Source organism: Terriglobus roseus (genome assembly GCF_900105625.1).
In the GTDB taxonomy this organism is placed as follows: Bacteria; Acidobacteriota; Terriglobia; order Terriglobales; family Acidobacteriaceae; genus Terriglobus; species Terriglobus roseus_B.
Genome location: NZ_FNSD01000001.1, coordinates 2,592,319 through 2,823,004 on the forward strand (window position 1 = coordinate 2,592,319; position 230,686 = coordinate 2,823,004).

185 protein-coding genes and 1 tRNA gene (2 of these 186 running past the window's edge) are annotated in these 230,686 nt (G+C 60.1%); 90 read left to right on the forward strand and 96 right to left on the reverse strand.

Annotation, left to right across the window (positions count from 1 at the left end; genetic code table 11):
• Both BLW03_RS10690 and BLW03_RS10695 read right to left on the reverse strand, forming a co-directional pair.
• Positions 1 to 1,154: the start of a TonB-dependent receptor gene (locus BLW03_RS10690; RefSeq protein WP_074653942.1), read on the reverse strand. 2,173 nt of this gene lie to the left of the window's left edge; 1,154 of the gene's 3,327 nt are visible here — the first part of the coding sequence; it begins with the start codon at positions 1,152 to 1,154; its stop codon lies off the left edge, out of view.
• Between the two features lie 343 nt (positions 1,155 to 1,497).
• Complete coding sequence (locus tag BLW03_RS10695) at positions 1,498 to 3,126, reverse strand: M28 family peptidase (RefSeq protein ID WP_074655938.1); 1,629 nt, start codon at positions 3,124 to 3,126, stop codon at positions 1,498 to 1,500.
• A 518-nt stretch (positions 3,127 to 3,644) separates the two neighbouring features.
• Between BLW03_RS10695 and BLW03_RS10700 the strand changes: the two genes are divergently transcribed.
• A complete protein-coding gene (locus tag BLW03_RS10700; RefSeq protein ID WP_074653943.1) occupies positions 3,645 to 7,016 on the forward strand; it encodes a TonB-dependent receptor in 3,372 nt (1,123 codons plus the stop codon).
• A gap of 240 nt (positions 7,017 to 7,256) precedes the next feature.
• Here the strand turns inward: BLW03_RS10700 and tgt are convergent, their stop codons facing one another.
• Positions 7,257 to 8,381, reverse strand: coding sequence for a tRNA guanosine(34) transglycosylase Tgt (tgt, locus tag BLW03_RS10705; RefSeq protein ID WP_074653945.1), 1,125 nt, complete (start codon positions 8,379 to 8,381; stop codon positions 7,257 to 7,259).
• Between the two features lie 68 nt (positions 8,382 to 8,449).
• On the opposite strand from tgt, the gene BLW03_RS10710 reads away from it, so the two are divergent.
• Positions 8,450 to 9,094: a class I SAM-dependent methyltransferase gene (locus BLW03_RS10710; RefSeq protein ID WP_074655939.1), complete on the forward strand. Its 645-nt coding sequence runs from the start codon at positions 8,450 to 8,452 to the stop codon at positions 9,092 to 9,094.
• A gap of 361 nt (positions 9,095 to 9,455) precedes the next feature.
• Here the strand turns inward: BLW03_RS10710 and BLW03_RS10720 are convergent, their stop codons facing one another.
• From BLW03_RS10720 to lpxC, 4 genes are all read right to left on the reverse strand, one after another.
• Positions 9,456 to 10,205, reverse strand: a complete 750-nt coding sequence (locus BLW03_RS10720; protein ID WP_074653949.1) for an SDR family NAD(P)-dependent oxidoreductase — start codon at positions 10,203 to 10,205, stop codon at positions 9,456 to 9,458.
• 150 nt (positions 10,206 to 10,355) lie between these two features.
• Entirely contained in the window at positions 10,356 to 10,613 is a 258-nt protein-coding gene (locus BLW03_RS10725; protein ID WP_074653950.1) for an ArsR/SmtB family transcription factor, read from the reverse strand.
• Positions 10,614 to 10,691: 78 nt separating this feature from the next.
• Positions 10,692 to 11,159, reverse strand: a complete 468-nt coding sequence (gene folK, locus BLW03_RS10730) for a 2-amino-4-hydroxy-6-hydroxymethyldihydropteridine diphosphokinase (RefSeq protein ID WP_074653952.1) — start codon at positions 11,157 to 11,159, stop codon at positions 10,692 to 10,694.
• 5 nt (positions 11,160 to 11,164) lie between these two features.
• The gene (lpxC, locus tag BLW03_RS10735) at positions 11,165 to 12,067 is read right to left on the reverse strand and encodes a UDP-3-O-acyl-N-acetylglucosamine deacetylase (protein ID WP_244502044.1); all 903 of its coding nucleotides are present in this window, start codon (positions 12,065 to 12,067) and stop codon (positions 11,165 to 11,167) included.
• A 195-nt stretch (positions 12,068 to 12,262) separates the two neighbouring features.
• Between lpxC and BLW03_RS10740 the strand changes: the two genes are divergently transcribed.
• Positions 12,263 to 13,435, forward strand: coding sequence for a M20 family metallopeptidase (locus tag BLW03_RS10740; RefSeq protein WP_074653955.1), 1,173 nt, complete (start codon positions 12,263 to 12,265; stop codon positions 13,433 to 13,435).
• A 175-nt stretch (positions 13,436 to 13,610) separates the two neighbouring features.
• On the opposite strand, the gene BLW03_RS10745 is transcribed toward BLW03_RS10740, so the two are convergent.
• The 6 genes from BLW03_RS10745 to BLW03_RS20850 form a co-directional block, all read right to left on the reverse strand.
• On the reverse strand, positions 13,611 to 14,171 hold the full coding sequence (locus BLW03_RS10745; protein WP_074653957.1) for a Maf family protein: 561 nt from the start codon (positions 14,169 to 14,171) through the stop codon (positions 13,611 to 13,613).
• Complete coding sequence (gene rpiA / locus BLW03_RS10750; protein WP_074653959.1) at positions 14,168 to 14,860, reverse strand: ribose-5-phosphate isomerase RpiA; 693 nt, start codon at positions 14,858 to 14,860, stop codon at positions 14,168 to 14,170. The genes BLW03_RS10745 and rpiA overlap by 4 nt, the downstream gene beginning before the upstream one ends.
• 9 nt (positions 14,861 to 14,869) lie before the next feature.
• Entirely contained in the window at positions 14,870 to 15,787 is a 918-nt protein-coding gene (locus BLW03_RS10755) for a D-hexose-6-phosphate mutarotase (protein WP_074655940.1), read from the reverse strand.
• Positions 15,788 to 15,916: 129 nt separating this feature from the next.
• Complete coding sequence (locus tag BLW03_RS10760; protein ID WP_074653961.1) at positions 15,917 to 17,503, reverse strand: two-component system sensor histidine kinase NtrB; 1,587 nt, start codon at positions 17,501 to 17,503, stop codon at positions 15,917 to 15,919.
• Positions 17,504 to 17,560: 57 nt separating this feature from the next.
• Complete coding sequence (locus tag BLW03_RS10765; protein WP_244502045.1) at positions 17,561 to 18,655, reverse strand: WD40/YVTN/BNR-like repeat-containing protein; 1,095 nt, start codon at positions 18,653 to 18,655, stop codon at positions 17,561 to 17,563.
• 91 nt (positions 18,656 to 18,746) lie between these two features.
• A complete protein-coding gene (locus BLW03_RS20850) occupies positions 18,747 to 18,944 on the reverse strand; it encodes a hypothetical protein (protein ID WP_074653964.1) in 198 nt (65 codons plus the stop codon).
• A 253-nt stretch (positions 18,945 to 19,197) separates the two neighbouring features.
• On the opposite strand from BLW03_RS20850, the gene BLW03_RS10775 reads away from it, so the two are divergent.
• Both BLW03_RS10775 and BLW03_RS10780 read left to right on the forward strand, forming a co-directional pair.
• The gene (locus BLW03_RS10775) at positions 19,198 to 19,401 is read left to right on the forward strand and encodes a KTSC domain-containing protein (protein WP_170835018.1); all 204 of its coding nucleotides are present in this window, start codon (positions 19,198 to 19,200) and stop codon (positions 19,399 to 19,401) included.
• A gap of 117 nt (positions 19,402 to 19,518) precedes the next feature.
• On the forward strand, positions 19,519 to 19,905 hold the full coding sequence (locus BLW03_RS10780; protein ID WP_074653970.1) for a hypothetical protein: 387 nt from the start codon (positions 19,519 to 19,521) through the stop codon (positions 19,903 to 19,905).
• A gap of 3 nt (positions 19,906 to 19,908) precedes the next feature.
• On the opposite strand, the gene BLW03_RS10785 is transcribed toward BLW03_RS10780, so the two are convergent.
• The 7 genes from BLW03_RS10785 to BLW03_RS10815 all read right to left on the reverse strand — a co-directional run bounded on the left by BLW03_RS10785 (position 19,909) and on the right by BLW03_RS10815 (position 26,382).
• Positions 19,909 to 20,556: a CDP-alcohol phosphatidyltransferase family protein gene (locus BLW03_RS10785; RefSeq protein ID WP_074653973.1), complete on the reverse strand. Its 648-nt coding sequence runs from the start codon at positions 20,554 to 20,556 to the stop codon at positions 19,909 to 19,911.
• 133 nt (positions 20,557 to 20,689) lie between these two features.
• A complete protein-coding gene (locus BLW03_RS10790) occupies positions 20,690 to 21,169 on the reverse strand; it encodes a GreA/GreB family elongation factor (RefSeq protein WP_074653974.1) in 480 nt (159 codons plus the stop codon).
• 170 nt (positions 21,170 to 21,339) lie between these two features.
• On the reverse strand, positions 21,340 to 21,792 hold the full coding sequence (gene ruvX / locus BLW03_RS10795; protein WP_074653976.1) for a Holliday junction resolvase RuvX: 453 nt from the start codon (positions 21,790 to 21,792) through the stop codon (positions 21,340 to 21,342).
• Between the two features lie 5 nt (positions 21,793 to 21,797).
• A complete protein-coding gene (locus BLW03_RS10800; protein ID WP_212733180.1) occupies positions 21,798 to 22,517 on the reverse strand; it encodes a hypothetical protein in 720 nt (239 codons plus the stop codon).
• Positions 22,518 to 22,626: 109 nt separating this feature from the next.
• Complete coding sequence (locus BLW03_RS10805) at positions 22,627 to 23,448, reverse strand: TIGR03435 family protein (protein ID WP_074653979.1); 822 nt, start codon at positions 23,446 to 23,448, stop codon at positions 22,627 to 22,629.
• An 83-nt stretch (positions 23,449 to 23,531) separates the two neighbouring features.
• Positions 23,532 to 24,848, reverse strand: coding sequence for a glycosyltransferase family 87 protein (locus BLW03_RS10810; RefSeq protein ID WP_212733181.1), 1,317 nt, complete (start codon positions 24,846 to 24,848; stop codon positions 23,532 to 23,534).
• 202 nt (positions 24,849 to 25,050) lie between these two features.
• Complete coding sequence (locus tag BLW03_RS10815; RefSeq protein ID WP_074653984.1) at positions 25,051 to 26,382, reverse strand: hypothetical protein; 1,332 nt, start codon at positions 26,380 to 26,382, stop codon at positions 25,051 to 25,053.
• A gap of 382 nt (positions 26,383 to 26,764) precedes the next feature.
• On the opposite strand from BLW03_RS10815, the gene BLW03_RS10820 reads away from it, so the two are divergent.
• Positions 26,765 to 28,369, forward strand: a complete 1,605-nt coding sequence (locus BLW03_RS10820; protein WP_074653986.1) for a DUF5060 domain-containing protein — start codon at positions 26,765 to 26,767, stop codon at positions 28,367 to 28,369.
• 225 nt (positions 28,370 to 28,594) lie between these two features.
• On the opposite strand, the gene BLW03_RS20855 is transcribed toward BLW03_RS10820, so the two are convergent.
• Positions 28,595 to 29,248 (reverse strand): septal ring lytic transglycosylase RlpA family protein, encoded by a 654-nt coding sequence (locus BLW03_RS20855; RefSeq protein WP_074653988.1) that lies wholly within the window; start codon positions 29,246 to 29,248, stop codon positions 28,595 to 28,597.
• A 435-nt stretch (positions 29,249 to 29,683) separates the two neighbouring features.
• On the opposite strand from BLW03_RS20855, the gene BLW03_RS10830 reads away from it, so the two are divergent.
• Both BLW03_RS10830 and BLW03_RS10835 read left to right on the forward strand, forming a co-directional pair.
• Positions 29,684 to 29,959: a hypothetical protein gene (locus BLW03_RS10830; protein WP_348270842.1), complete on the forward strand. Its 276-nt coding sequence runs from the start codon at positions 29,684 to 29,686 to the stop codon at positions 29,957 to 29,959.
• A gap of 11 nt (positions 29,960 to 29,970) precedes the next feature.
• Positions 29,971 to 31,131: a Gfo/Idh/MocA family protein gene (locus tag BLW03_RS10835; RefSeq protein WP_074653990.1), complete on the forward strand. Its 1,161-nt coding sequence runs from the start codon at positions 29,971 to 29,973 to the stop codon at positions 31,129 to 31,131.
• 148 nt (positions 31,132 to 31,279) lie between these two features.
• Here the strand turns inward: BLW03_RS10835 and ruvA are convergent, their stop codons facing one another.
• Together ruvA and BLW03_RS10845 are read right to left on the reverse strand one after the other, a co-directional pair.
• Positions 31,280 to 31,894: a Holliday junction branch migration protein RuvA gene (ruvA, locus tag BLW03_RS10840; protein ID WP_074653992.1), complete on the reverse strand. Its 615-nt coding sequence runs from the start codon at positions 31,892 to 31,894 to the stop codon at positions 31,280 to 31,282.
• Between the two features lie 248 nt (positions 31,895 to 32,142).
• Positions 32,143 to 32,979: a hypothetical protein gene (locus BLW03_RS10845; RefSeq protein WP_074653994.1), complete on the reverse strand. Its 837-nt coding sequence runs from the start codon at positions 32,977 to 32,979 to the stop codon at positions 32,143 to 32,145.
• Positions 32,980 to 33,087: 108 nt separating this feature from the next.
• On the opposite strand from BLW03_RS10845, the gene BLW03_RS10850 reads away from it, so the two are divergent.
• From BLW03_RS10850 to BLW03_RS20635, 3 genes are all read left to right on the forward strand, one after another.
• Positions 33,088 to 33,402, forward strand: coding sequence for a hypothetical protein (locus tag BLW03_RS10850; protein WP_074653996.1), 315 nt, complete (start codon positions 33,088 to 33,090; stop codon positions 33,400 to 33,402).
• A 21-nt stretch (positions 33,403 to 33,423) separates the two neighbouring features.
• Complete coding sequence (locus tag BLW03_RS10855; RefSeq protein WP_074653998.1) at positions 33,424 to 34,731, forward strand: MFS transporter; 1,308 nt, start codon at positions 33,424 to 33,426, stop codon at positions 34,729 to 34,731.
• A gap of 140 nt (positions 34,732 to 34,871) precedes the next feature.
• A complete protein-coding gene (locus BLW03_RS20635; RefSeq protein WP_170835019.1) occupies positions 34,872 to 35,027 on the forward strand; it encodes a hypothetical protein in 156 nt (51 codons plus the stop codon).
• Between the two features lie 22 nt (positions 35,028 to 35,049).
• Here the strand turns inward: BLW03_RS20635 and BLW03_RS10860 are convergent, their stop codons facing one another.
• Positions 35,050 to 35,838 (reverse strand): SDR family NAD(P)-dependent oxidoreductase, encoded by a 789-nt coding sequence (locus BLW03_RS10860; protein ID WP_074654000.1) that lies wholly within the window; start codon positions 35,836 to 35,838, stop codon positions 35,050 to 35,052.
• A gap of 254 nt (positions 35,839 to 36,092) precedes the next feature.
• On the opposite strand from BLW03_RS10860, the gene BLW03_RS10865 reads away from it, so the two are divergent.
• On the forward strand, positions 36,093 to 37,094 hold the full coding sequence (locus BLW03_RS10865) for a tetratricopeptide repeat protein (protein WP_074654002.1): 1,002 nt from the start codon (positions 36,093 to 36,095) through the stop codon (positions 37,092 to 37,094).
• Between the two features lie 67 nt (positions 37,095 to 37,161).
• On the opposite strand, the gene BLW03_RS10870 is transcribed toward BLW03_RS10865, so the two are convergent.
• Positions 37,162 to 38,199: a galactitol-1-phosphate 5-dehydrogenase gene (locus BLW03_RS10870; protein WP_074654004.1), complete on the reverse strand. Its 1,038-nt coding sequence runs from the start codon at positions 38,197 to 38,199 to the stop codon at positions 37,162 to 37,164.
• Between the two features lie 145 nt (positions 38,200 to 38,344).
• Here BLW03_RS10870 and bla point away from each other — a divergent pair, with 145 nt between their 5' ends.
• A complete protein-coding gene (gene bla / locus BLW03_RS10875; protein ID WP_074654006.1) occupies positions 38,345 to 39,208 on the forward strand; it encodes a subclass B3 metallo-beta-lactamase in 864 nt (287 codons plus the stop codon).
• 7 nt (positions 39,209 to 39,215) lie between these two features.
• Here bla and BLW03_RS10880 read toward each other — a convergent pair whose 3' ends face one another.
• A complete protein-coding gene (locus BLW03_RS10880) occupies positions 39,216 to 39,869 on the reverse strand; it encodes a TetR/AcrR family transcriptional regulator (protein ID WP_244502046.1) in 654 nt (217 codons plus the stop codon).
• 85 nt (positions 39,870 to 39,954) lie between these two features.
• On the opposite strand from BLW03_RS10880, the gene BLW03_RS10885 reads away from it, so the two are divergent.
• On the forward strand, positions 39,955 to 40,287 hold the full coding sequence (locus tag BLW03_RS10885; protein WP_244502047.1) for a DUF4267 domain-containing protein: 333 nt from the start codon (positions 39,955 to 39,957) through the stop codon (positions 40,285 to 40,287).
• On the forward strand, positions 40,277 to 40,468 hold the full coding sequence (locus BLW03_RS10890; RefSeq protein ID WP_083350469.1) for a TIGR03435 family protein: 192 nt from the start codon (positions 40,277 to 40,279) through the stop codon (positions 40,466 to 40,468). Before BLW03_RS10885 ends, BLW03_RS10890 begins: the two co-directional genes overlap by 11 nt.
• A 113-nt stretch (positions 40,469 to 40,581) precedes the next feature.
• Here BLW03_RS10890 and dnaA read toward each other — a convergent pair whose 3' ends face one another.
• Positions 40,582 to 42,039, reverse strand: a complete 1,458-nt coding sequence (gene dnaA, locus BLW03_RS10895) for a chromosomal replication initiator protein DnaA (RefSeq protein ID WP_074654012.1) — start codon at positions 42,037 to 42,039, stop codon at positions 40,582 to 40,584.
• 510 nt (positions 42,040 to 42,549) lie between these two features.
• On the opposite strand from dnaA, the gene BLW03_RS10900 reads away from it, so the two are divergent.
• Complete coding sequence (locus tag BLW03_RS10900) at positions 42,550 to 44,967, forward strand: FG-GAP-like repeat-containing protein (protein ID WP_074654013.1); 2,418 nt, start codon at positions 42,550 to 42,552, stop codon at positions 44,965 to 44,967.
• A gap of 11 nt (positions 44,968 to 44,978) precedes the next feature.
• On the opposite strand, the gene BLW03_RS10905 is transcribed toward BLW03_RS10900, so the two are convergent.
• Positions 44,979 to 46,865: an alpha-L-arabinofuranosidase C-terminal domain-containing protein gene (locus tag BLW03_RS10905; protein ID WP_074654015.1), complete on the reverse strand. Its 1,887-nt coding sequence runs from the start codon at positions 46,863 to 46,865 to the stop codon at positions 44,979 to 44,981.
• Between the two features lie 118 nt (positions 46,866 to 46,983).
• Between BLW03_RS10905 and BLW03_RS10910 the strand changes: the two genes are divergently transcribed.
• The 5 genes from BLW03_RS10910 (at position 46,984) to BLW03_RS20640 (ending at position 48,712) form a co-directional block, all read left to right on the forward strand.
• Positions 46,984 to 47,196, forward strand: a complete 213-nt coding sequence (locus tag BLW03_RS10910) for a hypothetical protein (RefSeq protein ID WP_074654017.1) — start codon at positions 46,984 to 46,986, stop codon at positions 47,194 to 47,196.
• A gap of 207 nt (positions 47,197 to 47,403) precedes the next feature.
• Positions 47,404 to 47,559: a 50S ribosomal protein L34 gene (gene rpmH / locus BLW03_RS10915; RefSeq protein WP_014787855.1), complete on the forward strand. Its 156-nt coding sequence runs from the start codon at positions 47,404 to 47,406 to the stop codon at positions 47,557 to 47,559.
• Between the two features lie 107 nt (positions 47,560 to 47,666).
• Positions 47,667 to 48,149, forward strand: coding sequence for a ribonuclease P protein component (gene rnpA, locus BLW03_RS10920; protein WP_074654019.1), 483 nt, complete (start codon positions 47,667 to 47,669; stop codon positions 48,147 to 48,149).
• A gap of 35 nt (positions 48,150 to 48,184) precedes the next feature.
• Entirely contained in the window at positions 48,185 to 48,415 is a 231-nt protein-coding gene (gene yidD, locus BLW03_RS10925) for a membrane protein insertion efficiency factor YidD (protein ID WP_244502048.1), read from the forward strand.
• Positions 48,416 to 48,541: 126 nt separating this feature from the next.
• A complete protein-coding gene (locus BLW03_RS20640; protein ID WP_170835020.1) occupies positions 48,542 to 48,712 on the forward strand; it encodes a hypothetical protein in 171 nt (56 codons plus the stop codon).
• Positions 48,713 to 48,922: 210 nt separating this feature from the next.
• Here the strand turns inward: BLW03_RS20640 and BLW03_RS10930 are convergent, their stop codons facing one another.
• Complete coding sequence (locus BLW03_RS10930; protein ID WP_348270843.1) at positions 48,923 to 50,698, reverse strand: M20/M25/M40 family metallo-hydrolase; 1,776 nt, start codon at positions 50,696 to 50,698, stop codon at positions 48,923 to 48,925.
• 212 nt (positions 50,699 to 50,910) lie between these two features.
• Here BLW03_RS10930 and BLW03_RS10935 point away from each other — a divergent pair, with 212 nt between their 5' ends.
• Positions 50,911 to 52,041: a Gfo/Idh/MocA family protein gene (locus BLW03_RS10935; protein WP_074654024.1), complete on the forward strand. Its 1,131-nt coding sequence runs from the start codon at positions 50,911 to 50,913 to the stop codon at positions 52,039 to 52,041.
• Between the two features lie 271 nt (positions 52,042 to 52,312).
• Here the strand turns inward: BLW03_RS10935 and BLW03_RS10940 are convergent, their stop codons facing one another.
• Complete coding sequence (locus tag BLW03_RS10940) at positions 52,313 to 52,918, reverse strand: hypothetical protein (protein WP_074654026.1); 606 nt, start codon at positions 52,916 to 52,918, stop codon at positions 52,313 to 52,315.
• A gap of 982 nt (positions 52,919 to 53,900) precedes the next feature.
• Here BLW03_RS10940 and dnaN point away from each other — a divergent pair.
• Positions 53,901 to 55,091 carry a DNA polymerase III subunit beta gene (gene dnaN / locus BLW03_RS10950; RefSeq protein WP_074654030.1) on the forward strand — a complete coding sequence of 397 codons (1,191 nt, stop codon included), beginning with the start codon at positions 53,901 to 53,903 and terminating at the stop codon, positions 55,089 to 55,091.
• 151 nt (positions 55,092 to 55,242) lie between these two features.
• Here the strand turns inward: dnaN and BLW03_RS10955 are convergent, their stop codons facing one another.
• Positions 55,243 to 58,446, reverse strand: a complete 3,204-nt coding sequence (locus BLW03_RS10955) for an FG-GAP-like repeat-containing protein (RefSeq protein ID WP_074654031.1) — start codon at positions 58,444 to 58,446, stop codon at positions 55,243 to 55,245.
• Positions 58,447 to 58,537: 91 nt separating this feature from the next.
• On the opposite strand from BLW03_RS10955, the gene accD reads away from it, so the two are divergent.
• From accD to BLW03_RS10970, 3 genes are all read left to right on the forward strand, one after another.
• Positions 58,538 to 59,377: an acetyl-CoA carboxylase, carboxyltransferase subunit beta gene (gene accD, locus BLW03_RS10960; protein ID WP_074654033.1), complete on the forward strand. Its 840-nt coding sequence runs from the start codon at positions 58,538 to 58,540 to the stop codon at positions 59,375 to 59,377.
• A gap of 369 nt (positions 59,378 to 59,746) precedes the next feature.
• A complete protein-coding gene (locus BLW03_RS10965) occupies positions 59,747 to 62,647 on the forward strand; it encodes a protease pro-enzyme activation domain-containing protein (protein WP_083350471.1) in 2,901 nt (966 codons plus the stop codon).
• Positions 62,648 to 62,726: 79 nt separating this feature from the next.
• Positions 62,727 to 63,593 carry a class I SAM-dependent methyltransferase gene (locus BLW03_RS10970; RefSeq protein WP_074654036.1) on the forward strand — a complete coding sequence of 289 codons (867 nt, stop codon included), beginning with the start codon at positions 62,727 to 62,729 and terminating at the stop codon, positions 63,591 to 63,593.
• Here the strand turns inward: BLW03_RS10970 and BLW03_RS10975 are convergent.
• Complete coding sequence (locus BLW03_RS10975; protein ID WP_170835021.1) at positions 63,590 to 64,756, reverse strand: threonine aldolase family protein; 1,167 nt, start codon at positions 64,754 to 64,756, stop codon at positions 63,590 to 63,592. The genes BLW03_RS10970 and BLW03_RS10975 overlap by 4 nt on opposite strands.
• Positions 64,757 to 64,947: 191 nt before the next feature.
• Here BLW03_RS10975 and BLW03_RS10980 point away from each other — a divergent pair, with 191 nt between their 5' ends.
• The gene (locus BLW03_RS10980) at positions 64,948 to 65,469 is read left to right on the forward strand and encodes an SRPBCC family protein (RefSeq protein ID WP_074654037.1); all 522 of its coding nucleotides are present in this window, start codon (positions 64,948 to 64,950) and stop codon (positions 65,467 to 65,469) included.
• A 39-nt stretch (positions 65,470 to 65,508) separates the two neighbouring features.
• The gene (locus BLW03_RS10985) at positions 65,509 to 66,426 is read left to right on the forward strand and encodes an NADP-dependent oxidoreductase (protein ID WP_074654039.1); all 918 of its coding nucleotides are present in this window, start codon (positions 65,509 to 65,511) and stop codon (positions 66,424 to 66,426) included.
• A 500-nt stretch (positions 66,427 to 66,926) separates the two neighbouring features.
• Here BLW03_RS10985 and BLW03_RS10990 read toward each other — a convergent pair whose 3' ends face one another.
• Together BLW03_RS10990 and BLW03_RS10995 are read right to left on the reverse strand one after the other, a co-directional pair.
• The gene (locus tag BLW03_RS10990) at positions 66,927 to 67,766 is read right to left on the reverse strand and encodes an SGNH/GDSL hydrolase family protein (protein ID WP_074654040.1); all 840 of its coding nucleotides are present in this window, start codon (positions 67,764 to 67,766) and stop codon (positions 66,927 to 66,929) included.
• A gap of 195 nt (positions 67,767 to 67,961) precedes the next feature.
• Positions 67,962 to 68,897 (reverse strand): SPFH domain-containing protein, encoded by a 936-nt coding sequence (locus BLW03_RS10995; protein WP_074654041.1) that lies wholly within the window; start codon positions 68,895 to 68,897, stop codon positions 67,962 to 67,964.
• A gap of 87 nt (positions 68,898 to 68,984) precedes the next feature.
• Between BLW03_RS10995 and BLW03_RS11000 the strand changes: the two genes are divergently transcribed.
• The 3 genes from BLW03_RS11000 (at position 68,985) to BLW03_RS11010 (ending at position 71,496) form a co-directional block, all read left to right on the forward strand.
• Complete coding sequence (locus BLW03_RS11000; protein WP_074654042.1) at positions 68,985 to 69,683, forward strand: DUF2461 domain-containing protein; 699 nt, start codon at positions 68,985 to 68,987, stop codon at positions 69,681 to 69,683.
• A 288-nt stretch (positions 69,684 to 69,971) separates the two neighbouring features.
• Positions 69,972 to 70,283 (forward strand): HU family DNA-binding protein, encoded by a 312-nt coding sequence (locus BLW03_RS11005; protein ID WP_074654044.1) that lies wholly within the window; start codon positions 69,972 to 69,974, stop codon positions 70,281 to 70,283.
• 127 nt (positions 70,284 to 70,410) lie between these two features.
• Positions 70,411 to 71,496, forward strand: coding sequence for a glycoside hydrolase family protein (locus tag BLW03_RS11010; RefSeq protein ID WP_083350724.1), 1,086 nt, complete (start codon positions 70,411 to 70,413; stop codon positions 71,494 to 71,496).
• On the opposite strand, the gene BLW03_RS11015 is transcribed toward BLW03_RS11010, so the two are convergent.
• From BLW03_RS11015 to BLW03_RS11045, 7 genes are all read right to left on the reverse strand, one after another.
• The gene (locus tag BLW03_RS11015; protein WP_074654045.1) at positions 71,493 to 72,272 is read right to left on the reverse strand and encodes a methyltransferase family protein; all 780 of its coding nucleotides are present in this window, start codon (positions 72,270 to 72,272) and stop codon (positions 71,493 to 71,495) included. The two genes, BLW03_RS11010 and BLW03_RS11015, sit on opposite strands and share 4 nt — an antisense overlap.
• Positions 72,273 to 72,344: 72 nt before the next feature.
• The gene (locus BLW03_RS11020; RefSeq protein ID WP_074654047.1) at positions 72,345 to 73,259 is read right to left on the reverse strand and encodes a ParB/RepB/Spo0J family partition protein; all 915 of its coding nucleotides are present in this window, start codon (positions 73,257 to 73,259) and stop codon (positions 72,345 to 72,347) included.
• A gap of 30 nt (positions 73,260 to 73,289) precedes the next feature.
• Positions 73,290 to 74,114 carry a ParA family protein gene (locus tag BLW03_RS11025; RefSeq protein ID WP_074654048.1) on the reverse strand — a complete coding sequence of 275 codons (825 nt, stop codon included), beginning with the start codon at positions 74,112 to 74,114 and terminating at the stop codon, positions 73,290 to 73,292.
• A gap of 164 nt (positions 74,115 to 74,278) precedes the next feature.
• Entirely contained in the window at positions 74,279 to 74,893 is a 615-nt protein-coding gene (gene rsmG, locus BLW03_RS11030) for a 16S rRNA (guanine(527)-N(7))-methyltransferase RsmG (protein WP_074654049.1), read from the reverse strand.
• On the reverse strand, positions 74,894 to 75,646 hold the full coding sequence (locus tag BLW03_RS11035) for a gamma-glutamyl-gamma-aminobutyrate hydrolase family protein (RefSeq protein WP_074654050.1): 753 nt from the start codon (positions 75,644 to 75,646) through the stop codon (positions 74,894 to 74,896).
• A 64-nt stretch (positions 75,647 to 75,710) separates the two neighbouring features.
• Positions 75,711 to 76,496, reverse strand: coding sequence for a lysophospholipid acyltransferase family protein (locus BLW03_RS11040; protein ID WP_074654051.1), 786 nt, complete (start codon positions 76,494 to 76,496; stop codon positions 75,711 to 75,713).
• The gene (locus BLW03_RS11045; RefSeq protein WP_074654053.1) at positions 76,493 to 77,866 is read right to left on the reverse strand and encodes a bifunctional folylpolyglutamate synthase/dihydrofolate synthase; all 1,374 of its coding nucleotides are present in this window, start codon (positions 77,864 to 77,866) and stop codon (positions 76,493 to 76,495) included. The genes BLW03_RS11040 and BLW03_RS11045 overlap by 4 nt, the downstream gene beginning before the upstream one ends.
• 72 nt (positions 77,867 to 77,938) lie before the next feature.
• Here BLW03_RS11045 and BLW03_RS11050 point away from each other — a divergent pair, with 72 nt between their 5' ends.
• Entirely contained in the window at positions 77,939 to 79,057 is a 1,119-nt protein-coding gene (locus BLW03_RS11050; protein WP_074654055.1) for a glycosyltransferase family 4 protein, read from the forward strand.
• Here BLW03_RS11050 and BLW03_RS11055 read toward each other — a convergent pair.
• From BLW03_RS11055 to BLW03_RS11070, 4 genes are all read right to left on the reverse strand, one after another.
• The gene (locus BLW03_RS11055) at positions 79,054 to 80,016 is read right to left on the reverse strand and encodes a glycosyltransferase (protein WP_170835022.1); all 963 of its coding nucleotides are present in this window, start codon (positions 80,014 to 80,016) and stop codon (positions 79,054 to 79,056) included. The two genes, BLW03_RS11050 and BLW03_RS11055, sit on opposite strands and share 4 nt — an antisense overlap.
• Before the next feature lie 679 nt (positions 80,017 to 80,695).
• Positions 80,696 to 81,628: a glycosyltransferase gene (locus BLW03_RS11060; protein WP_074654059.1), complete on the reverse strand. Its 933-nt coding sequence runs from the start codon at positions 81,626 to 81,628 to the stop codon at positions 80,696 to 80,698.
• Positions 81,625 to 82,593, reverse strand: coding sequence for a glycosyltransferase (locus tag BLW03_RS11065; RefSeq protein WP_074654060.1), 969 nt, complete (start codon positions 82,591 to 82,593; stop codon positions 81,625 to 81,627). Before BLW03_RS11065 ends, BLW03_RS11060 begins: the two co-directional genes overlap by 4 nt.
• A complete protein-coding gene (locus BLW03_RS11070; protein ID WP_212733183.1) occupies positions 82,590 to 83,810 on the reverse strand; it encodes a GumC family protein in 1,221 nt (406 codons plus the stop codon). Before BLW03_RS11070 ends, BLW03_RS11065 begins: the two co-directional genes overlap by 4 nt.
• A gap of 231 nt (positions 83,811 to 84,041) precedes the next feature.
• Here BLW03_RS11070 and BLW03_RS11075 point away from each other — a divergent pair, with 231 nt between their 5' ends.
• Positions 84,042 to 85,754 (forward strand): capsule assembly Wzi family protein, encoded by a 1,713-nt coding sequence (locus BLW03_RS11075; RefSeq protein WP_083350475.1) that lies wholly within the window; start codon positions 84,042 to 84,044, stop codon positions 85,752 to 85,754.
• Between the two features lie 2 nt (positions 85,755 to 85,756).
• Here BLW03_RS11075 and BLW03_RS11080 read toward each other — a convergent pair whose 3' ends face one another.
• Positions 85,757 to 86,626 carry a 5'-3' exonuclease gene (locus BLW03_RS11080; protein WP_074654063.1) on the reverse strand — a complete coding sequence of 290 codons (870 nt, stop codon included), beginning with the start codon at positions 86,624 to 86,626 and terminating at the stop codon, positions 85,757 to 85,759.
• Between the two features lie 103 nt (positions 86,627 to 86,729).
• Complete coding sequence (gene msrA / locus BLW03_RS11085) at positions 86,730 to 87,245, reverse strand: peptide-methionine (S)-S-oxide reductase MsrA (protein WP_212733184.1); 516 nt, start codon at positions 87,243 to 87,245, stop codon at positions 86,730 to 86,732.
• Between the two features lie 67 nt (positions 87,246 to 87,312).
• Here msrA and BLW03_RS11090 point away from each other — a divergent pair, with 67 nt between their 5' ends.
• The 3 genes from BLW03_RS11090 to BLW03_RS11095 all read left to right on the forward strand — a co-directional run bounded on the left by BLW03_RS11090 (position 87,313) and on the right by BLW03_RS11095 (position 88,896).
• The gene (locus BLW03_RS11090) at positions 87,313 to 87,609 is read left to right on the forward strand and encodes a hypothetical protein (protein WP_074654064.1); all 297 of its coding nucleotides are present in this window, start codon (positions 87,313 to 87,315) and stop codon (positions 87,607 to 87,609) included.
• 79 nt (positions 87,610 to 87,688) lie between these two features.
• Positions 87,689 to 87,820, forward strand: a complete 132-nt coding sequence (locus tag BLW03_RS21140) for a hypothetical protein (RefSeq protein WP_280138030.1) — start codon at positions 87,689 to 87,691, stop codon at positions 87,818 to 87,820.
• Complete coding sequence (locus tag BLW03_RS11095) at positions 87,814 to 88,896, forward strand: YeiH family protein (RefSeq protein WP_244502049.1); 1,083 nt, start codon at positions 87,814 to 87,816, stop codon at positions 88,894 to 88,896. Before BLW03_RS21140 ends, BLW03_RS11095 begins: the two co-directional genes overlap by 7 nt.
• Positions 88,897 to 88,915: 19 nt before the next feature.
• Here the strand turns inward: BLW03_RS11095 and BLW03_RS11100 are convergent, their stop codons facing one another.
• The gene (locus BLW03_RS11100) at positions 88,916 to 89,371 is read right to left on the reverse strand and encodes a DUF2062 domain-containing protein (protein ID WP_244502050.1); all 456 of its coding nucleotides are present in this window, start codon (positions 89,369 to 89,371) and stop codon (positions 88,916 to 88,918) included.
• Positions 89,372 to 89,987: 616 nt separating this feature from the next.
• Between BLW03_RS11100 and BLW03_RS11105 the strand changes: the two genes are divergently transcribed.
• Positions 89,988 to 90,677: a hypothetical protein gene (locus BLW03_RS11105; protein WP_074654067.1), complete on the forward strand. Its 690-nt coding sequence runs from the start codon at positions 89,988 to 89,990 to the stop codon at positions 90,675 to 90,677.
• 35 nt (positions 90,678 to 90,712) lie between these two features.
• Here BLW03_RS11105 and BLW03_RS21050 read toward each other — a convergent pair whose 3' ends face one another.
• From BLW03_RS21050 to thrS, 3 genes are all read right to left on the reverse strand, one after another.
• Complete coding sequence (locus BLW03_RS21050) at positions 90,713 to 90,979, reverse strand: DUF2062 domain-containing protein (protein WP_348270854.1); 267 nt, start codon at positions 90,977 to 90,979, stop codon at positions 90,713 to 90,715.
• A 208-nt stretch (positions 90,980 to 91,187) separates the two neighbouring features.
• Positions 91,188 to 91,685, reverse strand: coding sequence for an SRPBCC family protein (locus BLW03_RS11115; RefSeq protein ID WP_074654071.1), 498 nt, complete (start codon positions 91,683 to 91,685; stop codon positions 91,188 to 91,190).
• A gap of 2 nt (positions 91,686 to 91,687) precedes the next feature.
• Positions 91,688 to 93,736: a threonine--tRNA ligase gene (gene thrS / locus BLW03_RS11120; protein WP_074655947.1), complete on the reverse strand. Its 2,049-nt coding sequence runs from the start codon at positions 93,734 to 93,736 to the stop codon at positions 91,688 to 91,690.
• A 96-nt stretch (positions 93,737 to 93,832) separates the two neighbouring features.
• On the opposite strand from thrS, the gene BLW03_RS11125 reads away from it, so the two are divergent.
• The 3 genes from BLW03_RS11125 (at position 93,833) to BLW03_RS11135 (ending at position 95,833) form a co-directional block, all read left to right on the forward strand.
• Positions 93,833 to 94,330 (forward strand): cupin domain-containing protein, encoded by a 498-nt coding sequence (locus BLW03_RS11125; protein ID WP_074654072.1) that lies wholly within the window; start codon positions 93,833 to 93,835, stop codon positions 94,328 to 94,330.
• Positions 94,331 to 94,897: 567 nt separating this feature from the next.
• Complete coding sequence (locus BLW03_RS11130) at positions 94,898 to 95,113, forward strand: hypothetical protein (RefSeq protein WP_139285175.1); 216 nt, start codon at positions 94,898 to 94,900, stop codon at positions 95,111 to 95,113.
• A gap of 93 nt (positions 95,114 to 95,206) precedes the next feature.
• Complete coding sequence (locus BLW03_RS11135; protein WP_074654074.1) at positions 95,207 to 95,833, forward strand: FMN-dependent NADH-azoreductase; 627 nt, start codon at positions 95,207 to 95,209, stop codon at positions 95,831 to 95,833.
• A 60-nt stretch (positions 95,834 to 95,893) separates the two neighbouring features.
• Here BLW03_RS11135 and BLW03_RS11140 read toward each other — a convergent pair whose 3' ends face one another.
• On the reverse strand, positions 95,894 to 96,886 hold the full coding sequence (locus BLW03_RS11140) for a cytochrome D1 domain-containing protein (RefSeq protein ID WP_074654076.1): 993 nt from the start codon (positions 96,884 to 96,886) through the stop codon (positions 95,894 to 95,896).
• A 104-nt stretch (positions 96,887 to 96,990) separates the two neighbouring features.
• Here BLW03_RS11140 and BLW03_RS11145 point away from each other — a divergent pair, with 104 nt between their 5' ends.
• The 8 genes from BLW03_RS11145 to BLW03_RS11180 all read left to right on the forward strand — a co-directional run bounded on the left by BLW03_RS11145 (position 96,991) and on the right by BLW03_RS11180 (position 106,485).
• Positions 96,991 to 97,425, forward strand: coding sequence for a DUF1810 domain-containing protein (locus BLW03_RS11145; protein ID WP_074654077.1), 435 nt, complete (start codon positions 96,991 to 96,993; stop codon positions 97,423 to 97,425).
• Positions 97,422 to 98,159 (forward strand): DUF72 domain-containing protein, encoded by a 738-nt coding sequence (locus BLW03_RS11150; protein ID WP_074654079.1) that lies wholly within the window; start codon positions 97,422 to 97,424, stop codon positions 98,157 to 98,159. Before BLW03_RS11145 ends, BLW03_RS11150 begins: the two co-directional genes overlap by 4 nt.
• Before the next feature lie 29 nt (positions 98,160 to 98,188).
• Positions 98,189 to 99,445: a Zn-dependent hydrolase gene (locus BLW03_RS11155; protein ID WP_074654080.1), complete on the forward strand. Its 1,257-nt coding sequence runs from the start codon at positions 98,189 to 98,191 to the stop codon at positions 99,443 to 99,445.
• A gap of 121 nt (positions 99,446 to 99,566) precedes the next feature.
• On the forward strand, positions 99,567 to 100,910 hold the full coding sequence (locus BLW03_RS11160; protein WP_074654081.1) for an NAD(P)-dependent oxidoreductase: 1,344 nt from the start codon (positions 99,567 to 99,569) through the stop codon (positions 100,908 to 100,910).
• Complete coding sequence (gene preA / locus BLW03_RS11165) at positions 100,897 to 102,303, forward strand: NAD-dependent dihydropyrimidine dehydrogenase subunit PreA (RefSeq protein WP_074654082.1); 1,407 nt, start codon at positions 100,897 to 100,899, stop codon at positions 102,301 to 102,303. Before BLW03_RS11160 ends, preA begins: the two co-directional genes overlap by 14 nt.
• Positions 102,304 to 102,308: 5 nt before the next feature.
• Positions 102,309 to 103,700 carry a dihydropyrimidinase gene (hydA, locus tag BLW03_RS11170; protein WP_074654084.1) on the forward strand — a complete coding sequence of 464 codons (1,392 nt, stop codon included), beginning with the start codon at positions 102,309 to 102,311 and terminating at the stop codon, positions 103,698 to 103,700.
• The gene (locus tag BLW03_RS11175) at positions 103,700 to 105,115 is read left to right on the forward strand and encodes an NCS1 family nucleobase:cation symporter-1 (RefSeq protein ID WP_074654085.1); all 1,416 of its coding nucleotides are present in this window, start codon (positions 103,700 to 103,702) and stop codon (positions 105,113 to 105,115) included. The genes hydA and BLW03_RS11175 overlap by 1 nt, the downstream gene beginning before the upstream one ends.
• A gap of 26 nt (positions 105,116 to 105,141) precedes the next feature.
• Positions 105,142 to 106,485 (forward strand): aminotransferase family protein, encoded by a 1,344-nt coding sequence (locus BLW03_RS11180; protein ID WP_074654087.1) that lies wholly within the window; start codon positions 105,142 to 105,144, stop codon positions 106,483 to 106,485.
• A 44-nt stretch (positions 106,486 to 106,529) separates the two neighbouring features.
• Here BLW03_RS11180 and BLW03_RS11185 read toward each other — a convergent pair whose 3' ends face one another.
• Both BLW03_RS11185 and BLW03_RS11190 read right to left on the reverse strand, forming a co-directional pair.
• Positions 106,530 to 107,096 carry a porin family protein gene (locus BLW03_RS11185; protein WP_074654089.1) on the reverse strand — a complete coding sequence of 189 codons (567 nt, stop codon included), beginning with the start codon at positions 107,094 to 107,096 and terminating at the stop codon, positions 106,530 to 106,532.
• Positions 107,093 to 112,579, reverse strand: coding sequence for an Ig-like domain repeat protein (locus BLW03_RS11190; RefSeq protein WP_074654091.1), 5,487 nt, complete (start codon positions 112,577 to 112,579; stop codon positions 107,093 to 107,095). Before BLW03_RS11190 ends, BLW03_RS11185 begins: the two co-directional genes overlap by 4 nt.
• A gap of 313 nt (positions 112,580 to 112,892) precedes the next feature.
• Here BLW03_RS11190 and BLW03_RS11195 point away from each other — a divergent pair, with 313 nt between their 5' ends.
• The 7 genes from BLW03_RS11195 (at position 112,893) to BLW03_RS11225 (ending at position 125,380) form a co-directional block, all read left to right on the forward strand.
• On the forward strand, positions 112,893 to 114,731 hold the full coding sequence (locus tag BLW03_RS11195) for a phosphoenolpyruvate carboxykinase (GTP) (RefSeq protein WP_074654093.1): 1,839 nt from the start codon (positions 112,893 to 112,895) through the stop codon (positions 114,729 to 114,731).
• 520 nt (positions 114,732 to 115,251) lie between these two features.
• Positions 115,252 to 116,244 (forward strand): TIGR03435 family protein, encoded by a 993-nt coding sequence (locus BLW03_RS11200; RefSeq protein WP_074654095.1) that lies wholly within the window; start codon positions 115,252 to 115,254, stop codon positions 116,242 to 116,244.
• A 280-nt stretch (positions 116,245 to 116,524) separates the two neighbouring features.
• A complete protein-coding gene (locus tag BLW03_RS11205; protein ID WP_074654097.1) occupies positions 116,525 to 116,914 on the forward strand; it encodes a BlaI/MecI/CopY family transcriptional regulator in 390 nt (129 codons plus the stop codon).
• Entirely contained in the window at positions 116,911 to 118,797 is a 1,887-nt protein-coding gene (locus BLW03_RS11210) for a M56 family metallopeptidase (protein ID WP_074654098.1), read from the forward strand. The genes BLW03_RS11205 and BLW03_RS11210 overlap by 4 nt, the downstream gene beginning before the upstream one ends.
• A gap of 163 nt (positions 118,798 to 118,960) precedes the next feature.
• Complete coding sequence (locus BLW03_RS11215; RefSeq protein WP_083350477.1) at positions 118,961 to 120,151, forward strand: TIGR03435 family protein; 1,191 nt, start codon at positions 118,961 to 118,963, stop codon at positions 120,149 to 120,151.
• Between the two features lie 40 nt (positions 120,152 to 120,191).
• On the forward strand, positions 120,192 to 123,236 hold the full coding sequence (locus BLW03_RS11220; protein WP_083350478.1) for a carboxypeptidase-like regulatory domain-containing protein: 3,045 nt from the start codon (positions 120,192 to 120,194) through the stop codon (positions 123,234 to 123,236).
• The gene (locus tag BLW03_RS11225) at positions 123,236 to 125,380 is read left to right on the forward strand and encodes a VWA domain-containing protein (RefSeq protein WP_074654099.1); all 2,145 of its coding nucleotides are present in this window, start codon (positions 123,236 to 123,238) and stop codon (positions 125,378 to 125,380) included. The genes BLW03_RS11220 and BLW03_RS11225 overlap by 1 nt, the downstream gene beginning before the upstream one ends.
• A 154-nt stretch (positions 125,381 to 125,534) precedes the next feature.
• Here the strand turns inward: BLW03_RS11225 and BLW03_RS11230 are convergent, their stop codons facing one another.
• A complete protein-coding gene (locus tag BLW03_RS11230; RefSeq protein ID WP_244502051.1) occupies positions 125,535 to 125,951 on the reverse strand; it encodes a GIY-YIG nuclease family protein in 417 nt (138 codons plus the stop codon).
• Positions 125,952 to 126,247: 296 nt separating this feature from the next.
• Here BLW03_RS11230 and uvrA point away from each other — a divergent pair, with 296 nt between their 5' ends.
• Complete coding sequence (gene uvrA, locus BLW03_RS11235; RefSeq protein ID WP_074654103.1) at positions 126,248 to 128,755, forward strand: excinuclease ABC subunit UvrA; 2,508 nt, start codon at positions 126,248 to 126,250, stop codon at positions 128,753 to 128,755.
• A 220-nt stretch (positions 128,756 to 128,975) separates the two neighbouring features.
• Here uvrA and BLW03_RS11240 read toward each other — a convergent pair whose 3' ends face one another.
• The 6 genes from BLW03_RS11240 to BLW03_RS11265 form a co-directional block, all read right to left on the reverse strand.
• Positions 128,976 to 130,586 (reverse strand): multicopper oxidase family protein, encoded by a 1,611-nt coding sequence (locus BLW03_RS11240; RefSeq protein WP_074655950.1) that lies wholly within the window; start codon positions 130,584 to 130,586, stop codon positions 128,976 to 128,978.
• Positions 130,587 to 130,684: 98 nt separating this feature from the next.
• Positions 130,685 to 132,358, reverse strand: a complete 1,674-nt coding sequence (locus BLW03_RS11245; RefSeq protein WP_074654105.1) for a phospholipase C — start codon at positions 132,356 to 132,358, stop codon at positions 130,685 to 130,687.
• 118 nt (positions 132,359 to 132,476) lie between these two features.
• The gene (gene mnmE / locus BLW03_RS11250) at positions 132,477 to 133,871 is read right to left on the reverse strand and encodes a tRNA uridine-5-carboxymethylaminomethyl(34) synthesis GTPase MnmE (protein ID WP_074654107.1); all 1,395 of its coding nucleotides are present in this window, start codon (positions 133,869 to 133,871) and stop codon (positions 132,477 to 132,479) included.
• A 336-nt stretch (positions 133,872 to 134,207) separates the two neighbouring features.
• Entirely contained in the window at positions 134,208 to 134,759 is a 552-nt protein-coding gene (locus tag BLW03_RS11255) for a Jag family protein (protein WP_074654108.1), read from the reverse strand.
• A gap of 111 nt (positions 134,760 to 134,870) precedes the next feature.
• Entirely contained in the window at positions 134,871 to 136,661 is a 1,791-nt protein-coding gene (gene yidC / locus BLW03_RS11260; RefSeq protein ID WP_074654110.1) for a membrane protein insertase YidC, read from the reverse strand.
• A gap of 106 nt (positions 136,662 to 136,767) precedes the next feature.
• A complete protein-coding gene (locus BLW03_RS11265; protein WP_083350479.1) occupies positions 136,768 to 137,289 on the reverse strand; it encodes a lipocalin family protein in 522 nt (173 codons plus the stop codon).
• A gap of 96 nt (positions 137,290 to 137,385) precedes the next feature.
• On the opposite strand from BLW03_RS11265, the gene rbsK reads away from it, so the two are divergent.
• Entirely contained in the window at positions 137,386 to 138,294 is a 909-nt protein-coding gene (gene rbsK, locus BLW03_RS11270; RefSeq protein WP_074654112.1) for a ribokinase, read from the forward strand.
• On the opposite strand, the gene BLW03_RS11275 is transcribed toward rbsK, so the two are convergent.
• The 7 genes from BLW03_RS11275 to BLW03_RS11305 all read right to left on the reverse strand — a co-directional run bounded on the left by BLW03_RS11275 (position 138,291) and on the right by BLW03_RS11305 (position 146,665).
• Positions 138,291 to 139,583 (reverse strand): MFS transporter, encoded by a 1,293-nt coding sequence (locus BLW03_RS11275; protein ID WP_244502052.1) that lies wholly within the window; start codon positions 139,581 to 139,583, stop codon positions 138,291 to 138,293. The genes rbsK and BLW03_RS11275 overlap by 4 nt on opposite strands.
• A 103-nt stretch (positions 139,584 to 139,686) precedes the next feature.
• Positions 139,687 to 140,439, reverse strand: coding sequence for a nickel pincer cofactor biosynthesis protein LarB (larB, locus tag BLW03_RS11280; protein ID WP_074654116.1), 753 nt, complete (start codon positions 140,437 to 140,439; stop codon positions 139,687 to 139,689).
• Between the two features lie 143 nt (positions 140,440 to 140,582).
• On the reverse strand, positions 140,583 to 141,446 hold the full coding sequence (larE, locus tag BLW03_RS11285) for an ATP-dependent sacrificial sulfur transferase LarE (protein ID WP_074654118.1): 864 nt from the start codon (positions 141,444 to 141,446) through the stop codon (positions 140,583 to 140,585).
• Between the two features lie 201 nt (positions 141,447 to 141,647).
• A complete protein-coding gene (locus tag BLW03_RS11290; protein ID WP_074654119.1) occupies positions 141,648 to 142,982 on the reverse strand; it encodes a nickel-dependent putative hexonate epimerase in 1,335 nt (444 codons plus the stop codon).
• A gap of 218 nt (positions 142,983 to 143,200) precedes the next feature.
• Positions 143,201 to 144,448: a tagaturonate epimerase family protein gene (locus tag BLW03_RS11295; RefSeq protein ID WP_074655952.1), complete on the reverse strand. Its 1,248-nt coding sequence runs from the start codon at positions 144,446 to 144,448 to the stop codon at positions 143,201 to 143,203.
• 140 nt (positions 144,449 to 144,588) lie between these two features.
• A complete protein-coding gene (locus tag BLW03_RS11300; RefSeq protein WP_074654121.1) occupies positions 144,589 to 145,362 on the reverse strand; it encodes an SDR family NAD(P)-dependent oxidoreductase in 774 nt (257 codons plus the stop codon).
• A gap of 4 nt (positions 145,363 to 145,366) precedes the next feature.
• The gene (locus tag BLW03_RS11305; RefSeq protein ID WP_074654124.1) at positions 145,367 to 146,665 is read right to left on the reverse strand and encodes an MFS transporter; all 1,299 of its coding nucleotides are present in this window, start codon (positions 146,663 to 146,665) and stop codon (positions 145,367 to 145,369) included.
• 207 nt (positions 146,666 to 146,872) lie between these two features.
• Between BLW03_RS11305 and BLW03_RS11310 the strand changes: the two genes are divergently transcribed.
• Positions 146,873 to 147,667 (forward strand): FadR/GntR family transcriptional regulator, encoded by a 795-nt coding sequence (locus BLW03_RS11310; RefSeq protein ID WP_074654125.1) that lies wholly within the window; start codon positions 146,873 to 146,875, stop codon positions 147,665 to 147,667.
• A gap of 148 nt (positions 147,668 to 147,815) precedes the next feature.
• On the opposite strand, the gene uxaC is transcribed toward BLW03_RS11310, so the two are convergent.
• A complete protein-coding gene (gene uxaC, locus BLW03_RS11315; protein ID WP_074654127.1) occupies positions 147,816 to 149,210 on the reverse strand; it encodes a glucuronate isomerase in 1,395 nt (464 codons plus the stop codon).
• Positions 149,211 to 149,968: 758 nt separating this feature from the next.
• On the opposite strand from uxaC, the gene BLW03_RS11320 reads away from it, so the two are divergent.
• From BLW03_RS11320 to BLW03_RS11330, 3 genes are all read left to right on the forward strand, one after another.
• The gene (locus tag BLW03_RS11320; RefSeq protein ID WP_074654130.1) at positions 149,969 to 153,634 is read left to right on the forward strand and encodes a TonB-dependent receptor; all 3,666 of its coding nucleotides are present in this window, start codon (positions 149,969 to 149,971) and stop codon (positions 153,632 to 153,634) included.
• Between the two features lie 726 nt (positions 153,635 to 154,360).
• Positions 154,361 to 157,798, forward strand: a complete 3,438-nt coding sequence (locus BLW03_RS11325; protein ID WP_244502053.1) for a TonB-dependent receptor — start codon at positions 154,361 to 154,363, stop codon at positions 157,796 to 157,798.
• A gap of 505 nt (positions 157,799 to 158,303) precedes the next feature.
• Entirely contained in the window at positions 158,304 to 161,666 is a 3,363-nt protein-coding gene (locus BLW03_RS11330; RefSeq protein ID WP_074654132.1) for a TonB-dependent receptor, read from the forward strand.
• A gap of 252 nt (positions 161,667 to 161,918) precedes the next feature.
• On the opposite strand, the gene BLW03_RS11335 is transcribed toward BLW03_RS11330, so the two are convergent.
• From BLW03_RS11335 to BLW03_RS11345, 3 genes are all read right to left on the reverse strand, one after another.
• Positions 161,919 to 163,643, reverse strand: coding sequence for an amidase (locus BLW03_RS11335; protein ID WP_074654134.1), 1,725 nt, complete (start codon positions 163,641 to 163,643; stop codon positions 161,919 to 161,921).
• A gap of 163 nt (positions 163,644 to 163,806) precedes the next feature.
• On the reverse strand, positions 163,807 to 164,184 hold the full coding sequence (locus tag BLW03_RS11340; protein ID WP_074654136.1) for a VOC family protein: 378 nt from the start codon (positions 164,182 to 164,184) through the stop codon (positions 163,807 to 163,809).
• A 21-nt stretch (positions 164,185 to 164,205) separates the two neighbouring features.
• Complete coding sequence (locus BLW03_RS11345; RefSeq protein WP_074654138.1) at positions 164,206 to 164,502, reverse strand: DUF5076 domain-containing protein; 297 nt, start codon at positions 164,500 to 164,502, stop codon at positions 164,206 to 164,208.
• A 265-nt stretch (positions 164,503 to 164,767) separates the two neighbouring features.
• On the opposite strand from BLW03_RS11345, the gene dnaB reads away from it, so the two are divergent.
• Complete coding sequence (dnaB, locus tag BLW03_RS11350; RefSeq protein WP_074654139.1) at positions 164,768 to 166,153, forward strand: replicative DNA helicase; 1,386 nt, start codon at positions 164,768 to 164,770, stop codon at positions 166,151 to 166,153.
• On the opposite strand, the gene BLW03_RS11355 is transcribed toward dnaB, so the two are convergent.
• On the reverse strand, positions 166,150 to 167,109 hold the full coding sequence (locus tag BLW03_RS11355) for a type I phosphomannose isomerase catalytic subunit (protein ID WP_074654141.1): 960 nt from the start codon (positions 167,107 to 167,109) through the stop codon (positions 166,150 to 166,152). The genes dnaB and BLW03_RS11355 overlap by 4 nt on opposite strands.
• Positions 167,110 to 167,206: 97 nt before the next feature.
• Between BLW03_RS11355 and BLW03_RS11360 the strand changes: the two genes are divergently transcribed.
• The gene (locus BLW03_RS11360; RefSeq protein ID WP_074655954.1) at positions 167,207 to 168,949 is read left to right on the forward strand and encodes a DUF885 domain-containing protein; all 1,743 of its coding nucleotides are present in this window, start codon (positions 167,207 to 167,209) and stop codon (positions 168,947 to 168,949) included.
• A gap of 194 nt (positions 168,950 to 169,143) precedes the next feature.
• Here the strand turns inward: BLW03_RS11360 and BLW03_RS11365 are convergent, their stop codons facing one another.
• Together BLW03_RS11365 and galK are read right to left on the reverse strand one after the other, a co-directional pair.
• Positions 169,144 to 170,169, reverse strand: a complete 1,026-nt coding sequence (locus tag BLW03_RS11365) for a UDP-glucose--hexose-1-phosphate uridylyltransferase (protein WP_212733185.1) — start codon at positions 170,167 to 170,169, stop codon at positions 169,144 to 169,146.
• Positions 170,166 to 171,281 (reverse strand): galactokinase, encoded by a 1,116-nt coding sequence (gene galK, locus BLW03_RS11370; RefSeq protein WP_074654144.1) that lies wholly within the window; start codon positions 171,279 to 171,281, stop codon positions 170,166 to 170,168. The genes BLW03_RS11365 and galK overlap by 4 nt, the downstream gene beginning before the upstream one ends.
• Positions 171,282 to 171,426: 145 nt before the next feature.
• Between galK and BLW03_RS11375 the strand changes: the two genes are divergently transcribed.
• Positions 171,427 to 172,614 carry a glycoside hydrolase family 27 protein gene (locus BLW03_RS11375; RefSeq protein WP_074654146.1) on the forward strand — a complete coding sequence of 396 codons (1,188 nt, stop codon included), beginning with the start codon at positions 171,427 to 171,429 and terminating at the stop codon, positions 172,612 to 172,614.
• A gap of 181 nt (positions 172,615 to 172,795) precedes the next feature.
• Here the strand turns inward: BLW03_RS11375 and BLW03_RS11380 are convergent, their stop codons facing one another.
• Positions 172,796 to 173,758 (reverse strand): cation diffusion facilitator family transporter, encoded by a 963-nt coding sequence (locus BLW03_RS11380; protein WP_074654148.1) that lies wholly within the window; start codon positions 173,756 to 173,758, stop codon positions 172,796 to 172,798.
• Positions 173,759 to 173,884: 126 nt separating this feature from the next.
• Between BLW03_RS11380 and BLW03_RS11385 the strand changes: the two genes are divergently transcribed.
• Positions 173,885 to 174,460, forward strand: coding sequence for a hypothetical protein (locus BLW03_RS11385; RefSeq protein WP_074654150.1), 576 nt, complete (start codon positions 173,885 to 173,887; stop codon positions 174,458 to 174,460).
• Positions 174,460 to 174,774 carry a hypothetical protein gene (locus tag BLW03_RS11390; RefSeq protein WP_074654152.1) on the forward strand — a complete coding sequence of 105 codons (315 nt, stop codon included), beginning with the start codon at positions 174,460 to 174,462 and terminating at the stop codon, positions 174,772 to 174,774. Before BLW03_RS11385 ends, BLW03_RS11390 begins: the two co-directional genes overlap by 1 nt.
• Before the next feature lie 54 nt (positions 174,775 to 174,828).
• On the opposite strand, the gene sthA is transcribed toward BLW03_RS11390, so the two are convergent.
• Positions 174,829 to 176,241, reverse strand: a complete 1,413-nt coding sequence (sthA, locus tag BLW03_RS11395; RefSeq protein ID WP_074654153.1) for a Si-specific NAD(P)(+) transhydrogenase — start codon at positions 176,239 to 176,241, stop codon at positions 174,829 to 174,831.
• A gap of 322 nt (positions 176,242 to 176,563) precedes the next feature.
• On the opposite strand from sthA, the gene BLW03_RS11400 reads away from it, so the two are divergent.
• Entirely contained in the window at positions 176,564 to 178,294 is a 1,731-nt protein-coding gene (locus BLW03_RS11400; RefSeq protein WP_074654155.1) for a rhamnogalacturonidase, read from the forward strand.
• A 376-nt stretch (positions 178,295 to 178,670) separates the two neighbouring features.
• Here BLW03_RS11400 and BLW03_RS11405 read toward each other — a convergent pair whose 3' ends face one another.
• Positions 178,671 to 179,117, reverse strand: a complete 447-nt coding sequence (locus tag BLW03_RS11405; RefSeq protein ID WP_083350482.1) for a RidA family protein — start codon at positions 179,115 to 179,117, stop codon at positions 178,671 to 178,673.
• 412 nt (positions 179,118 to 179,529) lie between these two features.
• Here BLW03_RS11405 and BLW03_RS11410 point away from each other — a divergent pair, with 412 nt between their 5' ends.
• From BLW03_RS11410 to BLW03_RS11430, 4 genes are all read left to right on the forward strand, one after another.
• Positions 179,530 to 180,156 (forward strand): HNH endonuclease, encoded by a 627-nt coding sequence (locus BLW03_RS11410; RefSeq protein ID WP_212733186.1) that lies wholly within the window; start codon positions 179,530 to 179,532, stop codon positions 180,154 to 180,156.
• Complete coding sequence (locus BLW03_RS11415; protein WP_074654157.1) at positions 180,153 to 180,482, forward strand: hypothetical protein; 330 nt, start codon at positions 180,153 to 180,155, stop codon at positions 180,480 to 180,482. Before BLW03_RS11410 ends, BLW03_RS11415 begins: the two co-directional genes overlap by 4 nt.
• 1,628 nt (positions 180,483 to 182,110) lie before the next feature.
• Entirely contained in the window at positions 182,111 to 182,584 is a 474-nt protein-coding gene (locus tag BLW03_RS11425) for a hypothetical protein (RefSeq protein ID WP_074654160.1), read from the forward strand.
• A 259-nt stretch (positions 182,585 to 182,843) separates the two neighbouring features.
• Entirely contained in the window at positions 182,844 to 183,251 is a 408-nt protein-coding gene (locus tag BLW03_RS11430; RefSeq protein ID WP_074654162.1) for a hypothetical protein, read from the forward strand.
• 385 nt (positions 183,252 to 183,636) lie between these two features.
• Here the strand turns inward: BLW03_RS11430 and lepA are convergent, their stop codons facing one another.
• On the reverse strand, positions 183,637 to 185,436 hold the full coding sequence (gene lepA / locus BLW03_RS11435; RefSeq protein WP_074654163.1) for a translation elongation factor 4: 1,800 nt from the start codon (positions 185,434 to 185,436) through the stop codon (positions 183,637 to 183,639).
• Positions 185,437 to 185,741: 305 nt separating this feature from the next.
• On the opposite strand from lepA, the gene BLW03_RS11440 reads away from it, so the two are divergent.
• From BLW03_RS11440 to BLW03_RS11455, 4 genes are all read left to right on the forward strand, one after another.
• Complete coding sequence (locus BLW03_RS11440) at positions 185,742 to 187,001, forward strand: class I SAM-dependent rRNA methyltransferase (protein ID WP_083350726.1); 1,260 nt, start codon at positions 185,742 to 185,744, stop codon at positions 186,999 to 187,001.
• A 293-nt stretch (positions 187,002 to 187,294) separates the two neighbouring features.
• On the forward strand, positions 187,295 to 191,332 hold the full coding sequence (locus BLW03_RS11445; protein ID WP_139285176.1) for a choice-of-anchor D domain-containing protein: 4,038 nt from the start codon (positions 187,295 to 187,297) through the stop codon (positions 191,330 to 191,332).
• 228 nt (positions 191,333 to 191,560) lie between these two features.
• Positions 191,561 to 192,724: an A/G-specific adenine glycosylase gene (locus tag BLW03_RS11450; RefSeq protein WP_074654166.1), complete on the forward strand. Its 1,164-nt coding sequence runs from the start codon at positions 191,561 to 191,563 to the stop codon at positions 192,722 to 192,724.
• 139 nt (positions 192,725 to 192,863) lie between these two features.
• A complete protein-coding gene (locus BLW03_RS11455) occupies positions 192,864 to 193,295 on the forward strand; it encodes an OsmC family protein (RefSeq protein WP_074654168.1) in 432 nt (143 codons plus the stop codon).
• Between the two features lie 57 nt (positions 193,296 to 193,352).
• Here BLW03_RS11455 and BLW03_RS11460 read toward each other — a convergent pair whose 3' ends face one another.
• Positions 193,353 to 194,306 (reverse strand): SDR family oxidoreductase, encoded by a 954-nt coding sequence (locus tag BLW03_RS11460; protein ID WP_074654169.1) that lies wholly within the window; start codon positions 194,304 to 194,306, stop codon positions 193,353 to 193,355.
• 177 nt (positions 194,307 to 194,483) lie between these two features.
• Here BLW03_RS11460 and BLW03_RS11465 point away from each other — a divergent pair, with 177 nt between their 5' ends.
• From BLW03_RS11465 to BLW03_RS11485, 5 genes are all read left to right on the forward strand, one after another.
• Positions 194,484 to 196,490, forward strand: a complete 2,007-nt coding sequence (locus BLW03_RS11465; protein ID WP_074654171.1) for an O-linked N-acetylglucosamine transferase, SPINDLY family protein — start codon at positions 194,484 to 194,486, stop codon at positions 196,488 to 196,490.
• A 64-nt stretch (positions 196,491 to 196,554) separates the two neighbouring features.
• Positions 196,555 to 197,010 (forward strand): SRPBCC family protein, encoded by a 456-nt coding sequence (locus BLW03_RS11470; RefSeq protein ID WP_074654172.1) that lies wholly within the window; start codon positions 196,555 to 196,557, stop codon positions 197,008 to 197,010.
• A 64-nt stretch (positions 197,011 to 197,074) separates the two neighbouring features.
• Complete coding sequence (locus BLW03_RS11475; RefSeq protein ID WP_074654174.1) at positions 197,075 to 197,407, forward strand: ArsR/SmtB family transcription factor; 333 nt, start codon at positions 197,075 to 197,077, stop codon at positions 197,405 to 197,407.
• An 87-nt stretch (positions 197,408 to 197,494) separates the two neighbouring features.
• Positions 197,495 to 197,587 (forward strand) — tRNA-Ser (locus BLW03_RS11480).
• Between the two features lie 184 nt (positions 197,588 to 197,771).
• Positions 197,772 to 198,977, forward strand: a complete 1,206-nt coding sequence (locus tag BLW03_RS11485; RefSeq protein ID WP_074654176.1) for a tyrosine-type recombinase/integrase — start codon at positions 197,772 to 197,774, stop codon at positions 198,975 to 198,977.
• A 7-nt stretch (positions 198,978 to 198,984) separates the two neighbouring features.
• Here the strand turns inward: BLW03_RS11485 and BLW03_RS11490 are convergent, their stop codons facing one another.
• Positions 198,985 to 199,512, reverse strand: coding sequence for a hypothetical protein (locus BLW03_RS11490; RefSeq protein ID WP_074654178.1), 528 nt, complete (start codon positions 199,510 to 199,512; stop codon positions 198,985 to 198,987).
• Between the two features lie 140 nt (positions 199,513 to 199,652).
• Here BLW03_RS11490 and BLW03_RS11495 point away from each other — a divergent pair, with 140 nt between their 5' ends.
• Both BLW03_RS11495 and BLW03_RS11500 read left to right on the forward strand, forming a co-directional pair.
• Complete coding sequence (locus tag BLW03_RS11495; protein ID WP_074654179.1) at positions 199,653 to 200,261, forward strand: ECF-type sigma factor; 609 nt, start codon at positions 199,653 to 199,655, stop codon at positions 200,259 to 200,261.
• Positions 200,221 to 202,800, forward strand: coding sequence for a serine/threonine-protein kinase (locus BLW03_RS11500; RefSeq protein WP_074654181.1), 2,580 nt, complete (start codon positions 200,221 to 200,223; stop codon positions 202,798 to 202,800). The genes BLW03_RS11495 and BLW03_RS11500 overlap by 41 nt, the downstream gene beginning before the upstream one ends.
• Here BLW03_RS11500 and BLW03_RS11505 read toward each other — a convergent pair.
• The 3 genes from BLW03_RS11505 to BLW03_RS11515 form a co-directional block, all read right to left on the reverse strand.
• Positions 202,797 to 203,783 carry a hypothetical protein gene (locus BLW03_RS11505; RefSeq protein WP_139285177.1) on the reverse strand — a complete coding sequence of 329 codons (987 nt, stop codon included), beginning with the start codon at positions 203,781 to 203,783 and terminating at the stop codon, positions 202,797 to 202,799. The two genes, BLW03_RS11500 and BLW03_RS11505, sit on opposite strands and share 4 nt — an antisense overlap.
• 370 nt (positions 203,784 to 204,153) lie before the next feature.
• On the reverse strand, positions 204,154 to 205,149 hold the full coding sequence (locus tag BLW03_RS11510; RefSeq protein WP_074654185.1) for a hypothetical protein: 996 nt from the start codon (positions 205,147 to 205,149) through the stop codon (positions 204,154 to 204,156).
• Positions 205,150 to 205,171: 22 nt separating this feature from the next.
• Positions 205,172 to 205,723: a hypothetical protein gene (locus BLW03_RS11515; RefSeq protein ID WP_074654187.1), complete on the reverse strand. Its 552-nt coding sequence runs from the start codon at positions 205,721 to 205,723 to the stop codon at positions 205,172 to 205,174.
• A 395-nt stretch (positions 205,724 to 206,118) separates the two neighbouring features.
• On the opposite strand from BLW03_RS11515, the gene BLW03_RS11520 reads away from it, so the two are divergent.
• Both BLW03_RS11520 and BLW03_RS11525 read left to right on the forward strand, forming a co-directional pair.
• Positions 206,119 to 206,460 (forward strand): hypothetical protein, encoded by a 342-nt coding sequence (locus tag BLW03_RS11520; RefSeq protein ID WP_139285178.1) that lies wholly within the window; start codon positions 206,119 to 206,121, stop codon positions 206,458 to 206,460.
• Between the two features lie 80 nt (positions 206,461 to 206,540).
• Positions 206,541 to 209,291, forward strand: coding sequence for a hypothetical protein (locus tag BLW03_RS11525; RefSeq protein WP_074654191.1), 2,751 nt, complete (start codon positions 206,541 to 206,543; stop codon positions 209,289 to 209,291).
• Between the two features lie 513 nt (positions 209,292 to 209,804).
• Here the strand turns inward: BLW03_RS11525 and BLW03_RS11535 are convergent.
• The gene (locus BLW03_RS11535; RefSeq protein ID WP_074655958.1) at positions 209,805 to 209,987 is read right to left on the reverse strand and encodes a helix-turn-helix domain-containing protein; all 183 of its coding nucleotides are present in this window, start codon (positions 209,985 to 209,987) and stop codon (positions 209,805 to 209,807) included.
• A gap of 963 nt (positions 209,988 to 210,950) precedes the next feature.
• Here BLW03_RS11535 and BLW03_RS21340 point away from each other — a divergent pair.
• Complete coding sequence (locus tag BLW03_RS21340) at positions 210,951 to 211,154, forward strand: helix-turn-helix transcriptional regulator (RefSeq protein ID WP_083350484.1); 204 nt, start codon at positions 210,951 to 210,953, stop codon at positions 211,152 to 211,154.
• Between the two features lie 893 nt (positions 211,155 to 212,047).
• Here the strand turns inward: BLW03_RS21340 and BLW03_RS20445 are convergent.
• The 5 genes from BLW03_RS20445 to BLW03_RS11585 form a co-directional block, all read right to left on the reverse strand.
• Positions 212,048 to 212,338: a hypothetical protein gene (locus BLW03_RS20445; RefSeq protein WP_139285179.1), complete on the reverse strand. Its 291-nt coding sequence runs from the start codon at positions 212,336 to 212,338 to the stop codon at positions 212,048 to 212,050.
• A 1,580-nt stretch (positions 212,339 to 213,918) separates the two neighbouring features.
• Positions 213,919 to 215,166, reverse strand: a complete 1,248-nt coding sequence (locus BLW03_RS20860) for a pentapeptide repeat-containing protein (protein ID WP_074654202.1) — start codon at positions 215,164 to 215,166, stop codon at positions 213,919 to 213,921.
• A gap of 147 nt (positions 215,167 to 215,313) precedes the next feature.
• Positions 215,314 to 215,844 carry a hypothetical protein gene (locus BLW03_RS11565; RefSeq protein WP_139285180.1) on the reverse strand — a complete coding sequence of 177 codons (531 nt, stop codon included), beginning with the start codon at positions 215,842 to 215,844 and terminating at the stop codon, positions 215,314 to 215,316.
• Positions 215,845 to 216,213: 369 nt separating this feature from the next.
• Positions 216,214 to 216,480, reverse strand: coding sequence for a hypothetical protein (locus BLW03_RS11575; protein ID WP_083350485.1), 267 nt, complete (start codon positions 216,478 to 216,480; stop codon positions 216,214 to 216,216).
• Between the two features lie 762 nt (positions 216,481 to 217,242).
• A complete protein-coding gene (locus BLW03_RS11585; RefSeq protein WP_074654210.1) occupies positions 217,243 to 218,061 on the reverse strand; it encodes a DUF5677 domain-containing protein in 819 nt (272 codons plus the stop codon).
• Between the two features lie 115 nt (positions 218,062 to 218,176).
• Between BLW03_RS11585 and BLW03_RS21345 the strand changes: the two genes are divergently transcribed.
• Entirely contained in the window at positions 218,177 to 218,380 is a 204-nt protein-coding gene (locus BLW03_RS21345; protein ID WP_074654212.1) for a helix-turn-helix domain-containing protein, read from the forward strand.
• Positions 218,381 to 218,815: 435 nt separating this feature from the next.
• Here BLW03_RS21345 and BLW03_RS11595 read toward each other — a convergent pair whose 3' ends face one another.
• Complete coding sequence (locus BLW03_RS11595; RefSeq protein WP_074654214.1) at positions 218,816 to 218,992, reverse strand: DUF3606 domain-containing protein; 177 nt, start codon at positions 218,990 to 218,992, stop codon at positions 218,816 to 218,818.
• Between the two features lie 1,661 nt (positions 218,993 to 220,653).
• Between BLW03_RS11595 and BLW03_RS11600 the strand changes: the two genes are divergently transcribed.
• The 3 genes from BLW03_RS11600 to BLW03_RS11610 are packed head-to-tail and all read left to right on the forward strand — an operon-like array spanning position 220,654 to position 222,924.
• A complete protein-coding gene (locus BLW03_RS11600) occupies positions 220,654 to 221,469 on the forward strand; it encodes a TIGR04255 family protein (protein WP_074654215.1) in 816 nt (271 codons plus the stop codon).
• Positions 221,447 to 222,082, forward strand: coding sequence for a hypothetical protein (locus BLW03_RS11605; RefSeq protein ID WP_074654217.1), 636 nt, complete (start codon positions 221,447 to 221,449; stop codon positions 222,080 to 222,082). The genes BLW03_RS11600 and BLW03_RS11605 overlap by 23 nt, the downstream gene beginning before the upstream one ends.
• Entirely contained in the window at positions 222,079 to 222,924 is an 846-nt protein-coding gene (locus BLW03_RS11610) for a hypothetical protein (RefSeq protein WP_074654219.1), read from the forward strand. The genes BLW03_RS11605 and BLW03_RS11610 overlap by 4 nt, the downstream gene beginning before the upstream one ends.
• A gap of 442 nt (positions 222,925 to 223,366) precedes the next feature.
• Here BLW03_RS11610 and BLW03_RS11615 read toward each other — a convergent pair whose 3' ends face one another.
• The 5 genes from BLW03_RS11615 to BLW03_RS11635 form a co-directional block, all read right to left on the reverse strand.
• Entirely contained in the window at positions 223,367 to 225,010 is a 1,644-nt protein-coding gene (locus BLW03_RS11615) for a TIGR03118 family protein (RefSeq protein ID WP_074654220.1), read from the reverse strand.
• A gap of 137 nt (positions 225,011 to 225,147) precedes the next feature.
• Positions 225,148 to 225,834, reverse strand: coding sequence for a hypothetical protein (locus BLW03_RS11620; RefSeq protein ID WP_083350486.1), 687 nt, complete (start codon positions 225,832 to 225,834; stop codon positions 225,148 to 225,150).
• Complete coding sequence (locus BLW03_RS11625; RefSeq protein ID WP_074654225.1) at positions 225,834 to 227,285, reverse strand: hypothetical protein; 1,452 nt, start codon at positions 227,283 to 227,285, stop codon at positions 225,834 to 225,836. The genes BLW03_RS11620 and BLW03_RS11625 overlap by 1 nt, the downstream gene beginning before the upstream one ends.
• Positions 227,282 to 229,033, reverse strand: coding sequence for an ATP-binding protein (locus BLW03_RS11630; RefSeq protein WP_244502054.1), 1,752 nt, complete (start codon positions 229,031 to 229,033; stop codon positions 227,282 to 227,284). The genes BLW03_RS11625 and BLW03_RS11630 overlap by 4 nt, the downstream gene beginning before the upstream one ends.
• Before the next feature lie 53 nt (positions 229,034 to 229,086).
• Positions 229,087 to 229,821, reverse strand: coding sequence for a response regulator transcription factor (locus BLW03_RS11635; RefSeq protein ID WP_348270845.1), 735 nt, complete (start codon positions 229,819 to 229,821; stop codon positions 229,087 to 229,089).
• A 249-nt stretch (positions 229,822 to 230,070) separates the two neighbouring features.
• Between BLW03_RS11635 and BLW03_RS11640 the strand changes: the two genes are divergently transcribed.
• Positions 230,071 to 230,686, forward strand: the 5' end (the start) of a protein-coding gene (locus tag BLW03_RS11640) for an outer membrane protein assembly factor BamB family protein (protein ID WP_083350487.1). The gene runs 1,076 nt beyond the window's last position; only the first 616 of its 1,692 coding nucleotides appear in the window; it begins with the start codon at positions 230,071 to 230,073; the stop codon falls past the right edge of the window.

The following is a 230,686-nucleotide window of genomic DNA, read 5'->3' on the forward strand; positions in this document are numbered from 1 at the left end:
AACGTGTGATCCAGCTTGATGATGCCGTTGAAGCTGTTGTAGTTCGCGGGTGCGCTGGCGAGGTAGTTGTTCACCGTGGCTGGCAGGCCCTTGGTATTCGCCGGATACAGCAGGTTATACAGATTCAAGCTGAGCGGGCTGGGCGTTTGTCCGAACGCAGCCAGGAACTGACGGCCCTGGCTGATCCAGGCGTCAGTAAGCACCGTGTCCGAGCCCGATGTGTTGGCCTTTGCTACCTGAATCTCTCCTGCAAGAAACAGGAAAGTATGATCCCGCCAGATGGGACCACCAAGGGTGAAACCGCCCTGATGGTTGCGGATCAACTGCTTACGGCTGCCCGGCGCCTGGAATGGGTTCAGCGCCGCGAAAAACTCATTGCGGTCGAAGTAGAAGACGTCGCCATGGATGTTATTGGTACCGCTGCGCAACACCATGTTCGAGTTGGCTCCTGCATTGCGGCCCTGGTCCGCTTCGCCGGCGGCCTGCATGGAGAACTGATCGATTGCTTCGATGGGGATAAGGCCACCGGGAACGCTGGCGATGCCGCCCTGGTTCGAGGCCACGATTCCCAGCCACGCATCCACATTGTCCGTACCGTCAACCTGGAAGTTGATGGCAGTCGTACGCGATCCATTCACCGAGTTGCTCAAAGCGCTGACACCCGGGGCAAATTTCGTCATGCGGGTGAAGTCGCGGCCGTTCATCGGCATCTCCTGCACTGCCTTCGAATCGATCACGGCAACCAGCGCACTGGACTGGGTGTCAGTCTGGACGGGCGAAGTGGTCACCTCAATCACGGTGCTCTCCGCGCCGACGTTCAGCGCTACATCCAGCGTGACGACCTTGGTGACCTGCACCTCGATCTTGTCCATCTTGCGTGTGGCAAAGCCCGGAGCGGATACCGTCAGGCTATAGATACCGGGCGTCAGTTCGGGAAACTGGTAATCACCGGCCTTGTTCGACTTCCCGCTGATGCTGCTGCCCGTGGCAGGATTGCTGAGGGTTAACACCGCATCGGAGACGATGGCGCCCGACGAATCCGTGATATTGCCCGAGATCGTACCGCGGAAGGTCTGCGCTCCGGCGACCGCCGATCCGATCAGGACCGCGGTTGCCGCTAGCGAAAGTCTTTGAGGCCTCGAAAAGAATGTCATGGTGCTCCTCGCCGGCCTGCTCTGCACGCGGCAATGCACCCAAATGAGGTACACCACGACCCAATAGCTGAAAGACAGCAGGGCGCGCTTCAGAACGGCTGAACTCTTTAAGTTGTCGTAATACAACTACGCTATCGTGCGTCAATCTCGCGCGCAAGCAATACTTTTGCATTCTGAGGCCCGAGCAATTACGTATTCCTAAAAGCGGTATTTTTCGGAATCATTGCAATGCAGTGCTCTCTATTTTGTAAGCAAAACGAATCATCTGCGGGCTGCCGCGGGCACGAAGAAAGGGTGAGGCCGAAGCCTCACCCTTGTGATGGTTTGTTCACTTGACTAAGCGTTATTCGTGGCCGGTTGCGTTCGGATCGGGCGCCGGGGTGGGGATGCGGGGGAGCATGTCAGCACGGGTGGCGGCGTTGTAGGCGAACCAGGCTTCGATCATGGAACCCTGCTCGACGTCGGGTTTCTGCACACGATCGTAGGTATCCGCATTGGAGTGATGCGTCCGTGTGCCGTACTCGAGCTGGTCCTGCTGGAAGCCGATGCCGTTCAGACCGATCCACGAGAATGCGGTCGAGTCCGTACCGCCGGGGCTTGGAGTGGGACGAAACTCCGTGCCATTGACCGCGACGATGTGCTGGTCCTTAATGGGTTCGATCCACGACTTGAAGATGTCGCCCATCTCCTTGCTGCCGCCGGCAGAGACACCGCGGAAGCGGCCCGAACCGCCGTCGTCATTGAAGTAGACGTCGAACTTGTCGTACTCGGGCGTCTTGACCATCGTGGTGCGCGGTGCAAAGTGCTTCTGCACGTAGGCCGTGGAACCGTAGACACCCTCCTCTTCGCCGCCCCAGAGAGCCACGCGCACTGTGCGTGCCATGGGCTTCTTCAGCGTCGCCAGGATGCGGACGGCTTCCAAGGCAACGGCCGATCCGGTGCCGTTATCGGTAGCGCCCGTACCGCCCTGCCAGCTGTCAAAGTGGCCGCCGAGCATGACGACCTCATCCTTCTTGGTGGTGCCGGGGATTTCGCCGATGACGTTGAAGGCGTCGGTGTCTTCCTTCTGGTACTCCACCTGGATGTCGAAGGTGAGCTTCGGTGTGATGTTGTGCTGCAGCAGGCGGACGATTCGGTTGTACTGCTCGGCCGCGATGGCCACGATGGGTGGCGGGACGGGCGCCTTGGGATCTTCATTGCCGCCGTAGGTGCCGAAGATGGTGCCACCGTCACCGTTGTAGCCGGGGGTGAGGACGACTGCGGCGCCCTCTGCCTTCATGTAGGCGTTGACTTCGGCGCGGAGGGCGGAGTTCTTGGCGCTGGCAAGGGCGAGCGACGTGGGCGTGTACGTCCATGCACCTTCACCGGGACGTCCGCGACCGCTGGGATCACGGTCGGTAGCAGGGTTGGGAGGACCTGCGGGCGGGCGACCGCCGGGCCCGCCGCGAGCGCCGCCGCGGGCGAGAATCTCTTCGTCGGTCGGCGAAGGCTGCGCATCGGCGCGTGTGTGCAGCGTCAGCGGTGCCGGGTCAAACATCAAGACGATCTTGCCCTTCAGCTTGCCGTGGTACTTGGCGAAATCTTCCTTGGAGTGGATGGGCGCCCAGATGGGCTCGGCTGTGATCTGGCCGTTTGTGCCGGGGGTCCAGGCGAGAGGAAAGCCCTGGATGGCAGCGTACGCCGGGGACTCCATGGCGCCGTAGTACTTCTTGATCTGCCAGCCGTAGCCGAAGGGCCACTTCTCCAGGTGGACGTTCTGCAGGCCCCACTCCTTCATCTGCTTCATGGCCCACTCTGCCGCCGCACGGTGATTGCGGCTGTTGTTCACGCGGGGACCGTAGACCTCTGACAGGTAGAAGAGGTTCTCCATGACCTGCGAGTGGTCATACGCCTCAGCCTTGATGGCGGCCAGCGCCTGCAAGTCGACCTTGTCGCCGGTCGCCTGTTGCCCCATGGCTGCCTGCCCAAACATGACTGAGGCGGCCAACAGGGCGGCCGTCCCCTTGATCCCTAACGATTGCAAACGCAATTTCACTCTCCGAGTTGCTGAACTGCTCGCGGCAAAGACCGGCTCACGCCGACGGCTGCCTGCAAGAAATTAACGCGATGGTTGTGAGTACGAGGAGGCGTTGGAAAAAGACGCAGTTGACAGAGCCTGTCCTGACATTGCCGTCCACCACCGTTCGTTCCCATAACTAACGTAATCAGTGATTTGGGTACCGGGAGGGGCCCTCTTCGAAGAAAGCCACACCTGTTGTGCAGAACGCTTCTTGATGCTCTTTTTCCGTGCAATTCTGTTGCTTTGTTACGCGGAGTTGAATACGGTTAAGGAATCTCGACAATCCAGATGTTCTGCCGTCCGGAACCCTGCGTCTACGTGCTGATCGTCAGCACCTGCGCATGATGTGTAGCACTTGAAGGCTCGCCCTTCTGCTTGCGCTGCCATTTTTGTTTCGGCCGGCCCTAGAAGCAGCAGAGGGAGAGCACTACATGAGTATGTATACGAAAAGGTCGCGTCTTGGGCTAATTGCCCCGGCCGTCCTTGTGTCCAGCATGATCGCTGGCGCACAGACCTACCGCGGTGGTATCGGCGGAAACGTAGTCGACAGCACCGGTGCCGCGATTCCGAAGGCCCGCGTCGTTTTGAAGAGCACGGACAATGGCTCGACTCGCGAGACGGAGACCACCTCCGCCGGCGATTACGTATTCCAGGATCTGCAGATCGGCACGTACTCGGTGACCGTCACTGCGTCGGGCTTTGGCGATATCACGCTCAACAAGATCGATGTCAATCCTGGTGCGGTAACCCCGGCGAATGCAAAGCTCGCCGTTGGCTCGACCGATGTCGTTATCGACGTTGCGACGAATACAAACTCTGAGATTCAGACTCTTTCCTCGGCGAACAATGCCGTAATCGACAGCAAGGCAGTTTCTGAAGTTCCCCTCAACGGCCGCAGCTTTACAACGCTGCTTTCGCTGGCTCCTGGCTACAATGCCAACGGATCGCTGAATGGCTCCCGCAGCAACCAGCTCAACTATCAGATCGACGGCACCGACAACAACGACATCTGGCAGGGCGGCACCGCAGCCAACCAGGGTGGTGTTGGTCCCATCGCCGGCGTTACGCTTCCCATCGAAGCGATCGACCAGTTCTCCGTCCAGTCTTCGGGCAATGCAGAAGAAGGACATAGCTCTGGCGGACTTGTGTCCCTGGCGCTGAAGACCGGTACGAATAGCTTCCACGGTTCGGCTTACTTCTACGGCCGGAGTGAGTTCTTTGCGGCGCGCGACTTCTTCGCACAGGATTCGGCCCGGAAGCAGAAGGTCCGCAACCAGCAGTTTGGCGGATCCATCGGCGGTCCGATCTTCAAGGACAAGCTGTTCTTCTTCACGAACTACGAGCACCAGGTCTACAACATCCAGCTGTCCAGCAACTCGCTCACCGAGCCGGGTCTGGCTTACGTACAGCAGGCACAGGCGCTGCTTGCACGTCACGGCGTCAACACAACCAATCCGCTCTCGTCGACCCTTCTGAGCGCGCTCTGGGCAGGTGGAAACGCCGCTGGACTTGCTGCGAACACCAATAATTTCGTCGAATCGCATCAGCGTCATGGTTACAGCGATAACTTCGTCGGCAACTTGAATTACGTTCTGTCGCCGAAGCAGACCATCCGTCTGCAGGCCTTTGTTGGAACCGGTCGTCAGGCCGAGCCAGCGAATTCCGTGAGCACATATTCGTACTTCCAGGTCGCTCCGGACATCACGCAAAACTTCTCGCTGTCGCACAACTGGGCACCGACGCAAAGATTGTCGAACCAGTTGCTGATTGCTACCGGCGTCTTCAACCAGACGTTCAATGATGTGAATCACAGCTTCAACATGCCGGCTTTGGGCCTCAACACCGGCGTTACGAGCCCTGCGCTCTTCGGTGCGCCCACGATCACCATCGTCCCCTCCACGACCTCGTCTTGCGCCTCGGGTGGCTTCGACTGCGTCGGCGCAACACAGCCTTTGGGTCGTAAGGACTACACCGGCCACATTACGGACTCCGCAACCTATATCCGTGGCGCTCACCAGATCCGGTTCGGTGGTGAATTCCGGCGCAGCTACATCGATCTGCAGTACCAGGCCAATACGCGCGGCACGTTTGCCTTCAACGGCTACGCTTCGCGTAACGGAACCATTGCAGGCGCAACCAGCGCATGGTCAAGCTCGGCAACCCAGGCCCAGGTCTGCGGGACGCCCGGTGTCGCGGTTGCGGCCCAGTGCGGCGGCGTAAATGATTACGCCATTATCGGCAACCACTCCGAAGTACTGGCACTTGCGGACTACCTGACGGGCACGTACTTCTCGGGATCGTTCGTCCAGGGCAACCTGCGCCGCGACCTGTATCGTACCGATCTGGCCTTCTTCATTCAGGACCAGTACAAGGTAGTTCCGAAACTTGTCCTTAACTACGGCGTCCGTCACGACTACTTCGGCGCACTTTCTTCGACGGGTCCCCTGTCTGAGTGGCGCCCAGGTGCAACCGGAGCAGATGCAAACGGCCTCATTCAGGTGGGCACGCCTGGTGCTCCTTCCACCTACCAACCCGGCAAGCTGCACTTCTCGCCGCGCGTAGGCTTTGCGTGGAATCCAGTCGAGAAGCTGGCCGTTCGTGGCAGCTATGGTCTGTACTTTGACGCTGCGCCGTTCAACGGCTTCGGCAACAATGGCAGCATCGCAACCGGATCGACCGCAACCGGTCTACAGGCAAACCCCTTCGGTGGCGTCAAGAACGTATCGCTCTCCGTTGGCACGTGGCAGAAGGATCAGCCAGTCTTCGCGACCGCCGCTGGGCTCTCGAACTATGGCCTGTTCTCGGTAAGCCCGACGCTGAAGACGGCGTACGCGCATGACTTCAATCTTGGCACTGAGTACCAGGTGAACAAGAAGACTGTTTTCACACTGGGTTACTCCGGCTCCATCGGCGTCCATCTGTATGGACTGCGCGATGCCAACCAAGCTGCTCCCGGCGTTGGTACCACCGCTACTGCGCTGATCCCACGCCGCCCCTGCTACATCAACAAGTGCGTCGCCAACTACGCTTCGGTCGGACCTGTGCAGGAGGTGGCAAGCAACAATGCCTCGAATTTCCACTCGCTGCAGGCTTCCATCAAGTCGACCGGTTACAAGGGCCTGACCGCCCAGTTCTCCTGGACGTACGGCCACTCGCTGGATAACGGATCGGGCTTCCGCAGCACCGGTCCGATTGACTCCAACAACCTGGCTCTCGACTACGGCAACGCTACCTTTGATATCCGCCACACACTTAACGGCTATCTCGTCTATGAGGCTCCGCAGATCGGCCACCGCTTTGCCCCGCTCACCAAGGGCTGGCAGGGAACGCTGTTTGCGAACGTTCACACCTCGGCTCCCATCAACATCACGGTTGGTGACAACACCGGCATTGGTATGGGTCGGGATCGTATCAACTACACCGGTGCAAAGCTAACGACCGGTAGCCGCACCATCCAGACAAATGCGACCGGTGGCAAGTTCATACAGTACTGGAACGCCTCCGCTGCAAACACTGCTCTGCAGACACCTGCTTACGGGTCGCACGGCAACATAGGACGCGATGCGTTCCGTGGGCCGAGCTTCTACGACGTCGATGCCTCGCTTGTGAAGAACACGCGTATCTACGAAAACGTTAACTTCCAGTTCCGCGCCGATATCTTCAACCTGTTCAACATCCTGAATCCGTCCACACCCACCACAAGCATCACGAGCACAACCTTCGGCCAGATCACCAGCGCACCCACTGGGATCACCGCAGGCGCTCCGTTCAACGTGCAGTTCGCTGGCAAGATCACCTTCTAGTCTGCTGCAAAACCCAAACAGTAAGGCCGGAGGCAATCGCCTCCGGCCTTACTGTTTGTGGTGGTAGCGAGTCCGTTGCAGAGATCAAGATTGGGAAGGTCTCGCGCTTTGCGCGAAACACGTCGGCAGGTGTGGCCGCTGATAGCTGCGCGATGGGCCGTCACACATGCAGATCCTTTTGCTTCGCCACGGAATGACAGCGTAGAAGAAGCGAACCATGGCGATAGGTGTGCAGATTACCTAGAGGGCGCCGTCGCGTAGATTCCGCATTGTCTCCAGGTAGAAGTGCAGGTTATGAACGCTGGCGAGTGTCGCGGCCAACGGTTCGCCGGTATGGAACAGGTGGCGCAGGTAGGCGCGGGAGTAGCGTCGGCAGGTGGCGCAGTTGCAGGCCGGGTCGGCCGGGCCCTGGTCTTCTGCGAACTTCTTTCCGCGGATGTTCAGGCGGCCTTCGCTGGTGAACATCAGGGCGTGGCGCGCGGCGCGGGTGGGGAGGACGCAGTCCATCTGGTCGACGCCCATCTTTGCGTACTCCACGATCTCATCCGGATAACCAACACCCATCACGTAGCGCGGCTTATCCTTTGGCAGCAGTTCCAGCGTGTGGGCGATGATCTCGCGCGTGACCTCGCGTGGTTCGCCCACGGCCAGGCCACCGATGGCATAGCCATCGAAGCCGTTGCCATTTGCATCCCGCATCTCGGTCAGGCGTGCGGCACTTTCGGCGCGCAGGTCTTTGTACATGCCACCCTGCACAATGCCGTAAAGATTCTGGCGCTGGTTGCCAAGTTCCGCGAACCACGGCACGTTGTGCGCGTTAGCGTGGAAGTGCTCCAACGACCGCAGCGCCCAGGCGTGCGTCAGGCCCATGCTGTCGCGGGTGCGCTCGTAGGTTGCGGGATGCTCCGTACACTCGTCGAAGGCCATGATGATGTCCGCGCCCAGCGCGATCTGCACATCGATGGAATGCTCCGGCGAGAAGAAATGCTTGGACCCGTCCAGATGCGAGCGGAACTCGACACCGTCCGGTGTGATCTTGCGCAGCGCCGCCAGCGAGAAGACCTGGAAACCGCCGGAATCGGTCAGCATGGGCCGCGTCCAGCTCATAAACTTGTGCACGCCACCGGCACGGCGGATCAACTCATGGCCGGGTCGCAAGTACAGATGATAAGTGTTGGCCAGAATGATCTCGGCGCCGCGGCCGTCATCGCCCAACGTTTCCAGCGTGTCCTGCGGGACGGCCTTTACGCTGGCAGCGGTACCGACGGGCATGAAAACTGGTGCCTGCACCGAACCATGCGGCAGGTGAAGAGTTCCACGACGGAGGTCGCCGTGCGTATTGTGAATTTCGAAGCGTAACGACATCACTGTTGATTGTAGAGATCGCCGCGGATGCGATGGCCATGTGTGCCCGCACGCGCGTCCAACTCACCATGAAACCGACACGATACCTCCTGGCAATTGCGTTGCTCACGCTGTCACTTCATGCGCAGACATCGCAGACGCAGCGGCCAACCAGCACGCCTTATGCCGGCGACCTGTCCATCTTCGAAGAGCCGGGCCGTGAGGACAAGCTCCAGATCAACCGTGTCATGGACATTCTGCACATCGCTCCTGGTAAGGCTGTTGCGGACATTGGCGCGGGCGGCGGCTGGTTCACCGTCCGCGCTGCACATCGCGTGGGAGAAGGCGGCAAGGTCTACGGCGAGGACATCAACCCGGCCGCGATCAAGGCAATCGAGCAGCGTACCGCGAAGGAGCATCTTCCGCAAGTACGCGCGGTGCTTGGCACGACCGACGACCCAAAGCTACCGGCGAAGTCCGTCGATGCAGTCCTGATGTTGAAGGTCTACCACGAGATTGCCGATCCGCTGGACTTCCTCGCAAACCTGAAGCCCGCGCTGGCGCCGGGCGCACGCATCGGGATCATCGACCGCAACGGCAATGGCACAGACCACGGCCTGAAGCAGAGCATCCTCGAGAAGGAGTTGCGTGAGGCCGGCTTCCGAGAGGTGGAGCACTATGACTTCACCAAAGCCGATGGGCAGGATTATTTTCTGGTGTTTGAGGTGCGGTGAGCACTTCGCGAAGATCTATGACAGAGACAGGTCTCGGCGTAACAACATGGGCCTTGATGCTGCAGGCCCCACTACTTTACCGACTTGTCATCCTGAGCGTAGCGAAGCGAAGTCGAAGGACCTGCAGGCCGCTCATCTCACCACGGCAGTGGGTCGTACTGCCACGATCGCCAATGCTGCCATGCACATTTGCTGCGCTGCAAGCAGAATGCAGGTCCTTCGACTGCACTTCGCTGCGCTCCGTTCCGCTCAGGATGACAAATCAGTGGAGTAGTTAAGGAAATGAAGTCCGCAGAAAAGTCGTTTGCACAAGAAAGAGCCCTCGCATGGAGGGGCTTCTTCCTTGCAAACACACGCTGTTTTACCGGGCGCCGCCGGAGACCTTGACGATCTGGCCGGTCACCCAGCGTGCATCTTCTGTAGCGAAGAAGACGACGGCTGCGGCGATATCGTCCGGCTGGCCGGTGCGACCGAGTGGGGTCTCTTCGACGGCCTTTGCCTCAAACGGGCTGCCGATGAATCCCTTGCTGATAGCGCCTTCCGTGACGACCATGCCCGGGCTGACGCTGTTGACGCGGATCTTGCGAGCGCCGAGCTCCTTCGACAGGGAGAGCGTGATGGTGTCGACCGCGCCCTTGGTCGCGCTGTAGACGGAGCCCTGTGCGGGTGCGAGTGTTGCGACTACGGAGCTGATGTTGATGACCGATCCACCCTCGGCCGGGAAGAGCGGCAGGGCAGCCTGCGTGGCCAGCAGAAGGCCGAGGACATTGATGTTGAACTGCGAATGGAAGTGCTCGGGCGTGATAGCTTCGAGCGGTGCGAAGTCGAAGACACCTGCGTTGTTCACCAGGATGTCGACCTTACCGTAAGCCTTCTTCGTCTCTTCGAACAGCTTCGTGATCTCAGTGGGTTCTGCGACGCTGCCGCCGATGGCAACGGCCTTGCCGCCAGCCTTGGTGATGCGATCGACGACCGCATCCGCGCCGGACTTGGACGACGCGTAGTTCACTACGACGGAAGCACCCTCAGCTGCCAGATGCTCTGCGATGGAGGCGCCAATGCCCTTTGATGCGCCTGTTACGACTGCGACCTTACCACTCAGCTTACCCATATCGTTCCCCATTCTGCGTCATGGCGCATGGACATTATGACAACCATCGAATTGATGGATCGAGATTGCCGAAGGATTCGAAAACCTTTCGATGCACATGAAAGTGTGCAGACAGGCAAAGGATGAATCTATGTGAATTGTTCTCGGGAACTAGGCTGCGAAAGACTTCAGGTGCGCCAAGTAACTCTTCCAGGTCTTGCGGCGCAGGGTTGCGCGGACCAGTTTGCCATCGCGACGCGTCTCGATGAGGCCCGCCGTCTCCAGTTGTTTCATATGGTGAGACAGCGTTGCCGGGTTCATCGTCATCGACGTTCGAAGGTCCATGCAAGAGGTGCTGTCTGCGCCTGCAATCATGCGCAGCACTTCCACGCGGCGCGGATCGGCCAGTGCGCGGCTGATGGCCTGCATGGCAGCGCCGTCGTCCGCGGTGGCGACGGCAGTGGCCTTCTCCGGCTTGTCCTTTTCTTTGACATCGCTTGCGCGTGATTATACGGCGAGGTTTGTTTGCGCAAGGAGCTGTGCAACGGTGCGACCGAGCAGGGGATGGATCATAGTTGGGGCGATCTGAGCCAATGGCTCGAGGACGAAGCGGCGCGCGTGCATCTGCGGATGCGGCAGTGTCAGTTCAGGCGTGGTCATGACGACCTCGTCGTAAAGCAGCAGATCCAGGTCCAGTGTGCGCGGCCCCTTGTCGATGCCATGCGAGCGATCCCGCCCGTGCACGTGCTCAATCCACAGGAGGGTGCGCAGCAGATCGGGAGGGGCAAGTGACGTCTTGAGCAGTACCGCTGCATTCAGGAAGCGCGGTTGATCCGCATAGCCGACGGGGTCCGTGTCGAAGGTTGTCGACACCGCAATAACTTCGCCGTGTTCCGAGAGAGCGCGAATCGCAGAGGCCAACGTGGCCTCGCGGTCTCCCAGGTTCGATCCAAGCGCTATGGCTGCGAGTGGCACGCTATCTACGCGTGCAGAGGTGCGAGGCCGAGGCCGTGCATGGACGGGACTGCTTCCGTCTCCTCGTCGAACTCCGGCGCCAGCTCCCACGCGGAGCGGTCTTTCAGAAGCTTGCTCACCAAAGCCGTATGCATGGCATGACCGGCTCGCTCGGCGACGACGCGGCCCTGAATGCGTCGGCCGGCGAGCGCAAGATCGCCGATAAGATCCAGCACCTTGTGCCGCACAAACTCATCCGGGAAGCGTAGCGGGCCGTTCTGGACCTTCTTGCCCCCGATGATGATGGCGCAGGTATCATCTGCGCCACGGATCAGGCCCATGTTGCGCAGCATGGGTTCGTCTTCGCGGAAACCGAAGGTGCGCGCGGGTGCGATCAGGTCTGCGTAGGCGCCTGTCTCCAGATCGCCCAGGAAGCGCGAGGAGCCGATGGGCGCAGGGAAATCGATCCGGTAGTCGATGCCATACCCCTTGCCGGGGTAGACACCGATAAACTTCATGCCGTCCTTCGACGCCTCGGTGACTTCCACAGCTTTCAGGATGCGGAGATATTCGCGGCGGCGGCGCTGACGCTTGATTCCCGCAGCCTCAAACGCCTCAACATAGGGCAGGGATGAGCCGTCAAGGATGGGGACTTCAAGGTTGTCGATCTCGACGATGACGTTGTCCACGCCATAACCGATCAGCGCGCTGAGCAGGTGTTCCGTCGTGGAGATGAGGACACCCTGGCGCATCAGTGACGTGGCGTAGGAGACCTTTGCGACGTTGCGACCGTTGGCCGGAATCTCAAAGTTGTCGAGGTCGGTGCGACGGAAGACGATGCCGGACCCAGCGGGTGCGGGCACCAGACGCATGGTCACAGGCGCACCCGAATGCAGGCCGACGCCGGCAAAGCTCACAGCCTCTGCCAAAGTGCATTCTGTATGTGCCTGCCGGCCCAAGTTCACTCGTTCTCCTGACTTCAGAAGGGCCGCAACGTGGGGCGCGCTGCAACCTGACGAGCGTTAGAGTACACCCGACTTCCGTCGCGAAAGTGTTGCGTATTTGCCACAGTCACGAGTTTACAAACGCCAACGGAAAATTTCCCGCGACGTACAATCGAGCGCATGTCGAGCCATGTGACAGACATCCGGAAGATGGTGGGAACCAATGCCCCACTTTGGCAGGATCGCCTGCGCGAACTGGTTTCCCTTGAATCTCCTACCGAAGACGCCGCAGCAGTGAATCGCGCAATGGACCTGGCTGCCGCGTGGGCCTCTGCCATGGGTGCCCGGATCGTGCGGCATCCCCAGACTGGCTATGGGGATGTGGTGGAGCTCTGGTTCGACGGGTCGCCCGCTAAACCGTTGATGTTGCTGGGCCATTTGGATACTGTCTGGTCAGTCGGAACACTGCCCGGCATGCCGTGGCGCCAAGCGCCGGACGCCGAAGGCCGCGTGCGACTGTGGGGACCAGGTGTTCTGGACATGAAAGCCGGGGTTGTCATGGCACTGGCTGCCATCGAGACGGTGCAGGCGACCCGAGGCCTTCCGCGACCGGTCGTCCTGCTGCTGAATCCGGATGAAGAAACTGGTTCTGAAGTCTCTCGCGCACATACCGAGCGGATCGCACGGGATTGCGAATCGGTGTTCGTCATGGAGCCTGCGCAGGGCCTGCCAGGATCGTCCGACAACGCTGCATACAAGACGGCGCGCAAGGGCGTGGGAGCGTACCGGCTCGACGTGACGGGCGTCGCCGCACACTCCGGCGTGGACTTCGAGCGAGGACACTCTGCCGTGCTGGAACTGGCGCGACTGCTGGCCAAGGTGTCTGCGTTCACCGATCTGCCAAGCGGGTTAACCGTCAATCCCGGTGTCATCGGGGGTGGAACGCGGTCCAACGTGGTGGCGGCCAATGCGTGGGCCGAAGTGGATGTCCGCATCGCGCGCGCCAGCGATGCCGAACGCGTGGAGCGGCTCTTCCAGTCGCTGACTGTCGACGATCCCGCCTGCTCGTTGCGTGTGACCGGCGGCATCAACCGGCCACCGATGGAGCGTGGCGAAGGAACGGTGCGACTGTTCCAACAGGCCCAAACGCTTGCAGCCGAGCTTGGGTTTTCTCTTGACGAGGCGTCGACGGGCGGCGGTTCCGACGGAAACTTCACAGCGGGACTCGGCATTCCGACGCTGGATGGAATGGGCGCCGTGGGTGAGGGCGCACACGCCGCGCATGAAAGCCTTCTGCTGGACGAGTTGATCCCGCGGACGGTATTGCTTGCGGCGATGATCGCCAAGTCTTAGCGACTATGCCGGGTGCCCCATTCTTTCGCTGCTGTATCGCGAAAGGGTGGGTTGTTCGCGCGAAGTGCGAACGGTTGCCAGGACACTACTCGCCCAAAGAGGTCGCGCGTTGCGCGATACCCCACCCTTTGCTTCTCAAAGAATGGGGCACCCGATCGGGGCTCTCTTCGGGGTTCTATTTCAGGAGCTTCAACAGGGATGCGAGTTTCGCCAGGGGTAGCCCGACTACGTTGTTGTAGTCGCCCTCGATGCGTGGAATCCATTCCGCGGCGCGGCCCTGGATGCCGTAGGCTCCGGCCTTGTCCATCGGTTCGCCTGTCGCGACGTACGCGGCGATCTCGTCATCGGTCATGGCTGAGAAGAAGACGTTCGTCGTCTCTGCTGCGATGTGGGTCTGGTCGTTCGTGAGAACGGCGATGCCCGTTGTGACCTGGTGTGCGCGACCGCTGAGCAGGCGCAGCATGCGCGCGGCATCGGCGGCATCGCGTGGCTTACCAAGCAGATCGCCGTCGACTTCTACGGTGGTGTCTGCACCGATGACGATGCTGTCCGGGTGTTGCACGAGAATGGCCCGAGCCTTATCGTCCGCCAGCCGCAAAGTGTACGCGCGATGGTCTTCACCGGGCAGCGGAGTCTCGTCGATGTCGGCGGTGACGACGCGGAAGTCGACTCCAATCTGGGCCAACAACTCGCGCCGCCTCGGCGATTGCGAGGCGAGGATGACGGGCTTGCTCACGACAGTTCCGACGGCAGCACCTCCCGAACACCGTCTTCGCCCGCAATGATTGCGCGCTCTGCCATGCCGAGGAAGAGTCCGTGCTCCACGACGCCGACGATCGCGCGAATTTCTGCTGCGGTCTCTTCCGGGTCGACAATACCGCTGGACGCACAGTCGAGCAGCACATTGCCTTCGTCGGTGATGTAGTTGCCGCTGCCGTCCTTTGCCTGACGGATCTTTGGCGTGAAGCCGAGGTCCCGCAGACGTGCATCCACCAGCGGAACCGCCATCGAAATCACTTCAATCGGTAGCGGAAAGGTGCCGAGCTGCGCGACCAGCTTGGTGTCGTCCGCAACGATGATGAAACGCTTGCAGGCGCTTGCGACGATCTTCTCGCGCAGCAGCTTGCCGCCGCCGCCCTTGATCAGCGCCATGCCCGGACCGATCTCATCCGCACCATCGATGGCGACATCGATCACCTGGTGCTTCGTGAAGTCCGTGATGGGAATGCCCAGGCTGCGCGCGAGATTTTCGCTGTCCTGCGACGATGCGATGCCCTGAATCTTGAGGCCCTGCTTCACGCGCTCGCCCAGGAGTTGGATGAAGAGCGACGCAGTCGATCCGGAGCCCAGGCCGACGACGGTTCCCGGTTCCACGTAACGCAGCGCGTGTTGCGCAGCGGCGAGTTTGGCGGCTTGCTGTGACATGACTTCAGGCTACTCGTTCTGGAGCATGACCGTCATGCTCATGCCATGGGTCGCACCCGGGGCGAGCGTGATGCGATCGTCCAGCGCGTTCACGGCCTCGACGCAGACGAAGTGCTCCCAGCTATCCTCCGCCAGGTCCGGCAGCCCCGGCGTCAGGACGGTCCAGGGATTCCAGATGACCGTCGTCTGCGAGCCCTCTTTTGCGATGTGAATCTTCCGGTCACCGTCATGCAGCGTAAGCGGTTCGGCCGTGTGGACATGCACCTGATCCACATCGCGCGTGAAGCGGAACTGAGATTCGCGTTGTACCTTGCGGATCATGTCGTCGCGTTTGTCGAGGTAGGTGCTGCCACGCAGGCCGTCGAGCAACACCTGTTCGACATCATTTACAGCGAAGTAGGTGTGGAAGCCTTCTTCAAATTGCATGGGCTCCGCGCCCCGATTGGTGACGGTGAGGGCCATGCGCAGCTCGGCACCGATGTGGAAGTCCATCGTCGCTGTGAAGTTGTCGTAGCCGAGCGAACGCGAGGTCTCATCCGGCGCGAGCGAAAGGGTGATGTGGACGTCGCCGGTCGGATCCAGGTGCGTACGCTCCAGCGTCCAGACCGAGATGCGCGCGAAGCCGTGCATCGGAGAAGTCACGGCAAAGTCGGCTGCGTTCCAGCGTGGTCCGAACCATGGGAACAGCACCGGCACACCACCGCGGATGGGCTTGCCCGGTGCCAACGCGGACTTTGGCGAAAGGTAGAGCATCGGGCTTCGGCCCGCAGGCGTCCACTGCGTCAGGTGCGCACCCTGCAGATAGAGGGTCGCCTCAGAGGCCGGCGTGGCAATGCGGAGCTTCAGCATCCCCGGCTCGTCTTCGTGGAAGGTGACGTGGTCGCGGATGGCGAAGCGCTCATTAAGTTCAGCGATGGTTTGCGTCATGGCACCCATGATTTCACGGACACGCCGGATACAGCACAGGCCGGTGCCTCACGTCTCATTTTTTAGAGGCGGACTGTCACCGATGTGGTGTCGCACAGATCCCATGTCTCAGCATGACGACATGTTTTACTAGGCTGGCGTGCTGGTGGTTGGCACTGCATTGAAGGGTAGAAACAGCGTCGCGACGGTGCCTCGGTGGCCTTCGCGCTGGCTGCTGCGCAGGCGCAGTTCGCCTCCGTGCCGGGCAACAATGTCGCGGCTGATCCACAGGCCAAGGCCACTGCCGCTGATGCCCTTTGTCGTAAAGAATGCCTCGAAGACCCGGTCCTGAACCTCCGGCGGTATGCCCGTCCCGGTATCCGCGATGGTCAGCACCAGGCCTTTGTCCCCAGTGCTCCAACGCGTGGTTTCCCGGCTGCGGACGATCAGACGCCCGCCGTGCGGCATGGAGTCGATGGCGTTCCCAATCAAGTTATTCAAAACCTGGCGGATGTCGCCCTCGAAGATGCGGATCGCCTTAGCGGCGCGCTTGCGCTTTTCCACCTGGATGCCGGAGTTGCGAAGCTTGCCCTCGAACATGGTCAGCACGGTAGAGAACAACGCCAGGCATGTGACCTCCTGCGGACTGGAAGCCTGACGGTGGAAACGCAGTGTCTGATTGGTGATCACGGCTACGCGGCGCAACTCCGCATCTGCAAGATCGAGCAGACTCGCAACTTCTTCCGGATCGGACGTCTTCCGTGCGATGTAGAGAAGGTTGGTTACGGACTCCAGCGGATTGTTGATCTCGTGCGCAATAGACGATGCCAGCCTGCCGACGGCTGCCAGTTTCTCGTTCTGCATCAGGACGGCCAGGGCGCGACGCTTTTCGCTGGTGTCTCGCGAGAAGGTGACAAACCCCTCCGCCGTTGGATACACCTCAACTTCAAGCCACAGATTCCACGGTGCCGCATGGTGCGTCTCAAAGTACCCTGGCTCGCCCCGGTCCATGGCGCGCGTGTAGTGCTCAACGTATGGGGAACCCTCGTACGATGCCTCCGGAAAAGACTCCCATAACTTTTTGCCCACCAGGGAACGGCCACCTCCGTACATCCGCTGCGCGGTGTCATTCAGGTAGCTGATGCACCAGTTGCGGTCGACGCCCACAACTGCGTCCTTGGTCACGCTGAGGAATTGATTCATCCTCATGGCGAAAGTGTCTCGCTGGCGAAATGCGAGAACTGCGGCCGTGGTGTTGCGATGCGGGATAAGTACGCCGGCGATCCTTCCACCGTCATGGACGGGCACGCGCGAGTAAGTCCAGTAGTGATCTTCGATGGTGCCGGCCCGGTTCACGGGTGTTAGCACGTTCTCGTGCACGACTGGCTTGCCTCGTAGATAGCAGTCTTCCATCTCGGGACCGACGAAATCCCACGCCTCGGCGAAGACCTCCCGGTAGGGCGCGCCCAGGGCCCACGGATGCTTCGCGCCGATGGAGTGGATCGCAGCCTCGTTGTAAAAGGTGATGTATTCCGGCCCCCACGTCAGCGTGACCGGCAGAGGCGCGCTCAACGTGTGATTGACGATCGTGATCTGCGCTTCCGACCAGTTTTCCAGCGGGCCCAGCGGTGTTGCGGCCCAGTCATGCCGACGCACGAGGTCATGCATGGGACCCGTACCGACGATGCGGTCGGCGCCTGCGGGATCGCTCACGGACTTTGGGGGAGCCTTGGGCATGCGTGAGCTTTGGAGGAAGCCTATCGCTTCCGGGCGATAGACCGGTCTCTGATCATGCTATCGCGTCAGCTTAAGCGATTCTGCGCGCAGTTTTCCAATGCGCCCCTTTGGACCGACCACGAAGGGAAGCGAAATCGCATTCCAATCCCTGTCGGCATCCGACGCATCGCCCTTCGTGTTGTCCGGCTGCAATGGTGTCCAGTGGATGCCGTTATCCCGTGAGATGTCGGTGCCATTGGGGCCGGCGGTAATCCACGTCTTCGTGCTGACGTCATAGGCAACGGTGCTGCGATAGCCGTGTGGCTGCGTTACGGCGGCATGCCACGTCAGGCCGTCGTCCAGGCTTACCGCCGCGGTCATGGCCGGGTTGGCTGGCTGCGTATAGTCTCCGCCGACGGCAACGACCGCCTCCGTCGTTGCAACGACCGCGAAGATACCTGCCGCTGCACCCTCCGCCTGCAGCGGCAGGTGGAGGCGGTCAAAGGGTATGCGATCCAGGCAGAGCTCAGGCTGGTTGTAGCTCTGCGACTGCGAACAGCCCGGCCATGATCCACGGTAGAGATAGCCCGCCCCACCGCCGAAGATGGGCCCAGTGAGCGAGACAGTGAAGGACTGGTTGCTGGCCGCAAAGGCGCCGATGTTACGCGTAGGTTCATTCAGATCGGGAGACTTGCTGCGCGTCCACGTGGCGCCGCCGTCGCTGGTATTGCCGACGTAGAAATTGCCCTTCACCGGATCGCCCAGCAGCCAGCCCTCGTCGCGCCGCATGAAATACATCGCATCGAAGAAGCCGTCGGGCGCGTCAGGATTGGTGAAAAGAAGCTGCCACGTGACGCAGCCATCGCTGGTCTTGTAGACCCTGCTGAGGTCGCCCTTGCCGCTGGACATGACGAGTGCCGTCTTGTCATCGAAGGCCTGGATACCGCGGAAGTCGAGCTTCTCTGCGCCGGCTGGCGTGGCGCATGCCACCCAGTGCGTGCCGCCATCCAGCGTCTTCAGTACGGTTCCCGCAGTGCCGCTGGCCCATGCGACCTGGCCGTCTACATTCGCAATGCCACGCAGACTAGCCGTGGTGTGACTGGCCTGCACGGTGAACTGCGCGTGTGCCAGCGCCGGGACGATCAGAACAGCTACGAAAAGGCGGCAGATCATGCGGTGAGTGTATCGCCCACACCGTTCTCACGGAGAAAGAGGTCACGCGGTCGGACCGGGAGGCCGTATCGGAAACGGCAGGTGCGTGCAGCTATTCGCGAACGATTCGGAGGATGAAGCGGGCGTTACCGGTACGGAGCTCGCGCGAGAAATCGCTCACACCGGTATCGTGCAGGTTCTCTGCAAGTTGCATGCACAGTTCGTCACGTCGCTGCTCGTCGGGATCGTTTGTTGGGAACAGGTGCCGGAAAGAAGATTGCTTCAATTGATACAGGTTCAACTTTGACATACACGTTAAGAACGCATTTGTCGGCAGCCTGGATTACTCAAACGAAAAATAATTTTGAACTCGAACCTTTGCTCACTCCGCACTCCGGCCCAGCAGCGCACTGTACCGATTCGTGTGTGAAGATCTCGGGAATCCGAAGACGCAACACTCCCAACGCGAAAATATGTTGCAAAAATGGTGCAACGCAACTATCGTGCGCGCGCTCCCATCTGGGCAGAACGTGCACGCAGATCAGGCGACGGAGGATGCAACCATGACGGGATCGATCCGGACGATGCGGTACGACGAAGTGGGTCAGGTGTTGACGGTGGACTTTCGAGACTGGGCAGGTACCACGCGATACTTTGAGGTGGCACCGGCGGAGTGGGCGAAGCTGAACGCCGTCTTCCAGAAGGCCGCGTACCTGCAACAGGTGCTGCAGCCGCGCCATCGATCCGAGCAGATGCAGGCCGCCTAGGTCCGTTTCGCATCGGTGCGAGATCGTCTACGCAGTGGCTCTGCAGTCGTCCCTCATCGCAGAAGCGCGCCGTGGGCACGCGCCTCGTAGGGCGGCTCTGGTACGCTCATCGGCACCATGAACTTCCACCGATCTGCGCTTCTGTTTTCGCTCGCTGCACTGACGCTGTCCGCTGCGGCGCGCGCAGAGGTCATGCGCTTCCATGGCACCATCGGCCAGAGGGGCGTCACAATGACGCTCGACGTCAAGGATGAGTTGGTCACGGACGCGAAGTACAAGTACGACAATGAAGCGTCGGAATTGGCGGTATCGGAGAGTCACCTGTTCGGTGCGACCGTTGTGCTGGCAGACGACGACGGCAACAACTTCCATCTGCACCTGCAGGACGCTGACGGCACCAGCGTAACGACCTTTGCGAAGACGCGGAAGCTGACCGGAACCATGCAACGGGAAGAGCTGGATCTGCCGGTGAAACTGGACCTAATGGCAGATTCGAAGCGCTAGGTTCTAGCGTGCAGCAGGGACCAGCTTGCGACGTTCAGTTTCGGTGTAGGTGTAGCGGATGCGGTGAATTACAGTCATGGTTCCCAGGAAAGCCAACACCCAGAGTGCCGGTGCCATCACGCCCCAACGATCACAGAGTGCGCCCAGGATGACGAGCACGATGCGCTCCGGCCGCTCCATAAAGCCGACCTTGCAGGATCCGATGAGTGCCTCGGCGCGTGCGCGGGTATAGCTGATCATCAGCGACGCCGTCATCACGAAGGCGCAGAGCACCACGTAGACGAAGCGATTGCCGCGCGCGTAGTAGACCAGCAGGCCGAAGAAGATGGCTACGTCGGAGTAGCGGTCCATCACCGAATCAAAGAAGGCGCCGAAGACGCTGACCTGGTTGGTCTGGCGTGCGACGCGGCCGTCCACCATGTCAAACAGACCGGCGCCGATCAGGATCAAACCCGCGTACAGGAACATGCGGTGCGCGTTCTCACCGCGCGCGTAGCCGAAGAAGAAGGCCGCGATGATGTTGATGATGAGGCCGATGAAGGTGAGCGTATTCGGCGAAATCTTCGACAGCGCAAGGCCGTTGACGATCTTCTGCAGCAGCCAGCCGCTGCCTTTTCCAAATGCGCTTGTCCAGGTGAATCGGGAACTCATGATTTGATTGCCGTGCCTAGGACCAGTGTATCGTCTTGCGGCCTCTGGCGGGGTCGACCGAGTCATTCTGGCGGTACGTTTGCGGCCCGAATCCAACAGCCCTGCCTTGAGGTGCTCGCAGATTTCGGCTGCGTTACTCGACTGCGGGCGCGACGTCGTGGATGGTGTACAGCTTCAGGATCTCCAGGATGCGCTTGCCGTTGGGCGTGACCACCGTGACTTCATCGCCAAGCTGCTTGCCGACCATGGCGCGCCCAATGGGCGACGTGGTGCTGATCAAACCCTTAGTAACGTCGCTCTCTTCGCTGGTGACCAGCTTGTAGGTGATCTCTTCTTCCTTGGTCTGGTCGAAGACGATGATGGTCGAGCCGAAGCCGATGCGATCGTTCGGGATGTTGCGCAGGTCGACGAGCGACAACTCTGCCATGCGCTTCTTCAACTGGCCGAGGTGCGCGTTGACAAACTCCTGACGCTGTTTTGCAGAGTGATATTCGGCGTTCTCGCTCAGGTCGCCCAGAGCGACGGCGCGCTTGATCTCTGCCGGCAGCTCCGTCGTGAGCTCGTGCTCCAACGCGCGAATCTGTTCTTCAAGCTTCTTGGTGACGTCGAGCATGGGCCGTGTTTCCGATCGCAAAGAGGGTGAGAGCGGCGCTGCCACGCTTGCCGCGTCAGCAGGGACTCTCCCTGGGTAATGTTCCATTATAACGGCGGGCGCCCTGCCGCATGGAACCGGGCACCGGCCCGCCGCAAACTCGCCCGGCGGCGGCGTGGATCAGCACCGGACTACCCCGCGTTTTCTGCGCGCATGCGTAAGGACTCCTGCCCATCGAGCCAGTCCTGCAGAATCACGACGGCGGCGTACTGATCCAACACGGCCTTACGCTCGGGTCCGCGCGGAAAGCCTCTACGATCCAGCAGTTCTTCCGCAGCGGCACTGGTGAGTGTCTCCCGCTGCAGGTGGACGGGTATCTGCAGTTCGTCGGCAATGGTCTGTGCGAACTCCTGTGCCTTTTTTGCCTGCGGGCTGAGGTCTCCGGATGCGAAGACGGGGTCGCCCGCGACGATGGCCGTGACACCATGCTTCCGGACCATGCGTGCCAGGTCCTTCAACTCTTTGCGCAGGTGCGTGCGGCCCAGGGTCAACAGCGGTTGTGCGGTCCCCAGGGCATCGGTCAGAGCAATGCCAATGCGGCGATCACCGATATCGAGACCGAGGATGCGTGGGAATTCCTTCATAAGACCTACTGCCGCCGATCCGTGTTGACGGGCAATTCGCCATGACGTTCTGACTCCTGGATGTGATCCAGGCTGCGTTCGCCGTGCAGTACTGCTTCTTCCGCGCCCTGCAACTCGGCCACGTCGGACTGCAGTGCAAGCACCGTGCTTGCCTCATCACTCAACAGATCGAAATAGCGCTGCATGGCGTCCGACGGCATGGGTGTCGTCGACTGGCCGGCTGCAACGTTGAACTGCGTTTCAAACGCATGGCGCTTGCGAATCGCTGTCATCTGGTCGGCGTAGCTGGTGTTGACGCCCGTCAGTGTCAGATCGACTTCAGACCACGCGCGGAGATCATCCTGTGGCAAACGCTCCAACAAACCGCTGGCACGTGCGGCACGCCATGCCGGCATGTCGGGCAGATCAAAGTCGGCGAAATCCGCAGCCGCAGCGACCGGCAGAGGATTGTGCGATGCGATCGCAGTGCGTACCTGCGTCATGCGTGCCTTGAGCCACACCATGCGCGCGCGCTGGTTTATCAGCATGCGCTGCGTGTCGGCGATGGTGCGCTCTCCATCCTGGTGCAGTGCCTCGCGCAGCTCCGTGCGCTGGTGGCGATGGTGCAACGCCTCAACCGACTGTTCCAGCGCAATGGCGATGAGCAGACCAATGGTGACGATGCCGATGTGCGTGAAGAACTCCCGCCAGGTGTGGATCGGGTGCTCTGGTACGTGAACTTCCATGTCGGTCTGGCGAGCCTCAGCAGGAGATACACGCAGGGTACATTGCGGAACGCGGAACAGAGTATGCCCCACAGGCGGTATCGCCAACAGCGTCCGCATCTCGACGCTGCTAGTTATCCGTAGGTGGCTCGATGTGGTCCACTACGATCGCGGGCACGGGTCCCTTCGAAGGAGTGAGACGCAGACCAAGTTGTTCGCGTACGGCGGTCGCCAGCGGCGGCGAGGGCTCTGCGGCAATGCCTGCATCGCCCGGTGCATTGGTGCTGTCCTGCGGCGTCCACCTGAGTTCCACATCGTAGTCACCGGTCAAGCCGGTCTTATCGACGACGTAGCGCTCCAGTTCATTGGCGAGGCTGTCGGCAAGCCCGCGGATGCTGACGCCTTTGCCGACGATGTGGCCGTCCGTCTTGCTCATGCTGGCGCTGCGGCGTGGCGCCGGCTGTCCTGGTTCTGGCGCGGGCAAGGGAGCACTCGGCTTCAGTTTGTCTCCTTCTGGCATGACGCTGAGTTCATACACCGGCAGGGTGCGTGTCTCAGAGTGGACGTCCAGGTGGAAGCGCTCCTTCAGCAGATTCTGGATCATCAGGCGTCGCTCCTCGTCGGAGAGCGCGCGGAGCGCGGTCAGATCCGGCTCGCTGACCTTGGCATCCACGTCGAAGTGGCCCGACTTACCCCACGGCGGCAAACCCGTCACTAGCCATGGGCGAACGTTCCATGCAAGGGCGATCAAGTTTTGGGCGGTCATGTTGCTGATCTTCAAATTCGCCGGGCGGACGTTCACGGAAACATTGCCGTCATTTGCTTCATGCGGCTTGACGGTCGAGATGTCATAGCTGGGCACTGCCTGCGCGATGGCGAGTCCGGGCATCAACACGGCGACCGCGAGCGTGGCGCGGAACGGAATCAGGGCTAGGCGAAAAAGCTTCATCATGGCTGTTACGCAGAACAGATCATTTCAGACGAAGAAAATATGGCTCTGATGGTAGAGCGATCCCAAATGAACCATTCGGGAGGCTAAGGCGAGGCTTGCTGCCGCTGTCGGTCAGTCGCCGCCAGGGCCACAAGGCACAGCAGGGCACAGGAGAGCGGCCAGAGGCTGGCAAACAGGATCCTGAATGGCTGTGGCAGAGAGACAGCTGCCGCCAGGTCAAAGACGAGCGACCCCACCGTTACGGTTGCCAAGGCAAGCAGCCACACCTTGACGCCCTGTATGCGGCTTCTGAGCGCGTCGGCCCACAGCAGCGCAAAGGGGAGCAGCGCGACCGTGTAGCCGTGACGCCATGAGACCGGGGCGATGACGAGTGTGACCAGCGCGAAGATCGCGACGATGGTCGCGCGATCGATGAGGCTGGAGCTTTGCCTGAGACGCCAGACCAACAGGAGACACGCGCCGTAAAAGGCTGCGTCCAGCAGCTTGATGAACAGCAACAAGCCGTGAGGCGCCGCGCTCAGAACCGCATGCACACTGACCAGATTGAAGAGGTGGCCGTAGTAGAGCCAGGCTGCCACGGAGCCCAGGCACTTATTCTGCAAGGAAGGCAGAATGCCTGCCATCGCGGGAATCACGCGGGTGAAGGCGAGCATGTTTGCCGAGCCGTTCCACGCGAACATCAGCCCAACCGCCGCAAACAGTGAAGCGCCATAAGCGATGATCCAGCGCCACTCTCGCCAGAGGAGGAAGAGCGGCACCAGTAACAGCGGCGTCACCTTGAAAGAGGTCGCCAGCGCAAAAGCGACCGCCGACAGCACCGGCATTTCTTCCGCGTACGCCCATAGGCCGACCGCCCACAGTCCAAGTAACAGGGGCGTGATCTGGCCGAGCGAAATACCCTCATGCACCGGCCAGAAGCTGATCGCCAGGAAGACCAGCAGGGCGAACGACGAAGACAGGACTGGTAGCCGAAGCAGGCGGCCCAGCAGCAACATGCTGCCAAGGACCATCAGCAGATTGAACGCTCGCCACAGTTGCGCCGCCCGGATCAACGGCAGCCGCGTCAGGGGTGTCAGCAGATCGGCGAAGAGCGGCGGGTACAGATACAGCTCGGTATCGGCGATGCCGGATCGCTGCGCCATCTGTGCGATGCCCGATGTGGCTGGCGCACTGCGCAGTTGCGGATTGCCTTCCGTCGCACCCTCATACAGGTCCGCGTGACGGTCGGCATGCACCACCTGCGCCGCGAAGTAATAGTCGTAGAAGTCCAGATCCGGACTATCCATGACATGGCCCAGGTAACGCTGCGACAGCGAGCTGAGACATATGGCGGCGACAACAACCGCAAAGAGAATCGCAGCGATATTGCGCCTGGAGCTGCTGCCGGCAACCTGATTCATGCCGCCGCCTGGTCGATCTGCAGAGCCTGGAGCTGATGGCAGGTCTTCACGAAATTCGATGGATCCACTACCAAGCACATTCCCCTGATCGACAACATAGCCCTCGTTGAGTGATGGCCCAGTGTAAGGGTTCCAGCCACCAAAAGAACGAACCAGCTCCATGACGAAGCTGGTTCGTTCCCTGCGATCTTTTGCGGACGGCTTACTGGACCTTTACGGTCTTCGTAACGGAGCCGAACTGGTTGTTGGCGACCAGGGTGTATGTGGCGCCTGCGACATAGGGGGTAACCGTCATGGTCTGTGAATTCACGGCGGCCGCTTCCTTCACATAGCTGTAGGTTGATCCCGTCACGCTCCAGGTCAGGACCGTATTCCCGGCAACGGTAACAGCGGTGAAGCTGCCGATGACTGGCACGGCTCCTGTTGGAGGTGCCTGCCCATTGATCAGGGGTGTCGTCTGGACCACGTCGAAGTTCGACTCGGTGAGTGCTGCTCCCATGACACCGACATCGTCGGTATTCCAGCGCGGGTCGTTGTTGGCGCTGAAGTACATGTTGCCGCCGTTATCTGCGACAAAGGCGCCGTACTTCTTCAGAGCCGTCAAGATCACCTGGTTCGACTTCGAGAATTTGGAGATATCGAAGCTGGCCTTCAGGCGGATACGCATGCCGGGGATGGCGCTGTCCGAGCCGTTACCGCTGCCATGCGTTGCCGGCAGGATGTAGCTGCCGTTGGTGTTGTTGAAGGTGACGCGGAGTGCGTGGTTGATCGCGCCATTCGCCACTTCGTCATAACGCAAGAGCAGCGGCAGAATCGGCAGGCCGGCAACATCCGAAGAGGTGTAGCCGTACGGTCTGCGCTGTGGCTGATCGGTATTCCAAACCGTCTCGCTGTAAGCGGAATAAGCGCCATTCGCCAGCTTGGTCTGGTACAGCTCGTACAGGCGGCCGTTGGTCTTGTCGACTTCCAGTGTGTGGTGATCGCTGTTGGCGTTCTTCGCACCGGCGGTGCCAATGATGCCGTTCTCCGTGGTGGTCAAAGGAGACAACGGCACGGGCGTCAGGTCGCTCTCATCCGCCACGGTAACCTTCGACAGTTTCACGTAGGTCGGCGAGCTGGTAACAAACACCGGCATCGTGTTGTCGAGGTGGAAGTAGTCTCCTGTCGGAGTGGTGTATTCCTTCAGCCAATTAGCCGTCTTGGTGGAGTCAACAGGGTAGCTGCTGATATCGATCAGCGCTTCCGGAACAGTCTGGAACAGGTATCCATCAAAGTTCGGATTCGTTCCCTCACCGATGTTGGCGAGCGTCGTGGGCGAAGCCGGTGTGGTGCTGGCCGGTGGCGTGACGACAGGAGTCGTCGCAACGGGAGGCGTAACGACTGCTGCGGTGGTCACAACAACACTGACGGGAAACTGGATCGTAACGCTGGATCCTGAGGTGGTCGTCGTAGCGGAGCCCGCTGAGACGGTAACGGTTTGCGCCGGAATAGAGAGGACGCACAATGCCGGAAGGGCGAAAAGGAAAGGCTTCATTTGTAGTTCCTCGGCACGGGAGTTGAGCTGTGTAGTGCTCTTTTGTTCAAGATCGTCTTACCCAGGTCGTAGGTCCGGTTCGGGTCTGAGTAATTGTGGCAGAGCTAAGTTACGTTCCAGTTGCGACTTGCGCATCACGCCGCATCCCTAATCCGGTCAAGGCATATGCGCCATTCGGGTGAGAGAGCGGTACAACTGCGCACGGTTTTAACTGCCGGATTTCATCGGCAGGTTCTCCTTCGCGTCGAGTGGGAACCGAGCAGAAAAGGACTTCATCGCATGCCTCTTGCTGAAACGCGAGAAGTATGCAGGTGCTGCTAAATCAATGCGTATAGAGAATGTCTATGCAAGCGGACTGCCATTGCCCTTGTAAGCTGATCGCGTGAAGAATTTGTCCCGCCGCGATGCCTTGAAATTAAGTGGTGCTGCTGCGGCAGCGCTTCTACCAGCCGCTCTCCCGGCACAGCCGACAGGCGCCACGCAGCATGCCAGTGTGCCGGTCTGGGAGATCTTTGAACTCACAGTGAATGGCCCCGGTGAAAGTGCCGGCAGCAACCCTTGGAACCTCCGTTGGTCGGTGATCTTCGCGCAGGAGAACCGGCGAGTAACCGTGGACGGTTTCTACGACGGTGATGGCGTATTCAAGGCGCGCTTCATGCCGGACGCGAAGGGATTGTGGACGTACACAACAGAGAGCGAGACAGCACAACTGCGGGGGCACGCAGGCCGCTTCCACGCGATCGATGCAAAGACCGGTGCGCATGGGCCGGTGGCTGTACACAATACGCAGCACTTCAGCTATGCGGACGGATCGCCGTACTTCCCCTTTGGAACAACGAGCTATGCGTGGATCCACGAGCCGGAAGCATTGCAGCAGCAGACGCTGGCCACGCTAAAAGCCGCGCCATTCAACAAGATTCGCATGTGCGTTTTTCCCAAGCACTACGAGTACAACCATAACGAGCCGGAGTTTTATCCCTTCCCGCGCAGCGGCTCGATCAACGATTACACCCGCTTCGATCCACGCTTCTTCGCTCATCTTGAGCGGCGCATTCTGGACCTGCAGGCCATGGGGATTGAGGCCGATCTGATCCTCTTCCATCCGTATGATCGCTGGGGCTACCAGTCCATGAGTGCAGAGACCGACGCGTTCTACCTGCGCTACCTGGTCGCGCGGCTGGGAGCCTACCGCAACGTATGGTGGTCGCTGGCGAATGAGTGGGACCTGATGAAGTCGAAGTCTCTCGCGGACTTTGATCGCTTGTTTCACGTGCTTGAAAGCGCGGACGCGCATGGGCACCTGTGCTCGATTCACTACTCAGTCACCATGTACGACTACGCACGGCCGTGGGTTACGCACGCCAGTCTGCAAACGGACGAATTCGAAAAGGCGCCGGGCTGGCTTGCCGCATGGAAGAAGCCCGTGGTCTTTGACGAGTGCAAGTACGAAGGCAATCTGAACAAGCGGTGGGGCAACATCAGCGCGGCGGAGATGCTGCGTCGCTTCTGGCTGGGCGTGATCAACGGCTGCTACGTCACACACGGCGAGACCTACCTGCCGGAGACGGACGCAGCCTTTAACGAAGACACCACACCCACGCTGTGGTGGGCGCACGGCGGCGCGCTGCATGGCGAGAGTTCGGCAGGCATCGCGCAGTTGCGCAAAGTCGCGGAAGAGAGCGCGCCGAAGCCCTCGTCACGCATGGGCTTCGACGCGCCCGTGAATCCGTACTACCTGAACGCGGTTGCTTACGCGCCGGATGGCAAGACCGCCGAGACCATCCTCTACTACATGGATTCGCACCAGCCGGTCTGGTACGAGTTCCCCCTGCCGGAGGCTCCCTACACCGCCGAACTGATCGATCCGTCCACGGGCACCATCACGAAAGTGGCCGGAACTTACCACGGAAAATTGGCAAAGCTGCGGTTGAAAGTGAAGCCGTTTCAAGCAGTTCGCTTCCGACTGGCCCACGCCGGCATGGCGTAAATTTTACCGGGGACAGACTTTTCTTCGCAGTGAAAGGGCTAGTTTTGGGACAGGGTGCGGACGCCCAACTCATCAGGGATCCATCCTCATACGTGGGTTTGGAGGATGCTAAGGGTTGCGCATTGTGCGACATCCGCGCCCCTGATTCCCAGAGAGGGGCACCCACGAGATCTCCACGCAAAAGAGGGCCGCGTCCGCGGCCCTCTCTATCTTTCAAACAATGAACTACGCGTGGCCCAGGACCTCTAGCTTTACATTCGCCAGGCCCTTTTCCACCATGCCCAGTTCGTGGGCCGCTGCGGAGGACAGGTCGATGACGCGATTCGGTGCGAGTGTGCCGCGGTCATTGATCTTCACAATGACGGAGCGCATGGACTCAAGGTTCGTCACGCGCACCAGCGTGCCCAGTGGCAGCGTCTTGTGTGCGGCGGTCAGCTTGGTCTCGTCAAAGGTCTCACCGCTGGCGGTCTTGCGGCCGTTCCAAACGGCGCCGTACCAGGAGGCAAGTCCCCGCAGCGGATTGGTATGCAGGCCCAGAAAGTGGTGATGGTGCGGCTGCGCTGCAACGGCAGGCGGCGCGGGCGGTGCAGAGTGTGGTGCTAGCTGTTCCGGTGCGAGCGCGGTGGAACTCATCTCCATGCGATGCGTAATCGAGGAGGTAGCTGCTCCAGCGGTGGCAAGGGCCGATCCTGCGGCGACGAGAAGACCAAACGCCAGCTGGGGGCGGCGGCGAGCGACACGGACAAGGGCGCGCGCATGCAGCAGAGTGCGTGAGAGGGTGTTGGAACCGGCGTTGCGGGCGGCAAAGAAAGCGCGGCCGACGCGAGCCGAGGAGGCAGTGAGGAGTTCCGAACCGTTATCGGTGTAGTGGACGTTCAAGCAGTAACCTGCAAGACGAAGCGGCGTGGCGGAGTGGGGTTGCGTCCCGGGTTTGGTTTGGACGCGCGTGTTTCATGATGCTGGTCACAGGGTTGGCATGCGGTGTGCAATCTACCTCTAAGCAGGTGGAGTGCACGACGATGTCCCTGAGCTCCGCTGTCTTCTTCGTCTTCTTTCGTGTTGGATTTGGGCGCTCTTGGCGGCGCCTTGCCGATCTGACCATCTGGCGACGCTTTGCGCCTGCCCAATGGATTCCAGTGAATCGTGGTTCACAGCCCTCCCCATGGAGGGGAAGAACTGGCTGGTTGGCTGCGCATCTCCATCGTTCCTCGGTCTATACCGGGATGAGGACGCCGCCTTGATGCTCCTTAGTGTACCAATCCAGAGCGGGAATGTCCCACTTTCGTGGTAGGCGAAAGGCTGACGCCTTTTCGTTTGAACGAGTTAACGGCAAAGAAAATTGATCCGCCCGGGCTGATTTACGATGGCGGTGAGGGCTTTATGGATACTTCGATTGCCGCACGACGTACGGAAGACATTGCGCTGGACCTGCTGAAATTCATCGCCTCCACCACCAACGTGGTCAAAAGCAGCGGTGGCGGGACGCCCGGCTTTGGCGGCGGATCTTCCCCAAAGGGCGAGGACCAGGTAACGCAACTGCTCGACCTGTACAGCAAGTGCCGGCAGGCGGTCGAAACACCGGCTAAGTAAGCCATTCGCGGATGAGTTCCTCTCCAATACAGGTTGCGGTGGTGGGTGCAGGCGCCTTCGGGCGCAACCATCTTCGCGTCTACCGCGCGCTTGAGGCATCGGGCATTCATCTTGCTGCCTGTGTCGACCCAAGTGAAGCGGCACGCTCTGCGATCGGCGCGGAATACGGCATCCCCGTCTTCGCTTCCATCGAAGAGCTGCTTGCCGCAGGGCTGCCCATCACGGCGGCCAGTGTCTGTACACCGACGGTGTTCCACGCCGACGCAGCAATCCGATTGATGGCCGCCGGGATCGATGTACTCATTGAGAAGCCGATTGCCGGTACGCTCGCCGAAGCCGACGCGATCCTCTCGACCGCGAAGCAGTATGGGCGCGTCGTCCAGATAGGCCATCTCGAACGCTTCAACCCGGCCGTGACGGCTGCCGTGCCTCTGCTGAACCGGCCCATGTTCTTTGAGAGCCACCGGTTAAGCATCTTCACGCCGCGCTCTCTGGACGTGGATGTGGTGCTGGACCTGATGATCCACGACCTGGATGTGGTGCTGACCATGGCTGCATCGCCCGTGCGGGAAGTACGCGCCGTGGGCCTGCCGGTGCTCTCCCAAAAGACCGACATCGCGAACGTCCGCGTTGAATTCGAGAGTGGCGCCGTGGCGAACTTCACCGCCAGCCGCATCAGCACGGAACGCGTGCGCAAGCTGCGTTTCTTCCAGCCGCATCAATACCTTTCGCTCGACTTCGCGCGGCAGGACCTGCTGATGATCGACGTGACCGCCGCAGCATCGCTGACACCCGCTCAGATGCAGGCGCTCTTCGCAGGCGGCGCCGGCATCACCGCCAGCGAAACGCACTCAAACGAAGAGGTGGAAGCGCACCTCGCACAATTACGCGCAGCCAAGGGAAGTGCAGCCTCCGACTCGCCCATCGCAGCCGACCTGGCCGCTCGAAGTGGTCTGGCCGCCGCAGCCGCTCACCCCTCAGCAGGTCTCTCGCTCCGCAAGGTACCCACCGAGCCGGGCGAGCCGCTGCGACTGGAGATCGAATCCTTCCTCGAAGCCGTCCGCACACGCTCCACACCACGCGTCAGCGCCGAAAACGGCCGCGCCGCATTGGCGCTGGCGCTGGAGATCAACGCCGCGATCGCAGCGCACGCAGAACACGCCGGGCTATAAAAGCCACGACCCGTCCCAGTATCGTCATCCTGAGCGAAGCGCAGCGTAGGACCCGCATTCCGCTCGCAGTGGCGAAAATACTCGGGGACGGGCCCCGTTCCGACTTCGCCCAGGAGGACAAAGCCATGGCAAGTGAATAAGAAGCCGACTACCGGATGGCGGCCATGCTGTAGCGGAACAACTGATCGAAATCCGTCCGGATGGTGAGCTCGGTCGTCTCGTGCTTTGCGATGGCCGTTTCGATCGCTTTCTGCGCGGACTCGCGCTTGTAACCGAGATTCGTCAATGCGGAGAGAACGTCGTCAATGACCGGACCACCGTGGAAGCCGGTTGCGCTTTGGATCGGCACGGCGCTTGAGAGGTCGTCGAGCTTGTCCTTCAACTCCAGCACGACGCGCTCCGCTGTCTTCTTGCCAATGCCGGGTATCTTCGTCAGCGTCGCGTGATCGCCGCCGCGAATCGCTGCGACCAGCGATGCCGCGGAGAGGCCGCTGAGCACCGTGATGCCGAGCTTCGGGCCGATACCGCTCACCGTAATCAACCGCTCGAACAAACGCTTCTCATCGCGATCGAGGAAGCCGAAGAGCGCAATCGCATCCTCGCGCACCTGCGTGTTGATATGCAGCGAAATCTCCGCGCCCTCCGCCGGCAGCGACGAGTAGGTAGGGATCGTAATGGCAACGTCATAACCCACACCGCCGCAGTCGACGATGGCCTGGTTGGGGGATTTGCTGAGAAGACGTCCGCGAAGATGAGCGATCATGCTGTGGCTGATTGTAGAGCGTCAGGGTCATGCTGATGCCATGAGCGAGATTGTCTTCAACGTGCATCAGGAAGAGGACCGGGGGATACTGGACCCGCGCCGAGAACCTTGCGCTTCATACCTAGTGAGACACGTGGGAAGAACTCTGCGACAACGTATTAGAAGTCGTGCAGCTACACCATCGGCGAGCCCAAACCCTCTAAGGTGCGACTGCACCTGGTACACGATCAGGAACTGCAGCTTGTCGCCTAGCGGCGGCGGTAGAGGATCTGGAACTTGTACCCATCGTTCGCTGGGAACAGGCGATTGACTGTCTTCAGGCGCTCGGCCAAAGCGGGCGCGGCCAGCAGCGGGTATTCGCGTTCGCGCAGGTCGGCGTAGTCAAAGTCGAGGTACAAACTGAGCAGGTAGATTGCCAACGCATCGGAGAATGCCGCCGCGTGGAAGTCTGTCCGTGCCTTTTCATCGATCTTGCCGGTTGCCTGCTGCGATTGGGTCTGGGTGCCGGCCCCGGCGGGGCGCTGCCCCATTGCTGCCGCACGATCTTCCCAGGCATCCATGCTGGTCTCCCCGCGAATATTGGCGACGGCCTGTTGCCAGGCCAGCTCCGCAAAGGCTGCGGGCGTTCCCACAGTGTCCACGAAGTTGTGCGCGACATTGATAAAGAACTCAAACGCCAGGGCGAAGCGGTCGCTATGCAGGCGGCTGCTCAGAAAGACGTACTCCTCGCCCGCGATGCGTGCATTACGGTGGCAGATGGCCTTGTCGGCCAGCGCCGCGCTGTAGGCCGGTGCGATCAGCGTCACATCGGAGACAGGGAACGGCGCAACGGGCGCGGAATCCTCCCCGGCCAGCCTGGCACCCGAGAGTGCCAGCGGAACGAAGAAGTACACGTGCTTTGACAGACCCTGCGCGATCGAAACCGGGACCGCATTTACCAGGCGTGTGATCTCGGCGGGCGACGTCGTGGGCGAATCCAGCCGGCCCAGCGTTGCGTAACGAACACCATTGGCTGCAGTGGCCGCGGTCGCCTGCTCGGCAGCCTCTTCCGGCGTCAGTAGATCGGTCGTAAGGGCTTCTGGCATCAGCAGGTATTCTAACGGTGTGGCGCGCCCACACGCGAGGTTCGCGCAACATGGCGGGAATCACGCAACGACTTCCGTACGACGCGCGACAGAAGAAAGCTGAGAGCCATGGCCAACACCGCAAAGAATCGCCCAACATACGCTCCCGACTACACCGGGGCCCGATTTTTCGGCGCACCCGTGGGTGACTTCTCCATCTTTCAAACGCTGCTGCTGACCCTCGCCTGTGGCGTCGCATCGTTCTTCCTGGCGACCTTCCTCGCCATTATGGGCATGCTGGTGATGACGATGGCGGGGCACAAGCCGGACTTTTCGCTGGCGTACCGCTGGTTCGGCTTGCCGGTCGGCATCGTCGTGCTGGTTGCGGCCGCATGCTACTTGGGATCTTTACTGGTCCGCAGGATTCGCCGCCAGGGCGCGTAGTCCTCCTCTACACTGGCCTTCATGGCTGACCGACCCCTCTCACAGCAGCACGCGCCCTCCGACCCCTATCGCTGGACAATCGGTCTGCTGCTGGGCATCGGTGTGTTGGTCAACTACTTTGACCGCGTCAACCTGTCCGTCTCGCATGACGCCCTGGTGGGTAGCTTCGGCATTACGCCGCAGGTCTTCGGGCAGCTCTCAGCCGCATACTCGTGGACCTATGCCGCCTGCCAGTTGCCGACCGGCGTGATCCTCGATGCCTTCGGCGTTCGCAAGGTCACCATTACATCGGTCTTCATCTGGGGCATCGCTTCGATCGCTGCAGCCTTCGCCCCGGGAGTCGTGCTGTTCTTCCTGGCGCGACTGCTGCTCGGCATCGGCGAAGCGCCAACCTTCCCTGCCAATGCCAAGGCAGTTGGCGCGTGGTTTCCGTCGCACGAACGGTCGCTGGCCACGGCCATGTTCGACAGCTCTGCGAAACTGGCTAACGCCATCGGCGTTCCCCTGCTGGGTCTGCTGCTGCTGCGCGTGGGCTGGCGATGGTCGTTCGGCTTCACGGCCATGCTGTCCTTCGCCTACATGGGTCTGTTCGCTCTGCTGTACCGCGAGCCGGATCGTTTCTCCATGCGCAACGTCATTCGCTCTGCGGGTCCCGAAGCCGACGCGGACGCAGCGCAGATCATTGCGCCACCAATCCCGCTGGCAAAGCTGCTGCGGCAGAAAAAGATCATCGGCGTCGCGATTGGTTCAGGCGCCTATAACTATGTCTTCTACCTGTTACTGACGTGGCTACCCACCTACCTGTCACAGACGCTGCACATTACGCTACGGCAATCGTTTCTGTACACGGGCGCCCCGTGGCTGGTGGCCGCGCTGTGCGGCCTGCTGATTGGCGGTGTGCTGGTCGACACGCTGATCAAACGCGGCTTTGACGCCAGCAACGTCCGCCGCGCCGTGCTGATCTGCGGCACGGTCTGTGGACTGGGCATCGTGGGTGCGGCCTTTGCGCACTCCGTGGCCTCCGCCCTCATCCCCATCACGATCGCCATCGGTGGCCTGTCCGCAGCATCGCCCGTCATCTGGAGCCTGCCTTCGCTGCTGGTTCCGAACACCAGCACCGGCAAGGTGGGCGGGATCATCAACTTTGCCAACCAGATCTCCGCCATCGTCGCGCCAATCCTGACCGGCTACACCGTGCAGAAGACTGGCAGCTATGTCTGGGCCTTTGCGATCCCCACCGTCTACATCCTGCTCGGCATACTTTCGTACATCGTCCTGGTGGGCCGAATTCAGGCGATCGACGTGCGCGAGGCACTGGTTGACGTATAGCCCACTAAAGCTCGGACTGCACGCCTGCTGGCGCGTACTTTTCCACCGAATGATTTGTTCTTCTGTTGGCTAACGGGAGGAGGGCGGGCGACCTTGCTTCCGAAAATGGCTCCTGAAGCGTTCTGCTGCCGGAGCTTTGTATGAGTTATTCGCCACGCATTACCGAGATAGAACTTCTTGACGACCGGGTTCTCGTGATCTTCGAACCGGAAATCGCCGCCGTGCTGACAAAGGAAGACCTGCACGAACTCGCAGTCCATAAGAACGCGTTCGTGCAGCCTGAAGATTTGGACTGATCCAGAATCCGTTGTCGTGCATTTACTTCTTCAGGATGGCCCGCGTCGATCCGACCGTCACACCGCCGTCGATGAGCATGGTCTGGCCCGTCATGTACCGCGATGCCTCGCTGGCCAGGAAGACCACGGCGCCGTCCAGATCGTTTGGCGCGCCCGGCCGCTTCATGGGGATGCGCTCCACCAGGTAATCGACCCAGCCCGCGTCCTCGTACATCACGGCGTTCTGCGCGGTCTTGAACCAGCCTGGTGCAAGAACGTTGACCGTGATGCCGTGCTGTCCCCAGTCATCGGCCAGCGACATCGTCAGTTGCTTGATGCCGCCGCGACTCGCGCCGTACGGCCCCAGGCCCGCAAAGCCGCGCACGCTGGTCACCGACCCCACGTTAATGATGCGGCCATACCCGCGCCCGATCATGTGCCGTGCAATGCCCTGGGCAACGAAGAAGGCACCACGCAGATTCGTGTCGAGGATGGCATTCCAGTCCTCCCACGTAACTTCCAACGCAGGCTTTCGGATGTTCATCCCCGCGTTGTTCACCAGGATGTCGACCTTGCCGAAGAGCGTCGGCGCTGCGTCTGCAAAGGCGTTGATGCTGGCCTGGTCACGTACATCGAGGGTCAGTGCCTTCGCTTCAATACTCATCGCGGCGAGCTCGGCGATGAAGGCATCGCAATCGCCGGCCTTGCGGCTGGTGACGATCAGCTTCGCACCGGCGCGGCCAAGCGCCTTTGAAAAGTACTGCCCAAGCCCGCGCGATGCGCCGGTAACAATGGCCACCTGGCCCGTCAGGTCGAAGAGATTTTCTGCCATGACACTCCCTGCATTCTTGAACATCCTCTCACTCTGCCGCATGGCGAAGTGGATGGCGTGTGAAACAACTTTCGATCGCTCAACGCTCCGGTGGGGGTAGGTCGAGAATTCGCCAAAACTGAATAAAAAAAGTTGAACTGCGGGCAAAGCCATGCGTATTAGAAGGTGCAGAAGCTCGCACTCAGCTTTGCGCCGGCCGTTCCGGCCTTCGACAGGACAGGAAAAAAATCATCGCGAATCGCGAAAGGGAACCCATGTTTCCAAACCGTTCGTTGCTTCCTTTCTATCGTCACACGGTCACCGCTCAGTGTCTGCTGACCGTCGCCTTTCTTCTTCTTACCCGATCGACATCCGCGCAAGTGACGCCGAACTACGGCGGCAACGCTCACCAGCCCTACCTGGATCTGCTCCACAGGACACAAACGGAAAATGCTGCGCCGGCCAGGCTTGGCTATGCCTGGGCCTTACTCGCCTCTTCGTACCAACGCAGCGGCGAAATCGAAGCCGCTCTGCGTGCTTACGGACAGGCGCTGCCGCTGCTCGCGAAGAGTGTCGACTCCCGGGTCAACTATGCAACGGCGCTCGACAACCTTGGTGAGGTCTATATCGAAACCGGGGACTTGAAAGATGCGGAGCGTGTGCGCCAGAAAGCATTCGCGATTCGATCCGAGATCGGAAACCCGGTCGACCTGGCTCGCAGTCACGAGCACCTCGCAGAGATCCTGCTTGCGGAGCATCGCTACAAAGCGGCCCAGGAAGATGCGGAAGCTGCCAAGGTGATCCTGACCAGCTCAAGGGAGCCTGCGTACAGCGGGGAACTTCAGGTGTCCCAGAAACCCGGCAACACACTTGTAGCCGCTTACATCACCCTGACATTCGCTCAGTGCAAGCAGTCCGCATTTGCCGCATGCATGCGTTCGGCCGAGATGGCGGACCAGCTCGTGACTCGCGACTTCGCGCCGGAGTCACTGGAGCGAGCGCACGCGGATGTTGCGCTTGGATTTGCAACGTGGAAGAACGGCGATACCGAAGCAGCAGACCGGAAGTTCCAGACCGGCCTGGACAGGATGAAAACTGCGCTGGGGGAAACGCATCCCGTCGTCATCACGTCCATGACCCTGTATCGCGATTTCTTGAAAGAAACCCACCAAGGTGCGCGCGCAGATCTGATGAGCCGCTCGATTGAAAGCGCGCGCGCATTCCGCATGAAAGAGAATTGCGCGAGGTGCATCCTCACCATAGCCGCGCTGCCTTAACGCCAGCCCGATGTAAGTGGCAGAGCTCCAAGACGACGCGTCTGCCACTGACTCACGTGCGTCGCGCTCAGGCGCCCGGTGTAACGACCACCTTCAGCAGTCCATCTTCACGGCCATGCAACCGGCTGAAATATCCAGCAGCCTCGTCCAGTGTCGACACGGCCGAGATCAGCGGCTTCACCGTGATGGCGCCACTCGCCATCAGCCGAATTGCTTCGGGATACTCGCCTGCTGAACCACACGAACCCTGCAGTCGGATTTCGCGTGTGACCACGCGTTGCAGAGGCAGCGGGACCTCTGGCTGAATGTTCCCAATCAGCGTCACGGTACCGCCGCGCTTCACACACTCGATGGACGCAACAACAGTCTCCGCGCGACCGACCGCTTCCAGGACCACATCCACTCCGCGCCCATTCGTACGCTTCAGGATCTCTGCAACCAGTTCACTGCCACTGAGGTGCAGCGTGTCAGGGATGCCAACATCCTTCGCCATCTCCAGGCGTGCTGCATCGACGTCCGCAATCATCACGGAGCTGCATCCTGCCGCACGCGCGGCCTGCGCGGTCAGCAGACCGATCATGCCCGCACCGATCACCAGCGCGGATTCGCCGCCCTTCATCTGCGTGACATTCACACCATGCAGAGCGATGGAAACCGCCTCAAGCATCGCGGCTTCGGTGAAATTGAAGTCATCCGGAAGACGGTAGAGGATGCGAGCCGGCACACTGACCAGCTCCGCAAAGGCGCCGTGACGGCGATAGTCACCCGGCGAAACGCCCACAACCTGCCGCGAGTCGCACAGGTTCACCAGTCCCTCGGCACAGAAGGCGCACGCACCACAGTAGACCGTCGAATCGAACGTGACGCGATCGCCAGGCTTCCAGTCCTTCACCTCAGCGCCAACCTTCGCGATCGTACCCGCAGCCTCATGACCCATGATGATCGGCGGAATGCGACGGCCACTGCTGCCGTCATAACCGTGCACATCACTGCCACAGATGCCACACGCGGCCACGCGAATCAACACCTCGTCCGGCCCGCATGCAGGCTCCGGAACATCTACGACTTCCAGGTGCGAATACTCTTCGAGCATCAACGCTTTCATCCGTCATTTCCTCACGCAACCAGCTTACGCGCGGAGGCCGTTGCGCATCTAGATTCATCCTCGCGTCGATTGCACTACGCTCGCGGCAGATTGGCCGCGGCTACCGCGTACTCTTGCTGTGCAAGCTCCACCAGAAGGAATTTCCATGAGACTGAAGTTGATCGTCGCCACCCTGATCCTCGTCGCCACGCATGCCCTGCACGCCGCGATTCCCGCGGATTGGACGACGCCGATCGCGCCTTTCAAGATCTCCGGCAACCTGTACTACGTGGGCTCACGCGACCTTGCTGCCTATCTGGTGACGACGCCGAAGGGCAACATCCTGATCAACGCGAATCTTGAGACATCGCCGGCTCAAATCCGGCACAGCGTCGAGCAGCTCGGCTTCCAATGGGCGGACACGAAGATCCTGCTCAGCAGCCAGGCGCATTATGATCACGCCGCCGGCGCCGCCGAAGTCATAAAAGAGACGCACGCAACCCACATGGTGATGGATGGCGACGTGGACGTGATGCAGAGCGGCGGCGCCACCGACTATGACACCACGCTCGATCACTTTCCACCGTCGCACGTGGACCGCGTTCTGCGTGACGGTGAGAAGGTCGAACTGGGCGGCACCACCGTCGTCGCGCATAAGACCGCCGGCCACACCAAGGGCACCACCACGTGGACGATGCAGACGCATGACGGAGGTGTCACCCGCAATGTTGTCATCGTGGGCGGATGGGCCTGGAATCCTGCGGTGCGGCTGGTTACAGCCAACGGCAAGACCGAGTCCTATCCCGGCATCGAACGCGACTTCGACCACACCTTCGCGGCGATGAGGACGTATCCGTGCGACATCTTCCTTGGCGCACATGGCGTGTACTTCAACATGCTGCCCAAGCTGGAACGCATGAAGACCGAGGGCGAAAAGGTCTGGATTGACCCGCAGGGTTACAAGTCTGCGCTGGCGGAAAAGGAAGCAAACTTCCGTAAGGAAGTGGCTGCAGAGAAGGCCGGGAAGTGACTCTGCATCACGCTGGCGTGAAAATCCCGACGAGGGTTTTTACGCGCTCCTTCTGACGGCTGAGCGGAAATCGCTTTGTTCTTGTGAGCTCCGCAATTCCATGCAGACTGGCCCAGAATAGCTCCGCGCGCACCTCGGATCGCGCAGCGCCCTCGAACAGCACCAGCAGCTGTGAGAATGCAAAGCGCATCGCCTGAGGTGTCGCCGCTTCGTCGAACGGCACCGTCAGACCAAGCGAGAACATGACTTCATACAGCGACTGGGATGACGTGGCGAACTCCAGGTAGGCAATCGCAACCGACTCAAGCGGATTGCCACGCTTCCCACGGTTTCTGGCCGTCTCCAGAGCTTGCCCCAACTCCTGAAAGCCCTCTACGGCAACTGCGGCGAGGATCCCGTCGCGGCTCCCGAAGTGTGCGTACAGCACAGGCTGGCTGTACGCGATCTCGTCGGAGAGCCGCCGGACCGTGACATTGGGCCAGCCTTCCGATTCCGCGATCCGCCGGGCAGCCGCGACGATCTGGGCCGCACGGGCCTGCCGGTCCCGTCGTTTTCTGTCTGCAATTCGCTTACCTGCTTCCGGTGTCGCCATCGAGATAATTATAGCGTTGCTAGTTTTTTGTGACGAAGGCTGAATCCCGGGAGGTCGGTCGCCGATCATATATAGCGTTGCTAGATTTTATATCGGAGATATAACGATGCTCAGTACATATTCGTTCTGCACCGCCGCTCTCATCGCACTGGCGGTGTTCGTCATCGGTTCGTTCTATCTGGTTGCCCCGGAACGCATCGCGGGGTCTTTTGGGCTGCGGGCACCAGCGCCCGATGCGGACACGCGCGCATGGCTGCGTCTGAAAGGGATTCGGGATGTCGCGTCCGGCCTTGTTGTGCTGCTCCTGTTGACGGTCATGAACAAGCATGCGGTCGGTATGGTGCTTATCGTGTATGCCATCATCCCCTTCGGAGATATGGCGATCATCCTGGCGTCCGGAGGTTCAAAATCCAAGGCGTTTTCAGTTCATGGTGCAACCTGCGCTGTGATGCTTGCTGTTGGATTGCTCTTGATGCATGCCGTGTAGATCCGGGCGATACGACTTCACACTGAAATGGATGCCGGACCAACTGGCGCCGACACAGGACGACGCGGTGCCCGGATTGTTCACCGCAATGCGGGAGCAACTGGGACTGGAGCTGAAGCCGGCAAAAGGTCCCGTCCAGGTGTTGGCTGTCGATGCAATGGCGAGACCGGGCGCAAACTAGCAGGGCTTCCCACGTGTGAAGTGCCAGCCATAGCGACAGCAGATTGTGTCGCAAGACAGAAAGGCCCGGCTTCGCGCCGGGCCTTCAGCTCTCCTAAGAGCTTAGGAGTGTGTTTAGCTCAACGTCTCCATCAGTTTGCTGATGGTGCTGTTCAGAGCCTTGTCTGTGCGGCGCTGTTCGTCGATCTTCGAGATCGAGTGCATCACCGTGGTGTGGTGTTTGCCACCGAACTGGCGACCGATCTCCGGCAGCGAAGCTTCCGTCATCTGCTTTGCCAGGTACATCGCAATCTGGCGCGGCACAACGATCTGGCGGCTGTTGTTCTTCTGCTTCAGCTCGCTGATCTTCATACCGAACTGCTCAGCCGTAGCGCGCTGAATCGCTTCGATGGTGATCTTGCGCACCTGCGTATCGATGAACTGCTTCAGGCACTGCTGTGCGGTGCTGAGCGTGATCTCCACGCCATGCAATGAGCACCACGCAACCAGGCGGATCAGTGCACCCTCAAGCTCACGCACATTGGTCCGTACGTTGCTTGCAATGAACATCGCGACGTCGGTCGGCAGAACCGTCTGTTCGCTCTCCGCCTTCTTCTGCAGGATGGCGACCTTGGTCTCAAGATCCGGCGGTTGAATGTCGGCGATCAAGCCCCACTCGAAGCGCGAGCGCAGGCGGTCTTCAAAGTCCGCAAGCTCTTTCGGGGGCCGATCACTCGCGATGACAATCTGCTTCATGCTCTCGTGCAGGGCATTGAACGTATGGAAGAACTCTTCCTGCGTACGCTCCTTGCCGGCGAGGAACTGGATGTCATCGATCAGGAGGACATCGACCGTGCGGAACTTGTCCCGGAAGCTGGTCTGCCGGTTGTTGCGCATGCTGTCGATCATTTCGTTGGTGAACTTTTCGCCGGAAACGTACGAGATCGTGGCATGCGGGTTGCGACGCTTCACCTCATGGCCGATGGCATGCATCAGGTGCGTCTTGCCCATACCCACACCGCCGTACAGGAAGAGCGGGTTGTAGGCCTTGGACGGGCGTTCTGCAACGGCCTGCGAGGCGGCATGGGCGAACTGGTTACCGCTGCCGATCACGAAGTTCTCAAATAGGTAACGCTGGTTGAGCTGAGCGGCTGTGTTCCAGTCGAACTTGGCCTGCTCCGCGCTGGGCATCTGCGGCAGCGGTTGGCCGGCAATGCGATGGCTGCCCGACGGCGAACCCGAACCCTGCGGTGCATTCGGCGAATGCGAGGGCAGCGGTGCGAAACCACCATCCTCACGCGACTTCGGCGCGGCAGGATCATCCTCGGCTGTCACAAATCGCACCTCATCCACTTCGAGCGACAGGTTGTCGATCGCCTCCTGGATCAGGTCGGCATATCGATCGCCAATGTGCTGGAACTGAGCCGAGGGGATGCGCACAAAGACGATGCGGCCGTTGGCGTGCGAGAAGCGTGTGGGCTTCAACCAGGTGTGAAACGACTGCCGGTTGACCTTCATCTCAAGCGCGCCGAGGATCCGCATCCAGGCGTTCTGCGAGTTCAATACGGTCGATACCGTTGGGGCAAAAGACATCAGGGTTCTTTCCTTGCGCTACCGGCCTTGGCCAGAGCTGTCACTGTTGACCATGAGCATTACGCTCGACAGCCGGAGCAAAATTTAAAGCAAAGAAACCCTCTTCCGCTCCAGACAGCAGGACCGGACAGCGAGTTCTTCGGAGTCGTTTGAAGACCGTCGGCGATGCCGTAGCAGGACCGATCGGTTAGGTGGAACAGAGGTCACGTAGAAGCGTCTTGACCACTAGCTTGGTAGAACGAAACTGATGGTAGCACGATGACGAGGGCCGTCTGGAAGGGCCATATCGCAAATATTTTTGCAAGAAAATCACTTGCACGAGACGTGGTGCAGGTGCAAGAAGAAGAGCCATCCGCGATTCCCTGTTTGGGTGATTTCGCTTGCCACCGATGGCAGCAGAGTGTATTTGCGGTCCCACTTTGGAACATCTAATGCGCCGTATCGCTTGTGCTTCCCGTTGCGCAAAGGAATACTCTTCATGCCCGGCTAATCTGCTGGTGGAGTCACTTCATGCTCACTGCTCGTCTGTTCGCTCTTGGTCTTCTCTTCGCCTCTTCTGCACTTTCCGCGACTGCGCAAAGCACCAGCACCACGTTGACTGCTACGCCCGCCTCCGTCAAGGTGGGAGGGTCAGTCGCACTCTCAGCAGCAGTGGTTGGATCGCAGAACTCCGCAGACAGTCCTCACGGTACTCTCGCCGTATATGACGGAAGTCCCACCCAAGGCGGGACAAGCATTGGCACCGCACCGCTGATCGGCGCGACCGTAGCTTCCCCAACGGCGGTTCCCTTGGCGACCATGCTGGGCGCCATCGATCCTGCAGCTGCTGGTGTCCTTCTATCAGCAGATTTTAACGGCGATGGTAAGGCCGATGTGATTTCCTACGGACCAATCCCTTACAGCTCGGCCTCCGCTTCGACTGCATTCCAGGTCTTCCTCAACAACGGTTCCGGCTCGTTCACAACGAAGACAGCGCAGACCTATCGGCTGATATCACCTGTCATCATCGACTTCAATCATGATGGAAAGCTGGACATCGTATCGTTATCACCAGCGGCTTCGGGCGCACCCGACGGTGCGAACCTGCAGGTATTCCTTGGCGATGGAGTGGGCGGATTCGCGGCGCCGATAACGCCCCCAGGTTTTACTCCGGCAGCCGGACCGCTAGGGTCCGCTTACTTCTCGACCATGGCAACTGCTGACCTTGAAGGCAACGGGTTGCCTTACCTTCTGCTGGGCAACTGGACAGGTACGTACCCTGACATTCAGAACGCTATCCTCGCGTACCGCAATAATGCAGACGGAACTTTCAGTCTTGCGGGTGTCTCCCCGGTCTACCTTGCGAGCACCCTGGGGCAGCTTAGCATCAGCAAGATCGTGACAGCGGACCTGAACGGAGATGGCAAGCTCGATGCGATCATCGACTTGCCTGAGCGCGCTACAACTCCTCATATTGGCGTACTCACGCTTGGCAATGGCGACGGAACGTTTGCCCCGGGCAGTGCAACCTTTGCACCGCAAAGCTGCAGCGCGGTTTGCAATGGAGGCTTCACAGTCGTCACGGCAGACTTCAATGGAGATGGAAAGAAGGATGTGGCCGTTAGCTCGGGAGCGGGGCCCAGTGCAGGTTCGGATGATTTGTATGTATACCTGGGCCACGGCGACGGAACGTTTGCTGATCCCTTAGCCAGCGCCTCTGTGTTGATCGCTCCAACGAATCCAAGTAACTTCAACGGCATCTATGTTTCCATCATCGCTACAGATATCGATGGCGACGGCAAACAGGATCTTGTCGATTCCGCAGGCTACGCTTACCTCGGCAAGGGAGACGGAACGTTCACGTCAACTTCGAACCTGGCCGGGGCAACATTCTGGACTCAGATCTACTCGACGACTCCCTCTTTCGGAATGCTGCAGGCAGACCTGAACGCAGACGGTTTGGCAGACTACTACTTCTCATTTACCAATGTGCTCAATATATCGAGGGCCAACCTGCAGCCAACAGTGGTCCTTGGACGTGCCGGATCCATTGCGCAGCTCAGTACGTCATCTCTGACTGCAGGAATGCATAGCCTGTACGCGGTATACGGTGGCGGAGGTGTCTTCCAGGGAAGTACCTCTCCTTCGACACCGGTAAGCGTCAGTCAGCAGCAGCCGACCGTCACCGGTGCGTCTTCTCCAAATCCTGCACTGATCGCACAGCCTGTTACATTAGCCGTCAAGGTGTCTGCTCCGTCCGTTCGGCCAACTGGCGCTGTGACCTTCACTGCGGGCAGCACGACACTTGGCACCGCAACGCTGGACGTGAGTGGCAACGCGTCGATCACCTACACCTTCGCGACCGTCGGGACACAAACCGTCACAGCGAGCTACGCGGGCGACGCCAATACCGCCGCGGCTTCGGTTGTGATCACTGCGACTACAGTCAACGCCTTCACCCTGAGCCCTTCCAGCGCTAACACGACCTTGACAACATCGCGAGGCGGTTCAGCGACGTCGGCCATCGTGGTCGCATCGCAGAACGGATTTAGCGGCTCTGTTGCCTTCACTTGCAGCGGCCTGCCGACGGGTGCGTCGTGTTCTTTTTCGCCAGCCAGCGTTACGGTCAGCGGTGCAGCGTCAGGCAATACGACCATGACCGTAGCGGTCACTTCGACCGTCAGCCTATTGCGTAACCTGCGCCGCAACAGTGGCGACCTCATGCTCGCGGGTGTGTGCCTGATTGGCATCGCGGGCGCGTCACGGCGTCGCCGTCTTGTCAGTAACACGTTGATAGCGCTTGCTGTTTCCGTCACACTAATCGGCGCGGCAGGCTGCAGCGGTGGCGGTTCCTCCTCGACAGCCACGGCGAAGACGTACACCTTCAACGTCACTGCAACCTCTGGCGCTGCGCAGACCACCACCGCCTACACCCTCAACGTGCAGTAGGCGTTGGAGGTCTACTTCAGCGGCAGCGTCAACACTTCCACCGTCAGGGGAGCGACGGTGCGATGCGTTGCCGCTGCCGCCCGCAGCTTCGTTGTGACCGGCACGATGTGCTTTGGATCATCGATCGTATTGGTCTCCGACCGGCTGTTGCCGTGCAGTGTTGCCAGGGTGGCCTCACCCGTCACGGCGGCGCCGTCGATTTTCACATCCAGCAGTTGCGGCTCCGTCGATGCATTGACGATCTTCACGTAGAGCTTGGAAGCATCGCGAGTCACGCTGTAGAAGAAGCGCTTGTTCGCACCGGTGATGGAGGTAGTCGGAACATCCGTCCCGAGCGCCTCGGCAAACATGCTCTGCGCATAGAAGCTCGGCGAGCCGTAACTGCTGGCCGCGTCATAACCGATCAGGTTGCTCTCCCACTGCATGCCACCGGGGTTCACATTGACGAACAGCGGTGCGTACGCGGCCATCACAATCAGATCGCTGTTGCGTTCCATCCCCGTCATCCAAGCGGCATCGCCCAACGCGGCACCCATGTTCGTTGTGGGAGCACCTTCACGCGTCGCCCACTCACCCACAAAGATCTTCGGTCCCTTGCGGTCCGCATTGTCGTAGTGGTCGACCATGCTGAAGAACTCTTCCGCACGCTTGTAGTAGTGGTCGTCCACCACATCCGGCTGCGGCCCATGCTTCACGGGCGCGGTCGCAATCAGCTTCAGGTTTGGATACTTCGCACGAATCGCCTTTGCAAACTGCGGCCAGCGAGCCTCGTAGCTGCCCGACCGATCCAGGTTGTCCTCGTTGCCGATCTCCACGTAGGTCAGCGGGAATGGCGCCGGGTGTCCAAGTTTCGCGCGCACCGCGCCCCACTTGGTCGAGGCATCGCCGGTCACAAACTCGATCTCCTCCAGCGCCTCGTCCACATAGGGACGCATGGATGCCCCCGGACCGATGTGCGTGCCCTTCAACGAATAACCGGCGTATACCGCCAGCACCGGATCGATCTTCAGATCTTCCGTCCACTCCAGAAACTCCAGTAACCCCATGCCGTCCGTCGACTGGTAGTTCCACGGGCTGCGATGAGTGGGGCGGTCGACCAGTGGACCAAGCGTCGCCTTCCAGTCGAATCGTTCGTCGACAGTGTCGCCCTCGAGGTAGTTGCCGCCGGGCATGCGCAGGAACTTCGGATGCATCTCTGCCATCATCGCCATGATGTCCGGACGGTTGCCATTCGCGCGTCCCTTGTAGGTCGGCGGAAATAGCGATACAAGCTGCAGCGAGATCGACCCCGGCTTCGCGAAGCTCAGCAGCAGATGGTTGGCCGACCCGGCCTCGACCCTGTCGCCGGTCTTCAGCATGAACGTGTGCTGCTTCCAATCGCCGGTAACGCCATCGACAGTTGCCGTGGCCACCGTCTTGCCACTGTTGTTATTCACGAGCGACACCGTCACCGTACCCACATCGCCACGCGCATAGAAGGACCCCGCATACGTGGTGCCGGGCTTCAGCGCCATGCCCCACCAACCGTCGTTCCGAAGAGCCGCGGGCGCAGTTGATGTTGCGGCCGTAACATCAACGCGCAGGCTGCCCAGCAGGGCATCGGACGGACCATCATCGGTCACCAGCTTCATCGTCGCCTGCGCGTCGCCCAGGTTGTCCAGATACCAGTTCTTTACGCCCGACCAGTCGCGGCCAAAGGCGCGGTTACGCACCATCTCCGCATACAGGCCGCCGTCGTAGGAGTAGTTGATCTCCTCCGTCATCAGGCCGTAGAGCGTTGGGCTGACGGCGTGCAACGACTTGTCCGCCTGCACCATGAGGGTCGCGGCTTGCTGTGCCGGCAGTGCCACAGCGCAGGTGAGGGCAGACAGTACGGCGACGCGAGAGAACAGATGCATGGGTAGTTTCCTCAAGGGCAACATCGTATCGTGACCCGTCCGTTTCTTTGCCTCCCAAAGAACGGAGCCCCGCATCCAGTCCTGTGCTACAAGTTTGGTGAGAAGGCCGGGAGGACGTATGGCGAAGCAGCGTGGCTATCCCGACCGTCGCGGCATGGGAGCGCAAAGCGACTTTCTCTCGGAGACGTTTGTTCCCAGCGAATCGCACCGGGCGAAGCAGCTTGCGATGGCCCGAGACCTCGTGCGGACTGGCTCGAAGCCGGAAGACGTCGCCCACATGCTTTCGTTGCCCATCGATCTGGTAAACCGCGCGCTCGCCGAAGACCTTTGACCCACCGCTTCTTCGCCGCGCTTTAAAGTTGGAGATCTGAGGAAAATCGGGTACGATGGTTGAGTTGTCCGCGATGCGCCGCTTCTGCGATGCGCGTGGCCTGGCAGGGTGCTGTAACCGCCCGCCGGACGGGACATCCACTTTACAGCTCAGCGCTGCTGCCCCACCTGACATGGGGTCTCTGCACGCGAGCGCAGGAGATCTACGATGCCGAAGCGCACTTTCCAGCCGAACCGCCGCCGCCGCGCCAAGACCCACGGCTTTCTGACCCGCATGAAGACCAAGGCCGGCCAGAACGTGCTGAACCGCCGCCGCGCCAAGGGTCGTCATAAGATCGCCGTCTCCGCTGGCTTCCGCGATTAGTTCGCGCCTCACCATCGATATCCGAAAGGGCGCGCCACAAGCGCGCCCTTTCCTTTTGTCTCCGCTGCGTCCACCGAGCGAAGCGAAGACGGAATAAGTTCGCGCCAATGACCTCCTTCCTCAATCCGGCCAGCAAAATAGCCTTCGCTGACCTGCGTCTGCGGAAGCATGCGGACTATCAGCGTGCCTATAACGCCTCGCGCAAGCAGCATGCGAAGGAGCTGACCTGGTTCTGCGCCCGTCGCGATGCCATGCCCGTGCGATCGCTACACCCGAATGAGCTGCTTCACGGAACTCCCTACGCTGGCCCGCGCATCGGCCTGACCGTCGGCAAGGTGATGGGCAAGGCGCACGATCGGAACCGCATCAAGCGACGCATGCGCGCGGCCGTCGCCCAGCATGCCGGTCTACTGGCTGGTCTGGAGATTGATGTGATTCTGCACCCGCGCCGCAGCGTGCTGCTGCTGGACTGGGACAAGCTGCAGCGCGAGGTCGCGAATGTCTTCCGTGCCGTGCGGAAGCAGTGCAGTGCACCGAAAGCGGCCGTCACGCCGGCGCAGTTCTCTCCTGTGGAGATAGAGAGGCGATGACAGACGGCGCGTCCGGCAACGAGGAGCAGCTGTCGATGCCAACCGCGTCTGCCCGCGCCGCTCTGCTGGTCTATCGCCGGGTACTCTCGCCGATGCTGCACAGCATGGGCTTCACCAACTGCCGCTACACGCCGACATGCTCTGAGTATGCAGAGGTCGCCGTCGCCCGTTTCGGCGTGGCGCGCGGATCATGGCTCGCCCTCAGGCGCATCGCACGCTGTCACCCCTTCAGTAAGGGAGGCCTGGATAACGTTCCGGAGCGCTGAAATGACCTGAATTCGTGGCATTTTTAGGGGTCACGAGAATAAATGCACAAAGTGATATCAAAACGTGCTAAAGCGGTTTTGCCAGAATGACGCCTTCTCCGACTATGGACGAAAGGAGTCACACCTATGGAAAATCCCCCCTCCTCAAGCACTCGTTCACTCACCGCAACCAAGCAGTGGAACGCACCTGTCATGCACGTCGTTCGCGCTGCGGACGCACAGATCAGCCTTCGCAACAGCACGATCGATGGTGGCGTTGGCATCGGTGGTATTGGCGTCACCACCTTCGGTTCCTAACCGTTCAGTGGTCCATCCCTCTGTACCACGCTGGCTACGAGGCCCCGGCTGAAGCGGCTCAACATGAAGGTGAGGCGCTTCGGCCCGTGTCTTTTTTCTGCTCGTACTGAAGTCAGCACAAACTATCGCGTCCCGTGCGCAAAGACAACGGGCAGGGACTGATGTCCCCACCCGCAATGGTTCGTTAATTAAGTTAACCGTTCCAAGAGATTACTGCTGAGGAGCGCCAGGCTTGCCTGCGTCTGGAGCCGGTACTGCCGTCGGGAACAGGTTCTTCAACGGCGCATCGTGCTCCTTGTTCAGTTCCGGGTGCGGGTACGGCTTGCGTGGCATCATCGCCTCACGCTCGCTGGTGTTGTAGAGGAAGATCGCCTCCACCACAGCAGCCTGCTGCAGATCGGCCGCATGGATGCGCTCCATCGTGTCCATGTTGCTGTGGTGTGTGCGCGTCTCATAATCCATTGGATCCTGGATGTACTGGAAGCCCGGCAGTCCGAGCGCGTCGTACGACAGGTGATCCGTGCCACCCGTGTTGCGATGGGTGATGGTCGTTACGCCGAGGTCCTTCAGCGGCGCGATCCACTGCGCGAAGATGGGTCCAATGGCGAAGTTGCCCTGCGTGTACACACCGCGGACGCGGCCCGTGCCGTTGTCCAGGTTGTAGTACGCATCCAGCGTCTCCCACTCCTTGGTAGTCTTCAGCGGGCCGTTGGCAACCGGCTGACCGGTCGGTCCCATGGGTGCGCCGGGCAGGACCGTCACCTCACCGAAGTGTTGCTTCACATACCCGCGGCTGCCGAACAGTCCCTGCTCCTCACCGCTCCATAGCGCAATGCGAATGGTCCGCTTCGGCTTCACGCCGATTGCCTTCAGGATGCGCACAGCCTCCATGGCAACGACCGAGCCTGCTCCATTGTCCGTGGCGCCGGTACCGCTGATCCAACTATCCAGGTGGCCACCGACCATCACGACCTGCTCCTTCAGCTTCGGGTCCGTGCCAGGGATCTCTGCGACGGTGTTGAAGCCATGCTCGTGGTCGCCGGAGAAAGCGACGTCGATGTTTACTTCCATCTTCACGGGAACGCTTGCCTTCAGCAGGCGATAGAGACGGCCGTACATCTCGACGGTGGTGACGGCGTTGGGCACCATCACGGCATTCGCGCGGGTCTGTGCGCCGCGGATCAGGTTGGCTCCGTTGTCGTCAAAGATGATGCCGGTACCGCCGCCCTTGCCACCATCGCGGCTGGGCGACAGGATGGCAGCAACACCCTCCTCCGTCATCATCTTCAGCGCAGCGGTACGCAGTGCCGTCGCGCGATTCCGCTCTGCAAGCAGAGTTGCGATGTTTACGCCACCGGCACGCGGAGTCTCCGGGCCTTCCATCTCCTTCAACTCTTCTTCGGTGTAGCGATGGAAGAGCGGATCGGTGAGATCGACGATGGTGTGCGGCGCGCCCAGCAACACGATCTTGCCGGCGAGCTTGCCCTTGTACTTCGCCAGGTCGGCCTCAGAGTTCAATTCGATGAGAACGGCATCGGCAGACACGGTGCCCTTTGTCGCGGGCGACCACGGTGCAGCCTGGATCCAGATCGGCTCGGTATCCGGTGTGATCATGCGCGCCCAGCTATTCACCTGGCTCCAGCCCATGCCGAACTCGCCCCAGTCTTCCAGATGAGCATTGACGAGGCCCGCATCCGTCAGGCGATCGCGTGTCCACTCGTTCGCCTTCTTCATGTTGGGCGACCCAGTCAGGCGCGGTCCAATGCCGTCACTAAGGCCGCTGATGTACTCCATGACGTGCGAGTGCGACAGGCCTTCCGTGCGGATCTGCGCGTAGATGCCCAGGTCGATGTCTTCCGTTGCGGGCTGCGGGCCGTAGTAGCTTGGCACCTTCTTGGCAGCCTGCGCCAGAGCAACCGGCACGGCAGTGACAGCAATCGTTGACAACAGTGTGACCGCGCAAACGCCGCGGCGAAGTGCTCCCATGAAATGCATCGGGGTAAAGCCTCCAAAAGGTGGTTAAGAACAACGTGGTGGTATCTGGTGAACAGGATCAGCTTACCGAATCGTCCTGTGTACTCCTTGCCTTTTCACGACATACGTCATTTGTCCGTGATACCCGCCGCTTGGCGTGGGTAGGATGCTCTGCGATACCAACGCCGACGAATCCGCGCGGCGAAACCGATCCTGAGGTCATCATGCTTCGAAACATCCGCGCCATCCTCCCGGGACTCGCCCTCCTGGTGGCCCCCTTCGCTCCGGTACACGCTCAGACCGCGGCAGGTACGCCCATCCGCGTTGCCATCGTCGGGCTGACGCATGGCCATGTGAAAGGCTTCCTCCATTCGTTGCCCAGCAGCACCAGCGCAAAGCTGGTCGCCATCGTCGAACCGGACCAGGCGCTTGCGAAGCAGTACGCCACCCAGTACAAGCTCGACCCCGCGCTCTTCTACACCGACGAAGAGACCATGCTGAACAAACTGCACCCCGACGCGGTGTTGGGCTACGGCACCATCGCAGAGCACCGTAAGGTCATCGAGATTGCAGCGAACCACGGCGTGAACAGCATGGTCGAGAAGCCGCTGACTACCACCGTCGAAGATGCTCTCGCCATCCGCAAAGCCGCGCAGGACCACCACGTGCAGGTGCTCGTGAACTACGAGACCACCTGGTACAACAGCAACGCCGAAGCCCTGAAAGAGATCAAGGATGGCAAGCTGGGCACTGTGCGTAAGATTCTGGTGCGCGACGGTCACGAAGGTCCGAAGGAGATTGGTGTAGGGCCGGAGTGGCTGCCCTGGCTCACAGACCCGAAACAGAACGGTGCGGGCGCACTCTTTGACTTCGGCTGCTACGGCGCCGACCTTGCCACCGTCATCAACGGCGGGAAAACGCCGCTGAGCGTCACGGCCATCGGCCAGACCCACAAGCCGGACATCTACTCACGCACCGAGGATGATGCGACCGTCATCGTCGCCTATCCCGGCATGCAGGCCATCCTGATGCCATCCTGGGATTGGAGCTTTGCCGTGAAGAATATGGAGGTGTACGGCAACCTGGGCGAACTGTTCACGGTAGCCGGTAACGACATCGTCACCCGCTATAAGGGAGAAAAGACGGAGACGCCCGCGCATCCCGCCCCCGCGCTGCCTCAGAACCAGAGCAACTCGCTGGACTACCTCGCCGCAGTACTGCACCACGAGATCAATCCCAGCGGCGACCTCTCCTCGCTGGAGACGAACGTGATCGTCGTACAAATTCTGGACGCCGCCCGCGAAAGCATCCGCTCCGGCAAGACCGTCACGCTGAAGCCATTACCCGCCAGGTAGCGCGCTCAAAGAGTTTTCATTCTGAACGAAACAGCTTCTTTTCACGACCCCACTAAATTGTCATCCTGAGCGGAGCGTAGCGAAGTCGAAGGACCTGCATTCTTCCGGAGCGCCAAAAATATGCGGGGAGCTTGTTTCGCCCCGTCGTGAGCATCTGTGCCAGGACGAGCAGAATGCAGACCCTTCGACTGCAATGGGAAGACGCTCCGTTCTGCGCACGATGGCAAGAATTTTAGTGGCCCATCTCTCTCGGCCCTCAGAGTAGCGCCAACTACTTGCTCAGCTTCGCTGGCAACGGATTGTCCGGCCGCTCCGTATCCCAGAAGATCTGCAGGATGTAATACCGCGTTCCATCAAACAGCAGCTCAAAGCTGTTTACGCCGCGGACGTACGGTTCAGCATCCGTCGCCTTATGCCGAATGCCATACGACTCATAGACATGAGTCGTGCGCCCAAAGCTCTGCACGTCATAGGCTATGGGTCTCTCGTAGAACGTCCGCCCGCCCGCCCGCTTCTCATAGTCGTCCAGCGAGAGCACCGTCACGTCGGAAGGACCGGTCTTCGGCACCCGTGTGACTACCATCCGTCCAGCCACCGGCACAAAGAGTGAGCGCACCCGCTGCCAGTCGCGCGGAGTTCCGGCTTCTCCGGAGATGGCGTCCGAGACGGCTGCGATGATCGCCTGCGGGCTCTTCACATCATCAGGATTTGCCTTGGGCCACTCCGGATGTGAGGCGATCGCGCCGGGCGCAGGCGTCGGAGCAGCCCCTGAAGAAGGCGGACCCGCTGGGGCAGTCTGCGCAGCAGCGCAAGCCCCGGCAAAGGAAAGCGTGGAGATCAGGAACGCTCTGCGAAGGGATGAGGTCGTGGATTGCATGCGCAGCCAAGGTACCAGAAGCCTCTTCGATAGTCCCCCAGTTCCTCCGATGGACCTTTCTTTCGAGATACGAACACTCTCCCGCGCAGCGCGACGGTTTTTTTTGCGATGACGACGCCCTTCAGGCAGTAGCCAAACGGAGGATCTGGGTGCTCCGCGCCTCGGCACAGGAGCGGGTTCCAAGTATGCCGCAGCCTGCCGCAGCGGACGCCTTTGCCACAGGCTGGGAGCCCACCGAGGAAAAATCGTAAAAACCACGCTTTCCTCAGGCCAGGAGGGTCCCCTGTGGATCGCGGGGACGCCTTATAGCCCAGCATTGACGCGGTTGTTCGCCGTCTTTCCACTTAAGCGCAGCGGCGATGTCTGCCCGGACCGGTGGATCGCTGTGAATCGCCAGGGCGGTTGAGGATACGCACACCTCGACCGTGCCTGTTGTTCTGCTTATTCGTTTTTTGCGGACGGGTTTTCTGAATCCGGTACACACCCTAAGACCCTTGTTTACTGATGCTTAGGCGAAGTATCCACATTTCCAGCGACAACGGTTACTACTACGGGCAATAAGTCTTCTTAAAGCTATGTTTCTTAGAAGCCAGTACTCGCACGCACTTCGTGCGCTCCCGACGCGCTTTCGCGCATTTCCTTGCCGTCACAAAATTCCGCTGCAGCCCGGCTTCGGACCGGGCTCTGGCATCCGTTGTCCCAGATCCGGCAAGAGACAGGTTTCCCACCGGAAATCCCGGCGTTCCACACCTCGCTCTCGCGCTACGATTGGCCATTAGCAACACCGCGCTTCGGCCCGCACCTGCGGCGCTTCGGCAACACAAACGCGCTAGGAAAGGCTTTCGCGCGGTGGTAGGCTGAGTACCACTCAGGCAGCGCTGGCCGCAGGATGCGATGGGCCGCTCGAAGGCCCGGTAGACCGCTGCCGCTGTTCTGGATCTGACTTTTCGTATCGCCCGCATTTGTTCCGGAGGTTTCTCCCGTGTCCACGACCGCTTCGCCGCTTTCGCTTGAAACCAATGGAGCCGCACCCACCGGCAACCTCGACATCTCTGTCTCGCGTGCGGAGCTGCTGCGGGAGCTGACGGCTGCGCAGTCCGTCGTCGAGCGGAAGACGACCATCCCGATCCTGTCGAACTTTCTCTTTGAGGCAGCAGGTGATCGCCTGACCATTACGGCGACCGATCTGGACCAGAGCCTGCGCACCAGCTGCCCCGCGAGGGTAAAGAAGCCCGGCGCCTGCACGGTACCCGCGCGTAAGCTGTACGACTACATCCGGCTGCTTCCCGAGGGCGAAATCTCCATCAAGCTGATGGACAACCATTGGGTGCAGATCCGTGCCGGCCGCTCCAACACCAAGATGGTGGGCATGGCCCGCGCCAACTTCCCGCAGGTGCCGGAGTTCCCGGCCGCCAGCGCCATCAAGATTGCTGCGCCCGCCCTTCGCTCCATGGTGTCGAAGACCATCTTCGCCATCTCCAGCGAAGAGAGCCGCTACACCCTGAATGGCGCGCTGCTCGTTCTGAAGGCTGAGAGTATGGCCATGGTGGCCACCGACGGGCACCGCCTGGCGCACATCGAGCGCCTGGGCGAGACCCTCGAAGGCATCACCGGTGAGAAGAAGACACTCATCCCGCGCAAGGCGCTCGGCGAGCTACAGTCGCTGCTCGCCTCCGGCTCCGGCGAGGACGATGACTTCGTCGAGTTTGCCGATGACGAAACCACCCTCTTCTTCCGTATGGGTGGCCGCGTCCTCACCAGCCGCAAGCTGACCGGCCAGTTCCCCAACTACGAAGCGGTCCTGCCGCGTGACAACAACAAGTTCGTCATCGTCCGCAGCGAAGACCTGATGGGAGCCCTGCAGCGCGTGGCGCAGTTCGCCGACGAGCGCTCCGGTGCCATCAAGATCCGCCTCGAGCAGAACGAGCTTCGCATCTCGTCCTCGTCCACTGATTCCGGCGAGTCGGAAGACATCATCGAGACGCCCTACAACTACGACCCGCTCGTCGTCGGCTTCAACTCGCAGTACCTGATCGACTTCCTCAAGGCCATCGGCAACACCGGCGAAGTCCGCCTGGAGTTCAAGGACGCCCAGTCCGCCGGCCAGATGCGCCCCGAGGACGCCAACGAGGACCAGAAGTACCGCTACATCCTGATGCCCATGCGCATCTGACGGTCTGCCATCGAGGCCTTGACGCTTCGCGTGTCAGTGCTGGTAAGCGCAATCGTGATAGTCCGGCTTCGAGCCTGGCCTGTCGAAGATCAAGAGAGAGAAGAGCCCGGCTATGCGCCGGGCTCTTCTCTCTTTGCGGTGTGTATGAAGCCTATGTCCGGGGTGGGAATTGGTTGACGGTGAGCGTAACGTCCACACTGTGCGTCACAGCAGTCTGTGCGCCTGTTGCCGTGACATGCAGATGGTAGACGCCGGGCGCCAGGCCGATGTCCGTTGGTGGCACGCTGCATCCCGTCACGGCACCGCAAAGGACCATTGCGATTGCCAACAGAAGCCATGTCCCGGCTCGTCGTTTCCGCGCTGCAAGCAACAATCCGAATGGTAGACCGGCGAAGGCAGCTAGCTTCCCAGCGGAACCCAGAGGGGAGCGGTTCAGCGCCAGCGGCGAGAGACCCGTGTGAATCTTGATGAGAGCAGTGCCCGAAGTAGCCGCGCCAAGGGAGATATTCGTAGGCGAGGCGGTCGCGGACAGCCTTGCCTGCTGTCCGGTGACAGTCAGATTCAGACTGTCAGTGAAAGAGCCGATCTGAGCGGCCCTTACCGTCAATGTGACGTCGTCCACGGTGTAGGCGGTCAGGGTCGTGGTCGACGCGGTGAGGGTGAAGTCACTCTGGCCAGCCGTGGTCGGCAAAGTGACGATATGGCTGCCCATAAGCTTCACTCCGGGATGCGTGGCATCGCCAGGCCAGGCAGCGGTGATGGTATGGGTACCGGCGGCGACCGCGCCGGTATGGGTCACGCGTGCGGTGTTGTTCGCAAGGAGAGCTGTCCCGACGGTCGCACCGTCCAGGGCAAAGGTCACCGTTCCTGATAGAGCTGTGTTGTCCACGGGAATCAGCGCAGCGACGATGTCAAAGGTCTGGTTTGGGAGTGAAGGCTCTGGATCACCACGGACGGTCCCCCCGACGCTCTCCGGATTTCCTAGATTCAAGAGTGCAGTTACGGTATCCGGTGGCTGGTTGGTTTCTCCGTTGGCGACAAGGATGTCCGGAAGGCCATCTCCATTGAGGTCCCTCACGAAAAGGGAGGACAGACCCTGCCCTGCAACGTAATGACTTTCGCTGCTCACCGAGCGATCCGCTTGACCATTGATCACCCCAATAGAAGACAGGAAGTTGACATTGCTCTTCAGCACCAGGTCATCGTTGCCGTCACGGTCCAGGTCAGCGGCCACCATGTCGTAATACTGCCGGGTGAGGATGTGTGTGACTGGACTGTTGAACGTGCCATCGCCTTTGCCGTACCAGATGCTTAACCCTGGAACGTTCCCCTGCGGCTGCTTCAGGGTAGAAACGATCGCAATATCGCGGTGACCGTCCCCATCGAAGTCACCCGCGGTAACGGAAGGAGTGGGCGCGGTCGTCAGATCGCCAGCAGACGGGATGGGAAGACTGACAACGCCCATCGTGTCAAAGCTTCCATCTGCGTTCCCGTGCATCACGTACGCATGGGCCGACGTTGCGAACACCGCGTCCAGGTCCCCGTCCCCATCGACGTCGGTCAGAACCGGGTAAGTGATGTGCGCATAGAAAGTACCGGCCATCTCGTAGGGCATGGATGTCGACACAGTGCGGAAGGTGCCATTCCCAGTGCTAAGAGAAATCTGCAGTACCGGCGGCTTTGTGGTGTCGTTTGGGAAGATCAGCAGGTCATCGCGACCATCGTGATTGATATCTGCAACCGGGCGGTTTGCCCCGGAATAGAAGTCGTCAAACACAGTCGGCAACAGGATGCCGGAGGTCATCATGGGCGCGGCAAATCTGCCGTCACCCGTTCCCGTCATGAGGTAAACCTCCCGGCTTCCGCTGAAACTAGCCGGCTTTGCCACCAGGATGTCCTGCCTGCCGTCGCCGTTGAAGTCGCCGGAAAGCAGCGGTGTCGGACGCGTGTAGCTCGACTTCAAGTCGAGCCCGGCCGTCGCGATCGTGATGGGCGCTGAGAAAGTGCCATCACCTTTGCCTGTAACCAGAGTGAGGTCACTGTCGCTGGTGGCTGCCACGTCCGCCACCCCATCCCCATTGAAATCGGCCAGTGCCGCGTAGCTGAGGGCATCGCCCGGGGCCGTGGCAACGGATGGTACGGGCGGCGCCAGTCCAGCGGATGCACCGGACAAACTAAGCAGAATGCAGCTGGGTCCAAGTGCAACGATGTCCGGCAGTCCGTCGCCGTTCAGGTCTGCAATCTGATAGGCAGGGAACTCCGTTTGGATCGTGGCTTTCTGCGGTGGATACCCGGCGATAACCTGGCGCGGTGTTCCGTAACGAAGGTTTCCCTGGGCAGGAATCGTGGTGAAGCCGTCATTGGATGTGCCGAAGACATCCAACTTCCCGTCTCCGTCCCAATCAAGAATCTGCCGCACCGTCGCAAGGGATGCCATCCCGGCCCCACCGCCAGGACCGCCAGGGTAAGTCGCCGCGACGATGGGTGATCTGCCGTTGAAGGTGCCGTCCCCATTGCCACGCAGAATGTAGAGACCGTTCGCGGTGGCAGAGAATGAATAGGAACATGCAGCATCGGCCTTCCCGTCACCATCCAGATCCCGGTACGCGCAGCCGGTATAGATCGGTGAAGTCCCCAGGTTGTTGCCAAAGTTGCCGTCTCCCTTGCTGAGATTTACGAATGGTCCGTTCGAGGAAATCAGGTCGGGAACGCCGTCACCATCGATATCAGACAAGGTGGGGATGTCGTTGCTACCACTGGCGAACCCACCCGCGACAAACGTGCCGCCGCCGCGATTGACCATCATGTAGCTCACGCCAGCCTGCGGATCGACCATCAGTACGTCGGGCATGCCGTCTCGCGTGACATCCGCGATGGTGGAAACGACCGGATATGTAAGGGGAATCTGAAACGGCGCGGTCTGCGTGACGAGTGACGTGACAGCCGCAGCGAAGCTGCCATCGCCCGAACCCTTGTAGAACAGCAGGGAGCTCTGGTAACTGTTCGTGGTGGCGCCCAAAGAGACTGCGGGACACAGCAGATCCAGGTGGCCGTCGCCGTCCACGTCTGCAGTTCCACAGTTGACTTTGCCGCTCGCGGGAAGAGATACCGTCGGCCCAGGCTGATAATCGCCGCTGCGCCAGAGAAGCGTGTGGATCGTCCGTGTGGAGAGGACACCGTACAAAACATCCAGATGTCCGTCCCCATCCAGGTCAGCAACCAGGACGCTGTTGGGATCGGTTTCAGTGGCAATCCTTCGGGGATTACGGAAGGACTCGCCATGTGCGGATGTACCCGCGGCCAGGAGAGCACCAAAAAGGCAGAGCGAGGCAAGGCAGTGACGCAGGACAGGCATGAGGGATTCCGGTACAGGAAGTGGCACCAGCTTACTGCACCGCTGCGACCTTCCGTACCCGACATCGGGTGAAGGGGTAAACTTATCAGCGATGAGTTGGTTCAAGCGGCTGGATAACGAGATTGTTTCGGACTCTGAGCGGACGGTCCGCACGGAGGGCCTTTGGGTCAAGTGCCCGGATTGTGGCAAGGCCATCTTTCGCGCGGAGCTGGACGCGAACATGCGTGTGTGCCCCCACTGCGGCCACCACTTCAAGATGGACGCCCGCACCCGCATCGACAACCTGCTGGAGCCTGGCTACCAGCTTGTCGATATGGAACTAGTATCGACCGACCCGCTGAACTTCACCGACCTGAAACCTTATAAAAAGCGGCTGGCCGAAGCGCAGGCCAAGACTGGCCTGAATGACGCCATCGTCAATGCCATTGGCAAGCTCGGCGAGCGCGACATTGTGATCAGCGCCATGGAATACAGCTTCATTGGCGGCAGCATGGGTGCAGTGGTGGGTGAGACGATCGCCCGCGCCGTTGACCGCTCGCTCGAAACGCGTGCTCCTTTGCTCATCATCAGCGCCAGCGGTGGTGCGCGCATGATGGAGGGCATTGCCAGCCTGATGCAGCTTGCGAAGATCTCCGCCGCGCTGGGCCGCCTCGCAGACGCGAAGGTGCCCTACATCAGCCTGATGACGGACCCCACCACGGGTGGCGTGACCGCCAGCTTCGCCATGCTGGGCGACCTGAACATCGCAGAGCCCGGCGCACTGATCGGCTTCGCTGGTCCCCGCGTCATCGAGCAAACCATCCGCCAGAAGCTGCCCGAAGGCTTCCAGCGCAGTGAGTTCCTGCTACAGCACGGCTTCCTGGACGCGGTTGTCCCGCGCAAGGAACTGAAGGCTTACCTCGAGCGCGCGTTCGGCTGGATGTCTGCCTAGACCCATCGGGTCTGAGAAAAAGGGGTGGGGAACAGAGGGTTGTCGCGCACAGCGCAATGATCGCGTCTTCCGATGACGCATACGCCTTTTGTCCCTGATGCCTTGTCCACCAATGAGGCTTTCCCGCCACTATCTCAGGTCCGTGTGAGGGCTGAAGCCACCTGCTTCATCTCACGCCCCGCGCGCGCAGAACGATATCATTCGTGGGCTCTACAACCTGCTGGGGAACGACAAACTGCTCGGGCCGGTGTTTACTCGGGAGAAAGTATCTCGTCACACACATAAATGCCAGCGCGCGGAGTCCTCTCCGCAGACAAGACCGTACGCCGCATAACGGCACGGTTGGCTTCAAAGGGTTGAAAACACTCCATGACACCTGTTCCCCCCGTGATGTCTTCCAAGGCGCGATTGATGCTCCGTACCGCTCGCACTGCCTTTGTCTCCGGCCTGATGCTGTCCGGATTGCTGCACGCGACGGCGCAGACGCCTGCTCCGCGGCTGGCAGCGGTTCCCGCGGCCACCGCTGCCCGATTCGCTCTGCCCGCCAGCCCGAAGGAACGTCTGGAGAACTCGCAGGTCATCGGACACCTCTCCGGCGAGACTGCGGTGACCGGCATGAAGCTGTACCTGAAGCCTACGGCCGCGCAGCAGGCTGACCTGGATCAGTTGGTCGTGGACCAGCAGACCCCCGGGTCCGCTGCCTATCACCAGTGGCTGACGCCCGCGCAGTATGGAGCGCGATTCGGCCTGGCGGACGCGGATCTCTCTACGCTCACTGCTTGGTTGCAGGCCCGTGGCTTCACCGTCGACGCCGTTGCACCCAGCCGCAACTTCATCACCTTTTCCGGTACTGCCTCAACGGTTGAAAGCGCCTTCGCGGTTTCCATGCAGCGTTACCGCCGCGATGGCCGCGAGTTTTTTGAGAACAGCACGGCTCCCTCGATTCCTGCGGCACTGGCCGATGTGGTCGGCGGTATCACCGGCATCAGCAGCTTCCGCGCGGTCCCACACGCACGCCACATCGCTGCCCCTCAGGCGAAGCTGACCGGCGACTACACCACCAGCACCGCGGCGCACTATCTGGTGCCATGGGACGTTCGACAGATCTTTGGGGTCAACACTCTGATCAGCTCGGGCTTTGACGGAACAGGCGTCAAGATCGGCGTCATCGGCCAGTCGGCCGTAGATACCGCCCAGTTGACCTACTTCCAGCAGAAGACGGGTCAGACCGTGAAGCTGCCCACGATGATCCTTGTGCCGAACACCGGTGTCAGCAACAAGGTGGATGGTGATGAGGGCGAGAGCGAACTCGACCTGGAGTACTCCGGCGGCGTAGCCCCGGGCGCTTCGATCCAGTTCATCTATACGGGCTGCACCAGCACTACCAGCACCGGTGTTCTCAGCGGTACCACCAACTGCGGCAGCAACGGCGTCTTCGATGCGCTGAGCTACGCGGTGACCAATGCGGTGGCACCGATCCTGACCCTGAGCTACGGCGGCTGCGAATCGTCGTACACAACCTTCGCCACGGCAGGAACTACACCGTTTGAGTCCGTGCTGAAGCAGGCCAACGTGCAGGGACAGACCATCATGGTGTCGTCCGGCGATACGGGCGCGACAAGCTGCGAAGGATCTACCGCATCGCTGGTGGCCACGGGCGGACTCTCCGTCTCCTATCCTGCATCTTCGATGTATGTGACCGCTGTGGGCGGAACTGCGCTGAATACCGATAGCGCCACCTTCTGGAGCTCCACCAACAACAGTTTCGAAGGATCGGTGAATGCCACGGTCCCGGGAACCACCGGACCCATGCCAGCGGTGGCCTGGAACGACACCGTGGCCTACGGCTCGCTTTCGGCAAGCGGCGGCGGCGCGAGTGCCATCTTCAACAAGCCAAGCTGGCAGACCGGCACCGGAGTGCCCGCCGATAGCCATCGTGACGTGCCGGACGTCGCCTTCCCGGCAGCCGTGGAGCAGCACGCGTACATCGTCTGCAGTCAGGGTTCTACCTGCTCGAATTCCAACCTTGGTTTCGGCACATCGAATGGCGGCGGAGGCCTGGTGGGTGGCACCTCAGCCGCAGCGCCGGTGTTCGCAGCAATGTTGGCTGTCGTCGAGCAGGCCAATGGCGGTGCTTCGCTGGGCAACATCAATCCGAGCCTGTATACGCTGGCTGCCGGGTCATCCGCCAGCAGCATCTTCCAGGACATCACCAGCGGCAACAACATCGTTACCTGCAAGGGTGGCACTACCGGCTGCTCGTCGACCAGTGCCACCACAAATGGCACAATGGGCTTCTCCGCCGGAACGGGTTATGACCAGGTCACGGGCCTTGGTTCTATCCTTGCCACCGGCCTGCAGGCCGCCTTCTCCACGATCGCTAACCCCAGTACACTTCTGACGCCGAGCGTCGTAGTAGCCGCTGCAACATCCACGCCGACGGGCGGCACCACGGATCTACTGTCGATCACCGTTGCCGGTTCGGGCGCAACCCCGACGGGAACCGTGACGGTCATCGTTGACGGAACGGCGTTGTCGACCGCCACCGCGCTCTCCAGCGGTACGGCGAACTACACCTACGCCGTCCCAGCGTGTACGGCGACGTCTGCCTGCTCGCACACCGTGCTCGTCTACTACGCTGGCAACGCGGTGTACAAGCCAGGCTCTGGCACGCTGACGCTGACGGTTCCCACAACGTCTACGGGTGTCACACCCTCGTTCACGCTGAAAGCCGCTTCCTCGACGGTGACGACTTCCGCAGGAGGCTCAACGACTAATGTCATCGCGGTAACTCCGGCCGGTGGCTTTACGGGTGCCGTGACCTTTTCGGCAGCGTTGACCAGCTCGACCGGAACGTTTGCCGGTTGTTACCTTCTGCCGACGGCCACCGTGGCCAGTGCCGCAGTCAGCTCCACCATGACCATCTACACCGCGACAACTGGCTGCGCGTCGAGCTCGGCCCTGAAGAGTTCGACCTTGGCAAAGCTCGACACGAAGCCAACGCAGCCTGGCTTGCCCGGTCCGCGCGCTGGCTTAGTGGTGTTCTCTGCCGGTCTGCTGGCCTGCTTCACGCTTCGTAAGCGCGTGCGTGCCGGTGTGCTGATCGCAGTCGCCCTTTCGGCGCTTACGGTCGGCATGACTGGTTGCAGCAGCAGCGGATCAGCCGCTACAGCGGCCACGACGACCTCAGCAGGCACGTATGTGATCACTGTGACCGGCACTTCCGGCACGCTGAGCACGACCACGAGCTTCACCCTGACCGTCCAGTAACGCGTCGCAACGCTCAATAGAAAGCCGCCCATTGTGGGCGGCTTTTTGCGTTCCCGGACGCACTCATTACAGTGAAGAGATGCAAGAGGGCAAACCATCGGGCACGGCCTATCGCGTGGCATTACGACGGGCGGCGCACCAGGTCTTCGACTCGCCGATTGTCTTTCGTGATCCGTTGGCGCTGCGCATCCTTGGCATGACGCCGGAGAAGCTGGGCGGTACGGATTTGCGTGCACCCTCGCGTCCGCATTCGGTTGGTCTGCGCGCGTTTCTTGTTGGACGCTCACGCTTTGCTGAGGACACCCTGGCGGATGCGGTCGCAACGCAGGGCGTGACGCAATACGTGCTGCTCGGCGCAGGTCTGGATACCTTCGCCTATCGCAATCAGCATCCGGGCCTGCGGGTCTTTGAGGTAGACCATCCGGACACGCAGGCGTGGAAGCTCTCGCTGTTATCCCGCACGAAGATCGATGTGCCTTCGACCGTTACACACGTGGCCGTTGACTTCCACGTCGATACACTTGCACAACAGTTGGCCGAGGCGGGCTTCGATATGTCGCAACCCGCAGTCTTCGCGTGGCTCGGCGTGGTGCCTTACCTCACCGACGAGGGCTTCACCGCGACGATGGAGTTCCTCTCAGCATGCGCGCCCGGCAGCGAACTCATCTTTGACTACGGCCTGCCACCCGAAGCATTGCCGCAGTTCGAGCGGATGGCCTTTGAGTCCATGGCATCACGCGTCGCCGCGGCAGGCGAACCCTTCCAGCTCTTCTTCATGCCGGATGCGATCCACGAACGTCTGTGCCGCATGGGCTGGGAGTTGATCGAAGACCTGGATACCAGCGCGCTGAACGCGCGCTATTTTGCCGTGGGCAAGCTACGAGCTCTCGGCAGCGGCGCACACATGCTTTCCGCGCGCCTGCTGCCGCAGAAAGCAGACGGCTAGGAGACGAATGGTTTCACAATCTCCGCAACCGGCCGTCGCAGAATCGTCTCATTGAAGTACATGACGATCGCTCCATTGTGCGGTGCGGCAATGCGGATGTCCGCGGCCAGCAGGCGTTCCTGCAATCCCTTCATGCGTGCGTCCGATGGCTTCAGCAGGAAGATGTTGCTCTCATTCGGCACACGCTCCACGGCATAGCCGCCGGATGACTGCAGCTTCGTCATGACTTCTTCTGCGCTCGAGCGAACCTTGCTCCAGCGTTCCGGCAGGCCGTCGAGTGCGTTGAGCGCAGGCAGTGCCGCGACCCAACCGTGATAGATCAGGCCTCCGAACACATGGCGCAGATCGCGCGCCTGCGCCATCTTCTCTTTCGTGCCCATCAGCATGCCGCCGAAGGGTGCGTGCAGTGCCTTGTACAGCGATGCGAAGACAGTATCGAAGGGCGCGGCGTAGCGGGCAAGATCGTAGCCGTGCGTCCCCAGCAGCATGAAGGCGCGCGCGCCATCCCAGTGCGTCGCGATGCCCTTGCTTCTTGCCATCGCGCAGACTTTCTCCACGGTTGCGAAGGGAATCGACTCCCCGTTGTGCCGCCGCACGGGGCTTTCCATGGAGATGGCGCCGACTTTCAACGGATACGCGCGATGTTCCGCGTCCAGCACCGCTGCCTCCCACTCCTCGTAGCTGGGCGCGCCCTTGCCCGGCGCGACAGGCTGCATGGTGATGCCGCTCAGAATCGACGGGCCGTCGCTCTCATCCGCGTAAAGATGGCTGTCCGCCTGCGTGATCAGGTGTTTGTGATCGCCGCACAGGATGCGAGCCGCAAGGTTGTTGGCGAGTGTTCCCGTCGGCAGGAAGACGCAGTCTTCCTTACCGAACATGGCGGCGAACTTCTGCTCCAGCTCCGTCACCGCGCCGCCTTTGAGGTATGTGTCTTCCTTGCCGGGATGCTTGGCAAGCGCCGCGGTGAACATGCGGATATGCTCTTCCGGCGAGATGTTCGGATAGTCACTGGCAAAGTAGACAGTACGGTCGTCGACAGGCGGCAGAGGCGCTGGTGTCACCATCGTCTGGGCCAACAGCGCATGCTGCGTGAGCGCTGCTGCCGTGATTGCCGCGGGCGCTGCGCCCAGCAGGAACGATCTCCGGTCGAATGCATCTGCCATGGTCGTCTCCGTCATATTGCAGGTCATAAAGGGCAATGCCACTGCGTGAGAGCAGCAGCCTGCCCGGATCGGGTGCGCCGCACGAAAGCGTGGCGAATAAGTGTGTGCAGAGTGGGGCGTGTGGACTCATCATACTCACGTACTGCGTAACCGCACCGCGCAACATCAGACGTAGTCAGGGAAGACACATCATGGCGAAGTGGACACAGGACGGCGGCTTCTTCACCCTCCACGACACAGGCGAAGTGAAGGCGCCTATTGATCGCTGCTTCCAGCTGACCTGCAGCATTGCGCTGGTGCGTGAGGAGCTTGGCATGAAGCCGGTCACCGGTCGCACTGAGGGCCTGGTACAGCACGGCGACACGGTGCGCTGGGAGGGCTGGCAACTTGGGTTGAAGCACTTTCACGTGACAGGGATCTCCGGCTATGACCGTCCGGTCTTCATGCAGGACAGCATGCTCGACGGACGCTTCCGCACCTTTCAGCATGACCACCATCTGCGGGAACTGCCGGACCGCGGCGGGACCCAGTTGGAGGATGAAGTACGATTCTCTCTGCCGTTCGGCTGGGCAGGCAGGCTTGTCGCAAGGTACATCGTGGTGCCGCATGTGCTGCGGCTCATGCGGAGCCGGTTCGCCCGCATCAAGCGCATCGCCGAGGGTGACGCATGGCGGCAGTATCTGCCGAACGAGCAGACCGCATCCCATGCGTAGCGAAACACGCAAGACTTTTCGCCAGTTCAGGAGCACGCAATGAAGGCAGTCCGGCTGTATGAGTATGGTCCCGCGAAGAACCTGAAGTATGAGACCGATGTCCCCGATCCCGAGGTGGGTGAAGATGATGTGCTGGTCGCCGCAGCCGCCACCAGCATCAACCCGGTAGATTGGAAGATGCGTTCGGGCGAAGCGAAGGAGCGCTTTCCCGTCAGCTTTCCCGGCATCCTTGGTCGCGACGTCAGTGGTGTGGTTCGAGCCGTTGGCAGCAACGTACGCGGCGTGAAAGAAGGCGAACGCGTCATGGCGCTCACCACCGGCACCTATGCGGAACTGGTGATCGTGAAGGGCTACGAGATCACGCATATCCCCGACGGCGTCGACATCATTCAGGCTGCAGCGCTGCCGCTGATTGCACTCACAGGCGATCAGCTTGTGCGTGAGGCGTGTTCCCTGCAGAAGGGCCAGTCCATCCTGGTGACGGGAGCCATGGGAAGTGTGGGCCGCGCGGCGGTTCACAGCGCGAAGAAGATCGGCGCGCATGTCATCGCGGGGGTGCGCAAGCATCAGCTCGACGATGCGAAGGAGCTTGGTGCGAATGCACTGGTCGCCCTGGACGACGAAGAAGCGGTACGGAACATGGGCAAGGTAGACGCCATCGCCGACACCGTCGGCGGCAAGGTGACAACACCCTTGCTGATCCACATCAAGGAAGGCGGCATCTGCGGCACCGTCGTTACGCCGCCACCCGATGCAGCGCTGCACCCGGACATCAAGCTCGTGCGCTTCCGTGCACATCCTGACCCAAGCAAGGTGCGCGAGTTTGCCGATGATTATCGTGACGGCAAGTTCAAGCTGCCCATCGTACGTAACTTCGCACTGAGCGAAGCGGCCGAAGCGCAGGAGTTCGCAGAAAAAGGCGGCAGCGGTGGCAAGGTTCTGTTGCTGATGGTTTAGGAAGAGCGCAGGCTCGAACAAAGAACCCCACATCGCGGTTTTGAGATGTGGGGTTCTTTGTCGGACCGTCCGTCGTTGGCCATCTGATCTGTGAAAGCGAAGCGACGAAGGCGGGCTGAAGGCACGCGACTTCCCAGCCCAGGGCGAAGCCCTGGGGTAACGGATTAAGAAGGAACCGCGCGCTGAAGGCACGCGACACAATGCAGGAAGCATGATGGTTTGGCTACCCCGAAAAAGTCTGTCGCGACTTTCAGTCCACAACCGGCCGATCATCTGGAGATTTTGGGCCGGAAGTCGCGGACCTACCCGCCGCTGGATGCGTACACGAACCGCTGTGCGAAGTACTAAGTGAGCGAGGCGGCGACGCCGGGAGCCGAACTACACGTCGTCATTCTGACGGTTTTGCATTTGTGCTGGTGGACTCAGATATACAGCAGACTTGTGTAACTCTCGAACCCACGTCTCAAAATCGAGGCACGGGGCACTCACTTGGTTGTGACTTACTTCCTGGTCGCTTCGTCATAGAGTAAGTCGCCTACCGCCTTGTGTGCCGCGGTGGAGGGATGACCGTCGTGATAGAAGAAGTAAGTCGCAGGGGTTGCGCAGGGAGTTGTGTCTTCGTCGCGCAGCGCACGGCCCGCACATTTATCCGTGACATTGGTAAAGCCATACTTATCCGGATGAGTGATTACTTCATCGAAGAAGCCGCCCCAGTGACTGTTCGAGATCTGAATGTCCTTGTGCCTGGCTTGCTCATCGCCAGGGATGGCGGCCAGTTGCGGGTTGAAGCGCTCGCCGGCAGAGGCAAACGCCGGAATCTTTGTCGGGAGCAGCGCGACTTCAAATCGCCGTGCGCCGAGTGAGTACAGTGTCTCAATCTCACCCTCGAGATTCGCAACAGTCTCACCATCTTTCAGGCTGCGGTCATTCAAGCCGCCCAGCAGAAAGAACATCGTGGTCTTGGGATCGAATGTCACGTTGCCATCCTTCACCATGGCGGCAAAGTCATTCACCTGGTTTCGCATGCCGCGTCCCAGCAGCTCATTATGGGAATACCGTCGGCCTTCGCTCTCGCCCGTGCGCGCACCGCTGACCGAAAAGTTAAGACCTTCGCGAATGGGATGTTCACTCTTCGTCTTTGAATCCCCGAAGTAAGTGAAAGGAATATTAAGCCGCTGCGCCAGGTACACGACCGCCGTCGGTCCATTGCCATCGACATAGCCCGCACCGCTGTCCGAGTAACTGTCGCCGAAGACATACAGTTGCGTGTACGGCTTGCCTTGCCCGAAGACAAGAATTGGCGATAAGACAACGAGAAAAAGTACGAAGCACCGACGCATAGAGTCCCCTCAGCGTGGCAAGTATACCGGGACAATCAGCCTTAGAAGGCAGATGCCCCGCATCCTGAAGGGATGTGCGTTCGTTCACACGCTGGGTGTTCGCGGCGAGGCTGCGCAAGCTGGACATCCAACCCGCGTCTCAAAAGCGAGATGCGGGCAGCCGGGTCCGGTGGTTGTTCTTCCGGAAGGTGTGCTCTAGCTCTGTGGTTTTGGCGCCGGTGCGGCACTCATGGAATGCGCAGGCTGACTGCGCAGACCGGCAAGTATCTGCTGCAGAAAGTCATTCGCGGCACCCGGGTTATTCGGTAGGAAAAGTGTGTTGGTGCCACCACGCATGCCAATGTCTTTCAGCGTGTCGAAGTACTGTGTCAGCAGCACCAGCGCCATCACATCTTCCGCAGTTGTACCCGGAACAGATTCGCGGAAGTGTTCAATGCTCGCGCGAAGACCATCGATGATCGCCTGCCGCTCGGCCGCAATGCCTTTGCCCTGCAACGCCTTGCTCTCAGCTTCGGCTTCCGCCTGCTTGACCTTCAGAATCTTGTCAGCCTCGCCCTTCGCCTGCGCGGCCACCTGCGAACGCTGTGCCGCATTGATGTCGTTCATCGCGGCTTTTACTTTTGCATCGGGAATGATGTCGGTGACGAGCGCCGTCAGGATGTTGAAGCCGAACTCGCGCATGGTCGCATCCAACTCAACCTTCACGGCGATCGAGATGCCGCTCATTTGCTCGAAGGTTTCATCCAGTGTGAGCTTCGGCACATGCCCAAGGATGGAGTTAAAGACAAAGCTCTCAATCTGTTTCTGCGGTCGCGACAGCCGATAGAAGGCGTCGAAGATCTTGTCATCCAGCACACCATACTGCACGCTGACGGGGATCTGCACGAAGACGTTGTCGCGTGTCTTGGTCTCCACGGAGAACTGCGCCTGCTGCACCTGCAGGTCCACGAAGGCGACGCGCTCTGCGTAGGGGATCAGCAGGTGCAGGCCGGGCCGCACGATGCGGTTGAACTTGCCGAAGCGTTCCACTACGCCAGCCTGCGACGTGCGAACGGTGTACAGGGTCTTCAGCAGAGTAATGAGCAGAGCCAAAACAAGAACGAGCAGAACCACACCAAGGACCGGATCCATCAGGGAACTCCACGTACTTCGAGTCCTAACGATACGCCTGTGCTGTCGAGCTGACGCGCGGGAGCTGCGGCATAGAATCGACGATGCATGGCTACACACTTCGCACCAGCCGGTATCAAGTTCCTGAAGGGCCTCAAGCGCCACAACGATCGCACATGGTTCGCAGACCGTAAGAGCGTCTACGAGGCAGAGGTGCAGCTCCCCTGGCTGACGTTGATCGATGAAGTCAACGAAGCAATGCTCGACTTCGCGCCGGAGTGTGTGAAGCCTGCGAAGAAGGCCATGTTCCGCATCTATCGCGACACGCGTTTCAGTAACAACAAACTGCCGTACAAGACCCACGTGGGCGCATGGTGGTCTCCCGCGTCGCTTGCGAAGACGAGTGGCGGCGGCTTCTACGCGCATGTTGCCGGCGACGAAGTCGTTGTTGCAGCAGGTGTCTACATGCCGCAGCCGGAACAACTCCTCGCGATTCGCAGGCACATGCAGCATGAGCACGCGACGATGCGAGGGATGCTCGCCGACAGGAAGCTGCGAAAGCTGATGCCGGATCTCGACAGCAATCCGCTCAAACGCATGCCAAAGGGCTTTGCTGCGGAGGATCCTGCAGCGGACCTGCTGCTCTGCCGCCAGTGGGCTTTGTCAGCGACCCTACCGGGCGATCTTGCACTTACGCCGCAGTTGGTACCGGAGATCGTCAAGCGATTTCGCGCCATGGCGCCGGTGGTTGCACTACTCAATGCGCCGCTTCTGCGAGCCTCCGCACCGCGCCGAAGTATGTTTTAGACCCCGCAAATACGGTGAATTCGCCCGATTCGGAACCATTTCGGACACCTTTCCACAAGAATCCCGCTAAAAGCCGAAGAAAACCGCGAAAACCAGAAGTTTGTCCGTTGACAACGTGCCCACAAAAGTCCATCGTGATATGCGGAACGGTTGCGGGAACCCGCATGAACACTGGAGATTTTCACCGGTGCCGGCGAATTCGCGATGGGTAACGAAAGCGATCGCCGTACGTCATACGCGCCCCACCCGCGCCGCATCACAGTTCTGCACGTAAAAGGAGCAACACAAATGGCAAAGGGACTCACAAAGACAGCACTTATCCGCCAGATGGCCGACGCAACCGAGCTGCCCACCAAGCAGGTTGCAGGCTTCCTGGATCTGCTGGCACAGACCGCAGTCAAAGAGACCAAGAAGAATGGCGAGTTCACCATTCCCGGACTGGGCAAGCTGGTAAAGGCTGAGCGCAAGGCTCGCACCGGCCGCAACCCGCAGACGGGCGAGGCCATCAAGATCAAGGCCAAGACCGTGGTCAAGTTCCGCGTAGCCAAGGCTGCCAAGGACGCGATCGCACCCGTTAAGGCTGCTGCAGCCAAGAAGTAGTCGCTTCGTGCCGCTCTCACTTTGAGAAGGTACGCGCTGCATGGAACAACAGAGACGCCGTAGTGCCTTGTGCACTGCGGCGTCTCTCTTTTGCCGGAGGCTTGACCACAGGTGCAGAATGGTGCGCATGCGTATCTCCCTCACGCGCCGCGGCTTTGTCGGTATGACGTCAATGGCAGTTGCCTCGAATGCCTTTCCGGCAGCCGCATCACCGCGCTCGCTGGAGACGCCCTTCAAGCTGAACCGCCTGGTGCTTGGACCTTCGAACACGCAGGGGGCCTTCGATGAGAAGTCGGTTGACTGCCCGTTTGTCTATCGCCACAACGGCCTTTGGTACATGACCTTCGTGGCCTTCGATGGCACGGGCTACCAGACGGGCCTGGCTTCGTCGCAGGACCTGATCCACTGGAAGAATCTCGGCGCCATTCTGAAGCGCGATCCCTCTAACCCGGTGTTGAAGTTCAACGTGGCCATGAACTGGATCCTGCGTGAGAACGACCTCCACTCCGAGGGAAACATTCAGCGGGTATCGGCACCCGGCATTACCCGTCAGTTCGTCGGTGCCTACCATGCGTATCCCAGCGAGGGGTATGAGAGTGGCGCAGCCGTAATCGGCCTGGCTTTCAGTGACGACGGCCTGCATTGGACGGCGGGCCCAACCATCCTTCGGCCGGAAGAAGGCGCAGACTGGGAGCGTGGCGGCCTTTACAAGCCATGCCTGCTACGCGACGGTGGCAGGTTCTATCTGTTCTACAACGCGAAGGACCACACAACGGGCGGCTGGCACGAGCAGACAGGCGTCGCCGTTTCGACCGATCTGAAGACGTGGCAGCGGCACAGCGGTAATCCTATTTTGAAGAATGGCCCGGAGGGCTCAGCGGACGCGCACTTTGCCAGCGATCCGTGTGTGTTGAAGAATGGCGGGGAGTGGGCTTACTTCTACTTCGGCCTGGACAACAAAGGCGTTGCGCGCGAACTGGTGGCGACCGGGCCGGACCTATTCCACGCAACCCAGACCCGCGTGCCGCTGATCGACGTGGGTGAGCCCGGCTCAGTCGACGGCATCTACGCGCACAAGCCGTCCGTCGTCAGTCATGCGGGCGATCTGTATCACTTCTATTGCGCAGTTGGCGGCGACCGGAAACACAGTGTGCGCGGCATCTCTGTCGCACGATCGCGCGCATGGACTGAAAGGGAACTCAGCGGGCTTTAGAACGTGGCCTTCGGAATGAACGCGCGCGCCGCGACCGAGATGCCCAGCGAGATGACGATGCCCTGCATCACGCGCAGTACCGAAGCCTCCCAGCCAAAGCCGTTCGACCAACCCACGGCGGCCAGCGTGACGGCGGTGCCGACCACGTAGATCTCGCTGAGGAAGCCCTGCTTCCAATCCGGCTTGCTCTGCGCGGGTGCGGTCATCGCGCGCAACGACGGCGCCAGGCGCGGCACTTCCATCAGGTAGGCGCTGTAGGCCTCTCCCAGGCGTTCGCGCAGGTAAGGCTCCTCGCGACCGATCAGGCGGAGCTGCACCAACATGATCAGGTTCACGCAGATCACCGCAGCGTCCGGTCGCATCAGCATCGCCAGTGCGAAGGTGTGCAGGATGGTGCCAAGGTAAAGCGGGTTGCGGACGTAGCGGTATGGGCCATCCGCAACGATGCGGTCGCCAACCATGCCACCGCGCTGCACGGTGGTCGCACCCAGGTACGCCGCTCCCCACACACGCAGAGCCGCGCCGGCTAACGCAAAGAGGATCATGAACACCAGCACGGTGTTCCACGCGGAGGCGAAGTGCTCATAGAGCGGGCGTGTCAAAGCATCCGAGATGCGGAACCAGGTGCTGCCATTCCGCACAAAGCCCCAGATCGAGATGTGTCTCAGGCCTGCAACACCGTTGTGGTAATCCGGCCAGGGGGAAGCGAAACACAGGGTGTAGATCAGCCCGTGGACCAGGTAACGATGTTTGTATTCAAAGGCAGTGGCACGCATCAATCGCATTTTCTGAGACGTCTCAATCTTTTTCTTTTGCGGTACAAAATGTTTGTAATCAACGACTTAAGGCTAATGGGAGAGGGTCGCCAGAAGTGTGTCGAAATCTTCAAGGTTGCTGTATTCAATGACGACTCGACCTTTACCTCGCGTATCCTCGATCCGAACCTTCAGGCCCAGCGATCTCTGTAACTGATCCTGTGCAGCCTTCACATTGGCGTCGATGTCCGGTGCGGTCGCCTCGATGCGCCCGATCTTTCGCTCCGGATCCAGCAGGTTCTTGACGTAGCTCTCGGTCTGCCGAACCGACATGGAGAGAGCGCCGATCTTCTGCGCGGCCGCCATCATCTGCGCCTCAGACTCCAGCGCAAGCAGCGCTCGCGCGTGTCCAAAGGACAGGTCTCCCGCCTCCACCTTCCCCTGCACAGCCTCCGGAAGGCGCAATAACCGCAGGAAGTTCGAGACAGAGGCTCGATCCTTGCCGGTGCGTTTCGCCATCTGGTCCTGCGTCATCTTGAAGTCGCGGCTCAGCCGGTCATAAGCACGCGCCTGTTCCATTGGGTTCAGGTCAGCTCGCTGCAGGTTCTCGACGATGGTCATCTCCATCGCCTGCTCATCCGAGACCTCGCGAACCACCGCTGGGATCGTTGGCTTGCCGGCACGCTGCGAAGCCAGCCAGCGGCGCTCGCCTGCGATCAACTGGTAGCGGCCCTTGCCAAGAGCCCGAACGATGATGGGCTGAACGACGCCCGTCGCCGCGATGGACTGCGACAATTCCTCCAAAGCGGCCTCGTCGAAGCGCGTGCGGGTCTGGTAGGGATTGCGATCAATCGCAGTGACGTCAACCTCAAGCGGCTTGCCCGAGTTCTCAACCACCGGCGGAGCGGGTGCGGGCGGCGGCGGGGTGGCTTGGCGGCTGGGCAGCAGGGCCTCAAGGCCTCGGCCCAGGGCGCGGCGCTTCGTATCGGGTGCTTTGGTGCTGGACATCGTTCAAACTCCTGGATGCTGGACTGCAGATTACTCGTCGGGATCGGATTCGTGGATAACCGTACCGGCTGGATTCCCCGCGATGGTGAAGACGCCGTTGCGTGCCAGCAGCTCGCGGCACAAGTCGCGATAGGCCTCGGCACCTCGTGACTTCGGGTCATACATGACGACCGGCAGGCCGTGGCTCGGCGCCTCGGCAACACGGATATTGCGAGGAATCGTCGTCGTGAAAAGCTTGTCCCCAAAGAAGCCCTTGATATTCTCCGATACCTGCTGCGAAAGCGAAGTGCGTGGGTCATACATGGTGAGGACTACGCCCTCAAGCGAAAGCTCCGGTTGGAAAGCTGCAGCGACGCGATCCAGCGTGCCGGTCAGTTCCGAGATGCCTTCCAGAGCGAAGTATTCCGCCTGCATGGGGACCAGCAGGGTGTCGGCAGCGACCAGCGCGTTCAGCGTCAGCAGGTCGAGTGCGGGTGGGCAGTCGAGCAGTATAAAGGGGTAGCGCTCCCGGATGGAATCGAGCGCTTCCTTCAGGCGGAACTCGCGCCGCTCCTGCTGTGCAAGGTCGAAGTTCGCACCGATCAGGTCTTTGCTGCTGGGGATGACAGAGAGGTGTTCGACCTGCGTGGCGACGACAGCTTCCTCCGCGGTGCAGTCGCCCAGCAGCACGTCGTACGTGGACATGCGTTCCATGTCGCGGGAGATGCCGAGGCCGCCGCTGGCGTTGGTCTGCGGATCGCAGTCCACCAGCAGTGTGTCCAGGCCGGTGAGTGCGATAGCTGCGGCCAGGTTGATGGCTGTCGTGGTCTTACCGACGCCGCCCTTCTGGTTAACAATTGCGATGACTTTTCCCATGTCTCTTCGCCAAGAGTAGCAGGGGCGAGTGGCTGGCCGGGAGTGCCAGCCGCGGAACACCGGGGACGAGTGTTCCACGTGGAACGTGGCCGAGGGATAGAAGAAAGATGTTCCACGTGGAACATTGAGGTCAGGCCAGCTCAGACGTTCCACGTGGAACATCGCTACACGCGTTTCCAGCAGGCTATCCGGCCCTGCGAGGACGGGACGACCGCTTCCTCGATCAGGCTCCATCCCGCAAGCAGGCTTTCCTCACTCGCCGGCAGATACCTAAGAAGTTTGCCTTCCGGCGCCACGCGCTCCTGGGCGATGGGCAACATTGCGGCAGCCTGATCGACCGCACGCATCGCCACCACCCCGAATACCCGGTCCGCTGGCATGGACTCCACGCGTGACGACCAGACTTCCGCGTTCAATCCAAGGGACCGCAAGGCCTCGCGTAGGAAACTGGCCTTCTTGCCCTGCGACTCCGCAAGAGTCACCCGCAGAGTCGGCAGCGCGATCTGGAGCGGAATGCCCGGAAATCCGCCGCCGGAGCCGAAATCCATCAACGTGCCAGGAATATCCACGAAGCGGGCTGCAAAGAGGCTCTCACCAATCTGCCGTTGGACCAGTTGTTCGGGATCGCGGATCGCCGTGAGATTGGTGCGGGCGTTCCAGAGCATCAGAAGGTCCAGATACTTGCTGACGCGAGGTACAAGGTCGGTTGCAAGGGCTGGACCCTCCGCGAGGTAGGGTTCCAGGAGTTCAGCGATGCGAATCTCGGACAGAGCGGGCATCTACCGGGCCGACGTCGTTTCCGCAACCTGCAGGAAGGCTGCAAAAAGCGCACGTGAGGCGGCGCTTGTCTCGGTTGTCCGTTCCGGATGCCACTGCACGCCAATCAGCCAGTGGTTGGGATCAGCACCCTCCACCGCCTCGATAACGGCGTCCGCTGGGCAGCGCCCGACCACACGAAGCTCGGCGCCCGCAATGGCAATCGCCTGATGGTGGCTCGAGTTCACGGAGAGACGCGAAAATTTATCATCTTCCGGGGTGCTTTCTGCAGATTCAGCAAGAATGCGCCCCAGTCGGCTATCGACCGGGAACAGGATCGAATGTGCGGTAATCACAGCACGCCCAGCGCGATGGTTGACGGGCACAGGGTCAATGTCCTGATGCAGCGTGCCGCCGTAGAAGACATTCATCGACTGCGTTCCGAAGCAGATCCCCAGCAGGGGCTTGCGTGTACGCTCTGCCGCGGCGAAGAGGGCCTTGTCCGTCTCCTCCCGCAGGTCATCCGCCTCGGCGCATTCCGGGATTCGGTCGTGGCCATAGTGAGACGGGTCGACGTCCGCGCCGCTGCCGGGAAGCAGGATGCCCTGCGCTGCATCGACCAGCGTGTCGATCTCGGAAGCGGAGTGAGTCAGTTCCAGTCGAACCGGGTCGCCACCGGCAGCGGTGACCGCAGCAGCATAGTTCATCCAGTTTGCGGTGTTGTACGGCTCGTCGAAGCTGGTCGGGACAGGAATAAGGATGCGTGGCTTGCTCATCACTGGTGATTCTACGACTGCTAGCTCTAAGAGACGGCTCTGCGGTCGGGAGAACCCTTAGCCGCTACAGTTGACCGCTGGGAACCTTCGCCTGACTCTCCGGCAGTGGCTCCGGCCGATTGAGTGATGAGTGCGCGTAATACTCGGCCGCGATCGTCTCCATCAGGCGCGACGTGAGCTTGTCCGCGTCTTTGGTAGTCATCCCGAGGGTCGGAATAGGTTCGCAGGCGACGAGTCGCAAGGGACGAGGAGTCAGATGGTAGGTGTGCATGGGCAGAAGTTCATAGGTGCCTATCAAGGCAAGCGGCACCAAGGGTACCTGCGCCTTGATCGCCATGTAGGCAGCACCTGCCATGAACTGACGCACGTGCCCATCGGAGGAACGGCTGCCATCCGGGAAAATGAGGATGGGCATCCCGGCTTTCAGGCTGGCAACACCACGCATCAGCCCGGCGATCTGCGACCGCATGCTCGACTGATCAATCGGCACTTGGCCTGACCGGGTTAGGTGCCAGCCGATAAAGGGGTATCGAAAGAGATAATGATTGGCCAGAATGCGGAATTGGAAGGGAAGCGATCCGAAGAGCGCTGGCGTATCCATGTAGCTGAGGTGATTGCAGGCAAAGACGGCAGCCGTGGACAAGCGCAGGTTCTCTGGGTTGACCACCTTGACCGGGGAGAGCGCGATCCCAAGCATCAATTTTGCCCAAAACTGCGCCATGGCATGCTGCTGCCGGCCAGACTTATCCCACAGCGAAAACAGCAGGGAAAGCAGACCGCACACGACGGTGACAAAGGCCATCAGTGGAATCAGGACCAGATACGAGACCCAGGGGAGCAGCTTCTTCACGCGGTGGTGCCTCGCTCGATCCAGGCTTTTGCTTCTCCGACAAGATATACGGAACCGGAAACAACCACGCTGCCAGGCTGGCTCGTAGCGATCTGCATCGCTTCAGCAACTGACGCGCAGACAGTGACCGGCGTTTCCAATTCTGCGGCCACCTGCGCAAGTTCCTCGCCCGAGCTGGCACGGGATGAGTTCACTGGGGCCAGCAGGATTCGATCGCCCGGCTCGTCGAAGCTCGGAAAGAGGATCTGCGCCATCTCTCGAACGGACTTGTCGCGCAGAGCCGAGAAGACAAGGGTTCGCGGGCCATTGAGGCGCCCGTCCTCGATGGCACGGGATAGGTAGGATCGCAGCGTCCATGCGCCTGCTGGATTATGCGCGACATCGAGGAGGATCGTCGCAGTTCCGCTTGGAGACGCAACGGATTCCAGACGTCCCGGCCACCGCGTTAGCCGAACCCCGGCTTCAATGGAGGACGGGGTAATGGCGGCAAGTAACTCATTTGACTGAAGTTCGATCGCTGCAGCGATTGCCAGTGCAAGATTTCGATTCTGGTGTTCGCCCGCGAGCGGAGAATCGACCAGGATTGTCTGGCCCTGTATCGGCAGCGGATACGCACCGGATGCCGCACCGCGCTCCGGCAAATAGATTGCTGCGTTGATGCCGGCAACGCCTAGACTCATTGCGATCTCTCCAATGGCGATATTTGCCTCGGGATGCTGTGGCAGCGTCACCATGCGGCCGTCTTCGCGCAGGATGCCGGCCTTCTCGCGGGCAATCTCCGCCAGGGTATCTCCAAGCCATTCCGTGTGGTCCAGCGCGATGTCCGCAATGACCGAGACGCTTGGCTCAACGATGTTGGTGGCGTCCAGACGGCCGCCCATCCCTACCTCAAGGACGGCGATATCTACCTGCGCCTCTGAGAACGCGAGGAAAGCAATAGCCGTAATCACCTCAAAAAAGCTCGGCAAGTGTGGCAGCTTGCCCTCGGTAACGAGCCGGTTGGCCGCGTCGTCCACTTTGAAGTACAAACGAGCGAAAGTGTCGTCGTCGATCTCAGCCAACGAGTTTTCGCCTGGCGTCGCTCCGCTCATCTGGATGCGCTCATTGACTCGGAGCATGTGTGGCGAGGTGTAAAGCCCCGTTTTTAAACCGCTTACGCTAAGAATGCTGGCAAGCGTTGCAGCCGTGGAACCCTTACCGTTGGTTCCGGCAATCAATACCGACTTGTACTTCGCCTGCGGATTCCCCAGCGCAGCAGCCAGCGTGCGCATATGGGCCAGGTCGAACTTGCGACGCGCTGCGCCCGGCGCGGCGGGCGCAAGCTCGCCACTGAGGGCATAGAGATGTTCCACGGCAACCGCGTACGACATGGAGTGATTGTAGGCGAGTGGCAAGAGTTCCTGCTTCGTTCCATGGGGTAGATACACTGGACTGACACGGCGATGCGAATTCTCTACGACCACCAAGCCTTCACGCTGCAGAACACCGGTGGCATCACGCTGTACTTCTACGAGCTTTTGAAATATCTGCGCACGGTGCAGGGTGTCGAGACAACGACGCTGCTCGGATACTCCAGCACCAAGTGGCCACTGCAGTCGCAGACGGCTCCCCCAAACAGGCTGGTTCACTGGGGGCCGCGTCCTGTTGCCTCGGGCATGGCGACCTTTGTACTTAATGAGTTGCTGCTTAATCCGCTAGTGGTGGTATCTGGTCAGTTTGACGTGTATCACAACACGCTCTACCGCTTCATGCCCGGCGCGCGTGCCACAGCCCGCGTGGCAACGCATCACGACTGCGTGCATGAGCGATTCCCTGAGTTGTTTCCCGACAGCGGCCGGATCGTTCGAACAAAGGCGAGGATGTTCCACGAAGCTGACCTGATTCTGTGCGTTTCATCCTCAAGTCGGGACGATCTGCTTCACTTCTACGACGTAGATCCTGCGCGGACACTTGTAGTGCACAACGGTGTCTCGCCGCCACAACGTACTAGCAGTGGAGCGGGCGCACTGCTGAAGGTGGCGCGTCGGCCTTTCCTTCTGTACGTCGGAATTCGCGCTTCTTATAAGAACTTCGACGGCCTGTTAACCGCTTTTGCCCGGTCGGGCTTGCATAGACACTTTGACCTGCTGGCGTTAGGGGGCGGCCCGCTCAATGCTGCTGAACAAGCTCAAATTGCCTTGCTCGGGCTGTCTGAGCAGGTGATATCCATCCCTTATGCACCGCCGGATCTTCTGGCGGAAGCGTACGCGCAGGCGACGCTCTTCGTCTATCCGTCGCTCTATGAGGGCTTCGGCATTCCGCCGCTGGAAGCCATGGCGAGCGAAACCCCAGCGCTGGTCGCGCGCAGCCCAGCCACGACAGAGGTCTGCGGCAACGCAGCAATCTTCTTCGAACCACAGGACAAGGCAGACTTTGCAGCGAAGCTGATCGCCGCAGTGGAAGACGAGCCTCTGAGGCGACAGCATGTGGACGCAGGGCTGGCACTGATCCCACGTTATAAGTGGACACGCACGGCCGAACAGACATTGGCTGCCTATCGGTCACTGTTTAGCACTCGCTAGTATTCATCGCGCAAATGCGGTGATGCGATCAGCGCCGCAAGAATGCGTTGCCATTCGGTTATGGTCACTTGGCGTGAAAAGTGTTCACGGTAAGCCTTGTAGCAACGCTCGCGCATGGCTTGCAGTGCGGCGGAGTCGTGCAATAGTTCGCGCATTTGGTCTGCAACACCCGCGGCTTCACCCGGTTCCAGTACCCACCCCAAGCCGTACCGCTCGATCCAGTGGGCAATGGCGCAGTTTCGAGGGCCGCAGAACAGCACGGGACGGCCGACCGCAAGCGCTCCAAAGAACTTCGATGGAACGACCGCGCCCACCCAACTGTCGCGAAGGCTCAGGATATGGACATCCGCGCTGCTTAGGCGCTCCTCGAGTGCGTTTGTCGCGGCGAAAGGGACGAACCGGATGTTGGTATCTTCTGGCGAGACCTGCTCGCGCAAATGTGCCGCGCGATTGCCTTTGACACTCAGCGCCAGCACGGCAGATTCACCACGGAGGTGTCGCATGAGCGCCAACATATCGTCCGAGCTGTGCGCCCGTCCGAAGCTGCCGGAATACATAAGCGCGAGCGTCGCGTCACCGAAGATAGCAGCACGCTCGACCTTCGCTGTCGGCAGAGGCACTGTCGGCTCCGACAGTGCCCACGGCACCATCGTTACCAGATTCATCTGCGGATCGTATCCGCGCAGCAGGCCAGCCATGCACTGGCCCAGATCTGCCACCAGATCGCACGCACGGTAACTGGCCTGCATCAGGAGCCGCATGGTGCGCGGAATCAAGCTGCGGTGATCGATGGATCTGTCGGCATAAATGGCTTCAGGGTAAAGGTCGAAGCACCAATGCACGATGCGCGTGGACGGGTGGCACCAGCGCCAGACCGGCGCAATCAGCACACTGAAGAAAGGGTCCGTGCCGATCACGATCACATCTGGAGAGTCAACTGTCACAAAGGCCAGCATCATCCAGTGCAGTAGCATCCAAAGCGCGTTCGCAGTGCGACCCGTAGATGTCGATTGTCGCCAGGCGGGTCGCCAGATACGCCGCAAGCTCACGCCATCCCATCCCTCACGCAGAGGGAAGCTGGCATTACCGTCGTCGCTTTGGCGATTGGCAGGAAATGCTGTCACGTCCCATCCAGAGGCGGCCATTGCTTGACAGAATTCACTCAGCAGCAGGGAACTGACAATCTGGTCAGGGTGCAGGAATTGATAGAAGACGTACAGATCAAGGCGCCGGTGATTCGTGTTGGTGCCGCTTTGCATCCCTTGCTGCGTCCTCATCTGCCGGGCTACGCCTGCCGTACTAGAGTCTACTGCAGGCGACCGGCCCGTAAACGCGTCACGCGTTAATGGGTGGCAGCAATCGGAAGGCCTCTGCGTCGTGGGCATGACCCGTGTTGGTCGTAACGCGAGGTAAAGACAGCCAAAGCCGGGAATGGCGGGAAGTCAGTGGCGGTCACCGGCATGCCCTCGTACCGGCTTCCAGCGAGCTTGGCTGCTTCGCTAAATCCATGTTCCCGATCTATGTTTATTTTCGACGACCTGTACCGTGCCCGGCGCTAAGTGCGCAGGCAAAGCAGCATTTGCTCGATGTGCGACTGCTGCGCAGACCGTAGACGGCAGAGGGTGGAATGGAAAGCCACTAAGGCACATTTGGCATTGAGCGTTCTCTGCACCTTGCTTTCCACGAAAGGATACGGTGAGCGCGTGTTGTGAAGAGGCGGCGGATCAGACACTTCAAGGTCAACCTAGAGTACACAGGGTTCCTCCACTTCAACCGTTGCTTTGCCACGCGCAGCGCCAGCCGCAGTGTCTGAAGCGATCCCTCCAGAGGACTTCGATAGAGGTCAGTAAAGGCCTCTTCAGCGCGAAGCAACAGGCGGTAACGTTGCACGCTCATCAAGTTGTCGTAATCCATCACGGTCATCTGATGGTCCAACCGAATGCCCGCCGCGCGCCATACCTTCTTACCCGCTCGGTGCAGTTGATGGAAGATATACCAATCAGAATAGTCCAACGGAAACAGCGGACTGTAGCCGCCAACCGCAAGCACATCACGCACGCGCAGGAGTGACCCGCTGTTGATGGCTGTGGCCTCGCCCGGTGCTATTCCGCTTTCACCCGCGGGGTATGGGACATGGTGGTTGCGTAGGACACGGTGAGGGGAGGCAGGAAAGCCCTGAGCGTAGACGCTGGGCACGATGGCCGCGACATCCGGCATGCGATCGACTGCGCTGAGTACGTCCCCTATATCGCGCAAGAAGTTGGGCGGAAGTTCAGAATCTTGATCGAGCATCAAGATCCATTCCAAGTCTCGATCTTCGGCAAGGGCGGCAGAGGCGTTGAAGGCGCCAGCGATCCCGCTGTTTGCCGGGTCATGCCTGTAGATTAATCCCGCAGGTGGTTGGTCCAGAGGTTCTGCGCTGTTGTCCCACAGGAGGGCGGTATAGCGCCGATGTAGCGATGGGTCTGCGCTGAAGGCACTCGTTAGGCTTTGAAAGGTCACCGACTCCGCGATCGGAACGAGGTATCGCACGATAACGATGAGGACCCGCGGCTCCCAAGCGTCGCTCATTGCGGGATCACCTCACCCGGAAGGCCCGACGCCCCCTTTGCGATCGAGATGCTCCGTCGGGCTCGCAGATGCTCGCGCCAAATTTGCAGGCGCATCGCCGGGCGCATCGTCAGACGCATCCACAGATAACGGAGCGTAATCGTGGCATACCGCTTGTCGCGATACTGCTGCCACTGTCGTAGTGCGCGTAACAGCAGCCTTAGTGTTTGCACCAGATTTTCAAACGTCGAACGGTAGATCTGTAGGTAAGCATTCTCAGCAGCTAAGAAACTCTCGTAGCGTTCGGGAACCATGTCCTCATGGAAGTTCATACCACCCACGGAGTGTTTGAGCTCCAGATTGCCCGCGATGAAGATGTGGCGGCCATGGCCGTACATCCGCTGAAAGGCATAGACGTCGGAAAGATCGAGCCAGAAATCGTCACTATAACCGCGAATCTCCCGGAGTGCGGAAACACGCATCAGCGACGCGGAGTTCACGGCAAATCCATCGTCGCGCAGTAGACCCTGGAAGGTACGCTCCACAGGCGAGTTTCGATTAAGGGAACGAAAGCGTCGTGGCGAGACAATCTGACCGTGCGAGGAAATGAATGGGACGATGCTGCCGACTTCTGGCCGGTCCGCGAGAGCTCGGCTGTACTTCAGCAATCCTCGTAAGAAGTCCGCCGTCACTTCCGTGTCCTGGTCCAGCAGCAGCATCCACGGAATGTCCAATTCTATCGCCAGCGCGATGCCCTGGTTATAAGCGCCCGAGGTTCCAAGGTTCTGCTCTGTCCAGCCGTATTGGAATGTAAAAGCCAGTTGCGGATCAATCAAAGGAACAGGAGAGTTATCCCACAGCAGGACCGCGATTTCCCGTGCCAACTCCGAGTCATTGAGCGCGTCGGTGAGGCCTACAATCGTCTTCGAGTCAGCGAGCTGCATCTTATAACGAACGACGACAGCCAGTATTTGTGCCGAACTCACGACTTTCCGCCGAGTGCATCCAGCTTGACCGCCCAATCCGGAGACCGGCGCAGAAAGCGAATCATCCCGCCCCAGAGCACCCAAGCCATTGGCACAAACAGACCGATGAAGAAGCCCGCCAGCAGTAGCTTCAGGCGCGACGGTCCCGACTTGTAATCCGGCGGAAGAGCGCGATCCACTACCTGGATCACTGCACCTTCGCGAGCTTCATCGAGTTTGGCCGCTTCGAACTGCCGCGCCAGGATCTCGTACAGTGTCTCGTTGTATCGAACCTCACGAGTCTTCCGTCCATAGTCCAGCCCTAACTGGGGCAACTTTCCTTGTGGAACGATCGGGTCGCCAATGTTGCCGGACTGTCCGCCACCAAGCTTGGTCAACTGTGCGCGCAAACTCGACAGTTCCTGCTGGGCGGAGATCAGGTCCACGTTGCCGGTGCCAGAGTAGGTCTGCATGGACTGTATCTGGACTTCCTTCGCCGCAATTTGGGCGCGAAGGCCTGCTGTCGTCTCAATCAATGCCCGCGCCTGGCTGTCGAGCTGGATCAGACCGCTGGTCTGCTGGATGCGCTTCAATTCTTCTTCGCTCGTAGTCAGGTTGGTCTTAACCTGAGCCAGCTGCTGTTCCAGAAACAGTCGCCGTTGCGAGGCCTCACCGAGCGCAAGCGAGGAGGATAATCTTTGATACTCCTGAATCCAGCCGTTCGCCAATTCAGCTGCGCGCTGCGGCGACTTCTCCGTGACCGAGATACGGATCAGTCCGTCTTTGCCCGTACCATCGAACTTGGTGATGTTCTCCAAATCACGGCGAACCAGCGAGTGATATTTCTCTTTGAACTCGTCGTCCAGATGGAAGTGTCGGATCATGCCGTCTTCCACGGTCACACTTTTCATCAGGCCGATATAAAGGTCTGTGGTGCTTTTGATTCCGGCTCCGCCACCGAGCCCGGCCAGCGACCCAAGTCCGCCCAGTTGAGCGAGCAACGATGAGGACGAACTCGCCTGCTGCGGTGGAAGGATGCTGGTCGTGGCTGTGTAAACCTTCGGTTCAAGAGATGCAATTACGAAACCAAGAGCTCCACAGGTGACGGCACTGATGAGCAACATTCTCATCCGTCGCCGCAACAAGATCAGGATGTCCAGCACGGAGACTTCTAATGGAATGGAGTCAGAGGTTGGCTCTACCGCGGAGGCTGGTAGGTGCTGCACGGTTTTACTCACGCCAGATTCGCTACCTTGTTCCTGCACCATCGTAGTCTCAGCACCGTCGTTTCGCGAGCGCGCCGGGCACGTCCGCTCTCCCTAACGCTACACGAAATACGCGACCACGTGCAGTTCTATGGCAAGGGGTGACGAGCGCGCTCGCCATGCTGTCCTTGGGCGGGGCGCCTAAGCGATATCATCGAACAATCCCGTGCGGTATGCCCTACGCATGCCATCTAAAGGCACCCATTGCAGTTCTCCCGAAATCGAATTATTTGCGCCGCGATCCTTCTGGGCGTCTACGGCACAGAATGCGCCGCATACGCCCAAAGTGGAGACGATACCCCGTCACATCTCGAAGTTGCGAATGCAGGGCGCGGCACGGCCGGCTCATCCTTCATCCCAGTCGATAGTTGGATCACGAGCTCCGCAATTCGCCTGTACGAACTGGGTTATCTGCCTACGTTGTATCTCGGTTTGCGCCCATGGACACGAGTATCGCTTGCACATGCCCTGAAACTTTCGGAGACGGAGCTTTTACAGGGCGATCCGGGCGGGGAGGCTGTCGAGATTTTTGATCGCCTGCGACACGAGTTGCGAGCGGAATCGGAAGACCCCACAGCAAGCGCAGCCCGCATTACTCCGGAGTATGGCTACACGCGTGTGCGGGCCATCAGCGGCAACGTCCTGACCGACAGCTACCACTTTGGCCAGACGATCGTTAACGACTACGGCAGGCCCACGCAGAACGGTGCGAACAGCATCAGTGGTTTCGCTGCGCACGGCGTGGCCGGGCGCTTCTCTCTCAGCTTCCGCGGTGAGTATCAGCACGCGCCGGCTGGACCAGGGTTTACGCCCGCCGTCGCAACCGAACTCACCCTCATTGATCGGCCCGACCTGCGATTCCCGGCACCGATTGTTGCTGCCGGTCCTGTAGCGTCAAGCGACGTCTTTCGGATTGTGGAAGCTGATGCATCGGTTCATTTGCTGGGGCATGAGATCTCCTTTGGCAAGCAGGACGCTTGGTTGGGGCCCGCGCAGGGAGCCAGCATGATCTGGTCAAACAATGCTGAGAGCCCTTACACCTTTCGCATCAACCGCGTGGAGCCTCTTTGGGTTCCGGGACTATCCCGTGTAACCGGCCTCTTCCGGTATGAATTCCGAGTGGGCAGCCTGAAAGGCCACACCGTTCCTAATTCCCCGTGGATTCATAGCGAGAAGGTCAGTTTCAAGCCTACGCCCGACCTCGAGTTTGGGTTCTCGCGTTCCGTCATTTGGGGTGGCAAGGAACATGTACCCATTACCCTGGGCAGTTTTTGGCGAAGCTTCGTCAGTCTAACCGGGGTAAATCCTGCGGTGAAGGCCTCGCGCGAAGATCCTGGTGCGCGCTTCTCGCAGTTTGATTTTTCCTGGCGGATCCCTTGGCAGAGCCACCTCATAACCCTCTACACCGATTCCATCACGCATGACAACGTCTTTCCGATATCCAACCCGGAACGCAGCGGATGGCGACCAGGCATCTATCTTTCGCGACTGCCTTGGCTGAAGCGAGCGGATCTTCGCGTGGAAGCCGCCAACACGGATACGAGTGTCCGCACCTTGGACAAGGGCCAGTACACCTATTGGGAAACGGCGCAACCAGAGGGCTACACGAACAAAGGTCAGCTGATGGGCGACTGGATCGGACGGCAGGGCAAGGGTGGCCAAGCGTGGTTGACGTGGCATCTGCATCCGGGTGAGTTCGTACAGTTGGACTGGCGCATGGCGAAGGCATCCAACCTGTTCCTTGCCGGCGGCACCACGCAGCAACAGCTCGGCTTGAGCACGACCTTCCGGCCTCGTCGCGACATTGAGATTAGTGGCGCGCTAAAGGGCGAGGTGTGGCGTGCTCCGCTGATGTCTGCGGGTACGCACAGCAATGTCTATGGAGAAGCGCAGGTGCGCTGGTACTTCAAGCCGTAACTTCAGCGCGGACCAGGGCGTTTTTCCTTGCTGACTTTGGCAGCGTCCAACCGCCGTCCGAGTGCCTCGAACGCAGGCGTCGGTCCCGACCATTTCAGGCTGTCCACACTCTCAAACAGCGGCAAGTCCGCGCGCAGGGTGGCCAAGTCGCGGAAGAGCAGCGCATTCCCCCATTCCGCGCGTAGGGTCGCATTCAGACCACGCGGATTGCTGACACTAACACCCCACCGCAGCGGATCTTCCGGGATCGCTTCAAAGTGGCCGTACTTCGCCAGCACCGCGGCAGCACCCTTTGCGCCCCATCCCCGTAGGCCGGGGAAGCCGTCGGCCGCGTCGCCCACCAGCGCCAGGTAATCCGGGATGGACTCCGGCTTCACTCCGAACTTTGTTACCACACCGGCCTCGTCGCGCAGTTCGCGTTTGCGCCGATCAAACTGCAGCACACGCGTGCCGACGACGCACTGCGCAAGGTCCTTGTCCGGGGTGCAGATGAGGACGCGATCAACGCGCGGGTCACGCGCTGCGATGGCTGCGGCTGAGGCGAGGGCGTCATCCGCCTCCTGCTCGACCATGGCCCAAACCGTGACGCCCATTGCGGCGAGCGCTTCCTCCAGCAAAGGGAACTGTGCCCACAGGTCCGGATTGATGCCGGCGCCCGTCTTGTAGCCGGGCCAGAGGTCATTGCGAAAGGATTCGATCACCTGGTCCGTCGCAACGCCAATGTGGGTGGCGCCGTCCTTCACCAACGCCAGGATGGATGCGAGGACGCCTTTCACTGCACCGACCTCGCGACCGTCCGCCTCTCGCACCGAGGGCCACGCGTAGAAGTGCCGGAAGAGCTCGTAGGTGCCGTCGATCAGGTGAACATCCATGAAGGAAGGCTACAGTGTGCCAGATGTTGGTGGCTCTCCGGGCCAATGAAAACCCACGTCTCGGGATCGAGACGTGGGGCACCCTCAGTGGAGATGGATTCCGTTAAACGGCTGCTTCTACGGCGCGCTTTGGTAACTTCCATTCCGGGCGGATCCAGTGGCAGGTGTAGCCATAAGGAATGCGCTGCAGATAGTCCTGATGCTCCGGCTCCGCGAGCCAGAACGGACCAGCCGCGCCAACCTCCGTGACCACCTTACCCGGCCACAGGCCACTCGCGTCTACGTCCGCGATGGTGTCTTCCGCAATGCGCTTTTGCTCGTCAGTTGTGTAGAAGATTGCCGAGCGATAGCTTTCGCCGCGGTCGTTTCCCTGGCGATTCGGTGTGCTTGGGTCGTGAATCTGAAAGAAAAATTCCAGGATCTTGCGATAGCTGATCTTCTCTGGATCGAATACGACCTCTACTGCCTCAGCATGTGTACCGTGGTTGCGATAGGTCGCGTTTGCAATGTTGCCGCCGCTGTAGCCGACACGCGTACTGACCACGCCGGGGTAGTCGCGCAGCAGCTCCTGCATGCCCCAGAAACATCCACCCGCCAGAATCGCCGTTTCGGTCGCCATTGTCAGAATCTCCTGTGTATTGGATGCGGTGCAAGTGCGCTGGGCGTCACCCGCGTAGCATCGGTTCATGGCCATGAACTACACGGTGATCGCGCAGAGTCGCGATGAGATACTCGACCCGGAAAATGCACCAAGCCTGACGATGTGGCCATACCTGATTCAGACATCGCAGGAAACGCTGTTGCGTACGATTTCTGTCTACACGGATAAGGGCACCTCGCGCGAGCAGGCGCGAGTCCTCTACATGAATACCGTCGCGCTGACTTTGTGGCGCGCCATGGGACGCACACCGACGATCCTCTTGGAGCAGCACAGGCCTCCGAAAACCGCCTTGCTGGCATTCGGGGTGCCGTTTTCTGAATAACGCATCTGACCGTTAAGGCGCTCAGCGGGCATCGCCGCCGCCGTCTGTTTAGGATGGAGTGGTTCCCACGGAGACGCCTGTGACTGCACCCAACGAAACGCCCCCCGCCGCGCGCGGCTTTCGACTGTCCACCGATACCTGGGCTGTCATCCTTTCGCTTGCAGTGGCCTTGCTGGTCAAGCTGCACGCGATTGGACGTGTGCCTTGGTAACTGCACACGTGGAAAAGACATCGCCGCTTGGCTTGCTGCCAGGCGTCGCCCTGCTTGCTGCGGTTGGGTTGGCAGGTAAGTTCATTGAGCAATCCATCACCGCGTTCGGCAAGTCGCACGCGGCTGCGCTCAGGGCACACCACCTGGCTCTCCCGAACATTGAGTATGTGTTGTGGGCAATCCTGATCGGCATGCTTATTACCAATACGGTTGGCCTGCCGCGCATCTTCCGTGCCGGCGTTGCGACTTATGAATTTTGGCTAAAGGCCGGCATCATCCTGTTGGGCGCGCGCTTCATCCTGGGCGACATTCTCAAGCTCGGTTCGGTATCGCTGGCGCTGGTCTGCATTGAGTTGGTGCTTGCACTGACATTCATGACCTTCCTCGGCCGCGGGTTCAAACTGCCACCCAAGCTGGTGACGCTGTTGGCCGTCGGGTCATCCGTCTGTGGGGTGTCTGCAATCATCGCCACGCAGGGCGCCATTGAGGCTGACGAGGAGGATTCGTCGGTCGCCATTGCGGCGATCCTTGCGCTCGGCGCACTCTCGCTCTTTATCTTTCCGGTCGTTGGTCACGCACTGCACATGAGCGACCAAGCTTACGGTGTGTGGACTGGTCTGGCCGTGGACAATACCGCGGAGACCGCTGCGGCGGGTTCACTGTTTAGCGAGACGGCGGGCAAGTTTGCCGTGCTTGTAAAGACCTGCCGCAACGCCATGATTGGCTTCGTCGTACTGGGCTATGCCATCTACTGGGCATCGCGCGGCGAGGCTGCCGTCATCGGCAACAAGGCGTCGTTCCTCTGGAAGAAATTTCCGAAGTTTGTGCTCGGCTTCCTTCTGATCTCTGCGCTGGCAACCTTCGGTGTCTTCGATAAGGCGCAACTGACTACTCTTGGCAACCTTTCACGCTGGGCGTTCCTTTTGACGTTCGCCGGTGTGGGGTTACGCACCAGCTTCCGAGATCTGGCGAAGCAGGGTCTGAAGCCATTCGCTGTCGGTGCCATCGGCGAGGTGGTCATCGCCATGATCACGCTTGGTCTGGTGCTTGGCGCAGACCGCTGGCTGCACCTCTAGGCACATAGTCCTGACGCATTTAAGTCGTTGCCGGTCGTGCCTGAATGAGTGTCTTGTGCCGTCGTAGCAGTAGCACCAGTGCTCGCCGCAGATAGATGGCTACCACTGGTGTCACAAGTGCGGCGATCGCTGCCCAGACCACCAGCGCATGCCACTCCCACTTCCACATCACGTGCACCATCTGTATTGGATGGTGACTCAGGTGCTTGATCTGCGTAGCGGTCAGCGGCAGGCGCCGCGTGTGAAAGAGGAAGACACCCAGCTGTAGGAATGGTAAGAAGAGCAGCACATGCAGTGGCGCCACCAGATGCGTTCCGATCTGTGAGGCAATCTGGTTCAAGCCGAACAACCACGCAAGAAACATGACGAGCAGCGTGGTCAACCCGACCGAGGGGTTGATGCCGATCGCCATGCCAAGTGCCAGGCTCCACGCCATGCGTCGTGGCGTTACGCCACCGCGTAACAGTCGCAGCAAAGGCCGCAGCACCTTGCAACGAAGAAACTCTCGGAGTGTCTCAGGAACCAGCATCGTCTGTATAGGACGCGAATGTGGTGCGCATGGTGGGTCTGCTTCGCGAAGCCATCGAAATGCTTGAGTCAAGTAACGCGTGCGGATGCTTGCGTTCCAGATTGGTTTCACCAAAAAGGGTCATCGAATTGAACTAGTTACGCATAAGTGTCCGAACATCGGAAGGGTACGGCAGCATGCGCCATCTGAAAGCTTTCGCGCCAGGTCCGGATCAAATTTGGGCAACCACTCAGTCCATCTCGCGGTCTATCTATACATCGCTTGCTCGTAAGTCAGCAGCTGATCGTACATAACTGGTGAGTTACCGAACGCAGCAACTTACCCCTAACTCCTTTTACCGTCGCCCGGCCAACCTATAGCCGTGCAGACGTGCGCCCCTGGAGTCTGTCATTGCCGGCTAGCCACGCAGCATCGTGGCCCATACCGGCAAGGCAATATTCAACCCCAAGACGACGGTGCCATGCGGTAGCGCCCTCGGAACCAATCGGCGCATCGAGACGGGCCATCGGTTCGAACGACTCGCTGCGTCCGATGAACCACCGCATACATTCTGGAGGTCACGATGTTTACTACCCTTAAGCGCTCCCTTCCCATGCTGGCTCTGCTGGCAGTTGCCGCAAAGATGCCCGCACAGTTTTACAAGTACCTGCCGGAACATGGTGGAAGCATCTCCGTGGGAGCCACGGGTAACTTCGTGAAGCCACTCACTACTAATGAGAGTCCGTATACGTTCAACTCGGTCGTCAACGGAGTTACGTTGACGAATACCGTAACCAACCAGGAGCAGTACATCACCTCCTCGGTGGGCTTCCTGACTTCGCTGCAGTTCCATCCTGTGCCGTGGGCCGGCGTTGAGGTGAACTACGGATACCAGCACTACTCCGAGCGTTACAACTACAACATCACGGGGCGTGCCGGAACACAGGTCGCAAGTATTCCAACCACGACCCATGAAGCCACGGCTGCGTACCAGTTCCATCCGAAGCACATTCCGTTCCAGCCCTTCGTAAACGTCGGCGGAGGCGCCATCGACTTCGTGCCGACGGCCGGTGGACAGAACCAGTGGCGCGGAGCAGGCCTGGTTGAAACGGGCTTCGAGATTGCGATGCCGAACACCGGTCGCAAGCTTGCGCTCCGTCTGCAGGGCCGTGGCCTGTTCTACCGTGCACCGAACTTCAACAATGCAGCACTGAGCACCCGTAGCTGGCGCGTCAGTGCAGAGCCGAGCGCGAGCTTTGTGTATCGCTTCTAACTCGTCACTTAGTCAGCAATTAAAAAGGCGCGCACCTATCCGGGGCGCGCCTTTATCTTTCGGCGAGGTGTGGTTGACCTGTGCGGCGTTGAGCGGCATGTGGCGTATGCGGAAAAGATAGACGCCACCTCAACGAAAAGCACGAAGAGCAGCAAGTGGAATGGCGCCAAGACGTGTGTGCCGATCTGCGATGCGACCTGGTTGAGGCTGAAGATCCATGCGAGCGCGATGACTACGAGCGTGGTGATTTCCACAGAAGGATTGACCCCGATGACCATGCCAAGGGCCAGGCTCCAAGCCATGCAACGAGTCGTGATGCCATCCCGCAACAGGCACAGCACGGGTCGAAGGATCTTATGGCGGAAGAACCACGCATGGATTCCCGAATCAACATAAGCGGGAGAACGCAAGATGTTGTTGATTCACTGTGTGACGACGGTTTCATGCGAAGGACGAAGGTTGTAGTCACGCGGATGCGCGGTGGACAGGTTTATCCGTAAGCCAGCCGCTTCACAGGCATGTCGCGTGAAGCTCTTCGGGCACAAACCGCTGCCATTGGTCCGATTCTGCCACTTGCCGGATGTGTGCGTCTCTGTCTTTCAGGAATTGGGTGAAGTAGCTTCTAAGAACCACCCGCTCTGCAACGATTCCAAGTACTCCGAGCGGCGCACGGAAGGTGAGTTCGTCTTCCATGCATGTTCCCTCGGTGATCGGGTGGAAGGTGTGACGATGAGCGAAGTTAGCGAACATCCCTCGCGTCATAGCGTCCTCGAAGCAGAAGGGCGGCTCGTACCGAGTGATCAGGCTGGTGTGTCGGAGTATGACGCCGAAGTGGCGCCCACGCCATGTAACGCTCTGTCCGGGACCGATGATGCCATGCGTCACACCATCAATGGCCTGCTCCCGTGTGGCAGCGGCGCTTTCGACATGAAGATCAATGCTGAGCGAAAGCAGAAAGACCCGCATGGCCGGTGCGGCAATGCGGGTCTCGAGCTTGATGGTCGTCATGGTTAGAGCGTAGCGCTCTTGTCGTCCAGCAGTGTCTTGCAGCGAGCGATGAAGTCGGCCAGCGGGACGGAACCCTCATCGCCCTTGCCGCGCGTGCGAACGCTGACTGCGTTGGCTTCGGATTCCTTGTCGCCCATGATCAGAACGAAGGGAATCTTCTGCAGGGCGAGTTCGCGGATCTTTGCCTTCATCTGTTCGTTGCGTGCGTCGAGTTCCACGCGCAGGCCGATGGTTTCGAGTTCCGCCTTAACTTTCTTGGCATACTCGGTGTGCTTCTCGCTGATGGGCACGAGGCCGATCTGGATGGGCGCGAGCCACAGCGGGAAGGCGCCGGCGTAGTGCTCGATGAGCACACCGAAGAAGCGTTCCACCGAGCCGAAGAGTGCGCGGTGCACCATGACGGGCTGGTGCTTCTCGCCGTCTTCGCCGGTGTATTCCAACTCGAAGCGCTTAGGCAGGTTGAAGTCGAACTGCACGGTGCTTAGCTGCCAGAGGCGGCCGAGCACGTCGACTAGTTTGACATCGATCTTGGGACCGTAGAAAGCAGCTTCGCCGGGGATTTCCTTGTAGGGAATGCCCTTGCGGCCAAGTGCCGTCTTGAGGCCGTTGACGGCGAGTTCCCAGTCTTCGGGCGCGCCGACGTAGCTCTTGGCGTCGTTCTTGTCCCAGGTGGAGAGCTCGACCTTGAACTCGGTGAAACCGAATTTGTGCAGGACTTCCTCGGCGAACTCGACGCATGCAACGACTTCGTCTTCGATCTGCTGCGGTGTGCAGAAAATGTGCGCGTCGTCCTGCGTAAAGCCGCGGACGCGCAGCAGGCCGTGCATGGTGCCGCTGCGCTCATAACGGTAGACGTTGCCCAGTTCGGCGTAACGCACGGGCAGGTCGCGATAGCTCTTGGGGCTGTTCTTGTAGATGAGGATGTGACCCGGGCAGTTCATGGGCTTCAGCCGATACTCGGCGTCATCCAGCTCCATGGGCGCGTACATGTTGTCGCCGTAGAAGCCTTCGTGGCCGCTGATCTTCCAGAGTTCGCGACGCATGACGTGCGGCGTTACGACGAGGTCGTAGCCGCGGCGCAGGCACTCTTCGCGCATCCAGTCTTCCATCGTCTTGCGGATGATGGCGCCCTTGGGGTGCCAGAAGATCAGGCCCGATCCTGCAAGCTCCTGGATGCTGAAGAGGTCGAGCTGTTTGCCGAGGACACGGTGGTCGCGGGCCTTGATCTCTTCCAGGTGCTTGAAGTGTGCGTCGAGTTCCTTCTGCGTGTAGAAGGCGGTGCCGTAGATGCGCTGCAGCTGTGGGTTCTTCTCGTCGCCGAGCCAGTAGGCGCCGGCTATGCTCATCACCTTGAAGGCCTTGACGCGGCCGGTGGAGGGCACGTGCGGTCCGCGGCAGAAGTCGACGAACTCGCCGTTGCGATAGAAGCTGACGTTCTCGCCGGGCTTGGTGAACTTCGAGATGAAGTGCATCTTCATGAAGTCGCCCTGCTCTTCGTAGCCGGTCAGCGCTTCTTCATGCGAGATGTACTCGTGGCGGAAGGGCTCGTTGCGCGCGACGACTTCGGCCATCTTGGTTTCAATGGCAGCGAGGTCATCAGGCGTGAAGGGCTTCTCACGCAGGATGTCGTAGAAAAAGCCGCTGTCAGTCGCGGGTCCGTGGCCGAGTTTTACGTCGGGGTATAGCTCCGTGATGGCGGTCGCCATAACGTGTGCGGCCGAGTGGCGGACGACACGCAGCGATTCGGGATCCTGCTCTTTCAGCAGCCACAGGTGCACGTCCTCGTTCAGAGGCTCGGACAGGTCGACGATGCGCTCTGCAGACGCGGCCTCGGCGTACATGCTCTCTTCGGTCTGGGCGCCGCGATGCGCGTCATCCGTCTGCTCCTCGGCGCCATCGGTCGTGTTGCCTGCTGCGGTGCGAATGCGCGCGATGACGACTGCATCGGCAAGCCGCGGCGAAATGCTGTGCGCAATAGCAAAAGGCGTGGTGCCGCGTGCAACTTCGCGCACGCTGCCATCGGGAAGGGTTACTTTGATCGGGTCGCTCACGATATCACTCACAGGTAACAGGATACTGCGCTGGCGCCCAGGCAATCGCGGAATCGGCGAGACTATGCCCATTCCTCCCGTGTATGCTGCGGAACCATGACAACTCGTCGCGATCTTTGCCTCTCCTTGCCCGCCCTCGCAATGCTTGCAGAAACGTTCGGCGGCGGTGCCTTTGCCCAGTCTGCTCCAGCCGCTGCCGAGGCGAAGCCTGACCCGGCAAAGATCGCAAGGGGCACGGCGACCTTCGCGCACAATACGATCTTCCGCGGCGATCAGCTGCCCATCAAGACAAGCAGCACCGGCAGTTCACAGGCCGTAATCCAGGGCGTCCTGCCGACGGGTGAGGGCGTGGAGATGCACAACACCGTGCTGCTACCGGGTATGGCGCCCCATCCTCCGCATCAGCACATGCATTCTGAGTGGCTCTTCCTGCGTGAGGGAGATGTGGAATGGGTCGTGGACGGCAAGCCCCAGCCGGCCCATGCCGGCGACGTTCTTTATGCGGCGAGCATGCAGATGCACGGCCTGCGGAATGTGGGGACGGTGCCCGCAAAGTACTTTGTGATGGCGGTCGGACCCAACCTGAAGGGCTAGCGCCGCCAGGCAGAACCTTCAGCAGCTCCTCAGGTAACGCACGCAAAGGTTGTAGGAGTATGAACGGCCGTGGAATAGAAGGGCCGCGTTCTCAAGCCTACTTTTGAAGTCAGGCAGCCCCTTCATCACGTCTCCCCGGCTGCACTCGGATCGTCCGGAGTGCGCGCACCACATGTCAATCGAATGCCGTCCGTCTAATGTCTGTAGCGATGTTCGCTGTGAAATTTGCGGTCAGGGCTTCCTGTTGTACGGGGAACGACGTAATGCGGTCGATCGCGATTCCGTGCGTGCGACGGTGCAGAAGAGGCTGAGAGAGCAGCACAACGAACAGCAGCATCCGGAAGCGGGATTTCTCGTGGATTGGGCACCGGTGACTGCAGAGGCCAGCTGAGGCCATCTTCCGAGCGGAGCGGTACCCCAAATTGGGGGCGGCATCCGGTCGGCAACCGAAGATGTAGAACAACTGGCGCGCAACTGCGTCGTGCGATTTGAGGACGAATGAACATCCCATGCCTTCCCACGGAGACCAGCTTTGATGTGCAATGCCCGGTGTGCGGCTGCGGATTCATGCTCTTAACAGAGCCGACTCTGCTACTGCTGCGTGGCACACTGCGCCGCATTGCGCGTCAGTCTCTGGCGGCGCAACATGAATTTCCGTCGCAGGCCGGTGGCCATGTGCATCCGCAGGAGGTCTTTGACCTCGAGGGCTGGGAGGGAGATCCCGCGCAGTCCACCGGTGGATGGGAGCGGGAAGCAGGCACGCGACTTGGCTACAAGTGCTGAACTCCGCCGCCGGCGAATTCTTGCGTCTGTAAGAATCGTTCGACCTCGAAATACCATCCCATTCCTGTAGTTCCAATCTCCAGGAGTATCCCGATGGCAAACCTGCTCAAGATCGACGTCAGCCCGCGTGGCGACGCATCCTACTCACGCCAGCTTGGCGAGACCTTCTCCGCCGGATTCCAGGCAGCGCATCCCGGCAGCACCGTGGTGGCCCGCGATCTCGCGAAGAACCAGCCCACTTTTGTGGACGTTCAGTGGATCGGCGGCGCGTTTTCCCCTCCCGATCAACTGACCGACGCGCATAAGGCAGCACTGAAGCTCTCCGACGAGATCATCGCGGAGGTGAAGGCGGCCGATCACATCCTGATCACGACGCCCATGTACAACTTCCAGGTTCCGGCCGTACTCAAGGCCTGGATCGATCACCTTGTGCGCGTTGGCGTCACGGTGAACTACACGGCAAATGGCCCGGAGGGCCAGCTTCACGGCAAGAAGGTGACGGTCATCGTGGCCAGTGCAGGCGAGTATCTCGCGGGCACGTCCGGCGCAGCGTATGACCTGTTGACTCCTTACCTGAAGCACATCTTCGGCTTCATAGGCCTGACGGATGTCACGTTCCTGGGCGCTGGCGGCGCCAGCGGCATTCAGTACGGCAAGATCAGTGAAGAAGACTGGAAGAAGCCCTACGTTGAGAAAGCTACTGAGCTCGCAAAGGCGTAACTCGCTCGAAGGACAGAAAAGGACGGCGAAAGCCGTCCCTTTTTTGCGGATTAGGGTTCGTTATCGCAGCCGGGCCCAGTCCATGCCATCGGGCTCACCACCTACATCGATATGGCTTGCAACAGTCAGGGTCTTAAGGTCGATGACCGCGACATAGTTGTCTGGCGTGCAGGCAACAAAGGCACGCGCTCCGCCAGGCTCCATCTGAATACCAGCCGCACCGTGGCCGATCGGCAGCCGTTTCACCTCGGCGTGCGTATGTGCATCCAGAATCACAAGATCCGGCGCACCGAGCAACGACAGCACCGCATAACGGCCATCCAGCGTGAACTTCAAGCGGTTCACACTTTTTACATTTGCCTGAAGTGTCGCCGTTACCTTCTTCGTCCTGCGGTCAATCACGGACACCGTGCCGTCCTGCGCGTTAGCGACCCACAACTCCCGGCCGTCGGGCGATAGGTCGAAGCCCTCCGCACCCTTGCCGACCGGCACCACGGTCGCGGTCCAGTCGGTGTGATCGCGCATGGTGACCTGCTCGAAGAACGAGACAGTTGCAGACGCCACGTTGATCGTAACGACCTCTTTACCATCAGGCGCAACCCACAGCATATGCGTGCGGTCCTGGCCGGTGCCCACCACAGTGTCCACCTTGCCGGTCGTCCGATCGACACTACCAAATACCTTGGAGCCTTCCGCTGTGAACCATGGCCTCCCATCCGCAAAAGCCAGCCCATGTGCGCCCCGCAAGGGAGCCAAGTCGATTGACGGGAGCGCCTTGCCGCGCACCAGATCGATCACCGCAATCGTATGCAGCGACCAGCCGCCGCCATAGTTTGAAACCCAGGCAGTCCGGCCGTCCGCTGAGGCGATCACCTCATGCGGGTCGTCACCAACGGGAGCCTTGGCCGTCACCTTCAGCGTTTTCGGATCTACGATCGCCAGGGTGTGGTCGTGCTTTGAGAGCACCAGCAGCGATCCGGTCTGGGCAGTCAAAGCAGGCAGCAGAGCGGCGGAAAGAGCAGTGGCGGCGAGGAAGGGCATCGCGATTTTCATAGGTAGAAGGCTACTCCGGTTAGCGCGAGCGGGAGATCGCATATTCGGTGCAACTTGTAGTTGCGTGCGGCCACCGGGCGGCGGCTCGAGTCATCTGACTGTGGATGAAAACGGCAGATCCCTACCAGCTGCAACGCTTCCTCGACGCGCAACGGGCTGTCTTCGAAACCGTGCTTGCGGAACTCGCCGCGGGCGAGAAGCGCAGCCATTGGATGTGGTTCATCTTCCCTCAGATGGCCGGCCTGGGTTTCAGCAGTATGGCCCAACGATACGCCATCAGCGGTTTGGAGGAGGCTCGTGCGTACCTTATGCATCGTGTGCTTGGCCCGCGCTTGCGCGAGTCTACGGCGCTGGTGAATGCGACTCAGGGCCGCTCCCTGAGCCAGATCTTCGGATCGCCGGATGACATGAAATTCCACTCCTCTGTAACACTCTTCGCGCGAGCCACGGATGAGCCTGAAAACGATTTCAAGGCAGCTCTTGAGAAGTACTTCAAGGGTCGTGAGGACGCGGCAACCGTCAGCCGGTTGTCGCGGTGAGTCGCGATAGGGTATTTATCGGCACCGCGGGATGGTCAGTTCCGCGCGCAGTCGCCGATCAGGCTCCGGGGGAAGGCTCGCATCTACATCGATATGCGAGACAGCTGAAGTGTGCCGAGATCAACTCGTCCTTCTATCGCCCGCACAAGCAGGTCACTTACTCGAAGTGGGCCGCGGCTGTTCCGTCAGGCTTCCGCTTCGCAGTGAAGATGCCACGAGCGCTGACGCATGAGGGTGCATTGGCACCTGACCAGGAGACCCTGCAGCGGTTCCTCGACGAGACGTCCGCACTTGGTGATAAGCGCGGGCCTGTGTTGCTGCAATTGCCGCCCAAGCGCGCGCTTGATATTGTGCGTGCTTCGAACTTCCTAACTATGTTCCGCGCTTGCTATGCGGGGCCCGCCGCACTGGAACCACGGCATGTGAGCTGGTTCACGGAAGAGGCGAACGCGCTGCTCCGAAAGTTCGCGATTTGCCGCGTTGCAGCGGATCCCTTGCGTGCGCCAGAGGCTATGACACCCGCAGGCGATTCTTCGCTGATCTACTACCGTCTGCATGGCTCGCCGCGAACGTATCACTCGTCATACGACGAAGCATATCTCGTGAACCTGTCCCGACATCTGGCGACGGCATCAGAGCTTGGCGCCGAGGCGTGGTGCATCTTTGACAACACGGCATCCGGCGCGGCGCTTGGCAATGCGCTTCAGCTGCGCGATCTGGTACGCACAGCCTGAGCACGGTACCGTGATACATTGACCTTCCTATGGGCCTGAAGCCGCAACGGACCATCGACCACCTGAAAGAACTTCGGGCTCTGACCGGCGACGCGGAGGGCGCGCAACGCGTCGCATGGACAGACACGTGGCTTCGCGGACGCGCTTGGTTCGATGACAAGCTCGTAGATCTCCCGGTAACGCGTGAACGGGATGAGGCCGGCAATGTGTGGGTAACATTGCACGGCGATAGCGAGCGTTCGCTACTGCTGGGTGGGCACCTCGACTCAGTACCCAATGGCGGATGGCTCGATGGATGCCTCGGTGTGCTGGCTTCGCTTGAAGTAATGCGTGCCCTGAGCGAGCAGTACAACGGTCGACCGCCTGTCACGATTCGGGTCGTCGATTGGGCCGATGAAGAAGGCGCACGCTTCGGTCGAAGTCTCTTCGGCTCCGCAGCGTTCGCTGGCAACAGCAGCATCCTGGCTGACCGCGTCCGCACGGACAAAGATGGTGTGACGATGGAAGCGGCACTTGCACGCTGCGGTGTTGCAATCGACAACATCGACGCATGCACTGCCCAACGTACAAACGCCGCTGCCTATCTTGAGCTGCATATCGAACAGGGGCCGGTGCTTGAGAACATGGGGCTGCCGCTCGGCGTGGTCACAGGAACAAAGGGTGTCGAGCGGCATGCGATCACCTTTCATGGGCAGGAGGCGCACTCGGGTTCCACCCCGATGACCGCTCGCCATGATGCGCTTGCGGCGTGCGCAAAGCTGGCGCTGGAGATCCGGACGATCGCTAGGAAGCACCCTGATGCCGTCGCGACGATGGGGAGCGTGAAGACGTTCCCGGGCATTGTCACCGCGGTCGTCGGCCGTTGCGAAGCCACGCTCGATATGCGCGATCTCGATGCTGATGTTCTTGCTCAGATGTTTCGTGAAGCCAAGGCCGCCAGCGAACGCTTCGCTGCAGAAGAGCGTTGCACCGTGCAGTGGTCGCGCATCTGGAACATTGAACCGGTGCCGTTCCATCCGCAACTGCTTGCTTTCGCGGAGGATGCCGTGCGGGCGGTGGCGGGGACGGTACACCGACTGCCTTCGGGACCTCTGCATGACGCAGCCGAGGTTGCGCGCGCCGGTATTCCTACCGTCATGCTTTTCACCCAGTCAGTTCACGGGATAAGCCACAACAAGATCGAAGACACGCGTGAGGAGCATCTCGCCATGGCGGTCGATGCGCTTCATCGGCTTGCTCTAAGCACCCTCGCGTGGATCCTCGCGGGTGCGGATAAACCGCGTTAGTTCTTGCATGCCGTCGGCATCAATGCAATCATCGACGTTCCCGATGTGAAACAAAGATGTATCTGGAGTCGTTTCCCATGACGCTCGCGGCACTGCATCAACAACGGATAGGAATCGTGCGATGAGTGACGACGCAGCGCAGACGTACTCGCGCGATCCGCGCTTCGGCGATCTGAAGTCCTCCCTCACTAAGGGGGCGGCGATGGCCGAGGCACACCGCTGCCTGTACTGCTTTGACGCGCCCTGCATGAATGCGTGCCCCACGCACATCGATGTCCCTACGTTCCTCAAGAAGATCGCCAGCGACAATCGCATCGGCTCTGCACGCACGATCCTCGACGCCAATATTCTCGGCGCCAGTTGCGCGCGTGCCTGTCCGGTCGAAGTATTGTGCGAGGGAGCATGCGTCATGCATCATCACGGCCGACAGCCGATCCAGATCGGTCTGCTGCAGCGCTATGCGATGGAAGGCTTGCACTATGCGAAGTTGCCGCTGCCCTTTCCGCCGGCAGCTGACACGGGCAAGCGCGTTGCGTTGATCGGTGCCGGCCCCGCTTCGCTGGCCTGTGCCGCAGAACTGCGTCGCCATGGCATCGCTGCAACCATCTTCGACGCGCGTCCGCTGCCCGGCGGGCTGAACACCTACGGCATCGCCGAGTACAAGTTGCCCTTCGGCGTCGCGCTGCATGAGGTCGAACTTATCCGCGCGCTTGGAGTCGATTTTGTCGCAGACACAAGGGTTGACGCGGCGAAGCTCGCCGAGTTGGAACGCAACTTTGATGCGGTCTTTCTTGGCATGGGCCTGGGCGAGATCCATCGTCTTGGCATCCCCGGCGAGGATCTGCCAGGGGTCATGGATGCGCTCGATCTGATCGCCGGCTATAAGGGCGGGATGATCGCCACGTCACCCATGCGCGTGGCGGTTGTGGGCGCAGGCAACACGGCAATCGATGCTGCCATTGCAGCGAAGCGGCTGGGTGCCGCAGAGGTCACGATCCTCTATCGACGCGGAGCCGATCAGATGTCGGCATTCGCGTCAGAGTATGAGCACGCTCTGAAGGAGGGCATCGGCTTCGCCTGGTACGTGCAACCGGTTGCCATCAGCGGCAGCATTGGCGTCGAGGGCGTCACCCTGGCGCGCATGGAGGCGAGCGGCGATGGCTCCCTGGTCTCGATTGCCGGATCGGAGTTCACGCTCTCGTGTGACAGCGTTGTGCTCGCCATCGGCCAGGCGACACACACGCACTTTCTCACGGAGGTTGTTGCGATGCAGCGTGGCCGCGTCGTCATTGACCGTGTGACGGGCCAGACGAGCCATCCAAAGTTCTACGCTGGCGGCGACTGCACCAACGGCGGCCGGCAGGTGGTGGACGCCGTAGCTGATGGCAAGCGCGCGGGCGTTGCGCTTGCTGCTGCACTGCTTGCAACTCCTGAAGACCTAGGAGGTCAGTATGCCAACGCTTGAAAACACCTTCTGCGGCATCCCCTGCCTGAACCCGTTCTGGCTGGCATCGGCACCACCTACCAATTGCGGCGAACAGGTTATGCGCGCCTTCGATGCTGGCTGGGGCGGCGCGGTGTGGAAGACCATCGGCGAGCCTGTCACAAACGTTTCGTCCCGGTACAGCTCCATCGACTGGGAGGGCCGCAGAATGATGGGTCTGAACAATATCGAACTCATCAGCGATCGGCCCACCATCACGAACCTGCGCGAGATCGCCGAAGTCAAACGTCGATATCCCAAGCACGTTGTTATCGCATCGCTAATGGTTGAGAGCAAGCGCGAGCGCTGGCACGACATCGTGGCGAAGGTCGAAGACGCCGGTGCGGACGGTCTGGAACTGAACTTCGGATGCCCACACGGCATGAGTGAACGCGGTATGGGATCGGCAGTAGGGCAGGTTCCGGAATACGCGGAACGTATCACCTCCTGGGTCAAAGAAAAAGCGCGCACGCCGGTCATCGTGAAGCTGACTCCGAACATCAATGACATCCGCATGCCAGCGCGTGCAGCGAGGCGCGGTGGTGCAGACGCACTCAGCGCGATCAACACCATTAACAGCATTACGGGCATCGATCTCGATACGCTGGAGCCGCGGCCAATGGTTGACGGTAACAGCACGCATGGCGGCTACTGCGGGCCAGCGGTAAAGCCGATCGCGTTGAGTATGGTGCAGCAGATCATGAGTGACGCCGACGCTGCGCTCCCTCTAAGCGGCATCGGCGGCGTGGCAACGTGGCGGGACGCTGTGGAGTTTCTCCTGCTCGGCGCGAGCAATGTGCAGGTCTGCACGGCAGTCATGCATTACGGCTACCGTCTCGTGGAGGACATGGCCGACGGCATGCTGCAGTGGATGAGCGAGAAAGGCTACGAAACCATCGATGACTTCCGAGGTCTGTCATTACCGAAGATGCGTGAGTGGAAACAGCTCAACATGAACTACAAGGTAGTTGCGCACATCGACGAATCGAAGTGCATCGGCTGCCAGCTTTGCTACACCGCCTGCTGGGACGGCGCGCACCAGTGTATTCATAATGATCGCGTGCGCCAGAATCGTCTGACACCCGCCCAGACGCTGAGCGAAGGTGCTGGTCGCGTCAGCATGACACCAATCCCGAAGCTCGATAGCAACGGCCCAGGACTTCTGCATGGTGTCACACCACTGGAACGAATTCCACGTGTTGACGAGCATCACTGTGTCGGCTGCAATCTCTGCTCGCTTGTGTGTCCTGTGGACGAGTGCATCACCATGGTGCCGATTGACAGCGGGCTGCCGACTTACACGTGGGAGCAGCGAGTGGCAGACGGCACTACACCGGCGAGCGCTGCCGACTGCGCGATCCCGACGGAGGTATAGATTCCATGGGCATCCTGATACAGAACGGGACAGTGGTTACTGCGGAAGGTTCGCGCCGCTCCGATGTGCTGATTGAAGGCGAACGCATTGCAAAGGTAGCGCCGCGTATCGATGGCAGCGAGCATCGCATCGTCGATGCGGAGGGGCTGCTGGTGATGCCAGGTGGCATCGATGTGCATACGCATCTCGACATGCCGTTTGGTGGTACGGTCTCAGCGGATGACTACCGCACGGGAACCATCGCGGCCGCTGTCGGTGGAACGACCAGTGTCATCGATTTTGCTCTGCAGTCACGCGGCCACACGCTCGGTGAAGCGCTGGAAACATGGCTCGCCAAGTCGCGCGACAAAGCCTGTATCGACTATTCGCTTCATATGGCGATCACAGATCTTGGTCCGAATGGCGAGTCGCTCGACGAGATGGAAGCTATGGTTGCTGCCGGCGTTACAAGCTTCAAGCTCTTCATGGCCTACCCGAATGTCCTGATGATCGATGATGGTCTGATGTTTCGGGTGATGCAGAAGGCCGCGGCGATCGATGCTCTGTGCTGTATTCACGCGGAGAATGGAGCAGCTATCGATGTTGTGGTCGCGCAGATGCTTGCGGAGGGTAAGACGGCGCCCCACTTTCACGCGCACTCGCGTTCTGCAAAGGCTGAAGCGGAAGCAACACATCGCGCCATCGCGTTGGCTGAGATGACAGGCTGTGCGGTCTACATCGTCCATCTGTCCAACGAGGAAGCACTGCGCGAGTTGAAGCATGCGCAGCGTCACTATCACCGCGCGCTGGCTGAGACGTGTACGCAGTATCTTGTGCTCTCCATCGAAGACCAGATGCCTGGTGAAAGCTGGAACGAATCAAAGTTTGTCTTCACGCCGCCGCTGCGTAAGAAGAAGAATCAGGAGCCACTGTGGCGCGCACTTGATGACGGCACGCTCTCGGTTGTGAGCACCGATCATTGCCCATTCACGACGGAGCAAAAGGCACTCGGACGCGATGACTTCAGCAAGATTCCGAACGGCGGGCCGGGCATAGAAAACCGTCTGCAAATTCTTTGGCACTTCGGCGTGAACAGTGGCCGCATCTCGCCAGAGCGTTTTGTGGAGTTGACGTCGACGGCGCCGGCACACATCTTCGGTATGACACAGAAGGGCGAACTCAAGCCCGGCAAAGACGCGGACATCCTCTTATGGGACCCGAAGCAGCGCTATACCATCCAGGCGGCCACGCAGTGCATGGCGACGGACTACAACATGTTCGAAGGCTGGACGGTGCAGGGAAATGCAAGGCACGTCTTCAGCCGCGGTGAACTTGTAGTTGAAGACGGGGAGTGGATCGGCGAGACGGGACGCGGCAGGTTCATCGCGCGTTCGGCTAACGCGGGCGGTTTCGCCTGATGATCACGACTTCCGTTGCGCCGGATACCTCGCTCGTCAACGATGACCTTGCGCCCACACAGCCATCGCAGCGGACCTGGACGACGTATAACTTCATCGCGCTGTGGTTCAGCATGTCGATGGAGGTCACAACGTACATGCTCGCCTCGTCACTGATTGCGGGAGGCATGGACTGGAAGGAAGCGATCCTGACGATCCTGCTGGGTAACGTGATCGTTTGCATACCCATGATTCTGAATGCGCACGCAGGCGCGAAGTACGGCATTCCGTTCCCCGTCTTCGTGCGCGCCAGCTTTGGCCTGCGAGGCGCAAACCTGCCGGCAATGTTGCGAGCAATCGTTGCGTGTGGATGGTTCGGCATCCAGTCGTGGATCGGCGGCCAGTCCATTCATGCCATGCTTGGCGTCCTTGCACCCGCGCTCGCGGCGCAGCCCATCACGTTGTGGATCTGCTTCCTTGGCTTCTGGTTGTTAAACATGATCGTGGTGTGGCGCGGCGTGGAGAGCATCCGCTTTCTCCAGAGCTACTCCGCCCCGTTCATGCTGGTGATGTCGCTAGTTCTGCTCTTCTGGATGCTGCATAAGGCAGGCGGCTTTGGTCCGATGCTGGCCGCGCCATCGCACTTCACCACTCGGAAGAGCTTCCTGCATTTCTTCTTCCCGTCGCTGACAGCGATGGTGGGTTATTGGGCAACACTGTCACTCAACATCCCAGACTTTACGCGGTACTCCAAATCGCAGGAGTCACAGATCGTCGGACAGGCATTCGGGCTGCCTGTGTCGATGGTGCTCTACAGCTTCATTGGGATCGCGGTGACATCAGCCTCGACTGTCATCTTCGGTACCCCGGTCTGGAGCCCCATCGATCTACTTGGCCGCTTCCATCAACCATTGGTAGCGGGGATCGCCCTCATCTGCATCCTTATCGCGACGTTGAATGTGAACATTGGCGCGAATGTCGTTTCGCCCTCGAATGACTTTGCGAACCTGGCGCCACGCTACATCAGCTTTCGTACAGGCGGCATGATCACCGGCTTTCTCGGACTGGCCATGATGCCCTGGAAACTGATGTCCAGTTTCGGCAATTACATCTTCGGCTGGCTGATCGGCTACAGCGGCCTGCTGGGCCCGGTCGCGGGAATCATGGTCGCCGATTACTTTGTGCTGCGTGGAACAAAACTTCATACAGGTTCGCTTTATCATCGCGGCGGCCCGTACGAGTACACTGGCGGCGTCAACATTCGCGCGATCGTAGCGCTGGTGTGCGGCGTGGCCGCCGCCCTGATCGGTCTATTCGTCCCGGCGCTGCGCTTTCTCTATGACTATGCGTGGTTCGTCGGTTTTTTTCTGAGCGGCACGCTGTATGTGGTCCTCATGAAGACTGCAACGGCACAAAGTACTTCGAATGAAGCGTAGAACTCGAGAGCAGGGCGGGATCGCACATGGCTGAACTAACGTCGCAGGAAGTCGTTGACCTCACACGCACCCTGAACTACGGCACGTGGCGCTTCCAAAAGGGCTGGATACCCATGCACATCGCTGACGCGGAAGGCTGCGAGATCATCGACGGTAACGGTAAACGCTATCTCGACTTCAGTTCGCAGTTAATGTGCTCGAATCTCGGACACAAGAACGCAGCGGTCATCGCCGCGATCGCGGAGCAGGCCCAGCAACTCGCGTATGCCATGCCGGGCTACGCAACGACAGCACGTGCCGAGTTGTCTCAGTTGCTGTTAGAAGTGTTGCCGCAAGGTCTGAAGAAGTTCTTCTTCACTACCAGCGGGACCGAAGCCAATGAAGCCGCGTTCAAGATCGCTCGCATGTACACAGGCAAGAACAAGATCATTGCACGGTACCGCAGTTATCATGGCTCGACTTCCGGGTCGATTGCTGCAACGGGCGATCCGCGTCGGTGGGCGATGGAACCCGCAGGCAAGTCGCCGGGGGTAATCTTTGCGCCGGAAGCTTTCTGCTATCGCTGTCCGTTGGGGCACGTTCCGTCGTCCTGCGGCAACGCGTGTGCGAATTACATCGAGCACATGATCGTAAATGAGAGCGATGTCGCCGCAGTGATCGTGGAACCCATTGTCGGCACAAATGGCGTCATCGTCCCGCCCGCCGACTACATGCCGAGACTTCGCGAGATCTGTACGAAGCACAACGTCCTGCTGATCGCAGACGAAGTCATGAGCGGTTGGGGACGTACCGGCAAGTGGTTTGCCATGGAGCACTGGGGCGTTACACCCGACATTCTGGTCACAGCAAAGGGCATCACCAGTGCCTACGTTCCGCTCGGGCTCTGCGCCACGAATGAGAAGATTGCTGCGTATTTCGAAGACCATTACTTCTCGCACGGTCACACCTACGAGGCGCATCCGATCACGCTGAAACCGGCGGTTGCAACTATCAGGGAGATGCAGCGACTCGGTCTCGTTGAACGCTCCGCCGAGCTTGGGATTTATCTAGGCGATAAGCTCCGCGAGTTGCGGGAGAGACATATCTGCGTTGGCGAAGTGCGAGGTAAGGGCCTTTTCTGGGCCCTCGACCTGGTCAAGAATCGCGCGACTAAGGAGCCTTTCGCAACCTATGCCGATAAGGTTAGTGGCAAGCCGCTTCTCGTCGATCAGATCGCAGCAAAGTGCGTGGCTGACGGCATGACCGTGCAATCCTGGGTGTCGCACTTTGTGATTGCACCGCCGTTGATTGTGTCGAAGGAGCAGATTGATTTTGGTGTAGCTCTATTGGACAAGCACTTAGCGATGGCTGATGACCAATGCACTGCTTGAGTCTTATTCATGGGCAAAACATGCATGAATAGGTACTGTTTGCGTTACCAAACGCGGAAGCTGACGCCTGCGCTCACACCATACGGATGCAGCGTGCCGAAGGTGAACTGCGGCCACATCTGGTACTCGACATCGATCACGCGGAAGTGAATGTTGTCGTTGTGCGCCCAGTATTCCAGGCCAGCTCCAGGCGCCAACACAAAGTAGTTGCCGGTAGCCAGGCCGTACGGGAATCTCATGTGACCTAGTCCGACAGGCATCTTGGCGTAGGGCACCCAGCCCACCGGTTTGAAGCTGATCTTCGGCCCGACCAGGTAGGTATCCTGCGTGACGCCGTTTTTGCTGCCCCACCGCATGATGCGGGCCTCGGCTTCGATGCCGACATAGCGATGGATATTCGCGTCGACATAGATCGTCGGCGCGTAGAACGTCAGCTTGCCATAGTCGCTCCGGTAGACTGAGCCCGCGATGCCGACGGTGGTGTAGAGGCCGGGGCCAACGCCCGCTGGCTTGGCCTGTGCGGGGGCAGTTGACGCCGCCGTGAGAGCGAATAACACGGCGGCGAACTGGCAGAGAAAGCGGTGCGAACGCTTGCGAAGTTCTGCGATCACTGCGTCACCGTCATCGTGAGACCTTGCGAGAGTGTGACACCAGTACCCTGTCCGACCGCACTGATCGAAATCCCGTACTTGCCTGCTGGCGTGCTCTGCTGGTTGATGGTGCCGCAGCCGATCACAGGCATCAGGCAGGCGGCCAGCAGCAACAGCAGCAGTGCGGGTACATTGCGGCGACGGCGACCGAAAGCCAGCAGCGCCAGCACCGCACCCGCGGGTAACAGTGCGAGTGCGCTGGAGCCATGCGAGGTCTGGACGCTTGCAGAGGCTGCTCCACCAGAGGTCAGCGGAGATCCGGTGTCAATGTTTACTTTGACCGTTACCGTACCATTGGCAGGCAGCACGATGCTGTCCTTCTCAAAGGTGCAGGTCGCGGCATAGGGGAGACCACCGCAACCGAGGGTGATGGTGTCTGAGAAGCCGTCGTTGGAGTGGATGGTGATCTGCGCCGTCGAATATTGCTTGGTCACCACACTGAAGGTCGTGGGTGTGACAGACAGCGTGAAATTGGTAGCAGAGCTGGTGGTGATGTCGGTGGGGGACGATACCGACGCTGAGTAGGAAGCATCGCCACTGTAGCTTGCAGTGATCAGGCCAGGAATGGCCGAGCCCTGCACATTGAGTGTTGCGATTCCGTTGGCGCCGACGCTGCTGCTGCCGATAACACCGGACGCTGTGCTGAAGGTCGTTACGCCGGTCGGCGAAACTGGCCCGTCATACTTCAATACCGAGATGAGTGTTAACACGCCGCCACTCAGTGTCGTTGGTAAGGTCGCAGTGACGGTGTTCTGTGTCGGCCGCAGGTTCACGACCATCTGCAAAGCTGCCGATACGGATGCCAGATCCGACACATCGCCGGCGTAAGACGCTGTGATGCTGTGTGTCCCGGCAGTGAAGGCACTCGGAACAAGAGTCGCCACACCGCCGGCCAGAGCCGATGTCCCCAGGAGCTTCGTGCCGTCCATGAAGCGGACGTTCCCGGTCGCCAGCGCACCAGTAACCGTGCTCACGGTCGCCGTCAGCGTCGGCTGAGCCAGCGTCAGGGTCGGGTTGCTGCTGCTGGCCACAGAGATCTGCGTGGCTTGCTGAATCTGCTCATTCACTGCAGCCGCAGTGGACGTCGAGTTGTTGCTGTCTCCTACATAGATGGCAGTCAGGGAGTGGATACCGGGCGCCAGTGTGCTCGTGGTGAAGACGGCGGTTCCGCTGGTCGAAAGCGCCGCCTGACCAATGGTGGTGGTGCCATCCAGGAAGTTGACGTTGCCCGTGGGCGCTCCGCCATTGCCCGTAACGTGTACGGTCAGGACCAACGGCGCGCTAAAAACAGCGGGGTTAGCGCTGGTGGTCAGAACGCTCTGCGAACTGGCATTGCGGATGGTCTCAGTCAGCACGACCGAGTCATTCCCCGCGTAGCGGATGTCACCGCTATAGGTGGCAATGATGTTGTGCGAACCGACAGTCAGCGTGGACGTTGTCAGAGCTGCCGCGCCCGCACCGTTGACGGCAACGGTGCCAAGGATAGTCGCGCCTTCATGGAAGACGATGGTTCCCGTGGGTGCCGCCGTCACTCCGCTGTTGGCAGCGGCTCCTGCGACCTGCGCCGTGAAGGTCACGGCATTGCCGCCGATGGCGGGGTTGACATTGGAGCTGATGGAGACCGTCGTGGGATCAACCACCGCTTGGAGCATCGTCGTCGACGAGCTGGTTGCGTGGGTGCTGTCGCCACTGTAAACCGCGACGATGCTGTGCTGCGCAACGGAGAAGTTGGAGATCGCCAGCGAAGCAACACCGGAGGCGTTGATTGCTACCGTGCCAAGATTCGTGCCGCCATCCTGGAAGATAACCGAGCCCGTCAGGTTGGTAAGGCCACTCGCGACGCTCGCCTGAAGGGTAACGGTATCGCCAAAGTGCGAGGTTGGTGCACTGCTTGTCAGCATTGTCGTGGTCGTCGCTGCGGTGATCGTGACGGTGAAGCTCTGCGATTGTGCCGGTGCGTTGTTTGAGTCGCCAGCATACTGCGCGATGATGACATGCGTGCCGACAGTGAGCGTGGAGCTCGCGAAGGTAGCGCGGCCAGACGAGAGTGTCAGTGTGGTCAGCGCGCTGCCGTTATCGGTAAGAATGACGGACGGGTTGGCGGCTAGAACGGCATCGCTGGTCAGCGATGTCGTGAGTGTGATCGACGTACCGTAGACAGCGGAGGCGGCCGATCCCGTGAGTGTCAACACGGTGTTGCCGATGGTGACTGTGACCGGTGCCGTGCTGGATGCGCTGACTCCGTAGTTCAGGTCGGCGTTATAGGTCGCTACGATGTTGTGCGATCCAACAGACAGGTTCGACACCGTAAGGGTAGCCACGGCGCCGGCGTTGAGCGCTGACGTTCCCAGGACAATGGCGCCATCCGTGAAGGTGACGTTGCCGGTTGCCTTCACGCCCGCAGTGTTGACCGTCGCAGTCATCGTCAGCGGCTTGCCGCCGGCAAGTGTCGACGAGCTGAGGCTGAGCAGCGTCGTGGATGTAGAAGTCTGCACCGTCTGCAAGAGGGCTGCGGATGCACTGACATCGTAGTTGGTGCTGCCACCGAAGCTGGCCGTGATGTTGTGCGATCCAACAGTCAGTGTGCTCGTGGAAAGCACAGCAGAGCCGTTGGTGACGGACTGGCTACCGAGGACTGTCGCGCCGTCATAGAAGGTAACAATGCCGGAGAGCGTTCCGACGGCCGTTTGTCCTGCTGCGACCGTGACCGTGGCGGTGAGTTGCACGGTGCTTCCAGCGTTCGCACTGGGAGCGCTGGAGGCAAGTACCGTATTCGTCGAGAGGCGGTTGACAGTGACCATGGCGTTGACCGATGTACTGGTCAGATTGGAGTTATCGCCTGCGTAGACAGCCGTGATTGCATCCGATCCCGGTACCAGGGTTGAAGTCACGAGGACCGCGCTGCCATTCGCATCCAGCGTGCCTGTTCCCAGGATGGTTGCACCGGACTTGAAGGTGACAGTGCCCGTAGGAACGGGACCGCCATTGCTGGTGACGTTCGCCGTCAACGTGACGTTAGTGCCAACGAGCGCAGTCGAAGGGCTGGCAGACAGTAGTGTGCTGCTGGAAACGCGGTTTACAGTCTGTGTCAGCGCAGCCGATGTGCTCGCCTGGCTGGTCACGTCGCCGGGGAAGCTAGCCGTGATCTGGTGAGCTCCACTGGAGAGTGTATGTGTGGTGAAGGTCGCTACGCCACCGGTCAGGTTGCCGGTGCCGATGGCGACGCCGCCATCCAGGAATGTAATCACACCGCTGGTCACAGGGGTCCCGGCTGTCAGAGTCGCGCGGAAGGTGACGTCCTGCAGCACCGACGAAGGATTCAGCAAAGAGACGACGCTGATCTGGGTGGACTGGACGATGCTCTGAGTGACCGTGTTCGAGATGACGGAGGCGTTGCTGGCATCACCCGAGTAGCTAGCGGTGATGGTGTGCTGGCCCAGGCTGAGTGAGCCCGTGGTGATGGTCGCTATGCCGTTGGCGCTCAATGCGACCGCTGGCCCAATGGGCGTAGTGCCATCCAGAAAGGTGACTGTGCCGGTTGGAACAACGGTTCCCTGGGTCTCACTTACGACCGCGGTGAACGTCACCGGCTGCGACACGGCAGCCGGGTTCAGGCTGCTGCTCAGGACGGTCTGAGTGGGCTCAACGCTCAATACCTGCCCGTAGACGGTGACTACATCGGGTGCATTCGATGCGTCGGAGTGCATGGTCAGCGAGCCATAGGTGACGCCGTTCACGGGGCTGATCACCGTCGGTGCGAACTCTACGCCCAGCGAACATTGTGCGCCTACGGCGAGGACCGTCATGGTGGAGCCGCAGGTGGTGGTGGTCGCGCTCAAAGCAGACTGGTTGAAGTCAAAGAGGCCCGGTGTCAGGGGTTTATTGCCTTCGTTATCGATCAGTACCTGCTGCGGTGCGGAGGTCTTGCTGACGCGGATCGTGTCGTATTGCAGCAAGGACGATGTGGCCGAGACGAACCGAATGACATTGTGGAAGTAGTCCGCAATGTAGATGTTTCCCTTGCCGTCCATCGATAAGGCATAAGGGCCATACAGCATCGCAAGATTCGCGTTCTGCCCGTCTGCCTGGTACGAAGTCAGACCGTTACCGATAATGCTGCTGATGTTGCCGCCAACAGCGTCCACACGACGAATACGGTTATTGCCAGAGTCCGCAATGTAGAGGTTTCCGGCCGGATCGAATACAAGGGCAGCGGGTCCCTTCAAGTGAGCGCTGGTTGCCAGACCACCATCGCCGTCGAAGCCGGCTGTACCCAAGACGCCAGCAATCGTCTGAATGCGACCGACGGCATCAATGCGCCGCACGGCATGGTTGGACAGATCTGCGATGTACAACAATCCATCCGGGCCAAAGGTAAGGCTCCACGGATCTTTCAATGCTGCCAGCACAGCCAGGGCACCGTCGCCTGCAGTTGCGATGGGGCCGCCGGCGATGGTGGTGATAATTCCAGTGAGCGCGTCCACGCGGCGAATCGCGTTATTACCAGTATCCGCAATGTACAGATTGCCATCGGCATCGAATGCGATACCGTTGGGCGCGGCCAGTTTGGCAGACGTAGCGACGAGGCCGTCACCGGCCCATCCGCTTGCAAGGCTCTGTCCTGCAACGGTCGTCATGATGCCGGAGACTGCATCCACGCGACGGATGGTGTTGTTGCCGCTGTCGGCGATGTACAGGTTGCCGGCTCCGTCCAGGGCCAGGCCCGTGGGTCCGCTCACACCAGCCGCAGTTGCTGGTCCGTTATCGCCATTGTTGCTCGGATAGCCAATGCCCGCGTAGGTGGTGATGTTGCCGCTCTTATCCACCTTGCGGATGCGTGCGTTGATCGTGTCGGAGATGTAATAGACGCCAGCATCATCTGCCACAACGCCCTGGGGCAGGTAGAGGGTGGCCGAGATCGCAGGCATGCCTTCGTCGGTGGGACGGTAGCGCCAGTCGTTGCTGATGCCTGCAGCAGTGCCTGTTAGACCAAAGTGGACGACAGCCCTCGGGCCGGTCGCGGCGACGTCGATCAGTTGGCTGGCCAGAACATGGTTGGTACCGTCAACCAGTTCAACAGCGCCGCTGCGGCGTCCCGAAGCCGTGGGTGACACCGTAACATTGACCGTGCACGTCTGGATCAGCGGATAGGATTGGGTGGTGCATGAACCGCTGCCCGCGTCCTGGAAGTCGAGACCCGTCTCACCCTGCGTCAACACGCGGATTGCCGCTACGGTACCGTGCACCGTAAGGACCACTGTCCGGGTGCTGGCAGGCGATCCGACCGCAACGGGACCAGGGAAGTGCTGTACGGGGGCCTGCGCACCAGCAGACGCCGCCCAGGTCAGGGCAGCAGCGGTGCAGAGAAGGGATGCGTGGCGGTAAATTCCGGAGAATTTTGAGCGCAGAAATGCGCTGACCCGCAGAACAGGTTTGGTCGACATGGATTGTTACTTCTTCCTTCAATCGGCTGGCGTAGCCGGTCATGGGGGAACCGGAACGGGACAAGAAGACAGGAGCAGGGGAATAACATCAGTAACTTCGGAGGGCGCTCGGTTGCAGCCGCCTCTATGACTTACTGACGAGAGTTTCGCATGCACCAAGTGGCTGTAGAAATGGCGCATCCGGGGGATAAGAAACAAGTTGGAGTCACTTTCAGCCCCCAGGCTGTGTTATGCAGATTCATTCATTGCTTCGGTAGGACGATCGGTCTGCGCAGGTATTTGCATCACCAAAGTATTGTTGAAAGAGGCAAGCATGGAAGTTATTGCAATGAATACGCCGCCGACAACCAACCGGCACCTCATTCGCTGGGTGGAGAAGACGGCAGCTTTATGCGAGCCTGCGCGAATCTACTGGGTGGACGGATCGGCCGAGGAGAATGCACGACTCTGCCAGGAGCTGGTTGACGCCGGGACATTCACGAGGCTGGATGCAGCGAAGTGGCCCGGTTGTTTCTATGCTCGTTCTTCTCCGAATGACGTTGCGCGCGTGGAAGACCGCACATTTATCTGCTCGCTTTCGAAAGACGCTGCTGGTCCGACCAATAACTGGGAAGACCCTTTTGTTATGCGCAAGAAGCTGAAGGCTCTTTTCAAGGGCTGCATGCGCGGTCGCACCATGTATGTCATGCCATTTTCCATGGGACCCATCGGTTCTCCGATGTCGCAGATCGGTGTGCAACTGACTGACTCGGCTTATGCGGTGGTTAACATGCGGATCATGGCCCGCGTCGGCGCGCCCGTCTATAAAGAAATCGACAAGGACGTGAAACGCGTCGTGCCGTGCGTCCACTCCGTTGGTGCGCCGCTGCAGCCGGGCGAGCAGGATGTGTCATGGCCGCAGAACGACACGAAGTACATTGTTCATTACCCTGAAACCCGCGAGATCTGGTCTTACGGGTCCGGTTACGGTGGCAACGCGCTGCTGGGCAAGAAGTGCTTCGCTCTGCGCATCGCCAGCAACATTGGACGCGATGAAGGCTGGATGGCCGAACACATGCTCATCGTGGGCGTTGAAAGTCCGCTCAACGAGCACGGCGTTACCGAGAAGACCTACGTCGCCGCGGCGTTCCCATCCGCCTGCGGCAAGACCAACTTCGCCATGCTGATCCCGCCCGACGGCTTCGAGGGGTGGAAAGTCTGGACCGTTGGCGACGACATCGCCTGGATCAAGCCGGACGCAACCGGCCAGCTCCGCGCCATCAATCCGGAGACAGGCTTCTTCGGCGTTGCACCCGGCACCGGCGACAAGACCAATCCGAACGCGATGGCGACGCTGCGCTCCAACAGCATCTTCACCAATGTGGCGCTGGTCACGGAGAACGGCGTGCCCAACGGCGACGTCTGGTGGGAGGGCATGACGGACACGCCACCTGCCGAGTGCCTGGACTGGCGCGGCAATCCGTGGACGCCTGAGAGCAAGACGCCCGCAGCGCATCCCAACGGCCGCTTCACCGCGCCTGCGTCGCAGTGCCCGACGATCGACCCAAGCTGGGAAGACCCGGAGGGCGTCCTGATCAGCGCCATCATCTTTGGCGGCCGCCGCCGCGAGACTATGCCACTCGTCTACCAGGCGTTCAACTGGAGCGCTGGCGTCTACGTCGGCGCAACCATGGGCAGCGAGCAGACGGCGGCAGCAGGCGGCACCGTCGGCACCGTCCGGCGCGATCCCATGGCCATGCTGCCCTTCTGCGGTTACCACATGGGCGACTACTTCCGGCACTGGCTGCGCATGCAGCGCGAGCTGTCGGCGACGCCGCGTATCTTCCACGTCAACTGGTTCCGCAAGGACGAGAACGGCAAGTTTCTCTGGCCCGGCTTTGGGGAGAACATGCGCGTGCTCAAGTGGGTCGTCGACCGCACCCGCGGCCGCGTTCGCGGACAGGAGACACCCATCGGCTGGACGCCCAAGTACGGCGACATCAACTGGAAGGGCATGGACTTCTCGGAGGCTCAGTTTAACGAGCTCCAGAAGGTCGACCGCGCAACCTGGAAGAAAGAGGTCATGGGGCATGAGGAGGTCTTCCTGCTCCTCCACGACCGGCTGCCGCCCGAGATGATCTACGAACGGGAGTTGCTTATCTGCAGACTGTAGTGACCGAGAGGCTGGCGGAGACACCAGCCTCTCCGGTCAACGACCCATTCTGGAACTGCCCCACTTTTCTCGGCGGTTTCTCTCGGACCGCTAAACGAGCCGCTCCCGATCCAACTCGGTTCAACGACCCCTCCCCCCCCTCTCCGAAAACCGTAAAGATTAGATTCCAAAGGAGTTGACGTTTCCCGAAACGGCAAAAATCAGATTCAAAACGACTTACACGCAAAAATCAGATTACAAAGGACTTACAGCCAAAACAGAAAGGGAGAGCCGCCTGGGCTCTCCCTTTTCTTCTGCTTTCATTGTATCGCCCGTGTCAAGCGAATCGGACCGATCGGTCGTGGCGGAAGTGTGACATCAGGGTGCGGACTCCATGCTTCGTCTTCGGAAGGAGCATGGTGGGCCTCTTCTGCTATCGAAGAACGCTGGCATCCCGTGCGGGGTGTTGCGCGCGAGAAGTTCTTGACCCCGGCCGTGTGACGCACTACCACTGAACCAGCGGTGGACTGGCGCGGAGGTCATGGCGATGGAAGCGTGGCGGGAACGGTTTCGACCTCTGAAGGCACGCCTTTCCAGATTCATCGTGGGCGGCACAGCCATCCTCTTCCTCGGGCTCATGTCCGGAGCCAGCGGCGCCAGGGCACAGGCTGCATCCACAGCGGTGCCGAAGCAGGAATTCGATGTCGCCTCCGTACGCCTGAACAAGGACGGTGTCACCCCGCAAAGCCCGGTTTTCACCAACATGGATCTGGATCCCGGCGATCTGTTCGTGCCGACGCATGGTGTCTTCGCCCTTCGAAACAAGTCGCTGCGAACGCTCATCGCCTTTGCCTACAAGATGTCCGGCGATCAGCAGAACTTCCTCAAACAGAACGTGCCGGATTTCGTGCTGTCCGAGCGCTTCGACATCCAGGCACGGTCGCTGAACAAAGACGCGACGAAGGACGACTATCGCGCCATGATGCGATCGCTGCTGGAAGAGCGCTTTCGCCTGAAAGTGCACAACGAGACACGCGAAGCCAAGGTCTACGACCTGTTGCTGGCGTCACCCGGCAAACTCGGCCGCACGCTTCGCCTGCACCCCGTGGATGACAAGACCTGCGACGGGAGTGATTCGAAGCAGCAGAGCTCGAAGCTGATGCCGGACGGCTATCCGGCCATCTGCGGCGCCATCTCTGAGTTGCCATGGGGCGGTAAGCCGACGGAGACCAGGTACAGCATGGGGCTGGGCGGGCGCAATGTTCCAGTGTCGCTCCTGGCCGCAGCGCTCACCGCTCCGTATACGGGCGATACCGGCCTGGACCATGCGGTGATCGATACGACCGGCATCGCCGGAAACGTGGACTTCACCCTGCGACTGGGTTATGACGAGATTGAGTCCACCAACACCCCGGATACCGCTCCACTCTTTGCACAGGAGTTGCGCGACCAATTGGGGATGAAGCTGAAGGCGGACAAAGGCACCATCAACGTCTACGTCGTGGATCACGTGGAACACCTGATCGAGAACTAACGCCTACCGGGTCTCCCGCTCCGACAGCGGCAAACGGCATACGACAAGAGATAGGCGACAAGGGACAAGCGACAAGGGACGACGGGCGGACTGAAGGTCCGCGACCTCCCAGCCCTGGGTCCCGGATGGGTGAAGACATTGCGGGCTGAAGGCCCGCGACAAACTTCCCTGGAAGGAACATCGCACACGGACCATAAAAAACTTCTTGCATGCCACATACACGTGTAGTAGATCTACATCTGTTCAAGACAAACAGCTGTAGTAGCAAGAGGGCGAAACGATGGCGGCTCCAAGACTGTCGAACCTGGAATTCCGGATCATGGAGGTCCTGTGGGATCGCGGGGAAGTCTCCATCCGCGAGGTCTGCGAGGTCCTGGAGGCGGCGACTGCCGGGAAGCGTGCGCCCGCCTACACGACGGTCCAGACTACCGTGTACCGCATGGAGACCAAGGGCATCGTGCGGCGTGTGCGCAAGTCCGGCAACCTGCACCTGTTCAAGGCGGCCGTCACGCGCGAGTCGGCGCAACGCACCCTGATTGACGAACTGCTTGGGTTCTTCGGTGGCAGCGGTATGCCGGTGATGGCCCACCTGATCCAGAGCGGCAAGCTCACGCTGGACGATGTCAAGGAAGCTGAACGCGAACTGCAGAAGAAGGGAAAGAAGTCATGAGCCATCTCACGATCTCGCCACATCCGTTCCTGATCGCGCTGTTCCGACACCTTTGGCAGACCACGCTGTTCGCGCTGGCGCTCGCCGTCCTGGCGATGCTGCTGCGGGGGAACCGCGCGGCCCTTCGCTTCCGTGTCTGGATGCTGGCATCGGTAAAGTTCCTGCTGCCGTTGTCGTTGCTGATCTCGGCCGGGCAGCATCTGCGGCCCGAGAAGCTGCAGACCGTCGCACCGGTGGCCTTCACCATGGTGATGCAGGGCGCACCGGATGACGTTGCGTTGGGCACACTCTCCCTTCCAGTGCAGCCGCGAACACAGGCGCAAGGGCAGGTTCCGCATGACGTGACGACCCTCCTGCTGATCGCATGGGCGTGTGGCGCGCTGACGCTGTTGGCCGTGTGGGCGCGGCGCTGGACTGCTCTCTTCCGCGCGGTGCGCAGCGGCGACAGCGCGGGGCGACATGAGGGCATTCGAGCGGTGCGCGTGGCAGCGCCGTTTGAGCCGGGTGTCTTCGGTATTCTGCGGCCGGTGCTGGTGTTGCCGCATGGTCTGGAAGCAGCGCTCACACCGACGCAGATGACCGCGGTGCTGGCGCATGAGATCTCGCATTTGCGCCGCCGCGACAACCTGACGGCCGCGATTCATATGGTGGTGCAGACCCTCTTCTGGTTTCACCCCATGGTGTGGATGATTGGAAGGCGGCTGGTCAAGGAGCGTGAGGCAGCCTGCGATGCTGCCGTGCTCGAGATGCGCATCGACCCTGCTGCGTATGCCGAAGGCATCCTGAAAGTCTGCCGCCTGTACCTCGAAGCTCCGTTGCCGTGTGTTGCGGGTGTCACCGGTGCCGACCTGAAGCAGCGCATCCGGAGCATTGCCACGGGCAACGTGGGCCGGCAACTGCGTCGCGTACATGCGGTGGGTCTGGGCGTCCTTGGCATCGTCGCGATCAGTGCACCGGTCGCATTCGGTGTCCTGCATGCAGCGGTGTTGAAGTCCGCGATGAAACATCCGTCCGCGGCAGCGGTCTTGCATGCGGCGCTTTCGCCTGAGATGACCGTCACGCCAACGCCAAAGCTGCGACTGCCCCAGGCACCGCCACCGCCTCCTGTACCGCCACCCCCACCACCGCCGCCTGATCCCATCGCCACCAACATGCCGGCCATTCCCGCGATGACCAACGTGCAGGTCCATCCCAGCAACCCGTATATGCCCGGTACTGGATATGGTTTTGAGCAACCAACGGACCTGACCCATGTGCGATTTCGCGCGTCGAATAACACCGTAGCCGACATGATCTCGTTCGCTTATGGTGTGCAGGCAAAGCAGATTATCGATGGGCCGCGATGGATCGATACGGAACGCTATGACGTGACGGCGAACGTAGTGTCACCGCAGGTTCCACCGGAGCAGATCCAGGCGATGATGCGACGGATGCTGGCCGACCACTTCGGTATCCGCGTCCATCCTGCCCGCCGCGATCTACAGGTGTATGTCCTTACCGTCAGCAAGGATGGCCACCATCTGCGCCCGGACGAGACGAATCCCCATGGCCTGCCGCGCCTCAATCTCATGGGTGCGGGCACACTGGTCGTGAGCAATGCCAGTATCCGTGACTTTTGCAGCTCGCTGCAGGGTTATGCCGTCGATCGGCCGCTGGTGGATCGCACCGGTCTCAACGGTCGCTGGTACTTCGATCTGCAGTGGCATCCGGATGCAGCCTTCTTTGCCGCGCTCAATATGGCGGAGCCACGCAATCTTGCCGACGATAAGTCTCCGCCGCTGCTGATTGCCATCCGCCAGCAACTGGGTTTGAATGTGGAACCTACGACCCTCCCCATGAATGTTCTCGTGCTTGACCGCGCCTCTCGTCCCAGGGCTGACTGAATCTTTCGCTTGACTCCTAAATCTTTAGGAGATACTTCTGATCCATAACGGAACAAAAAACGGCTGTATCCGTATCTTTTCGGATGACGCTTTCACCGCTCCAGCGTCCGATGGTTACACGGCACCTGCACATACACTGTTCGAGCACCCCTTGGAGGCGCGCATGGCTTTGGTTTGGAAGCAACGGCTTAGCCGTTCTGTAGTCCTCGCTGTCCTTACCGCGGGTCTTCCCGGCACGTGCGCGTTGCTGCCGCAGGTTGCCGTGGCACAGGCCGCACCTGCGGCCAACACAGACATTGCGGGCACCTGGCAAGGGACGTTGCACCTGGGCAAGGATCTCCGTGCGGTCATCAAGATTGATAAGACGACCGATGGCGCTCTGAAGTCGACCATGTGGAGCATCGACCAGAATGGCGGCCCCATCCCGGTGAAGACGACAACCTTTGTGGGTGGTGCGCTGAAGCTGGACATCGACGCGATAGGTGGAACTTACGAAGGGAAGATGTCGCCCGACAACGCCACCCTGACGGGCACGTTCACGCAGGGGGACCGGCCTACGCCGTTGATTCTGCTGCGTGCCACGCCGGAAACGGCATGGGCCATCCCTGCGCCTCCGCCGAAGATCCCGCCCATGGACCCGAAGGCGGATCCGGGCATTGAGATTGCCACCATCAAGCCCTCGCCGCCGGACGCGAAGGGAAAGAACTTCGGCGGTGCGCCACGGAAATTTCAGACGCGCAACACCACGCTGAGCGATCTGATGATGTTTGCCTTCGATGTGCAGCAGAAGCAGATCCTGAACGGGCCGGCGTGGATGGAGAGTGACCACTTCGACCTGATGCTGCAGCCGGACCTGCCGGGTGCGCCGAGTGAGGCGCAGGTGCGATCCATGATGCGCAAGCTGCTGGCGGACCGCTTCGGACTGAAGTTCCATAAGGAGCAGAAGGAAATGGCGGCCTATGTCCTGACAGTCGCCAAGTCCGGACCGAAGCTGACGAAGAGCGAGGGCGATCCGGATTCGCCGCACTCCTTCTTCTTTACGCAGTTGGGCAACTTGACCTTCCGCAATGCCACCATGGATGATTTTGCGCATGGCATGCAGTCTGCGGTCTTCGACCGTCCTGTTGTGAACAAGACAGGCGTGGAGGGCCACTTCGATGGCCGCCTCAAGTGGAATCCCGATGAGACGCAGTTCGCGGTATTCGGTGTGAAGGTTGTGCCCAGCGATGCCCCGGACGCACCACCACCCGTCTACCAGGCAATTCAGGATCAGATCGGTCTGAAACTGGACGCAACAAGAACGCAGGTCGACGTACTGGTTTTGGATCACGTTGAAAAGCCAAGCGATAACTAGGGTGAAGCAGCAACGTTGGTCGGCGATAGCATGGCGCGCATTGGGCGCCCTCGTTCTGCTGCCTGCCGCACTGGCTGGCGCGGCGGAGTATCACGGTCGCGTCTTCTTCGGCACGGTTCCGGTACCGGGTGCGACGGTCACCGCGACGCGCGATGGCAAGACGCTTTCCACCATCACGGATGAGCAGGGAATCTACCAGTTCCCCGACATCGCCGATGGCGGCTGGCATCTGCACGTGGAGATGCCGGGCTTCGGGGCGGCCGATCAGGATGTCGCCATTGCAGCCGTCACGCCCGCCGGCCGGTGGGATCTGAAACTGTTGCCACTGGCTGAGATCCTCGCCTCCGCCAGCCGTCAGCGCACCATCGTGGCGCCCGCTCTTGTGCCACGCGCTGTGGCAAAGCCAGCCGCAACCGATGCAAAAAAAGACACCCCAGGCGAGGCCCCTCCCCCTCCTCCCGATGACAACAGTGCGAAGAGCGCCGATGCCCTGCTGATCAGTGGCAGCGAGAGCAATGCGGCCACCTCGAAGTACAACCTGGCGCCGGCCTTCGGCAACCGCCGGTCGAACTCCAAGAGCCTGTACAACGGCAGCATCGGCGCAATCGTCGGGCGGTCCTTGTTCGATGCGCGGCCTTACTCGTTGACCGGCCTGCCGACACCGAAGGGCGACTACAGCCGCGTGACGGTGGCTGCAACGCTCGGCGGCCCGCTGAATATTCCGCCGTTGCTGCGCCACGGTCCGAACTTCTTCCTGGGCTATCAGTGGACACGCAACCGCGAGGCCTCCACCATTTCGGGCCTGGTGCCAACAGCAGCGCAGCGCGGTGGCGACTTGAGCGGCACGCTGGATTCAGCGGGGAATCCTGTTGCGGTTCGCGACCCCATTACGGGGAATCCCCTGACCGGTGTGCTGCCTGTCAGCGCGCAGGCGCGGGCGCTGCTGGCGCTGTATCCGCTGCCGAATCTGGCGGGAAACACGAGCTACAACTACCAGACACAGGTGCTGAACGGCACGCACGCCGACGCGCTCCAACTGCGCATGGATAAGGGCATCGGCAAGCGTGACCAGATCTATGGTGGCTTTGCCTTCCGCAGCCTGCGCGGCGACACGGAGAACCTCTTCGCCTTTCGCGATGGTACGAAGACGCTGGGTATCGATGCCAACGTGCACTGGTCGCATCGGTTTCCACACCACATCCTGCTGGATACGGGGTATCGCTTCTCCCGCCTGAGAACGGATGTGCAGCCCTACTTTGAGAATCGGCAGAATGTGTCAGGCGCCGCAGGCATCACCGGCAACGCGCAGGACCCTATGAACTATGGGCCGCCGGATCTTGTGTTCTCCAGCATCTATCCGCTCACGGATGGTGTCAGCGCCTTCAATCGCAACCGGACGGATGCACTCTCGATGCTCGCCACATGGACGCACGGCCGGCACGTGACCTCCTTCGGCGGCGACCTGCGGCGGCAGGAGTACAACCAGCTGCAGCAGTCGAATCCGCGTGGTGCCTTCACCTTCACGGGCGCCGCTACAAAGGGCGCGGCGACGACTGGCGGCTCGGACATTGCAGACTTCCTGCTGGGTGTGCCGGACACCAGCCGCGTCGCGTTTGGCAATGCGGACAAGTATTTTCGCCAGACCGTGCTCGACGGCTTTGTCTCCGACGACTGGCGTCTGAAGCCGGAGCTGACGATCAACGCAGGCATGCGTTGGGACTACGGGTCGCCGATGACGGAACTCTTCGGACGGCTGGTCAATCTCGATATCGCGCCGGGCTTCACCTCGGCGCAGCCGGTGATCGGCAGCAGCCCAACCGGGGCACTGACCGGCACGTCGTATCCGTCCTCGCTTGTGCGGCCCGACCGTCGCAAGTTCGAGCCACGAGTCTCCATCGCGCTGCGTCCCGATCCGACATCGACCATGGTGATCCGCGCAGGCTATGGCATCTACGTGGACACGTCGGTCTACCTCGCCGCCGTGCAGCAGATGGCGCAGCAGTCTCCGCTGTCCAAGAGCGTGAGTGTCAGCAACAGCAGCACCTGCCCGTTGACGCTGGCCGATGGCTTCCGTAACTGTGCCGGCACCACGGCGAGCACGTTTGCCATCGACCCAAACTTCCGCGTGGGCTATGCGCAAAGCTGGAACCTTTCCGTGCAGCGCGACCTGCCGGGATCGATGGTGGTCACCGGCACCTACAGCGGCGTGAAGGGCACGCGCGGGCCGCAGCAGTTTCTGCCGAACACGTATCCCATCGGCGGTGTGAACCCGTGCCCGCAGTGCCTGGCTGGTTATGTCTATCGCACATCGAACGGCGACTCCATCCGCCACGCAGCGCAGGTGCAGTTGCGGCGGCGTCTGCGCAGCGGCCTGGCCGCGCAGCTTGATTACACCTATGCGCGTTCCATCGATAACGATTCGGAGCTCGGCGGTGCGGGGCATCTTGTCGGCGCATCCAGCAATGACAGCAGCAGCACCAGCACCGGCACAACATCAGCGACCGCGCAGAACTGGCGCGACCTGCGTGCGGAACGCAGCAACTCCAGCTTTGACCAGCGGCACCTGCTTTCCGCGCAGGTGCAGTACACCTCCGGCATGGGCATGCATGCGGGTACGTTGATGACCGGCTGGAGCGGCCGTCTGTTGAAGGAGTGGACTGCGACGGCAACCATCTCTGCAGGCGCGGGCCTGCCGGAGACGCCGGTCTATCTTGCCGCGGTCCCGGGCACGGGCGTCACCGGAACACTGCGCGCGAATCGTAACGTTGGTGTGCCTGTGAGCCAGAACGTGAACGGCTATCACCTGAATGCCGCGGCCTACGCCACACCCGCAGCAGGGCAGTGGGGGAACGCTGGTCGCAACTCCATCACGGGGCCCAACCAGTTCTCGTTGGATGGTTCGCTCGGCCGGACCTTCCGTCTGCGCGACAAGCTGAACCTGGATGTGCGGATGGATGCGAACAACCTGTTGAATCATCCGGTCTACACCACGTGGAACAACATCACCAATAGCACCACCTTCGGCCTGCCAGCGGCTACCAATGCCATGCGCACCATGCAGCTCACGGGGAGGCTCCGCTTCTGATGCGTAAACGCCTGCTTCTATTCGCTGCTCTCCTCACTGCGCCGCTCCATGCGCAGACCATTGGCACCAATCAGCCCACGGGCAAGGACGGAACGTACACGCTCAGCGTGAAGTCGCAACTGGTGGTGGAGACGGTTGTCATCAAGGACAAGTCGGGCAAGTTCATTCCGGGACTCTCCGCGAAGGACTTCACGATCACGGAAGACGGCACGCCGCAGACGATCCGCCTCTTTGAGCACCAGTCGCTGCCGGAGGATGCGGCGCCGCTGCCGCCTCAGAGCCCTGATGACGAGAAGCTGACGCTCTACAAGACGCTGGCCCGCACGGCGATCGCATCGGAGAGCGCAAAGGGAAACAAGTACAAAGATCATCGGCTGATGGCGATGTATTTCGACATGACGGCAATGCGTCCTGAGGACCAGGAGCGCGCGCTGCTGGCTGCACAGAAGTTCATTCGTACGCAGATGACGCCCGCGGACCTGATCGCGATTCTGCGCTACAGCGGTGGGTCGGTCGATGTGTTGCAGGACTTCAGTGATGATCGCAACCGGCTGCTCAGCATTCTTGAGACGATGATCGTTGGCGAGGGGCAGGGCGACGTCGAATCCTCTGATGATGCCGGCAGCGCCGACACCGGTGCGGCCTTTGGGCAGGACTCCGGTGAGTTCAACATCTTCAACACCGATCGCCAACTCAGTGCGTTGCAGACCGCGGCGCGCATGCTTGGCGGCATGAATGAGAAGAAGTCTCTGCTGTACTTTGCCAGTGGTCTGCGATTGAACGGTAACGACAACCAGGCGCAGTTGCATGCCACGGTCGATGCCGCGGTACGAGCGGGTGTTTCGTTCTGGCCCATCGATGCGCGCGGCCTGGTCGCGATGGCGCCCATGGGAGATGCAACGCAGGGTTCGCCCGGCAATGCCGGTATGTACAGCGGCACGGCAGCGCTGGCCACCACGGATCGTTTTCAGAAGTCACAGGACACGCTCTACTCGCTGGCGGCCGATACGGGTGGCAAGGCGCTGATCGATAACAACGACCTGACACGCGGCATCGTCAATGCGCAGCATGCGGTTTCGGACTATTACATCCTCGGCTACTACACGACCAACACGGCGATGAACGGCCGCTTCCGCAAGGTGAAGATTACGGCTGACGGCGTCGCCAATGCCACGCTGGACTATCGCCAGGGCTACTACGCGGGTAAGGAGTTCGGTAAGTTCAACGGCACGGAAAAAGAGCGGCAACTGGAAGATGCGCTTGCCCTGGAAGATCCTGTCACCGACCTGACCATTGCGATGGAGGTCAACTACTTTCAGTTGAATCGCGCGGAGTATTACGTGCCCATCACCGTCAAGATTCCTGGCCGCGAACTGGCCCTCGCGAAACGGCTTGGTGGCGAACACACTCTCATCGATTTCGTCTGTGAGGTGAAGGACCTTGCGGGTGGCATGACCGTCTCCAACGTCCGTGACAATGTCAACATCAAGCTGAGCGACGCAACAGCGGCCGACCTGGCCAAGCGGCCCGTCGAGTACGACGCAGGCTTCACGCTCTCGCCCGGCCGCTACAGCATCAAGTTCCTCGCACGCGATGATGAGACGGGGCGCATCGGCACCTACCAGACCACCTTTATCATTCCGAATCTCAACAAGGTGGTCGAGCGTATTCCCATCAGCTCCGTTGTCCTGAGCAGCCAGCGCTCCGACGTGAACAGTGCCCTGTTCAATGCAGCGCACGGCAAGGAGCAGGCACGCAACGACGCAGCCAATCCGCTGGTGGAGAATGGCGCGAAGCTGATCCCGAGTGTCACGCGCGTCTTCCGCACGGACCGCGAAATGTACGTCTTTCTACAGGCGTACACGACGCCCCCTGCAACCGCCGCAGCACCAGCCCCTGCCAGCGACGCGAAGAAGGATCTTGTCGCCTACGTCACGCTCTACCGAGACGGCAAAAAGGTCTACCAGAGCCAGGGAATCGCGAGCACACCCATCCCCACCTCGCGCCTTGGCATCACGCCGCTGTCGCTCACGGTACCGTTGGGAGGCCTGACGGCCGGCGAGTACCAATGCCAGGTGACCGTGCTGGACGCCGCGGGGAATCGTGCGGCCTTCTGGCAGGGGCAGATGGCCTTGGTGAACTGATTCGACTTGTTGCTGGGCCCCTTTAATGATTTGTCATCCTGAGCGCAGCGCAGTGGCTTTCTCACCCTTCCCCAATATTTTGTCATCCTGAGCGGAGCGCAGCGCAGTCGAAGGACCTGCATTCTGCTCGCGGTAGTTAAGATGTGCGGGGAAGTCAGTCCTCACCCTCCGCGTCTTTCTTCTGATCCGCAGCGAGCGACCGCTCCATGTTCACCTGATAGCGCCTCCGAAGCTCCGCAAGCCGGCGCTCCTCCGGTGTCCACTTGTACAGTGCAACGGGTTTCCACCAACGCTCACTCAAGTCGATCCATGCGGGATTCATCCGCTCGATCAGCCAGAGCTTCTTGTCGCGTCGCCAGCCCTTCAGCTGCTTCTCGCGCGCGATGGCGGAATTCACATATTGGTAGCGTTCGTAGTACACGAGGCGATTGCAGCGGTACTTTGCTGAGTAGCCCTCGTAGGAACCCGACCTATGCTCGTGTATGCGTGGAATCAGGCGACCGGTAATGCCAACGTAGAGATTTCGGCTTCGGCTGGCAACGATATACACGAAGTAGGAGTGCTCTTTCACCCGCACATTTTAGCTGCCGTAGGCGGAATGCAGGTCCTTCGACTTCGCTGCGCTCCGCTCAGGATGACAAATTCTTGTGAGGGATGAGAGAAAGCAACTGCGCTGCGCTCAGGATGACAAGTCCCGTGAGGATGAGAGACAAGGCGGCTGCGCTCCGCTCAGGATGACAAGTCTCTTGCGGGATGACAACCTCCTAGGAGCCGTAGCGGACCGAGCTGAGATGTACATTTGCGGCCGTTTCAGCGCGAAGGAGACCTTGTCCTTCCGCAATCCACTCCGCCTGCATCCCATGGATCATGAGCAGCAGAGCCACAGATGGTTTCGTGAAGGTACGCGGGGCGCGCGAGCACAACCTGAAGAACATTGACGTCGACATCCCGCGTGATGCGCTGGTGGTCTTCACTGGTGTATCGGGATCGGGTAAGTCTTCGCTTGCCTTCGGCACACTCTATGCGGAGGCGCAGCGGCGGTACCTCGAATCTGTTTCGCCCTATGCTCGACGGCTCTTTCATCAACTCAGTGTGCCCGCGGTGGACTCCATTGACGGCTTGCCGCCCGCCGTGGCGCTGCAACAGCAGCGAGGCACACCGACGACGCGCTCTTCCGTCGGCAGCGTCACCACGCTGTCCAACCTCTTCCGCATGCTCTACTCGCGCGCCGGGCACTACCTGCAGCATCGTCCCATGCTGTACGCGGAGTCGTTCTCCTACAACCGCGTGGAAGGCGCCTGCCCCGTGTGTCATGGCCTGGGCCGCATCTACGACGTGACGGAAGAGTCGATGGTGCACGATCCGTCTCTCTCCATCCGCGAGCGTGCCGTGACCGCATGGCCCACGGCATGGCAGGGGCAGAACCTTCGCGACATCCTGGTAACGATGGGCTACGACGTGGATCGCCCATGGAAGGATCTGCCGAAGAAGGACCGGCAGTGGATCCTGTTCACGGAAGATCAGCCGTCGGTACCGGTATACGCGGGCCTGACACCGGCAGAGACGAAGCGTGCGCTGAAGGCGAAGATGGAGCCAAGCTACCAGGGCACCTTCACCAGCGCCCGTCGGTACGTCATGGAGACGTTTACCAAGTCGCAGTCCGCGATGATGAAGAAGCGCGTGTCGGCATACATGCTGAGCACGGAGTGCAGCATGTGTCATGGCAAACGGCTGCGGTCGGACGCGCTCGATGTGACCTTCGCCGGCCTCGATATCTCCGACATGGGCAACCAGCCCATGAAGAGCATTCGCGCGTTGCTGACACCCTTTGCGACCGGTAAGACGAAGGACGAGACACACACACCGGAAAAGGTTCTGGCAGCGAAGACCATCACGAAAGACATCGTCTCGCGGCTGGATGTTTTGATTGATCTCGGCCTGGGCTATCTCGCGCCGGAGCGCAGTACGCCGACCCTCTCGCCGGGCGAGTTGCAACGCCTGCGACTTGCAACGCAGTTGCACTCGAACCTTTTCGGTGTGGTCTATGTGCTTGATGAGCCATCAGCGGGACTGCATCCGTCCGACACGCGAACGCTGCTGCAGGCATTGGATTCGCTGAAGCAGGCGGGCAATTCCTTATTCGTTGTGGAGCATGAGGTCGATGTCATCGAGCACGCCGACTGGATCGTGGATGTGGGGCCGCGCGCCGGAACGAACGGCGGTGAGATCCTCTACAGCGGCAAGCCCGAAGGTCTGACGCATGTGAAGAACTCCGAGACGGCGAAGTATGTCTTTGGCCGTTTCCATGCAACGCCGCGTACAACGCGCGAGCCTGCTGGGTGGCTGCGGCTTGAAGGGGTGACGCGCAACAATCTTGAAGCGCTGGATGTGGCGTTGCCGCTGGGGATCTTCACCTCTGTCACCGGCGTCTCGGGCTCCGGGAAGTCCACGCTGATCAGCCAGGCTCTGGTTGAGTTCATGAGTGAGCATCTTGGCCAGTCGATCGATACGCCTGAGCCTGACGATGATCCCTCGGCAGAGCCCGTGCCGATCACAACGGGAGGTCGACTCGCGGGCGGCCAGGAGAGGATTCGCCGGCTGGTGCAGGTCGATCAGAAGCCCATCGGCCGCACGCCGCGCTCGAACATGGCGACGTATACGGGCCTGTTCGATCACGTGCGTAAGCTCTTCGCAGCAACGCCGATGGCGCGCACGCGCCGCTACGATGCTGGACGTTTTTCCTTCAATGTCGCGAAGGGCCGCTGCGAGACTTGCCAGGGCGAAGGCTTCGTCTGTGTTGAGCTGCTGTTCCTGCCAAGCGTCTACTCACCGTGTCCCACATGCAATGGTGCCCGCTTCAACGCGAAGACGCTCGAAGTCATCCTGCGCGGCAAGACGATCGCCGATGTCCTTGGTATGACCGTCGAATCGGCGCATGCCTTCTTCAAGGAAGACACGACCATTGAGCGCGCGTTGCGGATCCTGCTTGAAGTTGGCCTTGGCTACCTGCGACTGGGACAGCCCGCGACGGAACTCTCCGGCGGCGAGGCGCAACGCATCAAGCTGGCGACGGAACTGCAGCGACCACAGCGTGGCGATACGCTGTACGTACTGGACGAGCCGACAACGGGACTTCATCCATCGGACGTGGAACGGCTGATGAAGCAGCTTGACGGCCTGGTGGATGCAGGCAACACGGTCGTTGTCGTCGAGCATGACATGCACGTGGTGGCCAGCAGTGATTGGGTCATCGATATCGGTCCGGGCGCAGGGGATGAGGGTGGCAAAGTTGTCGTTGCCGGAACGCCCGCGCATGTGGCCGCACACAAGGGTGGCAGGACAGCGCCGTTTCTGGCGAAGTTCAGGGACGGATAGAACGGCAAGCGCAACCTGTGACTCTTAGCCTCAACATGACGCGACACGGTGCAGGGCAATGACTTGTAAGCGATGCCGTGTGCGGATGCGTGAAATCACAGGCCACATCTTCCACGGCAGGCGGAAGTTCCGGTGCCCGAAGTGCAATCGCGCCAAGATGAAGAAGCCCCAAAACTCCAGGAAGCGCGAGAAGAGGGCGCGTCCTCTGGATACTTGACGCTTACGCCACAACCTCAAACGGCCGCATCATGTCATTGGCCTCGTGTTCCAGAATGTGGCAGTGGTACAGGTACTTTCCGATATAGCCTTCGAACTTCATGATGACGCGGGTCACGGTGCGCGGCGGGCATTGCACCGTGTCTTTCCAGCCCATCTCATGCGCTGCGGGCTTCTCGGCATCGGCGATGTAGACGCGCTTTTTGTTCATCAGCAGTTCCGTCAGGTCGAAGGGCTGACGGTCCAGCACCTGGAAGCGCACCAGGTGAATGTGCATGGGATGGGTGTCTTCGGTAAGGTTCACAAACTCCCAGATCTCCGTGCTGTTGAGCTTCGGCTTCTCCGTGGTCGGCTCATGCCAATGCTTGCGATTGAGCAGCATCACCATCGTCTGTTCGTACTGATCTTTGTAGTCATGCAGGGTGATGGTGCGGGTCTGCACCGCTTCCTGCTCGCGGATTCGTACGACCGGTGGAAGCGCTGGGGGCGCGACGTTGTTTGCCGTGGAGGTCGCGTGCGCGGCAACGCGAAACTGCAGCATGTCCTGTGCGCCGGTACGCATCTGCACGTTCTGTCCGGCCATCCTGCTGAAGTCGATCAGGATGTCGGCACGTTCGGCACAGCCCAGGATCAGCCGTTGCTGTTTCACCGGTGAGGGCAGCAGGCCCTGGTCGCTGCCAATCTGCGTGAAGGTCGCATTGCCTGAGAGCGACAGCACGTAAAAACGGCTGTTGGCCGTATTGACGATGCGGAAGCGATAGAGCCGTGGCTCCACCTCGAGGTACGGCTTGATCCTGCCATTCACCATCAGGCCGTCCGCGTAGAACTCTGAGACCCAAGGGCTGTTGGCATCACCGCTGGTGCCGTAGAAGAGCTGACCATCCTGGCTGAAGTTGCGGTCATAAAGGACGAGCGGCACCTCGTACTTTCCCTTCGGCAGGTTCAGCGCGTCTTCTTTTTCGTCGCGCAGCAGCAGCATGCCAACCAGGCCAGCATAGGTGTTGAGACGGTTCAATCCCATGGCGTGATCGTGATACCAAAGCGTTGCTGCCTCCTGCTGCATGGGGTAGATGCAGGTGCGGCTGCCGCCCACAGGAAACCAGTCCTCCGGATAACCGTCGTACTTCGACGGCACCTTCGCGCCATGAAGATGAGCCACGGTGCGGACCTGCGGCACATCGTGTCCGCTGCCATGAAGCGAGTAGTCAATGGGAAGAAAGTGTTGCTGTGGGAGCTGGTTCACCCAGGTGATCTCGATCGGCTGGTGTGCGCGCGCTTCAATCACGGGCGCCATCGCGTCCGGGCCGTAGCTCCACATGCGCGTGGTCGGTACATCGCGATGGACCTTCGCGTGGATCTCGCGCATGGTGACGGTCAGCCGATGATGCGGGCCGCCGGGTCGAATGATCTCGGGCAGTGGCAGGGGGTCGACAAATGGTGCGAGCTGCAGTGTATGCAGCATGGGTACGTTCGCTGCCTGGTTGACGGGTGCGGCTGTCCTGGAGATGCCGCCCATCTTCATGCCGGGCATCGCCTGCGCGATTGCGCGTTCCGTTCCGTAAAGCAGACCGAGGGCTGCGGCCTGTTCCAGAAAAGCGCGACGCGACTGTGGCAAGAAGAACTCCGATGCTTGGGGGCAAGAAAAGACCACGCACAGTCTCCTATGCGTGGTCCGATCGTATGACGGTTTGGTGAAAGCCCAGTGAAATGGCGTTAGTTGCCGCTGGTAACCTTGCCCGTTGCTGGATCCAGCGTGACGACCGCGGCGTTGGGTGCTGCGGCGCCGTTGCTGAAGTCGAACATGCCCAGCAGCGAGCCAGCCATGCTGTCGAACGAACCGTTGCCGATGCGAGTGCCACCAAGGAAGGTGTCTTCGATGAAGCGTGTGATGGAGCTCTGATCGGTCAACGTGTCGTCCACATAGTTCTTCTTTGCCCAGGGAGAGATGACCAGCAGCGGCTGACGAGTACCGTAACCGCAGCGGCCCTGTGCCGCCGGCTTGCCATCGGCACCAGCGAGAGCAGCCTTGGCAGCGGTTGCGCTGATGCAGGTGCTTGCGCCGTTGATCTTGTCTGCGATGGTTGCCGAACCATTGATCAGGGCGTTCGCATGGTCATACCAACCATCCGAGTCGTCGTACGCGATGATGATCGCGGTTGAAGACCAGAAGCTCGACTTCTGGATTGCGTTGATCATGTTCACCGTGAAGGTTTGCTCGTCCAGCGGATTGCTGTTGCCGGCGTGTGCGTCCTGAAACTTTGGCGCTTTCAGGAAGCTGACAGCGGGCAGATTGCCTGCAGCGAGCGCATCGGTGAAGTCATGTGTGTCGTACTGGTGGTTCGCTGCGTCCGTGGTGCCGATGGCGGCAACGCTGGTGGGACGCAAGTGCTGCAGATTCGCCGTGCTGGCGTAGTACTGGAACGGCTGGTGATGAGGCACGTAGTCAGGCTGGGCCGCGGTGACGCCCGACTTCGTCAGCGTGGTGGAGGTGCTCGAACGGCCGCAACCCGTAGTGCTGTTGCTGTTGGTGACGCTTAGGTCAAAGCCGCCTTCAAAGAAACCCCACGTGAGGCCCTTGGCATTCAGCAGGTCACCAATGTTCTTACCGGACATGCTGCCCTGCGCCGAGGAGGTGCTGCACACATCGCCGAAGGGATCGATATCGGCGATCAGGGTCGTTCCACCATTGCCGTCCGGGACGACGTTAGAGCCTGTGACCAGGCCCACACCGTTGATGACGCCGTTCGTCTGACCGCTGACCAGGTTGATGGCGCCGGGCGTCGATGGTCCGAAGTTTGTTGAGAACGAGTTGTCGTTCATCGCATAGTGCTGCGCGTAGTTCCACATGCCGGTGACGGTGTTGCCATCGAAGTAGGCCATGGTGAGCGCCTTGGTCGCAGCGACAGCCGATGCTCCCGTTGCGGTCGCGATCGTCGAACTGTCGGCCGTGCCCACGCTCAAGGGGAACTGGTCCATCTTGCCGCCGTTGTAGGCTGCCTGTTCGTCCGGATAATTGTGGTCCTGCGATGCGGTCACAGCCTGGCCGGGCGCGAGCCGAAAAGGATTGCTCGCAGCGGCGCCGTTAGCGACGCTCATGTTCGGGTTCGACGTCAGCAGGCCGGGATACTTCACGTAGTTGTTCGTGGTCGTCGGCGTGCCGGTCGCTGCCGTGAAGTTTGTCTCGCCGGGCAGATTCAGTGCATTGGGGTAGGTGCCAAAGTAGTGATCGAACGAGATGTTCTCACCGAAGATGACCACCACATGCTTGATCGCTGCAGAGCTGGTGGTCGCGACGATGGGGGCGTTCAAGGACGGCAGAGGAGTCGTGGCGCATCCAGTCACGAAAATCGAGGACAGCAACAACGACGCGCAGGCTTTACGAACCATGGGGAGTTCCTTCCCGGCTGGGATTAGGGTGTGTTCTTGTCCCTCCATAGTGGTGGCAGTGCTGCTGAGAATGATGAAACGCAGGTCAACGCGCGATGAATCCCTTGAGTCGATCGAACTACTTTCCGATGCAGAAGCTGGAGAAGATCAGGTTCAACACATCGTCCGCGGTAGTCTGTCCGGTCAGTTCATCCAGTGCCCGCAGGGCTTCATACACGTCCAGCAGAATCATCTCGTGCGGCAGCTCTCGGATCGCTGCAGACCGCGCCATTGCTAGCGATGACGCAGCGTTGGCGACGGCATTTCGCTGCCGCAGGTTGGTGAGCGTGGCGCCACCATCGCCCGTCTGAGCACTGCCGCGCGCAAGCGAAAGAATACCCGCGCGCAAGGCCTCAACACCCTCGCCGCTGACTGCCGAGACCCAAATGGTCTGGCGCGTAAAGTCGCTCCGCTGGTTTGTCCAGGAAACCTCGTCAGGCAGCCTCTCGCGCAGCAGGTCGATCTTGTTGCGCACCTCGATCACAGGCCGCCCGAGCAGGGACTCCTTCAGCGATACCTCTTCATCCGTCTCCGCCGCGGTAGCGTCGACCACCAGCAGAACAGCGTCGGCGTCCGCAATGGTCTGGCGCGAGCGCGCGACACCCATGCTCTCTGCCTCGTCGACCGTCTCCCGGAGGCCGGCCGTGTCCAGCAACTCCACCGGCACGCCTTCCATGCTGATGTGCTCGGAGATGACATCGCGCGTGGTGCCCGGGGTCGCCGTCACGATCGCACGATCCCGCTCGACCAGCCGATTAAAGAGGGAACTCTTACCGGCATTGGGACGACCAACGATCGCCAGTCGCAGACCCTCACGCATGAGCCGCCCGTGCGCGAAGCTTGTAAGCAGGGTGTTCAGAGAAGTCTCGATGGCTGCGATGGGCGCATCGATCTCTGCCGCAGACAGGGTGTCGAGGTCGTCTTCGGCGAAGTCGATGCCTGCTTCAAGCGCCGCGATGAGGGAGATGAGCGCATCTTTCGCAGGCCGTATTGCCGTGGCAATGCTGCCACCCATCTGCTGTGCTGCCAGCTTCGCCTGACCCAGTGTCTGCGCATCGATGAGGTCGCGTACGGCCTCTGCTTCGGTCAGGTCGAGGCGACCGCGAAGAAAGGCTCTCTCGGTGAATTCTCCGGGCCTTGCAGGCTGTGCGCCGCGATCGACGCAGGCGCGCACCAGCCAGTCCAGGACCACTGGCGCACCGTGCGTCGCGATCTCCACGAGATCCTCACCGGTGTAACTGTGCGGTGCTTTGAAGAAAGTGATGAGCGCATCGTCGACGCGGGCTCCGCTCTCGTCGCGGAGGATGGCGTACTGGGCCAGGCGGGGGGTGTTTGTGTTGATGGATGGTACGAGGTTTTGGGCGATCGTGATTGCTGCCGGGCCGGAGAGACGCACGATGCCGATGCCGCCGCGTCCTGCGGGAGTGGCGATGGCGACGATGGAGGTGTCGTCCAGCAGGGTGGCGGCTGTCATGGGTTGATTCTATGGATTTGTGGGAGGGGTCGCGCTTTCGCGCTGGTCCCATGTTTCAGAAGCGAGACATGGGGCACCCGGGGTTAGTGGCTGGAAGGTGCTGGGGGCGGCGGGACGGGATCCCGGCACATTTTGTCACAGCCAGCGGAATGCAGGTCCTTCGACTTCGCTGCGCTTCGCTCAGGATGACAGCGCTGTGAGAGGGAGCAGTGTTCCGAGCGAGGAGCAGTGGCCAGAAAAGGGGATGTAAGCGATGCCCGGCCCGAAGCCGGGCTATCATTGCATCTCCCAGCAGCACGGACACGCGCGAAGCGTGTTGAGAACGGTGCGAAGCACTTAGCGCCGGCGGAAGCGTTCGCGGATTTTGTTGGCTCGCTCGTCGCTCTCGCGGCTGCGCCAGTTTTCCGGGTACAGGACCACGAAGCGGGTCGGGCCTTCACCGCTGGACTCGGTCCGCATGCCCTCTGCACCCTTCAAGGCCAGGTGCAGCATACGGCGTTCCCGGCTGCTCATGGGGTCGAAGGAATAGGGGCGGCCACTGGTCTTGACGGCAGCGATGCCTTCCTTTGCGGTGTTCAACAACTCGCGATTGCGTGCGGCCTTGAAACCGTTCGCGTCGAACGAGATGCGGTCATGCTCTTCCGGCTCAAGGCGCAGGATCTTTGCGCAAATGTGTTCCAGTGCACGCAGCACCTCGCCATCGCGAGCGGTCAGCAGATCGGCATCGGGGCCGCTCAGCTCCACGTAGATCACGCGGTCTTCCAGGCCATCCGGATCGGCCGCGCCGGCCCCGGCAGTGATGCGGAAGCGAAGCTTCATGCCACCCGTGGTGGTCAGCATTTTCAGGAAGTCTTGGGTCTGCTGTGCTGCCGTCTTCAGGTCTTGCATACTGCTCTCCCGGGATCGCCTCCGCCCCTGCGGTTGTCGTCCGTTACGCGGTGGCTTCGTTGCAATACACACCGGCTGCAACGTGGGTTGCAGCCGGTGGCGTTCTGTTGATTATCGCTTGCCCTGGATGGTCTTGGCCTGCGGTGCGCCCACCTTGCGACGAGCGCGCTTGGCGGCAAGTTCCCGCATCTCACGGCCTTCCTTCGTTTGGTTCATGCCAAACTGCGCTGCCACCATCATCAGGTTGCCAACGCACCAGTACAGAGCCAGACCGGAGGAGTAGTTCCAGGTGATGAAGCCGGAGAAGACCGGCATCATGAAGGCCATCATCTTCTGCTGCTGCGGATCCATACCCGGTGCCGGCATATAGAACTGCGTCAGGAACTGCGACAGCACCATGATGACGGGCAGCACGTGATATGGGTCGGCGGCCGTCAGATCATGCAGCCAGAACCAATGCGCCTCGCGCAGTTCGACCACCTTGGGCAGCATGCCCAGCATGGCAAACAGCAGCGGGAAGGTCAGCAGCGTGGGAACGCATCCGCCCAGCATGTTGACGCCATTGTCCTTCTGCAGCGCCTGGATCTCGACGTTCATGTCGGCGCGCTTCGGGTCGGTCAGCTTGTACTTTGCATACTTCGCCTTGATGGCGTCCATCTGCGGCTGGATGCGCTGCATCTTCAGGCCGCTCTTCAGGCTCTGATAGCGGAAGGGCAGCAGCACCAGGTTGACCACAACGGTCAACGTAACGATGGCCCAGCCCCAGTTGCTGGCGAAGTGGTCGTGAATCCAGTTCAGGAACCAGAAGAGGAACTTCGCGATGGGGCCCCAGAAGCCAAAGTCCACGACCGGTTCCAGCGTGGCAGACGAACCGCTGACGGCAATGCCCTTCAGCACTTCGACCGACTTGGGACCGGCATAGATGCGCGTCGAGGTGGCGCCATTGGTATCGCCTACGGCAATACCGACAACCGGCACGTCAACCGGCTTGCCACTGCTCTTGCCGTCTTTCTGAAGCTTGGCGACGTCGATGGTGTTGTGCAGCGTTACCGCGGTGGCGGAGCCTGCCATGTCCGGCAGGAACATCGCGGCGAAGTAGCCATCGGAGGTGCCGGCATAGTCCAGCGGACTGTTGAGGGTCTCGCCGCCGCTGACCTTCTTGAAGTCGGTGTGCTCGGCCTTGCCATCACGCATGGTCTCAATGCGCGATCCGTTGTAGTCCAGCACCTGGTCCTGATCGCCAAAGCCAGCGGGCCACGCCAGCAGCGCGCGTACGGGCGCGCCGTTGATCTTGACGCTGGTCTGGGCCTTCAACACATAGGTGCTGTCAAAGGTGAAGGTCTTGGTCGCTTCCACATTGCCCTGTACGAAATGGAAAGTCAGCGTCTGCGGCGCGGTGAGCGAGCCCGTCGCGCTGGGCACGAACATCGCGGCGCGAAGGCCGTTGGTCACGTTGCTGTCATAGGTGTAGAGCGACAGCGGGAAGCCGTACTGTTTGCTGGCCGCAGCGTTCACCAGGTCCAGCGGCGCGCCGTAGCGGTCGTGGAACTTCTTCAGAATCCAGCTGCGCACCTCGGCGCCGCGATTGCTGAAGGTGATCTTGTAGAGCTCGTTCTCGACGGTCGTCGTCGACTCTGCGGTAGCCGCAACGGCTGGCACGGGAGTAGCACTGGCAGCAGGCTGCTGAACGGCGTTCGCGTTGAACTGTGCGGTCTGGCCCGTTGGTGCGCTCTGCGGAGCCGAGCTCTGCGTCTGCGTCGTGGGCGGCTGCAGCGGCTGTTTCTGCTTGCTGCGGTAAAACTGCAGCCCGGCAAACACGCCAAGCATCACGACCATCATGACAAGGAAGGAGGTATTGCTGGTACCGCCTCCTCCTTGATTGGGGTTCTTAATCTCTGCCACGGTTTCCTTGTCTACAGGCGCAGCCCTGCCACGCCGGATTTATCCATCTCCCATGATAAATGGCACGGGAAACGGGCTCGTGAAAGTAAATGGGCTGAGCCGTGCTTTAGTGTGATGCAGTCTGCGGCGGGTAGATGAGGTCGGAGGGGCGGTAGCCGCTTGCTTCCAGCTGCCGATGGATCGTTCGCAGCGTGTCGGCGGGGAGTGCAGGGGTGCGCGAGAGGATCCAACCGTATTTCCGGCTGGGCTCGCCGACGATTGCCCAGCGATACTGCGGGTCGAGGCCAATGACCCAGTAGTCGCCATAGAACGGCCAGAAGAACGTGACCTTGAGCTTCGCGCCGGTGGTCCTGTCTACTACCTTCGCTTTGCCTTTGGCGATCTTAATCGAGCCATCTGCCTGAGTGCAGGCGTTCCGGACGGAGATCTCCGTGCCACTCATTGCGTACTCGGCCGTCACATCGCGGACGCACTTCTTCTCGAATCGATTGGGAATGCGCGCGATCTCGTACCAGCGGCCCAGGTAGCGCTGCAGGTCGACGCGATCCACTGTCCTCAGCGGCGTCTGGGCACGCCCTGAAGTACTTAGCGCGATGGCGAGCGCAGCAAACGATCGCAACAGCTTCATGGATTCCCTCCGGTACGGGGCGGTTACGGCCCTTTGTCTTCAGAACATCATCTATCGCACGGCCCGGATTGGGAACTGTTCGTGCTATCAAGTGTCATGGGAAACCTCGTAGTCGTTGGCAGCCTGAATATGGATATGGTCAGCACCGTGGACCGGATGCCCGCGCCCGGCGAGACGGTCACTGGCAGCGGCTTCTCCACCGTGCCCGGCGGCAAGGGTGCGAACCAGGCGGTCGCGGCCGCCCGGCTCGGCGCGAGTGTCTCGATGCTGGGGTGCGTCGGCTCCGACAGCTTTGGTGCCACGCTGCAGCAGGGCCTGCATGCCGAGGGCATCGATAACTCCGCGGTACAGGAGTGTCCGGGCTCGAGCGGAGTTGCAGCGATCACCGTAGCCGCGGATGGAAGCAACAGCATTGTCGTCTACCCCGGCGCGAATGCACTGCTCTCAAACGAGATTGTTGAAAGGGCAGCGTCCGCCATCCGTTCCGCAGCCATGGTCCTGGTGCAACTGGAGACGCCGATAGCCACCGTGGAGCGCCTCGCAGAGATCTGCGCTGATGCGGGGACGCCTCTGATGCTCGATCCTGCACCGGCGCAGACATTGTCGGCAGGACTGCTGCGAAGTACTACGTGGCTTACGCCGAACGAATCGGAGACGCGGACACTGCTTGGGATCGCTGAAGACCTGCCGGTGGACGAGGCTGCTCAGAGACTGCTTGCGCTGGGGCCGTGGAACGTTGCGCTGAAGGTTGGTGCGCGTGGGGTCTATCTTGCGGGCGCGGCTGTCGCGGGCACGCTGGTCTCCGCGCCGGTGGTCCAGGCCGTCGACACTACGGCTGCGGGTGACTGCTTCAATGCGGCCTTTGCCGTAGCGCTCAGCGAAGGGAAGGCGCCTGTTGAAGCAGCTCGCTTCGCATGCATGGCGGCATCTTTGTCTGCGACGAAGGCCGGAGCCCAGCCATCCATGCCGCTCCGGGAAGAGGTACTGCGGATCATGCGCGCTTAGTCTGCGACACGCATGCCGTCGGGCGCGGCCAGTGTGGCGTAGCTCAGCGCACCCAGCAGCGTTACGCTGGCGCAGACGACGAAGCCCAGCGTGAACGAGTGGGTGCGGTCGAAGAACCAGCCAGTAAGTACTGGCGCGGCGGATGCGATGACGAAGCTGGCGAAGTTCTGCAGGGCACTCATGGAGGCGACGAGGCGCGCGGGGCTGACCGTCTGCACATAGCCCCAGCCGCTGGTCCCGGCGAAGTGGATGAAGAAGAGCGCGAAGCTGATGCCTGCGATGGCCTCGGCGGTACTGCCTGCGCGTGAGACAAAGAACGTAGCCCCAGCGGAGACGATCATGCCGGTCACGAGCTGGATGCGATGCAGCGTGGTCAGCCGAACACCGCGCTTGGCCCACAGGTCTGCGGAGAAACCACTGCAGAGCATGCCCGCCGCCCCCGCGAGGAAGGGAATCGCGGCGAGCCAGCCGCTCTTCGCGAGGGACAGGTGCCGTTCCTGCTGCAGGTAGCCCGGGAGCCACGCGGTGTAAAGCCAGTTGGTGTAGTTGATGCCGCCAAAGCCCAGCATCATACCCCAGGCGGTGCGCTGCCGGATGAGCTCGGCAAAAGCACCGCGTTTCGCATGCGAGTGCGTTGTTCCCGGCTCATCCAAACGCGCTGAAGGCGCGTGACTTCCCAGCCCAGGGCGAAGCCCTGGGTTCGCATCCCCAACAAGGCCCGCGGGCTGAAGGCTCGCGACAAGATCTTCGCGGTAGGGCGTCGCCGCACGTGGCCGATGCAGCCACACCCACAGCGCGGAGACGACGAGCCCCGCTGCGCCGAGGATCATGAACATCACGCGCCAGCCGGTGCGGATCATCAGCAGGGTGAGCAGTGGCGGCGCGATCGCCAGCCCGAAGGTCTGCGAGCTGCTCATGATCGCGGTGGCGCGGCCTCGCGTGCGGTCGGTGAACCACTCGCGCACGCTGCGCACGCCTGCAGGGTAGAACGGCGCCTCACCCATGCCCAGCAGGATGCGGAAGACGATGAACATGGGAAAGCTGGTGACGAGGCCGGTGAGCAGTTGCGCGCCGCTCCAGATGGCGAGACCCGCGCCGAGAACGCTGCGCGTTCCCAGGCGGTCGAGCAGGCCGATCAGTGGTAGTTGCGAGAGGCCGTAGGCGAATGAAAACGCGCTGAGCAGCCAGCCCATCTCCGTGCCGGAGAGATGCAGCTCCGATCGCACCGTGGTGTTCGCGATGGAGAGCGAGGACCGGTCGAAGAAGTTGACCACGCCCGCGGCAAACAACAGCCCAAGCGTGATGGCCTGGTGCGCACGCAGGCTGCGTTCGTTGGTCGGTGTGGTGTGGTTCAGAGAGCCGCCTCGCCGCAGGTTTGCAGGCAGCCTGAGGCTATCGCACTGCGCGGTTTGCGTACAGCGTGCTCACGTAGCCCGCGCCAAAGCCATTGTCGATGTTGACTACCGTCACGTTGGGCGAGCAGCTGTTCAGCATGCCCAGCATCGCCGTCACACCGCCGAACGACGCTCCGTAGCCAACGCTCGTTGGCACTGCGATGACGGGCACTGCGACCAGGCCGCCGACGACCGAGGGCAACGCACCCTCCATGCCGGCGCAGACGATGACGGCATCTGCCGTGCGAATTGCAGGCAGATGCGCGAGCAGGCGATGCAGACCGGCGACGCCGACATCGGTGAAGCGCGAAACCTCTGCGCCGAAAAAGTCTGCGGTCAATGCTGCTTCTTCTGCGACCGGTAGATCGCTGGTGCCGGCACAGATCACGGCGACTCGGCCACCGGACTTCTTCGCGCCCGCGCCGCAGGTGATGCAGCGAGCGACCGGGTGATAGGTCGCCTCAGGCACCAACTCGCGTGTTGCTTCGAATGCCGCATCGTCTGCGCGAGTGGCCAGCGCGGGCGTGCCGTTCGCATGAATGCGCGCGAGGATCATTGCCGTCTGTTCGGCAGTCTTACCAGAGGCGAAGACCACCTCCGGCATGCCGCTGCGCAGGCTGCGGTGGTGGTCAACCTTGGCGAAGTCCAGGTCTTCGAAGGGGAGCGAGGCCAGCTTGTCGGCGACCTCGTCGGCAGAGCGCGTGCCCGCGCTTAGTTCGCCGAGAAGTTTGAGTAAAGCGTCACGCTGCATAGTTCTCTTTCTATCCAACAACAAAGCGGGTGCCCCATACATGCGCAGCTTCATCGCGCATGTGTGGGATCTCAAATTCGTGCCCGCGGAGAATCTGTATCCCGCACATCGCGTGGTGCGCGAGGTACGGGGCACCCGCTTCGTTATGCTGCATGAGTCTTCGTCCCTGCAACCAGGCTCGATACGGGCAGCAGGGCGTTCATGCTGCCGCTGCGATAGCCCTCGGTATCCAGCGTCACGTAGGTGAAGCCTGCGGCCTTCACGCGCTGGGTGATCTTTGCCATCATGTCCAGCGATAGTGCGGAGGCAAGCTCGCTGCGCTCAATCTCAACGCGTGCCAGGTCACCGTGGTGACGCACACGCAGTTGCCGAAAGCCGAGCGCGAGCAACGACTCTTCCGCTTCCTCGACCTGTCGCAGAGCCTCTGCGGTGACAGGCCGTCCGTATTCGAGACGCGACGATAAGCAGGCGGACGCAGGTCGATCCCAGACGGTCAGATTCGCAGCCTGCGCCAGCGCGCGAATCTCCTGCTTGCCCAAACCTGCATCGTTCAGCGGAGCGACTGCGTTGTGCTGCTCCGCGGCCTTCTGGCCGGGGCGAAAGTCTCCGCTGTCGTCGCGGTTTCGGCCGTAGGCCATGGCGGTAATGCCGGTCTCGCGCAGCACGCCTTCCATGGTCAGGAAGAGTTCATCCTTGCAATGAAAGCAGCGCGCGCCGTCGTTCTTTACGTACTCCGCGCGGTCCATCTCAGCGGTCTGCACCACGCGTAGTGGAATGCCATGGTCCTGCGCGAACTGCATGGCGAACTCAAGATGTGTGCGCGGCAGACTCGGCGAATCGGCAATAACCGCGAGCATGCGATCGCCCAGCACCTGGCAGGCCTCCCATGCGAGATATGCCGAGTCCACGCCGCCGCTGTACGCGACAGCGAGCCGGTCGTAGCGCCGCAGCTCCTGCTGGAGTGCCGTGCGGTGGAGTTCGAGTTGGCTGTTGTCGTGGGATGCCATAAATGTCCGCGTGCGGAAGGGCACAGCTTCAGCTGTGCCGCAAACCCGTCGTTATGTATCTAATTTGTTTCTCTGCCCGCAAAGCGGGCAGAGAAACAAATAAAAGTTAGAGGAATCGTTCTTTGGCACAGCTAAAGCTGTGCCCTTCCAATCAACGAGCAGTTCCGTATAGGACGCTGCTCGCGTCGATCAAACGACAAGCTAGACCACATCCCCTGCGGCAACCTGCTCACGCGACAGGTCCTTGCGTGATGGGTTGTCGAGCTTTTCCTTCGTGGACCACAGGCCGGCGGAGGGCGTGCTGATGTAAAAGACCTCTTCGCCGTCAGGCATGGTGTTCCAGCCTTCCTTCATTACGGCGGGATCGTAGCGCTTCGTCATCTCATGGATGTCCGCGTACTGGTACCCCACCTGCTCGATCTCTTCCTTCGTCAGGTGCCCGGGAGCGTAGGTGATGGTGAAGCGGCCTTCGCTGCTGCCGTGGATCAGGTGCGCCACGCCGTGCGGAATCTCCTGCATGTCGGCTTCTGTTTTGTAGAGAGCCAGCGTGCGCGGTGTTCCCTTGTAGCCGTACTTGCGGATCAGTGCATCCACTTCCGGCTGCTCGCCGAAGCGCTCGACGCCCGGCGCAAGGATCAGCAGTTCGCCTCCATCGGCGATCGCCATACGTGTGCGGTAGACGGCCTTGTTGGCTACCCATGTTGCGCGGAACTCGTCGGCCTGCATGACGGCGACAACCTTCTTCAGCGGCTTGTCGAAGAGTGTGATGTTCTGGTCGCGGCTTCGCTTGGCAGCCTGCAGATACGTGTCCAGATCGTCGCCGACGAAGATGCCGCTGGTGACCAGCTTGTTCTCCGCATCGCGCTGCATGACGATCTGCAGGTACACATCGGGCAGGTGCTTCAGGTGCTCGTCTTCGCTCCAGTTGTAGCAGGCGCGCAGCGGTGTCACCAGGCAGCCGAGATTGTTCTCAATGCCATAGACGGCGGCCGCAATGTGCGACGCGCAGATGGTGTCCTTGCCGCCCAGACCGATGTAGTAGTTCTTGTTGTGGTTCGCGAAGCCAAGCACTTCATGCGGCACCACGTGACCCACGTTGATGATCAGGTCCCACTGCTCATCCATGAGCTTGCTGTTCAGGTCGACGGGGATGTCCCAGTCCGCGGCGCCGTCCGTCGTCTCTTTCACGAGCGAGGCGGGGATGGTTGCGACGTGCGTGCAGCCGTTGCGCCAGTCGTGCGGGAAGATGCGCTCTTCGGGAATCGAGCCGAACATCCACTTGTTCTCGGCTTCGGTGTGCGGCACGTGCTGACCCAGCGTCGGAATCACCTCCACGTGCGCATCCGGCAGAGCGTTGTAGAGATATTCGGTGATCCATCCGCTGCCGCTGTGCGCGCGCGTCAGGTCAGGCGGCAGCAGCAGAACACGCTTCAGGTCCTTGTTGATACGCGTACGCGCTTCGCTCAATAGCTTGTCGCAGGCTTCCTTGATCTGCGCATCCGATACGTGCGGTGCTTCTACCTTGAACCAGGCCACTTGAATTTCCCTCAGCGGCCATGGGCCGCGCGTTCTGCGATTGATCTTGCGCCACGCTTCAGGCCGTGACGCCCCTCTGTAACTCACTTCTTGCATCGAGCTTCGTCGCTGCGAAATTCCCTGCCTGCCTTGATTCGCAAGGGCACGGCTCAAGCCGTGCCCTTACGATTCTTCGCAGCCAAGCACTTCGTGCTCGACTCCGGTGCTTCTACGTCTTGTTAGCCGATGAAGATCGGCTTGATGTGCCGGTCGAAAAGGTTCGTTGTCACGTTGCGCGCGACCACTGCCTCGTTCGCTTCCAGCGCATCGGTATAACGTGCGCCCATCTTTGCTGCAACCTTGAAGCCGACGTGCAGCAACTGGCGCAGGTCCGGATTGTACTGCTCGTCATTCTCGTCATGGCGCAGCGCGCGCACGTACTGCTCGCTCGTCCAGCCGTTGACGGTCTCAGGCGATGGCAGGTTTGCCGTCTTGATGTCGATGACGGTTGCGTACGGTGCGCAGAGTTCTTCGGAGTGCGCGAAGGCTTCGGCATAGACTTCCTTCGCCAGAGCGAGGGCATCACCGCCTGCTTCTGCCAGACCGATGAGCTCTTCCAGCCAGGTGGTGCCGGCAGTCTTTACGTGAACGCCAGCGCCCGTGTCCTTCAGTGCTTCGCGGATCGACTGGTAGATCGAGAACTTATCGGAACCCGAGTGAACGCTGAGCTTCAGGTTCGCGGGCAGGCCGTACTTGTCGATGGCGTAGGCGATCGTGGCCAGGTCCTCGCGGAACTCCTTGTCGAATTGCGGCACATCGCCCACGTAATCCACGCCCTTATTGAAGCGGCCGGTGAACTTGGGTGCAATGGTCTGGATCGGCAGCTTCTCATCGGCGATGGCGGCGAGGATGATGAGAAGCTCGGGCGGCGTCTGCGGTGCATCCGTCTCGTCCATACTGATCTCTGCGACGAAGTCCTCGTTGCCCTTCTTGTCCACGACCGCCTTGTAAATCTCCGCAGCGTGCTGCACGGCTGCCAAGAACTGCTTCGCGGTCTTCTCAACGAAGGCCTTGTCCAGTGAGAAGGGCTTGTCGATTCCGGGGATTGTGATCTCGCCGATCAACTCCGGATGACGCGCGACGAACTTGGCAATCTCCGCGTCATCGCTCTTCTGGCCGATGTTGTCCGCCACGTCGATGGTGAAGAAATCGCACGGCGCAACGAAGCGCTCGTAGGTCTTCAGGTTGATGTGATCGGCATCGAGGAAGTAAGGCTTGGTCCAGCCCAGTTCCTTCACAGCTGCATCCGCCGCGGATCGCGTACCGCTGGGTTCACTGCCAATGATCAGGTGCTCGCGATTGCTCTTGTTCCATACCGGCGCGACATCGGCGCCAGCCTCTGCACCCAGGATGCAGGCTTGTAACTGCGCCTTGGCCTGATGTGCAAAACGGTCGCCCATACCGAGCGAAAACTTGGGTAGCTGCATGTTCTTGGTGACTCCCTTACCTGTCCGCATAAAAACGTTTCGATAATAACCTTCCCAAGGAAGTTTTGTCTCCAGGGATCGCGCCTTTTCGGCAATTGCCAGCGATCCTGGGCCAACTCAGGGAGGTCAGGCGGAACCAGCTACTGGTTCACGCCACTCGCGAGGAATCCGCCATCGACAACGATCGTGTGCCCATTGGTAAACGATGCTGCGTCGCTCGCCAGGTAAATGGCCGCGCCCACAAGTTCTTCTGTTTTGCCAAACCGGTTCATCGGGGTGCGCATGCGCAGTTCCTGCCCGCGGGGCGAACCGTCCAGCAGCGCCGCATTCAACTCGGTACGGAAGACGCCGGGAGCAATGCCGTTCACGTTCACACCATGCTTCGACCACTCCACCGCAAGCGAACGGATCAGCGACAGCACGCCGGCCTTGCTGGCGGCATAGGCAGCAACTTCATTCAACGCCACGTAGCTGTTCAGCGACGCGATATTGATGATGCGGCCGTACTGCTGGTCGATCATGTGCTTGCCAAAGACCTGGCAGCAGCGGAGCATGCCGGTCAGGTTGGTATCGATGATGTCCGTCCACTCTTCTTCGGAGACGGTGAGCGTGGGCGTGCGCTTGATCTTGCCGGCGCAGTTCACGAGGATGTCGACTTTACCGAACTGCTCAACGCAGGCCGTCAGCAGGGCTTCAATCTGGTCGCGGTGCGTCTGGTCGGTGGGCTGGCGCAGGGTCTTGCGGCCGATTGCCTCGATCTCTGCGGCGACTTCGTTGACCTGCTCGACGCGGCGGCCAGTGCTCACAACATCTGCGCCGGCCTTCGCCAGACCAAGGCTCATGGCGCGGCCGATGCCGCTGGTGCCGCCGATCACGACCGCTACGCGGCCTTCCAAACTCAGGGGATGCTTCACTTGCTTATGCCTCCAGATTGACGCGCTGCAGACCACCCGCGAACAGGCGCAGGATGACCCAGGCGATCATGTAAACGCTGCCGGCCAGGACGAACAGCGACGTGTAGCTGCCGGTCAACTGCAGGATGTGTCCTGCTTCCAGCGACAGAAGAACGCCGCCAACCGATCCTGCCATGGCGGTGATGCCGGTGACGCTGCCCACCGCGCGCGGCGGAAAGATGTCAGAGACGGTGGTGTACATATTTGCCGACCAACCCTGGTGGCCCGAGACCGCAAGGCTCAAAACCAGGATGGAGCCGGTGATCGTCGTCATGTGGCTGGCGAAGAGCATGGGCAGCGAAAACAGGGCGCAGATAAACATCGACAACAGGCGCGCATTGCCCTCGCGCATGCCGCTCTTCACGAAGATCTTCGGGATCCATCCACCGGCGATGCCGCCCACGGCCGATGCGCCATAGATGATCATCAGCGGCGCACCCATGTGCGACAGGCCCAGGTGATATTGCGCATCCAGGAAGCCCGGCATCCAGAAGAGATAGAACCACCAGATGGAATCGGTCAGGAAGCGTGCGGCAGAGCACGCCCACGTCTGCTTGAACGCCAGCAGCTGCAACCAGCGGGGTTGTGCTCCGCCTTCGGTCGGCGCTTCTTCGTCGGACTGAATGTAGTGCAGCTCGGCGCGCGAAACTGTTTTGTGTGCAGCCGGTGTGCGGTAACTCGTGTACCACCAGATGATCCACGGCGCGCCCAGCAGGCCGGTCACCAGGAAAGCAGCATGCCAGCCGTAACGCAGCGTGATCCACGGCACGAAGAAGGGTGCCACCATGGCGCCGGTCGTGGTGCCCGCGTTGAAGAGACCCGTTGCGAACGAACGATCTTTTTTCGGGAACCAGTCAGCGACAGTCTTGATGGCAGCGGGGAAGTTGCCGGCCTCACCCAGGCCCAGCGCGAAGCGTGCGGTGGCAAAACCGAACGCCGTGGTCACAAGTGCGTGCGCCATGCCGGCCAGGCTCCAGATGCCCATGATCAGCGCATAGCCGAGGCGCGTACCCAGCTTGTCTACAAGTCTGCCGGCGGCGAGCAGTCCCAACGCATAGGCGACCTGGAAGCAGGCAATGATGTAGCCGTAGTTCTGCTCGGTCAGGCCGATGTCATGCATCAGCGTGGGCTTGAGGATGCCGATGACCTGGCGGTCCATGTAGTTGATGGTGGTGGCGACGAACAGCATCATGCACACCATCCACCGAACGTTGCTGGTGCGCGTCTCTAGATACGTATCGCGTGTCGATTCGAGGGTGCTCACAGCGCTCCGGGAAACTGCATGTTTGGCGTGCCGCACAGGCTTACATCGGAAGCCGTCGGCAGCATATATCAGGCCTGCCAGAAAGTCCCGTGAGCGTGAAGAGGTCCGACCACTGCCTTATAGATGTATTCCTCCGCTCATTCCACTGTCAACGCTGCGGCATGTCTTCCTTCCCTTTTTCGGCGGGTCTGTGCAGAATTGGCTGATATGCCCAGCCTCCAGATTGCAAGTACCGGGGAAGACCGCCAAATGACCATGCGCGTCGTCGAGCGGATTCGAACCCTGCTGGAAGACGGCACGTTACAGCCGGGCGACAAGCTGCCGCCGGAACGTGAATTCGCCAGGACGCTCGGTATCAGCCGCAGCAGCCTGCGCGCGGGGATCGGCTACCTGGCGGCCATGGGCCTCTTGCAGGTGCGGCATGGCGTTGGAGCGTTCCTGTCGGAGTCGCCGACCCAGTTCGGCGCAGCATCCCTGCCGTTTCTGGATGCGCTTCACGGGTACGAGATGGGGCAGCTCTTCGAAGCGCGCCGCGTGCTGGAGGGCCACCTGGCCGCGCTGGCCGCGGACCGCATCAGCGAGCGGCACCTGGCGCAGATGGCAGAAGAGCTTGAGGAGATGGACGCGACTGTCGATACGCCGCAGGACTATCTGATCCACGACGTCCGCTTTCATCGCATCATCGCGCAGGCCGCAGGAAACAGCATCCTCGCGGCCATCATGGAGAGCCTCACCGGCGCGCTGTATGCCGCTCGCCGCGCGAACGCCGAACAGACGGTTGATCTGGCACTCACCACCGCGCTGCACCGCGGGGTCTATCGCGCCATCCGGTCCGGCAACGCCCGCGCCGCGCGTGCTGCCATGGAGCGGCATTTGATGGAAGCGGAGGATGCCCAGAAAAAGGAAGCCACGGCGCCGGTGCGGATCAAGCCGGCAGTTGCTGCAAAAAAGACGGCGAAGACGACGCGGGCTCTGGCAAAGTCCAAAGAGCCTGCGAAGTAAGCCGTTGAGGCGTGAGAGTTGGGATGCGTAGTAGCCGGTAGCGTAAAGCCGGTTGAGCAGAAGCCGATTGCCCCATTCTTTCGCGATGAAGCTGCAAAAGAATGGGGCACCAAAACTCCTCGCGAATGGCGAGTGATCGGATCGCGCGTTACAACTTGTAAGCCGCTCGCACCAGGTTCACCGTCAGATCCTGCGCCAGGGTGAAGGCCTCGTCCTCATCCAGACGATGCTCCGCTACCAGCCGAGCCAGGAACGCGCAGTCCGTACGGCGAGCCACATCGTGCCGTGCCGGAATCGACAGGAAGGCGCGTGTGTCGTCGTTGAAGCCCACCGTGTTGTAGAAGCCGGCGGTTTCGGTCGCTGTCTCGCGGAAGCGCATCATGCCTTCGAAGCTGTCATGGAACCACCACGGCGGTCCCAGTCGCAGCGCGGGATAGTGACCCGCCAGAGGCGCCAGCTCGCGGCTGAACACGGTCTCGTCCAACGTGAACAGGATGATCGTCAGGTCACGCTCATTGCCCACGATGTCGAGCATGGGCTGCAGCGCGTGCACATAGTCCGTTGCCGTCGGGATGTCCGCGCCCATGTCGCGGCCGAACTTCTCGAAGATCTCGAAGTTATGGTTGCGCATGCTGCCCGGGTGGATCTGCATGACGAGGCCGTCTTCGACCGACATCTTCGCCATCTCCGTCAGCATCTGCGCGCGGAAGATCTCGGCGTCATCTTCGTCGGCATCGCCGTTCAAAATGGTGGCGAAGAGTGCCTCGCACTCCTCGTCATCCAGGTCGGCAGTGCGAGCGGTAGGATGGCCGTGATCGGTGGCCGTCGCGCCGAGGGACTTGAAGCGTTCTCGCTGCTTGCGCAGGGCGTTGAGATATCCCTTCCAGGAAGAGGTATCTTCATTGCTGATCTGGCCAAGCTTGTCGATGTTCTCGAGGAACCCTGCAAATTCAGGGTCGACCACGGAGTCCGGACGGAAGGTGGGAATGATGCGGCCCTTCCAGTCGCCTGCGCGCAGGGTCTGAATGTCCGTCAGAGGATCGGTGGCGGCATCGGTCGTCGCCAGCACTTCCATCTTGAAGCTTTCGAACAGCGCGCGTGGCCGGAACTCCGGCGTTGCCAGCTTCTCGCTGATGGTGTCGAAGTACAGGTCGGCGGTCTTTTCGCTCAGGCGCTCGGTCATGCCGAACTGCTCCTGGAAGGCGTAATCCAGCCACAGGCGCGACGGCGTGCCACGAAACAGGTAGTAGTGCTTGGCGAAGATATGCCAGACGGCGCGCGGATTCTCAATCACCGGCTTGCCGATCTCCAGCTCTTCCAGGCGCACGCCCTGGCTGTACAGCATGCGATGGACATAGTGGTCGGGCTGGATGAAGAGCTTCGCAGGATCGGGGAACGCCTCATTCGAGGTGAACCAGCCGGCATTCGTGTGACCATGCGGGCTGATGATCGGTAGGTTGCGCACCGTCGCATACAGCCGGCGTGCGATGTCGCGGGTAGTGGGGTCTGCCGGAAACAGCCGGTCATCGTGCAGCAGGGCCATTGGGTCGTCCTTCAAAACTGAGCATTCACTGCCACCGCAGGTCCGGTGGTCATACCACCATAAACCTCTGTGCCCCAGGTCCGCACAAACGCACTCCTGCGCACCGTTCGGGTGCCTCGGCCGTCCAGCCCCGCTCTCCCCTGTGTGTCGGCAAGCGCAAAGAAGCGATGCGTCGACACGTTGTATTCGCTCAGAGAGGTCGCGTGGACTTCGATCACCGTCTGGAGCACCCGCTGCCGCCAATAGTTAGGTAAACAACCTAAATTGGGAAACCCTTATCAGCAGCAGGGAAGAGTGGATGCGCGACTATCGCCCGGGCGTTTTGCAACCACGCACAATTATCTTTGACACGCCCATGGCGCAATGTTACGTTCGCATTACTCCAACATCTGAATCTCTCCAGCCCAAGGAAATACGGGCCTGGGAAACGATCTCCAGTGCTGGTCTCACCTGCTCCAAACGTGTCACTGCAGTCAGTTCTCTCTGATGTCCATGCCGTCTCGCCGAGGCGGCCCGCAGCGCAACGTCGTACGCCGTAGCAGTTGTTCCGTCTTCATCGTTTTTCGTTCTGACAGTCCAGCGTTCCCGCATGTGGTTCTTCCGCGCGCTTGCACCGTCGTCTCTTCGCAGAGATGGCATTCCGCGAGGCGGTAGCCCATTCGTGTTCCAGATTCGATTGATGTCGCGCGTGCACCCAGTGGCACAGTGTGTTCGCGGTTTTGTGCCTTGTTTCAGTTGTTCTTTTCAGGAGGCAGTAGATGAGATCTTCGTTCTCAGGGCTTCGGCTAGTACCAACGGCCGTCGCCGCTGTAGTGATGCTTGCAAGCGCCCCGGGCGCGCTTGCGCAAACGAATTACGGCTCCGTTCGTGGTCAGATCAAGGACGGAACGGGAGCCCATATCAAGGACGCGCAGGTAACGCTGACCAACCTTGATACGAAGGTCGAGCGTTCCTCGCATACCACCGACGCAGGCGACTACGTCTTCAGTGCGGTCGATCCCGGCAACTATCGCATTACCGTTGTGGACAAGGGCTTCAAGACCTACGAGGATAGCGGCCTTCGCGTGGAACTCGGTGCGACCACTACCATCGATGCTTCGCTGCAGATCGGCGCATCCGGAGAGACCGTCGAAGTGACTGCGGAGTCGCCACTGCTGGATACCGCAAGTGCCTCCGGTGGACAACTGTTCAGCGAACAGCAGATTCAGGACCTGCCGAATCTGGGGCGAAATCCATTCATCTTTGAAAAGTTCGACAGCGGCGTGGTCACCACAGGCGATCCGCGTTATGTTCGCGCGGAAGATCAGACGGGCCTCTCACAAGTTTCACTGGCCGGCGCTCCCATTGGGTCCAATAACTACGTCGTCGACGGCATTCCCATTTCGACATCGTCGGGTGGTGTCACCTTCATTCCCTCACCTGAGGCTGTGTCTGACGCCAAAGTGCAGGTGAATACCTACGATGCTGAGGCGGGCCGGACCGGTGGCGGTATCTTCAACACCTCGCTCAAGTCAGGTTCGACGCAATATCACGGTTCGCTTTACGGCGAGACGCGCCAGACACCCTGGTCTGCCAACCTATGGTTCAATCCGGCCAACGCGACCACCGGTCTTAAGGGCGCCACACTGGACAACACGACCTACCTGTACGCCGGCGCTTTCGGTGGTCCGTTGCCCTTTATGAAGAAGATCAAATGGCTGGATAACACCTTCTTCTGGGTGACAGAAGAAGGTTACCGACAGGCACAGCCGCTGACCGGTGCAACCACGGCATTCTTTCTGCCCACGGCGGCAGAACGCAACGGCGACTTCTCTGGCGACGGCATCACGCTGTATGACCCGACCCGGGGTAATCCCACGGGTTCCAACCGTGTGTGCCAGATTACTAGCGCCGGCGATTGCACCTCCGGCACAAAGAATGTGATCCCGACGTCGTATATCAATCCCATTGGGAAATACATTCTGAATCAGTTTCCGGCACCGCAGAGCAATATCGGATATGCCGCGGCGTTGGCCGGCCCGCAGAATAACTTCACCAACAACGTAACGTTCAAGACTCGTTCCGACATGTACAGCGGAAAGCTGAGCCACACCTTCGCTCCGTGGTGGACGGCATCCAGCTCCTATGTGCACCTGGCGACGCAGGAGCCCACGGGCGATACGATCGGTGTTCTCGTCTCGAGCCGTAATCAGAAGCTCCTGCGTTACAACGACGCGACGGCCCTGAACAACACCTTCACCATCAGCCCCACGCTGTTGCTGACGGTTGGATATGGCTTCAACCGCTATTACAGCGGCACGTTGCAGGGGTCTACCGGCTTCGACGCCACCAGCGGATTCGGCGGCTCGGGTTTCCCGTCTTCCCTGGTAAACCAGTTCCAATCGAAAACCTTTCCGTCCATCGGCATTTCGAACATCGGCATGGGGTCGATCGGCCTCGGCGCATCCAACAGCGGTCCCACAATCAACTTCTCACGCAACCTGGTTGTGGGCTTCACCAAGACGCTGAACAAGCACAATGTGAAGTTTGGTTATGTCTTCCGTGCGATGAGCGCATACAACCCCTCGACGGCCAATGGCGGCGGCACCTTCAACTTCACGGGCGCCTACTCCAACAAGACAGGTGGTACCGTGTCGGGACCGTATGCCTATGCGGACATCCTGATGGGCCTGCCTGCGACGGCAACAGCGCAGGTTACCGCCATCGCCAACAGCTTCGTCGAGAACTATCATGCGGTCTACCTGCAGGACGATGTCCGTCTGACCTCGAAGTTCACACTGAACGTCGGTGTGCGCTATGAGTACGAACTGGGCGAGAAGGAGCGCAATAACAACTTCAATGTCGGATTCGACCAGAACATCAGCTATGCGATCCCGGGCTCTGCCATTGGCACGGCAAAGGGTGGTCTTCGCTATGCCGGTCAAAACGGCGCTCCCACTCACTGCTGCAATCTGAGCCACGTGAAGTTTTCACCGCGCATCGGTATCGCATATCAGGTGCTGCCGAAGACAGTCTTTCACGCGGGGTTTGGTGTCTTCTACGCGCCTGTCGGCATCGTGAACCCAACGATCGGTTATGCGCAGACGACCAGCTACACGCCGGTCGACTTCGTCTCAGGCGCCGCAGCCGGCACGAAGGTAGGCTCGGCGGCGTACCTGTCAACACCGTTCCCGACCGGTCTCATCACGCCATCGGGCAACAGCCTCGGACCGCTCACAAGCCTGGGGAGCTCGCTCGCCACGCTGCAGGACTTCGCTCGCCGCTTTCCATTCGTCCAGCAATACTCGGCGGACATTCAACAGGAATTGCCGGCCGGCTTCGTCTTCAAGTTGAGTTACGTTGGCGCTCACTCCCGCAACATCGCAAACTCCTACAACATTGACCAGGCATCGGCTTCGCAGCTTTCCGCCGCCAAGGTTGCTGGAACGGACCTGACAACGACCGTGACCAATCCTTACTACGTGGCCTCGGTCGCTTCTGGCGGAACCAACTACGCCACATCCCTGACCCCAACCGTCCGGCGCGCCCAGCTTTTGCTGCCCTTCCCACAGTTCACCGGTGTCACCGTCAACGGCTCCAACGGCTACTCGAACTACAATTCGATGGCCGTCAAGGTGCAGAAGCGGATGTCGCACGGCGTCACGCTTCTTAGCACCTACACCTGGGCTGCCAACTGGGACAATCTGTGGAGCGCTTCCTCGCAGATCTATTCGGCTGGCGGACCTCAGGATGTTTTTAACCCGAAGGCGGAATACTCCCGCGCGCTCAGCTCTGTACCCAACCGCTTCACCGCAGCCATCTCGTACGAGTTGCCGTTCGGTCGCGGCAAACTAATTGGTAGCCACGTGAACCGTCTGGTGGACGAGGCCATCAACGGCTGGCAGATCAACGACGAGTGGATCATGCAGAACGGCGTGCCGCTGCCCATCTCGCAGACCAACATGAACAGCGATCGCGGCGTCACGGGCTTCGGTGGTGCGACACAGCGTCCGAACCTGGTGGGCGATGCGCATGATGCCTGCCGCAGCGGAAGTCCTCAGGGTCGCCTGGGCAACACGGCCTATGGCGTGCTGCCCAAGTACCTGAACGCGAATGCCTTCTCAGCCGCGCAACCCTTCACCTTCGGTACGGCGCCACGCTTGTTGCCCTGCCGCGGACCGGGTATCAACACCTCGGACGTATCGATCAACAAGTCATTCTCCATTGGGGAACACGTAAAAGCTCAATTCCGTGCTGAGGCGTTGAACGCCTTCAACACACCACAATTCGACGCGCCGAATACCGTGCTGATCGTGAGTCAGAACGGCATCAATGCAGCACCGACCGTTACAGGCGGTAATACGGGTGCCACCCAATTGGGAAACATCACGAACACGGTAGGTTTCGCACGCATCATCCAGTTGGGCGGAAAGATCACCTTCTAAGCCCTCAGAAGCAACACCTCCACAGGGTCCCGCGATCTGCGGGGCCCCTTTTTTTTGCGCCCAAAGAGTGACTCCATCGAGCGGCCTCTCGCCACGAGAAGGCCGCTCGATGTGCTTCCCGGCAGACACGGGAAAGATCTCATCGGCGGTCTCGAGCGCATGACTGCGGGAACGGATGGGGCGGCGAGCAACATCGCGCCTGACACGTCGGGCACATTTTGCAGAGCAAAACCAGCGCCCGTGAACGGACTTTCACAACTTATTTCGCAGTACGAAATGAATCGTTATTGTGAAGCCGCAAAGTGCGTATCGCATTGCACAACAGCAGGTTACGCGTGGTGCCGACCGGAAAATAACTGTTTCTTTTCAATTTTTCCGTGTGATATAAGGCCCGCCGTCGAGAAGATCCCACGAAATGCGCGTTGAACGTTCCAACCGGAACATCTGCGGGCGCGGGAGGGGACCGGAAGCGACGGGTCTGTACCGGTGCGAAGTGAAACGTCTCAAAACTTTCCCGCCCCGGGTTGCGAAAGCGGGTTCATGAAAGTCCGCGAGCAGCAAAAATTTGGAGGCACAACGATGTTGGAAATCACTCAGCACCAACGCGCGAAACGGACCGGCGGCCATGCCGTGAGTCCTTCGCCATCACACGAGACCGCTTCATCGTGGAGTTCCGCTGTTCGGAGCACGGCGCGCCGCAGCTCTCTGGCTCTCCTCCTGGCTGCATTGCCCCTTGCAGCAGTCGGTGTCCTGTCGCCTGCGGCTTACGGCCAGGCCAGCTCCAGTTCCGACGCTGCCGGCAAGGTCACGGACATCACCGGCGCGGTTGTGCCTGGAGCCACCGTCCACGTCATCAACAACGGTACGAAGGCCGAACGTACGACCCAGACCAACGGTTCCGGCGAATGGTCCGTTCCAAACATCCCACCTGCAAACTACTCGGTACGTGTGGAGAAGCAGGGCTTCAAGACCTCCACGATTCCATCGCTCGATGTGCAGATCGGTCAGACCGCGAATGGCTCCATGACGCTGCAGGTAGGTGGGTCGACGGAGACCGTTGAAGTGAGCACGCTGCCGCCACAGTTGCAGACGCAGGAAGCGACAGTTGGACAGGTCATCGATCAGAAGCAGATCAACGATCTTCCATTGAATGGCCGTAACGTCCTCCAGCTTGCGACCCTCGCCCCGGGCGTTTCACCACCACAGACTGGACAGACAGGCGCACCGGCGCAGACCGGCACCGCCTCCAACTCTCGCAACCTTTACATCACAGTCGACGGTGGCCGCGGTAACTCCACGAACTACGTGCTCGACGGAACGTATGTTCGCTCGGTTCGCTTCAACAACATGTCCCTGTTGCCGAACACCGACACCCTGCAGGAGTTCAACCTGCTTCGCTCGACCTTCTCAACCGAATATGGCCAGGGGCAGGCGGTTGTCTCGATGGTGACGAAGTCCGGTACGAACAGCCTTCACGGGTCTGGTTACTTGTTTGCGCGTAACGGCATCTTTGACGCCCGGAATTACTTCGCACCTCCTTCTACGGGCCCCAAGCCGGACTTCCATCGTTACCAGTTTGGTGGCACCTTTGGCGGTCCCATCATCAAGGACAAGCTCTTTATCTTTGGTGGTTATGAAGGCCAGCGGTCGTCGCGATCCACGGTCAACCAGGCATTGTTCCCGACGCAGAACGAGCTGAACGGCACATGGGATGCGACCAGCAGCCAGGCGCTGCCGTCTACACCGTCGCAGCAGTACCGCACGCCGATTGGTTACAGCAAGACCAACCCTGCCGGCTTAACTGTGACAAACTCGGTGGCACGGGCACTCAACCCGACGTATCCGGTTTTGACCAGCGACGCTGCCACCATCAATGGGGCTAACAACTATGCCCTGATCCTGCCGTTCACGGATAATTATGACTCGTACACCGTTCGCGGCGATGTGACGCTCACCTCCAAGCACTCCATGTTTGGCCGCTACGCCAACTACAATGCAAGCCAGGTAACGCCCACTGCAACGGGCAGCTCCACCTCAAACCCGCTGCTTGGTCGTAATGCTGTGCTGGGCGACACCTATCTCATCACTTCCAAGCTGGTGAACGAGGTCCGTCTTGGTTGGAATGAGTTCTACAACATCACGCTTGGCGTGCTGCAGAACTCCAGCACCAACTGGGCAGCCGTGGAAGGCCTCAGCAATGTGACAGCACTGAGCAGCCCACGGCAGAACGGTCGCGCTGGATACACGATTGCTGGATTTGGTAATGTAGGCGACGGCTCAGGTGACCAGGGCGGCCATGAAAACATCCTGAGTGTTGGTGACACGCTCTCCGACGTACTCGGCAAGCACACACTCAAGGTGGGCTTCCAGGGCCAGAATCGCCGACTGTGGCAGATTGCCGATAACAACTCTCGAGGGATTGCGACCTTCGATAACTGCACCCCGGCGACCTATGCGGCAGGCTACACGCCGACTGGTCCGAATGATCCAACCAACGTGACCTCAGTGGGCAACTGCCCTGTTGGAACGAAGACTTACGTTGTGAACGGAACGACTTACTTCTACAACAAGTTCCAAAACTACGCGCGAGGCATGTGCACCTCGGGCTGCAACGGCAACGCGGGCACAACCCTTGGCCACTATCGCGATAACACCTACGGTGCCTTCATCTCGGACACCTGGAACATCGGCCATGGCCTGACTGCCAACCTTGGTTTGCGTTGGGAGTACAACCAGCCTTTCCACGAGCAGAATCAGCTCGAGGGATCGCTTGATCCAGGTACGGGCCTCATTACCTTTACAAAAATACCGGCGGTCATCCCCGCTTCGTATCGTCCCTATATTGACTTCAGCCGCACTTATCAGCCGGGTATCATCCAGCCCTTCAAGAAGGGTTTCATGCCCCGCGTTGGTCTGGCGTATGAGGTACATCCCGGAACCGTCGTTCGCGCCGGCTATGGCATTTACTTCGACAACCTGAATACAAACGAACTGCAGTTCACCCGCTACGCTGCGCCGCTGTATTACCAGCAGTCGTTCAACAACCAGTTCGTTAACGGCGGCACTTACTTTAACAACGGCGTGCCGGTCAACCAGCCTTCGTTGTATCCGGATCCAACCACGTCCACGACCCTGCCCGCTCCGTTCTCCATCTTCCCGTTCAACAAGCAGCCGTTGACGCAGGAATGGAATGTCAGCCTGCAGCAGGATCTGGGGCATGGCGTCATTATGGAAATGGCTTACACGGGTAGCAACACGCACCACATGTGGAAGCGCTACGACCAGAACATGTACATCCAGTACCCGTTCCAGATCGCTTCGAATCTGACGACACGCCCGTTCGCGCAATTTGGTCCTGGCATCCTTACCAGCTCCACGTTAGGCTCCGCGAACTTCAACGGCGGTTCGATCAAACTCGAACAGCGGACGAAGAACGGTCTGTACTACCTGGGCAGCTACCAGTGGTCGAAGAACCTGGACAACATCTCGGGTGAGGCGGGTGCAAACGATTCGTCTTACGCGACGACGACGTCGTTCGATCACTCCTATTCCAACTTCGATGTCCGCAATCGTGCGGTCATCTCGGGTGGATACGAACTGCCGATGGGCAAGGGACACAAGATGTTCAGTGGCCCGGTTGGTACAGCGCTGGCCGGTGGCTGGAGCCTGCAGCCGGCGGTTCAATTGCGCACGGGGTATCCATTCAACATCGCTGGTTCAGGCTGTGCCTTCGCGAACTTCATCGCCTGCCGCGTCTACCTCGCTCCCGGCCGTACGGTTGCGAGTTCCTACAAGGCCAACCGTGGGATCAGCAACTGGTTCGACCCCACGGCCTATTCGCAGTCACCAACGGTGGCAACCTTCACCGGTACTCCCGGTGCCTATGTCTCCGCAGCCCGTCCCATCCCGAACCTTCAGGGTTGGGTGACGCGTAACACCGGTCGTGGCCCTGGCACTGTTTCGTTCGACCTCTCGGGCATCAAGAACTTCCGGATCCATGAGCGGTTCAACATGCAGTTCCGTGCTGAGGCGTACAACATCATCAACCACGGTATCTTTAACAATCCCTCGGGTGCTCTTGGCACGCCAACAGCGGTGGGCAGAATCACTGGAACCTCGTTGGATAACCGCAGCCTGCAGTTCGCCATCAAGGGGACCTTCTAACCAAAGTTGAACCCGCACCAAAGGTCGAAGAGCACGTTCGACTCTGCCGTGAAGAAGCCTGACGAACCCCGATCATGGGGCCGTCAGGCTTTCTTGTTTCGCATCATGCGACGGCTCCACTTCTGCAGCCTCAGTGTCGTATCGCATGTCGAAACGTTTCAATACTGGGAAAATCTGTTACTTCACTCCGCAGTGACTTCAAGTCTGCGGAACGCCGTCGTGCGTGTGCGGATTGATGCGTCTCAAAAAACGGGACAGTTGCTCATGCCACTTTTTACGCCGGTTTTCAACGATTGCTTGCTTATGGCATAATCCTCCGTCGCTGAGATCTTGCATTGCAATACCGCGAAAGAATGAATCGTCTCAATGATGATTCGGCAGTCGCGCAAGATCGAAATTCGGCGCCTCGCCTGCCTGCACACGAGCCGGAAACTACCGGGTTCGCCCTGCAATACAGGCGGTGTAGGTAAGGCTTCACATGAGGACGATTTTGGAGGCAACACCGATGTTTAAGAAACAAGCTCTCTCTCCCGGGAGTGCATGGCATGCAGCGGTACGCACCGCGCGCCGTTCATCCCTGGCAATCCTGATGGCTGCGGTGCCAGTTCTGGCACTCAACGTCGCAACCCCGTCCGCCTACGGCCAGGCCAGCTCCAGTTCAGACGCAGCCGGCAAGGTTACTGACCAGACCGGCGCCACCGTTCCCGGCGCTACGGTTCACCTGATTAACAACGGCACGAAGGCTGAGCGCACAGCCATCACCAATGATCAGGGTGACTGGTCCATTGCCAACATCCCGCCCTCCAGCTACACCATTCGCGTCGAGAAGGCCGGCTTCAAAACCTCTGTCATTCCCGCGATCGACGTCGAGATCGGCAAGAGCGCCAACGGCTCGGTGGTTCTCGCCGTCGGCGGTACAGACGAGACGGTAGAAGTCTCTACGCTGCCGCCCCAGTTGCAGACGCAGGAAGCTACCGTCGGCCAGGTCATCGATCAGAAGCAGATCAACGATCTGCCGCTGAACGGCCGTAACGTTCTCCAGCTGGCAACGCTGGCGCCGGGTGTTTCGCCCGCACAGCAAAACCAGACCGGAAATCCTTGCGCCGCCTGCGGATCCCGCTCGCTGTACATCACCGTTGATGGTGGTCGCGCCAGCTCGACGAACTACGTTCTTGACGGCACCTACATCCGCTCGGTCCGCTTCAACACGCTCTCGCTGGTTCCCAACACCGACACGCTGCAGGAGTTCAACCTGCTGCGATCGACCTTCTCCACGGAGTACGGTCAGGGCCAGGCTGTCGTTTCGATGGTGACTAAATCGGGTACGAACCAGATCCACGGATCGGGTTACGAGTTTGCCCGTAATGCCATCTTCGACGCGCGCAACTACTTCGCGACCTACGCCAGCAACCCCACGAAGCCTGACTTCAAGCGTCACCAGTTCGGTGGCACCCTCGGCTTCCCCATCATCAAGGACAAGCTGTTCGTCTTCGGTGGTTATGAGGGGCTGCGCTCGTCGCGTGACACCGTGCTGCTCGGTCTCTTCCCCACGAAGAACCAGCTGAATGGCGGCAACACGCCGACCGCAGCACCGACTGTTGCGCTGACCAGCCGCGCAGCCATCGCACTGAACCCCACGTATCCCACGGTGGCCAGCGATACGGGCACCATCGCCGGTGGTAATAACTACACCTTCACCGCGCCGTTCACGGATAACTACAACCAGTACACGGTCCGTGGCGACTGGACGGTCTCGCAGAAGAGCACGATCTTTGGCCGTTACATTAACTACGACTCCAGCCAGATCACACCGCTGGTCAACGGCAGCAGCAATTCAAACCCTCTGCTGGGACGCAACGCCGTGCTCGGCAACACCTACGTCATCGGCAGCAAGATCGTGAATGAAGTTCGTGTCGGTTGGAACGAGTTCTACAACATCACGCTCGGCGTGCTGCAGAGCCAGGGGCCCAATGGCAACTGGGCAGTCGCGGAAGGTCTCAGCAACCTGACCGCAGCGAACAGTCCGCGTCAGAACGGCCGCGCCGCATTCACCATCAATGGCTTCACCAACGTCGGCGACGGTGGTGGTGACCAGGGCGGTCACGAAAACATCCTCAGCGCCGGCGACTCCATCTCGGACGTTCTGGGCAAGCACACGCTCAAGGCCGGCTTCCAGTTTCAGAACCGCCGTCTTTGGCAGATCGCGGACAACAATGCTCGCGGCGCAGCAACCTTCGACAACTGCAGCGCCACCGTTTGCGATGCCGCGAACAAGACCAACCCTGTCACCGGCACCTTTTACACGAAGTTCGAAAACTACGCCCGCGGTTATTGCACCTCTTCGTGCAATGGCAACACGGGCACCACGCTGGGTCACTACCGCGACAACACGTACGGTGCCTTCATCAACGACACATGGCAGGTTGGTCACGGTCTGACCGTCAACGCCGGCATGCGTTGGGAGTACAACTCGCCCTTCGTGGAGCAGAACGGCCAGGAAGGCTCGCTTGATCCGACCACCGGCCTGATCACCTTCAGCAAGATCCCGACGAACATCCCCGCAGCGTACCGTCCGTACATCGACTTCTCGCGGACCTACCAGCCCGGCATCGTCAATCCGCAGAAGAAGGGCTTCATGCCCCGCCTCGGAATTGCCTACCAGCCGAACTCCGGCACGGTTATCCGCGCCGGTTACGGTATCTACCTCGAGAACCTGAACACCAACGAGCTGCAGTTCACGCGTTACGCAGCTCCGTTGTACTTCCAGCAGGCATTCAGCAATGTCTTCACCAACAATCTTTTCCCGGACCCGCTCACCGCAACGCAGATTCCGTCGCCCTTCTCCATCCGTCCGGACAATGGTCGGCCGCTGACGCAGGAGTGGAACCTGAGCCTGCAGCAGGACCTGGGTCACGGCCTGCTTGTGGAATTCGCTTACACCGGCAGCAACACGCACAAGCTCTGGAAGCGTTATGACCAGAACCAGTGCATCCAGTACCCCTTTGTCCTGCCCACGAATCCCACCGTCTGCACACGTCCTTACACACAGTTCGGCCAGGGCATCCTGACCAGCACAACGTTTGGCGCTTCCAATTTCAACGGCGGTTCCGTCAAGGTTGAGAAGCGTGCCAAGAACGGTCTCTTCATCCTTGGCAGCTACCAGTGGTCGAAGAACCTGGATAACAGCTCGGGTGAGGCCGGTTCCAACGACTCGTCCTTCGCTACCAACACGGCCTTCGATCACTCGTACTCGAACTTCGACGTTCGCAATCGCGCAGCTATCTCCGGCGGTTATGAACTGCCCTTCGGTAAGGGCAAGGCGTTCGCGCAGGGCAAGATCGGTACGGCTCTACTCGGCGGTTGGACACTTCAGCCCGCTGTACAGCTCCGCACGGGTTACCCCTTCAGCATCAACGCTTCCGGTTGCAACTTTGCGGGCAATATCTCCTGCCGCGTTTGGCTTGCGCCCGGTCGTACCGTGGCCAGCTCCTTCAAAAAGAACCCCTCGCCCTTCAACTGGTTCGATGCAACGGCATATTCGGGTTCCCCGGTCGCCGCGACCGTCACCCGCAACGCCGACGGTACCTACAACTCCTCAGCACGCGCTTTTCCCATCGTTCAGGGTTGGGTAACGCGTAACACGGGTCGTGGTCCTGGTACGGCACAGGTCGACTTCTCCGCCATCAAGAACTTCCGGATCCACGAGCGCTTCAACACGCAGTTCCGTGCGGAAGCCTACAACATCATCAACCGCGGTATCTTCTCCACACCCGCTAACAACATCAACACGCCTGCCACACTCGGCAAGGTACAGAGCACCTCGGCTGATAACCGCAGCATCCAGCTCGCTGTGAAGGTGTTGTTCTAACGCTACAAACCAAGGATGGCGCGGAGATCAGCCCGCGCCTCCATCGTGTCAAAGCAAAGAGGCAGGGAATACGCGAAGGCGTGGTTCCTGCCTCTTCTGCTTGCCGATTCATTGCTGCCGGGCGCGCCACTATATTGGCGCCTCATTCATGCGCGCTTTTTGCGCATGTGTGGGATTGTTGGTTCACGGATCCCGCACATGGCTTTGCCACGTATGGGGCACCCGATCTTGCGTGGTTCGATAGGTCGGCGCTTATCGCGCGTTTGGAAGCAGGCCGATCTCGACGAGCACCGGTGGCCGGCGCAGCTTTGTGGCCTGCTCGTAGGCGTAGGCCCAGCCGAGCAGATCGCCGTCGCGCCATGGGCGTGCGCTGATCTCCAGGCCGAAGGGCAAACCACTGTCGTAAAACCCGGCTGGCACAACCACCGCAGGCACGCCAATGCGGTTCACCCAACCGGTGTTGCTGTGCGGGCCGCTGCTGAGTTGGCCGTTCTGCGGCATGGTTTCATCGGGTGGCGGCATCTGCGCACTAGGGTAGACCAGCCCGTCCAGGCGCAGACGATCAAGCGCTGCCGTGTATTCGGTAAGTGCGGTGCGTTGCGGCGTGAAGTAGTTCGTGTCAGCATTCGGGTCGCCCTTGAGTGCAACCTGTGGTGTGGGCGGACGCGGTGGTGTAGTGGGTGGTGCGTTGGGATTCGGTACGCCCGTTATGGTCGCAGGCAGTAGTGATCCGATAGCCTTTTCGTAGGCTGAGGCGGAGCGATACTCTGCCGGTCCAAACGTCGAAAGCCAGCCATTGGTACCGTCGAGCCGGTAGGCGGTCGTGGTGATCTTGCGGATGTCCTGCGCGAAGGTGTCGGGCAGCAGCGTGTCATCGATCACGACTTCAGCACCTGCTGCACGCAGTTGGTCGATGGCCTTCATCAGCATGGCGCGCGTCTCCGGCTGCATGCCGTTGTTGGGCCGCGCGGGCTGGCTGACACCGAAGCCCGTGTTGCCGGCAAGGATGAAGGCCGGAACACCGAAGCGCTTGCCTTTGAGCGCGTCCTTCTTCAGATAAGGAAGATAGGGGCCGAGCTGTGCAGAGTCTGCTCCGGTGGTGCGACCTTCACCAACAGTGCGGAAGTCGGGGGGATCGGCGGGCGATTTTCCGCCGCTCATGACATCGAGTGCAATCGCTGCGTCCGTCACGTTGCGTGCGATAGGGCCGGTGTTGTCCAGCAGCCAGTCCAACGGCGCAATCCCGGCGATGCTGGTGAGGCCGCGCGTCGGCAGCACGCCAACGACAGAGCTCGTGCCGGCAGGCATGCGGATGCTGTTGGCGGTATCGGTTCCCGTGCCGAGCATGGCGAAGTTACTGGTTACCGCGGTTACGGTTCCGCCGCTGGATCCACCGGGTGAGAAGCGCACATCGTATGCGTTGCCGGTGCGGCCGAAGGCAGTGGAGCGATTCGTATCGCTGGCGGCAAAGTCCGGCATGTTGGTGATGCCGAGGATCACGGCTCCCGCAGCGCGGAGTCGGGCGACCACAGTCGCGTCCTTATCCGCGACAAACTGATGACCGGGGAGGGCGAAGCCCTGCCAGCCGTCCGTGTCGATCAGGCCCTTCACCGCGCTGTTGGCCTTGATCACAACGGGTACGCCCCACAGTGGCTTCGTCGCATCGGGCTTGCCCGCGTCAAGAGCCTTCGCCGTTGCCAGCGCCCCCGCTGTGTCCACCGTCTGCACCGCCCGGTAGATGCCGTTATAGCGAGCGATGCGGCCCATGTACCAGCGGGTCACCTGCTCCACGGTGTACTTGCGCTTTGCATACAGCGCCTGCAGATGCGGGGTGTCGATCTCCAGCAGATCAGCGTCCATCTTTGCCTGCTGTGTCGCGGGCAGGATGGGAAGATTCGCGGGAACCGGGATGGGTGCCTGCGCGGAAAGCGACGGGACAAGACTCACCGCAACAAGTGCAAGCAGGGTCAGGCGCATGGAGGCTCCGGATCGGAAGGATGCATCCGTTGTAGCACGAGCCTTTCATAAAATGGGGTGCCCCGCGTCTCGCTTCTGAGACGTGGGTTTTCGCCTTCCGTAGAAAGTATCGGGATCACCGAACCACGTCTCAAAGGCGAGACGTGGGGCACCCGCTCTTACGTCAACCGACGTGTTGCGAAAGGGAGAGGATGTTGCCGTCCGGGTCGGTGAACCACGCGACCTTATCGCCGCCCGGTGCGGACCAGATGCCGAGATCGTCCTGTTGCAGGAAGCCGAAGCGGCTGAAGACGACGCCCTTAGCCGTCAGCGACTTTACGTCGTCTTCGATGGAGGTCGTCTGCCACCCCAGGATGGTGAATTGCGCTGGCGTCACCGCAGCCATCTTCACCAGGCGCATCATGTTGTCGCCGCTCTGAAAGACGAGCGCGAAGCCGTCGTCCTTCACGAACTCCAGGCCCACGGTGTCGCGATAGAAAGCGATAGCGCGCTCCATGTCTGTGATGGGAACAAAGCCGATCAAATTGCCGGGTGCTGCCATCGACCGCCTCCTGAAATGGCTCTACTGCACGCTGCCGCTGATCTCGTCGATGGGGCCGTCCAGTTCGGCCTCCATGCCGCCGCGAAGCTGCTCCAGGAAGTCCTCGGCATCCACCTGGTCATCCTGCTGAGCGTGTGCTTCGGCGATATGGCGTGCCAGGTCAGCCAGAAGCACGCCCCAGGCGGAGGGCTCTTCCCACATGCCGAACGCCAGCGCTACGTGCTGCTCGCCGCCAGCGATCCAGACGCGCAAAATCTCCAGCGAGCGAGGGTCGCGCGAGGCGGCGGCGGGAATGGGCAAAGCATCTTTTTGGGACATGAACGAGGGAATCCTCCGTGACCAACACGATACCTCAGAGACGTCCGGTGCCGTGAGAGTGCTGCGCGATGCTCGCACACCGGTCTCCCGCTCGTGCGCCGCGAGAAGATTTCCTCAGATCAAGAAAGATCGCAGGAAAAGTCGTTCATTACTAAGTGTGTGCACCGAATTCGACGCATATTCTACCTCGCGTCGGCGGCTTCAAAACCGCCTATCCTGAGTAGGTACAGGCGCACCTTGGTGCGTCGTCTCGAAGGTTTCTCATATGGCAACATTTCTCCAGATCGTCGAGCGCGACGGACTTCCAGCCTCCGTTCACACGGAGCGCGTCATCCTTGGCTCCATGCTGTCCGACCCCGTGGCGGTTGTTGATGCTACGGCAAAGCTGCAGGCAGACGACTTCTCGCTGGACTCTCATCGCCGCATCTACGGTGCCATGCTGGAGTTGTCGGAGCTGGGCCATGCCATCGACTTCATCACCGTCTCCGAAATCCTGATCCGGCGAAGGGAGCTGGAGGCGGTAGGCGGCCGGCCGTATGTGATGTCGCTTGCCGAGGATCTGCCGCGGCACCTGGCCATTGAGAGCTACGTCCAGGTCGTGAAGGACAAGAGCATCATGCGGAAGCTGATGCAGGTATGCGAGCTGGGCATGAACCGCGCCGCCGACCAGACCGAGATCTCGATGGACGTGCTGGGCGACGTCGAGAACCGCCTGATGGAGATCAGTGAGGGAGCCATCAAGCGTGGCTTCTCTGACGTCGGGCAGATCGTCTCGGAGAGCTTCGGATCGATCGATCAACTCTACGAGCAGGGCCGCGAGATCACCGGCCTGGAGACGCACTACACCGAGTTCGACCGTATGACCAGCGGCCTGCAGAAGGCTGACCTGATGATCATTGCGGCACGCCCTTCTATGGGCAAGACGGCATGGGCTATCAACATTGCGCAGAACTGCGCGGTGCGTGATGCGAAGGTGGTCGCGGTCTTCTCGCTGGAAATGTCGAAGGAATCGCTGCTCCGACGCATGCTCGCCAGCGAAGCACTGGTGAACTCGCGCAAGATTCAGACAGGTTTCCTGCCCAAGGAAGACAAGCAGAAACTGATCAACGCGCTCGACCGCCTGATGAGCAGCAAGATGTTCATCGATGACACACCCGGCATCACGCTGACGGAGATGCGTGCGAAGGTGCGCCGCCTGAAGCAGCAGGAGGGGCAGCTCGATCTCATCATGATCGACTACCTGCAGCTCATGACGATTGCCTCGCAGGGCCCGGGCGGCAAGCGGCCTGAGAATCGAAACCAGGAAGTGTCGCAGATCTCACGCGGCCTGAAGGCGCTTGCGAAGGAAATGAATGTGCCCGTCGTCGCGCTGTCGCAGCTGTCGCGTGGCAGTGAACAGCGGCAGGGCGACAAGAAGCCGCTGCTGAGCGATCTTCGCGAGTCCGGATCGATCGAGCAGGATGCCGACGTCGTCTGCTTCATTCACCGCGAGGAGTATTACGACCGCGAGAACGAAGATATTAAGGGACAGGCAGAGATCATCATCGCGAAGCAGCGTAACGGTCCGACCGGCACCGTGAAGATGGCTTATCTTTCCGACTTCACACGCTTTGAGAATCTTGCAAGCGGCACGCCGGGCGGCGACTACTAAGGAGTCGCCCGCACCAGTTCCATCGCGCTCGCGGCTTTTACGGTGATGCCTGTGGTTCCTGCAGGCACGATCACGGAGGATCCTGCGGGCATCAGGACGCGTGCTTCGTCGCTGACGACTTCCGCATCGCCGTACAGCGCCATCAGGCAGTGTGGCTCGTCAAGTACGTCGTTCAGGTCGATGGTGTCACCGGCCTGCAGTTGGAAGCTGTCGACGGTGAAGTACTGCTCTTCGATCAGGCGTGTTCCAGTGCGGCCACCCACTTCAATCGGCTTGGGCGCGATCTTGCCTGCCCGTGTGTCCGCCTTGCTGACGGCGAGACCCTTTTCCAGATGCAGTTCACGTGGACGGCCATAGTCATACAGGCGATAGGTGGTGTCGCTGGTCTGCTGAACCTCGAGGATCGTGACACCGGGTCCAATGGCGTGGACGGTACCGGCGTCGACGAAGACCATGTCGCCCTTGGCGACAGGCAGATGCTCCAGCAGGTCTTCCGCTGTGCCATCGGCAATCGCGGTGCGCAGGTCGGTGACAGCGACACCTGCTCTCAGACCGCAGGCCACGGTGGCGCCAGGCTCGGCTTCCAGGACGTACCAGCACTCCGTCTTGCCACGGCCAATGCCCATTGCGGCTGCTTCCTCGTCGTTGGGATGCACCTGCACAGAGAGCTTCGCATCTGGGAACAGCAGCTTCACCAGTAATGGGAATTCCGCGTCTGCGGATGCGGGACCCAACAGTTCCGCCGTGTGTTCCGTTGCGATAGCCCCCAGTGTCATGCCGGCATAAGGGCCGTCATTCGCAACGCTGGCGGGACCGGTCAGCCAGGCCTCGCCGATTGGCTCTGCTGCTGCGTCGCCTTGGGGCACTGCAGTGGGGTACCAGGGCGAAAGATCGGGGCGGCCCCAGGTGCGGCTCTCAAACTTTGGGTGCAGACGGAAGGGTGGCAGCGTGCTCATGGACTCTATTGTCTTCCATCAGCGTTTGCTTTTCATCTCGTCGCTTGTTCGTGCAAAAGACTTTCTGTCTGGAGACATCACTGCTAGCCTGTGGCGTATGCGACTTCTTCCCGCTCTCCTTCTCTGCTGCACCGCAGTGCCGGCCCTTGCGCAGCCTGCACCCGTTGCAGACCGCGTTGCACAACAGAACGCGCTCTTTGAGGAGTACTTTCAGGCGAACCTGAAACGGAATCCGACCAGCGCAACTTCGCTTGGAGACTTCCGCTACAACGCGCTGCTGGCCGAGGTGTCGCTGGATGCCATCGCGAAAGAGCACGCAGACAGCGATGCATTTCTCGCACGCCTGAAGGCTATCCCCACCACCGGCATGGACGACACGGACCTCACGTCGCACCAGTTGCTCGTGCGTCGCCTGGAGCAGTCTGATGTCAGCTACAGCCTGAAGAACTACGAGATGCCGGTGAACCAGCAGAGCGGCGTTCACACCGGACTGGCTGACCTGCCACTCTCCGTGCCGTTCGATTCGGTGCAGCACTACGAGGATTACATCGCGCGTCTGCATGCGATTCCGCGTGTGTTGAAGCAGACCGCCGAGGTGATGCGCCAGGGCTTGAAGGATGGCCTGATGCCGCCGAAGCTCATCACGGACAAGCTTGCAGGACAGTGTGACGGCATCGTTGCCGCCGACCCGTTCCTCTTGCCGCTGAAGAAATTTCCGGCGAGCTTCAGCGATGCGGATAAGGCGAAGCTCACGGAGGCGATGACCTCTGCGGTCAACACGGATGTTCTCCCGGCGTACAAGCAGTTTGCGACATTCCTGCGGGAGGAGTACGCGCCCAAGGGCCGCACGGCGCTCTCCATCGAGAGCCTGCCGGATGGCAAGCGCCGCTACGCAGAAGCGGTGAAGCAGATGACCACGCTGGAGGTGACACCGGCGCAGGTGCACGCCATCGGCCTCAGCGAAGTGAAGCGCATTACGGAAGATATGACCGTGCTTGCGAAGAAGGCGGGCTACAAGGATCTGGCAAGCTGGCGCGCTGCCATCAATGCGGACCCTAAGTGGAAGCCGACGAGCGAGGAACAGATCGTCGATGACTTCGCAAAGTACATCCACCAGATGGAGCCAAAGCTGCCACAGCTCTTCAACCTGCTGCCGAAGTCTCCCGTTACGGTCGAGGCTATTCCCGACTTTGCCGCAGCCGAAGCTACGCACTACAACGCAGGCTCGCCCGATGGAAAGCGTCCTGGTCGAGTCGTCGTGGCAGTCGCCAATCCCACCACACGCACGCTGGTGCTGGATGAGGCGGTGGCGTATCACGAGGGCGTGCCCGGACACCACAACCAGATCAGCGTAGCGCAGACCTTGAAGGGTCTCCCGAAGTTCCGGCTGCGCGGCGGATACACCGCATACACCGAAGGCTGGGCGCTCTATGCGGAGGAGCTTGGCAAGGAAGTGGGCTTCTACCAGGATCCGATCTCTGACTATGGCCGCCTGAACTCCGAGCTGTTCCGTGCGGTGCGGCTTGTGGTCGATACGGGTATCCACGATCTTGGGTGGTCACGCGAAAAGGTGATCGCATACATGCACGAGAACGACGTGAACGATGCCCTGGCGCAGACGGAGACGGATCGTTACATCGCATGGCCAGGACAGGCGCTCGCGTACAAGATGGGACAGCTTGAAATTCGCAAGCTGCGCGATAGAGCCAAGGCAAAGCTCGGCGCCAGGTACGACATTAAGGCCTTCCACGATGAAGTGCTCGACGGCGGCGCGATGCCCCTCGATGTACTGGATGCGCGCGTCTCCAAGTGGATTGATCAGCAGGCTGCAGCGAAGTAGGCTGCAGCGGTGCTGCTCGATCGCACCGAGGGATACTGTCGCACACGGCGCGTCGCGCATAACCCAAGACGTTGCCCTGGGCTGGGAAGGCGTGGGCCCTCAGCCTGTTGATTCGAAGCTCCCGAACTTAAACCCAGCGACCTCTGTCACGTGCAGTAGGGCGCTGAAAGACAAACGTCTCAGCGGGACGCGCTTTAGCCAATCGCGGATCGCAGTGTGGCCGCTGCGGATTCCGGCGTGATGTCACGCTGCGGTGAGCCAAGAAGCTCAAAGCCCACCATGAACTTTCGCACCGTCGCAGAGCGCAGCAGCGGTGGATAGAAGTGCGCGTGCAACTGCCACTCGGGATGCGGTTCGTCATCGCATGGAGCACCGTGAAAGCCCATGGAATAGGGGAAGGGCGCTTCGAAGACGCGGTTGTAGCCCGCGGTCACCTGCTTCAGCATCTCCGCGAGACCCTCGCGTTGCGATGTGCTCAGCGCGCTGATGGAGGTCACGTGTTCGCGCGGCAGCAGTAGCGTTTCAAACGGCCACACTGCCCAGAAGGGAACGAGCGCGACCCATGCCTCGTTCTCTGCGACGATGCGCTCGCGTTGCTGCAGCTCGGTGCGCAGGTAGGCCATCAGCAGCGGCTCACCGTGTTGTGTGAAGTGCGCCATCTGTGCGCGGGTCTCGGTGGCTGGCTCGTTGGGCACGTGTTCGGTGGCCCAGATCTGCCCATGCGGATGCGGGTTACTGGCACCCATCATGGCACCACGGTTTTCGAAGACCTGGACGTAGCGAATCTCGGGATGTGCGGCCAGTTCTACTTCCTGCTGGGCCCACACGTCGACGACACGGCGAATCGCAGGCACTTCCATCGTCGCCAGTGTGAGGTCATGCCGCGGGCTGAAGCAGAGGACGCGGCAGATGCCACGCTCTGTCTCGGCGCGCAGCAGGCCGTTGATGTCCTGGTCGATCTGCGGCGCTTCGGGTTTCAGGGCCGCGTAGTCGTTGGTGAAGACGAAGGTGCCATCGTACTGGGGCGTCTGCTCACCGCCGGCGCGTGGGTTGCCGGGACACAGGTAGCAGGCCGGGTCATAGTGCGGCACCGAGGCCGTTGCGATGTCCTCGGTCTGACCCTGCCACGGACGCTGTGTGCGATGCGGCGATACCAGGACCCACTCTGCCTTGAGTGGGTTCCATCGGCGGTGGGGCGATTGCAGCAGGATGTCGTTCACGCGTTGCGCTCCAGGCGTGCCACTGCACCGTCGGACGGGGTGCATCGGTAAATTTCCGCATCTATCTGATAACGCTTACGATACGCCGACGCGAGATCTCTTTGAAACGATTCAGCCGCCGTCGTTAAGACCAGGTTTACGGTGCAGCCGCCGAAGCCGCCGCCTGTGAGACGGGAGCCATAACAACCGTACAGAGTGACTGCGGTTGCGGCCAGAAAATCTATTTCCGCCACACTGTCCTGGAAGTCGTCGCGCTGGCTCGCGTGCGACCGATTCATGGCATCACCCAGTGCTGCGGCATCGCCGCGCTTCATAGATTCGGCTGCTTCGCGGACCCGGGCATTTTCAGTGATGACGTGCTTGCAGCGCAGGTAGGACTCCGCCGGGATTGCGGAGCGGCAGGCCTCGAGCTGTTCCATGGAAGCGTCACCGAGGTCGCGCACCTGCGGGTAGGCCTGACAGATGGCGGCCTGCCCCACCTCAAGCTCGTTGCGGCGCGTGCCGTAGTCGCCATTGGCGATCGAGTGTTTCACCATGGAATTCGCGACGACGACACTGCACTCCGCAAGTGCTCCGGAGTTCATGGGCAAGTGCTCAAACGACAGGTCGCGCGTGTTCAGCAGAAGCGCATGGCCCTCTATAGCGGCGGTCACAACGAACTGATCCATGATGCCGCACGGCGATCCTACATATCGGTTCTCCGCACGCTGGCAGAGCAGCGCCATCTCCTGCGCGGAGAGGCTTGCCTTGCTGTGGTGCAGCAGGGCAACGGTGGTTGCTACCTCGATGGAGGCGGACGAACTGAGCCCCGCTCCGAGCGGTACATCGCCATCCAGATTCAGCGAGAACGGTGGAACCTCAAGGCCCAGCGCCAGCAACTCACGCAGAACGCCCACGGGGTAGTCGCTCCAGTCATTGGCTTTGGGTGTGTCATCACCGGCATACGTATCGCGCGTGTTTTCGAAGGCGGTTGAGGTGAACCGGTAGCCCGCGTCTGCCGCGCTGATGGATGCGGTCGTCGCAAAGGGAATGGCCATGGGCAGTACCAGGCCGCCGGTGTAGTCCGTGTGCTCGCCCAGCAGGTTCACGCGACCCGGGGCTGTGTACTGCATGCTGCAATGTTTGACCGGTACCAGGGGACACCTCTCGCTCAGCAGGATATCGCGGGCTTGCGCTCCTTGGCCCGCCACTTGCAAGTTGTAGCCGCTGGCGTATCCTTCTCCCCGGACATTCATCTGCACTTTTGGAGTAAGCAAAATGCGCCGACTCGCGCTCTCGTTGATCGCCCTCGTCACACTGTTGCCGGTTGCCCGCGCACAGTCCAAACCCATGCTGGCCGCAACACCACCGATGGGATGGAATAGTTGGAACTGGTTCGCCGGCAAGGTCACGCAGGAGGATGTAAAGCAGGCCGCTGACCTGATCGTCTCCAGCGGCATGCGCGATGCAGGCTACGTCTACGTCAACATTGACGACACGTGGGAGGGCAAGCGCGATGCCAGCGGCGTGCTGCACACGAACGAAAAGTTCCCGGACATGAAGGGGCTTGCCGACTACGTCCACAGCAAGGGCCTGAAGCTTGGCATCTACAGCGGACCGGGCGACCAGACATGCGCCCACTACGAGGCGAGCCTAGGCCATGAGCAGCAGGACGCCGATCTGTATGCGTCGTGGGGGATCGACTATCTGAAATACGACCTGTGCGGCTTCCGCACCAAGATGAACGCGGATGCGCCCAACGACAAGCTGAAGCAGAACGCGATGATGCGCGATGCCTACATGAAAATGCACGACGCGCTGGTGAAGACGGGCCGGCCTATCGTGTACAGCCTTTGCCAATACGGCTTTGATTCCGTATGGCAGTGGGGCGCAGAGGTGGGCGGCAACCTGTGGCGCACCACGGATGACGTGAAGGAGAACTTCCCCAGCATCGCGCTCATCGCCAACAGCAACGTCGGTCTGGGCAAGTACGCAGGTCCCGGTCACTGGAACGATCCGGACATGTTGGAGGTCGGCAACGGCAAGCTGACGCTGGATGAGAACCGCACGCACATGGGCATGTGGGCGATGCTCGCCGCGCCGTTGCTGGCAGGCAACAACCTGACCAAGCTGACATCGGAGATCACCGGCGTCCTGACCAATCGTGAGGTCATCGCCATTGACCAGGACTCGCTGGGACGTCAGGCAGAGCGCGTCTACCAGGAGGGACCAGTGCAGATCTGGTCGCGTCCTCTGGCCGATGGTGGACGCGCACTCGCGATCATCAACTTCGGCGAAGACACCACGTTCCTTCGCGGTATCCCATTGCACCTGAAAGAGGCGGGTGTAACTACCGGCATGAAGGCACGCGACGTCTGGGCGGCGAAGGACCTCGGCGCTATCAAGGACGACTACAAGGTCGTGCTACGGCGGCATGAGATGCTGCTGCTCCGCTTCTCAAAGTAACGGAACAAGACAAACCCGGATGCCCCATTTTCTCCGCGCTTCATTGCGGAAGGTGGGGCATTCGAGCGTAGTGCGCGAACTTTACGGTGGTGGTGCGGTCGAGCTCGCGCGAAATTCCACTCATGCGCATGGAGCGCGCATGGGATGGAACACCCCTACGTTGCACCAATTCGGGGAATGACTAGTGCGAGTGACCGGCGTGCGCGTGGGCTTCCATGGTGCAGAAGACGGTGGGTGCGTGGGCCATCTTGCACAGGCCGTTCTCTTCCGGCTGGATGGTGGCGTGCTCGATGCCGAAGTCGTCGTGCAGCATTCTGTCGATCTTTGCCACGACCGCTGTGGTCTCCAGCAGTGTGTATTCGGCAGGCAGAGCGACGTGGCAGCTCAGAAGATTGCGGCCTTCGCCCACGGTCCACACATGAACGTCGTGCACGCCGCAGACGGGATCGATGCCACCAATGCGTGCGGCCATCTCTTCGACATCCAGACCCTTGGGAGCCTTTTCCATCAGGACGTCGCTGGCATCGCGGACGATCCCAATCGCCGACCAGAAGATGAAGACAGCGATCATCAGCGAGACAATCGGATCGGCGTAGAGCCATCCGGTGTAATGCACAATAACGCCGGCGAGGACGACAGCGACGGCAGAGAGTGCATCGCCTGCCATGTGGATGAACGCGGCGCGGCTGTTCAGGCTGTGCTTTGCATCGCCCGCGAGAGCAAGTGCGATGACCGTATTCATGAGCACGGAGATACAGGCGACGCCGATCATCAGGTTGCCCGTGATGGCTTCCGGATGGCGGAAGCGCCCGACGGCCTCAATGGCGATCCAGATCGCGATGACGACGAGGGTGCTGGAGTTGAAGAGGGCGGTCAGTGTGGAGATGCGGATGTAGCCGTAAGTGTGTCGCCCCGCAGCAGGCTTCTTGATGGCCGCGACGGCATACGCAGCAAGGCCGAGCGCGACGGCATCGCTCACGTTGTGGCCCGCGTCCGAGAGCAGCGCAAGCGAGTGAGAAATCAGACCGGCGATCGCCTCACCCGCACAGAACAGAAGCGTGACGACGAGCGAGATCCACATGCGTTTACCGCTGGTGGGCCCATGCACATGTCCATGCCCGCTGTGATCGTGATCGTGCGCCATGACCCTCCTGCGTTCCAAGCTCTTTCAGGGTAGCCCCTGGGCAGCAGTCACGGTAGGTTCACCGCGACGTTTCCCATTTATGGCACAATCTGCTCTGTCCCACCATCAAGGCTCGCAGAGGATTGGATGACTTATCGCGGCACCTGGACTGTGGTTCATGGCATGCTGTTTGGCGGCTTCTTCCTTTTGGCGGCCTATGCCATGGTGATGGAACTTTTTCGCGCCTGGCACGGTCCGGTCGCAGCACCCATGTCAGCACGCGGCCGACGGCTTGAGTCGACGTATCTCGCGGTAACGGCGTTGCTCGGCTGGCTGGCCGTGTTCTCAGGAACCTACATTGTCTATCCCTGGTACCGTGCCGTTCAGCCCGCGGGGGCCGATCTTCATGCGTATCCACGGTCGCTGCTGCTGGCTTCCGCGCAGACGGCGGGGCTGCACTCCCTTGGTATGGAGTGGAAGGAGCATGTAGCGTTCCTGGCGCCCATTGCGTTCACCATGCTGGCGTGGGTATTTGCGCGATATCCGGGTGAGATTCGCAGGCATCCCGAGGTGCGGCGGACGCTGCTTGGTTTCGGACTCGCAGCTCTGCTGGCCACAGCCGTGCCCGCAGTTGTGGGCGCCTTCCTGAACAAGGCAGCTCCGACCGAGGGTACGAGAGCAGTGCCGGAACCACATGCGGTGGCTCGCCTGGAGGTGCGTTGATGCGACCTGCATCTGAACCAGGACTGGGGGGTGTGGCCGCGGCGATGGTGGCGGCAGGCGCCGGCTCATTCGCCATGGGTGTCTTCTACATCCTGGGCGCGCTGAAGCCGGCTTACTTCAACCTGTACAAGCCTTCGGGCGCGCTCTCAGGCGTCAGCACGGCTGCCATTGTGGTCTGGCTGGCAGTTTGGGCAGTGCTGGGGAAGCGCTGGCAGACACGGCCAATCCGCATGGGAGCAGCAGGAGCGCTGGCTCTGAGTCTGCTGGCGCTGGGTCTGCTGCTGACATATCCGCCCGTGGAACGGATGTTCTAAGCGTTGTTCCTCCCGCCCGGGATCATCATGGGCAGGAGGACCGGATTCGGTGGCTCAGTCGCCGCGACGGAGGCGGTTCAGGCCGTTGAAGGCGGCTACTTTGTAGCACTCGGCGAGTGTCGGGTAGTTGAAGACGGTCTCGACGAAGTAGTCGATATTGCCGCCGAGCGCCATGACAGCCTGGCCGATGTGCAGCAGCTCGCTGGCCCCTTCGCCGATGATGTGCACGCCGAGGATCGACTTGTTCTCACGATGGAAGATGAGCTTCAGACGACCCGTCGTGTCGCCACGGATCTGGCCGCGGGCGATCTCGCGGTAGTAGGCCACGCCCACTTCGTAGGGCACGTCTTCCTCTGTGAGCTGCTCTTCGGTCTTGCCGAGGAAGCTGATCTCCGGAATCGTCCAGATACCGTACGGGTAGAAGCTCGGGTTCGACAGGATGCTCTCGTCACCGAAAGCGCGAGCGGCTGAGATGCGGCCCTGCTCCATCGATACCGAGGCAAGCGACGGGAAGCCGATGACGTCGCCGACGGCGAAGACCGAGGGACACTTCGTCCGGTAATCCTTGTCGACGGGGATGCGACCGCGGCTGTCGGATTCCACGCCAATGTTGCCGAGCTGCAGCTCATCCACGTTGCCCTGGCGACCGACGGCGTACAGCAGCGCGTCGCCCTGGACCTTCTTTTTGCTCTCAAGCAGCGCGGTCACAGTGCCGTCTTCGTTCTCGACGACGGACTCCACCTCTTCGTTGAGGCGCATGGTGACGCGGCTGTCGCGCAGGTGATAGCTGAGCGCTTCGACGATCTCCTGATCCGCAAACTCCAGCAGGCGCGGACGGCGCTCAATGAGCGTGCAGCGAACGCCGAGTGCCGCAAACATACAGGTGTACTCGACGCCGATGACGCCGCCACCGACGATGATCATCGTCTTGGGCAGCTGCTTCAGATCCAGCACAAGATCGCTGTTGATGATGGTGGTGCCATTGATGGGCACCTTGTCGCTGGCTGCCGGCTTGGTGCCGGTGGCAATGATGATGTTCTTCGACTCGTAGACGTTGTCGCCGCGCGAGTTCGTCACCTTCAGGTGTGTCGGGTCGACGAACGATGCGGTGCCCGTGAACATGTCGATATTGTTGCGGGACAGTTGCGCTTCGGTGACGTCAATCTCGGTCTTGATGACATGCTGCACACGGAAGGCGAGATCCGCCATCGTGATGCGCTCTTTCACGCGATAGTTCATGCCGTAGATCGAGCGGTAGTTGTAGCCGCTCAGGTGAAGAACGGCTTCACGCATGGTCTTGGAAGGGATCGTGCCGGTGTTGATACAGGCACCGCCGACGACTTCGCGCATCTCGATCAGCGCTACTCGTTTGCCCAACTTCGCACCATAGATAGCGGCGCGTTGTCCCGCGGGTCCGGAACCGATGACGATCAGGTCGTACACATTGCCCGTTGGTGCACTGCTCATGGCGATGGCGGCTTTCCTCTGGTTGGCAGGACGCGGCGCGCTTTTCTCTGCGGTTCGTGGTGCATAAAAGGCCGGTTCAGAAGAGCCGCTGTTGTGCGATTTTTCTGCCGGGTTTCGGACTTCAGGCTACCACAGCAACCCCGGCCATTCTGTGAAGCGCAACGCTTGCGCAGGCAGAATGGGTCACTTGATTAACGACGACTTGCGACAATTCCTCACAACACACGTGCTGCGGCTACACTTGGTTGCGAGTTTGTCGCGGCCGCGAACTATACCCGCTGCCAGACCCTTATCGACCACATTCGCAAGGGAGATCAGCCGCGTGAAGGAGTTTCGTCGCGAGTTTCTACGCAGAGCCGGACTCACCGCAGCCGGGGGCGCGGTCACACTGGCGCAGCCAGCGCTGGCACAGTCACCGGCGCGCAAGGCTGCAGTCGCAACCGCAGCGCACGAGGCGTACTTCAACGTCCGCACATACGGCGCAACGGGCGATGGTGTCACCATCGACTCGCCTGCGGTCAACCGAGCGATCCAGGCGGCAGCGAACGCTGGCGGCGGAACCGTCGTCTTCCCGGCTGGCGTCTACGCGTGCTTCTCCATTCGCCTCAAGAGCAACGTGGCGCTCTTTCTGCAGCAGGGCGCGACGATCCTCGCCGCTCCCATCGCTCGAGACGGCGTCGCGACGGGCGGTTACGACGCTGCCGAGCCGCAGAATCCCGCGATCGAGCCTTATCAGGACTACGGTCACAATCATTGGCACAACTCGCTGCTGTGGGGCGAGAACCTGCATGACATCGGCATCTTCGGCCCCGGATTGATCTGGGGCAAGAACCTCAGCCGTGGCCACGACGACGACGCTGAACTTCCGCTCAGCGGCAAGCCCGGCGTCGCCAACAAGGCGATCGCGCTCAAGAACTGTCGCAATGTCATCCTCAGCGACTTCTCCATGCTGCAGGCCGGGTGGTTCGGCATCCTGGCGACCGGCGTCGACAACCTGACCATCGACAACGTCAAGATCGACACCAATCGCGACGGCATCGATGTGGACTGCTGCCGCAACGTGCGCATCAGCAACTGCACGGTGAACTCGCCGTGGGACGACGGCATCTGCCCGAAGAGCAGCTTCGCGCTGGGCTACGCGCGGCCCACCGAGAACGTCACCGTCACAGGCTGCTTCGTTACCGGCGGCTACCAGCTTGGCTCCGTGCTGGACGGCACGTGGAAGCGGCACGTCAATCCGGTGCGGTTCTTCGGGCACGGCCGCATCAAGTGCGGTACCGAGTCGAACGGCGGCTTCCTCAACATCACCATCAGCAACTGCATCTTCGAGCACTGTCGCGGCTTCGCGCTGGAGACGGCCGATGGCGCTCGGCTGGAAGACGTTACCTTCAGCAACATCACCATGCGTGGCGTGCGCGGCGCGCCGCTCTTCCTGCGGCTGCAGTCGCGCATGCGCGGGCCGAAGGAGATTCCTGTCGGAACGCTCAAGCGCGTGCTGATGAGCAACATTACGAGCCACGATGCGGACCCGATGCCGAGCATCTTCGCCGGCATTCCTGGGCACGCGCTGGAAGACATCCAGCTCAGCGACAGCTACTTCCACGCGGCTGCGCTCAGCAGCGTGGGCTCGTCCGCCGTGGTGAAGATGGACGCGGCCGACAAGGGCTTCGCATCCAGCGGCTTCGGACAGGCCGGCCCGGCGGCACTCGGTCCGGACGGCCTGCCGCAGGAGCTGCCGCAGGGCTATCCGGAGCCCAACATGTTCGGCGACGTGCCAGCGAGCGGGCTCTACGCTCGCCACGTTCGCGGACTGCAAGTCAGCAACGTGGAGTTCGCAACCGCCGCGCCGGACCCAATCACCGACGCAGCACCGAAGCCTCGACCGGCCTTGCTGGTGGTCGATTGCGACACCGTCGATCTCTTCCGGCTGCGGCTGCCACACCGAGTCCGCACCAACCAGTTCCGTCTGCACAACGTCCGCGACTTCCGTCTCTTCGGCTGCCAGTTCTACGGCGACCAGCAGATCGAGAGCGTTGACGACCACCTCGTCTAGCCGGCGCACTCGGCACTCGGAAGTCGACAGGCAAAACCGCTGCCAGCACCTGGCAGCGGTTTGTCGTCTGAGTCCAGACAGGCGGGGGGGCCCCCTCCCCCGGTTTCCCCTAAATATTAGATTCGAAACAGGTTGACGATTCCCGAATCGGCAAAAATCTGATTCGACACGGGTTACACGCAAAAAATCAGATTCGAAAGGACTTAGCCGCCACAGGGCATGGCGCACCGAATGCCCCGGCGACGGGGCGTGAGATGCGCCTATCTCAATTGTAGCGATCCCAAAGAAGTCACCGGCCAACTTTATCTCCTTGTGTTTTGTTGGAGATGGCTGGTTTGGGGGCTTGACAGCTTTTCCGTCCGCGTCCGGGCGCGAGCTACTGCTTCACGGCAATGGCCGAGATCTCAATCTTCGCGTCGCCGATGAGGCCCGCAACCTTCACGGTAGCCCGCGCAGGCTTGGGGTTGGGCATCAGCTTCTTGTAGACCTCATTCATGCGGGGGACGTCGTTCAGGTCCGTGATGTAGACGGTGACGTTGACCAGGTCGCTCATCTTGAAGCCGGCCTTCTCAACAAGCCGCTGGATGGCAGCAATAGTGTTGGCAGTCTGCTCCTCAATGGCAAGACCGTCCAGCTTGCCCTTCGTGGGGCCGCTGGTAGCCGGGCCCTGCTGGCCGGCGACGTAAAGCGTCTTGCCGGCGACAACAGCGTCCGAGAAGGGCATCTGCGGGTTGAAGTCGATGGCCTTGTTCGCCTGGGCGTGTACAGCAAAAGGGGCAGCGAGCAGAAGGGCGAGAGCGGCGCGGGTGACGTGTTTGGTCATGGGAAATGTTACATCTTGGAGTTGCAGGGGTAAGGCTGCGTAGCGAGGTTTGAGCGCAAGTGAGGTGCGAGAACGCCCCGAAGCGAGCGTGGATGTGCCGACTTCTTAGTGAGCTCTTTGCGAAATAGCATGCCAACGGACTCTCTTCTTTAGAGATGAATGGATCTGGAGTCGATAGCTTTCGCTGCGAGACTCCTGAGAACGATGGCTTTGAGCCCAAGCGCATCTATAGTGAGCCAACGAGATGGACAACGGAATGGAGCCAGTCATGCAGAGAGTTTCGTGGACCCGCGAACAACTCCTGATAGCTTTCAAACTTTACTGCGAGTTACCGTTTGGTCAGATGCATTCAAAGAATCCCGATATCGTCCGCATTTCGAAAGCACTCGGTAGAACTCCATCCTCGCTAGCGATGAAGCTGACAAACATCGCCAGTTTGGACCCAGCCATCTACCTTACTGGCCGTAAAGGGCTAACCGGCGCTTCCAAGGCTGATTCAGACATGTGGTTTGAGATGACAGACGACTGGGAGCGGTTCTGGTTGGTAGCAAAGCAGGCCTCAGATAGGGTTTCGGAGAATTCTCCTGATGTTCAAACCATAGTCGAACCGTCAGAGGGCGAAATCAGCTACGAAGGACAAACGAGGGAGGCGATGGCTCGCATACGAGTTGGACAGCCGCTGTTTCGGGAAAGCGTTCTGTCTGCCTATGACTACAAATGCTGTATCAGTGGAACGCATCTACGTGGACTGCTGGTAGCTAGTCACATCATTCCTTGGAAAGCTGACACTAAGAATAGGCTTAACCCTCGTAACGGACTTTGTCTTTCGGCGATTCATGATCGGGCTTTCGACGCTGGCCTTATCACTTTGGCGAAAGACTTCACTCTCTTGCTTTCAAGAGCGCTCGTTCGTAATGACAATGCATTCTTGAGATCTGCCTTTACGCAGTATGAAGGACAGGCGATTTCGCTCCCCGATAAGTTTCCACCCGACGCAGAATTCTTGAGCTACCACCGGAAGGAGATCTTTCTGCAATGAGCGCAGCTTGTAATGTCGAGTTCTCTTATCTCTATCGGGATGCGGGCAACTTCAAACAATATGGCCACGTCGTTTTCTCTAATCACTCAAATGCCACGTTAAAGGCGGTCACAGACCAGCTTTCGGCGGCTTTGATCGACGGCTTTTTCTTCGAGGCATCTGCTGCCAGAGTACCGGATCTCTTTTTTGATAAATTCCCGTTTAATCCAGACCTAGACCACAGCTGGCATGAATTTCACGCTATTTTCTTCACGGACAAAGACGTCGACGACGCTCACAGACGTGATGTATCAACGTTCTTGGAGCAAATGAAGCTCAACGGATAGTCAGTTAGAAGCCAATAAGTCTTGCGCTTTTTCCGCGAAGAGACTTGTCCTTGATACGGCACTACCGGAAATCAAATAACGCTACAGCTCAGGCATAGCGCCACTGTGGAAGGTCGCGGCCACAGGCAGCCACTCATCGTTAGGTATCACGAGGTTTGCCATGGGGTTCGATTGGAAGCTGCAGTTGCAGCGCTATGTGATCGAGGATGGGAGTGCGGAGCACTACGTGGGTGAGGTGTTCACCTGGGTGGCTGAATTTCATTGCGCGGCCGTGCTCGAACTCTCAACGGTGAGAGAAAGATTAGCGTTTCCAGTCGAGAGAAACCGTTATCGCGTGAATGCAGAGGTTATCTATATCTCACAAGACCCTCGACACGATTGCTGCGTTCTTGATTTCGGGATCACGGCAATATCGGAGACGGGATCGCTTCTCGGGGTGCCGCTTCCACCCGGGTGTCGAGAGGGAGATTACGTCGCCGGAGATGTTTGGTTGGAGTCTCCCCTTTGTACCTGCATTTAGCCTTACGACATCCGCCACAGATGGCGCGTGAAACGGATCACCGTGAGATCCCTGACACCGGGTCGCTGAAAGCTGAGTCGTACACCTTGCACTGCAGTCATGTTTCCGGCCCCGCTGCGGTGTTGGGTAAGCCACCCATCGATGAGAAGGCGCTGGTGTATCTGAAGCCACTTCGGGCGGGCGGAAGGTTCTGATGTGTGTTGAAGTTCGCGGCGAAATGCAATCTGTGATTGGGGTGTGGCTCTCAAGCAAGCAGGCGAGCTACGCGGATGTATGTGGGGTAATCCCTGAGATCGGTATCCAACCTTTCTGGCGAGCACTTAGGGTGCGGCGCGAAGGAGCGGAGGGTAGGTTACATAGGCAGCTGTCTGAAGAAGGCATTGGTTTGTACGCGCCAGCATTTCCGATCTTGTCGGGACTTGAGGAAATGCACGTCGACATTTCGTGGGTGGATGCGGAGAAGATTCCCGCTCTGCTTTACGAGATCGACATCGGTCGCGCTGCCTGCGAGGATCCGTGGGGGCAGGCCGTGTTCGATGCCCTTAAAGGATGCGCGACTAGGGCTCTGGCGGTGGCTGATGGGATTAGTCTTTCACCCTGCTGGTGAGTTGAAGGTGGACAAGGCCAGCCGCGAGATTCTGTGATCGCGCGGGAAAAACTGCATCGTCCTCCAAAGGGCATTGGCCGCGCGTTTGTTTTGGGTGGGGTTTTATCGGCACGGCTGAAGCCGTGCCCTTCCGAATGGGGTCGCGCGCTGCGCGAATGGCCCGTGTCTAAGTGGCGAGACATGGGGCACCCGGATTGGTGGCCTACGGGCTGTTTGGAGTGGGGTGCCGGGGCTGAAGCCCGGCTTCTGGAGGATTGGGTGTTTCCGTGGCCTGAAGGCCACTGCTTTCTCCGGATCGTGCTCGCGCGATATTCCCATGTCTCAGGTGCGAGACATGGGGCACCCGATTCGTGATGCTTTGGGTAGTCGGAGAGGATTTTAGACTCGCGCTTTCGCGCGAATGCCCCGGCAGCCTGACCAACGGTGCAGTGGATTTGTGATTCCCTAAGCTCTTTGCAACCTGCACAATGACAGTGATTTCGTCGCTGGAGGTTGCTATCCATGATCCGTCTCGTTCTTCTCTGGAATGCTGTCCTTACCGTACTTGTTGTGGTCTTGCTGGTGGGCAATCGTCACGATCGCTCAGCCAAGCCGCCACTACAGGCGAGCGTACCGCAAGCCGACGTGTTGCGGGCGAGGCGTGTCGAGGTTGTGGATCACGAGGGGCATGTGACCGCAGAGTTTGGCGAGACTTTGGACGGTTCTGCGGCAGGGTTGTCGCTGTTCGATCCAAACGGACGAAGAGCAGTGACTCTCGCACTGAACGATCGTGGTTATGGGACGCTCTTCTTCCATGCGAAGAAGAGAAGTGGCAACGTCGCGGTCGGATACTTCACGGGAAGTGATCAGGTGGCCCCGCTTTCTGAGGAAGATCCCCTGGGAGGCTGGGGAATTCTCGTTCAAAGACCTGCTTTTGAGGCACCGCAAGTATTCGGCGTTCAGATCGACGGGAGACCAATTCCCACGTCGCCGTAGACGTCGAACCAGAGCCCTAGAGATTGCAATCCATGATCCGTCTCGTTCTCCTCTGGAATGCGGTACTTACTGTACTTGTTGCGGTGCTCCTCGTGAGCAGTCGCCACGGTCGCTTAGACAAGACATTATTGGAATGGATGTGAACGGGAATGAACTGCATTCAAATCACCTTGTCCTGAGTGCAGATCGTTGCTCGGTCGCCACGTCCTATCCTGTAGTTCCATAGGGACACCGGCCTGAACAGAAGGAAGGGCACTAGATGGGGGTTGAAGTTCGCGGAAACATGCAATCAGTAGTTCGTGTTTGGCTTTCGGGCAAGCGCACGAGTTACGCAGATGCATGCGGTCTGATCCCACATATAGGCATCTTGTCTTTTTGGAGAGCACTCGGAGTCCATGACTTCGAAGAGCGACTCCAGAAGGAGCTATTGGAAGGAGGCGTAGGTATCTTTGCGCCAGGTTTTCCGATCTTGTCAGAACTCAGCCAGATGCAGATCGACATTTCGTGGGTGGATGCGGAGAAGATTCCCGCTCTGCTTTGCGAGATCGACATCGGTCGCGCTGCCTGCGAGGATCCGTGGGGGCAGGCCGTGTTCGATGCCCTTAAAGGATGCGCGACTAGAGCTCTGGCGGTGGCTGATGGGATTCGTCTTTCACCCTGCTGGTGAGTTGAAGGTGGACAGGGCCAGCCGCGAGATTCTCTGATCGCGCGGCAAAAACTGCATCGTCCTCCAAAGGCATTGGCCGCGCGTTTGTTTTGGGTGGGGTTTTATCGGCACGGCTGAAGCCGTGCCCTTCCGAATGGGGTCGCGCGCTGCGCGAATGGCCCGTGTCTAAGTGGCGAGACATGGGGCACCCGGATTGGTGGCCTGCGGGATGTTTGGAGTGGGGTGCCGGGGCTGAAGCCCGGCTTCTTGAGCATTGGGGTGTTTCCGTGGCTTGAAGGCCACTGCTTTCCGGTTCGCGCTTTGCGCGAAGGCCCACTCATGACTATGGAGCTGTCATGAATGGGGCACCCGACTGGTGGGTGGCTCGGAGCGGGAACCCGTCGGGTTACTCGCCGATTTTTAGGACTGCCAGGAAGGCTTCCTGGGGGATGTCTACCTGGCCTATGCGCTTCATGCGCTTTTTGCCTTCTTTTTGCTTGTTGAGGAGCTTCTTCTTTCGGCTGATGTCGCCGCCGTAGCATTTTGCGATGACGTCTTTGCGGATGGCGCTGACGGTTTCGCGGGCTACGATTTTGGCTCCGATGGCGGCCTGGATGGCGACCTCGAACATCTGGCGCGGGATGAGTTCCTTCATCTTGTGGACGAGAGCCTTGCCGCGTTCGTAGGCGAAGTCGCGGTGGACGATGACGGAGAGCGCGTCGACGGGTTCGCCGCCGACGAGGATGTCCATCTTGACCATGGGGCTGGTCCACATGCCGCTGAGGTGGTAGTCGAGTGAGGCGTAGCCGCGGGATACGGACTTGAGCCGGTCGTAGAAGTCGAGGACGATTTCGTTGAGCGGGAGTTCGTAGGTGATCATGACGCGGTTGGCGCTGACGTACTCCATGTTCTGCTGCTTGCCGCGCTTTTCCTCGACGAGCTTGAGGATGTTGCCGACGTACTCCTCGTTGGTGAGGATTTTAGCGATGATGACGGGCTCTTCGATGCTCTCGATGGTGGTGGGATCGGGCCAGCGGCTGGGGTTCTCGACCTCGACCATGGCGCCGCCGGTGAGGTGGATCTTGTAGCGCACGCCGGGCGCGGTGGTGATGAGGTCAAGGCCGAACTCGCGCTCGAGGCGCTCCTGGATGATCTCCATGTGGAGCAGGCCGAGGAAGCCGCAGCGGAAGCCGAAACCAAGGGCTACGGACGACTCCGGTTCGAAGGAGAAGCTGGCGTCGTTGAGCTTGAGTTTTCCTAGCGCCTCGCGTAACGCCCCGTGCTCGTGCGATTCGATGGTGTAGAGGCCGGCGAAGACCATGGACTTGATGTCTTCAAAGCCGGGGAGCATTTCGGTGGCGGGCTCGGCGGGGTCGGTGATGGTGTCGCCGACCTTGGTGTCTGCGACGTCTTTGATGGTCGCGACGAAGAAGCCGACTTCGCCTGCGGAGAGCTCTTTGATCTCGACGGCCTTGGGCGTGAGGACGCCCATGGATTCGACGTCGAAGACCTTGCCGTTGCTCATGAGCTTGATGCGCTGGCCGGTGCGGAGAACGCCGTTGATGACGCGGGCGAGCACGATGACGCCCTTGTAGGGGTCGAACCAGCTGTCGAAGATGAGTGCCTGGAGCGGCTTGGTGGCGTCGCCCTGCGGTGGTGGCAGGAGGGTGACGACGGCCTCGAGGATGTCGGCGACGTTGAGGCCGGTCTTTGCGCTGACGCAGATGGCATCGTCTGCAGGCAGGCCCACGGTGGTTTCGATCATCTCCTTGGTGCGCTGGATGTCGGCGCTGGGGAGGTCGATCTTGTTGATGATGGGCAGTATCTCAAGGCCGTTGGAGATGGCGAGATAGGCGTTGGCCAGTGTCTGCGCTTCAACGCCCTGGGTGGCGTCAACCACCAGCAGTGCACCCTCGCACGAGGCGAGCGAGCGCGAGACTTCGTAGGAGAAGTCGACGTGGCCGGGCGTGTCGATGAGGTTGAGCTGGTAGGTGATGCCGTCGGAGGCCTGGTACATCATGCGGACGGAGTGGGCCTTGATGGTGATGCCACGCTCGCGTTCGAGGTCCATGGCGTCGAGGACCTGGGCCTGCATCTCACGCTGGGTCAGCGAGCCGGTGAGCTCGAGCAGGCGGTCGCTGAGGGTGCTTTTGCCGTGGTCAATGTGCGCGATGATCGCGAAATTACGGATGTATTTGGGGTCCATGCGGTCTGTGGTTAGTTTACAGGGCTGGGGGTGGCGTGCCGGATCTGTCGTGGATCCCGGTGCTCATCGTTCCGGGTGCAGCCCTTGATGCTTGCGTGCGACCATAAGGGATGGCTGAGATTCCTCCCCGCAATATCAATGGACCGCGTATTCCCGATTTACGCCGCAAGTCGGCTGGTCCGGCTCGGCCGAGTAGTTCTCGCAACGGCGATGGTCCTGCTCGCCGTAGCGATGGTTTTGTTCGCAAGCCCGGTGGCGCGCAGCGTGGGTCCGATCCTCGCAAGCCGGTTGGGCGGACGCCGTGGGTGGATCGTGAGCCGAAGCTGCTGGAGGCCGATGAGGTTGGACCTGCTGCCGTCGTCAATCACAAGGCTGCGGACAAGCTGCGGGCCGGGCACCTTTGGGTGTATCGGACGGATGTTGAGGAGCTGATCCCCGCTCTGGGTGCGGTCGCGATGCCTGCGGGCGGGTTGATCACGCTGATGGATGCGCGGCGGATTCCGTTTGGGTCGGCGATCTATAGCGAGGCTTCGCTGATCGCGGCGCGCAAGGTTTCGGCCGAGCCGAAGATCCATCGTGGCGAGTACCTCGAAGATGTTGTGACACGGGTGCGTGCGGCGCTGGCGCTGCGTACGCCGATGCTGGCCGACGGATCGACTGACGCTGTGCGGCTGATCTTCTCTGAGGCGGATGACCTGCCGGGCATTGTGGCCGATCGCTATCGGAACCTGGTGATTCTGCAGTTGCTGACACAGGGCACGGCGCAGGACGACATGCGCGAGGTGCTGGCGCGTGAGCTTGCCGTGGACGGTGTCGATGTCATCATCGAGCGGCCCGATCCGCGGATTCGTGAGTTGGAGAAGCTGCCGGCGCCGTCGACGGAGCCTCTATTTGTTCGGGAAGGACACGCCGGACCGCCGAAGACGGAGTTCACACTGAACGGTCTGAAGCTGGGCTTCGATGCGAATGCCGGTCAGAAGACGGGCGCGTTTCTGGATCAGCGGATGAACTACGCGGCGGCTGCGTCGTATGCGCATGGCGAGGCGCTGGATATTTGTACGTACCAGGGTGGATTTGCGCTGCATATGGCGCGTGTCTGCACGCATGTGACGGGTGTGGATGCGAGCCGCAGCGCGCTGGAGACGGCGGAGGCGAATCTGGAGCGCAATCGCGCGCAGATCAATGCCCAGGTCGAGTGGATCGAGGCCGATGCCTTCGAATTGCTGCGCGCGTATGACACGGAGAAGCGGCAGTTCGACACCATCGTGCTGGATCCGCCGGCGTTTGCGAAGACAAAGCGTGCGGCCGAGGGCGCGATGCGCGGCTATAAGGAGATGAATCTGCGCGCGCTGCGGATGCTGCGTCCCGGCGGCACGTTGATCACCTGCTCCTGCAGCCACCACGTGTCACGCGAGGAGTTTACGGCGACGGTTGCCGAGGCCGCTGCGGATGCCGGCCAGCATGTGCGGATGTTGGAGACACGTGGCGCTGCACTGGATCATCCTGAGGTGCTGACGCTGCCGGAGACGGCCTATCTGAAGTGCCTGATTCTGCGCGTGGACTAGGCTAAATCCGCAAACATGATCGAAGAAGCCCGGCATCGTTGCCGGGCTTTTCCCGTCTGCGCCTCCAATCGGTCAGCCTTCCGGGCGATTCACAAAGGAAGCGCTGAACGCAGGAGACCGATTCGTTTACGACAGTGCTATGAATTGTCGGCATGTGGCGCAATCTGACTATGTTTTCAGCTTGCCTTCATCTTCGCTGACAGCTAAAAAGAACACTCCACCGCGCTTCCCCTGCTGCTCCGCTGCGGTTCAACGCCAGCGTCAAACTTCGCACTTTTGCACGAGGCCTCTGCTTGAAAATCCTATCTGCAACGAAGCGTCTGATGACGCCGCTGTTCCTGTCCCTGCTTGCGCTTGCGCCGACCGCGTTCGCCCAGAGCCATGTCGTGATGTCGCAGGTATACGGCGGCGGCGGCAATGCCAGCGCAACCTATCGCTATGATTTCGTCGAGCTCTATAACCCGACCGCAGCGGCAGTCGACCTGAGCAGCTACACGATTCAATATGCTTCGGCGACGTCGACCAGCGCCACTGCCTGGTCGAAGGTTCAGTTGAGCGGCAGCATTCAGCCGGGCAAGTACTTCCTGGCACAGCTCTGCATCGGAAATACCGGCACGTCCAACGGCATTCTGCCGCCGACGGCGGACTTCACGGCACCCAATACGGACAACGCCACCTCCTGCGTTCCGGCGCTGGCTGCGGGTGCTGGCAAGGTTGCCCTGGTCAGCAACACCACGTTGCTGAGCGGTACCGGCGGCACGGTGACCGGCCTGTCCGGCACGGGCTGCCCCACCACGAACACGGCAGCCATCGTGGACTTCGTTGGATACGGCAGCACGGCGAACTGCACGGAATCGTTGACGAGCGCTGTCAGCAGGACGGCGGATCTGTCTTCCACCAAGTCCGCCATTCGCGACGCATCCAATGATGACACCGGCGATACCGCCACCGACTTCACCGTGGGCACGCCGAATCCGCGCAACAGCAGTTACGGCACCACGCCGGCTGCCACGCTTGCGATTGCAAGCAGCACTGCGACGCCCGCCAGCATTGCTCCGGGTGACAGCACCGTACTCAGTGTCACGGTGACTCCGGGTAGCGCGACGACTGCAGTTACGGCAACGGTCGACCTCACCTCTGTCGGTGGCAGCGCCACCCAGGTACTGGTTGCGGGCACCACTGCCAACACGTACACCTACACGCTGTCCAGCACAGGCAGCCTTGCGGCCAATACGTACACCCTTCCGGTCACGGTGACGGATAACACCAGTGCGACTGCGACGCAGAACATCTCCCTGCGCGTGGCCGTGGCGGGTGCCACGACGCCCATCGCCACCATCCAGGCGAACCGTTCCACCTACATTGGCACGCAGATCACTTTCTCGGGAGTGATCACGGTTGTGACGAACGCCGGTTACTACATGCAGACGGCCTCGGCGACGCCCGGTTCCACCGGAGACGAAGGCATTTACGTCTATAGCGGCTCCGGCAAGAACCCGGTAGGCGCGGTCGTAGGAAACAATGTGACCGTCACTGGAACGTTGACCCAGTACCCGCTTCCCACGGTCAGCCACACGCCTTCGCTCGAAGTCACGACGGCGACGCTCACAGTGAACAGCACCGGCCAGGCGGTTCCGGCGGCAATCGTTCTGCCGGCAGGCTTTCCCACCGCTGCGGGTGACATCAATCAGCTGCGCAAGTACGAGAGCATGCTTGTCTCGTTCCCGTCGTTGACGGCAACGGGCGGTACCGATGCCACGCTGACGGAGGCCACGGAGACCACCGTCTCCAGCGGCCAGTTCTACGCGGTTGCGACCGGCACGCCGCGCCCCTTCCGCGAACCCGGCATGGACTTCCGTGACTTCCCCACGGCTACCTGCCCCACCTTTGCCAGCTGCCCCGCTGCGAGCAATCCTGCGACGGTTGCGGGCGACGTTCGCCCGGCAAACCTGACCCTGTATGACGACAACCCCGAGCGACTGGTGATCGAAAGCTCTCTGGGTGGTGGAGCTGCCATTGATGTTGTGGCCGGCGCCGTCCTTACCAATCCTGTGGGCGTGGTCGACTATACGTACTCCACGGACTATCCGTATGGCGACCCTGCGCGGATCATCCTCACCACGGCAAACCGTCCCACGGTTACCGCCAGTCCGCTGACGGTTGCGGCCTTGCCGTTGCCCTCTGCAAACCAGTTCACCGTGGCTGCGTACAACGTCGAACGCTTTTTCGATACCAACGCGGCGAATGACGTGTACTTCAACCCGGTAACGGGCAACACCGGCGGTACCTCCGCAGTGGATGTCACGTCGGATGCTTACGCACGCCGTCTGAAGAAGTTCTCGCTGGCGGTTCGCACTGTCCTCAACAATCCGGACATCATCTCGGTCGAAGAGGCGGAAAACATCCAGGTACTGAAGGACATGGCTACCCAGATCGACGCGGACACCACGACCGGTCCCAAGCCCGGTTACGTTGCATACGGCACCGACTCGACCACGACGTTTACCAATGACGTAGGCGGCATCTCCATTGGCTTCCTGGTCAAGCCCAGCACGACCAATGTCACCAAGTGGGAGCAGGTGGGGACCACCACGCTGGTTGCAGCGGGTACTTCTGCTCTGAATGACCGGCCGTCGCAGGTACTCCATGCCACTATCAACCGCGGTACGGGCGCAACGCCCTATCCCATCACTGTCATCTCCAATCACCTGCGTTCGCTGAATGCCGTCAACACTGCAACCGTGCAGAGCAAGAAGGAGCTGCAGGCAGAGATGCTTGCCAACCTGATCCAGGGCTACCAGACTGCGGGTGAGCATGTCATTGCCGTCGGCGACATGAACGCCTTCCAGTTCTCGGATGGTTATACGGACACGCTCGGAACCATCACCGGCAACGTATCACCGGCTGGCACCGCGGTCATGCCGGGCAAGGCCATTGTGAATCCTGCAGCGGTCGACATCATCACGAAGCTGCCGGCAGCACAGCAGCAGAGCTATACCGAGTGGGGCAGCGCGCAGGTGCTGGACCATGCCATCGTCACCGCGGATATTGCGGGTTCCACGACGCTGGCCGTTGGCCACATCAACGCGGATTTCCCGGTCGCTCTGTACAACGATGCAACGACGCCAGCAGCCTCGTCGGATCACGACCCGCTGCTGGCTTACCTCGCCCTTCCGACGCCAGTTACCTCGGCAACGCTGACCGGCACCGCGGTCTTCCCCTCCGTCCTGGTGGGTAACACTTCGGCTGGTCAGGTGTTCACGCTGACCAACACGGGCGAGACGGCCGTCACCTTCACCAGCGCTGTTGCAAGCGGCGATTTCGCTGCCAGCAATAATTGCCCGGCCAGCATTGCGGTGGCTGCAACCTGCGCCATCAACGTGGTCTTCAAGCCCACGGTGACGGGCGCACGCACGGGCGCGCTGACGGTCACAACGTCTGCTGCGGTCGCGCCGGTTGCACTGACCGGCACGGGCATTGGACCGGTGGCGACGCTGTCCGCGCCGGCTGCTTTCCCCGCCACGGTGGTCGGTGTCCAGAGTGCCGCACAGGCACTCACCTTAACGAACACGGGTACAACGCCTCTTACATTCACGAGTGCAGTTGCAACCGGTGACTTCGCCGCAACCAACAACTGCCCCGCCAGCCTGGCGGTCGGCGCAACCTGCTCCATCAGCGTGACGTTCAAACCCACGGCGACCGGTGCACGCGCGGGAACGCTGACGGTAACGACCTCGGGCACGCTTCTGCCGGTTGCGCTTACGGGCACGGGCACGGCAGCGGACTTCAGCCTGGGGGACAGCACCACGGCCGGAACCACCACCAACATCACGGTGCCGGCTGGCCTCAGCTCGACGGCCACGCTGAAGTTCACATCTCTGAACGGCTTCTCGGGCAGCATCACGCTGGCCTGCGCGGCTCCGACGAGCGGTGCGGTTACGGGCGCAACATGCACGGTAACGTCGCCGGTCACACTGGCTGCGGCTGGGACAGCAACAGCAACCGTCACCATTGCCACTACGGCTCGCACAACGGCTTCGGGGCTCGGCGTACTGCCGGCTTCGGGCATGGGACGAGGGATGCTGGCAATGTTGACGGTGCTGGTGGCAGGCGGCCTGTTCGCCGTTCGCCGCGCCGGACGCAACGTTCGGCTGGGTGGCTTGCTGGCTCTGCTGTTCGCCCTGACACTGGGCCTGGGCGGCTGCTCCAGCACGCACCTGACGACGAGCGCAAACGCTAACGGCACACCCGCCGGAATCTATGTGTACACCGTCACGGCAACCTCCGGTTCGGTGTCGCATACGGAACTGGTGAACGTGACCGTTCAGTAAGCCAACGTTTCATCACGCAACAGAAGAGGCCGCGCGAAAGCGTGGCCTCTTTGCATTTCACATCAAGCGCATCCGGCCATGGGGCTTGCGACATAGTGTCCTCGACCGTTGTGGTGTTCCTGGACTCCCGGCCCCAGCAAGGGAATGTTGTGAAGAGGCATCATTCTGCGCCGCGATGATCCTCAGTGTCGGGAACTAAGGCGATTCGTAGGGCGTCTGCATCCTACAATGAATTGCTTGCCAAGCCCGACCACCAGAGCGCCAAAGCCGGGACTCACCCGCCAGCAATGCCAGACCTTCACGCAGAATCTGCGTGCGTGGTATCGCGTGCATGCGCGTGTGTTGCCGTGGCGTGGCGTCCGCGATCCGTACCGCACATGGATCTCAGAGATCATGCTGCAGCAGACCCGCGTGAATGCCGTGATCGATCATTACGCGCGCTTCCTGGAGCGCTTTCCAACCGTGGTGGCGCTGGCGCTTGCACCGGAAGAAGAGGTGCTGGCACTGTGGAGCGGCCTGGGCTACTACCGGCGTGCGCGCATGCTGCACCGTACGGCGAAGCTGGTGGTGGAGGAACACGGCGGTACGCTGCCATCCAATGCGGTGGAGCTGCGAAGGCTGCCGGGCATCGGCGCCTATACCTCTGCGGCGATTGCGAGTATTGCGTTTGGTGAGCCGGTGGCCGTGGTCGATGGCAACGTGGAGCGCGTTCTGCTGCGCGTAACCGGCCGGCCGGAAACACCGGGTGCGGCCGCTGCTGCCTTCATCAACATCACGGCACAGGCTCTCGTGCCGCAGACGAATGCGGGCGATCACAACCAGGCCATGATGGAGCTGGGTGCGACCGTTTGCCTGCCACGCGGACCGCTGTGCGATCGATGCCCGGTCTATGACGAGTGCATCACACGCGGGGAACATGTCACCGCGCCACGCGCTGCCATGCGGTCCAAACGCGTGCGCTACGCCCTGACCACACGCAAGGCCGCCGGAGGCGTCGCCGTCCAGGTGCTGCTGCAGCGAAGGCCGGCAAAGGCATCGCTTATGGCTGGCATGCTGGAATTGCCGGAGCTGCAAACCACCGAGGAGGCCCCAGGCTCCTTTGTGCTGACGGATGAGCCGGTGCTGCGCGTGCGGCACGCCATCGTGGGCACGAACTATTACGTGGAAGTGATCGGCATTCCGCAGCGTCGTGCAACCACGAAGATGGCCCAGCGCAAGGACAGCATGGACTGGGTGCTGACGAACGACCTGCCGAACCAGCCCATCACGGGCCTGACGCGTAAGGTGTTGCAGCGGCTGCGGCTTATGAAGTCGTCCGCAGGTGTGGGCAGCCAGGATGTACCGCTGCTGATCGGCCGCGGGGGCAAGGTTCTTGTCGGCGACGACGCCTGATGTTCTCCGGATGTCGCAACCCCTTCACGCCACGGACATCCCATAGGGGTACGATCTTTGCGGATCGAATTTCGCGGAGTGACGGCCAGGGGCCGGCTCCGTTTTCAAGAGCTTCCACGAACCGACAGGAGAACACGAAATGGCAACGGAACGCAGCAGCAGTGCAGTCTGGAACGGCGGCTTGAAAGATGGCAAGGGCACCATCACCACCGGCAGCGGTGTGATGAAGGAGCAGAGCTACAGCTTTGTGTCGCGCTTTGAAAACGGCACGGGCACCAACCCGGAAGAGCTGATCGCAGCGGCGCACGCCGGCTGCTTCTCCATGGCACTGTCAGCAGAGCTTGAGAAGGCCGGTCACAAGGGTGACCAGGTCGCGACCACCGCCACTGTCGTTCTTGAGTTTGTGGACGGCGCACCGACCGTGACGAAGATCCATCTGAAGACCGAGGCGAAGGTGCCCGGCATCGATGACAAGGCATTCCAGGAGATCGCGGCGGGCGCAAAGGCAAACTGCCCCATCTCGCGCCTGCTGGCCGCGGCAAAGATCGATCTGGTCGCTTCGCTGGTGTAGATCGCACATGGGTGAAGGGAGCACCCACGTCTCGGAACTGAGACGTGGGTGCTCCCGCTACACGGCCTTCGTGAAGTCTGCCTGATACCAGTCCACGGTGCGCTGCAGTCCCTCTTCAAAGCCGACGGTGGGCGCGTAACCGAAGGCCTCGCGAGCCGCTTCAATGCTGGCCTCAGAGTTCTTCACATCGCCCGCGCGCTCTGGTCCGTATTCTGGCTTGATCTCCGTCTTCAAGAGAGACGCGATGACATCGTAGGTCTCGTTCAGCGTGTGCCGCACGCCGGTGGCGACGTTGAAGACACGGCCTGCAACGTTCGCCGCAGGCGCATCGCTGGCCAGCAGATTCGCATGGACCGCGTTTGCGATGTAAGTGAAGTCGCGTCCCTGTTCGCCGTCCCCGAAGATCACGGGCCGCTCACCCTTTTGCAGTTGCAGGATGAAGCGCGCCATCACACCGGAGTAGGGTGAGTCCGGCACCTGCCGCGGTCCGAAGATGTTGAAGTAGCGCAGGCAGACCGTCTCCATGCCATAAACCTGCCAGTAGCTCTTCATGTAGAGTTCACCCGCCATCTTTTGTACGGGGTATGGCGCGATAGGCATGGGCACCATGGTCTCCACGCGCGGGAAGCCCGGCTGATTGCCATAAGCGGAACTCGATGCGGCGAAGACCACGCGCTTCACACCCGCCGCACGCGCCGCTTCCAGCAGCTCAAACGTACCCTCGAGATTCGCGACGTGCGATGTGCGTGGATCCATGACGCTGCGCGGCACCGAAGGCAGCGCGGCCTGGTGGAAGATCACCTCCACACCCTCGCACGCACGTGCCAGCGCATCGCGATCAAGCAGGGAAGCCTCGAAGAACTCGATCTGCTCGCGCACATGCGCGAGGTTGCTCGCACGGCCTGTCGCGAAGTTATCCAATCCACGCACGCGTTCGCCGCGCGCCAGCAATGCATCGACCAGGTGCGATCCAATGAAGCCCGCCGCACCCGTTACCAGAACAGTTTTCACATCGACCAGTATCGCAGGGCTGCCCGCCCATGGCGCTAACCGCTTTATCGGCGGTGCGGGTACATCGTTGCCCTCGTGAGAACAATCCAAGAACCCGGTCCAGGTTATGGCCGCGGTCGTGCTCCATGCGCGTGTGCGTCTCGCCCGCTTGAGCGGCGATGCGCCGGAGCGAGCCTCATGCGTGCACCCTCGAGCTTGGAACTGCAGGTGACATCCACCGCCGACCTCGCAATGTTGGAAGAGCTCTTTCACCGTGGAGCGCATGCGCAGTCAGAGGCGCTGGCACGTGAGCTCCTCTCGATCGACCCGCAGTTGCCCTTCGCGGCGAAGGTGCTCGCTGCCAGCGTCGCGGCGCGTGGTGCTCTTGCGGAGGCGATCACGCTCTATCGCAATGCGCCGGTCACCCTGCAGGAGGACTGGCAGTTCCACAACAACTTCGGCAACACGTTGAAAGCGGCGGGGCAGCGAGACGAGGCGGCTGTCCACTACCGGCGCGCCATCGCACTGCATGGCTCGTCCATCGAGCCCTTCTACAATCTGGGCGTCACGATGATTGAGACAGGCAATCTGCACGAGGCAGAGCGCTGGCTGCGCCACGTGCTTCGCGTGGATCCAGCGCATGGCCTAACCCACACGAATCTCGGCAACATCCTGAACGCGCATGGCCATCTGCGGCAGGCTGAGATGCACTACCAATGCGCCATGCTCACGATGTCGGCAGATGCTCGCCTGCTGAATAACTATGGCCAGTTGCTGAACAAGCTCCATCGCTTCGCCCAGGCAGAGGCGTTCTATCGCGAGTCCATCACACGTGACGAATGCTTTCCACATCCGTACGTCAACCTTGCGGAACTTGTGGCGGGCCACGGCCTGGTCGAGGAAGCGGAGACGCTGCTGCGCCACGCGCTTTCGCTGGATGCGAATCTCGCAAAAGCGCATAGCAATCTGCTGTTTGTGATGGCACTGCGCGATACCTGCCAGCCCACGGCGTTGCTGGCGGAGCACATGGCCTTCGCGGCACGCTTCGAAGCGCCGCTGAAAGTCCACTGGCCGCAGCACACGAATACGCGCGAGCCCGAACGGACGCTGCGCGTCGGTTTTGTATCGGGCGATCTGTCCGATCATCCCATTGCCCGTTACCTGTTGCCCGCCTTGCGGCAACTCGCGCGCCATGCGGACCTGGATCTGTATGCGTACAGCAGCGGTATGAAGAATGATGCCTACACCGTGCAGTACCGAGCGCTGATGTGTCATTGGCACGACACTGCCCTGATGCCGGATGACGAGCTTGCACGGCTCATCATGGCCGACCGTATCGATGTCCTGATCGATCTGTCGGGTCATAGCGGTGACAACCGTCTGCTGACCTTTGCACGGAGACCTGCGCCGGTGCAGGTCAGTTGGATGGGCTACGTCGGGACCACGGGCCTTGAAGCGATGGACTACTTCGCTGGTGATGAACACCTGACGCCGTCGAGCATGCGGGCGCAATTTCGCGAGAAGATTCTGTACCTGCCCGCGACCACGACCTTTCAGCCGCACGAACCGGCCATCGCGCCGAACGTGTTGCCCGTGCTGGCGAGCGGTGTCTTCACCTTCTGCTGCCTGGCGCGCATCAACAAGCTGAACCGTTCCACGGTCGTGTGGTGGTCCCGCATCCTGCACGGCGCACCCACATCGCGCATGATGCTGGCCGCACTGCCCGGCGGCACGGAGCCGGAGCGCGTCAGAGCGTGGTTCGCAGAGCAGGGCATCGGTGCAGATCGCCTGGTCTTCACGCATGCTCGCACGGTGGAGGAACAGCTGCGACTGCATCACCAGGCTGATCTCTGTCTCGATACCTTTCCCTACAACGGAGCCACCACCATCAGCCACGCGCTGTGCATGGGCGTGCCCACGTTGACGCAGCGCGGCACACTGCCGGGCAGCATGCTGGGCGCATCCATCAACGCACACGTTGGCATCCCTGACCTCATCGCCGCAGATGCAGAGGATTACGTACGAAAGGCGATTGCATTCACCCATGACTTACCCGCGCTGGCGTCGCTACGCAGGGAACTACCCGGTCAGTTTGCGTCGAGCGCACTGCAGCAGCATGAGTTCGTCACAGACACGCTTGTGTCCCGGCTGCGGGCGGCGTGGCGGCGCTGGTGCCATGGTCTGCCTCCCGACCATCTCCGATAAACATGCAACGAAATGGTTGCGTAAGCGCCGGCGTGTCTGGCAGAATATGCAACCGGAGGGTTGCATGACAGATAACTGCATTGAAAAAGAGATCGACATTGCGGCGCCGGTCTCGCGGGTGTGGCGGGCGCTGGTGGATCATCGTGAATTTGGCGCATGGTTCCTGGTCAATATGGCGGGGCCGTTCGTGGCCGGTGAGCTCGTCATCGGCCAGATCACGCATCCCGGCTACGAGCATGTCCAGATGTCGATCCGCATTGTGCAGATGGAGCCCGAGCAGCTGTTCTCGTTCTCGTGGCTGCCTTATGCGATCGATCCGGCGGTCGACTACTCCGGCGAGACGCCCACGCTGTGCGAGTTCCACCTGACCCCAACGGCTACCGGCACGCACCTGCGCGTGACCGAGTGCGGCTTCGACAAGGTTCCGGAGTGGCGGCGCGAACTGGCCTTCCGCATGAACAGCAATGGATGGGCGCAGCAGATGGGTAACATCAGGAAATATGTCGAAGCCAACCTCTAGGCCCAACAGCGCGAGCAGTCCTTCCTCGAAGTCCTCTGCAGCGCGCAGGACCTCCAATGCACGGGTGAAGGTGCCCGCCGACCACCGGCCGGCTGCGCTCTTCGCTGCGCTTGGGGACGAGACGCGACTCGGCCTGCTGACGCGGCTCAGTTCCGGCAGGCCATCGTCCATCCAGTCCCTGACGGAGGGAACGGACATGACCCGGCAGGCGGTCACGAAGCATCTGCGCGTGCTGGAAAGCGCAGGTCTGGTGCGTTGCCGCAGGGCGGGCCGTGCCAGCGACGTGACGCTGCTGCCGCAACCGCTGGACAAGGCACGGCGGTACTTGGAGAGCATCTCCGCCCAGTGGGACGCAGCCCTGCTCCGCCTGAAAGCCCTCGCCGAGCGGCCGGAATAGCCCGGATGCAAGGAAGGGCCAATCTCAAGCTATAATCAAGCCTGCTTCGACGTTCCGCGCTCACCAGCGCGTGAGCACGGGCGCCGCGGAGAGTTGGCCGAGTGGCTGAAGGCGGCGGTTTGCTAAACCGTTATAGGGCCAAAAGCTCTATCGGGGGTTCGAATCCCCCACTCTCCGCCACTTCTTTTCCGTATTAATCCGCAAAGGTCCTGTTCCGCGCTTTTTACATGCATAGATCCCCCCTTGTGTGCAAATATTTAGTCCAGATGTGTCCGCTCCTGCTCTGGGGAATCCACCCCCAGAAGGGGGTACATCTGGGGTAAGCGGATTTTGAAACGGGGGTACATCCCGTTTTGGGGATGCTTTGAAGCTGACTGATACGCGTATCAAGAAAGCAAAGTTTGGGGAGAAGAACGTTCGTCTACCCGATGGCGGTGGTCTTTTTCTCCTTCTAACCCCTGCAAAGGGACGGCTTTGGCGTTGGAAATACCGCTTCCAGGGCAAGGAGAAGCTGATGACCTTCGGGACATATCCTGAGGTGACGCTTGCCGCGGTACGCGTGAAGCATAGTGCAGCAAGGAAGCTCTTGAAAGAGGGTCATGACCCGATGGCTGAGCGGAAAGCGACACGCGCAGCCGCAGAGGGTATCAACCGAGACTCCTTCAAAAAGATCGCAGAGCAGTGGCATGAACACTGGGCGGTTGGAAAAAGCGAGCGACATGCGGATGCTGTTCTCCGGCGGCTAAAGGCCGATGTATTTCCTGCTTTTGGGGCGCGTTCGATCCGCGAGATCGAAGCGCCAACACTGGTCGCTATGGTCAAAACGATCGAGGAGCGCGGCGCGAACGACATCGCCAAACGTGCACTGGAAACGACCGGGCAGGTCTTCCGCTATGCGATCGCTCACGGATTCGCAAGCCGGAATCCTGCAGCAGATTTCAAGCCTGCCGACGTCCTGAAATCCGCTAAGAAGACAAACTATGCCCGGGTCGATGCAAAGCAGCTACCCGCACTCTTGCGCAGCATTGAGATCTACCAGGGGACCCCAGTGACTCGGCTTGCAATCAAGCTCCTTGCGCATACCTTCGTGCGCACAGGCGAACTCATTGGTGGACTCTGGAGCGAGATCGATTTTGAAGAGAAGCGTTGGACTATCCCAGCAGAGCGGATGAAGATGCGAACGCAACACATCATCCCGCTCTCGACGCAGTCGATCGAGATTTTAGAGCTGCTTCGGCAGCTCACCGGTGACGCTAAGCTCCTTCTCCCAGGCGACAGGCTGAAGGAGAAGCCGATGTCGAACAACACGGTCCTCGTAGCTCTTGCGCGGATGGGTTACCGCGGCATCATGACCGGCCACGGGTTCCGAGGGCTGGCTTCGACGGTCTTACACGAGCAGGCATTCCCACACGAACACATCGAGCTGCAGCTCGCGCATGCGCCGCGGAATGCAGTCAGCGCGGCCTATAACCACGCTCTTTATATCGCGCCTCGCGTCAAAATGATGCAGTGGTGGAGCGACTATCTCGAAGCGCAGCAGCGTGGCAAAACACCACAGCCGAACTCGTAGATAGCCATCAGTGTTTGGGCAAAGCGGCTCCGTACTGGAATGCAATCTTCTGCACGACGGCAAACGTGGAACTGATGCGCTGCGATGCATTCGATTCCATTTGGGCCAAGCCTGCATCGGAACGAAGAAGGTCCTCCACGGGTGTTTCGCTTGAGCCGTTTGCCGATGCGAACAGAGACCTTATAAGGGTGCTCTCGATGGATCCATCACTTGCCAACTCAGAACGGGCTTGCCTAGCGCGCGCAAGCTCCAGCCAGGCGTCGGTGTGGTCCAAGTAGGCGGAGCGAAACTCAGGCGGACACTCTGAGGTGTCGATGTTTTTCATCGCGCTTACGCGCTGCGGCAAGTCCCTGATCGCACTAGTCCGATCGTCCAGCTGAAGGACGCGTTCGACGGCCGCTTTGTACTGCAGGCGCTGAGCTTCGACTCGACTCTGCTCCAAGCGCTGCTGTGCTGCCACCACTTCGTCAGCAGTGGGCCCGCATCCTGATGTAAAACACAAGCCGATGACGAGAATCGCTCCAAAAATACGCATATATCCTCCAGAGGAGCGAAGGCGATGTCTCGTCCAGCGGTGCTAGTATGCGGACATTCCACGCTCATCTGTTCTTTGCGAAATAAGTCGGTGAGAACCGTCAGAGCTATCGGTGCCCATCCTTAGGAGAAGGTGCAGTCATGGACTCTCTATCGAAACAGCAGCATTTGAACGACCTCTTCAGCCTGATCTACGAAGAACTGAAGCGACTAGCACGCAGCGTGCTGCGACGTGAGTACACGCCAGTAGAGCTATCGCCAACGACACTGGTACATGAAGCGTGGATTAAACTCTCAGCCTCGCCGCGGCTTGCTACGACGTCACCACTCCACTTCCGCAACATCGCTGCACGCGCGATGCGTCAGATCCTGGTGGACGCCGCACGCCGCCGCAAGGCTCGCATTCATGGCGGTGGCCTAGTCCGCGTCGACATCGATTTGTGTCTTGAAATGGGCAAGCCAATGGAAGACCGCGAAATCATCGCTTTGGACGATGCCCTGGACCTATTGAATAAGCAGGAGCCTCGGTTGGCCCAAGTAGTCGAGGCGCGGTATTTCGGCGGACTGACCTGCGCAGAATGCGCTGAGTTATTCGGCTTTGCCGAGGAAACTATCCAGCGAGACTGGCGTATAGCCCGCGCTTGGCTCGTTACCGAGATCCGCGGGACACTGCAGCGCAAATCCAACCAGCAGGAAGGCGGAGCCACTCATGCAAATAACGAGCTGGAACGAGGTTCAGCGGGCCTTTGAGGCCATCTGCGTACTGCCTGCAGGTCAGCAAAAGGCCGCGATCGTGGCGATGCGAGACCGTGACCCTAAGCTAGCCGCCATCGTAGCGGAATTGCTCGACGCCGACTCGCAGCATTCCTTGCTCGACGCCTCGCTTTCAGAGCTAGCTGCAGCGGCGCTAAGTCACGATCATGTGGGTGACTTGATCGCCACGCAAATAGGACCTTATCGCCTCCTGCGCCTGTTGGGCGAAGGAGGCATGGGCGTGGTCTACCTCGCGGAGCGTTTGGATATAGGCGGCTATGTAGCCATAAAGCTGCTACGGGACGCCTGGATGTCGCCAATGCGGCGCGAGCGCTTCCAGCTAGAGCAACAGAGCCTCGCGCGGTTGCACCACCCCAACATCGCCCGTATCTATGACGCTGGAACTCTGCAGGGCGACACGCCCTGGTTTGTCATGGAGTACGTTGACGGCGTGCCGCTCACTCTTTGGGCAGAAACACACAAAGCCTCGCTGCCGGCTCTGGTCGATGTCATGGTGCAGGTCGTAGACGCTGTGGCCTATGCTCATCGTCACGCGCTTGTGCATCGTGACCTTAAACCTTCCAACATCCTTGTAAATGAGGCAGGAGAGGTTCGCCTCCTAGACTTCGGGATAGTGAAAGATCTTGCCGACAGTGAAGTCGCAGGACGATCTATAGATGGTCTCCGCCCACTTTCTCTCGGCTATGCGGCGCCAGAGCAAATACGTGGCGGTGGCATCGGACTCTTCACAGACGTGTACGCAGTTGGCGTTCTGCTGCATGAACTGCTCACCGGCACTCTTCCGGAGTTAGATGGCGAGGGCAATGCCCGCAAACCTTCACGTGTCGCACGCGCGGAAATTGTTAAAGCGCGCCTCCCACTCACCCGCGCCGAGTGGAACGACATGGACGCCATATGCGAAAAAGCTTTGGAATCAGACGCCGAGAGCCGATATGCTTCCGCCGACGCTCTCCTCCAAGACTTGATCGCTTTCCGGGAAGGACGAGTTCTGCAGGCGCGTCCGCATACGTTTCTTCACAGCGCAGTAAAGTTCATCCGCCGAAACCGGATCGAGTTCGCCGTGCTTAGCATCGCTTTGCTGTTGTTGATGACTATGGCCGTGGTTGCCGGGGTGCGCGTCACGCGTTCAAGAGATCTTGCCTTGCAGCAGATAGCGCGCATGGCCCGTCTTCGCCACTTCACCGAGAGCCTATTCGACGGTGGGAATCGCACGGAAGGTCCTTCGGCCGAGCTTACTATTCCGATGCTTCTGAGGCGCGGTGAGGTAGAGGCCGATGGCCTTCATGACGATCCGCAGCTGCAGGCAAGCATGTTCAGCACGTTGGGCAATGCCTACCAAAGGCTTGGAGACCTGGGCCGAGCTGATGTTCTGTTGCGCCGTGCACTTGATGAACGACGAGCCAACAGTGGAAGTGATCGCTCGCAGTTTGCCGAGAGCCTCATCGACATGGGAATGCTGCGACGAGATCAGCGACGCATGGACGAGGCCGAATCCTTCGTACGGCAAGCGATAGCAGTGCAGAACAAGCAAGGAATACGCGGCACGGAGGCCGGCCGGGCCCTTCTAGCCCTAGGCAGTGTGCTGGCCTTGCGTGGCGACTATGTTCAGAGCGAGAGCGTGCTGGGACGGATGATCGCGCAGGAAAAAGGAGAAACTCAGCAGCTTGCCGACGGCCTGTCGGAACTTGCCGATGTGCGCTTTTACTTAGGTGACTTCCCTCGTTCGGGTGAGCTGAACAGGAAAGCTTTGGCGATCTATCGCCGCACTGCAGGTGACGGTCATCCTGCAGTCGCACACGTAACCAACAGCCTGGGCATACTTGCCAGTGAACAGGGGCATTATGCAGAGGCGGAGAAGGATTTCAACGCTAGCCTGGCGCTCGATCAACGCTGGTACGGTTCCGCCAATCCGGTGGTGGCCGAGGACCTTGCAGCGCTCGCAAAGGTCTACTCTCACACGGGACGGGAGCCGCAAGCGCGCGCCTCGCTACTGCATGCTCTTGCAATTCAGGAAGCCACTTTCGGTCACAAGCATGCTCAAGTGGCTTCCACCTTAAACGACCTAGGCACGATGGCCTACAACCGCGACATGGACGACGAGGCTGAAAAAGACTTTCGTGACGCTCTTGGCATTTGGACGGAACTCTACGGGGAAAATCATCAGTTCATCGGTTTGGCCTATGCAAATCTAGCCGGCGTCTTCATGGATCGAAAAAACTACCCTGTCGCAGAAGACATGGCACGCCGGGCTCTAGCAATCTATGAGCAAAAGCTCACTCCTGACAATGGGAAGCTCGGAGTCATCCATGTCAAGCTCGGACGCATCCTGCTGCGCGAGGGCAAGTATGCCGAAGCTGAAGGGGAAACAAGGGCGGGCCTGCGATTCTTTATGACCCACGAAACGAATGAACCCAGCTATCTTGCGGGCGCGCGCAAGGACATGGCTTTGATCGCTGCTGCCGAACATAAGCCGGAGCTACTCAAGGAGCTTGCCACTACCACACAGCATCACTAGGGCGCGTCGGTTAGGCGACAACTTGCGTTATTCAGCACCTGCATCGTGCGGGGAATAGTGATAGCTATTCGCTCCGCCTCAATGCGTGCAGACTCTTCACTCACGCGAATCCGGAGCGCAGCAATCTCCTTCGAGCGTTCTTCCTCGTCCGCTATTTCCGCGCGGCACATTTGCTGCACCTGCTGCTGCGCTCTTGCATCTCGTTCAGGTGCGGTACGCTGCATCTCGTTCCAGCTTTCAAGCTTGGTACGGAGCTGGGTCTGGCCGTCGACTACGCAGCGCGAATAGGACTCGAGGGACCCCCCGATGAAGGATGCTATGTCCTCCGCATCTGGCTGCGGTGCGTTCGGCAGATGTAGCAGGAAGGCAAAGACCCGCTCTGCTGAAAGTTGCGTTATTGACTGCACATGTAGTTGGTCGCGAGCAGTTCCGATAGGGGGATCGGTGTAGCCGTCCGCTGTAGCGGCCCATCGCTTCCAGTCCGAGTTGAAAGCATGCAACTGTGCACGCCGTTCCTGCAGAGAGGTGTCATGCGGGCGCTTCCTTTGCAAAATATCGAGCAACGCCTCGAGCAGCGCAGGCTTTTGCACCTCAAGAGCAATTTCCTTGAATGTATCTGCATCAAGTTGAGAGGGGTCGCTCAGCAGCCTGTCGACCGCTTCAGCAACGCGTACAACGCGGCTCACGCACACGCGACGCGCGACGCCCTCATGCTCCGACGAGGGCATGACGTCCGGCGGCTTCTGCTTAATCGCGAAGGATGTAGCATGAGCGGTGCCACACGCGTCAGCAGACGTCCACCCACGCTTCTGCGCGGTCTGCCGCTGATCATCGTAGGCGCCTTGCTTTGCGCGCAGCGAATCCTGCAAAACGTGCAAAGTAGTGTCGTTCCGGGCCGATCGGGTTTGCTGCACCGCGGCCTCTTCCCACGCGAGATCACGGAACCGGACCGGATCTTGCAAATGCCCGCTCAGGCGGCGCACCGGGAGCAGATGTTGAGTCGCTGTCACAATGGACAGACACACAGGTCCGGTAGGTTGCTGCGTCAATCGTTGCGGAAGTGTGAACGTGATGACTCGGCTTTGCGCGCCGGTGGCACGACTGGTGCCTAGACGCTCAGCCACCACACCGCGGTCCTTCGTCGAGTACTCTGCCATCAAGGTCGCGCCACGACCCAGAAGTTCCGTATCCCAAGGGTGCTTGTCGTCCCATAACAATGTGAGCGACTCACCAACGGCTGTCACGCGAGTTTCCAATGTGTCGCGTGATTGGCCAGGGAGGCGCAATGCGAATAGGAGGGGCATCAAGCACGCTACGGCCACAAAACATTTGCATTGGAACATGCTCTTGCTCCTAGGGTTTGTCGAAATCCGCGGTTATGTAACCCTGCTTCAGCATCGTTACGCGGTTCATCAGCGATGTTTCCTTGATGGATGTCTGATACATGCTGCGGATCATCTGGAAGGCTGCCTCTCTGTAAGGGAGGTCGCTAGGGAGCGTAGCTCGGATCGCTGGAATTGCTTCCAGCGTCTGCTCTCGTTCCAGACGCATAAGAATGTCCTGCAGGCCGCCGACACCCTCGCTCTTGACACGCGCGATGTCGGTTTGCAACTCACGGCTACCCTTTTGCGCGTATGCCAGGGGAGGGAGATTGCCCTCGGCCCAACTCCGAAACACTGCGTCGTCTTCTTTGAATTGCTCATGCTTCGTCATAAGCAACAGGGTGTTTTCGAAGAGATAGAAGAAGCGAATCGCTTGGTATCGGGCACTGATGCGGATGTTTTCCGCGAGCGCCGGCAGACCCTCTTCCGGATCCTTCGCGACAGCCTGCAACAAACGATGCCGATCCGAGCCCTCAGGCTGCAGCCAGCTCGATGCAGAGTGGACTTCGTATTTGCCGCCGTCGTCCACGTAGCGAAATAGACCGCCCATGAACGCCAGCGTGCATGAGCTTACGCAACGATAGTTAGCGGGCACTCGCACCGTTGCGCGATGATTTCTCAGACTACGAGCTATGCCGACGCCGGCGTCAACATCACCACCGCCTGAGAATAACCAAACCTCTTGATATGGCTTATTCGCGCGTTCGGCTTGGGCGAGCAACCGATCGAGCAGCACCTCGTCGCCCTCGTAGAAAGTACCGTCTTCTTGCTTCCCACGCGCAGTGAAGCTTGACTCGCTTGCGTTGCAAGCTTTGCTTTTGTCCTCAGCCTTGAACGTTGGATTTTGGTCGGTCATGCCGCCGCAGTCGCGGACGACGAGAACGCGAGCGCCCGACGGTGCCACATGGGTGTCGAAGCGAAGCGCCAGCACGCTGCTTGGGAGCAGGGTGATTAGAAGAACCGCCATTGCCACGGGGTACCGCCGGCAATTACGCGGTGGCCAGTTCATAGCGGCCCTCCGGCGGCTTGCGGCAAAATTTCACTAGAGCATCATCACTGCTGGCGCCTTCTGAGACGTAGTCCTTGACGATCTTGCACTCGTTGCTGCCCTCCATTACCGGTTCGCTCGCGGTGAGCGTCTCTGTCATGCCGGGATTATCCGGTAGTGCAATGTTCTTCGTAACGGGCTGCGAGCTTGCCACCGCCTCGTCCATATCCTTCTGTCTTGCGTCTCGATCCTTCTGCGTCATCTTTCCGAAGAGAGTGCCTTGCACCATCTTGCCGCCGTTGCACAGCGCCATGGCCAAGCCAATCTGAAATTGCCTGCGCTGCTGCGCTACCATTGCTGGCGGTAATTTCAGCCGTTTCGATTCAAACTCTGCGAGTTTGTCCCATGGGCTAATGCCCAGCATTGGGGCGCCTTTGCACAACATCCAGCTCACTGCGCCGTTCCGCACGAACTGCGAACGCGCTTTGGCGGGAATGGTCATCTGCATCAACAGCAGCATGAAGCAGAGGTAACTTGCGGTTGTTTTTCGCATCACGCTCTCCAAGGAGCGGCCCTCTCAGAGGCCCGCAGGCGCGAGTGAACAGCGCTTGTATAGATTTGCGTAATGCTTGCGCGTAAACCGCAAATCTGTCTCGCACTTTCTGGTGCTCCGAACGTGCAAATCTCGTCGCGACAGAAAACGCGACCGTGCCTATCCTTTCAGTACGAGCTGTCTTCTTGCCGGCATGTAACCGTTTTGGAGACATTGCAAATAGTGCTGTGAAGCCAGAGGTAGTTCGGTATAGCGTAGTGTTGTACCTGTCTTCACCGGGCAATTCCATCCCGATTACGTCGGGCGTTCTTCCGGTGGTGCCCCAGCGATATGGGTGATCTAAGCAACAACGCTTTGGGACACCTGCGTCTTCTTTCCCTGAAGAAGGAAAATCTATGCCCCGTATGATCCAACTCCAAAATCCTGACAAGTCTCTCAGCCGGTTTATCGGCCCCAGCGAATTGGCAGACATGGAGCGACGGGACGAAATCCACGTCTTCAGCAAGGGTAAAAAAGGGCAGATCGTCGCCCGCCTCAAGCCGCGCGTCGAGCCGCTGCGCTCCATGTACGAAGCCTCGAACACCTCGATCAGTCACGCAGACATTCTGGCGAACGTGGGCTTGACCAGTCGTGCGAACAGCACAGCCGAAATAACTCGCTCAAGGGCAGCTGCGACGCGATTGAAAATCGCCGCACACGATCCGCGCGGTGGGCGCGAAAGCGCGACCGCGCCCTAACCGATTTGCTGTGATTTCAGACAGTTCCCAACCCATACAGGGCCGCATAAGCGGCCTTTTCTCGTTGAAAAGAGGCAAACATGGCTCAAAAAATCGTGTTTTCGGCAGATACCGCTCAGTTCTCCCAGCCCGTCCAGAAGTCAGCCGGCGAAGTGCGCGCACTTGGCGCGGAGCTCAAGAAGGTTGAGCAGAATGCCAAAACAGCGTTTCGCGAGGCACAGGTGGCGGCGAAGGCTGCCGGCGCAAGCTCGGAGGATCTACGGAAGATTGAACAGGCGTACTACCGCGAGATCCTGGCAATCCGTCAGGCACGTAAGCAGGTCGACGCCGAGCACGTGGCCGGCAGCAAGGACGTTGTCGGCGCTGAGGAAGCGAAGCGCCGTGCCACCGATACAGTCACAGAGGCCCTGAAGCGCCAGCGGGCCGAGGTGGAGCGTCGCCTACCGTCCGGACCTCGCGAACAGCACTACACGCCCAGCCGTCAGCAGCAGGCATCTGCAATTCTCCGCGGCGGAGGCCTGCGCGCGGGTGAGTCCTTCGCGTCGATGATCCCCGGGTTCTCGCAGTTCGCTGAGATCGCCTTTCCCGTCGCTGGCGCCGCTGCGCTGACTGCGGAGGTACTGCGCGGTGAAGAGGCGCTGCGTAAGGAGTACACAACGGCCATCAAAGCATCCGAAGCCATCCGTGGCGCCTATGCCGAGCAGCACGCTTCCGCCCAGGTGACGGTTGATGAGTTGGCGGTTGAGGCGGATAAGCTCCAAGACAACATCGACAAGCTCAACGGTCATCCCGGTAACGGCCTGAAGACGGCGCTCGATGAGGCGCGAGTCTATGCTGACAAGCTGCAGCAGTCCTTGTTTGCAGATCGCAAAGAGCTTGAGTCGCTGCTCAAGGAACATCAAGTCAGTGGGTTCGCATCATTGCTGAGTGGAGTCGCCGGCACTAAGGGGCAAAGCGATCAAATCCTCGAAGACCACAAGAAGGTCGAGGCGCAGATTGATGCTGCAAACTCCACGTTTAATTCTGATTCTGCCAATGCGAAATCGCTGGAGGATATCAAGAAGGCAGGCGAGAGGCGCGACAAAGCAATCCGCGACGCTCTGCAGGCCACAATTTCCACGTACAAGACGGAGTCGAAGCGCCTCGCAGCTGAGCAAGCCCAAAGTGAAAAGGACGCCTACGACGCCACCATCGGCGGTGGGGCGGCCGGTAGCGTTGTCGACAACTCCGCCAAGATTGCCAATATCGATGTAGCGACAGGGAAATATAAGGACTGGCTCAATAAGTACAACGGCCAGACTGCGGTCTCTTCGCTGACCGAGAAGGACAATGCGGGGAAGGGAGCCAAAGAGCGGGACACGCTCGCACGAGAGGGAGCGCGCAGGGCTCTTGAAGCACAAAAGAAGGCAGAGGAGGAGCAGCGTAAGCAGTGGGATGAAGACCTCAAGTCTGCTGAGCAGAACGGCAAACTGACTGCAGCGCAGGAGAAACAACTCTGGATCGACAAGGAGAACACGGTCAAGCGCGGCTCCGCGAACTACCTCTACGCTCAAGGGAAAGAGCTGGATGCCTCAAAGAAAGATGCGGACGAGCAAAAGAAGCGGGCTGAAGAGAGTCTGAAATGGCAGATCGACCTGGACAAGCAGCAGCGCGCAGCTCTGACAAACGGACCTATCGTCCGTGTCAATGACGAGTATGCGAAGGGGCAGGCGGCGGCCGCAGCATCTGGTCGTCTCCTCCAGGAGCAATCCGAAGACGCCGCGCGATCTATTGCGCTCTCTACGGTGCAGTGGCAGTTGCAGGCCCATTACATCTCCAAAGCAGATGCGGCGGTGATGACGCAGACACTGCACACGATGCAGTACGAAGCGGCAGTGAAGCGCCTCGCGGACCAATACGAGGCCATTCAGAACGGGCCTAATGCAGACGAACAGCGTAATGCCGTTCGGTCGAAGGTTGTTGACCTGGAGACGCGTCGATCGGCGGAGGTTATGCAGGACCAAGCTGCTGTCGCTGGTCAGACTTGGAGCGGAGCCTTGAAGCAGGCAAACGCCGAATGGGTTCAGAACTCGCTGGACACAGCAAAGCAGGTCTCCTCGATCTACAGCGGCGTTATGGACGGGTTGAATGCCGACCTGGAGACCTACTTTCAGAATGTCGGGCGTCGCGGTGTTCATCACGCCGGACGTGACCTCGGCAACGCTGTGGGCGGAACACTGCGGAACGTGGGTGGGCAGATTGCCGAGACAGGCTTGAAGCGTGCGGAAGCAGGAGTACTTAGCGCGTTCGGTCTGGGTGGTGGTACCAAGCCAGACGGTACAAAAGACAACAAGTTCTGGGTGCAGTTCGACTCGCCGATGGCTGGAATGAGCACGAACCCGGGGAACGTGTTCAGTGGCGATTTAGCGAAGGAACTAGGCTTCGGAAGTGATGACAGCAGTGATGGGACGTCGAGTCAAAGCAGCTTTGGGGCCAAGCTGCTTGGGTCCGTCATCGGCACTTTGGTCGGTGGCTTATTCGGCGGCGGCAAAGCAATCGGCGGAAATGTCTCGCTCGGGAAAACCTATCTCGTCGGGGAAAATGGGCCCGAGTACTTCTCGCCGGGTGCCACCGGCTACATTACGCCAAATGATCGAATCGGCGCCGGAGGAGGTCCGACAAACCATATGGCCTTTACTGTCGACGCTCGCGGAGCGCACGATCCTGCAGCGGTGCAAGCAGCAGTACAGCGGGGCATCACTGATGCTGCGCCGCACATCGTGGCAGCAACACTCGCTGCTGCAACAGACCGCCGTGCGCGCCTGCCATCCTCGAAGGCAGGCAGCCTTTAGGCCCCTGTGGGCTGATCACTAAACGTCGAATTAGAAAGTAAAAAATTCCATTTCGCGGTCGCGAATGGCGGCCCAACAGGCGGTCCGCAAAACTGAATGGCTGAACTAAATGACCCCCTTACCCCTCGGGCCGTCCATGGCATGTCGCGGTGTCGTCGAGATGTGTCGCGACCTGTTGAAACGCGATGCTCGGCCAATGCTCCAGCACTCGGGCGAAGCTTGGTACCGTATGCCGTTGCATCACGACCGACCCGTCAACATCCCTTGACACCTCAAGGGACCCACGAAACCACATAGTGTGGAGGTGCTAGTGATGCCGTCTGAGATGTTGTCTATTTCCAAGCTCTGTGAACGAGTTGGGATCTCTGAGTCCTTCTATTACAAGCTCAAGCGCAGTGGAGCTGGGCCAGCGGAGACGTCGGTTGGTAGGCGAAAGCTGATCTCTCAGAGCGCCGCTGAAGCGTGGCTAAAGAACAGGGAAGAGCAGCCAACCACGACCGGCTGTCGCTAGTCCTAGACCTCGCCAGTCCACAGGAAGAGTTCCAGTCTGGCCCGGGGTATGCGCCACACGCTTCCCACCTTCACGCCTGGTAGCTTTCCTTCTGTCAGGTGTCTCACCACCGTACGTTCGTTGAGCTTCAGTTCAGAAGCCACTTCCTTTGGTGTCAGTACCTCGCCGGCAAGGCGAGACCGCATTCGTTCTGATACTAGCGGCACTCGTTCTTCGCTGTTTGGCATAGGGCTCTCCATGGTCACGCTACCACCGTAGCGCCGGACTCTGTCCAGCACCAACCGCAATATGCGGCATTCCCCAATCCCTCCCGCGACAGCCTCCCTCTGGCCATCGCAATTCCTGCTTAGTCTCTCCACGAAGGAACCCATGGCACAATCTGCGTCGACTCGGCCGCGTTCGCGCGGTCACCGCGTACCCGCGTCTGTACTCGAACAGACGCTTCACGCTCTCTTAACGACCTGCGACAAGTCACCGCGTCAGCCGGGGCGTGGACTGCAGGACATTTCCGACATCATCACGGACGTTGCTCTTGGCCGGCTATCCGAACTAGAGCGTTCCCCGAAGCAGACCGGGCCATCGCGTTCCAGCGTGCTTGGACCGGTGGATCTTCGCCGCGTGTCGCCGCACTGCGCGACCTGGACATGCCAATGCACAAACACGTCAGAGGTGGCATTTGCGAATGAACTGAAGATCGGCACGGTGTTTCCCTATGTGCTGACATGTAGGTGCGGCCGCCGCTACCGCGGGCAGTTCATTACTGACTTTCAAGGACGGATGCGATAGCAGCGTGAACTCCAGCGCCGAAGAGACCGTTTGGGACCTGTTTTCAACAGGCGGCTGAGCGTATGCCGATAAAGTCCGATGGTTTCCGATTGATTCCATGAACGTGCGTGAGTAACAATCGAGTGGCGCATGATTCTCGTGCGTTGTGTTTACCCCGCTCCTTTGGGACGGGTTCTCAGTGCCCCGGGCAGATAAACTGCCGTTCGCCTCCAGCGGTCCAACCGGCTGAAATGCGGAAGAAGGGCCGCCGACAGTGTTGGACGGTTAGCGGGCTTCGGCCTCGACTGCGTGCACTGCATGTCCTGCATCAATGGGGGCTGTAAGTCGGTGCATAGAGAACCCTGTTCTGCATAGGAGTTCCAGTGACAACGACTGCCCCCGATCGTCTTTTGCGTCTCAAAGCTGTGCAAGCGATTGTGCCTCTTGGCCGGAGTGCAATCTACGACCGCATTCAGGCGCAAACGTTTCCGCGGCCAGTGAGCCTTGGAGGCAACGCCGTCGCCTGGCGCCAATCCGACATCGATGCATGGGTTGCGAAGCTTGAAAGAGCGAAGCGAGGTGCGTAGCGATGCGCACCATCGCCCAACCTCCGCGCCCGCCTCATGCCCCCTGGCTGTCCTTAACGACACCCGGAACTGATTTCCTTCCGAGGAACAACTCGGTACAGCGCCTTGCAGTACAGAGGCTGCACCGCAGCCCGTTTACGGGGTGCGGGATGCATGTACAACAAAATCTTCAGTAAGATCCTCGACTCATCCGTCTGGTTCGAATCGAATGCGACACGCTTGGTTTGGATCACGTTCTTGGCCGCGATGGATCAAGACGGGATGTGTGAGTTGGCCTCACCCTTGGTGGTGGCACATAGGGCCCGCGTATCGGTTGACGAGGCAGAGGCTGCCCTTGCGATCCTGGAAGCACCCGATAGGTATTCATCGGACACCGATCACGAAGGCCGCAGGATCGAGCGGACGGCGGGAGGATGGCTGATTTTGAATGCACACAAGTACCGCGAGATATCCACGGCGGCCAACAAGCGAGAGAAGACGCGCGCGAGAGTGAGAGCCTACCGAGTGCGCAGAAATGCGGTCGCAAACTCGGGTAGCGGTAACGCAGCAGAGGCAGTATGTAACGCAGAAAGCGTTACAGCTAACGATGTTGTAACTACATCAGAGGCAGAGGCAGAGACAGAGACAGAGGAAAAGCTTCCTCGCGGCAAGCGCGAGCGAAAAGAAGTTCATCCTCTGTTTGGACACGTTAGGGATCTCATCTCGCGCTACTACCGGAACCGAAATCAGGTCGAGGCGCCATGGGGAGCCGGCGAAGCGAGACAACTCTCAACGCTCCTGGCGGAGCAGCCCCAAGCCCCTCGGGAGTACTGGAACAAATGCATCCTTGGCCGTAGTGAGTCCGACGTCAATCACGCCGAAAGACCGCGACTCTGGATCGCCAATCTGCCGAGCTACCGAAACGCGGTGAACGCGTATAGCTGCGCAACCATCGGCGAGGTCAGCATGTCAGTAGCGATAGGATCGTCGCCCCACTCGAAAGTGAAATCGTGATTGCTTTCACAGTCTGCGGCGATCGCAAGATCTGTGTTGATGTCAGAGCCGGTGTAGGCAAAGCTCATTTCAAGGCTAGCGTCGGTTTCATCAAGATACTTGGGCAGATCCCATTTACTGGTTGCCGGCGGATCGTACGGCTTTTGTGGGAGCGTGATTTTGCGGGGTGGGGATACGATGGTCTTAGCCACTGGAGTCTCCTTTGAAGACTTCTTGGGTTAGCCCTCGCTCAGTGCTGGTAACACTGTGTGGGGGCGTTACTGTTTGCCCGCTGCTACTTGTCCTGCTTCTTTTCTGCCTGATAGAGCCGGCGGAGTGCTAGGCGCAAAACGGGTGACGACTTCATGCCTAACCGCTCTCGCAGATAAGCGAGCATTTCCTGGTCTTCGTCGCTTAGACGGAACGAGTGTGGATGCGGAGTAGTATTGTCGTCGCCCATGAGCGAACTGTAGTGAAAAACGACTACAAATGTCAATGCCGAAGGCAGCAGGACAAACTCGATACGTGCGGAGATCCAGAAACTGGACTTGTCACTCTCGCGACCGCCGAACTTGCAGTCTGGAGAGTCACCTGGCAAGCGACGTAACGACCGGAACGTCGGCAACGACTTGGGGTCCTTTGCCGCTAGCTCCAAGACACACGCAAACCGTCACCTTGTGAAGAGCTGGCAAATGACTCCGCCGCAAAACGATGCAATACCTAAACACGCAAAAATACCAAGACACGCTGTATAGGCAGCGAAGCTTCCAAGGTTTGCTCGCCAAAGGTATGTTTCGCGGAGCTCGACGTGCTGACCCTTGCCGATATGCTCATGCGCATTTGGGATGCTTGACAGTATGAAACCCGCGGTGATGACCGACAGCGCGAAGAAAATGAGTGCTGCCCCAGAACACTGACGAAAGGTCCGATTTAGGTGATCACCTTTTGCCGCGATGCCCCCGATGACAGCGATCGCTCCGCTCTGCACAGTTGCTACCCACTTGCACCAATCTGCGGTTGCGTTTAGTGCCGCCGCTTGACCCGGTGATGCCATGGTGTCTCCCGATGCGGCAATCATAAAGCAGGCGGGAGCAAATCGAGTCCAATCCGATGGCCACTCGAGCGGGCTATCCACCGCCTCCAGCGGTTCCGGTTCAGGCCAGACGCACTATCCGTTCGACCTAGGTCGTATCGGCGGAGGGCGGGAAGATCCCTAAGCAAACACGGTCGCAGACCAGCCCTTCACCAGTCAAGCGCAACGCTGAAGAATGGATGACACCCACTTTGGGACGGTCCGAAATCAAGGTAAGAGAAGCGTGCTGAAGATCAAGCTTACGAATGCACTTGCGATCGCGCTCATCTACGCAATCTTGAAGCACTTCGCGTGACCCAGCCGAATGCGAGTGCAAGTCGAACCATGATGTAAAGCAGCCATCTGATGGTTCAATGTCAGTCGCTATGAGGACTACACCGTGCTAAGGCCTCTATCCGTTAAGCGACTGGCGCGGCATGGAAACACACAAGCGTTCCGCTTACACATATTGACATCCATGAAGCAGGCACGTTGGCAGTCCGGACCTGTGCGGCGATGATCTGGCAGAGGCGATATCTCCAATACGCTCTAGCGAAACGCGGGATCACTCAGGCCGCGCGTTTCGCGCGCTGACAGCAGACGCACGAGTCGCCGAAGTGTACTGCCTCGGCGAATTAGCGCTCCGTGGGTTATTTCAATGCGGACGGCAGTCCTCACTTTCAGACAAGCCTTCAGGCAAACGAAGCGTTGCGTGCACACTCAGCGGGAAGGAAGCATTTCGCAATAAGGCTTTTGTTCCAGCCTGTCCTTGACCGGCGTAGCTTCTGAAAGCTCAAGCTCACGGACTCTGAGTTCTCCAGCTCTGTCCACAATGATTGGTGAAGTGCAGCTTTTGGACCTTAGAGCGCTGTAGTCCTTCTCTGATAGATTGACGGCGCCGTTCTCCCTAGCGAACCTCACGAAATCCGCAGACATTGCGGCGTCACGGATATTCGCGTATTTGATTGAAGCAAGTTCGCGCCAGTCCGCAACGCGAGACAGATCAGCGCCTGAAAGATCAGCGCAGGTGAGGTCAACGCATCGCAAGCTCGCCTCAGACAAGTTGGCTTGGCTCAGATCTATGAAATAAAGATTCAGGTAAGAGAGATCAGCTGTTGAAAGATGCGCCCTACTAGCGCTGTAGATGGAGAGAATGTTCTGGATTCTCATAGCGAGCTGCAGACGCGCTGGCCCTAAATCAATAAAGGTTTCTGGCCGTCTATCGGCGCCTCCGACTTGAGCGTACTTTGACGGTATTGTATCTCTCGAAAATTGCTGAGAACTCGGTGGCTGAGGTATCTCGTCGTTCTGCAGCCTGCGAGGTGGCGGCCCGGTCATACTTCCCTGCCTCTGCATAAGTTGCGATTCCTCCCCCTCCAAGACTTCAAGCACGTATGACAGCGATCCGCGTTTGCTGTTGCCAGCCTCGCCGAAGAAGAGGGCAGTCGCTTTTTTCTCCTGTGTTGTTTGCTTGCGATCACCTGGTCCCCCGGTGGCTTCGGTGATCAATGTGACAGCAGCTCTGCTGGCCAAAACGTCGCGTTCTAGAGACGCGGCATCCCGGGCGTCGGAGCCGCTGAGAAATGTTCCAGCGGCGACATCCGCAATAGCTTCGTCCCGCCCCTTACCCCAGAAGGTCGACAAACTAAGAAGCCCAGCGACGTTTTGAATGCCGTCTTTTGGTCGTTGACTAGCGCTGGCGATCGCGGAGTTGAACAGTTCCGTGTCCTTTGCCTCTGACTGAGTTCTCTGAATCTGGACGGTTGAAAACCCAATCATCAGCGTTAGAGCTGTGGAGACAATCGGCCAAAAGAGACGTGTAAACTTTCCTACCCGCGAAACTTCCGACTGAAGCTTCGCTATCTCCAAATCCTGTCGAACTTCAGCGCACCTCTGCGATGCTAGTTCACCCAGCAGCTTCGAAACTTCCAGCATGGCTTTCTGTTGGTCCAACTCGGGATTGGTCATGCGCCACAGCGTAAATCAAGGCGCGGGGATTCGAGAAAGAAAGTGTGAGGCTACGTTTACCTTCACCGTCTACGCGCTTCTGGCGAGAGGAGGTGATTTGTCTGGTTGCCCTCAGCGACACGCGCGGGGATTCCCGTATGCGTCACCTCAACGGAACATCAAAGATCCCATTGAGAGGCAGAAGAAGACCAGACCGGCGAAAAGCAGCACAATTGAGATTCTCAACAGGGTTCCAGACCACAGAAATCGCCTATCGCGCTTGATCTCTTGCCGCTTCGCAAGCTCTTCGTCAGAAGGAGATTTGCTAGAGCTCGGGCGGTTTCGGGAACGCCGCCGTAAAGCGGTCAGGTGATATGCCAGGCTGTCCGCTGCGGCGTAGCGATGGAGCAGCGAAGCCCCGGCCGAAAGTGCCGTACTTGTGAACGCTAGCGCAAATAAGGCGCTAGTGCGCTGCGCAGGGGTAACTTCTGCAGCAGGAACATAGAGCTTGAGCCAGACAGCGCCGAGCCCCGCAATCATTAGGAGGGAGAGACGCAGGAGCTCTGCCGAGTATCCCTGATACCCCTCATTGATTTTGAGATCAAGCTCGAAAGCCTCTTTGTTGATCGCAACTTCCCCAAGGCGCTTGCTTGACTGCCGAGAGGGATCTGGCGCAGCCGTAGTCACAGGATTATCCATTCACAATAACTCCCAGGGTCCGCAGCATCAATCTATGCCGTCGGAACCCAAACTATCAATCGAGGACGTTGCTAGACGAAGACCATCGATCATCTCGGCCTGTCTCGCAATTCTTGGCCTCGGCATCCTCCAGCTTCAGCGGATCAGCCTTCCGTGGGCGCTGTCTCAGTTGTCATCGTCGACGATGACAGTCATGCTCTGGCCACTCGCTAGTTGCAATATTTGTGCTTGATTCTCGCCGCCTATATGGAGATCAGTGAAGATCGCATCGATTCCGTGTCTCGTGATCGTTCTAGCCGCACCATGCGCATATATCACTCGAAACCCGGCCTTAGTGCGAAGGAACGTCGTGGCTGCCATGCCCGCAGCCTACCACTTCGCTCCCAGCGACACCTTAGCGAACTGGTTGTTGTCCAGGATCATCTTGAAGCCGCCGGCGCCGTTGCGGATGCCAACTGCGATTCCCTGCTTTGCGGCCAGATCCTTCATCGCGCCGCCGCGCTGGGCCAGGGCTTCGATCTTCTCCGGACTCGCGAAGGTCAGGTCACGCATGCGGTGCTCTCCTGTCAAGTCGCTGAGGGCGACACGCCAGACCAGGCCCTCACGCCAGAAGCGAGCATAGACGTTGCGGGTCACCGCGGCCTCACATTTCGCGCAACGGCGCTCACGCCACGGATACGGCGGCGGAATGCTGCTCCGGCACCTGCAACAGATCTTCCCCCGCTCGCGCTGACGAGTTGTAGATGCACGCTCGCCCCCCATGACCAGAGCTTAGGCGAAAGGGAGGCGAATATATAGCCACAAGATGTGGGGGCTGTGGAAGCCGCTTTACCAACTCGGACGCGTGGACCAAGGGCGCTTAAAGGCGTCGACGAACCTTATTGCAGCGCCTTCTTCTATGTCGATGGACAGTCGATACGAGCCCTTTAGGTGATTGATTGCCTCTATCATCCCTGGCTCGAGTGCTTCCGTCATCTGCAGCGTTCTGACGATTTGACCGATCGCGGTAGGAGTCGGGTGGCGCAGAACCATTCGCTGGCCGTCGCTGAGTACTCCTTCCACGGAGTACGTGACCAAGCTCAGTTCTCCGTCGGATTCGATGGACAGAACAAAGCAGGATTCCATCCCGCCAATGTAGCACGGAGTCCGGCGCGAAGAACCTTGCAGCCCTCTGAAGCGAATCGAAGAGGTGTGCAGCTTCGTGGTCACTGAGCTCTGCTTCGGCATTCTTCCCGGAGATGAGGTTCATGAGGAATCTGTCGGCCAGATCCATCCTGCCAACTAGCTTCCGGATCTTCACCAGTTCGCCGCTGCTGATATTCCGCGGCGGATCGTACGACTTCAGAGCATCAGGTTCTGCGGGGGAAAAAGGTGAGCTTGCAGCGCACACCTCGCCGATCAAACCAATCCTAGCTCCGCGCGTACAAGCTGTTCATCAAAAGCATTCTCCGTAAGGGGCAGAAACTGCGCATAGGTGATCTTAGAATCTAGCGAAGGGTCCGCTTGGTCCAAATTAAAACGCCTAACTAGCTTGCGTAGGATTCTGCTGTACTGCGTTCGCGCCAGCTCTAGACTTATCGAACACATCACCGGGAAGGCACGCGCTGGGAGATCCATATGGCCAGCCAAACCCGAGTGCACACTCCAACTCAATTGACGGTAGTGCTCAACGTAGTCGCTCTGCATCTCCTCACCTAAAAGGGCTACCCGGGCGTGAAGATTTAGCTCAGACCAATGATTTACCCGATCTAGCTTCTTTTGCCATATCCTCGCGGCCACACTCTCTATGTCTTTTTCGCGGCGAGTGATGAAGCCCAGATGGAGCGAAACGTCTTTCCCTCGATGTGGGTGATCTTTTGCAAAGCGGACGTGTGCTCTGGCGGCACGAAGCTTTTCTACTTCCATGTAATGGAACATCTGATGCTCAGCACCTTGTTTCAGATCCATAAGTTCAAGATCGACCGCTAGTTCGAATAAGGAGCGCGCGGAAGAAGCGATAGTTTGGAAATGAACGATATTCCGAAGCGCAAGAAGCGACTGCACATATGAATTTGCCCTTACGTGGATGAGATGCCTGCATTCCTCGCCAACCGTCTTTTTTAGGATTCCACCGAGAACGGGACTTATCTCCTGCTGATCTAAAGTGTGCAGGCTACTGAGCATCGACAGATAAAGACCGACCTGCTCAAGTGGCTGTAATTCCCCCGGATCGAGCATGCGACGAGGATACGCTACGTGCTCTTCAGCGTATACAGCATGAGCCTATGCTCCGCTGCTCTCCAGCAAGAGCTCCATGTCCAGAAAGCAAGACATGGCCGCTTGAACATGGGACATGGATATTCGGGTCAAAGTGGGGAGGCGCATTCTTCAGATGCGCCGGAATAGAGAGTGGCGCCAGACGGATCTTCGCGAACGCTGCGAGATCGGTCGCGGTCACCTTAGCGAACTGGAAAACGGTCGACGTGAGATATGCCTACTCATGATTGAGAAGCTGGCTAAAGCCTTCAATGTCACATCGGCCGAGCTGCTTAAGTGACCGATAATTCTCAAAGCCAGATGGTAGTATCCCGTGCCGTAAAGAGTTGGGGTTGGTTCGATCCTTGATCGAACCAGCCCCTTTTTTCTGCTGCTCGGATCGCGGCGTCGCCTAAAGACTACAAAGCCGTTCGTGCCGAAATCCTAAAATATTGCCAAGTCGTTGTGTACTGCAGAACAAGAGTCGTTCGTATTAACGGCTTCAGAGTGTCTGCAGTGCTTAGAAAACGATTGGTAGAGCCTTGGGTCGCTCTGGGGAGGGCGACCCGATTCTTAGCTCTACGTTTCGGCTGCTCGTGGATGTGCACTGTGGACGGCGGCCTGCGATCGAGCTAAGACATCGAATACAAATCCAGTCTTGTGGTCCATTGTTTTACAGTGCCTCAGGAGAAGCGAAAAGAGCAGGGGGATAGGCAGCTTCGCCCGCCCATTAGCATTACTTCCCAATCTCCTGCCGGATCTTGCTCGCCATAACGCCATGCTCCTTGACGAGTTCCCGCAGCTTCGCTGCACTGACGCCCAATTCCTTGGTCCAGTATTCAAGTTCGTATGACTCGTTTACGTTGATGCGGGCCCGATCTGCCGGTCCCCGATTCGACTTGTCATCTGACATGCTGTCTCCCTCAATGCTTGGCCCTATTGGGTCACAAACTGCGATGGAGTCTGGTGGCGGCCCAGTTGTATGTGCAGGAAACCCGTTGGGCATAAAACTTGTTCTAGTCGGAGCACTGCTCGAGCCATTTGTTCTCTCCCTTCATGCGAACAATAGTGGAGAGGGCGAAGCGAAGCTAGACGACATCCAGGCGAACGCCTTCGCGGACTTCTTGAGGCGATCGGCGGATTCCATGAGGGCATTTTTCCCGCCGGTACCGCGACGAAGATCGAGGTCGGCATCAGCTCGTTCATACCCATTACCTGGGAGCTCGCCCTGGAGCCGCCGAGTATGTTCAAGCAGAGCTCCCGCTTCTTCTTCCCGGTGCCCGCGTCGCCGTGCGCGACACGGCCCGTGGCCAAGCTGAAAACGGACGCTGCTTAAGCCGTTGAGTACCCGCAGCTTTCGGTCGGTCCACCCTGATCTGGTTCGTCGAGACTGCTCTGCAGGCCGAGGTAGCAAAGGGGCTCAGTTTGGCCGCCGCCGCCCACGTCTAAAGATCGACCGCACAAAAGACATGAAGCCTGAGCCTGATAGGTCGGGCTTCTTGTCTGTTTTCAGGAGCTTTGGGCTGTCCGAACATACATGGCAGGATTTCATATGAAGTACGAGGGCAGCCCATTCGGGGGACGGCTCAACGGAACTGCTGTAAGCAGACGACCTGAGAAGCCACTGCTTCCGGAGCACATCGCCAATCTGGCAGAATTTCGTCTCGCTATCGATCATCATGCGACGTCGGATGCCTGAGTTCGCTGATTCGCCACTTGAGCGCGCGTAAGGCTCTCCTGCCGCTTCCAGGTATTTAGCCGGAGCTGGCGAAGCTTCCGGTTGAACTGAAGCTTTACGGGCCTCTGCGATCGCCGTCCACGTCTCACTCGACCCTGAGATAAGCAGAAAAGCTCGATCAAACTGGATCGGGTTTTTTTGTGCAGCAACGACCTCGCTAGGAGGGTTGGTGCAGGAGAGCAAACCAGATCGAGAGGAAGAAACTTCCGGCCGCAAAGGCAGATTTGTCGCCCTTTTCGTACCGCCGTTTCCGCATCTCTAGAGACATGTATATCGTATGTTTGACCGGAAGTGAGCTCTTCCGAAGTTGGCTAAACAAGGGCATTACACCTCCCGGATCCGCACAGAAACCCTCACACCAATGGATTGCTCTCAGGGCTCACGTGAGTCAATGTTCCTCCTGCATCACAAACCCAAAGGTCGCTAGTGCGCTGCAGACCTTGGTTCGCGAGGAGATTTGACATCGCAGCATCATACTGGCCGGACCACAGAAAAGGGATTTGGCTGCAGGAGGATCCTGCAGCCTTTTTTTACCGCAGGAGTCGCGCCGGTCATTGCGAAGATGGCATCGGGCGCCGCAAAACTCCGTGGGATCGCTGCGAGACTCAACATAAGGGAAGAAAAGACCAGCCGAGGTGGGCGGTGGTCAGCAGTTTCAAGTACAGCGCGTGCTAGTTTCCAGCAGCGGCGGACGTCCAGCCCTTCTCGCCGCCTGCTAGTCGTCTTAGTACGGCAACTTCAGGCGCCCATTCTGAAAGCTAATCCAGCCGGATACAAAAACTTCCTTGTTTTACATCAGAAAGTGTAAAGTGAAGTGTAAAGTTGGATCGACTGGTATGAGCCCAAAACTATTGTTCCCTCCCATCTTCTATGCGGTCGCCGTGATCAAGTTCAATCCTGTGTTGAACATGGGCGATTACATCGTCCCTATTCAGACGGACATGCGCAAGAAGTACCCCGACTTTCAGAAGGGCGTCTCCTCTGAGATACAGATTCAAGTGAACGGCCAAAACGCCCCGACAGTGAAGAGCAATCCGGCCGAGTTGTGGGAGTTCAGAAATACCAGTCTTACGTCGGGATTCTCGTTAACGCAGAACCACCTGCGCTTCCAGACGACAGCCTACGAAGACTCTGACACCTTTGTGAAGGCGATCTTGGAGGGATTCGAGACGATACACAAACACGTGGGCTTGGCCTATACCGAGATCGCTGCTGTCCGTCTCCTAGATGCCGTCATTCCAAAGGATGGAGAGGATCTGACGACCTATCTCACACCTGGTCCTTTGGGACTTCGTAATATTCTCGATGGAGAGATCACGCAAGGTGTCTGTCAGGCAGTTTTCAAAACGCCTGCCGGCTTGGCGACGTCCCGCACTATATTGGTTCGCGGCGCTCTTGGGTTCCCACAAGACTTGCTTCCTCTGAACCTGAAGCTGAACACGCGGTTGAAGTCAAACACGCTGCACGCCGTCATTGATAATGACTGTCAGTATCAGAGTCGAATCAGCCCGATTGATACTGTAGAAATTGAGAAGAGAATCCGAGCCGCTAAGGCGCAAGCAACAAAAGCCTTTAAGAACGCTTTGACACCAGCAGCACTTGATATCTGGAACGGCATTGGAGCTAAGCATGGATCTACAACAAGACATTAGCCCAATCAGCACTGATTTTACCGCCCTCTTGCCTTCGAAGCGCACCTCTCGAGCAGTCACGAGTGTGATTCTCGTGGGCGCGATGGGCGCTACAGTCCTAGGCGTCGGCAATTCCATCACCCTAGCCACCATAGGCGGCGTGAGCGATGCAAACATACGAGTTGTAGCTCAAGACCTATCCAGCGAGGCGGAGTCCGATGTTGAAAGCGCGCTTGCGCGCATGGACCTAGAAGAGGTGCGGTCAGCGTTTCAGGTGAGCATGACCGATCTGGCGCTTCTATTTGGCGTATCACGTACAGCTCTCTACGGTTGGTTCCAAGGGAAGAACACCCAACGCAAGCATGCAGAGAGACTTCGGGATCTCCTGAATTATGCGGCCGAGATCCGCAGTAAAGAGATCGCCCGTCTAGATTTGTTGATGAAAGTTCCGTTACTGGGCGGCAGTTCATTCTTCGACCGACTCCGCCAGGACGAGAACGTGCCTGAGGCTCTAGATGCATTGGTGCACCTTTCCTCAGATCGGATGCAATCGGTGCGTGCCCGTGCAATTTCGACGCGACGGCCAACGCATGAGATAGAAGATGTGTCTACGGGATTCTCTGAGCTGGAGTGACGAAAGCAGCCAACGCGAGTGCTTCCTCGATCCCGTGTGCGTGGACGACAGCAGAATGGCGGCAAGGCGCAGCGCTCACCCGTGAAACTGCTTTAAGGCTTTCTCTCATCGATCCGTCCCGGACGGATGAGGTCCCTGTCGTAGTTACACATGACTGTGACTGTTTCGCTGATGCCGAGCGCGAGCCGGAGGTCGAGATTATTGTCTGCACAGTCTTGCAAAAGGCGGACAGCGGTTTACGGCATACCAGGAGTGCACGAAGACTCCATTTGAGAATAGCCTCTCAGGATGCATATCTTGCACTTGACGCGCAGCGGAAGCTCTCGCTGGCCAAGCGTGAGCTAGCTAGCGAGGAACCAGACAAGAAATGGAAGCTCGCTGACGGCGAACGGAAAGAGTTGGCTCGATGGCTCGCTTCGCGATACAACCGTGCCTCCTTCCCAAATGATCTTGTAGGCCAGCTGAACCGCATCTATAAGGAATTCAAAAAGTCCGCCGAGCAACACGGTCAAGATGTCTTAGGAATTTACATGGCCTTTGATCCACCAGGCGAACTGGAATCCCCAGGGGAAGAATGCTACGAACTGTCGATCACCGTGGTCTATGACGCGTACATCCTATCGGCGGTTGACGATGCCGAGAATCTGCGAACCAAGATCGAAGAGATGTTTCGAGGCGAGTTTTTCGATGGAGAAATTTGGGTTGGGATTGAACTCAACCGGTGTATTGCCGTCCCAGACACTGACTTCACGCTGAGGGAAGTGCGCACGAGCTTCTTATACAACTTTGATTATGTGAGTTTCGCTTCCGGTCTATCGTCTGCCCTCCCTCCAACGCACTGAAGGGTTCGAGAGGACTTCGCTGACCTGTGACGCAAACTTCCTCGAAAAAGTTAAGGTTCATCTTGGGGGTAGGTTTAGGGGTAGATGATGGATAGTATACTGTAAACCGCACAAAAACATGCACTTACTACGCTATTCGAATCCCCCACTCTCCGCCAGTTCCTCCTTGAAATTCGCCAGGATACCGAAAACGTGCGTCGATCAGTATCGACGCGGGTTTCTTTGCTGCGGACTTCCCCCGTAACAGTTGCAGCGCCACTCTACGGTCCGATGAATGCAACGGGTAGCCTTCGAGGTAGCCCTTTCCACCGCGGAAGTCGAGCTGCCTGCTGAGTTCGCGCTTCTCTGCACACTGCGAGGATGGAGTGAGCGGAACGAGCGAAGCCCTTGCCGGGAACTGCGGTAAGGGCTTCCTGCTTCTCGGTGATGCTGCGTGTGGTTGTTACTTGATTGTGAGAGCCATGACGGTCTGTTGCGAGACTGCCCCGGCGGTTGCGGTGAACGTTACGTTGGAGGTTCCTGCCGGCGTTACGGGTGCGGGTGTCGTGCTGGTTTGGGTTGTGCTGTAGCCTCCGCATCCGCCGGCGGCTGCGAAAGAGAGCATAAGAACCATCGCAACACAGGCCAGACGTACCGTCATGACGGAGCGCCGCTTCCCGATGGCGAGGAAAGAAGCAAACGGCAGAAGGGCCGCGACTACGATGCCGGACAACATGCCAGGGCCATGCATCGGGCTCATATTTGCTGTCTTGGTATTGGTGGTGATCGTCGCCGTCACAATGGTCGGCGCCGTGGATGAGACGCTGGCTTGTGCTGGTGAAAAGCTGCAGGTGGCATTCGCGGGAAGGCCTGTGCAGGCCAGTGACACGTTGCCCGTGAAGCTGTTCACGGGTACGACGCTCAGTTGAACCTGCGTGCTGCCGCCTGCGGTGATGGTGGCTGACGGATTGGCCGTGCTGAAACCAATCGTGGGAGTCGCTCCTGCGGTGGTTGCATTGGTGATGCCGGCCAGCAATCCATGCTGTTCTTTGTCCAGGCCGGCTGTGAAGTAGACGGTGCTTGCGTCGCCACCGCCGACTGCGGTGGTCCCGGTGACGGGGGCAGCGCCGGGAAGCAGTTCCCACAGGCTGGCATACTGCAGCGGCTTGCCCGTACCGTCCACCAGTTGACCCAGATAGGAGAAAGTCTTTGGATCGAAGACATTGATCATGCCATCACCGAAGTTTCCGATGAGCAGGTCGTTGGAGAAGACGCCGAAGTTAGCAGGGGCGAAGGTAATCCCCCACGGTGAGTTGAGGTTGCCACCTGTTGCCACGCGGCTGACGAAGTTGCCGGCCGTGTCAAACACGCTCACCACGCCGTTGCCGGGAGCGTTCACACTCAGGTACGGAACCGTGGTGGTACGCAGCGCGTAAGCCACGAATACCTGCGTTCCGATCACATGCACTGAGAAGGGCGAGTAGCCTGCGGGCAGCGTGGGGTCCGTGAAGTTACCCGCGAGCGCCGTGGGTGCGAAGTTACTGTCGTAGACCTCAATCTTATTTCCCACGCCGAAGTTCGCTGCAAGGATGTAGCTCTTGCTGGTGACACCGGCCGTGGCGATGTTGAGAATGGCGAGTCCCGGATAGGAAGCGCCTGCTGCCTTGTTGTTGACCGATATGGTGGAGATTGCGCCTTCCGTTCCCAGCTTGCCGTTCCAGCCGGAGATGGTGCCATCGAGCGTGGAGAAGATGAAGCTGGCCTTGGTGGCATTCGCCAGCAGCATTCCAACAGCGCCACCCGTCGTTACGGAACCGGCCGGTAGACCCGGAGCCGTGTTGGGTGCGGTTCCAGTGGGTACGATCACCTTGAACGCAACGGTCCCGCTGGCCGGGACGACGTAGTTGTAGCCGGTGCCGGCGGCACTAATCCAGAAATTACCGCTGGCGCTGATCGCCCAGGGATTCTTGAAGTTTGCGTCGGTATTGGTGGCTGCAACTGAGCCGTCAGACAGTAGATTGGTTACCTTGTACGACTGCGCTGCAGCCGGAATAACGGCGGCGAGCACAGTCACAGTGTGCAGAACAGCCTTACGAAGAAACTGCATGGGAGCACCTTCTCTCTCGCACCTGGCGATGTGAGAAGGCTATTGAGAGGGGAAGGGCGAGATGTCCCAATCTTGTCTCGCCAAGGTCATTTGACCGTCACGTCGCATCGCCTTGTGACTGCATCCGGAGTAGGTCGTCAATAAGTCTTGTGGTCTATTTCATAGCTCTGGCCAAACTTGTTCAGGTGCGTTGCGGGTTGTGACGGCGGGCCAGCGTCAATCCGGCCAAGGTCCGTGGCTTCCTCCGCAGGGACGGTTACCTGCCGCGTTAGATGATTGAGTGCATCGTCCCGTCGGCCTTCCACCCAAACGTGTAACTCGTACGTCCCGCCCGGAACAGCCGTCATGCGGAAGACGCCATCGTCGGCTGCCACGCTGAAATAGGGTGTCGCCAATGACAGGACTACTGCGCTCATGTCGGGATGGATGTTGCAGAAGATGTAGGACACCCCTTCGCGGGAAAACGTGACCGTGCGCATGGAGCCCGCTTCATAGAGCCCCAGGTCAAACCGCTTTCCATCGAAGAGAGAAAACACATTGTGAAAGAAGGGGTCGGCGTTGGGGAAGCTGACGGCGCTGCCGAGGGGAACAACCAGCAGGTGGGGCGAAAACATCTTGTTCTTCTGCAGCAGCGTGAACTTTCCCGGATGCACGGGCACTGCATCCGGAGACAGGGGAGTGAGCCACGCCACGGCAGGAGGCATGCGCTCGTTTTTGCCCTTGGGCGCAAGCGAGAGGCGCGCCGTCACATCCGCAGCATGGGCCACAGCGCCTGACAGCAACATGCCCGCGAGCAGGCCTGACCTGTAGTGACGAGTCCGCATCAGAAGCGATACCCCGCGGCTACGCCGATGGCGTCTGAGGTTCGAGTGGGTCCGACCAGATAGTTCGACCAGAGACGACGATACTCGAGCGATAGCTGAAGGTAACTGCTGGGGCTGACGATGACATTGCCGTACGCCGCGCGGTTCCGGGTCAGGCCCGGATACGACGCTGCCTGGGAAGAGGACGCAGAGCGAACATCGGCCGCAAAAGGTGCATCGATGCCGAAGCCACCATTGAACTGCAACCGGTCGTTCCGGCGGATGGATGCCTGCACCCATCCGCCGGCATTATTCAATGGTCTGGCAGTGTCCGCCGCATTGATTGGGTAGACATAGTCGACATAGCCGCCACCACCCAGACCGCCAAGCCCTGCGCCGCGGTACGCATTGGAGGTGATCTGTACATGCCTGCCGAGCGGCAGGCGCAGATCAGCCGAAGCTGCCCAGGCATTGAAGCGATAGCCTTCCAGCGTGCGATGCGGACTGAAGTACTGTCCTACGCCAACACGAAACCCGGTATCCCGATCGCCCATCGCATAGCCAAGGCGCGATTCCAGTCCGGGCCATCGGCTTCGTTGTGCCAGGCTAAAGGACGCGGTTGCGGTTGAGTTCGGCAGGCGAGGATCCTGCACGTCGATCACGGCGCCTTCCAATTGCAGATGCTGGTTGGTCCGGATTGCGATCTCCTGCTTTACGCCAGCCTGCGGGTTCCACGTCCACAGGTCGCCGCTCCACGCCAGGTTCGGCTGAGCGGTGGATACCAGTGACGTTGGCATGTTTGGTGCAAGCAAGGGGCGATCCAGCGAGAAGAACGCTTCGGTGCTCTTCCAGCGCAGCGATGCGTGCGCTGTGCGAAGACGCACAAGGCCAGAGCCGCCGTAAGTCTGCTGGGAGCCATTGCCAAAGAAGTCGATGTTGAGATCGGCGTGGCTTGTAGCACCGAGCAGATGTGGGCCGGTGGCTTGCAGTCCAAGGATCGTCTGCCGAATGGACATGCCGGTTGTGCCGCTGCCATTCAGCGCATAGGTGGGGTCGATCGGATCGTCGACGCGCCGCGTGTTGATAAATGCGTTGAACAGGATCAGGCCACTCACACGCAACGGATATTTCGACTCAGATTCGACCTTCGCCTGTTCATGCGTTGCAATCTGCGACTCGGCGATTGCCTGGCGCTCCCGCAACTCACCCAGAGACGCGGAGGTGCTGGTGTCGGCGGGTGACGACGAAGGTTTCGCCTCCGGCTTGGCGTCTAGCTGGGACTGGAGTTCTGCCAACTGCTCCTGCAGGAATTGCAGTTGTTTTTGATATGCCGTGACCTGCGACTGGACTTGAACGACTGCATCGCTCAGGCGTTGCAGCTTCTGCTGTGCCGTCTCCGTTGGAGATACTTGCGCCAGCACACACCGGGCAGATCCCACGATCAAGCATGTGACGAGAAGGTTGCGTTTCATGGTGTCACCAGGGAGGCATTCGTCGACGGTTTCGTTGCTTCGCCCGGAGGGCACTTGCGTTCAATCGTCAGCCGAAAGACGGTTGCGCCGGGCTCGCTGCTGACTAACTCCACGCTTCCGTTGTGATCCTGCGCAACGCTGTGGGTCAGTGTAAGCCCAAGGCCGGTCCCCTTCTGCTTTCCATTACTTACAAATGCGTCGAAGAGCGTGTGACGAATGATTTCCGGTACGCCCGGTCCCGTATCTTGCACTGTGATCGCAATGTGTTTTTCGTTTACTGAAACAGAGACGAGGACCTCGCGGCGGCCGTTGCTTTGACCCGCGGACTGGCAGGCGTTCAGCAGCAGGTTATAGACGGCACGTTCCATCTGTCGTGCGTCGATGATGGCGTTGGTGTCATCGTCGGCGTAATCGGCGCGCACGGTGACGCGCTCCGCGTCAGGATGCGCGTGGATCAGTGCGATCGCACGATCGACCACTGTGTTCATCGGGACCGCATGGCGTGGTGGTGTCGACCCGGTGGTGCTGAAGAGCAGCAGGGTATCGAGCATGTCCGTGGTGCCAAGCACGGCGACCCGGATTTCTTCGAAGACTTCGAGCCGTTCGCTTTCAGGCAGTGAGGGTGACGCGAGGAATTCCGCGTTGGCATAGACAGCTGCAAGGTAATGACGCAGATCATGCGATACGGAATGCGCCATGCGGCCAATCGTCGCCAGCCGTTCCGATTCCAGCAGGGCACGGTTCTTCTTCTGGATGTCGGCGCGCATGCCGGCGATGACCTCACTCAGGTAGCGCACTTCACGTGGTCCGTCCGCCGGCAGGGCATAGGCTTCATCCCCGTTCGCAAACGCACTTACGGCAGCGGCCAGGCGCTCCAGCGGCTTCGTCAGCGTACGGGCAAGCACCAGCATCAGCACCGACCCAATGGCGATCGCAAATACGGCAGCCAGCAGGAGCACGCGGCTGATCTCCCGTTCCGCTTGCTCTGCCGTATCGAAGGACTTCAGCACGATGAGGTGCAGCGGTACATTGGCGCTGCGCGTCAGATCGCGCGAGACGGTGAGGAAGCGGCCCGCTCCCAAGCGCAGAGCGCGCGGCGACGCGTCTTCCGCAGACGAAGCGCTTTCAATCACGCCGGCCGATACATCGATGGGCAGGGTCGTAGCCGCAACGCGATTGCCTGCCAGGAAGATGCCTTCCGCCCCGGCGCCGCGACCCACTTCACGCAGCAGCTCATGGTCGACGGAGTATCCGCCCACCACGTATCCCAGCAGGGTCCCGTTGGTTGCCGTTCCGAAGTAGATCGGGGTGTACGTGTACTCATACAAATTGCCGGATGCCAGAAGATAGTGTTTCGCGGACTGAGACATGGCTGCCTGCAGCTGCTGCCTCAAGTCCGCAGCATTCGTGGCGCCTTTGGCATAAGCGGCGATGACCCTGCCTTCGCTGTCGGCAAGTGCAAACAGTTCGTTGCCGCTTAGCTTCCAGAAATCCTGAGCGCTGTCCTGGATGGTGCGTTCATCATGCGTCGTCATTAGCGCCCGCAGCGTGGGCAGCGTTGCCAGCAGTGTGTTCTCGCGCTCAAGCGCGCTGCGCCGGCGTTCCTGCAGGTCCTGAAATGTTTGCAGGGAGTGTTGCAGATCATCATGCAACGAGCGCTGCACGTCTGTGCGCATGCGGTCGCGGACCACCAGCAGGCTCAGTGCCATGGTCACTGCGATGATCAAAGCCACTGAGATCTGCAGCAACAGCCGCGTGCGGATTCCTTTGGTTTGTTTCCCGTGGGCCAAAGTCATTCTCGCTAAGGAATGAATTTGTATCCGGCACCGTGAACGGTCCGGATGTAGCGCGGCTCCGCAGCGTCAGGCTCAAGCTTCTGCCTGAGCTTCAGAATCTGGTTATCAACTGTGCGCGTTGTTGGGTAGGAGTTATAACCCCACACTTCATTCAGCAACTCTTCCCGGCTGAGGACGCGTTCGGGATGATCGGCGAAGTAACGCAACAACTTGAACTCATGCGCCGTCAGGGTGGCAGGCTCGCCGGCGCGCTGTGCCGTCATGCGAGCGAAGTCAATCTCGCATTCGCCGAAGCGAAAGACGGAAGCGGAGGGGGCTTTCTGTGTACGCCGGATGGCAGCCTGGACGCGCGCCAGGAGTTCGCGCGGACTGAAGGGTTTCGTGACGTAATCATCCGCGCCGATGTCAAAGAGCAACACTTTGTCCGCAACTTCGCTGATGGCGCTGAGGATGACGACGGGCGTCCCGGCACGTTCCGCCTTCACCATTCGGCACAGATCGCGGCCATAGATATTTGGCAGCATCAGGTCAAGCACCACGGCGGCAGGCCGTCCGGCGCGGAAAGCATCGAGTCCCGACTGGCCGTCGCCGCAGAGAGTTACGGCATACCCCTGCTCGGAGAAGAGACGGTAAAGAATCTTCTGCATACGAACGTCATCTTCCACGACCAGTATCTGGGCTTTGGTCCCGAGGATGACACCCGCTCCGCTCTTCGCCGCATCGCGTTCCTGCATCTGCATCGTGCCGTTTATTTTCCGCCTTTCGATCGACGATGTGCGGGAAATCTGAATGCAGTGACAAGGTTGTGACAATTGCCGGTGCCTCTTCGCGGAGGATTGGACGCCCTTGCGGTTGCGCGCTGCGGGATAACAGCAAAAGAACAGGACGGTGACATGTCGCTGACATCCCGCCGGTCGGTCCTCTCTAGCGTGATCGCAGCCAGCCACTCCTCCCCTTGGGTGGTCTGAGCCAAAGGAGAGGCCCCCTCTATGCGCATTCCTCTAACGCACCCCCGTTCTTTCCCCTGTAATCGACTCGCCTGTCTTGCAGGCCTGGCAGTGGCAGCGCTTTGCATCGCCCCGATCGCCCAGGCGCAGTACGGTAACGACCATGACGACCACGGCGGTGGCCACAGCCAACATAGCTGGCCATCGTGGGGTGGCAACCTCGAAAACTCGCACGGCAGCGATGCGGAGTCCGCAATCACCACAGAAACAGTCCGCGACCTGAAGGTGAAATGGCAGTTCACGACGGGAGGCGATGTCTCCTCGACACCGACAGTGGAGGATGGCTCGGTATACGTCACCGACTGGGGTGGCTTCATTCATCGCGTCGATGCTGAAACCGGCAAAGCCATCTGGTCACACAAGGTGTCGGAATACACCAATCTCGACACGTCTCTCTCACGCACATCGCCTGCTCTGGCCGGCGACCTTGTCGTAATCGGCGACCAGGGCGCAGCGACTGTGGTCGTCATCAACAAGCGCGACGGCTCGCTCGTCTGGAAGCGGACGCTTGATACGACGCGCACCGCCTACATCACCAGCTCTCCCGTGATTGACGGCGATCGCATCTTTGTAGGGATTGCCTCGGGCCAGGAGGGCC

Coding starts and splice junctions, on each gene's coding strand:
- BLW03_RS10695 (WP_074655938.1), bottom strand. CDS start 3,126: ATGTTTGGGCAGGCAGCCATGGGGCAACAGGCGACCGGCGACAAGGTC.
- BLW03_RS10700 (WP_074653943.1), top strand. CDS start 3,645: ATGAGTATGTATACGAAAAGGTCGCGTCTTGGGCTAATTGCCCCGGCC.
- tgt (WP_074653945.1), bottom strand. CDS start 8,381: ATGTCGTTACGCTTCGAAATTCACAATACGCACGGCGACCTCCGTCGT.
- BLW03_RS10710 (WP_074655939.1), top strand. CDS start 8,450: ATGAAACCGACACGATACCTCCTGGCAATTGCGTTGCTCACGCTGTCA.
- BLW03_RS10720 (WP_074653949.1), bottom strand. CDS start 10,205: ATGGGTAAGCTGAGTGGTAAGGTCGCAGTCGTAACAGGCGCATCAAAG.
- BLW03_RS10725 (WP_074653950.1), bottom strand. CDS start 10,613: ATGCAGGCCATCAGCCGCGCACTGGCCGATCCGCGCCGCGTGGAAGTG.
- BLW03_RS10740 (WP_074653955.1), top strand. CDS start 12,263: ATGTCGAGCCATGTGACAGACATCCGGAAGATGGTGGGAACCAATGCC.
- rpiA (WP_074653959.1), bottom strand. CDS start 14,860: ATGTCACAGCAAGCCGCCAAACTCGCCGCTGCGCAACACGCGCTGCGT.
- BLW03_RS10755 (WP_074655940.1), bottom strand. CDS start 15,787: ATGACGCAAACCATCGCTGAACTTAATGAGCGCTTCGCCATCCGCGAC.
- BLW03_RS10760 (WP_074653961.1), bottom strand. CDS start 17,503: ATGCCCAAGGCTCCCCCAAAGTCCGTGAGCGATCCCGCAGGCGCCGAC.
- BLW03_RS10765 (WP_244502045.1), bottom strand. CDS start 18,655: ATGATCTGCCGCCTTTTCGTAGCTGTTCTGATCGTCCCGGCGCTGGCA.
- BLW03_RS20850 (WP_074653964.1), bottom strand. CDS start 18,944: ATGTCAAAGTTGAACCTGTATCAATTGAAGCAATCTTCTTTCCGGCAC.
- BLW03_RS10775 (WP_170835018.1), top strand. CDS start 19,198: ATGACGGGATCGATCCGGACGATGCGGTACGACGAAGTGGGTCAGGTG.
- BLW03_RS10780 (WP_074653970.1), top strand. CDS start 19,519: ATGAACTTCCACCGATCTGCGCTTCTGTTTTCGCTCGCTGCACTGACG.
- BLW03_RS10785 (WP_074653973.1), bottom strand. CDS start 20,556: ATGAGTTCCCGATTCACCTGGACAAGCGCATTTGGAAAAGGCAGCGGC.
- BLW03_RS10790 (WP_074653974.1), bottom strand. CDS start 21,169: ATGCTCGACGTCACCAAGAAGCTTGAAGAACAGATTCGCGCGTTGGAG.
- ruvX (WP_074653976.1), bottom strand. CDS start 21,792: ATGAAGGAATTCCCACGCATCCTCGGTCTCGATATCGGTGATCGCCGC.
- BLW03_RS10800 (WP_212733180.1), bottom strand. CDS start 22,517: ATGGAAGTTCACGTACCAGAGCACCCGATCCACACCTGGCGGGAGTTC.
- BLW03_RS10805 (WP_074653979.1), bottom strand. CDS start 23,448: ATGATGAAGCTTTTTCGCCTAGCCCTGATTCCGTTCCGCGCCACGCTC.
- BLW03_RS10810 (WP_212733181.1), bottom strand. CDS start 24,848: ATGAATCAGGTTGCCGGCAGCAGCTCCAGGCGCAATATCGCTGCGATT.
- BLW03_RS10815 (WP_074653984.1), bottom strand. CDS start 26,382: ATGAAGCCTTTCCTTTTCGCCCTTCCGGCATTGTGCGTCCTCTCTATT.
- BLW03_RS10835 (WP_074653990.1), top strand. CDS start 29,971: ATGAGTTCCTCTCCAATACAGGTTGCGGTGGTGGGTGCAGGCGCCTTC.
- ruvA (WP_074653992.1), bottom strand. CDS start 31,894: ATGATCGCTCATCTTCGCGGACGTCTTCTCAGCAAATCCCCCAACCAG.
- BLW03_RS10845 (WP_074653994.1), bottom strand. CDS start 32,979: ATGCCAGAAGCCCTTACGACCGATCTACTGACGCCGGAAGAGGCTGCC.
- BLW03_RS10850 (WP_074653996.1), top strand. CDS start 33,088: ATGGCCAACACCGCAAAGAATCGCCCAACATACGCTCCCGACTACACC.
- BLW03_RS10855 (WP_074653998.1), top strand. CDS start 33,424: ATGGCTGACCGACCCCTCTCACAGCAGCACGCGCCCTCCGACCCCTAT.
- BLW03_RS20635 (WP_170835019.1), top strand. CDS start 34,872: ATGAGTTATTCGCCACGCATTACCGAGATAGAACTTCTTGACGACCGG.
- BLW03_RS10860 (WP_074654000.1), bottom strand. CDS start 35,838: ATGGCAGAAAATCTCTTCGACCTGACGGGCCAGGTGGCCATTGTTACC.
- BLW03_RS10865 (WP_074654002.1), top strand. CDS start 36,093: ATGTTTCCAAACCGTTCGTTGCTTCCTTTCTATCGTCACACGGTCACC.
- BLW03_RS10870 (WP_074654004.1), bottom strand. CDS start 38,199: ATGAAAGCGTTGATGCTCGAAGAGTATTCGCACCTGGAAGTCGTAGAT.
- bla (WP_074654006.1), top strand. CDS start 38,345: ATGAGACTGAAGTTGATCGTCGCCACCCTGATCCTCGTCGCCACGCAT.
- BLW03_RS10880 (WP_244502046.1), bottom strand. CDS start 39,869: ATGATCGGCGACCGACCTCCCGGGATTCAGCCTTCGTCACAAAAAACT.
- BLW03_RS10890 (WP_083350469.1), top strand. CDS start 40,277: ATGCCGTGTAGATCCGGGCGATACGACTTCACACTGAAATGGATGCCG.
- dnaA (WP_074654012.1), bottom strand. CDS start 42,039: ATGTCTTTTGCCCCAACGGTATCGACCGTATTGAACTCGCAGAACGCC.
- BLW03_RS10900 (WP_074654013.1), top strand. CDS start 42,550: ATGCTCACTGCTCGTCTGTTCGCTCTTGGTCTTCTCTTCGCCTCTTCT.
- BLW03_RS10905 (WP_074654015.1), bottom strand. CDS start 46,865: ATGCATCTGTTCTCTCGCGTCGCCGTACTGTCTGCCCTCACCTGCGCT.
- BLW03_RS10910 (WP_074654017.1), top strand. CDS start 46,984: ATGGCGAAGCAGCGTGGCTATCCCGACCGTCGCGGCATGGGAGCGCAA.
- rpmH (WP_014787855.1), top strand. CDS start 47,404: ATGCCGAAGCGCACTTTCCAGCCGAACCGCCGCCGCCGCGCCAAGACC.
- rnpA (WP_074654019.1), top strand. CDS start 47,667: ATGACCTCCTTCCTCAATCCGGCCAGCAAAATAGCCTTCGCTGACCTG.
- yidD (WP_244502048.1), top strand. CDS start 48,185: ATGCCAACCGCGTCTGCCCGCGCCGCTCTGCTGGTCTATCGCCGGGTA.
- BLW03_RS20640 (WP_170835020.1), top strand. CDS start 48,542: ATGGAAAATCCCCCCTCCTCAAGCACTCGTTCACTCACCGCAACCAAG.
- BLW03_RS10930 (WP_348270843.1), bottom strand. CDS start 50,698: ATGGGAGCACTTCGCCGCGGCGTTTGCGCGGTCACACTGTTGTCAACG.
- BLW03_RS10935 (WP_074654024.1), top strand. CDS start 50,911: ATGCTTCGAAACATCCGCGCCATCCTCCCGGGACTCGCCCTCCTGGTG.
- BLW03_RS10940 (WP_074654026.1), bottom strand. CDS start 52,918: ATGCAATCCACGACCTCATCCCTTCGCAGAGCGTTCCTGATCTCCACG.
- BLW03_RS10955 (WP_074654031.1), bottom strand. CDS start 58,446: ATGCCTGTCCTGCGTCACTGCCTTGCCTCGCTCTGCCTTTTTGGTGCT.
- accD (WP_074654033.1), top strand. CDS start 58,538: ATGAGTTGGTTCAAGCGGCTGGATAACGAGATTGTTTCGGACTCTGAG.
- BLW03_RS10965 (WP_083350471.1), top strand. CDS start 59,747: ATGACACCTGTTCCCCCCGTGATGTCTTCCAAGGCGCGATTGATGCTC.
- BLW03_RS10970 (WP_074654036.1), top strand. CDS start 62,727: ATGCAAGAGGGCAAACCATCGGGCACGGCCTATCGCGTGGCATTACGA.
- BLW03_RS10975 (WP_170835021.1), bottom strand. CDS start 64,756: ATGGCAGATGCATTCGACCGGAGATCGTTCCTGCTGGGCGCAGCGCCC.
- BLW03_RS10980 (WP_074654037.1), top strand. CDS start 64,948: ATGGCGAAGTGGACACAGGACGGCGGCTTCTTCACCCTCCACGACACA.
- BLW03_RS10985 (WP_074654039.1), top strand. CDS start 65,509: ATGAAGGCAGTCCGGCTGTATGAGTATGGTCCCGCGAAGAACCTGAAG.
- BLW03_RS10990 (WP_074654040.1), bottom strand. CDS start 67,766: ATGCGTCGGTGCTTCGTACTTTTTCTCGTTGTCTTATCGCCAATTCTT.
- BLW03_RS10995 (WP_074654041.1), bottom strand. CDS start 68,897: ATGGATCCGGTCCTTGGTGTGGTTCTGCTCGTTCTTGTTTTGGCTCTG.
- BLW03_RS11000 (WP_074654042.1), top strand. CDS start 68,985: ATGGCTACACACTTCGCACCAGCCGGTATCAAGTTCCTGAAGGGCCTC.
- BLW03_RS11005 (WP_074654044.1), top strand. CDS start 69,972: ATGGCAAAGGGACTCACAAAGACAGCACTTATCCGCCAGATGGCCGAC.
- BLW03_RS11010 (WP_083350724.1), top strand. CDS start 70,411: ATGCGTATCTCCCTCACGCGCCGCGGCTTTGTCGGTATGACGTCAATG.
- BLW03_RS11015 (WP_074654045.1), bottom strand. CDS start 72,272: ATGCGTGCCACTGCCTTTGAATACAAACATCGTTACCTGGTCCACGGG.
- BLW03_RS11020 (WP_074654047.1), bottom strand. CDS start 73,259: ATGTCCAGCACCAAAGCACCCGATACGAAGCGCCGCGCCCTGGGCCGA.
- BLW03_RS11025 (WP_074654048.1), bottom strand. CDS start 74,114: ATGGGAAAAGTCATCGCAATTGTTAACCAGAAGGGCGGCGTCGGTAAG.
- rsmG (WP_074654049.1), bottom strand. CDS start 74,893: ATGCCCGCTCTGTCCGAGATTCGCATCGCTGAACTCCTGGAACCCTAC.
- BLW03_RS11035 (WP_074654050.1), bottom strand. CDS start 75,646: ATGAGCAAGCCACGCATCCTTATTCCTGTCCCGACCAGCTTCGACGAG.
- BLW03_RS11045 (WP_074654053.1), bottom strand. CDS start 77,866: ATGTCGTACGCGGTTGCCGTGGAACATCTCTATGCCCTCAGTGGCGAG.
- BLW03_RS11050 (WP_074654055.1), top strand. CDS start 77,939: ATGCGAATTCTCTACGACCACCAAGCCTTCACGCTGCAGAACACCGGT.
- BLW03_RS11055 (WP_170835022.1), bottom strand. CDS start 80,016: ATGATGCTGGCCTTTGTGACAGTTGACTCTCCAGATGTGATCGTGATC.
- BLW03_RS11060 (WP_074654059.1), bottom strand. CDS start 81,628: ATGAGCGACGCTTGGGAGCCGCGGGTCCTCATCGTTATCGTGCGATAC.
- BLW03_RS11080 (WP_074654063.1), bottom strand. CDS start 86,626: ATGGATGTTCACCTGATCGACGGCACCTACGAGCTCTTCCGGCACTTC.
- msrA (WP_212733184.1), bottom strand. CDS start 87,245: ATGGCGACCGAAACGGCGATTCTGGCGGGTGGATGTTTCTGGGGCATG.
- BLW03_RS11090 (WP_074654064.1), top strand. CDS start 87,313: ATGGCCATGAACTACACGGTGATCGCGCAGAGTCGCGATGAGATACTC.
- BLW03_RS11105 (WP_074654067.1), top strand. CDS start 89,988: ATGTTTACTACCCTTAAGCGCTCCCTTCCCATGCTGGCTCTGCTGGCA.
- BLW03_RS21050 (WP_348270854.1), bottom strand. CDS start 90,979: ATGGCTTGGAGCCTGGCCCTTGGCATGGTCATCGGGGTCAATCCTTCT.
- BLW03_RS11115 (WP_074654071.1), bottom strand. CDS start 91,685: ATGACGACCATCAAGCTCGAGACCCGCATTGCCGCACCGGCCATGCGG.
- BLW03_RS11125 (WP_074654072.1), top strand. CDS start 93,833: ATGACAACTCGTCGCGATCTTTGCCTCTCCTTGCCCGCCCTCGCAATG.
- BLW03_RS11130 (WP_139285175.1), top strand. CDS start 94,898: ATGCTCTTAACAGAGCCGACTCTGCTACTGCTGCGTGGCACACTGCGC.
- BLW03_RS11135 (WP_074654074.1), top strand. CDS start 95,207: ATGGCAAACCTGCTCAAGATCGACGTCAGCCCGCGTGGCGACGCATCC.
- BLW03_RS11140 (WP_074654076.1), bottom strand. CDS start 96,886: ATGAAAATCGCGATGCCCTTCCTCGCCGCCACTGCTCTTTCCGCCGCT.
- BLW03_RS11145 (WP_074654077.1), top strand. CDS start 96,991: ATGAAAACGGCAGATCCCTACCAGCTGCAACGCTTCCTCGACGCGCAA.
- BLW03_RS11155 (WP_074654080.1), top strand. CDS start 98,189: ATGGGCCTGAAGCCGCAACGGACCATCGACCACCTGAAAGAACTTCGG.
- BLW03_RS11160 (WP_074654081.1), top strand. CDS start 99,567: ATGAGTGACGACGCAGCGCAGACGTACTCGCGCGATCCGCGCTTCGGC.
- preA (WP_074654082.1), top strand. CDS start 100,897: ATGCCAACGCTTGAAAACACCTTCTGCGGCATCCCCTGCCTGAACCCG.
- hydA (WP_074654084.1), top strand. CDS start 102,309: ATGGGCATCCTGATACAGAACGGGACAGTGGTTACTGCGGAAGGTTCG.
- BLW03_RS11175 (WP_074654085.1), top strand. CDS start 103,700: ATGATCACGACTTCCGTTGCGCCGGATACCTCGCTCGTCAACGATGAC.
- BLW03_RS11180 (WP_074654087.1), top strand. CDS start 105,142: ATGGCTGAACTAACGTCGCAGGAAGTCGTTGACCTCACACGCACCCTG.
- BLW03_RS11190 (WP_074654091.1), bottom strand. CDS start 112,579: ATGTCGACCAAACCTGTTCTGCGGGTCAGCGCATTTCTGCGCTCAAAA.
- BLW03_RS11195 (WP_074654093.1), top strand. CDS start 112,893: ATGGAAGTTATTGCAATGAATACGCCGCCGACAACCAACCGGCACCTC.
- BLW03_RS11200 (WP_074654095.1), top strand. CDS start 115,252: ATGGCGATGGAAGCGTGGCGGGAACGGTTTCGACCTCTGAAGGCACGC.
- BLW03_RS11205 (WP_074654097.1), top strand. CDS start 116,525: ATGGCGGCTCCAAGACTGTCGAACCTGGAATTCCGGATCATGGAGGTC.
- BLW03_RS11210 (WP_074654098.1), top strand. CDS start 116,911: ATGAGCCATCTCACGATCTCGCCACATCCGTTCCTGATCGCGCTGTTC.
- BLW03_RS11215 (WP_083350477.1), top strand. CDS start 118,961: ATGGCTTTGGTTTGGAAGCAACGGCTTAGCCGTTCTGTAGTCCTCGCT.
- BLW03_RS11225 (WP_074654099.1), top strand. CDS start 123,236: ATGCGTAAACGCCTGCTTCTATTCGCTGCTCTCCTCACTGCGCCGCTC.
- uvrA (WP_074654103.1), top strand. CDS start 126,248: ATGAGCAGCAGAGCCACAGATGGTTTCGTGAAGGTACGCGGGGCGCGC.
- BLW03_RS11245 (WP_074654105.1), bottom strand. CDS start 132,358: ATGGTTCGTAAAGCCTGCGCGTCGTTGTTGCTGTCCTCGATTTTCGTG.
- mnmE (WP_074654107.1), bottom strand. CDS start 133,871: ATGACAGCCGCCACCCTGCTGGACGACACCTCCATCGTCGCCATCGCC.
- BLW03_RS11255 (WP_074654108.1), bottom strand. CDS start 134,759: ATGCAAGACCTGAAGACGGCAGCACAGCAGACCCAAGACTTCCTGAAA.
- BLW03_RS11265 (WP_083350479.1), bottom strand. CDS start 137,289: ATGAAGCTGTTGCGATCGTTTGCTGCGCTCGCCATCGCGCTAAGTACT.
- rbsK (WP_074654112.1), top strand. CDS start 137,386: ATGGGAAACCTCGTAGTCGTTGGCAGCCTGAATATGGATATGGTCAGC.
- larB (WP_074654116.1), bottom strand. CDS start 140,439: ATGCAGCGTGACGCTTTACTCAAACTTCTCGGCGAACTAAGCGCGGGC.
- larE (WP_074654118.1), bottom strand. CDS start 141,446: ATGGCATCCCACGACAACAGCCAACTCGAACTCCACCGCACGGCACTC.
- BLW03_RS11295 (WP_074655952.1), bottom strand. CDS start 144,448: ATGCAGCTACCCAAGTTTTCGCTCGGTATGGGCGACCGTTTTGCACAT.
- BLW03_RS11310 (WP_074654125.1), top strand. CDS start 146,873: ATGCCCAGCCTCCAGATTGCAAGTACCGGGGAAGACCGCCAAATGACC.
- uxaC (WP_074654127.1), bottom strand. CDS start 149,210: ATGGCCCTGCTGCACGATGACCGGCTGTTTCCGGCAGACCCCACTACC.
- BLW03_RS11320 (WP_074654130.1), top strand. CDS start 149,969: ATGAGATCTTCGTTCTCAGGGCTTCGGCTAGTACCAACGGCCGTCGCC.
- BLW03_RS11330 (WP_074654132.1), top strand. CDS start 158,304: ATGTTTAAGAAACAAGCTCTCTCTCCCGGGAGTGCATGGCATGCAGCG.
- BLW03_RS11335 (WP_074654134.1), bottom strand. CDS start 163,643: ATGCGCCTGACCCTGCTTGCACTTGTTGCGGTGAGTCTTGTCCCGTCG.
- BLW03_RS11340 (WP_074654136.1), bottom strand. CDS start 164,184: ATGGCAGCACCCGGCAATTTGATCGGCTTTGTTCCCATCACAGACATG.
- BLW03_RS11345 (WP_074654138.1), bottom strand. CDS start 164,502: ATGTCCCAAAAAGATGCTTTGCCCATTCCCGCCGCCGCCTCGCGCGAC.
- dnaB (WP_074654139.1), top strand. CDS start 164,768: ATGGCAACATTTCTCCAGATCGTCGAGCGCGACGGACTTCCAGCCTCC.
- BLW03_RS11355 (WP_074654141.1), bottom strand. CDS start 167,109: ATGAGCACGCTGCCACCCTTCCGTCTGCACCCAAAGTTTGAGAGCCGC.
- BLW03_RS11360 (WP_074655954.1), top strand. CDS start 167,207: ATGCGACTTCTTCCCGCTCTCCTTCTCTGCTGCACCGCAGTGCCGGCC.
- galK (WP_074654144.1), bottom strand. CDS start 171,281: ATGCAGTACACAGCCCCGGGTCGCGTGAACCTGCTGGGCGAGCACACG.
- BLW03_RS11375 (WP_074654146.1), top strand. CDS start 171,427: ATGCGCCGACTCGCGCTCTCGTTGATCGCCCTCGTCACACTGTTGCCG.
- BLW03_RS11380 (WP_074654148.1), bottom strand. CDS start 173,758: ATGGCGCACGATCACGATCACAGCGGGCATGGACATGTGCATGGGCCC.
- BLW03_RS11385 (WP_074654150.1), top strand. CDS start 173,885: ATGACTTATCGCGGCACCTGGACTGTGGTTCATGGCATGCTGTTTGGC.
- BLW03_RS11390 (WP_074654152.1), top strand. CDS start 174,460: ATGCGACCTGCATCTGAACCAGGACTGGGGGGTGTGGCCGCGGCGATG.
- sthA (WP_074654153.1), bottom strand. CDS start 176,241: ATGAGCAGTGCACCAACGGGCAATGTGTACGACCTGATCGTCATCGGT.
- BLW03_RS11405 (WP_083350482.1), bottom strand. CDS start 179,117: ATGACCAAACACGTCACCCGCGCCGCTCTCGCCCTTCTGCTCGCTGCC.
- BLW03_RS11410 (WP_212733186.1), top strand. CDS start 179,530: ATGAAGCTGACAAACATCGCCAGTTTGGACCCAGCCATCTACCTTACT.
- BLW03_RS11415 (WP_074654157.1), top strand. CDS start 180,153: ATGAGCGCAGCTTGTAATGTCGAGTTCTCTTATCTCTATCGGGATGCG.
- BLW03_RS11425 (WP_074654160.1), top strand. CDS start 182,111: ATGATCCGTCTCGTTCTTCTCTGGAATGCTGTCCTTACCGTACTTGTT.
- BLW03_RS11430 (WP_074654162.1), top strand. CDS start 182,844: ATGGGGGTTGAAGTTCGCGGAAACATGCAATCAGTAGTTCGTGTTTGG.
- lepA (WP_074654163.1), bottom strand. CDS start 185,436: ATGGACCCCAAATACATCCGTAATTTCGCGATCATCGCGCACATTGAC.
- BLW03_RS11450 (WP_074654166.1), top strand. CDS start 191,561: ATGAATTGCTTGCCAAGCCCGACCACCAGAGCGCCAAAGCCGGGACTC.
- BLW03_RS11455 (WP_074654168.1), top strand. CDS start 192,864: ATGGCAACGGAACGCAGCAGCAGTGCAGTCTGGAACGGCGGCTTGAAA.
- BLW03_RS11465 (WP_074654171.1), top strand. CDS start 194,484: ATGCGTGCACCCTCGAGCTTGGAACTGCAGGTGACATCCACCGCCGAC.
- BLW03_RS11470 (WP_074654172.1), top strand. CDS start 196,555: ATGACAGATAACTGCATTGAAAAAGAGATCGACATTGCGGCGCCGGTC.
- BLW03_RS11490 (WP_074654178.1), bottom strand. CDS start 199,512: ATGCGTATTTTTGGAGCGATTCTCGTCATCGGCTTGTGTTTTACATCA.
- BLW03_RS11495 (WP_074654179.1), top strand. CDS start 199,653: ATGGACTCTCTATCGAAACAGCAGCATTTGAACGACCTCTTCAGCCTG.
- BLW03_RS11500 (WP_074654181.1), top strand. CDS start 200,221: ATGCAAATAACGAGCTGGAACGAGGTTCAGCGGGCCTTTGAGGCCATC.
- BLW03_RS11510 (WP_074654185.1), bottom strand. CDS start 205,149: ATGGCGGTTCTTCTAATCACCCTGCTCCCAAGCAGCGTGCTGGCGCTT.
- BLW03_RS11515 (WP_074654187.1), bottom strand. CDS start 205,723: ATGCGAAAAACAACCGCAAGTTACCTCTGCTTCATGCTGCTGTTGATG.
- BLW03_RS11520 (WP_139285178.1), top strand. CDS start 206,119: ATGCCCCGTATGATCCAACTCCAAAATCCTGACAAGTCTCTCAGCCGG.
- BLW03_RS11525 (WP_074654191.1), top strand. CDS start 206,541: ATGGCTCAAAAAATCGTGTTTTCGGCAGATACCGCTCAGTTCTCCCAG.
- BLW03_RS11535 (WP_074655958.1), bottom strand. CDS start 209,987: ATGCGGTCTCGCCTTGCCGGCGAGGTACTGACACCAAAGGAAGTGGCT.
- BLW03_RS20860 (WP_074654202.1), bottom strand. CDS start 215,166: ATGACCAATCCCGAGTTGGACCAACAGAAAGCCATGCTGGAAGTTTCG.
- BLW03_RS11565 (WP_139285180.1), bottom strand. CDS start 215,844: ATGGATAATCCTGTGACTACGGCTGCGCCAGATCCCTCTCGGCAGTCA.
- BLW03_RS11585 (WP_074654210.1), bottom strand. CDS start 218,061: ATGCTCGATCCGGGGGAATTACAGCCACTTGAGCAGGTCGGTCTTTAT.
- BLW03_RS21345 (WP_074654212.1), top strand. CDS start 218,177: ATGGATATTCGGGTCAAAGTGGGGAGGCGCATTCTTCAGATGCGCCGG.
- BLW03_RS11595 (WP_074654214.1), bottom strand. CDS start 218,992: ATGTCAGATGACAAGTCGAATCGGGGACCGGCAGATCGGGCCCGCATC.
- BLW03_RS11600 (WP_074654215.1), top strand. CDS start 220,654: ATGAGCCCAAAACTATTGTTCCCTCCCATCTTCTATGCGGTCGCCGTG.
- BLW03_RS11605 (WP_074654217.1), top strand. CDS start 221,447: ATGGATCTACAACAAGACATTAGCCCAATCAGCACTGATTTTACCGCC.
- BLW03_RS11615 (WP_074654220.1), bottom strand. CDS start 225,010: ATGCAGTTTCTTCGTAAGGCTGTTCTGCACACTGTGACTGTGCTCGCC.
- BLW03_RS11620 (WP_083350486.1), bottom strand. CDS start 225,834: ATGCGGACTCGTCACTACAGGTCAGGCCTGCTCGCGGGCATGTTGCTG.
- BLW03_RS11625 (WP_074654225.1), bottom strand. CDS start 227,285: ATGAAACGCAACCTTCTCGTCACATGCTTGATCGTGGGATCTGCCCGG.
- BLW03_RS11635 (WP_348270845.1), bottom strand. CDS start 229,821: ATGCAGATGCAGGAACGCGATGCGGCGAAGAGCGGAGCGGGTGTCATC.